Here is a 227799-nt window from a genome sequence, read left to right on the forward strand (position 1 = left end):
CTTCGAGGTGGAGATGCCCCGGCTGGAGGCCGCCGACCCGCGCGGCGCGGGCGACTCGATGACCGCCGGGGTGGCCGCGGTGATCGCCCGTGGCGGCGACATCCGCACCGCCATCCGCACCGGCGCCGCGGCCGGCGCGCTGAACGTGACCCGGCACGGACTGGGCACCGGACGGTTGGACTCGATCACGGGGCTGGTGGAGCGGGTCCGGTTGGTGCCGGCGGACAGCCGGCAACAGGAGCGGACCACCCCCGACGAGCTGGCCGACCGGGTGGTCGAGCGATGACGCTGCGGGTGCTCGTGACAAACGACGACGGGATCGCCGCGCCGGGCATCCAGGCGTTGGCCCTGGCCGCTGCCCAGCGGGGCCTGGACGTGGTGGTCGCGGCGCCGCTGGAGGAGGCCAGCGGCACCAGCGCCGCGATGAGCGCTGTGGAACGCGACGGGCGGGTGGTGGTGCACGACCATCCGCTGCCCGACCTGGCGGGCGTGCCGGCGTACGGGGTCGGCGGCTCGCCCGGCTTCATCACGCTCATCGCGCTGCACGGCGCGTTCGGCCCACCCCCGTCGGTGGTGTTGTCGGGCATCAACCGGGGCGCCAACGCCGGCCGTGCCGTTCTGCACTCCGGCACGGTGGGCGCTGCGTTCACCGCGGCCTCGAACGGGTGCCGGGCCATGGCGGTCTCGCTGGACGTGCTTTCCGCGGGCGAGGCGACAGCCACCAGCGGAGGGGCCGCGGTGGACGCCGCCGCCCGGGTACGCGACGCCGAACGGCACTGGGACACCGCGGCGCGGGTCGCCCTGGACCTGCTCCCCCGGCTGACCTCCGGGCCGCCGGAGAGCGTGCTCAACGTCAACGCCCCCGACCTGCCGCACGGGCGGCTGCGCGGTGTGCGTCGCGGCTCGTTGGCCAGCTTCGGCCAGGTGCAGATGACGGTGGCCGAGTCGGGGCACGGCTTCGTGCGTACCGCACTGGAGGAGCCCGGCCAGGCCGCGCAGCCCGGCACGGACGTGGCGTTGCTGGCCGCCGGGTACGCGTCGGTGACGGCCATCCGGGCGGTCACCGAGGTGACAGACGTGGACCTGGCCGGTCTGGACGAGCAGCCCTGACGGGTGGAAGCGGCTGCGCTCAGGCGCCGGGAAGCACCTCGGGCGTGGCGGCCCCGGCGAAGTAGGGCTCCGGTGCGCCGAAGAGACCGAGCAGACCGGTCACCCAGAGCTGACGGTGCACGAACCGGCTCGGTTCGGTAACGACCAGCTTGACACCGCTTACCTCTGCGGTCTGGAAGCCGGCGACCATGGCGCTGATGCCGACGGAGTCGATGAAGGTGACCAGCCTCATGTTCAACTCGATGCGGAGGGGGCGGCTCTTGGCCAGCACCTCCGCGATCGCTTCACGCACCTCGTACGCTGTGTCGACGTCGATCTCGCCCCGCGGGGCGATCTCCACGACTCCACCGGACAGGACCGACTTCACGATCGACAGGCTCACGCGAGCACCTCCACCCGCCCGTCCCCCGGGCGTCTCATCAGTACGCGGGCCGCGACCGAGAGTATTCCTCCGACGGCCTCGGTCGCCACCCCTCGGGATGAGCAATTCACGGATCCGGGCGCACAAAGTCGCCCATATCCCCACTTTTCGGCATCTGATCATTCAATACTTTTCGTCATCTGACCACTCCGGGATCGGTCGGAACCGACGCGTCGCCGGACCAGGGTAACGGGCGTGGCCCGACACGCCCGACAACCGGCGTGCCCCGGACATCGGCCCCGCACCGGGCCGGCGTGTCGGGCGACGGTCCCCCGACAGTGCCCGGTCGGAGCCGACTGGAAGGTTGCCGACGCCACCTAGCATCGACCCGGGACACCCACCGTGACGGAGAGGACCTTCGATGATCAAGCGACTGGCCGGGCTGGCCGGGGTAGGCGTGCTGCTCGCCCTCGTACTGGCCTGCGGTTTCGGCGGCGGGGACGACGATGACGACGACGATGACGACTTCGCCCGCGGTGTGGCAGTGGTGGCGGTGCGCTGAGGCAACCGCCGAGCCGCGTCCGAGGTGGGTTTGCGGCCGCTCGGCCCGGGGCACTGCGGAGTGAGCGAACCGTGCCGCGCTGGACAGACGCCGAAGTCCGAAGTGGCCGGCGGCTTCGGCACCCGAGGAGGTAACCACGATGTTCGGAACCAACCTGCTGGACCGGCGCAGCAAGCCGGAGCGGATCGCGGACCAGGCGTGGGAGCACCTGCTCTCCGCCGTCGGCTCCGCGGGAGACAGTGTCCGGGACACCGCGCGTTCGGCCCGTCGCAGCAGCGGCGATCTCGCCGAAGGGGCGGGTGACCTGGTGGGCTCCGCAGCGGAGGAGGCCCGGCGTCGGGCCTCGCGCGCCTTCGACGCGCTCGCCGGGCGTCAGCCGGCGCTGCCGTGGACGCTCCTGATCGGGGCCGCGCTGGTCGGCGCGGCGGTCGGCTGGGCCGTCGGCTCCGCTGCCCGCGCCGCCGGCAGCCGGGACGACCGCGCGGTCGACGATGTCGAGTTCGTCGACGTCGACCGCCCCAACTCCCCCGTCGGCCTGGACGACTAAGCATCCCGATACCCCGAGCGGGCCCCGCCGACCTTCTGGTCGACGGGGCCCGTTCGCATCACTCGGTGGGTGGCTGGCCGATCGGATCGGGGCCGGCCCGCCGGGGTGCCGGACCCCTCAGGCAGCCCCGGCGGACCGGTGTTCTCGGGTGGCCCGGACGACGCCGGGCCACCGGGTCAGCGACTCGTGCAGGTCACGGTGGCCGGCGGCGCGTTGCTGCCGGTCCAGGAGGCGAGGAAGCCGATAGTGGTGCTGGCGCCGGCGCCGAGCGCGCCGTTCCAGCCGCTGTCCACCACCGAGACGACCGCTCCGGTCTGGGTGTGGGTGCCGCCCCAGAGCTGACTGATCCGCTGGCCGTTGGGGAAGGTCCAGCCGAGCGTCCATCCGGCGATGGGCCGGGTGCCCGGGTTGCTGACCACCACCTCGGCCTGGAACCCGCCCGACCAGGAGCCGGTCACCCGGTAGGTCGCCGCGCACCCACCAGCCGGAGGCGGCGTGGTCGGAGGCGGTGTCGTCGGAGGCGGCGTGGTCGGGGGCGGTGTCGTCGGCGGGGGCGTGGTCGGGGGCGGTGTCGTCGGCGGGGGCGTGGTCGGAGGCGGTGTCGTCGGCGGGGGCGTGGTCGGCGGGGGCGTCGTCGGCGTGCCGCCGGTGCGGTCGGCGACCAGGATGCCGCGACCGTTGGTGCCGAGGTAGACACGTCCGTAGACACGCGGGTCGCCGGTCAACGCCTCGGTCGGGTTGCCGTACTGGTGGCGGTCGTCGTTGATGCGTACCCAGGTCGTTCCGCCGTCGTCGGAGCGGTGTACGCCGGGCTGGCCGTCCACCGTGCCGTAGAGGAAGACGGCGGGGTTGGTCCGGCCGGGCGCCGCCTTGCCGAAGCCGACGTTGCCGGAGGCGCTGACGCCGCCCAGCTTGGTGAAGCTGGCGCCGGAGTCGGTCGAGCGCCACAGCCCGCCCGGCCCGGCCAGCCACAGCTCACCCGACTTGCCGGGCAGCGCCTTGAAGCGGACGTCGGTGGTGGGCAGGCCGGTCGCCGCCGTGGCGGTGAAGGTCGCGCCGCCGTTGGTGCTCAGGTAGACCCGCCCGGCGCTGAAGCCGTAGAACCGGTTGGGGTCGACCCGGTCGGACTCGATGATCGCGTTGGCCGGGATGCCTGCGGACGGGGCCCACGAGTTGCCGAAGCCGACGGCGTAGACGACGCGCTGGCCGGCGTCGCCGGGCGACCAGACGAACCGGCTGCCGTCGGCCGCGGCGGCGACCGTGCCGCCGGTGTTGACCCCGGACGGCTCGGTGCCCTGGAACCAGGTCGCGCCGCCGTCGGTGGAGAAGGCGACGTGGCTGTCGTTGGGACGGTCGGCGTCGGTGAAGCTTCCGGCGCGCACCAGCACGGCCGGCTTGCTCTCGGCGTAGTCCAGGCTGGTGGTGCTCGTGAACACCGGCTGGGTGAAGAGCATCGACGGGATGGTGTCGAGGTCGGTGTGTCGGAACCCGCCGACGTCACCGAGCGCGCTGATCAGTGGCGCGCCGCTGGGCGGGCTGACCAGGTCGAGGACGGCGGTCTCCTCCAGACCGCGGACCATCGGTCGGAGGGTGAGCTGACCGCCGGTGTCCCACTTGGTGAGGTCGGTGGTGCCGTAGATGGTGGCGCCCGTGCCGTACATCATCCGGTTGGAGTCGTGCGGGTCGATCTCGACCGACTCGTTCATCCAGCCGAGCTTGGGCGTGGACTCCGGAGGCGCCGGGTTGGTCCCGAAGGTCAGCCACGGCACCGAGCTGATGTCCATGGTGTAGCGGCGGGACCGCTCGGGGTAGCTGGTGAAGTCCCAGATCCGGGTCCAGCTCGCCCCGCCGTCCGTGCTGCGGAAGAAGATCGCGTCCGGCCACCAGGAGACCTGGGTCGCCACCATCAGCGTGTTCGGGTGCTGCCGGTCGATGGTCAGGCCGCTGTAGCCGAAGTAGTCGTCGCCGCTCGTGGAGGGCACCGGGCTGATCCGCGTCCAGGCGCCTGTCGACCGGGTGAACTTCCAGACGTCGCCCTTGCCGCCGTCGTACGGGCCGCCGGTGTCGCTGGTGGCGATGTAGAGGTGACCGCCGACCGGGTCGACCACACCCTTGTGCGCCAGGTAGCCGGTGGGCTGCCCGGGGATGCGCGTCCAGGTGACACCGCCGTCGGTGCTGCGGTAGACCGGATTCTCCTTGTCCGCCACGCCCACGTAGATCGTCTGGGTGGTGGAGCCCGCAGTGCCGGTGCTCTTGTCGAAGCTGACCCAGGTGAGGCCCTGGTTCTGCCCGTTGTAGCCGTTGGGGTCGCTGGGGTCGGCCCGGTAGTTGCCGGCGTTGGGGAAGGCGGTGACGCGGGCCCAGGTCGCCCCGAAGTCGGTGCTGCGCCACAGCCCGTTGCCGCCCTCGGCGCCGTAGTAGACGATGTTGTTCCGGTTGGGGTCGACGGCCAGCCGCTCACCCATGCCCCGGCCCGGCATGTTGCCGCCGTTCTTGAACGGCAACTCGGTGGCCTGCCAGGTGGCGCCCTTGTCGGTCGAGCGCAGGATCGCGCCGTTGTTCGGGTCCCAACCGTTTGTGTACATGCCGACCGCCGCGTACACCCGGTTGGTCTGCACCGGGTCGGTGGCGATGCTGACCACGCCGTTGTAGCCCCAGCGGTCCGCGCCGACCCAGTCGAGCAGCGGCGTCCACGACTGGCTGGACTGCTCCCAGCGGTAGGCCCCGCCGATGTCCGTCCGGGCGTAGATCAGGTTCTTCTCGGTGGGGTTGAAGACGATGCCGGGCACGAAGCCGCCGCCGCCGACCGGGACGTTGCGCCAGGTGTACGCCTCGGCGGCGGCCGGGGCCGGCGCCGAGCCCTCGGCGGTGATGGGGACCGCCACGACGGCCGTGGCGACAGCCAACGCCGACACGAGTGCGCCGGCCAGTGATCTGGGCATCTGTGGTTCCTCTCCGGGGGTGGAGACCCGGGAGACGGGATCGACCACTGTGACGTCGCGGCCCGGGGGACGAGCACGCCGACGCGGTGACGGATCGACCGAACGTGGTGCGTCGTGGCCCGGGGGACGGACGACGACGCGAGGGAGGGATCGGAGCTTGCCCTGGCTCCAACCACCCGACGCGAGGCTCCCGCGATCGAGGAAGATACTCACCTTAACCGATTCGACGCCGCTATGGAAGCGCTCCCATCATCGACGGCGGTGCCCGGTCGGCGGGCGGCCCGGCAGGTCCGGCGGGTTCGTCGCCCCCATCGGGTGAGGTCCGCTCACCCCCGTGGCCGGCACGATCGGATCCCGGCGGGCCTGCCGGCCAGTGTCGTCATCCCGGTCCGCCAGCCAGTGCACGCAGCGGAGGGAGGGCCGATGGCCATCGCGACGATCACGCGTACCGACCAGGACATCCAGTCCGCCGTACTCGACGAGTTGACCTGGGAACCCCGGGTGCAGCCGCACGAGATCGGCGTGACCGTCGCCGAGGGCGTCGTCACGTTGACCGGGCGGGTGGACAGCTACGCGAAGAAGTGGGCCGGGGAACGGGCCACGCACCGGGTCGTCGGGGTCCGGGCGGTCGCCAACGACCTGACCGTGCAGTTGTCCGGCAGCGACGAGCGCGCCGACCCGGATCTGGCCGCCGCGGCCGGCCACGCCCTGGAGTGGGACGCGTTCGTGCCCATCGAGAAGCTCCAGGTCACCGTCTCGGCCGGCTGGGTGACGCTGCACGGCGAGGTCGAGTGGGAGTACCAGCGCCGAGCCGCCGAACGTGCGATCTGCCGGCTCACCGGCGTCCGTGGGGTCAGCAACGGCATCACCGTCCGGCCCAGCGCGTCGCCGGACAGCGCGGACCTGGCCGGCCGGATCGTGGACGCGCTGGCCCGGGCCGGCGCCACCGAGGCCGAGCGGATCACCGTCCGGGTGCACGGCGACACGGCCGTGCTCGCCGGACTGGTGCACTCCATGCCCGAACGCGCCGAGGTGGAGCAGGTGGCCTGGTCCGCGCCGGGCATCCGGGAGGTCCAGAACCACATCGCTGTCGCACCGGTCCTGCGCTGAGCCGACCACCACCGGGTCCACGCCGGCCGGCAGACGCCGGGCTCGGCGGCGTCAGCGCCACCAGCAGCGCGCAACCACCCGGGACGGGTGAGCCGGCCTCACCCGTCCCCGGGGCAGGCTTGGTGCATGAGTGATCCGAACGGGCTGATCCAACCCGGGCGCCCCGCGCCCGGCTTCACCCTGCCGAGCACTCCGGACGGGCGCCAGACCGGCCCCGAGCAGTTCCGGGGTCGCCCGGTCGTGCTCGCCTTCTACCCCGCCGACTGGAGCCCCGTCTGCGGTGACCAGATGTCGCTCTACCAGGCGGCGGGACCGGTGTTCGACCAGTACCAGGCGATGGTGCTCGGCATCTCGGTGGACAGCGTCTGGTCGCACCGGGCGTTCGCGGAGAGCCAGGGCATCACCTTTCCGCTGCTGTCCGACTTCGAGCCCAAGGGCGAGGTGGCCCGCCGGTACGGCGCGTACCTGCCGCAGGGCGAGGCCGCCCGCGCGCTCGTGGTGCTCGACCAGGCCGGGACGGTGGCGTGGAGCTACCTGTCGGCCCCCGACGTCAACCCGGGCGCGGACGGGATCTTCGACGCGCTCGACAACCTCGCCCGCGATCGGAAGGTGATGGCCGGATGACCACCCCACTGCAGGTCACCGCCCGGCTCCGGGAGCCGGTGACCGCCGACGACCACGTCCGCGGACCGTCAAACGCCCCGGTGACAATCATCGAGTACGGCGACTTCCAGTGCCGGTTCTGCGGCGCCGCGTACCCGAACCTGCACGAGTTGCTGCGCCAGCGCGCCGACACGGTACGGCTGGTCTACCGCTACTTCCCGATCGCCAACGTCCACCCGTACGCGGAGCGGGCCGCGGAGACGGCGGAGGCCGCTGGGGCGCGGGGCAAGTTCTGGGAGATGCACGACTGGCTGTACGAGCACCAGGACCAGCTGGACCCCGTGCACCTGTCGCTCGGCGTCGAGCAGCTCGGGCTGCCACCGGACGAGCTGAACGGCGAGGTGGAGCGCCGGGAGTTCGCCGACCGGGTTCGCCGGGACTTCGTGGGCGGGATCCGCAGCGGGGTCAACGGCACGCCGACGCTCTTCGTCAACGACGTCCGGCACGACGGCGGGTACGACCTGCCCGACCTGCTGGCCGCCGTGGACGCGGCGGCGAACGCCTGACCGTGACGGCCGGTCCGGGCGGCCACCCGGCCGCTCAGATCAGCCGCAGCTCGCGCGCCCGCCGGACCGCCTCGCGCCGGCGGGTCGCGCCGAGCTTGCGGTAGATGTTGCGCACGTGGGTCTTCACCGTGTTCACCGACAACGACAGCTCGGCGGCGATCTCCACGTTGGACAGGATGCTCTGCAGGTACCGCAGGATGGTCAGTTCCCGCTCGGTGAGCGGCTCGTCGAGCAGGCCGCCCGGCTCGACCGGCCGGGGCGCACTCTCCTCGACGCCTCGGACCAGGTCGCTGACCAGCGAGAAGTGCGCGGTGCCCGCGTCCAGGTGGGCAGCCAGAAGATCCCGCACCGACGGTTGCGCCCGGGTGAACGCCCGGCGGCAGCCCTGCGGACCGGCCAGGTCCAGCACCTGCTCCAGGACACGGCCGGCCCGGCGTTCGTCCCCGGCCGCCTCGGCGAGCACCGCCTCCAGCAGGCCGGCGTCCAGGCGTACCGCAAGGGGCCAGGCGGCGGCCGACGGCGGCTGCCAGTCCGGCAGCGCCCGCCCGGCGGCGGCCGGGTCGCCGGCCCGCAGCTCCACGCGGGCCAGGGCCACGTCGAGCGCCGGGGTGGGCGCGTCGCCTGTGACACCGGCCAGCAGGCCCCGGGCGCCGTCCAGGTCACCCCGCTCGGCGCGGGTCTCGACCTCGGCCGCCCGGAGCAGGCTGGACAGTTCGGCGGCGGCCGGCTCGTCGGGCAGGGCCTCCCGGGCGCGGGCGAGCAGCCGCTGGGCGGCCGCCAGGTCGCCGGCGTCCCGGTCCAGCCCCGCACGACACAGCGCGAAGACCGCGGCCGCCACCGGCTCTCCGCTCGGCCCCGCGCCGGCGGAGGAACCGGCCGCCGCGGGGGCGCCCGTTCCCATCGCGCCGGCCGGGCCGACCGCGCCGGTTGCCGGGGCGGCGAGCGCGAGGTTCGCGGCGGCCTCCTCGGGCTGGTCACGGTGCAGGGCCACCACCGCCAACGCCAGGTACGCGTAGCCGCAGTCGAGCCGGCAGGACCAGCCCCGACAGAGCGGCATGCCCAGCGCGTCGCGTGCCGCCACCTCGGCCGCGCGCAGGTCTCCCCGCACGGCGAGCAGGAGCGCGGAGCGGCTGGCGCCGACCAGCTCGGTGCGCGGCCGACCAGCCTCGCGTGCGGCCGCGCGGGCCCGGACGAACCGCGTGTCGGGCAGCGCGCCGGCGGACAGCTCGACGAGACCCAGCGCGGTGCCCGTGAAGGCCCGCAGGTCGGCGTCGTCGGCGTCGGACGGCCGCTCGCGCCCCCGGACCTCCTGGCCGTCCGGCCGGCCGGAGGCATGGCGCTCCGGCGCCCCGGCAGATGAGCCGGCGGCGCGGCGCGCCCCGACCGGTGAGCCGTCGGTAGGGCGCGTGCGCAGCAGCCGGGCGGCGGCGGCACGCGCCTGCGGCAGGTCACCGGCGAGCCGGGCCACTGTCAGCTCCAGCGCGGTGGCCAACCGCAGGAACCGGTCCCGCCGCGGCACGGGCAGCGCGTCGGCGTGGCCGGCGGCCGTGCGCAGGTGGCCGGCGGCGGCGGGAAGGTCACCGGCGTACGCGCGCTCGGCGGCACAGGCCAGGGCCACCTCCGGGTCGGCGTGCAGCACCTCCGGCGGCGGGGACGGCGGGGACGACGGCGGCGGCACGCCGGCCGGGTCGCTGTCGTAGCGGGTCAACTCCGGCCAGTGCGCGACGAACAGGTCGCCGGCCAGGTCCCACCGGCCGGCGGCGAGGGCGTGCCGCAGCCCGTCGACCGGGCGGCCGTCGCCGGCGTACCAGTCGGCCGCCCGCACGTGCAGCTCCCGCACCTCGTCGGCGGGCAGCCGGGCCAGCTCGGCGCGGAGCAGGTCGGCGAGCAGCGGGTCGCAGCGGTACCAGGGCGGGCGGGTGCCCTCCGGGTGCAGCAGGCCGCCGACCCCGGCCAGGTCGGCAAGCGCCTGCCCGGCGTCCGCGCGGCCGGTCAACGCCTCGGCCAGGTCGGCGCAGACGGTCTCGGCGAGGGCCGTACGGCGCAGCAGGTCCCGGTCGGCGGGGTCGATGGCGGCCAGCACCTCCTCGTGCAGGTAGCCGGCCATCTCCGGTTGGTCGCCGCCGAACTGCCCCACCCAGCGCTCGGGGTCGGGCTGCCCGCGCAACGCCAGCGCGGCGATCCGCAGCGGCGCCGGCCAGCCCCCCGTGCGCTCGCGCAGCCGGCGCACCGCCGCCGCCGGCAGTGGCGCGCCGTGGGCGGTCAGCAGGTCGGCGACCTCGTCGTCGGTGAACGCCAGCTCGTCCGGGCCGATCTCGGTGAGCTCGCCGGCCAGGCGCAGCCGGTGCAGGGCAAGCGGCAGCCCGGCCCGCGCCCCGACCACCAGGTGCAGCCGCTGCTCGGAGTGCCGCAGCAGGAACTCCAGCCCGGTCAGCGCCGCCGGGTCGGTGATCCGGTGCAGGTCGTCCAGGACCAGCAGCACGGGCTGCTCCGCGGCGGCGAGCCCGGCCGCCAACAGTTCCAGCTGGTCGGGGCGGGGCGGACCGGTGGGCAGCGGCGTCACCCGGTCGTCGTCGGCCGCCCCGGTCGCGGTGCGCAGCGCCGCCGCCAGGTACGCCCAGAGCCGGTCACCGTCGTCGCCGGCCTCCACCGACACCCAGGCCGGCGAGGACGCGGACCCGGGCTCGGTCAGCCGGACCCAGGAGGCGAGCAGGGTGGTCTTGCCCCAGCGACGGGCGCGGCGACGACTGTGACCGGCCCGGCGCGCCCTCGTCGAGGCGGCGCAGCAGGCGGGGCCTGGCCACCACCGGCTCGGGCGGCACGGTGGGGGTCAGCCGGGACGCCAGCAGCGGCCGCTGCTCCTCCCGGCGTTCCGGTGCCGTGCCGACCCGCGCATGATCCTGCTGTTCCGGCACCCGGCCCCACCCCCACCGACGCGTTCCACCCCCGGTCGGCGAGCGGTTACCCGGCGGGGACCTGTTCACCCCTTCCGGGCGAGCCCGCTTCACCCGGGGGCGACCGAGGATCGGGGGACGTGGACCGGGAGGACGGATGGGACCGATCAGGCGGTTGGCGCGGGCGCGATCCGCCCTCGGCGGCGGTGCGCGGGCCGGGGCGGCGCGGCTGGTGCGCGTACCCCGGCGCAGCGGCCGGCCCGGCGCGGACCGCGACCGGAGCGCGGCGGCCGGGTGGGAGGTCGTGACGGTGGACCGTCCTCCGGAGCAGGTCCTTCCCGACGGCCGGTGGCCCGAGCCGTTGGACCAGCTGGACGGCGTGGTCGAGGTGCGGGTGCGGCCGGCCCCGGGCGACCGGGGCACCGAGCTGGCGGCCCGCCCGCTGGACGGCGCCGCCGCGCCGGCCGGCCTGGCCGCGCATCTGGTCGGCGACGACCCGGGGCTGCTGGTCCGCCGGACGCTGCGCCAGGTCAAGCAGCGCGTGGAGGCCGGTGAGGTGCTGCGCGCGGACCGCTCGGCGCTGGACCGCCGGACGGCCCGCGGGTGAGGGCGCTGTGCTGGGTGGCCGCCGACGAACTGGCGGTACGCGAGGTGCCCGACCCGGAGCTGCGCAACGAGCGCGACGTCATCGTCCGCGTCCGCCGCAGCGCCACCAGCGGCGGCGACCTGCCGCTGCTGGCCGGTCGGGACCCGCTGCTGCGCGCCGGTGACGTGTTGGGGGCGGAGTTCCTGGGCGAGGTGGTCGAGGCCGGTCCGGCGGTCCGGCGACACCGGATCGGCGACCGGGTGGTGGTCGGCGCGAGTGTGGCGTGCGGCGGCTGCTGGTACTGCCGACGGGGACGGCACTCCTGCTGCGACAACGGCGCCCCCGACGTGGCGAGCGTCGATCCGGACCGCTGGCGTTCGGACGCCGGCTCGTTCGGTCGGCCCCGGGCGGCGGGTGGCTTCGCGGGCGGGCACGCCGAGTACGTGCGGGTGCCGTACGCCGACGTGGGCGCGTTCCGGGTGCCGGACGCGGTCGACGACGACCGGGCGCTGTTCGCCGCCGACGCGGCGCCGACCGGCTGGCTGGCGGCAGAGCTGGGCGAGGTGCGACCCGGCGACGTGGTGGCGGTCTGGGGCGCCGGGGCGGTGGGTCAGTTGACCGCTGGTGCCGCGACGCTGCGCGGCGCCGCCCGGGTGCTCGTCGTCGACAGGTACGCCGACCGGCTGCGGATGGCCGAGCGGCATGCCGGGGCGGAGCCGCTGGACTACCGCCGCACCGACGTCGCGGCGGAGCTGCGGGAGCGCAGCGGTGGACGCGGCCCGGACGTGTGCGTGGTCGCGGTGGGCGTACCGGCGACGCGGTCGGTGGCCGAGCGGCTGGCCGGCCGGGACGTCGACCGCCCGGACGCGGTGCGCGAGGCGGTGCACGCCTGCCGCAAGGACGGCGTGGTGGTGGTGGTCGGCGGGGCGGAAGGGAACGTGGACACGTTTCCGCTGGGTGCGGTGACCGACAAGCGGCTCGCGGTGCGGGGGTCGCGCCGGCCGGACCTGCGGGACGTGCCGATGCTGCTGCACCGGATGGCCCGCGACGAGCTCCGTACCGAGCACCTGGCCACCCACCGGCTCCCGCTGGAGGACGGCCCCCGCGGGTACGCGCTGTTCCGCGACCGCGCCGACGGCTGCGTCCGGGCCGTGTTCACGCCGTGACAGGAGTTCCCGATCGGCGCTGGGCGATGGCGGGTGGCAGACTCGGGGAATGGCTGGGGAGCGGACGTACGACGTGGTGCTGTTCGGGGCGACCGGCTTCACCGGCGGGCTGACGGCCGAATATTTGGCCCGGCACGCGCCGCCCGGGTTGCGGTGGGCGCTGGCCGGGCGCAACGCGGATCGCCTCGCCGCCGTGCGTGATCGGCTCGCCGCGATCGACCCCACGCTCACCGACCTGCCGCTGCTCACCGCCGACGTGACCGACGCCGGGTCGCTGCGCGCCGTGGCCCAGAGCGCCCGGGTGGTCGCCAGCACCGTCGGCCCGTACGTCCACCACGGGGAGCCCCTGGTCGCGGCCTGCGCCCGAGCCGGCACCGACTACCTGGACATCACCGGGGAGTCGGAGTTCGTCGACCTGATGTACGTCCGCCACCACGCCGAGGCGACCGCCACCGGCGCCCGGCTGGTGCACGCCTGCGGATTCGACTCGATCCCCCACGACCTGGGCGTCTGGTTCACGGTGAAGCAGCTGCCCGCCGACGTCCCGATCACCGTCGACGGCTACGTCCGCGCCGGTGGCCGGTTCTCCGCCGGGACGTACCATTCCGCGCTCACCGCGTTCGCCCGGACCGGGGAGGCCAGCCGGGCCGCCCGGGCCCGCCGGGCGGTCGAGCCGCGCCCCACCGACCGCCGGGTCCGGGCGGTGCCCGGCAAGCTGGCCCGCTCGACGGAGCTGGGCATCTGGACCGTGCCGCTGCCGACAATCGACCCGCAGGTGATCCGCCGATCGGCGGCGGCCCGCCCGGAGTACGGCCCGGACTTCCGCTACCGGCACTTCGCCGCCGTGAAGCGGCTGCCGACCGTGCTGGTCAGCGCGGTGGGGCTCGGCGCGCTCGTCGGCCTGGTGAAGGTGCCGCCCACCCGGCGGTGGCTGCTCGGGCGGCTCGCCTCCGGGCAGGGCCCGACCCCGCAGCAGCGGGCGTCGTCCTGGTTCCGGGTCCGGTTCGTCGGCGCCGGCGGCGGGCGGCGCGTGGTCACCGAGGTCGCGGGCGGCGACCCGGGCTACGACGAGACGGCGAAGATGCTCGCCGAGTCGGCGCTGTGCCTGGCGCTCGACGACCTGCCGCCGACCGCCGGCCAGCTCAGCCCGGTCGCCGCGATGGGTGACGCGCTGCTGGAGCGGCTGGTCCGGGCCGGGCTCACCTTCCGGGTGCTGAAGCAGGACGAGAGCGCCCCGACGCCGGACGCGACGACGCGGGACGCGGAGCCGGCGGCTTGACCCTCGACCAGGTCGAGGGGGCAGGATGCCCGACGTGGTGAGCGACCTGCACAGCATCGGCGAGTTGGCCCGGGCCAGCGGCCTGACCGTCAGCGCCCTGCGCTTCTACGACTCGGCGGGGGTGCTGGCGCCGGCCCTCGTCGACCCGGTGACCGGGTACCGCTGGTACACCGACGAGCAGATCGGCCCGGCCCGGCTGGTCGCGGGGCTGCGCCGGGTCGGCATGCCGGTGCCCGAGATCGCCGCCGCCGTCCGCGCCGAGCCGGCCGAGGTGCACCGCCTGCTCGACGCGCACCTGCGCCGGCTGGTCGACGGGCTGGCCGACGCCCGCCGCGAGATCGTCCGGCTCCGGGCCCTTGTCGACCCGGCGCCTCCGACGGTGACCACGCTGCACCTCTCCCCCGCCGAGCTGGCCGCCGCGCTCGACGCGGTGCGCTTCGCCGTCGGCGTCGACCCGGAGCTGCCGGCGCTGTCCGGGGTGCTCCTCGACGTCGAGCCGGACGGTGTCCGGCTGGTCGCCACCGACCGGCACCGGCTCGCGCTGGCCCGGGCCGGCGCGGCCGTCGACGGGCCGCCCGCGCGGGTGCTCGTGCCGGTGGACCTCGTCGACCGGCTGCGCCTGCTGCTCGACACCGCCGACGCCCGGCCGGTACGGCTCACCGTGGCCGGCGTCGACCTGGGGGCGGAGGTGGCCGGTCGGACGTTGACGGGCACCGCCCTGCCGTACGACTTCCCCGACTACCGTCGGCTGCTGCGCGAGGCGGTCGGCGAGCGTCCGGCCGCGCACCGCATCCCGGTGGACGTGGTGGCGCTGCGGGCGGCGCTGCGCGACCCGGCGGCCCCCACGCTGGCCCGCGAGTACGCCGGCACGCCGCTGGCGGTCTCCGTCCTCGGTCTCGACGACTCCGGGTCCTTGCGCCTGCTGCACCCCACCGAGCTGTCCACCGCCGACCCGGCCGCCGACCCGGCCGCCGAGCCGGGAGGCGGGCTGCGGTTCGGGGTGAACGGCGAGTACCTGCTCGACGCGCTGGACGCCGCCGGTGGCCCGCAACTGGTGCTGGAGGTGGACGGGCCCATCGCCCCGCTGGCCGTGCGCCGCCCGAACGACGAGGACACCTTCTCGGTGCTGATGCCGATCCGGCTGTAGAAACCGGTCGCGCTCCCCGTCCCGGGGTGGAAACGTGCGCGACGGTAACATCTGATGGTTCACCAGTGAACCCCGGACGGAGGCGTACGGAGCAGCATGCTCGACATGGAGTTGATCCGGAAGGATCGCGAGGCGGTGGCGACCGCGCTGGCGAAGCGTCTGGATCCCGCCGAGGTCGATCGGGCCCTGGACGAGATCCAGCGACTCGACCAGGAACGACGCGCCCTGATCACGGAGATCGACGCCGACCGGCAGCGCCGCAAGGCCGAGGCCCGCGCGTACGCGCAGGCCAAGCGCGCCGGCACCGAGCCGCAGGTCAGCGCCCCCGAGGCGGAGCGTAAGCAGCTCGCCGAGCTGGAGTCCCAGTTGGACGAGGTGCAGGCCCGGCTGCGCGACGCGATGAGCGAGCTGCCGAACCTGCCCAGCGACGACGTCCTGCCCGGCGGCAAGGAGGCCAACCGGGTCGTCAAGACCTTCGGCGAGCCGCCGGCGATCGAGAAGGTCCGCGACCACGTCGAGCTGTCCCGCGCGCTGGGTCTGGTCGACTACGAGCGGGGCGTCAAACTCGGCGGCTCCGGCTTCTGGATCTACACGGGCATCGGCGCGCGGCTGGAGTGGGCGCTGCTCAACTACTTCGTCGACCAGCACATCAAGGCCGGGTACGAGTTCCTGCTCCCGCCGCACCTGCTGCTCGACTCGGCCGGTTTCGCCGCCGGCCAGTTCCCCAAGTTCTACGACGACGTCTACCACCTGGACGCCGACTCCGCGCCGCGCGGGCAGTTCCTGCTGCCCACGTCGGAGACGGCGATCCTGGGCGCGTACCAGGACGAGATCCTGGAGACCACGAAGCTGCCGCTGAAGGCATTCGCGTACACGCCCTGCTATCGGCGGGAGTCGGCCGGGTCGCACTCGGACGAGCGCGGCACGGTGCGCGGGCACCAGTTCAACAAGGTGGAGATCTTCCAGTTCACCCTGCCCGAGCAGGCGGACGCGGCACTGGAGGAGATGCTCGCCCACGCCGAGAGCCTGGTCGAGGGGCTGGGCCTGCACTACCAGCGGACGCTGCTGTCGGCCGGTGACGCGAGCGCCTCGATGAAGAAGACCCTCGACATCGAGGTGTGGATGCCGAGCACCGGCAAGTACAAGGAGGTGTCGTCGGTCTCCTGGGCCGGCGACTACCAGGCCCGCCGGGCGGCCATCCGCTACCGCGAGCCGGGTGCCAAGCAGACCCGCTTCGTGCACACGCTCAACGGCTCGGCGCTGGCCACCAGCCGGCTCTTCCCGGCCATCCTGGAGCAGTACCAGCAGGCCGACGGCTCGGTCCTGATCCCGAAGGTCCTCCAGGACCGCCTGGGCACCGACCGTCTGACCCCCCGCTAGCCGGTCCGTTCGACGGGGGCCGGGTGCGCCCCGCGCCCCCGTCGACGCATCCAGGCGCCCAGTGCGGCGAGCAGGACGAGAGCGGCCAGGAGTGCTGCCGGGCCCAGGGTGTCGACGGTGTCGGCCAGGGTGTGCTGGACCTGTGCCGCCGCCCTGATCACCGGGTCGCGCAGGGCGTCGCGCCGGCCGGCGGCCAGCCGCAGCTCGTACCAGCCGTACCAGGCGACGTACCCGCCCGCGAGCAGCAGCACCAGGCCACTGAGCCGGGGCACCAACGCCCCGGCGACGCGCAGCCGGGCCACCAGCCCGTCGCGCAGCAGCGCCACGCCGAGCGCGGCGACCGCGACCACCAGACCCATTCCGAGGGCGTACGCGCCGAACAGGGCCAGTCCGCGGCCGGTCGAGCCGGCCTGGAGGCTTGTCACCACGATGGCGAGAAACGGTGCGATGGCGCAGCCGAGTGAGGCGAGCGCGTACGCCGCGCCGAACAGCGCCATCGACGGCCAGGACCTGGTCAGCCGGGGCGCGCGCGCCGACCAGCCGGGGGCGGGCAGCCGTCGTCCGGCGAGCAGCCAGCAGCCGGCCACCAGCAGCAGCAGTCCGAGCGCCACGGTCAGCCACGGCAGCCGGGGGCGCAGCCAGCCGGCCAGCGGCGCGAGCGCCAGGCCGAACGCGCCGAAGACCACCACGTACCCCAGGGTGAGCCCGGCCGCCGCGGTGAGCGCGCGGCCGACGGCGCCGCGGGCGTCCGACGCTCCGGCCACCAACAGCGAGAGGTACGCGGGCAGCAACGCGAAGCCGCACGGGTTGACCGCGCCGAGCATGCCGGCGGTCAGCGCGAGCAGCAGGGGGGCGGTCACGCCCCGGCCAGGGCGGCGACGCGGGCGCTGAGCGACTCACCGTCCAGGAAACCCTGGTGGACGATCTTGCCGTCCCGGTCGATGATGACGAAGATGCTCTGCTCGGTCACCGTGAAGCGCTTCCAGAGCGTGCCCTTGCGGTCGTCGATCTGCGGCATGTCGCCGAGGTCGAACTCGCTGACGAAGTTCTTCATGTCCCGCTGCTCGCCGAGCCCGGCGACGCCGACGATCGGCACGGTGTCCCGGTAGCGGGGCGCGATCTCGGCGACCGTCCACGCCTGGCTGGCGCAGGTGGCGCACCACGGCGCCCAGAACCAGAGCACCACCGGCCGGCCGGCCAGTCGCGTCGCGTCGAACGCGCTGCCGGTGAGAGTGGTCCCGGTGAAGCGCAGGGTGTCCGGGATCGGGGCCGGCGTGGCCGACGGCGAGCCGGTCGCGGAGGCCGCCGGGCCGCCGGGGAGCTGCCGGGCCGGCGCGGTCCCGGCGGCGGCGGCGTCGGGCGGCACCGTGCCGGTGCAGGACGCCGTGGCGAGCAGGGCGGCGACGAGCGCCCCCACGATGGCGGCACGGGGCGCGTACGCCGCCGTTGTCCGCCCGATCGGCTTGCGCATCCGCAGCTCCGTTCGACAGGTGTGGTGGTCGGTGCCTTTCCCTACTCGGCCTTGGCGAGGCGCAGGGCGAGTTCCGGGCAGACCTTGACGGCCTTCAGGGCGCCCTCGCGCAGCCAGGTCGGCACGGGCGTGGCCGGGAACGCCGGGTAGCCGTTGCCGTCGAGCCGGATGAAGTCCGGCACCACGTGCGCGCAGAGGCCGTGCCCGTCGCAGCGGGACCAGTCCAGGGTGAGCTTCTGCGGGTTGGGGTCGGGCGCGCCGGGCAGCCCCATGACGCCCTTGACCCGCCTGCCGCAGCCGTCGCCGGTGCTGTGCAGCCGCAGGTCGTCGGCGAAGACCTCGATCGCGGAGAGGGCGAACCGGGCGGTGCCGTCCGGGTGGCTGCACGCGCCCCGGCCCTTGACCTCGCCGGCGGCGGCCCGCACCACGTCGGCCGGTTGGCTGCCGGCCACGGCCAGGTCGACCGCGCGGGCCAGGTCCGGCAGGCCCATCTTGCACGGGCCGCACTGGCCGGCGGACTCCCCGGCCAGGTAGCGCACCACCTGGGCGGCCTCACCGAGCGGGCAGGTGTCGACGCCGATCGGGATGATGATGCCCGCGCCGAGGGTGCCGCCGACCGCGGCGAGACCCTTGCGGGAGACCTCGGCCTTCTCCGCCGCCTCCGGGGTGATCCACTTGCCGTGGTAGCCGCCCATCAGGATGCCCTGGACGTCCGGGACCTCGCACAGGTCGAGAACGTCGCGCAACGGCATGCCGGCCGTGCACTCCACCACCGCCGGCCGGCCCGCCGCGCCGGTCACGGTGAGCAGCACGGTGCCCGGCTCGTCGTCGGTGCCGAGCGCCGCGTACTCGTACGGGCCGAGCCGCGCGCCGACGGCGAGCTGGGCGTACGTCTCCGCGTTGGACAGCAGGGTCGGCAGGCCGCTGACGCCGGAGTCGCTGGAGCGCTTCTTGGTGCCCGGAGGGATGTGCGGCAGACCGTTGATGCCGTTGACAAGCGCCCCGCCCTCGCCGGAGATGAACCGGTGCGGCACGGTGACGATTGTGGTCGGCACCGGCATCCGGCGCTCCGCGAGGGCCTCCATCAGGGAGTCCCGTCCGACACCGTCGTCGGCCACGCCGATCACGATCTCCTCGGCGTCCAGCGCGTACGCGGTGAGCGCCGCGCCGTCGAGGATCAGGTGCGGGGCGCGGGTGAGCAGCACCTTGTCCTTCCAACTGGCCGGCTCGCCCTCGGAGGCGTTGACGACCACCACCGCGGCGAGGTCCTGCCGCTCGCAGGACTCCAGCACCGCGCGCAGCTTGCGGGCGAACGGGAAGCCCGCCCCGCCCTTGCCCTTGAGCTGCATGCCCTCGACGAGTCGGAGCAACTGCGCCGGCTCCATCGGGCCGATCGGCCCGTGCACCTCCTCGTGCGCGAGCAGGTCGAGCCGGCCGTACTCGGCGAAGCCGGCGGTGAGCCGGGGCTCGCCCACACAGGCGACAGGTGGTACGACGGTCCGCATCACTTCGCCTCACCCCGCAGCCCGGCCCAGTACGCCCCGTCCACGGCGTCCGCGCTGGCCTTGCGGCGCTTGGCGGACCGGCCCTCGCCGGCGGCCCGCCGGGCTCGCCGCGACGCCAGGTCGACGAGGGTCGGGGTGTCGTCGACGGGCGGCGGCACCTCCTCGGGGACGTACCGCGCCGGCGGGCGCCACGTAGTCCGGCTCCTCCGGCAGGTCGTCCTCGGGCACTGTGCCGGCCGCTGCCGCTGCGCGGCGCCGCCGAGATCGGACCGGCCGAGATGGGGCTCGCCGAGATCGGACCGGCCGAGATCGGCTCGGCGGAGACCGGGCCGGCGGAGATCGGCTCGGCGGCCTGCCAGCGGCGCGGGCTGTCCCACGGCTCCTCGGGCTCCTCGACGACCCGTCGGGGCGGCGCCGAGTACCGGGTGCCCTCGTCCTCGGAGCGGGACCGGCGGCTGCTCCGCTCGGCGGCCGGCTCCTCGGCGCGACGCCGCCGGGTCGGGGCGGTCTCCTCGTCCCGGTCGCGGGTGCGCGACGCGCGCCGCCGGGTCACCGGCTCCAGCTCCTCCTCGACGCTGCGCCGGGTGCCCGTCTCCTCCACGCTGCGCCGGCTCGACCGGCGGGTGGTGGTCTCCGCCTCGTCGCGCCGTCGTCGGCTGGGCCGGGCCGGCTCGGCGAGCGAGCCGGGCTCGGGCACCACCGGAACGGTGAACCGCTCGGGGTCGCGCCGTCGCGCGCCGGCCGGCGCCGTCCAGGTGGCGGTGGTGGCCTCCGCCCAGGCCGGGCGCTTGTCCTCGCTGGTGTCGCGGCGGCGGCTCAGGCCGGCCAGCAGCGACCGGCCGCGGCCCTCCTCGGTGGCCCGCCCGGCCAGCACCGCGTTGCGCACGGCGGCCTGGTGCTGCTCCCGACTGCGCCGGCCGATGGTGACCGAGAGCCGGACCAGCAGCGCCAGCACGACGAACAGGATGCAGGCCAGGTAGCTGAGCACCACCCAGGACTTCGCGGCCCGACCGGCGTTGAGGCCGTGCAGCACCGCGAACGGCCACGCGAGGTACGCGGTGGAGTGCAGTGACCGCCACAGCCACTTCGGTCCGACACCGGCGAAGCGGGCCCGGATGATGCCGGTCCAGATCACGCTGACCATGAGCAGGGCCGCCACCGTGCCGAGGCCGACGTAGAGCCCCCGGCCGCCGATGAACGGCACCAGCGAGTCGGTCACGGCCGCCCGACCGGTGGCGATCTTGGTGAGGACGTGGAAGAGCAACCCCGCCACGCCCAGGACGCCTGTGGCGCGGTGCGCCGACTGCATCAGCACCCGGTGGGAGATGCTCAGCACCAGACGGTCGGTGGCGAGCAGGCCCAGCATCACGGTGAGACTCAACGACACCAGGGCGATCACCCCGGCGAAGAACTCGGTGAAGAAGAAGCCGTACGCGTACGCCGTCTGGCCGGCGCCGGTCAGCATGATCGCCGCCCAGAGCGCGGCGAGGACGGACGCGATCAGCAACGTCGTCGCCGAGCGCGACCGGGTCCGCACCCCCCGACTGCTGGTGCTGGTCCGGACCTCGGTGGCCTTCTCGTTCTGCTTTGCCCGGGCCATCTGCTCCTCGATCGTCTCGCGGCGGCGTACCACCGGCCGACCCCTGCTCCCCCATCCAGTACGGACCGGCGGGGCGAGCGGATCACCCGGGGACGGAAATTTCTGGGCCGGATCGAACCGACCGGCGCCGGGGCGCGTGCAACGGCCACCGTGGACAGTGATCACCGTCCATGCATTGACAGTCGTTGCAACACGCTTGTAACCTTTCGGCAAATTTCAGCATGGGTTGCAAGATTCGAGCAGCCGATACGCTCCCCCGCCGCACCGCCACCCCCACCCCCACTCCCGTCAGGAGTCCCGATGCACCGACGTCGACGCGGCTCGGCGATCCTCGCCCTCGGCCTGGTCGCCAGCCTGCTCGTCCCCCTCACCGCGACGGCGCCCCCGGCCGCCGCCAGCCCGTCCGGCGCCAAGAAGGTCATCGTCCAGCTCTTCGAGTGGAACTGGCCCTCGGTGGCCAGCGAGTGCCAGAGCACGCTCGGCCCGAAGGGGTACGGCTACGTCCAGGTCTCGCCCCCGCAGGAGCACGTACGGGGCAACCAGTGGTGGCTGGCGTACCAGCCGGTCAGCTACCGGATCGAGTCCCGCAAGGGCACCCGGGCCCAGTTCCAGTCGATGGTGAACACCTGCCACGCCGCAGGCGTCAAGGTGCTCGTCGACGCCGTCATCAACCACATGTCCGGTCAGGACAACGGCGGCACCGGCTGGGCCGGCTCGTCGTACGCGCACTACGACTACCCGGGCATCTACCAGACCCAGGACTTCCACCACTGCGGGCGCAACGGCGGCGACGACATCGCCAACTACAACGACAGGTACGAGGTGCAGAACTGTGAACTGGTCAACCTGTCGGACCTGAGGACCGAGTCGGACTACGTCCGCACGAAGACCGCGTCGTACCTCAACGACCTGCTCTCCCTCGGCGTGGACGGCTTCCGGCTGGACGCCAGCAAGCACATGCCGGCCGCCGACATCGCCGCGATCCGGGGCAAGCTGTCCCGCTCGGCGTACCTCGTCCAGGAGGTCATCTACGGCGCCGGCGAGCCGGTCCAGCCGACCGAGTACACCGGCAACGGTGACGTGCACGAGTTCCGCTACGGCAAGGACCTGGCCCGGGTGTTCCGCTCGGAGAAGTTGGCGTACCTGCGCAACTTCGGCGAGGGCTGGGGTCACCTGCCCACCGGGTCGGCCGCGGTGTTCGTGGACAACCACGACACCCAGCGCGACAACAGCGGCGTGCTGACCTACCGCGACCGGGGCATCTACGCCCTGGCGAACGCCTTCATGCTGGCCTGGCCGTACGGCTCGCCGACGGTCATGTCCAGCTACACCTTCAGCGACCGCGACGCCGGCCCGCCCTCGGACGGCGCGAACAAGACGCTCAACACCACCTGCTACTCCGGCTGGGAGTGCGAGCACCGCTGGCCGGTGATCGCCAACATGGTCGGCTTCCGCAACGCCACCGAGGGCGCCGCCATGGCCAACTGGTACGACAACGGCAACAACCACGTCGCGTTCAGCCGCAGCGGCAAGGGCTTCGTCACGCTCAACGACGAGGACTCCGCAGTGAACGGTCGTTCGTACTACACCGGGCTGCCCGCCGGCCGGTACTGCGACGTCATCCACGGCACGTACGCGGGCGGCACGTGCAGCGGACCGGTGATCACCGTGGACGGTAACGGCTGGTTCGCCGCCAACGTGCCGGCTCACGACGCGGTGGCCATCCACGTCGGCGCGCGGGTCTGACCGACCCCGGGGCCTCCGTCCGGCGGGTATCGCCGAACCGGGGGCCCCGGACCGGCCACCGCCATAAAGTGGTTTGGTGCCGTTTGACCGAATGTCCCCGTACCGCCGCCGCGCCGGCTGGCTCGCGGCCGGCATCGCCGTACCCGTGCTGCTGATCGCCGCGCTGCTCGTCGGCCAGGCTCTCACCCCACGCTCGACGGCCCCCGACGACCGACGCGTGGTGGCAGCCGACCCGACGCCGAACAGCATCGAGCAGAGCCCGGAGGAGTCCGTCCCACCGGCCGCGCCCGCCCCGGCCGGGCTGCCGGTGCTCGACTACGACCCCGCTCCCAAGGGGTTCCCCGCCGACCCGAACACGATGGACATCGCACCGCTGACCGAGGGCGTGCACCCGACCCGGCGGATCGCCGCGTACGACGCGCCCGGCGGACGGCCGCTGGCCTTCCTCGAACCGACGCTCGCCGGTGTCGAGCTGACCGTGCCGATCGCGCAGCGGCGGGTCGGCTGGACGGCAGTCCTGCTGCCCTCGGCCAACAGGCGTCTCGCCTGGCTCGCGCCCGGCGGGTTCGACACCGTGGCGCTGCGCGACCAGATCGTGGTGGAGCGCAAGGTGCACCGACTCACCTGGTACCGGGCCGGCAAGGCGGTGCGCTCCTGGGAGACGAGCCTCGGCCAGTCCGGGCAGGAGACGCCGCTGGGACGGACCTTTGTGCTGGGCCGCACCCCACCACCCGAGGAGGTCTACGGCGGCGTGGACATCTACGCCCTCGGCGCGGTGCCCGACGACCCGGAGGCGGTGCCCACCGGGCTGCGCGGCGCGCACATCGGCCTGCACACCTGGTACAACGACGACGACCTGGGCGAGAACACCACGAACGGCTGCATCCGGGTCACCCGCAGCGGCCAGCGGGAACTGCTCGCCGAGGTCCGGCCCGGCAGCAGCCTGGTGGTGGTCGACAAGCTCCCCACCCCGCCGCCGACCGCCTGAGCGCCGCTCAGTCGCCGAGCAGCCAGCCGTTCTGCTCGGCGATGCGCACGGCCGCCGCCCGGTTGCGGGCGCCGGTCTTGCCGATCGCCGCCGAGAGGTGGTTACGCACCGTCCCCTCGGACAGGTGCAGCGCCTTCGCCAGCTCGGCGACCGCGCCGCCGGCCCGGGCCGCCCGCAACACCTCGGTCTCCCGCTCGGTCAGCGGGCTCGCCCCGGTGGCCAGGGTCTCCGCGGCCAGCGTCGGGTCGACCACCCGCAGGCCGGCGTGCACCCGGCGAACCGCGTCGGCGAGCTGCCGGGCCGGGGTGTCCTTGACCACGAAACCGTTCGCGCCGGCCTCCATGGCGCGGCGCAGGTAGCCGGGCCGACCGAAGGTGGTCACCACCAGCACCCGGCAGGCCGGCAGCGCGGCCCGCAGCGCGGCGGTGGCGGCGATCCCGTCCAGGCCGGGCATCTCCACGTCCAGCAGGGCCACGTCGGGCGCCGTGCGGCGGGCCTCGGCCACCACCTCGTCGCCGCGGCCGACCTCGGCCACCACGGTCAGGTCCGGCTCCAACGAGAGCAGCGCGGCGAGCGCGCCCCGCACCAGCGCCTGGTCGTCGGCGAGCAGGAGCCGGATCGGCGTATCCGCCGTGCTCACCGGGCCCCCACCGGGGCGTGCACCCGCAGCAGGAAACCGGTGCCGTCGTCCCGCCGTCGACCCACGGTCACCACGGCGTCCAGCCGGCGGGCCCGTTCCCGCAGACCGACCAGCCCGTACCCGGCGGCGTCGGCGTCCGGCGTGGACGGCCCCCGGCCGTCGTCGCTCACCTCGACCTCGTCCGGGCGCACCCGGATCGTGCAGCACCGCGCCCCGCTGTGCCGGACCACGTTCGTCACCCCTTCGCGTACCGTCCAGCCGAACAACCGGTCCCACTCCCTGGGCAGCTCCGGCACCTCGGCCGGCAGCTCCGCCGCGATGCCCGCCGCGGCGAGGGCGGACCGCGCGCCGGCCAGCTCCCCGGCGAGCGTGACCTCCCGGTACGCCCCGACGGTCTGCCGCACGTCGGCCAGCGCTGCCCGCGCCAACCTCTCCACCTCGGCGATCTCGGCGGCCGCCCGGACGGTGTCGACCTCGATCAGCCGCCCGGCCAGCTCGGCCTTGATCGCCACCACGGTCAGCGAGTGCCCGAGGATGTCGTGCAGGTCGCGGGCGGCGCGGGCCCGCTCCTCGGCGACCGCGAGCCGGCCGATCTCCTGCTGCGCGGCCCGGAGTTCGCTGTTGCGCTGGGCCAGCCGGGAGACACCGAACATGGCGAACGAGGCGAGCAGCACCGCGACGGTGACCGTGCTCTCCCCCGTCCAGGTCGGCACCAGCCAGGCGCCCACCAGGGGAATCAGTGCGCAGAGCGCCACGATGACAAGCGCCTGCGTCGCCGACAGCAGGAACACCGCGGACGCGGCCACGAACACCAGCGTGGCCGTCCAGTCCCCGGCGGTGCCCGGGATGCTGGCCAGGCCCACCGCCACCAACCCCAACAGCGCGATCCCGGCCCGTCGTGGAGGAATCGGTTGAAGGTGCTCACGCAGGTGGCGGGCCCACTGGAAGAGCAGCACGTAGCCCAGGCCGAAGACGAAGAGGGTGACCACTCCGACGATTCGCCGCCACGGCTGCGCCTGGTCCAGCGCGGTGGAGATCGGCACGTTGAGGAAGAACAGCCACACCGCGGCCAGCAGCCAACCGGTGAACCGCCATCGGCGGCTCACCGGTCGGGGTTGACCCGTCAGGGAGTCCATCGGCTTAACGCTAGCGGTCGCGGCGGTCAGACCCGAGCGGTGTCCCGGCGGAACAGCCGGGCCGCGCCGATGCCGAAGGCCAGGGTCCAGAAGACCATGTTGGCCACCCCGGCCATGCTGACGCCGTCGCCGGTCAGCGGGGCGCGGGCCAGCTCACCCATGCCGTACACCGGGGTGAACTTCGCGGCCTGCTGGAGCACGTGCGGCAGCACCTCGACAGGCACGAACAGCCCGCCGAACATGGCCAGCACCGCGAGGATCGGCCCGATGAACTGCATGACGTTCTCGGCCGGCACCAGGTAGCCGATGAACAGACCGAACGCGGCGAAGACCAGCGAGCCGAGCCACGCGGCGAGCCCGGACAGCAGCCAGACGTCCAGCGGGATACGAACGCCGGCCGCGGCGCCCACCACGAACTCGATGACGACCGCGAGCAGGCCGAGGGTCATCGCGGTGGCCACCTTCGTCGCCACGTACGCGGTCGGGCGCAGCGGGGTGAGCCGTAGCTGCCGGCTCCAACCCAACGCCCGCTCGGTGGCCACCGCGCCGCCCGCGCTCGTGGTCGCCACCATCGCCGCGTACACGGCGAGGCTGATCATGACGTACGCCGTCACGGGCCGGCCGTTGTCAAGCGTCTGCCCCCGCTGCGGCAGGCCGAAGATGAGGAAGAAGACCGCCGGCATGATCAGCGTGAAGGCGAGGGTGCGGCGGTTGCGCAGCACCCGGCGCAGCTCGATGCCGAGGACGGCCGGGGCGAAGCCACCCAGGGCGGGCAGCCGGCGGTCGGGCGGGGTGGGTCGGTCGGGTCGGTCGGTGCGGGTGGCGGCGGGGGTGGCCGGCAGGGTCGACATCTCAGGCTCCGATGCGCTCGGTGGTCAGGGCGAGGAAGGCGTCCTCGAGGTTGCGGGAGGTGATCTCCACGTCCCGGGCGGCGGTCCGGGTGAGCAGGTGGCGGGCGATCGCGTCCGAGTCGCCGGTACGCACCAGCACGCTGTCGCCGCGTACCTCCACGGCGTCCACGCCGGGCAGCGCGGCAAGCGCCGCCTGGTCCGCGCCGGGCAGGGTGGCCCGCACCGTACGTCCGGCGGCCAGGTTCTTGATCTCCGCGGTGGTGCCGTCGGCGACGATCCGTCCCTGCCGGACCAGCACGATCCGGTCGGCGTACGCGTCCGCCTCGTCCAGGTAGTGGGTGGCGAAGATGACAGTCCTGCCGTCGCGGGCGTCGCGGCGCAGTGCCTGCCAGAAGTCCCGGCGACCCTCGACGTCCATGCCCGTGGTCGGCTCGTCGAGCACCATCAGGTCCGGGTCCGGCAGCAGGGCCAGCGCGAAACGCAGCCGCTGCTGCTGGCCGCCGGAGCACCGCCCCACGATCCGGTCGGCGATGTCGGCGATGCCGGCGCGCTCCAGCACCTCGGCCGCCGGGCGGGTGTGCCGGTAGAAGTGGGCTGTCATCCGCACGGTCTCGCCCACGGTGAGGTCCTTGAGCAGCCCGCCGGTCTGGAGTACGGCGGCGATCCGACCCCGGGCGACCGCCTCGTCGGCGGTTCCGCCCAGGACGCGGACCGTGCCCGCGTCCGGGCGGGCCAGGCCGAGCAGCATGTCGATGGTGGTGGTCTTGCCCGCCCCGTTGGGGCCGAGGAACGCCACCACCTCGCCGGGCTGCACCACCAGGTTCAGCCCGTCGACCGCGGTGACCGTACCGAAGGTCTTGGTGAGGCCGTTCAGCTCGACGGCCGGATGCGTACTGGTCATGCCATAGATGCTCCGGCGTCGGGGACCGGTGCTCCCGGAGCGACCGTCACGTTCCGGCCGTGACATTTGTCAGGGGCCATGCGTCGGCGTCACGCCGGCGCCCGCGCCCTCCCGGCCGGGCCGCGACCGGAGGAATCCCGGGCGCGGCAGCGGGTAAGCGCGCGGCCGGACACCGCGACACCGGGAGGACGCGATGGGTGCCACGCCGCAGGGCCGGGTCGACACGGTCGTGCTGATCCACGGACTCTGGATGACCCCGCGCAGTTGGCAGGGGTGGATCGAGCGGTTCACCACGCGCGGCATGCACGTCATCGCCCCCGCCTGGCCCGGAATGGACCGGTCCGTGGAGCAGTTGCGCGACGATCCCACCCCGATCGCGCAGCAGAGCATGGCCACGATCGTGGCGCACTACGACCGGATCATCCGTGCGCTCCCCCGACCGCCGATCATCATGGGGCACTCGTTCGGGGGCCTGTTCGCGCAGGTCCTCGCCGACCGGGGCCTGGGCGCTGCGGCGGTCGGGGTGCATCCCGCGGCGGTGAAGGGGGTGCTCAAGGTGCCGTTGAGCCAGTTGCGCTCCGGCTTCCCCATCCTGCGCAGTCCCGCCAACCGGAGCAGGGCCGTCCCGTTCACCCCGGACGACTTCGCCTACGCCTTCGGCAACACGATGAGCCGCGCGGACTCCGACCGAGCCTGGCAGCGCTACGCCGTCCCCGGCGCCGGTCGGGTGTTCTTCGAGGGCGCGTTCGCCAACCTCGACCCGCGCTCACCCGCCCGCGTCGACGTCGGGCGCGACGACCGCGCGCCGCTGCTGTTGATGGCCGGCGGTGAGGACCACGTGGTGCCGGCGTCGGTGGTCCGGGCCAACGCGGGCCTCTACCAGAAGTCCCGGGCGCTCACCGCGTACGAGGAGTTCCCCGGCCGCTCGCACTTCACTGTCGGGCAGGACGGCTGGGAGCCGATCGCCGACTACGCGCTGGACTGGGCGCTGCGCGCCGCGGCCCTGCCCCGGGAGGCGACAATCGCCAGCGAGGCCCCCCGCCGCTGACCGGGCCGGGCAAGACCAGCGTGATCCACTCGTCTTCCATGAAGTCGGGGCATCCCTGACTCCAGGACACCCCGAGTTCGTGCAACCGGAGTTGATCATGCGGTGCTGATTCCTCGGCATGTGCGGGGCTGAGCGGGGTAACTCGGTGGGATGAGGGCCAGTTTCCGGCTTGGCCGGATCGCGGGTGTGCCGGTCGGCGTCAACTGGAGCGTTCTGGTCATCTTCGCGCTCATCGCGTGGGGCCTGGCCGCGAACCAGTTCCCCCGCTCGTACCCGGACCGCTCGCCGGTGGCGTACACCCTCGCCGGTCTGGCCGCGGCGGTGGTCTTCTTCGTCGGCCTGCTCGCCCACGAGGTGTCGCACGCCGTGGTGGCCCAGCGCAACGGGCTGACCGTCGACGGCATCACGCTCTGGCTGTTCGGCGGGGTGGCCGAGCTGCGGGGCGAGCCGCGCGACCCCGGCGCGGAGCTGCGGATCGCCGGCGTCGGTCCGCTGGTCAGCCTGCTGCTCGGGGCGTTCTTCGGCGCCATCGCGTTGGTGCTCGCGCTGGCCGGGCAGGGTGGGCTGCTCTTCGGCGCGATCGCGTGGCTGGCCGGCATCAACGTGCTGCTGGCGGTCTTCAATGTGCTGCCGGCCGCGCCGCTGGACGGTGGTCGGCTGCTGCGGGCCGCGGTGTGGAAGGCCACCGGCGACCGGACCCGGGCGTCGGTGGTCGCGGCGCGGGCCGGTTGGGTGCTCGGCGCGCTGCTCATCGGCCTCGGGCTGTGGCAGTTCCTGTCCGGGGTCGGCTTCGGCGGGCTCTGGCTGGCGCTGATCGGCTGGTTCCTGATCGGCGCCGCGGGGACGGAGGAGCGGCAGGCCCGCGCCGGAAGCGCGCTGCGCGGAATCCGGGTCGCCGACGTGATGACGCCGCAGCCGCAGACCGCCTCGGCGGACATGACCGTCGCCGACTTCGTCGACCACTACCTGTTCGCGTACCGGCACTCGGCACTGCCGCTGACCGAGGAGGGTCGGCCGACCGGCCTCGTCACCCTGGACCGGGTGCGGGGCGTACCGGCCGACCGACGGATGTCGACCACGCTGGCCGAGGTGGCCTGCCGGGCCGACCAGCTGGTCCTCGCGCAGCCGGGGGAACAGCTCAACGACCTGCTGCCCCGGCTCAGCGAGTGCGCCGACGGCCGGGCCCTGGTGGTGAGCGACGACGGTCGTCTCACCGGGATCGTCTGCCCCAGCGACATCAGCCGTGCCGTCCAACGCGGCAGCCTGCGCACCCCGAACCCATCCGGTTGATCATGAAGTTATTGCCCCGACACGCCGGGCAGGGTGGCAATAACTTCATGATCAACCGGGATGGAGGGGTCAGCGGGGGAAGTAGCGGTCCAGGAGGTCGGTGCGGAACGTGCCGGTCGGGTCCAGGCGGGTCAGCAGGGCGGCGAAGTCGGCGTGCCGGGGGTAACGGGCGGCCAGCTCGGTCGGGTCGGTGACGAAGACCTTGCCCCAGTGCGGGCGGGGCGCGAACGGCGCCAGGCGGTCCTCCACCTCGGCCAGCACCGGCAGCACGGCGTCGGCGTCGTCGACCCAGGTGAAGTGGACCACGAAGCTGTCCCGCCGGTGGTTGGGGCTGAGCCACAGCTCGTCGGCAGCCACCGTCCGCAGCTCGCACACCTGCAACACCGGGGCGATCAGGTGCGCCACCTCGGCCAGCGCGGCGAGTGCCTCGGCGGCCGCCGTACGCGGCAGGTGGTACTCGGACTGCAGCTCGTCACCGCTGCTCGGGGTGAAGCCGAGCTTGAAGTGCGGCAGCCGCTCGTGCCACGGGCCCGGCACGCCGAGCTGCGGGGTGCAGTTCTCCGCCGGCATGCCGAGCACCGGGTGTCGCGGCTGGTCGGCGGCCGTGGTGCCGAGCCAGTCCGCCTCGGGCGGTGGCTGGTCCGCGAGCTGTTTGCGCCACACCTCGCGAAGACGCGGCGTACGCCAGTCGGTGAACACGCTCACGCTGTACGCCGAGTCGAACGCCTCGTCCAGCGCCTCGACGGGCAGGTCGAGGCGCACGTACTGGCGCAGCTCGAACGCCGGCACCAGGTCCAGGGTGACCCGGGTGACCAGGCCGAGCGCCCCGAGCCCGACCACCAAGCCGGCGAACGTGTCGCCGTCGGTGTCGCGGTCCACGTGCGTCAGATCCCCGTCGGCGGTGACCAGCTCCAGGGCGGCGACCGAGGTGGCCAGGTTGCCGTGCGTGGGGCCGGAGCCGTGGGTGGCGGTGGCCACCGCGCCGGCGACCGAGATGTGCGGCAGCGAGGCGAGGTTGGCAAGCGCGTACCCCTGGCTGTGCAGGTGCCGGGCGACGTCGCCGTAGCGCAGCGCGCCGGCGACGGTGACCCGCCGGCGCTCGGCGTCGACCTCGATCGTCGGGGGCAGCCCGGCGAGCGTGACCAGGTCTCCGGTGGTGTCACCGAGGCGGTTGAAGGAGTGTCCGGTGCCCAGCGCGCGGATCCGGGAGCTGCCGGCGACCAGCCGGCGCACCGCGTCGACTGTGGTGGGGCGGTGGAACTCCCCCGCGGCGTAGCGCACGTTGCCGGCCCAGTTGCGGCGCGGCACGTCGGTGCTCGACGTCAGGTGCTGTCCCTGCGCGGTCATGGGGCGGTCTCCCGATCGGTGGACTGGTGGTCGGCCAACGCGGCGACGAGGGCGTCCAGAACCGCATCCGCCTGGTACGAGTTGTAGCCACGTTTGGCGATCGGCAGGCGGGCGGCCACGGCGCGTTCGATCTCGCCCCGGGCGGCCTGCCGGGTCGCCGCGTCGCCGGACATCAGGGCGTCCTGGCCGCGCCGGATCAACCGGTCGACCCGGTCCATCTGGTAGCCGCGCAGGCCCACCGAAAGGTCAGGGGCCGCGAAGGCGGCGCGGCGCAGCGCGAGCAGGTCCACGAAACGGTCCCCGGCGCAGCGGGTGAGCGCGGCGGCCACCTGTTCGGGCTGCTCCCGGACCTGGTCGAAGACGAGCAGCTCGATGGCCGGCCGGCCGTCGATCGGGTGGCGGGCGGTGACCGGCTCGAACGTCACGCCCGGGGCGGGCACCAGCAGCAGGCGCGGCGCTGTCGAGTAGCCGTCGCGGCGGGGCGGCTCGTCGAGGACCAGCGCGTCGACCTCGGCCCACGGGATCTCCCGGCGCAGGCCGGGCCGCCGGACGCTGAGCCCGTCCGGGGTGATCCCGAAGCGGAACGGCCGCAGCGCGCTGACCAGCACCAGCGCGCCGAGCGCGATCGCGCCCACGGCGATGATCATCCGTAGCGGGGCGCCGTCGCTGGGATAGACCAACAAGAGCACCCCACCGAGTACGCACACCAGGGCGAGCATCCGGGCTCCCCGGCTCCGGCGCAGCTCCACGCTCGGACCCCCGTTCATGACCGTGGCGTCGGTCCCAGCATCCTCCGACAGACCGGGCGCCACGGACACCGGTCGATCGGGCACGGTTGTTCTCGCCATCGTCGGGGAACCCTACGCCCATGAGCAGCTACCGTGATCCGGCCCCGCGGGGCGACGTCTTCCCGTCGGAGGAGGAGCTGGACCCGACCGGCAGCGCGGTCGAGCCGGCCAGCGCCCCGCCCGGCGTCCGGTTGCCGAGCCATCCGGCGCCCACGCCCGGCCCCCGTCCGACACCCGCGCCCGCGCCCGCCCCGACGCCCGTGCCGGCGCCCGGTCCGCCGCCGCGCGAACCCGCCGGCGGATCACACTCGATCGTGACGCGCCACCTGGACGGCTCGGTCGAGGTCGTCACCGACCTCGACGGCGACGGCCTCGCCGACGTCGTCCAGATCGACGTGGACGGCGACGGCGTACCGGACATCACCTATGTGGACAGCGACCGCGACGGCCGGCTGGACACCGTGTTGCGCGACCCCGGCCGCCACGCCCACCACCGCGCCTGACGCGCCGGCCGGGACCGGGCTCAGAGGTTGGCTATGACCTCGCTGGCCACCAGGTCGAGGTGGTCCAGGTCGGTCAGGTCCAGCACCTGGAGATAGATCCGCTGGCTGCCGATCTTCGCGTACCGGCCGATGGTCTCCAGGACCTCGTCGGGCGTGCCGGCGAGACCGTTGGCCCGCAGCTCGTCCGGCTCGCGGCCGATGGCGGCGGCCCGGCGGGCCACCTCGGCGTCGTCGCGCCCGCAACAGAGGACCAGGGCGTTGGACCAGACCAGGTCGCCCGGGTCCCGACCGATCTCGGCGCACGCCGCGCGGACCCGCTCGAACTGCGCCGCCGAGTCCGCCGCCGAGGCGAACGGCAGGTTGAACTCGTCGGCGTAGCGGGCGGCCAGCCGGGGCGTGCGCTTCGGACCCATCCCGCCGAGCAGGATCGGCGGGCGCGGCTGCTGCACCGGCTTGGGCAGCGCCGGGGAGTCGCTGACCGGGTAGTACCGGCCGGCGTGGTCGAACCGCTCCCCCGCCGGCGTGGACCACAGCCCGGTGATGACCGCGAGCTGCTCCTCCAACCGGTCGAACCGCTCGCCCAGGGCCGGGAACGGGATGCCGTACGCGGTGTGCTCGTCGGCGTACCAGCCGGTGCCGATGCCCAGCTCCACCCGGCCGCCGCTCATCTGGTCGACCTGCGCCACGGTGATCGCCAGCGGGCCGGGCAGCCGGAAGGTGGCGGCGGTCATCAGGGTGCCGAGCCGGATGCGGCTGGTGTCGCGGGCCAGGCCGGCGAGCGTGGTCCACGCGTCGGTGGGGCCGGGATCGCCGCTCCCCCCGCCCATCCTGAGGTAGTGGTCGGACCGGAAGAACGCGCCGAAGCCGGCGTCCTCGGCGCGGCGGGCCACCGCGAGCAACTGGTCGTAGCTGGCGCCCTGCTGGGGCTCGGTGAAGATCCGCAGTTCCATGGTCCGAGCATAGGTAGCCGCCCCGGGTGCCGCTCCGGGACCAGCCGTCCTCGTCGTATGCTTTGACAGACATATAACGGAGAAGGCATATTGGGTGGGTGTCCACCGACGCGTTCACCGTCCTCGCCGAGCCCACCCGACGCCGGATCCTCGATGCGCTCCGCGACGCCGACCGCAGTGTGGGCGAGTTGGTCGACGGGCTCGGCGTCAGTCAGCCGGCCGTCTCCAAACACCTGCGGGTGCTCCGCGAGGCCGGCTTCGTCTCCTGCCGGACCGCCGCCCGGCAGCGGATCTACCGCCTCGAGCCGGGCCCACTGCGCGCGGTGGACGGGTGGCTCGACCCGTACCGCCGGCTCTGGACCCGGCACCTGGACGCCCTGCAACGGCACCTCGACAGTCAGGAGCAGTAGATGGATCGCGAGAGCTTCCACCCGACCCCGGCCGCGAACGTGCGTGCCGAGCACACCGACGGCGGCGCGACACTGGTCTTCGTCCGCGACCTGCGGCACCCACCCGCCGCCGTCTGGGCGGCGCTTACCGACCCCGCGCAGCTCGCGCAGTGGGCGCCGTTCCTCGCCGACCGCGACCTCGGCAGCGCCGGGCCCGCCGTGCTGACCCTCGTCGACGGCGAGACCACCACTGAGCAACAGGCGACGGTACGACGGGCCGAGCCGCCCCACCTGCTCGAGTACACCTGGGGCGACGACCTGCTGCGCTGGGAGCTGACCCCACTGGACGCCGGCACCCGGCTCACCCTGCGGCACCACGTCGCCGACCCGACCCTGCTCCCGATGGTCGCCGCCGGCTGGCACCTCTGCCTCGACGTGGCCGACCGACTGCTCGACGGCGACCCGGTCGGCCCGATCCGGGGCGCCGAGGCCAAGGACTTCGGCTGGGCCGAACTGCGCGACACGTACGCCGAGCGGTTCGGCGAGGGCTGAGCGACCCCGCCGGCCTGCGCCGACGAGGGCCCGGGACCGATCAGACGTACGGCGGGACGGCGTACGCCGCTCGCAGTGCCGCCAGCCCGGTCGCCTTCGGGGTCAGGGTGCCCCAGCCCGAGTTGAAGTAGTTGGTCCGCGCGATCCACGGCGGGCCCTCGGCGTTGAGCTGGACGATGGCTGGCGGCACGGTCGCGATCCAGGCGGCCTGGTTGGGGATCTCGGCCACCCGTACCCCCCACTCGGCGATCAGCACCGGACGGGACAGGCCCACCGGGCCGAGGTCGGCCACCGCCCAGTCCTTCGTCCGGCGGAAACGGGCCAGCGCGGTGTGGCTGGCGTTGGTGGCGTAGGCGTTCCACTGCAGGAAGTCCAGCCGGGCCATCAGCTCCTCCGGGTGGATGCGCCGGAAGCAGTCCCGGTTGAAGCCGGCGATGCCCACCGAGAAGGTCGTCCCCCCGGGCAGTGTGCGCGCCTTGAACCAGGTGAGGATGTAGTTGACGGCCTGCACGGCGCGGGCATCGGACTGCGCCCAGGTGTACGGCACACCGGCCTCGGTGGTGCCGAACTCGTGGTCGGTGTCGAACTCCGAGGCGAGCTGGATGTTCACCCCGAAGCCGAGCGTGCGGTACTGGGACAGGGCACGCGCGAACAACCCGTCGCACTGGCCGCTGACGACCTGGCCGTACCCGTACGCCTTCGGCCAGGTCGTGCCGGGACGCTGCTGGATGGTCATCGACGGCGCCGGCACGGTGTAGGTGGTGCCGTCCACGGTGAAGGTCTGCGGCCCGTCCGGGGCGCCGTAGTGCTTCAGCTCCAGGACCATGTTCATCATCACCCCGGACTGGCCGAGGGTGATCAGCCAGGGCCGGTTGTAGCCGGGGAAGATGTACGCGTCGGCGAAGCTGCGGTACTGGGTCAGCGAGCGGAAGTTGCCGCCCGCCATGTCGGCGGTCGGGTCCGCGCCGCCGGACAGGTAGTAGCCGCCGAGCACCGGTTGCCGGCCGATCGTGTAGTCCGCGGTGGCGGTGGCGGTGTGGCCGCCGGCGTCCCGCACCGTAACGGTGACGCGGGCCATCACGCCACCGACCGGTACACGGCGACGGCGCCGTTGTCGGAGATCCGGGACCAGGCGCGCCCGGAGTCGTCGGTGACGGTCAGGGTGAGCGGGTCGATGACCACTGTGGTCTTGACCGGCGCGCTGCTGTTGCCCTTCGCGTCGGTGATCACGATGGTGACGGTCAGCGGTTGGGTGTCGGCATCGGAGTAGGTGACGGTCAGCAGCATCTGTTGTCCCGGTGTGAAGACCGATCCGTTCAGCGCTGCGGTCACGGTGGGAGTGGCCATGTCAGACCCTCTCTGATTGGTCGCCGGAGCGGGGCGCGGTGGAGCGACGCCGGGCCCGGCGATGGTGCACGGATGTGCAAGAGGAAGGCGGGACGACGGCGTGGCCCGAGGCGACGCCTTGGACGTCCCGATGGGCGGTGGCACTGCTGCGGGCGCCCGTAGCGGTGTCGGCGGCAGCCGTGGCCGGGCCGGAGACGTCGGCTGGCGGGCTACGCCGTGTCGGCCGCGTCGGCGGGGCCGGGCTGGGTGGTGGCCTCGTCGGTGCGGACGATGCTGTCCGCGCCGGGCCGTGGGATTCGGATGCGTGGCTCGCTATCTGTACCCTTCCCACCTGCCCTAACAGTGCTCTACCAGGGGCTTTGCCGTCTTGTCAGGTTGGCGACACTGCGCGCCGCCGCCCGGGGGCGGACCCGGCCGGTGACCTGCGCGACCGTCCGGCGGCGCGGCGCGTCGTACGGCGAAGCCGCTGACACATTCGTAAACTTGGACCGCAACTCGGCTGGATTGTGACGGTTTCCACTGTGGATACCATGCGGGCGTCTCCGTCAGGCGCGACCCGAAAAGGTGCCGAGTGCTCAGGACGGCGAGAAGAGTCAGCACGACGATGAGCATCTGGCGGCAGGGCCTGTGGCGGTATCGCCTGACCACCGCCGGCGTCGGCCTGGCGGCCCTGAGCGCGGCGACCGCGGCACAGAGCCCACCGCTGGCGCTCAGCGTCGCGGCGGCCACGGCAGGTGTCCTGGTCTCGACGCTGGAGATCCTCGCCAACCGTCGACGGACCCGACAGTTCCGCTTCCACCCCCGCGACGGCGACGACTACCGGGACGTCGCCGAGCAGGTCCCCGGCCCGAAGCGGGTCCTCACGAGCGCCCACAGCACCGGCGTCGTCCCCACCGCCGAGAGCGCCCGCCTGCGCGGCCAGCGGATCCGCTGCGTCGTGTCGCCGACGAGCTACGTCCTCGGACGGGACCTGCGGCGCTGGTCGTTCGACTTCCTGGCCCGGCACGCCCGCACGGCCGCCATGTACAACGGGGCGGCGCTGGGCCTCGCCGACGACCTGCCCACCGGCGCCGACGACCCGGTGGTCACGCTGCGGCCGGCGCAGTACTTCGACTTCTTCTGCAGCAACCTCCTCGCCCCCTACGACGTCTACGAGGCGGGCCGGGACACCCTCGCGATGCGCGGGCGGGACCTGCTCCTCGACCACCGCAACCGACTGCGGCGGTTCGCCGACAGCCGGCTGGCGAACGTCGTGGGGATCTCCACGGTCGCCTTCACCATCGACGGGCGGCTCCTGCTCGTCGCGCAGACCCGGGACAACGTGGGCAGCCCCGGGCTCATCGCCCCCTCCGGGTCCGGTTCGTTGGAGCCGCAGGACGCGTCGGCTACCGTCGCCGCGCCCAGCCTCCAGGAGGTCATCGTCGCCGGCGCGCTGCGGGAGCTGCGCGAAGAGTGCCACCTCGAACCACACGAGATCGCCGAGAGCGCGGTCCTCGGCTTCGGGCGCTGGATGAGCCGGGGTGGCATGCCCGAATTCTGCACTGTCACCCTGCTCAAGGTCACCGCAGAGCAGGTGCTGCGTCGAGCCGTCCGCTGGACCGAGCGACCGTACGTCGGTGAGGTGCTGGCCGTGCACGTCCCACCCACGAGCGAGTGGGACCCGGCCGCCCCGCTGGCGCTGTTGCCGGCCGAGAACCGGCACAGCGCCTCGTGGCCGCTGGCGTTCAGCCTGTCCTGCCTCACGGACTGCATGACCGACGAGACGTGGCCGCAGCGCGCGGCCCTGACGGCGGTCGTCGACAAGTGAGGGGCCACCCGGCGCGGGTGCCCGGCCCCGCCCACCGGTTGGGGGGATAGCCGATCGAAAGCCCGCCGACAGCGCGCTGTGCTGGACTACGGGCGTGCCGCGAGCCGACGACAGGTGCCTGCACGACCTGGTGACCGAGCAGGCAGCCCGGACGCCCGACGCGGTGGCCGTGCTGGCCGACGACGGGGTGCTCCGCTACGCCGAGCTGGTGGCCCGCGCCAACCGGCTGGCCCATCGCCTGCGGGCCCGTGGGGTCGATGTGGACACTCCCGTCGGGGTGGTCGCCGAGCGCGGCGTGGACCTGGTCGTGGCGCTGCTCGGAGTGCTGGTCGCCGGTGGCGCGTACGTGCCGCTCGACCCGGATCTGCCCGCCGAGCGGCTGAGCTACCAGCTCGACGACGCTGACCCGCCCGTGGTGCTGGCCCAGCGGCACCTGCTCGACCGGGTCCCGGGTGTGCCACCGGCACGGTGGTGTGTCGTCGACGACGAGTCGCCACAGCGGTGGCCCGCCACCCCACCACCGCCCCGGGCCAGCCCGGACAGCCTCGCCTACCTCATCTACACGTCCGGCTCCACCGGTCGGCCGAAGGGCGTGTGCGTGCCGCACCGGGGCATCGTCAACCGGATCCGCTGGATGCAGGACACCTACCGGCTGCGCGCCGACGACGTGGTGTTGCAGAAGACCCCGTACGGCTTCGACGTGTCGGTGTGGGAGTTCTTCTGGCCGCTGGCCGCCGGGGCCCGGCTGGTGCTCGCCCGTCCGGGCGGGCACCGCGACCCCGCCTACCTGGCGGCGACGATCGTCGAGCGGGCCGTGACCACGCTGCACTTCGTTCCGACGATGCTGGCGCAGTTTCTGGCCGACCCCGACCTGCCCGCCCTGCCGACGGTGCGCCGGGTGATCTGCAGCGGTGAGGTGCTGCCGGTCGCCCTGGCCCGGGAGGCGACCCGGCGGCTCCCCGGCGACCTGCACAACCTGTACGGCCCGACGGAGGCGTCGGTGGACGTCTCCGCCCACCGGGTCCGCCCACCGCTCGACGGGGCCAGCGTGCCGATCGGCGCCCCGATCGCCAACGTCAGCCTGCACGTGCTGGACGACGACCTGACCCCGACGCCCACCGGTGCCGTCGGCGAGCTGTACATCGGCGGGATCGGCCTGGCGCGCGGCTACCACCGCCGCCCGGCGTTGACGGCCGAGGCGTTCGTGCCCGATCCCGGCGGCTCCGGCCGGCTCTACCGCACCGGGGACCTGGCCCGCCGGCTGCCGAACGGGGAGTTCGACTTCGTGGGCCGCCGCGACGGGCAGGTGAAGATCCGCGGCAACCGCGTCGAGCTGGGCGAGATCGAGCAGACGCTGCTGGAGCACGAGGGGGTACGCGAGGCAGCGGTGAGCGTCCGGCGTCTCGCCTCCGGGCACCCGCAGTTGGTCGCGTACGTGACGCCGCCCGGTTCCCCGGTGGCCGAGCTGCGCGCCCGGTTGGCTCGTCGCCTGCCGGACTACATGGTGCCCGCGCTGTTCGTGCACCTGGACCACCTCCCGGTCACACCGAGCGGCAAGACCGACCGTGGGGCGTTGCCCGCGCCACCCGACGACGGACCGGCGCCTGTCGACCCGCCGGCCGACGGGGTGCCGGCCCGGCTCGCCGCGCTCTGGGCACAGGTGCTGGAGCGGGGGCGGGTGGGCCCCGACGACGACTTCTTCGCCCTCGGCGGCGACTCGGTGCTGGCCATGCGGGCGGTGGCGCTGGCCCGCCGGGCCGGGCTCGAGGTGACCACCCGACACCTGTTCGCGTACCCGACGGTGGCCGCGCTCGCGCCGCACGTGACGGTGGCCGGTCCGGCGGCGCTCGACCCGGCGCGGTGGGACGGCCCGCCGTTCGCGCTCTGCCCGGTCGCCCCGGCGCTGGTGGCGGCCCCGCCGGGCGGTCCGGCGCGGCTCGTCGACGCGTACCCGCTGACGCCCATGCAGGAGGGCATGCTGTTTCACACGCTGCTCTCGCCCGGCGAGGCGGACTATCTCCAGCAGCACGTCTACCGGCTGGCCCGGCCGGTGGACGTGGCCGCGCTGGCCGACGCGTGGCGGGAGGCGGTACGCCGGCACCCGGCGCTGCGCACGACCGTCCGGTGGGACGACGTCGCCGAGCCGGTGCAGCTCGTGCACGAGGGCCACCCGCCGGACGTGCGCCTGCTCGACGGGCCGGTCGACATGCACCGGCTGCTGGCCGACGAGCGCCACGCGGGGCTCGACCTGGCCGCCGCGCCGCCGGTACGACTCACTCTCATCCGGGCGGCGGACTCCGTCGACCTGGTGCTCACCTTCCACCACCTGCTGCTCGACGGGTGGAGCCTGGCCGTCCTGCTCGCCGAGGTGCTGGACGGGCGACGCGAGCCGGTGGCGCCGTTGCGGCGGCACCTGCGCTGGCTGGCCGCCGCCGAGCGGTCGACCGGCTACTGGAAACGGCTGCTCGCCGGCTTTCCGGAGCCCACCCCGCTGCCCCGTCCGCCGGTGCCCGCGCCGGACGACCCGGCCGCCTCGGACCCGCCGGTCGACGCCACGCCGCAGGTGGGGTTGCCGGGCACCCGTGTCGCACGGCTGACCCTCACCGGCCGGCTGCGGGCCGCGCTGGCCGCCCGCGCCGCGACCGCAGGCGTGACGCCGTACGCGGTGACGCTCGGCGCGTGGGCGCTGGTCCTGGCCGGCCACGCCGGCCGCGACGACGTGGTGGTCGGCGTGACGGTAGCCGGCCGGCCCGACGACCTGCCCGGCGCGGACGCCATCGTCGGCCTGCTGATCAACACGGTGCCGCTGCGGGTGCGGTTCGACCCCGACGCGACCTTCGCCGAGACGGTCCGGGCCGTACAGGCCCAGCAGGTCGCCACCCGGGAGTACGAGCACCAGTCGCTCACCGACATCACCCGCGCCGGCGAGGTGCCACCGGGGACACCGCTGTTCCACAGCATCGTGGTCTTCCAGAACCACCCGCCGCTGCCGGCGGCGCTGTCGCCCGTGGACGTGGTGGAGAGCACCGGTTACCCGCTCACCCTCGTCGTGGAGCCGGCCCCGGAACTGGTGCTGCGCCTGCTGATCGAGGGCGACGCGGTGAGCCCGGCGCAGGGCGGGCGGTTGCTGGCCGACCTGCGCCGCGTACTGGAGGTCGTGGCAGCCGACCCGGACGCGACGACCGGCCAGGTGTGGGCCGCGCTCAGCGACCGTTGAGCACCGCGTCGATCACCGTGAGCGCGCGGTCGACGTCCGCACCGGCCACTCCCGAGTGGGTGACCGCGCGGACCCGACCGTGCCCCAACTCGGCAAGCGCCACCCCGGCGGCGTGCGCCTCGGCGAGGAACCGCGCCCGGGTCAGCCGGTGCTCCGGCACCCGGAACATGACGATGTTCGTCTGCACGGACGCCGGATCGACCTCGATCCCGTCGATGGTGGCGAGCCCCTCGGCGAGCCGACGGGCGTTCGCGTGGTCCTCGGCGAGCCGGCCGTGCTCGCGGATGGCGATGATGCCTGCCGCCGCGATGATGCCGGCCTGGCGCATCCCGCCGCCGAGCATCTTGCGGACCCGACGCACCCGTTCGATGAGGTCGGCGTCGCCGACCACCACCGAGCCGATCGGCGCGCCGAGCCCCTTGGAGAGGCAGAACTGCACCGAGTCGGCGTGCCGGGCGATCTCGGCGACGTCGACGCCGGACCCGACCGCCGCGTTGAAGATCCGCGCGCCGTCGAGGTGCACCGGCACCCCGCGCTCGTCGGCGAACCGGCGGACCTCGGCCAGGTAGGCAAGCGGCAGGATCACCCCGCCGCAGCGGTTCTGCGTGTTCTCCAGGCAGATCAGCGCCGGCACGGCGAACTGCGGGTCGTCCGGGTCGTCGGGGAACCCGGCGGCCAGGTCGGTCAGCAGCAGCCGGCCGTCGGGCTGGTTCGGCACCGGCAGGTACGTCACCCCGCCGCAGACCGCCGCGCCGCCGGCCTCGTAGATGTAGATGTCGCTCTCCGCGCCCACCAGCATGGCCGCGCCGCGCGGCGCGTGCGCCATGATCGTCGCCAGGTTGGCCATGGTGCCGCTCGGGGTCAGGCAGGCGGCCTGCTTGCCCAACGTGGACGCGGCCAGCTCCTCCAGCTCGCGGACGGTCGGGTCCTCGGCGTACACGTCGTCGCCGAGCGGTGCTCGGACCATCGCGTCGCGCATCGCCGGGGTGGGCAGGGTAAAGGTGTCGCTGCGCAGCTCGATCACGGCACGTCCACCCGGACCGTGAGCCTGTCGGTGGCCTCGGCGAGGGCGGCGAGCACCTGCCCGGCGTCGTCTCCGACGGCGATGACGTGCCCCACCCGGTCGTACGCGTTCTCCGGCGGCCGCACCGACGACCCCGGGCGGGCGGTGACGGTAACCCGCAGCACCCCCGGGCAGCGGCCGGCCCGGTCCACCCCGTCCACGCCGGCCAGGGTGCCGGTGCGGTCGGCGGTCAGGAAGCGGATGCCCGCGTACCCCTTGCTGGTCGGGGTGAGGGTGACCGGCAGGCCGGTGGCCGCGCGCAGTTGCTGGTCGAGCAGTTCCACACCTGTCGCGACCCGGATCAGCTCGGGGATCATGCCGCCGGCCGGCCGCGGATTGATCTCGATCAGGGCGGGCCCGGCCGGGGTGAGCCGCACCTCGCTGTGGGTGGCGCCGACGCTCATGCCGACCGCGCCCAGTGCCCGGCGGACCAGGTCGACCACCTCCGTCGCGACCGCCGGGGGCAGCCCCGCCGGGAACACGTGCCGCCGCTCCACGAAGTGCGGCGGCGGATCGACCTGCTTGTCCGTGATGCCCAGGCAGTGCTGGGCGTCACCCGTGCCGAACAGCTCCACGCTCACCTCCGGCCCGTCCAGGTACTCCTCCACCAGCACCCGCCGGGCCGTGGGCAGACCACGCACGTTGTGGCGTACGGCGAGGACACGCTCGGCCTGGGCCAGCGCCTCGGCGGCCGTCGCACAGAGCCGGACGCCGTTGGACCCGGAGTCGTCGACCGGTTTCACCACGCACGGCAGGCCCACGTGGTCGACCGCCGCGGCGACCCGGCCGGCGAGCGTCCCGGCCGGACTCTCCTCGACGAGCACGTGTCGGGGTTGACGCACCCCGGCGGCGTCCAGCGCCGCCCGCAGCCGGCCCTTGTCCCGGCAGGCCAGCACCGCGTCGACGGGGTTGCCGGGCAGACCGAGCCAGCCGGCCAGCTCGGCCACCGCCGGAACGAAGAAGTCGCTGGTGCTTGTCACCCCGGCCAGCTCGTCCCGGCGGTAGCCGGCCTGTACGAACGCGCGCAGCGCGGGCACCGACCCGGTGTCGCAGACCGCCACCTCGGCGGCCGTGTCACCCAGTCCGACGTAGCGGGTCGGGTCGGCGGTCAGCAGCACCGGGTGAAAGCCCAGGTCGGCGGCGCGGCGCAGGGCGAGCATCCCGGTGCCTGTGGTGTTGGACTCGACGAAGAGCAGGCGCCTTCGACCGGCCGGCGGGGCGAGGGCCGCCCGCGACCACGAGGTGACGACGGTGTCCGGCTCGACCACTGCCGGCTCGGCGGCCAGCGGCAGCGCGGTCAGCCCGGTGGCCGCCCAGTAGTCGTCGTCGTAGACGGTGTCGGCGTACCTGTCGCCGCGATCGGGGAAGATGCCGACCACCCGGCTGCCGGGCGGCGTACGGCGGGCCACGTCGTGCAGCACCCGGTAGACCGAGCCGGACGTGTTGCCGGCGAAGATCTGCTGCTCGCGGGCCAACTCCCGGGTGGCCACGAACGCCTCGTGGTCGTTGAGCCAGTGCACCTCGTCCACCAGCCGGCGGTCCAGGTTCTTCGGCAGGAGGCTGTTGCCCAGGCCGCTCTGCAGACGCCCCGGCTGATCCGGTTGGCCGAACAGCATGCTGCCCACGCAGTCCACCCCGACCACGCGCAGGTCGGGCAGGCTGCGGCGCAGCGCCCGGGAGCTGCCGCAGAGCGACCCGCCGCTGCCCACCGAGCCGACAAGCACGTCGAACGGCCCGAGGTCGGCGAGCAGCTCGTCGGCCAGCCACCGGTACGCACCGGGATTGTCCGGATTGCTGTACTGCTGCGGCCAGAACGCCCCGGGCAGCCCGGCCAGCAGCTCCTCCAGCCGCTCGATGCGGGCGCTCTGCCAGCCGTGCGACGTCATCGCCGACACGACGTGCACCTCGCAGCCGAGCGCGCGCAGCTTCGCGAGGGTCACCCGGTCGATCCGGGGGTCGGTGACGATGTGCACCGGGTGCCCGAGCGACCGGCCGACCAGGGCCACGCCGAGGGCCATCGTGCCCGACGAACTCTCCACCACCGGGTCGCCGTCGGCGAGCACACCCAGTCGCCGGGCCTCCAGGATCATGGCGCGGGCGACCCGGTCCTTCATCCCGTACAGGTTCTGCGACTCGAGCTTCGCGTACACCTCGACGGCCGGCGCGGCGGGCATCCGCAGCCGGACCAGCGGGGTGTGGCCGATGGCGTCGCGGACCTGGTCGAAGCGCATCAGCCGCCCCCGGAGAGCTCGTCGGCGCCGAGCGACCGGTGCACGGTCACCTGGCCGGGCAGCGCGACGCAGGCGGCGCGCACATGGTCGATCTTCGCGGCGCGCTCCGGGTCGTCCTCGGCGAGCAGGACACCGAGGGCGGTGCCGCTGTGCGCGATGACCAGGCCGTAGCCGTCCACCTCGCGGCAGAGCCGGTGCAGCACGTCGAAGTGCCGGCGGGGGCGCAGCTTGCCGTTCAGCACGGCGCTGCGGGTGGTGACCCGGCCGACGGCGGGCAGGTCGCCGGCGCGGACGGCCGCGGTGAGAGCGGCGAGCAGCCGGGCGTACTCCTGCTTGTCGGCGTCGTCGAACGGCTTCGGGATGCGGTTGAAGCGGATCGTGTCCACCGCGCCGCCCTCGTCGTGGGCCACCACGGTGAGCGGGGGCAGGACGCCGATGCGTTCGCGCAGCCGCACCTCCCGGTGGTAGAAGGCGACGACCCCGTCGTACATGACGCCGTCGGAGGGCTCGATCTGGCGCAGCAGCGACTCGATGGTGCGTTCGCTCAGCGGCATGCCGAACGCATCCCCGACCGCCCGCGCGGTGGCCACCAGGTCCGCCGACGAGCTGGCGAAGCCCTTCCCCTCGGCCAGCTCGCCACCCAGCTCCAGCACGCCGCCGCCGGACAGGCCGAACAGCTCCATGATGGTGGCGGCCAGCCGGGCCGACTTCCGCTTGTGCTGCGGGAAGACGCGGATGTGGTCCAGCTCGTTCGTCGGCCAGAACGTGGCGGTGGCCCACTGCGCCATCGGGAACGTCACCAGGAAGTCCCGGTCGGTGTCGGGCAGGACGCCCTGCAACAGCTCCCCGAAGGTGCCGAACGCGGTGCCGACGCCGAGCCGGCCGGTGGCCGCCAGCAACGCGTCCCGGTCGGCGGTGCACGCCCCCTCCCCCATCGCGTCAGCCGATCCCGTGACCCGCGCCCGCCGGGACCAGCCCCAGCAGGCGATCGGTCTCCTCGACAGCGGCCCGGTCGGTCGCGGCCCGCCGCGCCCACTGTGCGCGCAGCTCGTCGTGGTCGAGCGCCTGCGTCGCCAGCAGGTCGGTCACCGCGGAGGGTCGGGTCGAGCCGGCGGTCCGCCGCGCCGCCAGCCCGGCGTGCACGTCGAACGCCTCACGCAGCAGCGTCGCCGGGTCGGCCAGCCGGTAGCCCTCCGCGGCGGTGGTGGCCGCCAGCAGCTCCGGGTCCGTGTCGCCTGGCGCCCGGCCGGTCGCCGCCGCGGCCACCACGTACCGGCCGGCGAGCACCTGGGCCCGCCGCCACGGCACGCCCTCGCGCAGGGTCAACAGGTTGGCGAGCGCGAACCCGCCCAGGAACTCCCGCTCGCAGGCGGCGAGCATCCTCTCGGTCCGGAAGCGCAGGTTGTCCACCACTGCGGTGAGCAGCCGCAGCAGCGAACGGGTGGCGTCGATCGCGGTGTACAGGTGGGCGCCGGCCTCCTTGGACACCTCGACGAGGTTGGCGTACGGGGTGTTGCGCTGGCCGAGCAGCGCGTCGGTGTGGAACGCGCCCAGGTGCGCCGAGCGGCCCCGGATCCGTTCCAGGATCGGGAAGTTCTTCTTCTGCGGCATCGCCGAGGAGATGCCGCTCAGCTCGTCGGGCAGATCCAGGAAACCCAGGTCGCTGCCGCCCCAGGCGATCAGGTCGGTGACGAACCGGCTGGTCTCCGCGCCGAACAGGGACAGCTCGGCGGTGACCTCCAGCACCCAGCGCCGGGACGCCACGGCGGTCAGCGCGTGCGACTGGGCCGCCCGGAAGCCGAGCAGTCGGGCCATCCGGTCCCGGTCCCACGGGAGGTCCTGACCGGCCATCGCGCCCGCGCCGAGCGGGCAGGCGTCGATCGCGTCGTACGTGCTCAGCAGCCGGCGCAGGGTGTGCAGCACGTGCCCGGAGAACGCGGCCAGGTGGAAGCCCGGCGTGATCACCTGGGCGGCCTGGAAGTGGGTGTAGCCGGGCATCGGGCTGGTGGTGTGCTCACCGGCCCGCCGGTGCAGGCTGGCCCACAACCCGAGCAGCGCCTGCGCCACGCCGACCACCTGCTGCCTGGCGAACAGCAGCTGGGCGGTGGCCTGGAGGTCGTTGCGGCTGCGGTCGACGTGCCACAGCGGCAGCGGCTCGGCCAGCGCCGCCTCGACGTGCCGCTCCAGGGCGAACGCGAGATCCGACAGGTTGGCCACCGGGTCGGCGCTGAGTGCGGCCGGGGCGGCGCTGTCCAGGCCGACCGCCACGGCGGCAGCCTGGTCGGCGGTGAGCAGCCCCATCCGCTGGTATTCCAGGGCCAGCACCTTCTCCACCGCCACGTACGACGCGAGCAGGTGCTCGACCTCGAAGCGGAACTGCGGCGCCAGCACCTCGTCGTGGAGGAGCCGGCCGGGTGGCTCGTCGATCCGCCCGGTCAGGCCGGACGGCGCGCTGCTGTTCACGATCGGCCTCCCCGTTGCGCCGGCGGCAGAAACATACCCAGGCCCGTAGCGACGTGACAACCCCTGTCGATATTCGCCGGCCGGGCGACATACCGCGGCGAAAGCGCATCGATAGCGGGCTCTGGCACCGTGGCTGCCGGCGAGGAGGTGCCGTGACGTCACTGGACGAGATGTTCGCGCGACAGGCCCACCGGACACCGTCGGCGCCGGCCGTGGTGGACGACGGCGGGACGCTCGACTACGCGACGCTGGACGCCCGCGTGGACGACCTGGCCGGCGCGCTGCGCGAGGCGGGCGTACGGGCCGACCAGCCCGTCGGGCTCGTCCTGGACCGGTCGGCGCACATGGTGGCCGCCGTGCTGGCGGTGCTGCGCGCCGGCGGGGCGTACGTGCCGATCGAGCCGGAGACGCCTGCCGCCCGGCGGGAGGCGATCCTCACCGACGCGGCCGCGACCGTCTGCGTGGTGGGGCCGTCCCTGGCCGGGGAGGTGCGCGCCGCCGGCCGGGTCGCCGTGCTCCCCGAGGCCACGCCCACCGGCGGTCCGCCGCCGGCGTCGACGCCGCCGCACCCGGACCAGCTCTGCGCGATCTACTACACCTCCGGCTCGACGGGCCGGCCCAAGGGCGTCGCCTGCACGCACGGCGGCTGGGCCAACCGGATGCGCTGGATGCAGGAGCGGCACCACCTCCAGCCCGGCGAGACAGTGCTGCAGAAGACCACGCTGACGTTCGACGACGCGGCTGTCGAGCTGCTGTGGCCGCTGCTGGTCGGCGGTCGGGTCGCCATGCTGGCCCCGGGGGCGCACCGCGACCCGCGCGCCATCATCGACGCGGCGATCGGGCACGAGGCCGTGCACCTGCAGTTCGTCCCGAGCGTGTTCGACCTGTTCCTGGAGACGCTCACCGACGCCGACGTGGCCGGCCTGACCCGCCTGCGCAGTGTGCTGTGCAGCGGCGAGGCGCTGCGCCCGGAGCTGGTCCGGCGGTTCTTCGCGCGGTTCCCCGACGGGGTCTCGCTCGACAACACCTGGGGCGCCACCGAGGTCTCGATCGACTCGACGTACCACATCTGCCGGCCCGCCGACGGCCTCGCCGACGGCGCGAGCGTGCCCATCGGTCAGCCGATGACCGGCAATCGGGTCACCGTGCGCGACGCCCGGCACCACCCGGTCCGCGGCGGCGACGTCGGCGAGCTGTGCATCGGCGGCGTCGGGCTGGCCCGCGGCTACCAGGGCGACCCGCGACGCACCGCGGTGGCGTTCGTGCCCGACCCGGACGGCTTCGGCGCCCGGATGTACCGCACCGGCGACCGCGGCGCGCAGCGTCCGGACGGGACGCTCGCCTTCGTCGACCGGGTCGACCACCAGGTCAAGATCCGCGGTGTACGGATCGAGCTGGGCGAGGTGGAGACCGCGCTGCGGGGCCACCCGCAGGTCGCCGACGCGGTGGTGCTCGCGCTCGGCACCGGAACGAAACACCTCGCCGCCTACCTGGTGCCCCGGCAGGCCGGCCGCTGCTCGGTCGACGACGTGCGCGCCCACCTGCGCACGGTGCTGACCAGCTACGCCGTGCCGACCCACCTGACCGTGCTGGACCGGCTGCCGCTGCACCCCAACGGCAAGGTCGACCGGGCCGCGCTGGCGGCCCTGCCGACGCCCGGCAGCGACGACGACGCGCTGTTGGCGCCCCGGACGGTCACCGAGGAGACCGTCGCGGAGATCTGGTGCGCGGTGCTCGGCGTCGACCGGGTCGGCGTCGACCAGGACTTCTTCGCCACCGGCGGGCACTCGCTGCTCGCCGTGCGCGTCCTCAGCCGGTTGCGGCAGGCGTTCGGCCTGGACATCCCGCTGCGGCTGATCTTCGACCACCCGACGATCGCGGCGTCCGCGGCGGAGCTGGAGCGGCTCGTGCTGGCGGACCTGGAGGGAGCAGCGCGGTGACGAACGAAACCGACGAGCTGTCGTACAGCGTCGTGGTCAACCACGAGGAGCAGTACTCGATCTGGCCGGCCGAGCGGCCGGTGCCGGCGGGCTGGCGGGCCGAGGGCACCACCGGCAGCCGCGAGGAGTGCCTCGACCACGTCGAGCGGGTCTGGGTGGACATGCGCCCGGCGAGCCTGCGCCGGCACCTGGACGGCGAGCCGGACGACGTGGCCTGACGTGTCGAGCACGGCGGACCTGCTGGCCCAACGGCTACGCGCGGCACGCGAGGCGAGCCGGGCCGCGCCGTCGCCGACCCTGCCCCGCTGCCCCGACGACGCGCTCGTCACCTCGCCGGCGCAGGAGTCGGTGTGGCTGGCCGACCGGTTCCTCGACGGGGCGCCCGACTACAACGTCGCCGAGGTGCTGCGGGTCCGTGGCCCCCTCGACGCCGCCGCGCTGCGGCTCGCGTTCGGCATCGTGCTGGAGCGCCACGAGGTGCTGCGCACCAGCTACCCCGAGGTGGAGGGTCTGCCTCGTCCGGTGCCGCGCGAGCTGGGCGCGATCCCGGTCGCCGTCGCCACCGTCGCGGACCCGTTGGCCCGCGCCCGGGAGCTGGTCCGGCAACCCTTCGACCTCGCCGCGGGGTTGCCGCTGCGCGCCGAGCTGCTGACCGCCGGCGACGCCGAGTGGTACGTGGTGCTTGTGGTCCACCACATCGCGGTGGACGGCTGGTCGATGGCGCTGCTCTGGGCCGAGCTGGCCGCGGCGTACCGGGCCCTGCTGGCGGGCACCGTGCCGGCCCTGCCGGAGCTGCCCGTGCGGTACGTGGACCACGCGTACCAGCAGCGCGAGCACCTGCGCGGCGAGCGGCTGACCCGGCAGCTCGACTACTGGCGGCAGCGGCTGGCCGGGTTGTCGCCGTTGGAGCTGCCAACCGACCATCCCCGCCCGCCGGTGTTCAGCGGCCGGGGCGACAGGTACGACTTCGCGGTGCCCGACGCGCTCGCCGACGGGGTGCGCGAGCTGGCCACCCGGCACGGGGTGACGCTGTTCCACGCGCTGCTGGCCGGGTTCACGGCCGTGCTGCACCGGTTCAGTGGCCGCACCGACGTCGCCGTCGGCACCCTCTTCGCCGACCGGCAGCACCCCGAGCTGGAGTCGGTCGTCGGGTTCTTCGGCACCACAGTGGTGATCCGGTCGCAGGTGCGCCCCCAGCGGCCGTTCGCGGCGCTGCTGAACGACGTACGCGACGCCGTCGTCGACGCACACGGACACCGCGACGTGCCGTTCGAACGACTCGTCGAGGAGCTGCGCCCGTCCCGGGACCTGTCCCGCAATCCGCTGTTCCAGGCCATGTTCACGGTGCAGGACGAGGAGAGCGCCCCGTTCGAGCTGCCCGGCTGCGTGGTCGAGCCGGTGCCGGTCGGCACCGGCACGGTGAAGTTCGACGTCGAGCTGGTGCTGACCCGCCGCGAGGGCCGGCTGAGCGGCTTCGTCGAGTACGCGAGCGATCTGTTCGAGGCGGCCACCGTGGCGCGTCTGGTCGACAGCTACCTGTGCCTGCTCGCCGACGCGGTGGCCCACCCCGGCAGCCCGGTCGCCGCGCTGGCGGTGCTGCCACCCGCCGAGCACGCCCGGATCACCGGGGAGTGGAACGACACCCGCGCCGCGTACCCGGACGACCGGCTGCTCGCCGACCTGATCGGTGACCGGGCCCGGTGCTTCCCGGCCGCGGTCGCCGTCCGCTCCGACGGTGCCGAGCTGACCTACGGTGAGCTGGAGCGACGCGCCAACCAACTGGCGCACCTGCTCGTCGACAACGGCGTCGGCCCCGACGTCACGGTGGGCGTCTGCCTGGACCGTACGCCGGAGCTGGTGGTCGCGCTGGTCGCCGTCCTCAAGGCCGGCGGCGCGTACGTGCCCGTCGACCCGGACCACCCCGCCGACCGGGTCCGGCACGTGCTCACCGACAGCGCGGCGCGGCTGCTGCTGACCACCTGCGCCGTGTGGGACCGGCTCGGTGCCCCGCCCGGCCCGCGACTGCTGCGCCTCGACCTGCTTGACGACCGGCTGGCCGGGCTGCCGGACACCCCGCCGACGACCGCCACCGGGCCGGACGACCTGGCCTACCTGATCTACACGTCGGGCTCCACCGGGCGGCCCAAGGGCGTGATGGTGCCGCACCGGGCGATCGTCAACCTCACGACGGCGTTCGTGCGGCTCTTCGAGGTCACCGACACCGACGTGGTGGCCGCCGTCGCCTCGCACGCCTTCGACCTGTCCCTGCCGGAGCTGCTCAGCCCGCTCACCGTCGGCGCGACGGTGCTGCTGGCGTCGCGCCGGACGGCCACCGACGGCGTGGCGCTCGGCGCGCTGCTGACCGGCGGCGGCGTCACCGTCATGCAGACCACGCCGACGATGTGGCGGATGCTCGTCGACGCCGGGTGGACCGGTGGCGAGCTGCGGGCCGGCGCGTCCGGCGAGACGGTGCCGAGCGCGCTGGCCGCCGCGCTGCTCGGCCGGGTGTCCCGGTTCTGGTGCCTGTACGGGCCGACCGAGACGACTGTCTGGTGCACGGCGTACGAGGTGCACGCGGTCCAACCGGACCGGCCGATGCCGATCGGCCGGCCGCTGCCCAACAACACGGTGTACGTGCTGGATCCGGCGCTGCGGCCGGTCCCGGTCGGGGTGCTCGGCGAGGTGTACGTCGGCGGGGTGGGGGTCGGTCGCGGGTACGCCGGGCAGCCCCGGCTGACCGCCGAGCGCTACCTGCCGGACCCGTTCGGCTCCGGCGGCCGGCTCTACCGCAGCGGCGACCTGGCCCGGCTGCGCCCGGACGGGACCATCGAGTTCGTCGGCCGGGCGGACACGCAGGTGAAGGTACGCGGCAACCGGATCGAACTGGGCGAGGTGGAGGCCGCTCTGGCCGCGCACCCGGCGGTGGCCGGCGCGGCGGTGACCACCTGGGGCGAGGACGCCGACCGGCAGCTCGTCGGGTACGTGGTGTGGCGCGACGCGCCCCTGGACGTGGCGACGCTGCGGGCGCACCTGCGCGGCACCCTGCCCGACGCGTTCGTGCCCGGCATCGTGGTCGAGCTACCGGAGCTGCCGCTCAGCCCGAACCGCAAGGTGGACCGGGCCGCGCTGCCCCCACCTGACGTAGGCCCGGCCGGGCCCGACCACGTCGCCCCACGGACCGACCTGGAACGCCTGGTGGTGGACACCTGGACGGCTGTCCTCTGTCGGGATCGGATCGGCGTGCGGGACGACTTCTTCCAGCTGGGCGGGCACTCGCTGGGCGCGTTGCAGGTGGCTGCCCGGCTGCGCGCGGCGACGGGGGTGGACGTGTCCCTGCGGACCCTGTTCACCCACCCCACGCCGGCCGAGCTGGCCGCCACGCTCGGCGCGGGTCCAGCCCACGCCGTCACGCTCACCCTCGGGCCGGCAGGGGCCGCCGACGACGCCCGGCCGGCAGGAGCCGCCGGCCACATCGACCCGTCCGCCGCCGACCGGCCGCCGCTGACCGCCCGGCCGGCCAAGGCCGTCGCTCCGCTGTCGTACGCGCAACGCCGGCTGTGGTTCCTCGACCGCCTCCACCCGGACGACGGCAGCTACCTGGTGCCCAGCGTGCTGCGCCTGCGCGGGCCGCTGTCGACGTCGGCGCTGACCGAGGCGCTGCGCACGGTACTGGCCCGGCACGACGCGCTCGGCGCTCGGTTCGTCGCCGACGGCGTCGCCGACCGGCAGATCCCCGGCCCGCCGTGCGAGGTGGTGCGCACCGACCTGCCCGACGCCGAGGACTCCACGGTGCTCCGGCTCGCCGCCACGGACGCGGCCCGACCGTTCGACCTGGCGAGCGGCCCCCAGGCCCGGGCCCGGGTCGTCCGGGTCGCCGACGACGACCACACGGTGGTGCTGGTGCTGCACCACGCGGCGGTGGATGGCTGGTCGCTGCGCGTGCTGTGGCGGGAGGTAGGCACGGCGTACGCGGCACTCGCCGCCGGCCGGACGCCGGACCTGCCGGCGCTGCCGCTGACGTACGCCGACTACGCCTACTGGCAGCAGCGGCGCGGCCCGGCGGCGTTCGCCGACCAGCTCGACCACTGGCGGGTCCGGCTCGCCGACCTGCCGCACTGCTCGCTGCCCACCGACCGACCCCGACCGGCGACCTGGTCGGGGCGGGGGGACCGGGTGGACTTCACGGTGCCCGCCCAGACCGCGCGGGCGGTGCGCGAGCTGGCCCGGCGCTCCGGCGCGACGACCTTCATGGCCCTGCTCGCCGCCTTCCAGGTGGTGCTCGCCCGCTTCACCGGCCAGGACGACGTCGTGGTGGGCACGCCGGTGGCCGGCCGGGACGACGCCGAACTGGAGCCGGTGGTCGGCTGTTTCGTCAACACCCTGGTGCTGCGCGGCGATGTCGGCGGCGACCCGAGCTTCGCCGGGCTGCTGGATCGGGTGCGGCGGGCCGCAGCCGTCGACTTCTCGCACCGGGACGTGCCGTTCGAGCGGCTGGTCGAGGAGCTGCGGGTCGCCCGGGACCCGTCGCGTAACCCGCTGTTCCAGGTGGGTTTCCGCCCGGAGGAGCGCGACGACGCGGCGCTGCGGCTGCCCGGCGTCGGCGTGGACGCGGTGGACCTCGGCCCGGGCGGGGCGAAGTACGACCTGAACGTGTCGGTGGTGGAGGTCCCGGACGGGCTGCGCGGCACCGTGGAATACGCCACCGACCTGTACGACGCGACGACGATCGAGGCGTTCGCCGCCGCGTACGTGCGGACGGTCCAGGCGGTGGTGGCCGCCCCGCAGCGGCGGCTGTCCGAGCTGGGCCCGACGGCAGCCGAGCGGCGGCTGCTTGCCGAGTGGGGCGGCGAAGTCGGGCCGGTGCCGGAGCAGCCGTCGCTGCCGGAGCTGGTGGCCCGGCAGGCGGCCCGCACACCCGACGCGGTCGCGGTGTGCCTCGCCACGCCCGGCGACGACCCACCGGCACGGGCGAGCGCCGGCGCGCGCGAGCCGACGACGGCCGCGTCGACCACGACCGAGCCGACCACCACCGAGCCGACCTTGACCGAGCCGACCACCACCGAGCCGACCACGACCGAGCCGACCACGACCGAGCTGACCTACGCCGAGCTGGACGGGCGGGCCAATCGGCTGGCCCGCTGGCTGCGTCGGCGCGGCGTCGGCCGGGACGTGGTGGTAGGCGTGGCGCTGCCCCGATCGACGGACCTCGTGGTGGCGCTGCTCGCGGTGCTGCGCTCGGGCGGGGCGTACGTCGCGATGGACCCCGCCGCGCCGCCCGGCCGGCTCACCCACCTCGTCGCGGACAGCGCGCCCCTGCTGGTCCTGACCTCCCGCGACGCGCTCGCCCGACGCGGGCCGGCCGCCGCCACCGAGGGCGTGCCGACGTACTGCCTTGAGGAGGAGTGGCCGGCCGTGCTGGCCGAGTCGGCCACCGACCCCGGGCACGTGCCGCACCCCGACGACCGGGCCGCGATCTACTACACCTCCGGGTCGACCGGAGCGCCGAAGGGCGTACCGACGCCGCACCGGGGCATCGCCAACTTCCTGGCGTACCTGAGCGGGCCGATCGGGTTGACCGACCGGGACGTGGTGCTGCAACTGGCGGCGATCTCCTTCGACGCGTCCATCCGGGACATCTTCGGCCCGCTGGTGGTCGGCGGACGGGTGGTGCTGCCGCCCGACGGTGCCACGCGCGACCCGTACGCCCTGCTCGCCGCCATCGAGCGGCACCGGGTGACGGCGTTGCTGACGCTGGTGCCCCCGATGCTGACCGCGCTGGCCACCGCCGCCGGCGCTCGACCGGGCGCCGCGGGCTCGGTGCGGCTCGGCCTGGTCAGCGGCGAGGCGCTGGGCGCGCAGCACGTCCGCGCCGCCCGGCAGCTCTCCCCCGACATCGCGCTCGTCAACCAGTACGGCCCGACCGAGGCCACGATGACCTCGACGTACCACGAGGTGGGTGACGAGGTCGGCGCGGTGCCGATCGGGCGGCCCATCCCGCACGTGCGCTGCCACGTCCTCGGCCCGCGCGGTGAGCTGCTGCCGCCGGGCGCCCTGGGCGAGCTGTATCTCGGTTCGCCGGGGTTGGCCCGGGGCTACCAGCGGGCGCCCGGGCTGACCGCGCAGCGGTTCGTGCCGGACCCGTTCGGGCCGCCCGGCGCCCGGCTGTTCCGCACCGGCGACCTGGTCCGGTGGCGCGCCGACGGGCGGCTGATCTTCCATGGCCGCCGGGACCAGCAGGTGAAGATCCGCGGTGTCCGGGTGGAGCTGGGCGAGGTGGAGGCCGCCCTGGCCGCCTGCCCGGGGGTTCGGGCCGCCGCGGCTGCCGTGCACGACGGCGAGCTGGCCGGCTACGTGGTCGTCGACGGTGCCGTCGACCTGGGCGGGTTGCGCGACCGGCTTGCCGACACGCTGCCCGAGCAGTCGGTGCCGGCGCGGCTCCAGACGCTTGACGCGCTGCCGCTGACCCCGCACGGCAAGCTGGACCGGGCCCGGCTGCCGGCCCCGTCCCCGACACCCCGCGTCGACGCGCTGCCCCCGCGCGACATCCTGGAGCTGACCCTGGTGCGGATCTGGGAACGGGTCCTCGGCCACGGCCCGATCGGCGTACGCGACGACTTCTTCGCCGTCGGCGGTCACTCACTGCGGGCGGTGGACCTCGTCGAGGCGATCCGCGGCGAACTGGACGTCGCCGTTCCGCTCAGCGTGGTCTTCACCCACCCCACAGTGGAACGGCTCGCCGCCGTGCTGGGCACCGCAGCGGCCGCCACCGACCGGTTGCTCGTCCCGCTCGCCGACGGGCCCACCGAGCGGCCGCCGCTGTTCCTGGTCCACCCGCAGGGCGGCGACGTGGCCTGCTACGCGCAGCTCGCCCGGGAGCTGGCCGGGGTCTGCGCCGTGCGGGGCATCGAGGCGGTGGGCTACAACACCGACGACCCGCCCCTGGCGGTCATCGAGGAGATGGCCCAGCGGTACGTCGACGAGATCCGCGCGGCGGCGCCGGGCGGGCCGTACCGGCTGGCCGGCTGGTCCTTCGGCGGCAACGTGGCCTTCGAGATGGCGGCCCGGTTGGAGGCGGCCGGCGAGCGTGTCGACTTCCTCGGCGTCCTGGACGCGCGCGCGTTCGGCCGGGAGGAGCTGGAGCCCTGGTTCACCGGGCGCAGCGAGCTGGAACGTTACGGGCTGATCGCCGAGCTTGCTCCGGCGCAGGTCGCCGAGTTGGCCGCCGCCGAGGAGCAGGAGGCGCTCGCCATCCTGCTGCGCGACGCGCAGCGGCGGGGCCGGGTGCCGCGCGGCGCGGACACGGCGACGCTGCGCCGGATGGTGGCGGTCTTCACCGCGAACGGCCGGGCCGCCGACCGGTACGCGCCCCGCGCGCCGATCCGCGCCCCGATCCACCTGTTCACGGCCACCGAACGGCATCCCACGCTCACCAACCCGCCGGTGAACCCGGCGAGCTGGCGGGCCCGCACCCGGGGCCCGGTGTACGTGGTGCCGGTGCCGGGCAACCACCACGACCTGGTGTACGCGCCACACGCGAGCGTGCTGGCGGCCCGGATCGCCGACGCGTTACGGGAGCGGGGTTGGACATCCGCCGACTAGGCGTCGTGGGTGGGGTGGGTCCGCTGGCCGTCGCCCACTTCTACCAGCGCCTCATCCAGCTCACCCCGGCCGTGGAGGACGACGAGCACCTGGAGGTGGTGCTCGTCGCCGAGCGGGTGCCCAGCCGGATCGCGTACCTGCGGGGGGTCGGGCCCAGTCCGGTGCCGGCGCTGCTACGGGCGGCCAAGCACCTGGAGGCCGCCGGGGTCGACGCGCTTGTCATCCCGTCGGCGACCACGCACGCCTTCCGCGACGACGTGGCCCGGGCGGTGGCCGTACCGGTGCTGGATCTGCTGGCCGAGGTGGGCGCGGTGCTGGCCGGGCGGGGCTTTCGCCGTCCGGTCTTCCTGGCCACCGCCCCGACCGCCCGCCTGCGGCTGTACGAGCCGCACCTGCAGGCCGGGACCCGCCCGCTGTACCCGAGCGCGCCGGCGCAGCGCCGGGTGGACGCGCTCATCGACGGGGTGAAACGGGGTGAGCCGGTCGAGGCGCTGCGCGCCGGCCTGACCGAGCTGATCGCGGCCGGCCCGTGGCCGATCGGGGCCGACTGCGTGGTGCTGGCGTGCACGGAGCTGCCGGTGATCGCCCCGCGCGGCGGCGCGGGGCCGCTGCCGCTTGTCGACGTGACCGAGGTGCTGGCCCACGCGGTGCTGGCCCGACGCCTGATGCCGGCGCGGCGCTGACCGGAGCGCCCGGATGGGTACCGCCGACCCCGGCCGCGTTCCGTCCGGCTAGCGTCCCAGCGGTCGACATCACCTCGGAAAGCAGCGTGCCGTGCGAAAGCTGACGTACTACATCGCCACAAGCGTGGACGGTTTCATCGCCGGGCCGGACGGCGAGTTCGACTTCTTCGCGTTCGAGGGGGATCTGGCGGCGGCCATCCTGGCCGAGTATCCGGAGACCCTGCCGACCCACGCGCGCGAGCCGCTGGGGATCGCCTCGGCGCCGAACACCACGTTCGACACGGTCCTGATGGGCCGCGCCACGTACGAACCGGCTCTGGCCCTCGGCGTCACCAGCCCGTACGCCCACCTGCGGCAGTACGTCTTCTCCCGGACGCTCGAACAGCGCGACCCGGCGGTCGAGATCGTGGCCGGCGATCCGGTGGAGTTCGTTCGGGACCTCAAGCGCCAGGCCGGGTCGGGCATCTGGCTCTGCGGCGGCGCGACGCTCGCCGGTCACCTGATCGGCGAGATCGACGAGTTGGTCGTCAAGCGCTACCCGGTCGTCCTCGGCACCGGCATTCCGCTGTTCCGGGCGCCGTTCGCCGTGACCGGATTCGCGCTGCGCGACACCCGGGCGTTCAGCACCGGCGCGACCATCTCCACCTATGCCAAGCACTGAAAGAGGATCCATGCTGTTCCGCGCCACCACCGACGCCGACCTCGACCGGGTCACCGGCTTTTCGGTCGACGACCCGGTCAGCACCATCGACGCCGAGCGCTACCTCGACGAACTGCGCCAGGGCATGTACCGGCCGGAGTGGACCTGGATCGCCGAGCACGACCAGCGGGTGGTGGGCCGCGCGCTGTGGTGGGGACAGGCGTCCAGCACGCATCCGGTCGCCCTCGACTGCCTGCACGTCGACGCGACGGTCGCCGACCGGGCGGATGTCGCGGCCGGCCTGCTCCGCGCGGGGCTGCGGGCGTTCACGCAGCAGGGTGCGCCGAAGCCTCCGCTGTACAACCTGACGCTGCCCAACGGCTGGCGCGACGACGAGGCGGTCGCGGCGGCGGTGGCGTGGCGGCGGGACGCGGCTCGGGCGGCCGGGCTGACCGACGAGGTGGAACGGTTGCGGCTGGAGTGGACGCCGGAGGTCGGCGTGCCCGCCGCGAGCAGCCGGCTCGTCTTCTCGGAGGGTTCCGACGAGGAGTTCCTCGACGTCTTCCGCCGGATCGCGGTGGGCAGCCTGGACCTGGAGACCCGCCGCAACCTGGCGATCAAGGGTCCGGAGGCGACCGCCCGTGAGGAGATGGACTTCTACCTGGACTGTCCCGGCGAGCGGTCGTGGTGGCGGCTGGCGCACACGACCGACGGGACGCTCGCCGGGCTGGCGATCCCCTCGGCGACGCCGTACAACCGCAACGTCGGTTACCTGGGGGTCGTGCCCGAGCTGCGGGGGCGTGGCCACATCCACGACGTGCTCGCCGAGATCACCCGGATACACGCCGAGCAGGGCGCCGAGCTGATCACGGCCACCACCGACACGACGAACGCGCCGATGGCCGCGGCGTTCGCGCGGGCGGGTTACCGGACCGCGCAGATCCGGCTGCTCTACTCGGCGCCAGTTTCCTGAGAAGGGCGTCGTCAGGCCGATTCGGCGTGGGTGGTCGGCTCGTCGCCGGCGAGCCGCTCCGCCGCGTAGAGCCGGATCAGGCCGGCCAACCGGTACCGGGTCGGATCGACGCCGACGTCGACGAGTTGCGCGTCGACAAGCTCCTCCAGGGCGTCCTCGACGATCTCGTCGCGGACGCCCGGTAGCCGGCCGGCGAGCGGGAGCGGCAGGTCCGCGGCCGGCAGCGCGCCCAACGACCGGAACAGCAGCCGCGCCGCCGGGGAGAGCGCCGCGTAGCTGGTGGCGAGCCGGGCCCGCACGTCGAGCCCGCCTAAGGTCAGCTCGTCGAGGCGACGGGCCTCGTCGCGCAGCCGGTCGGCGAGGTGCGCGACCGTCCAGTGTGGCCGCGCGGCGAGCCGGGCGGCCGCGATCCGCAGCGCCAGCGGGAGCCCGTCGCAGAGCCGGGCCAGCGCCGTCGCGCCGGCCGGGTCGGCGGCCAGCCGGGCCGGGCCCAGCGCGGTGGCGAGCAGCCGCACCGAGTCCGCGACGTCGAGCGGGTCGAGGTGCACCGCTCGGGCGCCGGTGAGGCCGGTGAGCCGCCGCCGGCTCGTGACGAGCACGCCCGCGCCCGTGGCCCCGGGCAGCAACGGCAGCACCTGCCGCTCGTGTGTCACGTCGTCGAGCACGACGAGCACACGCCGGCCGGCGATCCGGTCCCGGTACAGCTCGGCGCGCTCGTCGAGGCCGGCCGGGACCGCGTCGCCGGACAGGCCGAGCGCGCGCAGGAACCGCTCCAGGGCGGCCGCGGGCGCCACCGGCCGGCCGTCGGGGTCGAGGAGGTTCAGGTACAGCTGGCCGTCCGGGTACGCCGGCGCGAGCGCGTGCGCGGCACGGACCGCGAGTGTCGACTTGCCCACACCGACCGGGCCGGAGATCGCCACCAACGGCACCGCGGCGCCGTCGTTTCCGGCCAGCGCCTCCCGGAGCACGGCCAGCGGCCGATCCCGCCCGGAGAGCTCGGGCGGGTCGGCGGGGAGCAGCCGGGGCACCGGCGGCGACACCGGTGGGTCGTCGGACGACTCGTCGGCCCGCGCGTCGGTGAGGATGGCGCGCTCCAGGCGGCGCAGCTCGCCACCCGGCTCCAACCCCAGCTCGTCGAGGAAGAGCCGACGGGCCGACCGGTACGCGGCCAGCGCCTCGGCCGGCCGTCCCGCGCCGGAGAGGGCGCGCATGTGCTGCGCGTGCAGCCGTTCCCGCAGCGGATGGGTGGCGACCAGCTCGCGCAGCTCACCGACGACGTGCTGGTGCCGGCCACGGTGCAGCTCGACGTCGAGCCAGTCCTCGGTGACGGCGAGCCGGCGCTCGTCGAGGCGGGTCGCGGCGGCCCGCAGCGCGGGGCTCTCCACGCCGGCCAGGGCGGTCCCCCGCCACAGGGCGAGGGCGGCGCTCAGGGCCTCCGCCGCGTCGTCGAGCCGCGACTCGGCCAGCGCCTGCTGCCCGGCCAGCACCAGCCGGTCGAAGTAGTGCAGGTCCAGGTCGCCGTCGGCCACCTCGATCAGGTAGCCGGGTGGGCGGGTGACGATGCGGTCCGGCAGGCCGAGCCGGGTGAGCGTCTTGCGCAGCGCCGACACGCAGATCTGCACCTGACCGCGGGCGGTGGTCGGCGGGGCGTCGTCCCACAGGGCGTCGGCGAGCTGCGCGGTGGACACCACGCAGTTCGCGTCGAGCAGCAGGGTGCTGAGCACCACCCGCTGCCGTGCCGCGGTGACCGTCAGCGTGTGCCCGGCGCCGGAGATCTCGAGGGGCCCGAGGATCCGGAAGCGCACGGGTCAGCTCCGCGCCGACGCCGCGATCTCCAGGCGCTGGCGCAGCGGATGCCGCAGCGGCTTGCCGAGCGCGTTCTTGGGCAGGATCCGGACGAACTGGAGCCGGTCCGGCCAGAGCACCCGGGCCACGCCCTCGGCTTCCAGGTAGTCGTGCAGGCCCTGCAGGGTCGGGGTGTCGCCGCCGCCGGGGATCACCACGGCGCAGACCAGGTCCGCTCCGGGGACGGCCGGGTCCGGGTAGCCGACGAGGACGGCCTCCACCACGTGCGGATGCCGCTGCAACACCGCCTCGATGTCCAGCGTGGACACCCGCAGGCTGTTCGCCCGGGTGATCAGGTCGACCCGCCGGCCGGTGATCCGGATGCCTCCGCGCCCGTCGTCGCGGGCCAGGTCGCCGGTGTCGAACCAGCCGTCGTCGTCGAGCAGCGACTCGTACAGCTCGCGCTGGTTGAGGTAGCCCAGGCACTGGGAGGCCCCCCGGGCGTACAGGCGGCCCGCCTCCTCGCCGGGGTCGGTGTCGATCCGCACCTGCATCCACGCCACCGGCCGGCCGTCGCTGTGCGCCGCCCAGTCGTCCGGGTCGTCCAGCCGGGTGACGGTGACCGCCCCGTTCTCGGTCATCCCCCACAGCGCCCGCATCGGCACCCCGAACGCCTCCCGCACGTCGGCGATGAGCTGCGGCGCGATCGGCGCGGAGCCGGAGACGATCTGGCGCAGCGTCGGGGTCTGCACCGGTGCGCGACGCTGGGCGGCGAGCATCCCGATGACGAAGCCGGGCGCCGCGTACACGAACGTGCCGCCGTGCCGGGCGATCAGAGCCACCATCAGCGCCATGTCGTCGCCGGAGTCCATCACCACCGCCGTGCAGCCCAGGTGGACGGGGAGGTAGACGGCGTGCGTGACCCCGGCCATGTGGGTGAGCACGCTGGGCAGCAGGACCACCTCGTCCGGGGCGAGCCCGAGCGGCTCCGCCGACGCGCGGACGCACGCGTACATCGTGTTCTGGCTGTGCACGACGCCCTTCATCGGGCCGGTGGTGCCCGAGGTGTGCAGCACCAGGGCCGGCTCGTCGGGGCCGAGGGCGTCCGCTCCGTCGTCCGGGGAGCGCTGCTCCCACGGGGTGTCGACGAACACCTGCTGGAAGTCGACGGCGCCGACCCGGGCGGCGTCGCCGATCACCACCCGGTGCTCGAGCGTCGGCACGTCCAGGTCGGCGAGCCGGGTGGCGTAGTCGGTGCCGGCGAAGGTGTCCAGGGTGATGCAGACCTTCGCCCCGGTCGACTCCAGGACCTGACGCAGCTCCCGGGTGCTCAGCATCGGGAAGCCCGGCGAGCTGACCGCCCCGATCTGGTTGCAGGCCAGGTAGAGCGGCGTGAGCACCCACCGGTTCGGCAGGTAGATCATCACCACGTCACCGCGGCCGACGCCGAGCGACCGCAGCGCCCCAGCGAACCGGGCGACCATGGTGGCCAGCTCGGCGTACGTCAGCGTGCGCGCGTGTTCGCCGCCCTCGTACGTGATGATCGCCGGGTGGTCCGGGCGGTCGCGGGCCGCCGCGGCGAGGTCGTCGAGGAACGTCTCCGACCGCCACCAGCCCGCCGCGACGTACTCCTCGGCCTGTCGCTTGTCGACAGGTGCCAATGAATCCCACATGTTCGGTCGCCTCCCGGCCATGCCCCGTCACGTCCACATGAGATGTGTCTGCCGGGCAAGCTACCACCACCGACCGCCGCTGTCGCGTCCGCGAAAATCGCGGTTACGCACAGCAAACCCGCAGCTAGCCGCCCTCATCCAGTGACCTTGACAAATGATCAGACATGGACGACTCTCACCAGAGTCATAGATGCCTGTCGGGGTGCGCGGAAGCGTGGAGGTGTCATGCGGATCGGTGTGCTGGCATGGGATCACGGCGAGGAGGACGACGACTCGCCGGTCATCGCCGAGCTGGGCCGCGAGCGCGGTCACGACACCTCCCTGTTCACCGTCGAGGAGATCGACGTCGCGGCGGCCCCGGGCGGTGGCCCGGAGGTCATGTTCAACGGCGAGCTGGGGCGCTCCTTCGACGCCGTCATCTCCCGGGCGCAGCTGCACGGCGACTGGCGGGACCGGGTGGAGCGGCTGATGCTCGCCAGCAACATCCCCGGGGTGACGATGTTCGACCCGATCGAGGTGTGGCAGGCCGCCTACAGCAAGTTCCGGATGATGCAGGTGCTCGCCGACGCCGGCCTGCCCGTGCCACCCACCCGGGCCTGCCGGACGCCCGCCGACGTCGAGGCGGCCAGCCGGGAGTGGGGCACCGTCGTGGTGAAACCGTCGTACGGCCGCGCCGGCATCGACGTGGAGCGGATCACCAACGTCGGCGACGACCTGCCGCTGATCGAGAAGCTGCTGGCCCGCTACGGGGTCCTGGTGTGCCAGCCCTACTACCCCACCCAGTACGGCGAGTACCGGCTGACGGTGTCCGGCGACACGATGCCGATGAACATGGTGAAGTATCCGGCCGTCGGGCAGTGGAAGACCCGGACCCTGCTGGGGGCGAGCTTCGAGCGGGTGGACATCCCGCCGGAGCTGGCGGACATCTCGATCCGGGCCACCCGGGCCATGGGGATCACCCTGTCCGGGCTGGACATCCTGCCGACCGAGGACGGTTACGTGATCCTGGAGTGCAACGCGATCCCCGGCAACCTCAACATCCTCGGCAAGGAGTCCCAGCGGCTCGCCTTCGAGGCGATGTACGAGTGGGTGGAGGCCCGCACTCCCTGCTGACCCGGCGATCCGGTCCCCCTACCTGCCCCCGCTACGGACGGAGTGTCGATGCAGCATGCCCTGGCCGACTACGACCTGACCGAGCACGGCCCCGGTGAGCAGTTCGCCCGCGCGGTGCTCGCCTCCGACGGCGCCGACGTCGACGTGCCGATCGCGGCGTCGCTGCCCACCCTGTTTCCGCTGGCCAAGCACCGACCCCGCTACACGGTGCGGCACCTGCTCAAGAGCGCGACGGTGACCGAGGAGCCGGTCACCTACGTCAGCGAGGCGCCGACCCCGGGCACTCCGGAGATCGCCGGCACCAGTTACGAGGCCAGCCCCGAGGCGACCTTCGTGCCCCGGCTGGTGGAGACGAAGCTGACCGAGGTGACCGCCGGGGTGGCCGTCCCGCCGGACCTGTTGCGTGACCCGACGCTGCTGGCCGGGTTCGTGGACTACCGGGTGCTGGTGCGGCTGGGCACCATCGAGAACGAGGTGCTGCTGCACGGCAGCGCCGACTCGGTGATCCCCGGCCTGATCGGCCTGCCCGGCGCCCGAAGGCGGGCCGCGCCCGGCGAACTGACCGCCGAGGTGATCACCGCCGCCGGCGAGGTCGAGGAGATGGGCGGGTCGTGCGACGCGATAGTGGCCCACCCCAACCGCTACTGGGACCTGCTGGGCAGCGGGATGCTGGCCCGACTCGGCGAGGTCGGGATCCGGGTCAGCCGGACCAGGATGATCGCGCCGGACCAGGTGCTGCTTGGTGACTTCCGGGCGGCGGTCACGCTGTTGGAGTCCGGCACCTCGCAGTTGAGCCTGTGCCGGGGCGCGGGCCCGGACGGGTCCGACGTGATCACGGCGGGTCTGCGGCTGGGCCTGGCCGTGCACCTGCCGCAGCACTTCCTGCTGCTGGACCTGCGATGACGGCTGGGCCTGCGATGACGGCTGGACCTGCGATGACGCCGGCCCTGCGATGACGGTGGGCCTGCCATGAAGGTGGTCTACCTGACCGGCTGGAACCGCAGCGGCTCGACGGTGCTGGGCAACCTGCTCGGTGAGCTGCCCGGGGTGGTGCACGTCGGTGAGCTGTACTACCTGTGGCGCAACGGCGTCCTGGGCATCGGCACCAACACGTCCTGCGGCTGCGGCGAGACGCTCACCGAGTGTCAGTTGTGGAGTCGCGTCGTCGACCGGGTCGCCGGGTCGGATCCGGCGCTGGCGGCCCGCCGGATCGTGGCCGAGCAGCGGCGCCACGTACGGGTTCGGCACACCGGCGCGCGGCTGGCGGAGGTCGCGGGGCGTCGGCCACGGCCCGCCGGGGTGACCGAGGTGGCCCGCCGGATGATCGGGACGTACCGGGCGGTGGCCGAGGAGACCGGCGCCGAGGTGATCGTCGACGGCTCGAAGTACCCGGCCGAGGCCGCCGTGCTGCTCGGCGACGCCGGCCTGGACCTGCGGGTGCTGCACCTGGTCCGCGACCCGCGCGCGGTCGCCCACTCGTTCGCCCGCCCCAAGCAGTACCTGCCGCGGATGAGCGCCGCCCGCAGCACCGGGATGTGGACCGCGCTGAACGTGGCGTCGGACCGGATCGGGCGGGCCGCCCCGGAGCGCTACCTGCGGCTGCGCTACGAGGACTTCGCGTCCGCCCCGCGCGACGTGCTGGGCGGGGTCCTGCGCTGGGCCGACCTGCCCGGCGAGCCGCCCGTCGGGCCGGACGGGCGGGCCGTGCTGGGCGTCAACCACACGGTGACCGGCAACCCGGACCGACTACGGCGGGGGCCGACGACGATCCGGCCCGACCTGGCGTGGCGCGACGCGTTGCCGGCCCGCGCCGCGGTGGTCGCCACCACGCTCGCCGCCCCGGTGCTGCGCCGGTACGGCTACCCGTTACGACCCTGAGGGAGTGGTTGGGATGGATCTCGGCATCGCGGGACGGGTGGCGCTTGTCGCCGGCGCCAGCAGCGGCCTCGGCCGGGCCACGGCCCGGGCGCTCGCGGCGGAGGGCTGCGCCCTGTCGGTGGGGGCACGCAACCCGGAACGGCTCGCCGAGGCCGCCGACGAGCTGCGCGCCGCCGGCGCCCCGGACGTGCTGGCCCGACCGGTGGACATCACCGACGAGCAGGGGGTGGCCGGCTGGGTCGCCGACACCGTGGCGCATTTCGGCGCGCTGCACATCGTGGTCGCCAACGGCGGCGAGGTGCCCGGAGGCCCGGTCGACAGCTTCGGGCTGGACGCGTACCGGCAGGCGCTGGACGCCGCCTTCCTGCCGCACGTCGGCCTGACCCTGGCGGCCCTGCCGCACCTGCGCGCCGCCGGCTGGGGCCGGGTCCTCATCGTCGCCTCGGAGACGGTCCGCCAGCCGATCCCGGAGTACGGGCTCTCCGCCGCCGCCCGGCCGGGGCTGCTGGGCTTCACCCGCGCCCTGGTGCAGGCGCTCGGGCCGGGCGACATCACGGTGAACGTGCTGGCCCCCGGCTACCACGACACCGAGGGCGTACGCGCCGACTACGGCTCAGCGGCCGACGCCCGGCTCGCGGAGATCGGCGCGGGCATCCCGCTGGGTCGGGTGGGTCGGGCCGGGGACTTCGGCGCGGTGGCCGCCTTCCTGGCCAGCGAGGCCGCCTCGTTCATCACCGGCACCTGCCTGCTTGTCGACGGCGGACGGACCCGCGGCCTCGGCTGACCCGCCCGGGGCGTACGCGTCCATGGCGTGCAACGACCTGCCGCGCAGCGCCACGGCGACGAGCAGCAGGTACGCGCCACCGAAGGCGGCAAGCGTGGGGACGAGCCCGACGGCCCCGACGGACCAGCCGGCCAGCAGCACCGACAGCGGGGCGCCGCTGAGCGCGACGGCGCTGCCCAGCCCGAAGACCCGACCCCGGGCCTCCTCCGGCACGTGTTCGAGGGTGACTGTGGTGAGCAGCGGGTTGAGCGGGCCGGCGGCCAGGCCGAGCAGCAGGCAGATGCCGATCAGCACGGCCGGTGGCGGGGTGGCCGCGATGGACAGCCGCAGCGCGCCGATGACCACGAAGCAGCCCAGCATGGTGCGCCGCCGGCTGGCCAGCAGGCGGCGGCTGGCCGGGGCGTACAGGAAGGTGCCGAGCACGGCTCCGCAGCCGGACGCGGCGATCAACCAGCCCAGGTACCGCCCGTCGTGCAGCACGTCGTGCGTGTAGACCGGTAGCAGCACGGGGGTGAACGCCGCGTCCAGCAGGTTGGTGACGAAGACGAAGGCGGTCATCGCGGCGATCACCGGCATCCGTCGTACCAGCGTCGCGCCCTCGACCAGTTGCCGCGCGAAGCCGGCGCGGCCGGTCGTCGGCGCGGCGGCCAGGGCGGGCACCCCGACGGTGACAAGCAGCGCGGCGAGCAGCAGGCCGGCCGCGTCGACGTACAGGCCGACCGCCGCGCCGAGGGCGGCGACCAGCAGCGCGGCCAGGGGCGCGCCGACCACCAGGCCGAGCCGGGGCGCCGCCTGGTACCACGAGTTGGCGGTCTCCAGTCGTACGCCGGCCGCGGCGGCGACCGGTCGGATCAGGCTCACCCGGGCCGCGTTCGCCGGCGTGGCGACCAGGCTGCGGGCGAACAGCAGCGCCAGCAGGGCGGGCATCGGCAGCCCGACGGTGGCGTCCAGCACCGGGACCAGGCCGGTGAGCAGGCCGGCGAGCGCGTCGGAGAGCACGCTGACGCGGCGGCCACCGAGCCTGTCGATCCACACCCCGCCGACCGCGCCCGCGAAGATCAGCGGGAGGGTACCGGCGAAGCCGGCGAGGCCGGTGGCCGCCGCGCTGTCCGTGCGGGCCAGCACGTACAGCGGCACCGTGACCACGGTGATCGCGTTGCCGAAGGACGACAGGTAGTGCGCGCTCAGCAGCGCCACCAGGCTCCGGCGTTCCCCCGCGCCGCTCATCGCAGCGCCGCCACCGCCCGGTCCACCACCGCGGCGGCGGTCACCCCGGCCCGTTCCAGCAGGTACCGCTGGTCACCGGCGACGGCCACGAACCCGTCCGGCACCGCCACCCGCAGCACGCGCGTGGGCCGGCGTTCGGCGAGCGCCTCCGCGACGGCGGAGCCCAGCCCGCCGCTGGGCCAGTGCTCCTCGACGGTGACCACCACCGGGCGGCCGGTCGCCAGAACCGCCGCGTCGAGCGTCTCCACGTCGAGCGGGCGGACGGTGTGCACGTTGAGCACCGTGGCGCCGATCCCCCGCCGGGCCAGCTCGTCGGCGGCGCCCAGCGCGGCGAGCACCGGGTACGGCCCGCAGGCGGCCAGCACCACGTCACCGCCGGTACGCAGCGGCTGCACCCGGCCCAGCCGGACCGGCGGCGCGTCCGGAACGCCTGCGGTGGCGAGGGTGGCCGCCAGATCCGGCGTCGCGGCACGACCGAGCCGCAGGTAGACCGGCCCGGGCAGCTCCAGCGACTGCCGAAACAACCGGGCGCAGGCGTCGCCGTCGGCCGGCGCCACCACTGTCATGTTCGGCAGCGTACGCATGATCGCCAGGTCTTCGAGGGCGTGATGGGTCGGCCCGAGGTGGCCGGCGGCCAGCCCGCCGTGGGTGGCCACGATCCGCACCGGCAGGTCGTTGAAGGCGATGTCCACCTTCACCGCCTCCAGGGCACGGGTGCTGGCGAAGGTGGCCATGGTGTTGACCATCGGGATCCGCCCGCTGCGGGCCAGCCCGGCGGCGACACCCATCAGGTTCTGCTCGGCGATGCCGAGGTTGACGTAACGGTCGCCCGCCGACCCGAAGTCGACGCCGCTGAACAGCCCGGTGTCGCTGTCCAGGCAGACCAGTCGGTCGTCCGCGGCCATCAGCTCGACGAGCAGGTCCCGGTAGACGTCCCGCCCGGCACGCGGCCCACCCGCCGGGTTCGCCGCGCCCGCCGGGACCGCCGCGGCTGCCGGGCCCGCCGTGCTCACCGGATCCCCCGGCGTACGGCCCGCAGCGCCCGCCCGCGTTGGGTCTCGCCGAGCCGGGCGAAGTGGCTGCGCACCTGTCCCTCCACGTAGGGCAGTCCCCGGCCCTTGACGGTCCGGGCGATGACGGCCACCGGTCGGCCCGTGCCCGGCTCGGTCAACGCCGCACGCAGCGCGCCCCGGTCGTGCCCGTCCACCTCGCGGACCTCCCAGCCGAACGCCCGCCACCTGTCGGCAAGCGGTTCCAGCGTGATCACGTCCTCGGTGCCGTCGCCGAGTTGCAGGCCGTTGCGGTCGATCACCGCGGTCAGCCGGTCGAGCCCGAGGCTGCCGGCGGCCATCGCCGCCTCCCAGACCGAGCCCTCCTGCAACTCCCCGTCGCCGAGTACGACGACGCAGCGCCTGTCGCTGCCGTCGAGCCGGGCGGCGAGCGCGTGCCCGACGCCGAGCGCCAACCCGTGCCCGAGCGAGCCGGTGGGCATCTCCACGCCCGGCACCGCACGGTTCGGGTGGGCCAGGAACGGCCCGCCCGGCGCGGCGTACCCGTCGAGCCACTCCACCGGGAAGTAGCCCCGGGTGGCGAGCACCGCGTACAGGGCGATGGCCCCGTGGCCCTTGCTGAGCAGCAGCACGTCCCGGTCGGGGGCCTGCGGTCGGGTCGGGTCGACCCGCAACACCTCGTGGTACAGGGTCACCAGGATCTCCACGAGCGACATCGAGCCGCCCAGGTGTCCGCCGTCGGCGCTGGCGCACATCCCGACGATCAGCTCCCGCACGCGTACCGCGACCGCCGCCAGGTCGACGGCGGCCTCCGCGACCTCTGCGACCTCGGCCTCGACGGACGCCGGCCGGTCCCCCGACTCGGGCAGCGCGGCCCGGTCGGCCGGCTCGGGCAGCATGGCCCGGTCGGCCGGCTCGACCCGGTCGGCCGGCTCGGGCAGCTCGGGCAGCTCGGCCGGCTCGGCGACCGCGAGTGGTTCCCGGGGCGGCACGTCAGGTTCCGCTCGGGGCGAGGCGGAAGCCGTTGACCTGGGCGGCGGGCGGCGGTGGCGCGGCCGACCCGGGCGCGTCCAGCTCGCGCAGCGCGTGCCGCAGCACCGCGATCCCGCGCAGGTAGTCGGCAAGCACGATGTGCTCGTCGTCGGAGTGGTCCAGGCTGCTGTCCCCGGGGCCGTACGTGGCCATCGGCACGTCCCACTGCTCGGCGAGCACGTTCATGTCCGAGGTGCCGGTCTTCACCTTCAACGCGGGTCGGGCCCGCTGGGCGCGGATGCCCGCCGAGAGCGCCCGGACCACCGGGTTGCGGTGGTCGGCGCGGCAGGCGGCGACGCGGTTGACCACTGTCAGTTCCCCGTCGGGCGTACGCTGCGCCAGCTCGCGCAGCAGCCCGTCCACGTCGTACCCCGGTGGGGTGCGCACGCTCAGCTCGGCCTCCGCCTGCACCTGGTCGGCGCGCAGCGAGAGGAGGGTCGCGCCGGGCCGGTCGAAGGAGCCGTTGCCGCTGTCCGGCCCGAGCAGCTCCACAAGCGTCGTCCAGCAGCGCACCGCCAGCTCGGACGCCTTGGCCACCGGGTTGCTGGGGTGGGTGGCCGGCACCGACACCCGGTAGCGCAGGTCGAGTTTGCCCTTGTAGCCGAGCGTGATCGTCGACCAGCCGCTCGGTTCGCCCACCACCACCGCGTCCGGCCGGGGCAGCCGCCGTCGGATCTCCCGCGACCCGCGCGACGCGATCTCCTCCTCGACCGCGCCGACCACCACGATCCGCCCGCCGACGTCCGCCGACGCGGCGGCGCACACCATTGCCGCGAGCGGCCCCTTGGCGTCCACCGCGCCCCGACCGTAGAGCCGGCCGTCCTCGGCGCGGACCGCCGGACCGCCCGGCACCGTGTCCAGGTGGCCGATCAGCAGCACCACAGGCCCGTCGCCGCGGCCGATCTCGCCGACGACGTTGCCGACCGGATCGACGTACGCGTCGAAGCCCAACTGCCCCATCGCGTCCACGAGGGACCGGGCCAGCGCCGCCTCGTGGTACGACGGCGAGGGCGTCTCCACCATGCGGCGCAGCAACCCGGCCGCGAAGGTGTCCGTGACGGCGCCCGGCCGCACCCGCGGCGGATCGGGCTCGGTGGCGTCCTCAGGCATTCGGGCTCCTCGTGGTGATCTCGGTGGCGGCGCCGGCCAGCGCCGCCCGGACGGGGTCGCCGCGCCGGCCGTCCGCGACCAGCACCCGACCCACCCCGCCGAGCAGCGCCTCGCGGCCGGCGATCAGCTTCATCGCCATTCCGCCGCCCACGCCGGGTGGCACGCCTGTCGTCGGCACGGCGCAACGGGCCAGCACGGACCGTTCGTCGCCCGGGTCGGTGAGCACCCCGGGCGCCCCGGTGAGCAGGACCAGGGTGCCCGCGCCAAGCGCGGCGGCGAGTGCGGCGGCGGCACGGTCGGCGTCCACGTTCACCGGCCGGCCGTCCTCGCCCAGCGCCGGCGGCGACACCACCGGTACCGTGCCGGCCGTCAGCAGCACCCGGAGCAGGTCGGGGCGTACGCCGACCAGCCGGCCGCCGTGGTTGTCGCGCAGCACCATCCGCCGGCCGTCGACGACGGCCCGGTGCACGGGGGTACGCCGGGCGCGCAGCAGGCCGGCGTCGAGCCCGGTCAGTCCGACCGCGTCGACTCCGGCGCGGGCCAGCGCGGCGACCAGCCGGGGCTTGACCGCGCCGGCGAGGGCGAGCACGACGACCTCCAGGGTGGCCGGGTCGGTGTAGCGGGTGTCCACCCCGTCGTCGGTGACCATCCGCCGGTGCGGCACGCCCAGCCGGTCCCCGAGCGCGCCGATGTCGGCGGAACCGCCGTGCACCAGCACCACCCGCTGCCCGGCGCGGACCATGTCGGCGACGTCGGCGCAGACCGCCGCCGCGTCCACTCCGGCGGTGCCGCCGCACTTGACCACGGTCAGCTCGCCCGGCGGGGCCGACGGGGCGTTCACGCCGGGTGCAGGCCGGGGAACTCCAGCCCCAGCCGCTCGGGCCAGCCGAAGCGGACGTTGAGGCACTGCACCGCGTTGCCGGCGCCGCCCTTGACGAGGTTGTCCAGTGCCGCGACGAGTAGCGCCCAGCCGCCGTGCGGGTCGACGGCGAACCCGACGTCGCAGAAGTTGGAGCCGGCCAGGATCTTCGGCTCCGGCAGCCGGTACGTGCCGCGTCGCGCCGCGACCACCCGTACGAACGGCTCGTCGCGGTAGTAGCGGCGGTAGACGGCCCGGGTGGCGGCCTCGTCGACGCCGTCGGCAAGCGGCACCCGGCACAGCACCTGCACGCCCCGGACCGCCTCCACCCCGGTCGCGGTCATCCGCGCCGGTACGCCCACCGCCTGGGTGATCTCCGCCTGGTGCCGGTGGGCGGTCGGGGCGAAGACCCGCAGCGCGCCGCTGCGCTCGGCGTGCACGTTCGCCGCCGACGGGGCGCTGCCGGAGCCGCTGGAGCCGGTCCGTCCGTCGACTGTCACCTCCCCCGCGCCCAGCAGGCCCGCGTCGGCGAGCGGGTGCAGGGCGAGGATCGCGGCGGTGGCCATACAGCCGGGCACGCTGATCCGGTCGGCGTCGCGCAGACGCTTGCGGTGCAGCTCGGGCAGCCCGGTGACGAACTCGGCGAGCAGGTCGGGCGCGGCGTGCGGGCCGCCGTAGTACGCCGCGAAGACGGCCGGATCACGCAGCCGGAAGTCCGCCGACAGGTCGACCACCGTGTCGGCCAGGTCGAGCAGGCCGCGCATCGCGCCCATCGCCAGCCCGTGCTCGGTGGCCAGCAGCAGCACGTCGTGCCGGCCGAGGTCCTCCGGGGCGGTGAAGGTCAGCTCGGTGAGGCCGCGCAGGTTGGGGTGGGTGGTGCTGACCCGCCGGCCGGCGAGCCGGCGCGACGTGACAGTGGCCAGCTCCACTCTCGGGTGTCCGAGCAGCAGGCGGACCAGCTCGCCGCCGATGTAGCCGGCGCCGCCGACGACCGCCGCGCGGACCGGTCCGGCCCGGCCGGTCACGTCAGCCTCGTCAGGACGTGGTCGACGATCCGGCCGGCGACGTCGACGCTCCCGTCGTACGCCTGCTCGAAGCCGGCGAACTCCACCCCGGAGTTGACCTCCAGGACGTACAGCCGGCCGGTTTCGTCCTCCACCAGGTCGACGCCCGCGAGGTCCGCGCCGACCGCGGTGGCGGCCGTGGTGGCCAGCTCGATGATCCGGTCGGTGAGCGGGCACCGCTCGGTGCGGGCGCCCCGGGCCACGTTGGTACGCCAGTCCGCGCTGTACCGGTACACCGCGCCGAGCACCTCGCCGCCGACGACCACGACCCGGATGTCGCGGCCGGGTTTGCGGACGTACTCCTGCACGTACACGATGTGCGCCTGCGGGCCGGGCAGCGCGGCCACGTACTCCAGCACGGTGCGTGCCAGGTCCGGGTCCGGCACGGTCGTGACCAGCCGCCCCCACGACCCGACAAGCGGTTTGACGACGGCCGGGTAGCCGATCGCGGCCAGCGCGGACAGCGCGGCCTCCGGGGTGGCGGCCAGGGCGGTACGCGGGGTGGGCAGGCCGGCCGCGCGCAACGCGAGGGAGGTGTGCCACTTGTCGGCGCAGGTCTCGATGGCGGCGGCGGAGTTGACGCCGATCACGCCCAGTCGTTCCAGGGCGCGGGCGGCGTAGCCGGCGCGGATCTGGCCGATCTCCCGGTTGAGCACCAGCCGCCACTCGGGCGCGGCGCCGTCCAGCGGCCACCACGCGGTGCGGGTGTCGACGTGGGCCACCGCGACGTTGCGGCGTTCCAACGCCTCCAGGATCCGCTTGTCGTCGACCCGCAGCCGGGACGTGAGCACCGCCACCGAGGCCGGTTCACTCACCCCAGTCCTCTTCGACCTCGGGGGCCGGCGCGAGCGTCACCGGCTGCACCGTGACGACCTCCAGCTCTACCTGGCACTCGCCGCACTCGACCAGCTCGCTGAGCCGGGGTGGCTCGGCGAACGGCACGTCTGCGGCGCACTCGGGGCAGCGGGCGGTGGTCTGTTCCTGGACTGTCACGGGAGGGCTTCCGTTCCTTCGTGGGGGCCGGGGACCGCTCCGACCATAGGAATCCCACCCCGGGTCTCGCGTCCGCGCGCCGTCGACACCCGGTCAACGTCACGATGACCCGGGGCCGGCGGCGTGACACGGCTGTCGCAGCCGCGTTCGACCGAGTAACATCGCGATCATCGATGTGTTGAATTCACCGGCGGCAGTACGTAAGGCGGGGGAATGTCAATCCGGGTTCTTGTCTGCGACGAATTGCCAATTGTCCGAGATGGCCTCCGTACGCTGCTGGGCAGCGAGCCCGATGTCTCCGTGGTCGACACCTCGGACAGCGGCAACCACGCGATAATGCTGGCCCGCACGCACCGTGTCGACGTCATCGTCACCGGCCTGAAATTGCGCGGCATTTCCGCGGTCGACCTCATTCACAAAATCAACGCCGAAAATTTGACTCCTCGACCCCGTTTCGTGGTGTTCGCCACCGACGACAGCGACGACCTGGTCAGCAGCGTGTTCCAGGCGGGTGTCAACGGGATCCTGATGCCGGACGCCACCTGGGAGGAGGTCGCCGCCGCGGTGCGTGCCGCCGCCGCCGGCCAGACCACCCTGGCCCCCCGGATCGCCGACCGGCTGGTCGACTGGTTCCGGCGTCGACAGCCGTACCCGGAGGAGGTCTTCCAGCCGGCGGTGTCCACGTTGACCCCACGGGAACGACAGGTGCTGCTGCTGATGGCGGACGGAAAGTCCACCGAGGAGGTCGCCACCGAGTTGTCCATCGGCCTGACCACCGTGCGCACCCACGTCTACCGGCTGCGGTGCAAACTCAACGTCAAGGACCGGGCCCAGTTGGTGTCCTTCGCCTATCGCGCAGGCCTCATGCAGCCGGCCTGAGCCTCCCGGTCACGCCGCCGTGCCCCGTACGGCCCAGGCCCGCGCGGTGAGCCGGATCGAACCGTCCGGCTCGATCGGCAGCCGGGCGGCCAGCAGGTCCCGCAGCGCCGCCCGCTCCGGCTCCCCCAGCGAGGTGACGTACGACGGGGCCCTGCCCTGCCCGCCGAGGAACGGCCGCCAGTAGTCGGCGAAGTCGGCGAAGACAGTCGGCACGTCCACCGGCCGGACCGACACCTCCGCCAGGCCGGCGTCCACCCACAGCGCCCGCAGGGCGTCGGCCCCGCACACGCTGCCGCGGTTCGCCTCGTCCCGCGCCGCCGAGGCCGGGTCGAGCTGCGTGGCGGCGGCCCAGAAGTGCCGCATCATCGCCATGCCCTCCGCGTAGTCCCACACGTACGCGGCCACCACCCCCGCCGGCCGGACGACCCGGGCGAACTCGGCCACCGCCCGCTCCGGCTCGGGCACGAAGTTGAGCGTCAGCCCGCTGACCACCACGTCGACGGCCCGGTCGGGCACCGGCAGCGCGCGGGCGTCACCGACGTGGAAGCTCGCGCGGGCGTCCTCGACGCGGGCACGCGCCTGGGCGACGAAGCCCGCCGAGGGGTCGATGCCTGTCACCCGAGCGGGATCGGCCTCGACGAGGACCGTCGAGGTCAACGCGCCGGTGCCGCAGCCCACGTCCAGCCAGTGCCGCCCGGGTGGCACGGCGAGCCCGCGCACGAAGTCGGCCGCGACCAGGCGACTCCACCGACCCACGTACGCCTCGTACGCGTCACCGTCCGCCCACACCGGGTGCGCCATGCCGGCACCATACGACAGGCGGGACCGCCCCACGGCCAGACGCTCAGTCGAGATGGTCCCCGGGAACCGTCTGGAGCAGCCACGCCAGCGGCATCCGTGCGCATTCCTCGTACGACCCGTCACCACCCAGCCGGTGCAGGGTGACCGTCTGCGCGCCGTCGCGGTCCACCACCCAGTACTGCGGGATGCCCGCCGACGCGTACTCGCGGACCTTGGTGACCGAGTCCATCGCCTCCGAGCCGGGCGAGACGATCTCCACCACGAGCACGATCTCCGTCACCGCGGCCCAGACGCTGCGGCTCGGCGGCTTACGCCACACGCTGAGATCGGGAATCCGACCGCCGTCACCGTCCGGCCCGGGGATCCGCACACCGGCGACCTGGAGCACCTGCTCGGCGGGCCAACCAGCCATGATCAGCCAGGCGAAAAGCCGACTGGCGATCATGGCGTGTTCCGAATCGGGCGGCGGCATGACCGACAGGACCCCCTCGGGGCTGGTCTCGTAACGGTGGCCGTTCGGATCGGCGGCATTCATCGCCGCCACGTCGTCGAGCGTCACGACGGCGGGCATGTGCATGCCAACGGCCTCAGCGCTCATGCGCCTCATCCTAGGCGACAAGCGCTGTCAACTCCGGCAGGTCACCTCCTGACGCGTCGACCGCGACGCCCTCCCATTCCGGCCACGTGACCCACGCGCAGCGGGATTGGCACCGTTGCCCCGGGGCGGCACACTGCCTCTCGTGACGACACAGGCCCCGCCGGCGGAGAGGGTCCACGCCTGGCCTCGCGCTCTCGTGGTGGCCGCGCTCCTGGCCGCCACGTTCCTGGCCGGCTGGCAGTATCAGACCGGCGGCGACACCGTGGCCTTCCGGGTCGCCTGGATCCCGGTCGGGTTGACGGTCGTACCCCTGTTCTTTCGGCGAGCGCGGCAGTTCGCGTACGCCAGCCTGGTCGTTGGCCTGGTGGTGCTCGCCCTGGCCCTGCAGGGTGTGTTCACCTGGATCCTGCCCGGCGCGTTGATTCTGCTGGCCACGACGGCGGATCCGCGCCGGTCGGCCTGGCGCGCCCGACTGTCGGTGCTCGTCGGCACGGCGCTGGCAGTCGTGGCGGCCGTGGCGTCGGCCGGGGCGGTGCACCACTCACTGACGTCGCCACCGGTCGGGTTCGCCGTCCACACCGATGCCGCGTCGACACCCTCGGCGGTGGACCGCATCTCCAGCCGCGCCGACGCCGAGGTGGCCTCCCGCGTCTACAGCTTCCGCATCAACTACGCGGTCGACGGCGAAGGACCGACCGGCATCGTGGAGTTCACCCCCGGCCTCTCGGCGCAGGAGCAGGAGCGACTGCGCCGCGACCTGGCGGCGTTGCCCGGCGTGACGAGGGTCTGCACGTGGTACCGGGACAACCACCTGCGTTCCACCTGCTGACAACGGGCCAGCAGCGGCCCAGCGGCTACTGTCGAGCCATGCCGCTGCGTCCGGACGAGGTCGAGGTGTTCGAGCGCTCCCGGGCCCGCCTGGAGGCGATCGCCTACCGCCTGCTGGGCTCGGCCAGCGACGCCGAGGACGCGGTCCAGGACACGTTCCTGCGCTGGCAGGCCGCCGACCGGGAGCACGTCGAGACGCCCGAGGCGTGGCTGACCCGGGTGCTCACCAACCTGTGCCTCAACCAGCTCACCTCGGCGCGCGCCCGGCGCGAGACCTACGTGGGCACCTGGCTGCCCGAGCCGGTCCTCGCCGGGGACCGGATGCTCGGCCCGGTCGACTCGGTCGAGCAGCGCGAATCGGTCTCGATGGCGGTGCTCACCCTGATGGAGAGGCTGTCGCCGAACGAGCGCGCGGTGTACGTGCTGCGCGAGGCGTTCGGCTACGCGCACGGTGAGATCGCCGAGATCCTCGGTGTCACCGAGGCGAGCTGTCAGCAGCTCTACCGGCGCGCCAAGCAGCACGTCAGCGCCGACCGGGTCCGCGCCGCGGTCGACGGCGCCGCCGCGCGGAGGATCGTGGCGGAGTTCCTCACGGCCGCCAACAGCGGCGAGATCCAGCGGTTGGTGCGGTTGCTGACCGACGACGCGACGAGCGTCGGCGACGGCGGCGGCAAGATCCCGGCCCGGACCACACCGGTCTCCGGTGCGCTGGCGGTGGCGAAGTTCCTGCGTGGCCTGTTCCGGCCCAGCGACGTCAAGCGGAGCCTGGTGGGCGGCAGCCCCGCCCTGTACGCCGAGGTCGTCAACGGCGGCCCCGCCGTGGTGGTGGTCATGGACGGCCGGGTCGTCGGCGTCATGTCCCTGGAGGTGACACCCGAGGGCGTCGCGGCCATCCACACCCAGGTCAACCCGGACAAGCTCGAACGCGCCACGCGCCAGTGGCCCACCGCCGAGCATTCCGAACCGCTCCTGCACGTCTGGTGACCCAGGTCATAGCCGACTCCTGTCAGCAATCGCGTCGCTGTCCGGTTCAGGAGGTGACAACCACCGAGACAGGAGCGCCACCATGAAGCATCGCATCGTCGTCCTCGGGGCCGGCTACGCCGGAGCGATCGCCGCCGGACGTCTCGCCCGTCGACTGCACGCCGACGACGTCGACATCACAGTCGTCAACGCCGCCGCCGACTTCGTCGAGCGGGTCCGCATGCACCAGCTCGCCACCGGCCAGGACCTCACACGCCAGGAGCTGACCAAGGTGTACGCGGGCACCGGTGTGCGGGTCCGCCTCGCCCGGGTCACCGCCGTCGACGTCGAGCACCGGACCGTCGCGGTGACCGACGAGCGCGGCGCCGACGAGATCGCGTACGACACTCTCGTCTACGCCCTCGGCAGCGCCGCCGCCGACCACGGCGTGCCCGGTGTCGCCGAGCACGCGTACGACGTCTCCGGCCGGCCGTCGGCGCTGCGGTTGCGCGACCGCCTCGCCCACCTCGCAGCCGGCGGGACCGTGCTCGTCGTCGGCGGCGGTCTCACCGGTCTCGAAGCGGCCACCGAGATCGCCGAGGCCCGCCCCGACCTCGACGTCGCGATCGTCACCCGCGGCGGCCTCGGCGACTGGCTCAACGAGAAGGCGCGACAGCACCTGCGGGGTGTCGCGGACCGGCTCGGCATCACCGTCCACGAGCACACCGACATCGCCCGGGTGGAGGCGAACGGCGCGGTCACCGGCGACGGTCGGACCATCCCGGCCCAGGTGACAGTGTGGACGGCCGGCTTCGCCGTCCACCCCATCGCCGCCGCCACGACCCTGACGGTCGCGACCACCGGGCAGATCGTCGTCGACGACACGATGCGCTCCGTCTCGCACCCCGACGTGTACGCCGTCGGCGACGCCGGACTCGCCGCCGGGCCGGGCGGCAGGCCGCTGCGGATGTCCTGCGCCTCGGGAACCCCGATGGCCTGGCAGGCCGCCGACGCCATCGCCGCGCGCCTGACCGGTCGGACGAGGATCCCGAAGGCCCCGCTGCGCTACTTCAACCAGTGCATCAGCCTCGGCCGTCGCGACGGCATCATCCAGTACGTGACCGCCGACGACCGCGCCAAGCCGGCGCTGCTCACGGGGAGGATGGCGGCTCGCTACAAGGAGGTCGTCTGCAAGGGCGCGGCCTGGAGCGTCTCCCACCCGATCTTCTACCCGGTGCGCCGCCGCCGCGTCACCACGACGCGATCGAAGGCAGTCGCGTCGATCTCGTGACCGGTGAGTCTCAGGAGAACGTGCGTCGGGCCCACGTCCGGAAGTCGGTGAGGGACAGGCCGAGTGCCTGGGCGATTTCCGGACGGGCGGGGCTGCCGTTCTCGTTGATCCGCTCGACCGCGTTGACCATGGCGGGGAGCAGGCCGCGCTCGACCGCTTCCTGCGGGGTGAGCACGGGCGCGGTGATCGTCGCGCCGGTGACCTCGCTGAGGATCGCCGCGACCTCGGTCATGGTGAGCAGGTCGCCGGCGAGTTCGACGTCCAGGCCGTCGAACTTCTCCGGGTTCGTGAACGCGGTCGCCGCGGCTTCCCCGATGTCGTCGACGGCGATCCAGGGAAGCCGCGCGTCCGCGGCGAATCCGGTGATGATCGTGCCGCTCGACCAGTCGCCGAAGAGGTAGGACCAGCCGACGAGGTTCTCCATGAAGGTCGACGGCAGGAGCACGGTCCAGTGCGCGAAGCCGCCGGCACGCACCATCTCGTCGATGGCCGCCTTGCTCTCCCAGTAGTGCCGCTCCCAGCGCCCTTCGGCCCAGCCGGGCTGGCTGCGGTGGAAGTCGCCGGCACCGGAGACGCTGCTGTGCACGACGTGCGACACACCGGCTCGGCGCGCGGCCTCGACGACGTTGCGGCCGCGGGTCAGCTCGGCGTCGCCCTGCATGTTCGCCACGTCGGGGTACGGGATCGAGAAGACGCCGTCCATCCCCTCGGCCGCGGCGAGCAGCGACGCCTCATCGTCCAGGTCACCCCTGACCAGTTCGGCTCCCCGCTTCAGCAGGGCCTGGGCGTTGTCGGCGCCGGGGTCACGGACGAGGGCACGGACCGCGACGCCACGGTCGAGCAGCGCTCGGGCGGTGGCCCCGCCCTGCTTGCCGGTCGCGCCGATGACAAGAACAGCCATGATTGCCTCCCGGAGGAAGTGGGGCATCCCCCCACTTCTCGTCGGCTACGATATGGGGGACCACCCCACTTTGGCAACGGCGGGCCATGCGAGCAGACGCACAACGCAACTACGACCTCATCGTCAAGGCGGCCACCGAGGCGACCGCCCGCGACGGCGCGTACGCGTCGCTGGAGGAGATCGCCCGATCCGCCGGCGTGGGTTCGGCGACCCTGCACCGGCACTTCCCGTCCCGCTGGTCCCTGCTCCAGGCCGTCTTCCGGACCTGCGTCCACAACCTCGCCTGCCGCGCCGAGGACCTGCTGGCCGAGCCGGATGCTCTCGCCGCCCTCACCACCTGGCTGCGGGAGGTCACCGTGTACGCCACGACGACCCGCGGCCTGGCGGTGACACTGCTCAACGCGCCACCCGAGGAGAACGGGACCTGCGGCGCGACGCTCACCGCGGCGGGCGAGAAGCTGTTGCGTCGAGCCGCCGACCAGGGTTCCGTACGCGGGGACGTCGTCATGGCGGACCTGATGACCCTCGCCAACGCGATCTCCCTCGCCGCCCAGCCGGCAGACGCCGCGAAGGCGGAGCGAATCCTGACCCTCGCCCTGGCGGGAATCCAGCCACCCGGACGATGACCAACCTCCCGCCTCGCGCTCGGAAGCCGTACCAACGCCGGATCGGCACGAACTGAGCGTTACGCGGCCCGCAACGGGAGAGGTGGCCATTCAGCTACCAAGAGTTAGAGGTAGGGGCGTGCGCCATGGTTACCCGTCCACAAGTGACCGCTCGTGCGCACGGTGATCCATCGGTAACTTTGCGACGTGATCCCAGCGCAATCCCTTGATCAGTGATCTCTACCAAGATTACGCGCAGTGAGGCATCTACATTCGCTTGTCGCCACGGATAGTAATTGGCGGGACCGAGGCGACAAGGGAGAATGATGAACGAGACGTTGGTGGCACCGCTCTCCGGTTACGGAGCGTTGGCCCTGGCGCTGGCCGTCGCCGGTCCAGTGGCAGGGCTGGTACGGGCCTACCTCGCGTACCGAACACGACTGCACGAGGAACGCGAGGCGTCGAGACGTGCCGCCACCCGGATGGCCGGCCTGACCGACCTGGCCGAGGCCGGCCAACACGTCGTGCGGATCGTGGAACGTGATCGCGACGGGCAGCGCGAGGTGGACTTGGACGGCCACGGCCGGGTATGGGGCGTGAGCGACCGGGAGGCCGCGTGATCCGGGTGGAGGGCACCGCCGCTCGGATGCCGGGACCGGCTGACACCGAGGCTGCGGCCGCGTGCCGCAAGGCCGAGCACGACCGGGAGTTCGCTGCTTTCGTGGAGGACAGCTATCACACGGTCGAGCAGATCCTGCTGGCGCGATGCCGGGACCGCGAGGTTGTGCAGGACGCCCTCAACGACGCGTACCTGCACGGACGCGTCCAGTGGCCGAAGATCCGAAGCTACGCGAAGCCGGTCGGTTGGCTGATCATCACGGCCCGGAACAAGATCCGCAAGGAGCAGCAACGGCGTCAGCGCGAAGCGGCGGTAGCGCCGGAGGACCTCCCTCCGGCGCCAAACGGAGGCGTCGCCGACTCCTGGGAAGCAGAGGAGTTGCTGCGGAGCTGGCTGCACCAGCTACCGTCGCGACACGCCGAGGTGTTCGAGATGGAGCGCGCAGGCTTCACCAATCACGAGATCGCCCGCGTCCTCGGGTTGGCCGAGAGCAGCATCCGCTCGTACAAGCTGGCCGCGAAACGGCGGCTACGTGAGCTGGCCCAGGAAGCTGGTTACGACAGCCGCAGGCGCCCGGGAGGCAGCCGTGGATCTCGATGACATTCTGAAGCTCGCCGAGACGAGGCCGCCCAGCTCGCTGGAACTCGCCCGCGCGCGTCGCGTCGCACGGGCGGTCCAGAGCCAGTACGACCTCTCCATCGCCGAGGGGTACGACATCATCTCCGACACCGACGTCGTCGACCCGCTGACCACAGAGATCGACGAGGCGACCAGGATCGCGCGCTCCGCGCAGCTGGCGAAGCTCGGAACGATCACCTGGTCGTGTGGCACCGGTGACAGCGACGCGTTCGCGCGGCTCGTCTGGTCCGACGAGATGGCGATGATCTGGGGACATCCGCCGGGAACGCTGCGTCTCACTCCACGGATACTTGCCGACCTCGTGCACCCTGCGGACGTGGACTTTGTCCGCGACGTCGTCCGGAGGGCGTGGGAGCGGCGGAGCCCGGAAGAGGTCGCGTTCCGAGTGATACAGCCCGGAGGCAGTGTCCGTCACCTGCACTGCCACATCGAAATTCTCACCGCCGCCGGCAAACAGACGGGGATCATCGCCACCGCAGAGGACGCCACCGCATTCGAGCTGGCCCGGCAGGAACGCAGTCGACTGTCCACCCGGAGCCGGATGCTCTGTGCCGACCTGGCGGCGCTCGACACGGCGACCGGCCTGCCGACCCGCAGCTACCTCATCGACGAGATCGACAAGGCGCGCCGTACCAGCGGCGGAGCCCTTGTCGTCGTGGCGACCGAGCCCACCACCCGGTTGCCCGATGCGATCACCGACGAGAATCACGACCAGCTGACCGGAGAGGTGGCAGGGCTCCTGCGCACGATGGTTGGCGACGAGGTGGTCTGCGGGCTGGTCGGCCCCGGTCTGTGGGCCGTGCTCGTGGCACCGGAAGAGGAGGAGCACGCCTCTGATCCCGGAATCCTGGCTGCCAGGATCGTCGACACCTTCCGACGGCACCTGTTCAGCGTGCAGCATCGGACGGTGCGCCTGAACACGTCGGCGGGACTTGTTCATTTCGCCAGTGACGCCACTGCCACCGGGTTCGACCTGCTCATCGATGGCGAGCACGCCGCCCGCGACGCGCGACACAACGGCCTGCCGGTCTCGGTTCTCGACCAGCCTGTCACGGACGCGGATCGCGTGGACCGCTGCCGAGCCCGGGTACGACAGGCCGTGTCTGCCAACAGGTTCGCCCTCTACGCTCAGCCCATCGTCGACCTCGGCCTCAACGAGGTCACTCGTCACGAGATCCTGTTGCGGGTTCGCAGCGACGCCGGCGAGCCCATGGCGCCGTGGGCCTTCCTCGAGATGGCCGAGCGCGTCGGCGAGATCCTCACAGTGGACAAGTGGGTCATCGACCACGCCCTCGAACTGATCGGCCGCGGGGCGCAGACCTCCCACTATCAGGTCAACATCTCCGGCAAGTCTCTCGCCGACCCCGGACTGCTGACCTACGTCACCGAGGCGATCCGCCGTCACAAGGTCAACCCCGAGTGTCTGACCTTCGAAATCACCGAGACCACCCTCATCGAGAACCGGAACGGCGCCCTGGCCTTCGCCACCGGCATCAGGCAGATCGGCTGCCAACTCGCACTGGACGACTTCGGTACGGGATACGGCGCCCTCGTCCACCTGAAGATCCTGCCGGTCGACCTCGTCAAGATCGACGGTGTGTTCATCGTCAATCTCTGTCGGTCACCGGCGGACCAGGCCGTCGTGTCCACGTTGGTGAAGCTTTGTCACACCCTCGGCATCCGTGTTGCCGCCGAGTATGTCCAAGACGAGGAGACACTGACACTTCTGAAAAGCTGTGGTGTCGACTTCGCCCAGGGGTACCAGATCGGCAGGCCGGAACCGATAGCGGCGAACGCGAAGCGGCAGGTACGGACAATCGAACTCGAACTCCAACTCCCGCCCCAGCACACAGCCTTGGGCTGACCGACATCGCCTCCGACGGCCGGGCCGCGGCCGACGGGGCCCGGCTGACCACCCTCATCGGGCTCACGCACCGAGACCGACCCCGGTTCCCGGAATCCGTGGCATCACAGTCCGAGATCCACTCGGGTTCCCAGAATCCGCGGTGTCCCAGTCGCTCGGACACCGCGGATTCCTGAAGCGCGAGTCGATCATGAGCGCGGGGCGGGCGTGTGCGCCGGGCCGAGCCCGGGGCGATCACGGGGCGGGCAGGGTCAGTGGTCGGTGGTGCACAGCGCCGTTTCGACGCTCTCGTTCACGTGGGCGAGCATCTGCTCACCGGTCGGCAGGGCGGTCACCGCGACGACGGCGCTGCGGCCGTCCCTGGTGACGAGGTTGCGGGTCTCGAAGCCCTGGATGTCGCCGCCGTGGCCCCAGGCGTCGCCGCCGCAGGGCAGCGCGTGCCGGGCGATGCCCAGCCCGTACGCGTACTCGCCGGTCGGCTCGAAGCCGGGCGCGGGCACTGTCGTCATCATGGCCGCCTGCTGCGCGGGCTTGAGCAACTTGCCGCCGACGAGCGCCTCGAAGAAGGTCCGCAGCTCGTCCGGGGTCGAGACCAGTTGGCCGGCGGCCCAGCCCAGGGACGGGTCCATGTCGGTGACGTCCACCCACTCGGCGCCCGGGGCCACCGCGACGTAGCCGCGCGGGTGCGTGCCCCGCAGGCGCTGCTCGCCGACGCCCGGCCAGTACGTGTCGCGCAGACCGAGCGGCCGGATGATGCGGTTGGTGATCTCCTCCCCGATGGGTCGTTCGGTGACCTGCTCGACGATGAGCCCGGCGAGGACGTAGTTGGTGTTGCTGTACTCCCACTTCGCGCCGGGCGTGAAGTGCGGGGCGTTCGTGAGCGCAGCGTCGACCAGCCGGCGCGGCTGGTAGTACGAGTGACTCTTGTCGACCAGGTCCTGCGACTTGGTGAACAGCACGTCGTCGTAGTCGGGCAGGCCGCTCGTCTGCTGCAACAGCTGGCGTACGGTGATTCTGCGGCCGTCGTTGCCGTGACCTTGCACGACGCCGGGCAGGTAGTGCTCGACCGTGGCGTCCAGGCCGATGCGGCCCTCCCCCACCAACTGCAGGACGACCACTGCGGTGAAGATCTTGGTGTTGCTGCCGATGCGGACCTGGCCGTCGCGGGGAACCGGGCCGGCGGTGTAGTCGCGGACCCGACCGTCGGCCCCCCGGACGGAGGCGAGCACGCCGGGGAAGCCGTCCGCGCTGACCAGCCCGTCCAGGTGCCGCTGCACGGTGTCCCGTGGGCCGGCGGGCCGGCCGGTCTCGGCGGCGGCGAACGCCTGTGGGCCGGTCAGGACGGCGGCGGCGGCCAACGCCCCGGCGGCGACCCGCATGGTCCGACGGCGGCGGGTGGAGGGAGGCGTTTGCAGGGGCATGATGACTCCTCGGTAGCGGAACGCTTGACGCCATCAATGGTTCAAGAATTCCGATACCGGGACGATCCCCTCTGCTGCCCTCCTCGGGTACAGCCTGCGCTACCCCGCCCCAGTCATCGGGTCCGTGCGGAGGCTTCCAGCTCGCGACGGTTGAGGGCGGCCCGCAACAGCAGCCCCTCGGCGGCCAGGTTCTCCCGCCCGCCCTGCTCACGGTCGATCGCGCACACCACCGTTTCGAGCACCGCCCCGCCGGCCCGCAGGAGCCGGCACGACTCCAGCAGCGCCCCGCCGGTCGTGACCACGTCCTCGACCACCACGACGCGCCGCCCGTCCACCGGGCCGCCCTCCGCCGCCTTGCCGGTGCCGTACTCCTTGGCCTGCTTGCGAACGAAGACCGTCGGCAGCCCGGTCAGCTGCGACATGACTGTGGCGATCGGTATGCCGCCCATCTCCATGCCCGCCAGCACGTCGCACTCCGGCAGCAGGGCGACCATCGCCTGGGCCACGTCACGCAACAGATCGGGCTGCCCCTCGAACAGATACTTGTCGAAGTACTCGGGGCTCACCTGACCGGACCGCAGTCGGAACGACCCGGTCAGGTGGCAGGCTTCGTACACACGACGCGCGAGCGAGGACGGCACACCCCCAGCCTCGCATCCCGACCGACGCGATCCGTACCTGACCCCGTCGACGAGGAAGGGCGACTCGGGCCGGAATGAGCGTGACGCCCGCGCCAGGACGCGATCCGGCGCGGCTCGCCGACGTGTGACGATGCCGAAAACAGGGAGACCCGCTCCGCGTCGACCCGGTCGGTCGGCGCGGAGCGGGATCGTCGGCCCAGCGGCTAGAACCCGCCCCACTGATAGGACCTGCATCTCCAGGTCTTCCCGTTGTTGTAGGAGACGCAGAACACGACGACCTTCCCGAGGAAGGGAACCCCGAAGGTGACGATGTGGGTCCACTTCTTCACGTAGGGAACGCCCGACTTTTCGGCGATGTCGCTCAGTGCCCACCCGGGGTCGGGTCCCTCCACTGTCGCCACCCGGCGCAGCGAGTCGACCTCCTTGCCGTCGAGGAGCATCTCGATCTCCTCCGCCGTGGGGTCGGCGTCGCTTGTCAACGTCTCCACCGCGTACGGCCCTTCGGCGGCGATCCCGCCGTTGGCCTTCTCGAAGGCCGCCTTCATCCCGCCGAGCGTGGTGTCGCCGCCGAGGTCCAGGGTGAGAGTCTGGTCGCCGCGACGCGACAGGACGCATTCCCAGAAGGACTTGCCCGAGCCCATGCACATGGTCAGGCACCACTCCCGGCCTTCCGGCGTGGACGACGCGAAGAGCACTGAGGACGTCGCGGTCCCACTGTCACCCCTGCCGTCGTACACGCCGTCGGCGAGGTCGGCCATGGTCGTGTCGAGGATGTCCCGGCCGCCGGACATCGCGCCCAGGACCTTGACGCCGTCGACCTCTTTGCCGGCGACGAGCGCTTCGAGTTGGTCGCCGGTGAGGTTCCGCCCCCCGGTGTCGACGGCCAGCACCGTGTCCAGATCGCCAACGGGACGACCGGTCAGGTCCTCCAACTGTCGCAGCATGATCCCCGGAGCGCCCTGCTGGTCGGTGACGGTCGTGCGGGCCGTGTCGTCGGCGGCCTGCGAGGGCGCGTACGAGCCCGCCAGCGCGACGACGAGTGCCGCCGCGACGATGGTGACGCGCCTGGCGATGTCCCGCAGAGCTGCCGGGGTCGTACGGGTCACCAGCGACATGTGACCACCACCCCCAGGCCGTTGGGAGAGGGTCCCCAGCCGCAGTGCCTGTCGATCCACTCACCGATCTCGCCGATCGTGTCCGAGACCCACGAGAGCGCCGCCTTGATCGCGCCCCAGAAGCTGAAGTAGACGACAGTCGTCTCGGGTGTGCCGCCGGCCTCGTCGATGATGTCCTTCGCCGACAGGGCGGCATCCGGCTTGTCGAAGGTCTTCAGCACGCGTACGCCTGTGGTGTCCTTGCCGGCCAGCAGCGCCTCGACCTGCTCCGGGGTCCGCTCCTTGCCGTCGTCGACCGCCACGATCGCGCGGTCGACCAGCACGTCACCGCTGCCGGTGACGGCCTGGGCGATGGCGGCGATCTCGCCCATCGTGAGCTCGTTGCCGAGCGCGGGACCGGTGAACCGCCGGACCGAGACCGCGCCGGACGGGTCGATCCAGATCTCGTCGGCCACGATCCGGTCGTCCGCCCCGAACGGGTCCCAGGCGTACGTCCACTGCCCGGCGACGCAGCGGAACCGGCCGTGCTCCCGACCCTCGGGTTCGGTCTCGGTGCGGACGATCCCGCCGCGCTCGTCGACGTACTGCACCACACAGTCGGTGCCCCTGGTCGGCGGCTTGTCGGTCCGGGCCACGGCCGCGGAGGAGGTGGCGAGCACCAACCCGCCGACCACCCCCACCACCGCGAGATTGCGTGCCAAGCGACTCATCGAACACTCCGTCCCTAGCGGAAACTGGTGCCCGAAGAGTGCCGGCCCGCGCTGAAACGGCCCGGAAAGCGCACGGAAAGCGCGGAGCGTCAGGACAGCCGGGTGACGTCGAGCTGTTCGAGGTCGGCGCGGAGCGAGTCGGCGTCGGCGTCGCCGAGGTCGTCGAGGATGCTCAGGGCGCGGCGCCACGCGGCACGGGCGCCTCCCAGGTCGGCGAGCGCCCGGTGGCTGCCGCCCAGATTGACGTACGTGCTCGCCACCGCGTAGCGGTCGTGGACCTGCGCGAAGAGTTCGAGGGCGTGCTCGTAGCAGGTGATCGCCCGCAAATCGTCGCCGAGCTGGTGATGGGCGTGGCCGAGGCTGTCCCACGTGTCGGCCTGTCCCTGCACGTCGTCCACCTCCTGCAACATCCGCAGCGCCTCGCCGCACGCCGTGAGGGCACGGTGGTGGTTGCCGAGCAGCCCTTCCTGCCAACCGACCGCGTTGAGGGTGTACCCCTGCCCGGCCCGGTTCCCGGCCCGCCGGAACAGCGTCAGCGCCCGCCGGGAGTGGCCGAGCGCCTGGTGGTGCTGCCCCTGCCGCTCCGCGAGCTGACCGAGGTTGAGGCAGGTGTGCGCCCGCCCGGCGTCGTCGCCGACGTCGGTGAACAGGTCGAGCGCGCGCCGCAGGTGGTCGTCCGCCTCGTCGTAGCGCCGGAGCCGGGAGCAGGCGAGGCCGAGGCTGCGGTGGGCGTGGCCCTGCCCGGCCTGATCGCCGACGCGCGACGCGGCGGCGAGAGCGATCCGCTGCGTGCCGAGCCAGTCCTGCCAGTGCCCCTGCCGGTGCAGGAAGCCGGCCATGGCCCAGGCGAGCCGCCAGGCGTGTCCCTCGAACCCGGACCGTGCCGCGAGCGGCACGGCGGCGAGCAGAACGGGGATTTCGGCGGTGAACCACGCCGTGGCGGCCGACTTGTTCCTGGGGTTCTCCGGCGTCACGTCGGCCCGGGGCGACGGAAGGCTGATGTCGCTGAAGTGCGGGTGCAGTGCGAGGTCCGCGGCGTGCGCGGCGCGCAGGCAGTGGTCGAGAAACCGGTGTACGGCGTCCTGTCGGTCGGCCGGCGACTCCGCCTCGTCGGCGAGGCCGGCGGCGTACGCGCGCAGCAGGTCGTGGAACGCGTACCGCCCGTAGGTGTGCTCGGTGAGGAGGTTCGCCCGGGTCAGCTCGGTGAGCAGCGGGCCGATCGCCGCCGGGGTGACGCCGGCGAGGCTGGCCACGGCCGGCTCGGCGGCCTCCGGGCCGGGATGCAGGCTCAGCAGCCGGAACAGCCGGGCCGCGGGCGGGCTGAGCGTGCGGCACGACCAGGAGAACACCGCCCGGACGTCGGTGGCCTCGTCGCCTCCGCGGAAGGCGTTCAGGTCACCCAGCTCACCGGCGACCGCGGCCAATGAGAAGCGCCGGTTGGTGGCGGCTCGGGCGGCGACGATGGCAAGCGCGAGGGGCAGCCGCGCGCAGCGGTCGGCGATGTCGGCGGCGGCGGCGGGTTCGGCGGCGACCTGGTGCGCCCCGAGCCGGCGGACCAGCATGTCGCGGGCCTCGTCGGGGCTCAGCAGGTCGAGGATCACCGGTTGGGCGCTCTCGGTGACGACAAGCGGGGTGAGCGGGTCCCGGCTGGTGATGATCGCGAGGCAGTCGGGTGAGCCGGGCAGCAGCGGTCGGACCTGTTCGGCGTCGCGGGCGTTGTCCAACACCACAAGCAGACGCTTGCCGGCCACCGCCGTGCGGTACAGGCTGACCATCAGGTCCGGTTCGCTGGGCATCCGCGCCGCCGGAACGCCGAGCGCCTCCAGGAATCCGCGCAGCGCTCGCGCCGGTTCGGTGGGTGTGCCCGCCGGGTCGAAGCCGCGCAGGTTGACGTAGAGCTGGCCGTCGGCGAAGCGCCCGGCCGCGCGGTGCGCCCAGTGCACGGCGAGGGCGGTCTTGCCGACGCCCGCCGTGCCGGACACCACGACGGCGCCGCCCCGGTCGACGAGCGCGTCCAGGGCGGCGAGTTCCGCGTCGCGCCCGGTGAACGTCGGTACGGGAGGAGGCAACTGCGCGGCCACCGCCACCCGTGCCGTCGCGACCGGCGCGGGGGCGGCGATGGCGGTGTCCTGGCGCAGGATGGCGCGCTCCAGATCCCGCAGTCGCGGACTGGGGTCGATGCCGAGGTTGTCCCGCAGGGCGTCGCGTAACCGTCGGTACGTGGTGACCGCCTCGCCGTGTCGGCCGTCCCGGTACAGGGCGAGCATCAACTGCGCGTGCAGGTGCTCGTCGAAGGGATGCTGCCGGACGAGCCGTTCCAACCCGGGGACGAGCCGCGCGTGCTCGCCTACCGACAGGCGGGCCTCGGCGAGCGCCCGTTCGGCCTCCAACCGCAGGCGTGCCAGGTGCTCCGCCTGCTCCTCGAGCCAGGCCGACCCGGCCACGTCGGCAAGCGGCGGTCCGCGCCACAGTGCCACCGCCTCGGTCAGGTGGGTCACCTGCTCCGTCCGGTCCGTGGCGCGGCGGGCCAGTTCCAGGAGGTGCTCGGCGACCTGGACGTCAGTGGACTCCGGCCCGGTGTTGAGCAGGTAACCGGGCCGACGCGCCACGATCGATCCGGGCTCGCCGAGCACCCCACGCAGGTAGGAGACGTGGCGCTGGAGCGTGTTCTCCGCGGTGGCCGGCAGGCGGTCGCCCCAGACCACGTCGATGAGCCGGTCGACGCTCACGACCCGACCCACGTGCAGCGCCAACGTCGCCAGTACCGCCTTGCGGCGCAGCCCGTTCACCGCCTGCGGCCCGTCGGCGGCGACCACCTCGACCGGGCCGAGCAGCCGGACGCGTACGCCCGCGCCAGCCATCGACATCACCGAATCAGGCTAATTCCGCAGGCAGCGGGCTCGACCTGTTCGTCGCGCAATGGACACGACGCCGGTTCTGTCCGGTGTCGTCAGCCGGTGTACTTGCCGTTGCGGGTGTCCCCCTCCGCGCCGTCGTAGAGCACCTTGCGGTAGCGGTGCACCGAGCCCTTCTTGACCGCCTGCCAGTGGGCGTACGCCACCTCGTAGTCGTGGTGCTTGTGGTAGTTCCCGCCCGACTTGTAGTAGATCCGGTGTCGGGCGTACCCGCCGCAGTTGGCGAGGTAGCTGTAGGAGTACATCTTCATCCCACCGAAGTCCGACGAGTAGTACGTCTTCGTCGGGTGCCACACCGACGCCGGATTCGGATAGCCGGGCAGCTCGGCCCAGTTGTACGAGTTCCAGTACAGGTCCCAGCAGGTCATCACCGCGGTGGCGGACATCCCGCTCGACGTCGGCACGGTGAGGTTGTCGGCGACGACCAGGGACGCGACGATGGTCCGGTACGCCAGCTCCGGCGGAGTCGGCGTGCCCGCCGGCGGCTCCGACAGCAGCGCCCGCGGAACCGGCACGGACCGGGGCGTGAGCGTCAGGTACGCCGCCAACATGCTCTGCTTCTCGTCGTACGCCAGGGGCGCGTTGCGGCCCATCTCCCCGTCCTGGCGAAGACCCCAGTCGCCGGACTCCTCGTCGCGGGAGAACACCACCCGCACACCGTTCAGGTAGCCCAGCCGCGCCACCTCGACGTCGCGGTCCACGGGTTCGTCGTCGTACACCCCGGGGCTCGACTGACCGGCGGCGCTGGCCGGCGCGGCAGTCCACGCGGTCAGCGTCGGCAGGACGACCAGCACCGCGAGCAGCGCCCGTCCCGACAGCACTCTTGCCATCACCACTCCTCATCCGATCGATCACGAGACGCCGACCGGACGGTCCGCGCCTCTACGTGCCTTTCCGGGGACATCCTTCGAGGCGGGGTTCAGAGCGGCGTCAAGGTGGCGTCAAATACGCCGGGATTCGGTGTCGTAACGGCGACGTTCCCGTACGCGCAGCCGCCGGCACGCCACCAATTGAGGGATGGACCAGCTTCGACGTGTGGGCAGCCGATGAACGCGACGGCTGATCAGGGGGTGAGCCAGCGGTGCACCCTCGTGGTCGGCGCGGCGGGATACGGCAAGACCTCCGCCGTACGTGGCTGGCTGGGCGACCGCCCGGCGCGCTGGTGCGACGGCCCGGACGTGGCGGCGCTGGAGACGGCCGGTCCGGAGTGGCTGGCCGCCCTGGGCGCCCGATCCGCGCGGGACCTGCCCACCGATGAACCGGGCTGGCTCGTCCTCGACGACGTGCCGCGACTCTCCCGTCGTCGGCTGACGGCACTGCTGGACACCCTGCAACGGCTCCCCCCGCAGCTCAGGATCGTGCTGGTGACCCGCCACCCGCCCACGCTCTCGCGGCGGCAGGCGGGGCTGCTCGCCGAGCGCGGCCCGACGGATCTCCGGCTCTCGCCCGACGCGGTGGCGTCCGTCCTCGCCGCCGGCCACGGGCTGACCGACCCGACACTCGCGAGCCGGGTCCACACCGCCACCAGCGGCTGGCCGGCGCTGGTGACCCTGGCGGGGCGGACGGCCGCCGCCGACCGGGCCGACCCGACCGAGCCGGGCACACCACTGGAGTCCTACCTGGTGCGGGAGGTGTTCGCGGAGCTGCCGCCCGAGGCCCACCGGCTGCTGCGGGACGCGGCGCACCTCGACCCGCTCCACCCCGAGCTGTGCCGCCTCCTCGGGCACCGACACGGCGGCCACTGGCTGGACCACCTGGCCCGCGCCGGCATCCTCGTCGCCACCGCGGCGGGCGGGCACGCGTACCGGATGGTGCCGATCGTCGCCGACGTCGCCCGCCGCCGTCTCCCGTTGGTCCCGGCCGCGCAGCGACGCCTGCACGCGAGAGCGGCAGCGTGGTACGCCGAGCGCGGGCTCCTCGTCCCGGCCCTCGCGTCGTACGAGAAATCCGGTGTCGTCGCGGCGACGGCACGGATCCTCGCCGACCACGGCGCCCAACTGCTCGCCTCGGGCGACGCCGAGGCCGTCGTCGCGGCCTTCCAGTCCCTGCCCGAGCACGCCCGGACCGACGGCCCGCGGCTGCTCTACGGGGAGGCGCTACAGATGCGCGGCGACTTCGACGCGGCGCTCGCCGTGTACGCCGCCCTCGCCGATCGTCCGGAACCCCTCGGCGCCGGGCTCGCCTGGCGGTACGGCCTCGTGCACTACCTGCGCGGCGAGCCGCAGGCCGCCCTGGACGTCCTGGAGCGCGGCGGGCTCGACCCGCACCCGTCCACCGACAACGTCCGGCTGCTCGCCTGGACCGCCGCGGCCCAGTGGACGACCGGGGACGCGAACGCGTGCCGGCACAACGCCGAACGCGCCCTCGCGGCGGCGACGGCCGTCGGCGGCGACGCGGCGCTCGCCGCGGCGCACACCGCGCTCGCCCTGGACGCCAAGCTGCGCGGCGATCGACCGGCGGCCGACGAGCATCACGAGAAGGCGTTGCGGGCCGCCGAGGCGGCGCGGGACACCGTTCAGGTGGTCCGCATCCGCGCCAACCGCGCGTCCGCCCTGGTCGGCGAGGGCCGATATCCCGACGCCCTGGCCGAGGTGCGCCCCGCGGTGGAGCTGGCCGAGGCCAACGGGCACGCCGCGATGCTGGCGCTTGCGCTGTGCAACGAGGGCGCGGCGTACTTCCACCTCGGTCAGCTCGCCCAGGCGACCGCCTGTTACGAACGTGCCGTGCCGCTGCTGCAGCGCATGGGATCCCGCAAGGTGGCGTACCCGCTGGTGGGGATCGGCGATGTCCACGCCCTGCGGGGCCGGACCAACCTGGCCCGCGCGGCGTACGAGGAGGCGCTGCGCGCCAGCGAACCCGTGAACGACCACCAGATCCAGGTGCCGGCGCTCGCCGGACTGGCCCGCGTGCTCGCCGCCGAGGACGGCCCCGCGGCGTTCGCCCTGGCACAACGCGCGGTCGAGCGGGAACGCGGCCCGGACTCGGCGACCGCCCGGCTCGCGCTCGGCTGGGTGGCGCTGGAGACCGGCGACCACCGGCGGGCGGCCGAGGTGGCGCTGCTGGCGTCCACCGCCGCCCGGCTGCACCGTGACCGTGCGGCGCTGGCCGAGGCGTTGGAGCTTCGCGGTGCCGCCGCCGTCGACTCCGACGACACCCGGCACGCCTGGCGAGAGGCGGCGGCGACCCTGCGCGACATCCGGTCGGCAGTCGCCGCGGACCGACTCACGGTGCTGCTCAGCCTGCTGCCCGGGGCGGATCCTCAGGAGCGCGTCGACGCCCGGCTGGCCGCCGAGCGGCTGACCGCCGCCGGTGTGCCGCCGCCGACGCTGCACCGACAGGGCCCGCGCTGCGTCACCCAGGTCACCGTCCGCACCCTCGGCCGCTTCGAGGTGTTCGTGGACGGCTCACAGGTGCTGGCGGCGGCGTGGCAGTCACGCAAGGCACGGGACCTGCTCCGGATCCTCGCCGCCCGGCGTGGTCGCGCGGTCCCCCGCGAGCAGCTCGGCGAGATGCTCTGGCCCGCCCAGGACCCGGGCCGGGTCAGCCACCGGCTGTCCGTGGCCCTGTCCACCCTGCGCGGCGTCCTCGATCCGGACCGCCGTACGCCGACGGACCACTTCGTCATCGCCGCGCACCCGAGTCTCGCGCTCGACATCGGCCACGTCGAGCTGGACGTCGAGGAGTTCCTCGCCGAGTCGGCACACGGCCTCCGGCTGGCCGAGCACGGTGCGACCGGGGACGCGCGCGCCACGCTCCTGCTCGCCGAACAGCGCTACCGGGGCGACTTCCTGGAGGACGAGCCGTACGACGACTGGTCCCGACCGACCCGCGAGGAGGCACGACGGGTCTACCTGCGGGTGGTACGCACCCTCGCGTCGCTGGCGCTCGACGCCCACGAGATCGACGAGACCGTCCGGCACCTCGGACGCGCTCTGGAGCTGGAGCCGTACGACGAGGGCGTACACGGCGAGTTCGTCCGGACACTGGCGGCCGCGGGCCGGCACGGCGAGGCCGCGCAGGCGTACCGACGCTACGTGGAGGCGATGGCCGCCATCGGCGTACCGCCCCGGGCGCGGAGTGCGCTGAGCGATGCCGACCGTGTGTGACGTCGTTCGTCGTCAACCCTGCTCGCTCGGCGCCGACACGCCCGTCCCCCGCAGGGTGTCGTAGGGATGGCAGCCGTACGCCTCGCGATACGCCTGCGCGAACCGCCCGGGATGGGTCCAGCCCCAGCGGCGCGCCGTCTCCGCCACCGTCTGCCCCGGCTTGGCGTGTTGCAGGTCCCAGTGCGCCTGGCGTAATCGGACGGCACGCAGGAACGCCATCGGAGTCTGACCGTGGTGACGCTGGAACGCGGCCTGTAACGCGCGTTGGCTGACCTCGCAGGCTTCCGCTATCCGGCCGACTGTCAACGGTGCCGCGGCATGTGCCTCGATGTACTCGGCGGCCCGGCGCACGATCGCCCGGCCGACACCCGCCTGCCCGGGCAGGTAGTTGATGGTCATGGTGGTGTTCGGAAACACCGCGACGGCAGTGGTCGCCACCAGGTCCACCAGACCCGCCCGGGCCAGTGGACTGGCGACCACGGCGCTGACGGCGAGTTGCCGGCGGGCGAACGCCGTCACCGACTGCCAGAGCAGGGCCAGCGCCGGGGAGAGCGGCGCCATCGCGGTGAACTGGAAGTTCGCGGCGGGAAGGCCGGTTCGGATGGACGCGGCCGCCGCGATCCGTTGCATCGGCAGCCGGACGACAACGGATGCCAGGTCGTCGACGAGGTGGACCGCGTCCACCTCCGGATATCGACCTGTCGTCCCGGGGCCGAGGCGCAGCTCCTCGCCATCGGTGCGGACGGCGTACCGGCCGTGCGTCACGCTTATCGCGGCGAAATCGGGATAGGGCAACGATTCGGTGCGGTTGCGCATGGTGTATCGGGTCTCACCGATCTCCAGATCGTCGGCCCGCAGGGTGACGCGTCGGTAGCGGAACCGGGCGGGTGGGCCGGAGACCCGAGTCCGGTGTTCTCCGAACCTGAGTGCGATCACGTGGTGCGCGTGTTCTGGGTCGTCGGTCTCCACAATGTCTCGGGTAACAGGCTCCTGCCCGTCAGGGTTCCCCGTCCACGGCATGGGCAGTCACCTCCGTCGGGCCGTCAATCATCCGGCCCGATCTGATTGAACGTGTCACACGCTGGTTCGCAACGGCCTGTCGACGACTTCCGGGGCCACGCCGGTGGCAGCCACCCCCGGTGCGACACGCCGCGCCGGCGACCCGATCCGGTTCCCGTACGAGGCTGGCCGATTCGCGAATGACGGCTCGCGGAAAGGTTTTCTGCCAGGTAACAATCGAAGTCGTCCAGGTGCCTCCCCTGGCTGCACCGGGGCGGTCCACGGGGATGAGTGGGATGAGTGTGACGTTGTGGTTACGCATTTCGATCCCCGAAACTGTCGGGTTCACGACTTCTCAGCAGACACGGCGGGCTCCGTCCACCGCACCTAACCTCTGCCTGACCGAGCCACTCACCCTGGCTCGTCCCAGTCGGCCGGCCGATCGGGGTTACGCGACGATGCGACCCCGGTCGGCCGGTCTTGCGCCCGGCGGAACGACGGGCGCGAGCAACCCGTCGACCATGCTCGGGGAGGAACCCATGGGGCGCTTCGAGGCGGCGGTGGCCACGGTCACCGCCGGGACGCCGCAGGAACGGCCCACTGTGGAGGCGCCGAAGTGAACGCAGACACGTCGACCGTGTACCGGGTCCGAGACAACCGGGTCGCCTGGCGCGCGGCCGGCGACGAGACGGTGCTGCTCGACATCCGGCAGTCCGTCTACCTGGCACTTGACCGCTCGGCCGCGATGCTGTGGCCGCACCTGATGGCGGGCGCCACCGCGTCCGAACTGGCCGAGGTGCTGGCCGAGCAGGGGCCGGTCGAGCTGGAGCGGGCCGTCGCCGACGTGTACGCGTTCCTCGCCGAGCTGGAGGCCATCGATCTGATCGAACACCTGTGACGCGGTGCCGTGGGCGCACTGACTCCGCCGGCCTGATCAGCTCAGCCAGGTCGGCGGCGCCGGGTGCCGCAGGATCTCGGCCAAGCCGTGCCGGTGCGGGTCCGGGTCACCGTCGAGCCAGGCGTGGGCGTGGAAGCCGGCAGCCGGGACGCCGACCCCGATGACCACGGTCCGCGGCACCCCCTGCTCGGCGAACCAGCGCTGCCGCACCAGCGCGCTCTCCAGACAGTTGCCGCCGCTGCGGCGCAGCGCCCGCCGGACCAGCGTCTCGGTGCCGCCGGGCGGGGGCGCGGCGAGGCGCACCGCGCCCAGCCCGCCCCGGGCGAGTTGGCGACGCACTCGCCGACAGGCCAGCATCGTCCACGCCACCAGGGCCAGGCCACGCGGCCCGTGCGTACGGATCAGCCGGGCCATGGCGCCCAGACGGGCGGTCAGCATTCCGGCCGTCGTGCGGAGCGCGGATCCCGCGGCCCTCGGGGCGGCCAACGCCGACCCCGCCGGTGCGCGGAGACGGACGAGCGTGACATCCGACCTACCTTTCGGGCGCGGCGAGGCACGGTGGGCGGGGTGGCGGGCACGTGGTCGCGCCACAGGACCGGTGACCCGACATCCCGTCGAAGTGGACTTCCGCGCGTGGAAGCTCCGGTCTCTTCGAACTATCACGTGTGTCCCGCTCCGGGCCCATCCGCCGGTCCCGGGCGGCGCAAACTGGCCCGTCACGTGCGGCTTGTGGACAGAGCACGCCCATTTCCGTTGCGACCGTCTGTGGCCATGTCGGCGGGTGAGGCCACGTCGGCCGGGCCCCGCCTTCGTTGAGAACAGGGTGCTGCTCTCACGTCTCGTCCACTCGGCGCGTCGCACGTCGCCGAGCGGACGCGGCCGACGGCCGCCGCCCCCACGCGACGAGGGAGGAATGATGCATCGGAACACCGAGACAGCAAATTCAGCCACTCGGCACAGGTTCGCCACCCACGAGGTCGCGCAGGCGAACGACGTGATCAGCCAGCGATGCGCGGGGCTCGAGCTTCGGCCGCGACGCGTCGACGCGCCATTCCTGTACCGGGAAGAGTCGATCGACGTCGGCCAGATCCTGGCGAGCCGGGTGCAGTGCGGCATGGAGTTCGAGATGCATCTCGAGCCGCTTCGTGACCTGATGCTCGTCGCGATGGTGCGCGGGCGGGCGGAGGTACGGGATGGCCGCGAGGAGGCGCAGACAGGTCCCGGCGGAGTGGTCCTGCAGCGAACCGGCCGCCCGCTGTTCAACATGGGCCGGCATCTCGACCTCTACAGCATCAGTCTGGACCCGCACACGGTGACCGAGGCGGCCGTCGAGCGGACGGGCATCGCGCCGGCCGACTTCCGCTTCGAGGCGATGACGCCCGTGACGAGCGAGATGGGCCAGTTCTGGTACGACACCGCAACTCATCTCTATGGTCTCTTGAGCGGCCCGCCGGAGCCGCTACGAAGCCCACTGGTGATCCGTTCCGCCATCGACCTGGCCGCGTCGGCAGCGCTCGCCTGCTTCCCGAACTCCGCCATGACGATCTCCCACCGCCCCGACGCCAGTCCGTTGCCCGCCGGCCCGGTACGTCGCGCCATGTCGTTCATCGAGACACACGCCGGCGAAGCGATCACCACCACCCAGATCGCCGACGCCGCCCGCGTCACACCCCGCGCCCTCCAGGCGGCGTTCCGCCGCCACCTGGGCACCACGCCGAGGGCGTACCTCCGACGGACCCGGATCGACCGGGCCCACCAGGATCTCCTCGCCGCCGACCCCGCCCAGGGCGACACCATGGCCGCGACAGCCCACCGCTGGGGCTACCTGCACACGGACCGGTTCACGGCCGACTACCGGGCCGAGTACGGCCGATCCCCCAGCGACACCCTGCACTCCTGACCCGTACCTCCCCGGCCGCACGACCGCCCGGGGACCGGGTATGTCCGGTCCGCCGCGTACTTCCCGCGCTCCAGCCGGTACGGAGACGCGCCGTCATCCGCGACCGGCGGCCTCGCGGAGCAGCGCGTCCGTCTCCGGGTCGGGCATGAGCTCCCGCACCTCCTGGGCACAGCGGCAGGCGGCGGCGATCTTGGCAGCCCACACCTGCGCCTCCTCGCGGGTGGCCACGTCGACGACCGCGAACCCCCCGACGACCTCCCTGGTCTCCGGGTACGGGCCGTCGGTGGCCGTCCCGTTTGTGGCCACGATTGTCGCCCGCTGCCTCTCCAGTCCGGCGCCGAACACCCACACGCCGGCGTGCACGGCCTCCTCGGTCACCGCGTGCGCGGCCTTGCCCACGTCGGGCCAGTCCTCGGCGGGGATGTGGTCCATGGCGCCGTCGTCGAACGAGATCAGGTACCGCGGCATGCCCACACTCCTTCGTCCCGGCGGCCTCCACCGACCGCCTCCTGCCTGTACTACGAACGGCTCACCCCGGATTCGACGCTACGCCAGAGATTTCCCGCTCGGCACTGTCCTGGGTCCGGTCTACGGTGGCGGAGATCGACGTAGTAAAGAGGGGTCTGATGCCCAGCCCGCAGTTGATCGTGGTGGATGCCTGCACCCGCGATGGGCGAGGTGGCAGCCCCACCGCGGTCGTGCTCGACGATGCCACCCGCACCGACGACGAGCGGCGTGCTGTCGCCGCTACGGTCGGCACCTCCCACACCGCATTCGTCGACAGCAGCAGCGCGGTCCCGCCCCGCGTACGGTTCTTCACGGCCGAGGGCGAACTCCGCAACTGCGGTCACGGCACCATCGCCGCGCAGGCCGTCCTGCTGCACGGTGCCGGCGGCACCCAGCATCATGGCTACCAGCGCACTGGCAACCGAACCGTCGCCGTGACCGCCACCCGCCGGCGCGACGGCATCGAAGTCTGGTTCGAGCAGGGCGTCATCGCGCTGCGGGACCGCACCGAGCGGGCCAGCAGCGCCATCATCGCGGCCCTCGGTCTGACGCCGGGCGACGTCGCCACCGACGACCTGCGGGTCGCCTCACCCGGCACACCCCGGCTTCTCGTCCGTGTCCAGGATCGCCGGGCACTGTCGGCGATGCGGCCCGACTTCGTCCGGCTGGCGGCCGAGTGCCGCCGGCTCGGCTATCTCGGCTGCTTCGCCTACGCGCTCTCACCGTCCACGGGACCGGTCACCGCACGCATGTTCGCCCCCGCGATCGGTGTCGACGAGGACATCGTCAACGCCAACAGCGCCGGCTGTCTCGCCGCCCACCTCCTCGACACATCCCGCACCAGCCAGATCGAGGTGCACCAGGGCGACACGCTCGGCCGCCCGTCCTCCGTCTTCGCCACCGCGACACACACCCGAGACGGCATCGTGGCCAGGCTCGGCGGTCTGGTTCACCACCCGGAGGCCCCGCCAAGAGTCGTACGACGGAGGGTCTGATGTCCGCAATCGCGTCACTGACCGTGGTCCCCAGGGACAGCATCACCGAGCTGGCCCGCCTGGCCCGCACATCGCCCGCGTCGCTCCACTCGTACCTCACGGAACACGGGAGCAAGGCACGGCAGGAGTACGACTGGTCCGGGTACTGCCTGCTGTACGTCCTGACCTACCTGGAGGAACGCGACATCGACCTGCAACAGTCGGAGTTCGAGGCCGAGCCGGAGGCCATCAACAGCGCGTACGGCCTGACCGTGCTCATCACCGCGGCCCACAAGCGGTTCCTGGATCAGCTCGACCCCGCCGGGCACCGCAAGAAGGACCTGGCCGCCCACTTCGAGGAGATGGGGATGGACTTCGGGGAGAGCGGCACGGCCGGTCTGGACGGGCTGACACTGTTGCGCGACTGCATCTCCGACCTCCACGATGACCAGGTTCTGCTGCTGCACCTCGGCTGAGACCGACGGAACGCTCTGCCTGTCGACCTTCCGGGGACCAGATGCGGCCACACGACCACGTGACGGTCTGCGGCAGACTTGTCCCTGTGCCAACCCAGCCACTGGTTCGCAAGGTTCGCTTTGAGGTCCGTCCGTGGGGTCCCGGTCCCGACCCAGCACGCGAGTTGTTGCCGTACGTCGACAGGGTGAGCCTGGTGGACCTGGTCTCGGGCTTCGAACACGCCGCCGGCCACGATGTGCCCGGCGCCTACGCCGGGCTCATTCTCGATCATTTCAACGTCGGTGATCTGGCTGCCTATCTCACCGGACGGCCGGGCTCCGCCTACCGGTCCGGGAACGGCGTGATCGCACTTCTCGGCTGCGACTGCGGTGAGGTCGGCTGCTGGCCTCTGGAAGCCCAGGTGATCACCACAGAGAATTCGGTGATCTGGCGCGGCTTCTCCCAGATCTACCGCCCCCAACGCGACTACGGGGACTTCGGCCCATTCGTGTTCCATCGGAACCAGTACGAGGAGGCAGTCCGCGAGGCGGCTACCACCAGCGCTGCGCCCGCGAGAAGTGGAAACCTCGGCTGAGGCCGACTCGACCCGGCAGGGTGTCACCATCCCGGCTGGGTTCATGCCATCAGTCGAGGCAGCGGACATGAACGACGATGTGCTCGGGATGACCGCCCGTGTCGCGACGCAGGACCTCAAGCCCCACCCGGTGCCGGTCCGTTGAGACGGGATCGCCCTTCTCGCCGGCCAGGCAGCTTGGGTACGTACCGTCGTGGTGCAGTGTCCCGCCAACGTCCTGCCAGCCTTCAGCGATCACCGAATAGGTCGTGTCGCCATCGAGAGGGCGGCGAGCGGTCCCGTCCTCCTCGAACGCGATGGACCTGGTCTGCTCGTTCGACCAGGTGACCACCCCGACGCGCAGCTCCGGCCTGGCGCTGTGCGGATCGTCGGCAAGCTTGGCCGCCCCGAAGCCGCCCACCAGACCTACGGCGACAAGCGCCAGCGAAAAGGCAGTCGTAGCGAGGCGACGGTGTGGCACGTGAACGTCAGCCCGTCGTAGCACGTCAGCAAATACCACTGGCATGCCTGGAAGGTACGCGATCGACGCCCACCGGGATGGCCCAGCGGATCGGGGACCGATTCACACTCTGGCGAGAAAGGTCGCCTCGGTAATGTGAAGCTGTTGACGGGAGGCGGTTTTGCCGCGGATTGCCGGACTGGAGGTGCGGTCGGATGAGGTCGAGGCTACGCAAGCTGCACGTCGACGGTCGGACGTTCACCTGGAAGGCCGACATCCGCGACGCGTTCGAAGCTGATGGTCGTCATCGCTGCATTCGAGTCCGTGTCTGGGGAGCGGGAAAGAACGGCCGTGCCCTGCAGGCCGACCTGACTGAATGGCCCCACCCGCCGACGCCCTGGGACGAGAGGTACGCGTACCCGACGGCTGAGAACGTCCGTGAACTTGCCCGCTACGCCCTGAGCGTTGGTTGGACCCCCGAAGCAGTCGGCAGCACCTTTCGAATCACGTCCGGCGCGAAAGTCGCGCTGCCCGGGCTTGCCGTCACCGACCTTCTGTCGACTGCGGAGCGTCCTCACTAGCTCCGCCACGTGTCCTGAGGGTCGCTACAGACCGAGGAGGTGCCGTGCTGCGGGGAGACGACGGCGCGCTGCCGGGCAGTACCGCACAGGCACTCAAGATGGCAGGTGACCCTGCTGACCCCGTCCCCCAGCGAGTGTCTCCATTGGTGGCGACCAGGCCGGTCGGGCAGGCAGGTTCGCGCCCGAAGTAAGCAGCTCGGGGTACCGTCTGTGGTGGCGGCCCGCCGGTGTAGAGGCCGGCAGGGCCGCTGCCCAGTCCTCTACCTGGGAGCGGACATGACCGAACCAGCGACCTTCGGCACCCGCCTACGCGCCCACCGCGAACGAGCCGGAAAGACCCGCGCCGTCCTCGGTGGTCTGGTCGGCCGCAGCGCCGACTGGGTCGAGGCCCTGGAGTCCGGCCGGCTTCTCACCCCGCGGCTGCCGATGCTGCTGCGCCTGGCCGAGGTCCTCGACATCGCGGACCTGGCCGAGCTGACCGGCGACCAGTCGCTGCCGGTCGCGTCCGTGACCCGAGCCGGGCACCCGGCCGTCGACAGTGTCGCCGCCGCCATGCAGCGCACCACTGTCACCGCCGGCGAACCGACGCCCGTTGACGTCCTGCGCGGCCTGGTCGACCAGGCGTGGACGCTGTGGCACCGGTCCAGCACCGAACGGACCGCCGTCGCCGCGGTGTTGCCAGGGCTTCTCGACGACGCTCGCCGCTCGGCGAGACGACTCGACGGCATCGACCGGCGGGCCGCCCTGGCCGAGCTGGCGCGCGTCTACCACCTGGCGCAGCTGTACGTCGCTCACCAGCCGTACCCGGAGCTGGTGTGGCTGGCCGCCGACCGGGCCATGAGCGCCGCGCAGGACGCCGACGATCCGAACGCGATCGCCGCCGCAGCGTGGTACTACGCGCACGTCTACCGCTCTGCGAACCAGGTCGACGCGGCCGAGCTGGTGCTGGTCGACGCCGAGCAGCTCGTCGACCGGGAGGCGGGCGCCGAGCAGTACGCACGGTGGGCGCAGCTTCAACTGGGGCGCTCGCTCGGGCACGCGAAGGCCGGCAGGGACGGGCAGGCATGGCGGGCCTGGGACGCCGCCGACGCCGCAGCCGACCGCCTCGGTGCCGACTACGCCCACCCCTGGCTGATGTTCGGCCCCGCTGCCTGCGCGGCGTACGCGGTGACGCTGGAGACTGACCTGTGCCGCGCTGGGGAAGCCGTGCGGCGTGCCGACTCGACGAACTACACCGCGCTGCCGTCGCGTACCCGCCGTGCTGGTCACCTGATCGAGGCCGCCCGGGCGCACCTGCTGCGCCGTGAGGAAGTCGCGGCCGTGCACCTGCTCGGCCGGGCTCTGCGGGAGAGCGTCGACACGGTCCGGCACAACCCGTACTCCCGGACTGCTGCGTTGGAGCTGTCGTCGCGGCCGGGGACCGTAGGCGAGGACGCGCGGGACTTGGCACTCGCCATCGGCGTGGAGGGGTAACCGTGCCACGGGGACAGGCTGTCCCCGTCGCAGTCTGTGTGCGTACGTACCGTCCTGGTCACTGAGCCGGGCGCGGACCGACCGCAGCGCCGCCGCGAGCATCGCCGCGCCCCCGGACCGGGGAGGCGACATCGTGCACATCGTCCTCAGGAAGCTGCGCCGATGGCTGGACGGCGAGCCGGCCCCGCTGCCGCCCGTGCCTCCCGGCACGGGCCAGCGCATCCAGACTCGCGAGCAGGAAGCGGCCAAGGCGCGGATCCTCGCGCAGGCCCACCACCGCGCCGGCGGCCGCCACGACGTCGGGTCGGCCCGATGACCGCACGGATGTACCCGCCGGCCGGCGTCCGGGTGTCGGTGCGGCCCACCGAGTGGCAGCCCAGCCCCGGCATCGAGGGCCAGACGTACCACGACATCGTCATCGTGTCCGTCCACGACTCTTCGACCCGCGGTTCGCCTGGGTGTACGGGCACGGCCCGGACTGCTCGTGGGAGTCGTCGGACTGCACGGCCGCTTTCTGCTTCGAGGTACTGGTAAGCGTCGACATCCTGGCCGCCGCGGCGGCCAGGGACCGGCCGTGACCGCCCAGACGCTGACCGAGCTGGCCGTGAACGGCCGGGCGCTGGCCCTGCCGGCGGCGCGGTGGCGGCGAACCATGCGCGAGCACCAGGGCGTCGACGGCCGCTGCCCGGTCTGCCGCACCCGGGCGTGGTGCCGGGAGTGGGCGGACGCGTTCGGACAGCTCGTCGCACACGATCTGCTCCTGCCGAGAACAGGAGTGCGCGGCAACGACCTCGATGGTTGGATCGCTGAGATGCCCCGCCTGTATCCCGAGATCGAACCCTTCGCGCACGGCATGCTCGACGTCGGGGACGGCCACCTCGTCTACTGGGAGAGCTGCGGCAACCCACTCGGAAAACCAGCCCTGGTGTTGCACGGTGGCCCCGGCTCCGGCGCCGGGGCCTTCTGGCGGCGGTTCTTCGACCCGGCCGTCTATCGGGTGGTCCTGTTCGATCAGCGGGGGTGCGGACGCAGCACACCGGACGCGGGCGACGTGCGCACGGACCTGTCGACCAACACCATGCCGCATCTTCTGGCCGACATCGAGAAGCTGCGCACGCACCTGAGCATCGACCGGTGGTTACTGCTCGGCGGATCGTGGGGCAGCGCCCTCGGCCTCGGCTACGCCGAGCGGCACCCCGACCGGGTCACGGAGATCGTGCTGTTCAGCGTCGTCACCAGCACACCGGCGGAGCACAGGTGGATCACCCGCGACCTCGGACGGATCTTCCCCGAACAATGGGAGAGGTTCCGGGACGCGGTGCCGGCGGCCGAACGCGACGGCAATCTGCCCGCCGCCTACGCCCGGCTGCTGGCCGATCCTGACGAGGGCGTACGGGACCGGGCGGCGCGCAACTGGTGTGCCTGGGAGGACGCACTCGTCTCGAACCTGCCCGGCAGTCGACCTGACCCTCGATACGAGGACCGGGCGTTCCGGATGACCTTCGCGCGTCTCGTCACCCACTACTGGGCGCACGACGGTTGGTTCGCCGACGGCGAGTTGATGGCTGGTGCTCACCGGCTCGCCGGCATTCCCAGCGTTCTCGTACACGGCCGGCTCGACCTCGGGAGCCCGGTCGACATCCCCTGGCAGCTGTCCAAGGTGTGGCCCGAGGCACGGTTGGAGCTGATCGCCGAGGCTGGCCACGGCGCCGGGCGCGGCGTCGGCGACGCGGTCATCGACGCCTTGGACCGCTTCGCGGTCTCCTAGACGAGTAGCTCCTGACTCCGAGACGGGGCTGGGGTCGCGGCGAAGGGCGCTGGTCATCCGCTGTGGCTGTCCGCCGTGTCGATGTGCTGGTGAGCGATACACCTCAGAGGTATGAATATGACTCTGAGGTATACCGCTTACGAGCGCGTCCGCCCCCACGGAGGTGACCGACGGTCACCGCTTACCGCATCGGCCGGCTCACGCTCGTACCGGTGCAGCGCCGGACAGGATCGCGAAGCTCCGCGCCGGGACCGGGCTGATCAGGGAAAACTCGATCCACGAGCTGCGGGCAACCCATCGCCGTCGGGGCGGGCGGCCCCGTCAGGCAGATCGGCCGGAGCGGCAGTCATTTAGCCAGACAACAGCAACCCGTCCACCTGTCGTCGGACCAAGGCCATCGTCAATGACCCCGCGAGGAGGAACAGCACGCCGAGAAGAATCCAACCGGGCCAACCGTGTTCAAGCGCGGTCGCCGTCACGACCAGCGGCGCGAGCATCGAGCCCAGTGCCGCTCCGGTCTGGCTGACACCCTGGTACGCGCCGACGTTGGCCGGGTCGGCAAGCTCGAACGCGAGCGTCCAACTGCCTGCCTCGGACAGGATCTCGGCGAGGCTGTGCGCCACGGTCGCGAGCGTCAGCATCACCACGACGACAGTGATCGCGCCGTGGGCGGACAGGGCGTACAGGCCACAGGCCAGCGCGAGCAAGGTACCGGCCCCGGCGACCGCGCGGCCGGCCGAGCGGATGGTTCTCGCTCCGCGTGCCGCCCAGACCTGAAGCAGGGACACGATGACCGTGTTCAATGCCAGCAGCGCCGCGATGGTCGCCGGGGGTGCCTTCGTCGAGCCGGCGACCCAGAGTGGTACCCCCACCGTGAGCATGCCAACTTGCATGCTCATGACAGCGTAGAGGCCAGTGACGGCCAGATAGGTCCGGTCGCGCAGTGGTGATTGGCGTACGCCGGCCGCCCGAGACCCGTCGGTCGCGGTGAGCTCGGCGCCGCGGTCCATCCGGCGCAGCAAGAATGCGGAGACGAACAGCAGTGCTCCGGTGGCGAGCATCGCCAGCAGATATGCCAGTTTCGTGTCGAGCACGAGGGCGACGGCCGCCAGCGCGGTTCCCACGCCGATGAAGGCGTTGGTGACCACCCGCAGGCGGGCGCGCATCTCCACGCGGTCCGGACCGGTGAACGACTCGGCGATCATCGTCGTCAGGGCGGTGCGCTGCATGGCCTGTTGTCCGACGGCGGCACAGGCGACGACAACGAACGCGGCCGGGGTGTGGACCAGGAGGTAGGCCACCAGCGCCAGGCCCTGGCCGGCGGTCGTGGCGAGCAGCACCCGGCGCGCGCCGACGACACGGGCCAAGTAGCCCGCAGCCAACGCAGCGGCGACGGCGACCGCCCCGGCGATCGTCAACCCGAGCCCGACCGTGGTCGCGGCGAAGCCGGCGACGTGTGTGAAGAACAGCACGCTGACGCTGTAAAAGACGCCCTTGGAAAGCGAGCTGGTCATGGTGGCCCAGGTCAGCGCCCGGGCGACGGGATCGTCCGGACGCAGGTACCGCCGAACCCAGCCGGCCGCCGCTGACCGGTGGCGTTCTGTCACAAGATGCATGCCGTCAGTTGTCGCAGCGTACCGACCGACCACGCCAACGATGTAGCCTTCTGCTTCATGGTCCGGTACGAGCTGCTCGGCATGGATGTGGCCGATCTCCGGTTCGCGGTGTCCCCGCTCAACGAGGCGGTGCTGTCCCTGCGGGCTTGGCGCGATCCAGGACGATTTCCGCTTCAGTTGCGCTGGCTACACGTGCTCGAAGACGTGCGCGGCAGCCTCGACGAGGCCATGCTGCTCGCATTGACGGACGTCCGGCTGTGGACACCCGATTTTCTCAACCCGCGTCCGCACTCACCGCTGACCCGCTTCGACGACGAACTCGCGAAACTGGCCAGTACCGACCCGACGGTCATCGAACGAGACCTGCGAGCGGTGCACGGCGCGACGCCACTTCCCGAACCACTGCAGGGTTCCGCCGCAGAGGTGCTCAATCGGATCATCGATGCACTCGCCAGGTACTGGCGGTTCTGCTTCGAGCCGCACTGGCCACGGATGCGGGCGATCCTCGAAGGCGACGTCACGTTCCGAGGACGACAAATCGCCCAGCGGGGTCTCGCCACGATGCTCAGCGGATTGTCGGACACGGTGCGGCTCGTCGGAAACGTGGTAGAGGTACGGCTGCGTTCGAAGCTCGACTACGCGCGACCGGCCAATGGCGGGCTGACCCTGGTGCCGAGCCTGTGGACCACCAACGCCTCGACACCCATCTCGGCCGACGAGCCACCGATGATCCTCTATTCGGCGCTTGGCGCGGCGACCCTGTGGGAGCCGCAGGCCCTTCCCGCACCGGACGGTCTCGTGGGACTTCTGGGCACCACTCGGGCCGGTCTGCTCAGCCATCTCGACACGCCCGCCTCCTCCACCGAGTTGGCCGCCCGCCTCGGCGTCACCCCGACAGCGGTCAATCAGCACCTTCGAGCATTGCGCGCGGGCGGACTGCTGGTCGGCACCCGACACGGCCGATCGGTGCTCTATCGCCGCTCCGACCTCGGCGACATGTTGGTTGCCTCGGCCGCTCCGCATTCGTGAGGCGTAGACGCCCACGTTTCGCCGGTCACCGTCGATCAGCACGACCTCGGTCCGGACCCGGGCGACAGGAATGTTCAGCGCGGCGAGATCGGCCCGCTGCCACGGCACCGCCCGCACCGGCGGATGCGCCAGCCGCATCAGGTGCGTCACCGACCAGGCACAGAAGCCGCAGTCGCCGTCATACAGCAACGTCCGCACGGTCTCGTCGCGGCGGGCCTGCCGGGCGTCGGCCGGTTGGGCGGCCGGTGGAGGCGGTTGCGGTGCCGGCCGCGTGGACCAGGCCCGGAAAAGCCAACCAGAATGCATGGAGTCCCTCTCGCCGGACTATCGGAGGGCCCGGCCGTGAATGGCGCATCAGCAAGGCTCTGACGCCCGGATGAATAGCATCGATTCAACGCGCCGACGTCGATGCACAATATGAATTCGAAGTGTCGTGCGGCGGCGTGTCCTAAACCGGCCAGCGATGCATGGCGACACGCACATGCAGGTGACGAGATGTCTGCGTCGGCTTAATGGATGATCATGCGAGCCGCCGCCATGATCGCCTTGCTGGGCGTTGGGGTCGCTGATAGCCTGCGCTCCAGCATGATTGAGCCCGAACGGGGACGGGATGCCTGATATGTTCTCGCGAGATCCTGGCGATCCGCCGCAATTCGAGGCGGCGAATGTAAATGAAGTTGAGAGAGTGGCTGCGAAAGAATTACCACGGCGACTTCGTGGCGTGTTCTGCGGATGCCGCGAGGTGATGGTGATGGCGGCGAGCGCTTTGCTGCCAACTTTCGTGACCGCGATGGACGGGCCTGCGGCGCCGACCGGCCACCCCCCGGCCATGCGGCTGCTCACCGAGGCGCTGCCGGGACGGGCGGCACCTCAGCAGCCAGCATTCGCTGACCTGCAACTGCCGATCTCGCCCGAGAGCGCCATGCGCAGGGTGCAGTCGGTGCCGTTGTCTCTCTTCATCGCCGACCATCGGCTCGCCGTGGTCGCCGCCCCAGTGCCCGATCAGCCCGGACTGATGATCCGGGCGCCCGGTCACGTGTCGGCGATGGCCGACCTGTTCGAGTGGATCTGGCACCGGGTGCCGGAGCCGGTTGCCGACCTCGATGCGCTGGACCGACGGCGCACAGCCGTCCTGGCCGGCCTGGCCGAAGGGCTCACCGACGCGGCCGTCGCCAACCGGCTGCGACTGACCGAGCGCACTGTGCGCCGTGACGTCAGCGCACTGATGCACCGGGCCGGTGTGGCCAGCCGGTTTCAACTGGGTGCCCACGCCCAGTCGCTGGGCTGGCTCGGCGGTGCACCTCCCGGCGGGGGCTGACCGAGGTGGCGGCACCGGCTTCATGCCTCTGCCGGGGCGCCGTCGAGCAGTCCCCGCCATCGGCGCAGGATCTCGCCGCGAGAGACGCCGACAGCGATGGCCTCCGCGGCCAGTGTCGCGCACCGGCGGTCCCATTCGGCGAACCACTCGTCCGGCGGCCCGAGCGGATCCGGTCGCCGGACGAGGGCTCGGCCGCGTGGTGTCATCTCCACGATGCCTCGCACCCGCAGCAGCTCATATGCCTTGTGAACGGTGTGATAGTTGACCGAGAGGTCGCGGGCCAACTGGCGGGTGGACGGCAGTGGTGATCCGATCGGGAACTCGTCGGTGTTCACCGCGTGCATGACCTGTCGGTAGATCTGCAGGTAGATCGGTTCGCCGGCCGGTTCGACGGTCACGATCATCGCAGCCTCCTCATCTGTTCTATTCATCATAGAACAGCACCGGCCATCGGCCAAGCGGTCGGTGGCAGCGGCAGCCTGGAGGATGGCGTCCGCCACCACATCGCTCGATGGCTACCCGCTCGGCTCCGTCACCATTCTGGCCGCATCGATTGAAGTCACCTTTTGGCGGCGCGTGCGGACTGATTCCAGCAGTTTCACTGGCCAGGTTTCCCGCAGTTCCTGGCCTACCGGCGTCAGGTAGAGCAACAGTGCGGCGGCCATAGCGCAGAGAAAACTCACCAAACCCATGGCGGCGGCGATTCCCAGGTGGAGCCCGAGCCCGGCGACGAGCAGGATCCGGCGCGGCACTGGCCGCATGAAGAGGGCGCAGGCGAGAAGGAACTCGATCGTCATGGAGCCCCAGGTCAGTCCCATGACGCCGGCTGGGCTCGCGATCACCCGGTCGGTGAGCGGGCTCAACCAGCCGGCGGCACCGAACTGGGGGTTGCGCAGCCAGTACCACAGCGCTGTGCCGTCCGCCCATTCGGTGACGCCCAGTTTCGCGATCGCCGCGTGCAGGTAGATGACGAAGACCTGCACCATGATCAGCACACGGGCGACCCGTGCGACGAGCCAGGACCAGCCCGGAGTCGCATCGTCGGCCAGAACGGGGCCGCGCTGCCAGTGCCATCGCCGCCGGTCGGTCAGGGTGATCGGTAGGAGCAGCAGTGCGATGACCGTCGCGACCTGGTCGCCGCCGTCCTGGATCGTCACGCCGGCGGTGAAGCTCCACGCGACCCACCAGTGGAGCACGCCGGTGATCTGCGGGCGCCAACCGGCGATCACGACGCACAACACCACAGCGGAGATCAGCACGGCCAGCCAGCGATGCCCGTCCGGGACCACGCACCACAGACCCAGGCGGCCGGGGCCGCCGCAGACCGGCGGAACGGTTCCATCCGAGAGCGGAGAGAGCAGGACCTCGTACGGAGTGGAGAGCACGGTGAGCAGCGTCCCCGCGGCAAGGACGGCGCGGGCGAGCCCGACGGTCGTGGTCCACGGGCAGGCCCGTGCCCACTGGGCGGTTCGTTCGGCCGGTCCGTCGAAGGGGGTCAACACGCCACCTCCAGCCGCAGCACTGACGACGGCATGACCGTGCGTCCGGCGGATGCCCGCCATGCCCACGGCAGCGGCTCCTGCCGGACGAAGCCGACCGGCCCGCACAACGTGGGCCGGGCCGCCAGGTTGTGGACCCGGCCCAGCGGTCTCACGGCGGCGAGGCACTGCCCGGGTTGCTCGGAGCAGGGTGTCCAGTCGCCGGCCCGGACGCCACGCAGCAACAGCGCCATCTCGGTGCCCTGGGCGCGCCGGATCCGGTTGACGCCGAACCCGTCGGCCGGCACGGCCAGGTGGCCGGCACCGGCGTCGGTCCAGCCGCCTCCGCTGGCCGGGCGCATCGGGCTGAGCTGTGCACGACGCGGGCTGATGGTGAAGAAACCCCACCCCTGCGGGATGAACAGCCGTACCTTTTGCTGGTCCTGCTGGGGCGGGCTCAGGGGATTGGGTGGCAACGACATGTGCAGCACATACATAGCCGCACATGCCGCGACCGCGGCGATGAGGACGAGCCGCCGGACCACCGTCTGCGCCGGGTCCCGGATCGATCGGATCGGGGCTGTGCCCCGTTCTGGCGGCGCCGGGACCGGAGCGGGCCGCGCGGTGTCGACTGCCATTCCTTTGACCTTCCGTTCAGTGGCGTGCCGCCTCCGCGGTAGCGGAAACGGCACGCCGGAACAATCCCTGCGTCAGACGGTCGCCAGCTGCGTGGCGACCCGGTCCACGAACGTCTCGATCGACAGCCGCGCACCCGCGCCGGTGGCCTTGCCGCTGATGGCCTGCGGTGACAGGAACGCCGCGATGATCACGACGATCAGTGCCGCGATCTCGATGGCGAGGTCGACGGCGGCGTAGTTGACCTCGTAGTTGATGTTGATCTGGTAGTTGGCCGTGTAGGGATCGGCGGCCGTCGCGCTGTCGTCCAGCGCCTTGACGGTGCTGTCGAGCGTCTTGTTGACCACGCTCGACCCGTACCGCTTGTCCAGCACGCTGCGGTACAACACGCCCAGGTCACGCAGTGCCTGCTCGACCCGGACGCGGTCACCGCTTTGAATCCGGCCGGTGAAGCCGTCGGCCCATGCGCCGTCCTGGGTGACGGAGTCGTCGATCGCCTTTTCCAGTGACCGCTGGGCGTCATTCAGTTCGCCGCCGTTGTCGTGACCGGTCAGCCGCGCCGCCACGGCACCGTCCTGGAACATGATGCCGTTCACCAGTTGCACGGCGGTGAATTTCGGCGCGGGCTGCGTCTGGGCGTTGGCCCGGCCGGAGTTGGAGGTTACGGTGTAGACCATGATCGCCAGCGCCACCAGGACGCTGAGGCTGAGAAACCCGGCGCGGCGGCCGGGAAGAGCGAAGCTCATGCAGTCATCCCATTCGAAGTCGTGTGCCTTGGCACCGTCCGCGCGGAGTCGCGCGAATCATGAAGTGCCTGAATGAAATTGCGGACGCCGGCGGCGGCACGCGATTCGTACGACTCCAGTCCGGAAATGGAATCAAACGCGCTGCCGCAGTTGGACGCTACGCCGGTCATGGAAACGCAGTCCATAGGAAACCCTGGATGAGATGTGGCCGGATCAGGACGCCGCTCAGATCCGGGAGATCGAGCGCCGGCAGGTGCAAGCTCGCTCCAGATGTTCTATCCTGAGTAGAACAGCAATGCTCGACAGTGCAGCCGACCGCCGTGGAGGGCCGCCGTGATCACCGCCGCTGTGCTTCAACTGATCGTCTCGCTCGTGCTGATCGTCGTCGGGCTGGTCCTGCCGGCCTGGAGTCCCGTCGGCATGGCCTTCGGAGTCCGGCTGCCCGCGGAACGGGTGGCCGCGCCGATCGTTCAGGCCTGGCGCCGGACGTATCGGATCGGCGTGCTTGCGTTCGGATGCGTCGTCATGGTCGTGTCCGTCGTTGCGACAGTGGAGGGCCTTGCGACCCTTGCCGTGCTGGCCTCGGCGGCGCTGGCCATGTCCTACTTCCTGCTGTATTACCTGGCGCACCGGGCCGTACTGGCAGCCAGGCACCGGGAGGACTGGTATGCGGACGCACACCCATCCGTCACCGCCGACACCTCGCTGCGCACCGACCCGGAGCGCTACCCGTGGTCGTGGCTGCTGCCTTCGCTGCTCGTCATCGTGATTACCGCGGGCTACGGCGCCACGAGCTACCGTGATCTGCCCGAACGGCTCGTGCTCCACTACGATGCGAACGGCGAGGCCGACCGGTTCATCGACACAGCCGTGTGGTCCGCCTTCGCGCCGGTGCTCGCCCAGGTCTGCCTGACCGTGGTGATCGCGCTGCTCGCGGCACTGCCGCAACGCGCACCGGCCGCACTGGACCCGGCCGATCCGCAGCGGGCAGCTGCAGTGCAGCGGTCTTTCGGTGCCGCGCTTTCCCGGGCGCTGTTGTTCCTGACCGCCGCCGCCAACCTGGGCCTGTTCTTCATCGCCCAGCAGCTCTGGCGGCAGAACGGGACCGCCGATGTCGCCGCGGTCGTCGCGACACTCGCAACTACGGTGGGCGTGCTCGCCGTAGTTGGCACTGCGGCGTACGTCGGTGGCTCGGCGCGACGCGAGCCCCCGGCTGGGGGCGGCGACCCGACACGGATGCGAGATGACGAAGCCCACTGGCGGGGCGGCCTGCTGTACGTCAACCGGGAGGACCCCGCGCTGCTGGTGCCCAAGCGGTTCGGTGTCGGCTGGACGTTGAACTTCGGCCGGCCGGTGGCCTGGGTCGTGCTCGCCGTCATCGTCGCCATCCCCGTGCTGACCACGGTGCTGACAACACTCGGCTGACAAGCAGCCGAATGCGCCGGGCGGACCCGGCCGGGTGAAACGGCCTGTCCGACGCGCAGTGGGCGAAGCTGGAACCGCTGCTGCCGAAGGGAAAGAAGCCAGGCCGGCTGCCGAAGTGGAGTAGACGACAGCTCATCGACGGAATCCGGTGGCGGGTGCGGGTCGGGTCGCACTGGCGGGACGTGCCGGCGTGCTACGAGCCTTGGCAGACGGTCTATGGACTGTTCCGCCGCTGGCAGCGGGCCGGTGTTTGGCAGCAGATCGTCAGCGGGTTGCAGGCCCGCGCCGACGCGGTCGGGTTGATCACCTGGGACGTCAGCGTGGACTCCACGATTGCCCGGGGCATCAGCACGCCGCCGGCGCCCGCTGCGAGCCCGAGTTGCAGGTGGAGCCGCCGGGCGGGGTCGAGGAGGAGCCAGCCGATCATGCGCTGGTGCCCTCTCGCGGCGGGTTGACCACGAAGATCTACCTGGGGTGTGAGCAGGGTCAGAAGCCGTCGTCGCTGGTGCTGACCGCCGGGCAGCGCGGAGACAGCCCGCAGTTCACGGGTGGTGCTGGACGGGATTCGGGTGCCGCGGCTGGACGGTGGCGGCCGGCCCCGGACCCGTCCGGACCGGGTCCTGGCCGATAAGGCGACCGAGTGGGCGACGTTCGTCGACAGCATCCGGGCCGGTCAGGACTTCTGACCAGTGGAGGGGCCGATCGAAACCACGCCCGGTCGGCCCCTCCCGCAGGGCCCGTCGCGGTGCATGGGCTGCGCCTCTTGGAAGCCGAGCCAGCACGACTGCGGCGGCGACAAGATCCTCGCCGTGGGCTTGGGCTGGTGGTGCGACTGCGGCGAGCCCGAGTGCCGCGACCGGCAGCGCGGCATCTGGCCCACCACTCCGTCTCTGGTCGAGCGGTACCAGCGGCGAGGCAAGGGCCGCCCAAAGACGAAGTCCTGGGACTAGATCACCCCCGACCACCAGCACGGTGGCGGGGGCGTCGTGCGTCCGGGCTACTGCTCGGGTTCGCCGGCCTTGCTCATGACAGTGCTGCGCCTCAGCTGGTATGCGCCCCGGGTCGACAGCGGCTTGTACCGCCAGCCCTCACCCTCCGCGCCCCACTCCCGAGCGCGTTGCTCTTCGTCCTGCAGGGACCGCTGCACCTGACGCAGCATCCAGGTCACGCGGGGCTATGTGCACGTCGCGTCGGAGTTGGCGAAAAAGGCCACGACAAGATGGGGACGATCTTGCTTCGGAGGCCGAGTACACCCTTGACCATGGACCGATAGATACAGATCGACCCGGGCACCTGACCGTGAAGTCAGGCGCCCGGGTCGTTTTCGCTGGTGGGGCGGGCGGGACTCGAACCCGCGACCGAGGGATTATGAGTCCCCTGCTCTAACCGGCTGAGCTACCGCCCCGACACCGCGCGGATCTTATCCCGCTCGGTGGATCACGGGCCAGCACCGGCGTGGCCCCGCCTCATCACCGCCGCCGTCGCCACAGCAGCACGATGGGCAACGCGAGGATAACAGTGAGCAGCCAGCCCGCCACGACGACGCCCCAGAGCCATTCCTCGCCCGGCTCGGTGCCGGCGGCGACCATCACGTACGTCACCAGCAGGCTCACCGCGCCCGTCAACAGGACGGCCACGCCGCTGATCACGATCGCCGCGATCTCCCACCACGGGCGGTCGCCTGGCGTACGTGCCGGTTGGTCGGCGACGGACGGCTGCGGGATGGCGTCCGGTTTGCGGGCCGGCATGGCGATGTGCCGGTCGGCCGGCACCTGGGCGTCGATGACCGGCAGCGCCGCCGGGTGCAGGTTGAACATGGTCGGCTCGACGTGCAGGACGATGGCGTCGGAGCCGATCAGTTGCCGCGCGCCGTCGGGCCAGGCGAGCATCGCGGAGCAGTCGGCGTACCGGACGGTCAGCGGGCCGTCGCTGCCCAGGTAGGTCACCCCGTCCACGCCGATGCGGAGCGCTCCGGCGCCCTGCTTGGCCGCGTACGTGGTGCCCTCGACGGTGTCGCTGGAGTGGGTGGGTGCCGCGACGAAGCCGGCCCAGTCGGCGGTGAGCCCGCCCGGCACCATGAGCAGCGCGGACGACGTCACCTCGCCGGCCACCTCGTGCAGGTCGGCGAGGCTGACGGCCTTCAACTCGGCCCGGTGCTCGTCGATGCTGAGGTTCGGCTCGCCGGTCAACACGTTGAGGGCGTACCCGGGCAGTCGCGCGGCGTCGACCTCGGCGGTGCCGAGCACGTCCTCCCGCTTGGCGACTGTGGCGTCCAGGTCGGCCTGCTCGATCCGCCCGACCCGCAGCTTCGCCAGCACGTCGACGAAGCCGCCCAGCACCGCGTCCTGCTTCTCGGCAAGCGCGTCGGCGAGCGCCCGCAGTGTGGCGTACCCGTCGCCGCGCGGCTCGTAGCCCGTCGTGGTGGTGTAGGAGAGGCCCGACTCCTGGCGCAGTGACCGGTACAGCTCCCGCTCCAGCACGCCGGAGAAGACGGCCGCGGCGGCGCTGCGCCGCACCACCGAGTCGAGCACCACGGCGCGGGCGCCGCTGACGAAGTACGCCGGGGTCTGCGGCAGCGCCGACGAGACCGCCGGCACCGGCTGCCGGACCCCGCTGGGCAGCGGGAGGCGCAGCCCGGCGGGCACGCGGTCGCCGGCGATCCAGAGCACCGCGTTCTCGCGGGTGAACGAGCGGGCCGCCCACTCGCGCAGGTGGTCCGCGGTGAGCCCGCCCAGGCCCCACTCCGGGTAGCTGCTCAGCCCGAAGTCCCGCGCGCCGTGTCGCCACAGCGGGATGTCGTCGACGGCGGCGGCGCCCCGGCTGCTCCACTCGGTGCGCAGGATGTCCTTCTCGACGTCCAGCCGTTCCATCGGCAGGTCGGACAGGTGCCCGCAGACGGCGGTCAGGAACGCGGAGATGTCGGCCTCGGAGCCCTGGGTGTGGAACATGGTGAACGCCGGGGCGGTCACGCCGTTGACGTGGTAGTCGGCCAGGCCGAGCGGCGCGAGCGCGAGGTGCTCGATGAGGTGGGTGATGCCGGCGCGGCTGAGCGTCTCGTCGGCGGTGCCGACCCGGAAGGTCAGTCCGGCGCGCATCGGGCCGCCGGTGGGGGCGAGCAGCGTGGGCACCCCGTCCACGTCCAGGTGCTGGATCATGACTGGCCACCCTTCGCGTACGCCTTGGCGCGGTACTTCGTGAAGCCCTCGGCGCCGTCCACGTAGGCCCAGGGATATTCGGTGCCCAGGTTGCCGAGGGCGGCGAACTGGCTGGCGGCGGCGGGCCACTGCTCGGTGAGGCTGAACATCAGCGCGAACGTCGAGCGGACCCACACCCAGCCGGGCCCGTCGACCCAGTCGGGGTGCAGCACGGAACGCTGCGCGGCCCGCATGACCTCGTCCACGACGGGCGTGCCTCCCAGGTACGCCGCCCACTCCCGGTCGGTCTCGAAGTCCAGCCAGCGTTCCAGGTGCGCCTCGGCGACAAGCACGGCGTTGGGCGCCCCGGCGGGCGCGGCCTGCGCGCACTCGCGGGCGAACGCGAAGGCCCGGTCCCAGTCGCCGCTCCACTTCGGGCAGAGCTTCTGGAGCAGAGCCGCCTGTGCGGGCGCGTGGTGGGGGTGTTGGCGGGCGAGCCGGTCGTAGCGACGGCGGGCCTCGTTCTGGCCCAGTTGCAGCCCCCGGGCGAGGGTGATGCGTTGGGTCCAGGCGGCCGCGTCGTCGGGATACCGGGCGGTGACGTCGATGAGCACCCGCTCGGCGCGACGCAGGTGATCGTGGAACTGGTCGAACTGCGACCGGCTGACGTGTTGGGCCCGGTAGGAGCTGCGGATGCGCCAGCCGTCGCAGATCAGGTGGGTGCCGTGCAGGGTGCCCGCCAGCCTGTCGGTGGGGTCGTCGTCGTACACGCGATGCAGGAACGCCGCGGACGCCGCGTGGTCGCCGGCCTCCCGGACGAGCAGCGTGTGGAAGGCGGGGTCCCGGTCGGCGAACACGGCCCGGACGGCGGGCCAGTCGGCGGCGTCGAGCGCCTTGCGCAGGTCGTTGACCTCGGGGTACGCGGCAGCGGCATCGAAGGTGGGTGCCGGGAGGGGGGCGGGCATGGCGGCGATCATAGGTGATCAACTACGGCTGCGGGGGCCTCTCTTCGAGGCGGCGTCAGCCGGCGCGCAGCTCCTCCAGCACCGCCCCGGCGGCACGCCAGCCGCTGGCGAGAGCGCCCTGGATCGATGGACTGTCGCGGTGGTCGCCGGCCACGAACAGCCCCTCCCCCATCGAGACGGGCTTGCGCAGCCGTCCCTGCGGCGGCGGCGCGGCGGGCAGCGCTTCCGGGACGACCACTGTGGTGAGATGGGTCCAGTCGGCGGTGGATCGGCCGTACAGCCGGGTCAACTCGGCCCGGATGGTCGACTCGGGCGGGGCCTTCGGACCCACCACCGACGTGGCCACGAGGTGCCGTCCGGCGGGCGCGTACGTCGGGGCGGCGTTGCTGAGCACCACCGTGTTCGCCACGATCTCCCGCCGGTCGCCGTCGATGAGCAGGATCGGCTCGGCGAGCGGCGGCTCGGGCGCGCTGTGGTAGTAGGTCGTGTAGCTGTGCATGCGTACCGTCGCCAGGGCCGGCAGCAGCGCGGCCGCGGCGGGCGGGTCGACGGCGACCACGACGGCCCGGCAGCGGATGGCGCCGGCCTGCGTGCGGACCAGGCCGGGCGCGACCTGCGCGACAGGGGTGTCCAGGTCGAGCAGGTCGGCGGGCAGCGGGTCGGCGATGGCCCGGGGCAGCGCGGCCATGCCCTCGGCGGGCAGGCCGATCCGGCCGCGGGCGAACGAGCGCAGCACCACCGCGAGCACGTGGCTGGAGGTGGCCAGCTCCCGGTCGATCAACACGCCGGACAGGAACGGCCGCAGCAGCTCCTCGATGATCGCGTCGGAGAGACCGGCGCGACGCAACGCCGTCTCGGCGCTGGTCTCCGGCGCGGCGAGCAGCCGGGACACCGGCAGCGTGGCGCAGCCGGTGGCGAGGGCGGCGAAGCGCAGCCGGTCGAGCAGCGAGCCCACGCCGGCCAGCGCGGTGCCGGGGGCGCCGGTCGGCTCGCGCACGGGGTTGACCAGCCGCAGCAGGTCGTCGCCCCGGCGCACCAGCACCCCGGACGTGAAGTAGCCGAGGTCGAGCCGGTCGGTGTCGAGCAGCGTGCCGAGCCGCGGGTACGCCGTGTTGAGCACCTGGAAACCGCGGTCGATCAGGTAGCCGTCGATGACATCGGTGGCAACGCGACCGCCGAGCCGGCCGCCGGCCTCCAGCAGCCGCCAGGGCACCCCGGCGCGGTGCAGCCGGCGGGCGGCGGCGAGACCGGCCAGGCCGCCGCCGACGACGACCACGTCGGTCTCAGCCAGCATCGCGCGCCTCCCGCTCGCCGTTCGCCCGGGACAACCGGCCCGGCCACCAGATTTTCGGCCCGATGTCGTACGCGAGCGCGGGCACCAGCAGCGACCGGACGATGATCGTGTCGATCAGTACCCCGATCGCGACTGCGGTACCCAACTCGACGAGGATCACCAGCGGCAGGACGGCCAGGGCGGAGAACGTCGCGGCGAGCACGATGCCGGCGGAGGTGATCACCCCACCGGTGACGGCCAGGCCGGCGAGCACACCGGCGCGCGTGCCCCGCTTGACCGACTCCTCCCGGACCCGGCTCATCAGGAAGATGTTGTAGTCGATCCCGAGGGCGACAAGGAAGACGAACGCGAACAGCGGGAACGACGAGTCCACACCGGGAAAGTCGAAGACGTGGCGGAACAGCAGCGCGCAGAGACCGAGGGTGGCCGCGAAGCTGAGCAGCACCGTGCCGATGAGCAGAACCGGGGCGAGGAGGGCCCGCAGCAGCAGGGCCAGGATGACCGCGATGACCAGCAGCACCACCGGGATGATGACGTTCTGGTCGCGCTTCGCGGCGTCGGAGGTGTCCACGTTTATCGCCGTGAAGCCGCCGACCACGGCGTCCGCGCCGGGCACCCGGTGGACGGCCACCCGCAGGTCGCGGATGGTCCGCTCGGCGCCGTCGCTGTCGGGCGGGTCGGCGAGCGTCGCCTCCAACTGCACCCGCCCGTCGACGACCTTCGGTGGGGCGTTCGGATCGGGTGGGCCGGTCTGCGGGCCGGTGGAGAGCGGACGGACGTCGGCGACGCCGCGTACGCCCTGGGCCGCCTGCGCCACCTGCCGCGCGGTCTGCTCGGTGGTGAAGATGGTGGCCGGGCTGCCGGTGCCGGCCGGGTAGTGCCGGGCGATCACCTCCTGGCCGTCCACCGAGTCGGTGCGCTGGGTGAACAGGTCGGACTGCCCGAGGGTGGTGGCGCCGAGCTGCGTGAGGCCGATTGTGAGGAGAGCCAGGACGACTGCGGTGCTCAGCCAGATCGGTCGAGCGTGGCGGGCCACGAACCCGGCGACGCGGTTCCAGATGCCGTGCTCGACCCGCGGGTCCGCCTGGTCGAGCTTGGGCCGGCGGGGCCAGAACGCCCACCGGCCGCCGAGCACCAGCAGCGCGGGCAGGAAGGTGAGCATCACCAGAAGCGTGGCGGCGATGCCGATGGCGGCGACCGGGCCGAGCGCCCGGTTGGAGTTGAGGCTGGACAGCAGCAGGCAGAGCAGGCTGACGATGACGGTGCCGCCGGACGCGATGATGGCCGGCGCGGCGCCCCTCCACGCGGCGCGCATGGCGTCCCATGGGCGGTCGTGCCGGTGCAGCTCCTCCCGGTAGCGGGCGATCATCAGTAGCGCGTAGTCGGTGCCGGCGCCGAAGACCAGCACGGTGAGGATGCCCTGTGCCTGACCGTTGAGCTTGACGATGTCGGCGTCGGCGAGCAGGTAGACGAAGACCGAGGCCAGCGCGTACGACATTCCGGCGGCCAGCAGCGGGAAGATCCACAGGACCGGGCTGCGGTAGACGATCAGCAGGATGACAAGCACCACCACGAGCGTGACGAGCAGCAGTGGCCCGTCGATGGCGGAGAAGACCTTGATCAGGTCGGCGAGCAGGCCGGCCGGGCCGGCGACGTCCACGGTGAGGCCGTCCCGGTCGCCGCCGGCGAGGTCGCGCACCTGTTCGACGACCGCGCCGATCTCCTCGCCCTCGGCGTCGTCCACCGGCACGACGACCTGGAGTGCCTGACCGTCCTGGCTGGGGATCGGCGGGGGCAGCGGGGTGACCACGCCGGGGATCTGGGCGAACCGGGCGGCGTCGGCGGCCACCCGCTGCCGGTCGGCGTCGGTGATCCCGGTGGACCGCTCGTAGACGACCAGAGCCGGGACGGTCTGCCTGTCGACGAAGCCACCGGCGAGGTCCTGGGCACGGGTCGCCTCGGCGTCGGTGGGCAGGAAGGCGGCGTTGTCGTTGGTGGCGACCTCGCTGAGCCGCCCGGCGTACGGGCCGGCCACACCGCCGATCACCAGCCAGGCCAGCACGACCGCCACCGCGATCAGTGTGGCCCGGCCGAAGCCACCTCGTCCGGACATGGCGCTCACCCCAAGAATCGACGCATCAATCGACGCAGCGGGAGTCTAAGTCGACATCGACCATCCTGCCGGGCGAGCACGTCGAGAGAGGGCGAAACCGGGTGGCCGCAGACGAAAGCGCCCGTCGGCGTACTGCCGACGGGCGCTGAGTGGAGAAGCTCCCCCGATTGGACTCGAACCAATAACCTGCCGGTTAACAGCCGGCTGCTCTGCCAATTGAGCTACAGGGGATCGCGCACCGCCTGGAACCGGATCTCGCCGGTGCCCTGCGACGGGACAAGAGTACAGGACATCCCCCGGTGGTGGTCCAGTGGGTTCCACTCGCATCCGCCTTGATCCAGATTCGCAGTTCAGCGCGGTGTCCGGATCGCAATCGGGGCAAATCGCCATCCCGGCACAAGCAGGCTTGAGCGGGGAGCAGGATGGGTAGTTAGCTGCGGACAGAGGACGCAGGCGCGAATTGGTCGCGCCCGACGGGGCAACCCGCCGGCGCGACGGCGCGTCAGGTACGGAAGGAGCCGCCATGCGCGGAAAGATCATGTTTCTTGGCGGGCTGGCTGCGGGATTCGTCCTGGGCGCCCGTGCCGGCCGGGAGAAGTACGAAGAGCTCGTGGTTCGGGGCCGCAAGGTGCTCGACCACCCGACCGTCCAGGAGGCGGCCGGGGTCGCGCAGGCCCAGGCCAACAAGCTCTACAGCGAGGGCAAGGACAAGCTCGGCCAGACCAAGCTGGGCGAGAAGCTGGGCAACGGCAGCACCGGCAAGCAGGAGCTGACCGCCGCCGACGACGCGTTCGCCGGCACGCCCGCCACGGTGGGCGCCAAGGCGGGCTCCGGCTCGACGGGCAGCAGCACGGTCGGCACGACCTCCGGGTCGCCGTCGGCCACCACCCCCCGCACCAAGCCGTCCGGCTCGGGCACCAACGGCAGCACGCTCTGACCCATCGCACGTCCACGGGCCGGTCGCCGAGAGGCGACCGGCCCGTGGTTTGTCCGGGTGCGATCAGTCCTTGCTGCTGAACGCCGCGTCGAACGCCGCGGTCGGGGCGTCGAAGGCGAGCCGGCGGACGAACTGCAGCGCCTCCGGGGCGCCGACCAGGCGATCCATCCCGGCGTCCTCCCACTCGACGGAGATCGGGCCGGTGTAGCCGATCGCGTTCAACGCCCGGAAGCAGTCCTCCCAGGGGACGTCGCCGTGCCCGGTGGAGACGAAGTCCCAGCCGCGGCGCAGGTCGGCCCAGGGCAGGTGCGAGGCGAGCCGGCCGCGCCGGCCGTCGCCGGTACGCACCTTCGCGTCCTTGCAGTCCACGTGGTAGATCCGGTCGGCGAAGTCGAAGATGAAGTTCACCGGGTCCAGCTCCTGCCAGACGAAGTGCGACGGGTCCCAGTTCAGCCCGAACGCGGGCCGGTTGCCGATCGCCTCCAACGTCCGCTTCGTCGTCCAGTAGTCGTACGCGATCTCGCTGGGGTGCACCTCGTGCGCGAATCGCACCCCGACCTCGTCGAAGACGTCGAGGATCGGGTTCCACCGGTCGGCGAAGTCCTGGTAGCCGCGCTCGATCATCGACGGCGGCACCGGCGGGAACATCGCCAGGGTGTGCCAGATCGACGACCCGGTGAACCCGACGACGGTCTTCACGCCCAGCTTCGCCGCCGCCCGCGCGGTGTCCTTGATCTCCTCGGCGGCCCGCTGGCGGACCCCCTCGGGCTCCCCGTCGCCCCAGATCCGGGCGGGCAGGATGTCCTGGTGCCGCTCGTCGATCGGGTGGTCGCAGACCGCCTGACCGACGAGGTGGTTGGAGATCGTGAAGACCTCGAGGTTGTGCTTCGCGAGCGTCTCCCGCTTGCGGTCGACGTACGAGTCGTCGGCGAGCGCCTTGTCGACCTCGAAGTGGTCGCCCCAGCAGGCGATCTCCAGACCGTCGTAGCCCCACTCGGAGGCGAGCCGGCAGACCTCCTCGAACGGAAGGTCGGCCCACTGGCCGGTGAAGAGCGTGATGGGTCGCGCCATTGTCCTTCTCCCCTGATGTGATGGGGATTCCGTTGTGCGGACCGGGGCGAGGGTGACCGGTCAGACCGGTACGCGGCACCGAGACGGAACACCGGTGGGTGCCGAGCGCACCTGAGCCCGGCGGGTTGCGCCTCCCACCGGGTCACCGGCCACCGTCACGGTCGCCACCCCCACCCTATTTCCGTCAGGCCCTCTCGCGAAAGGCCCCGGGCCGATGCGAGCACCGGACCGGGGACATCTGCCCGCCCGGGTCAGGCGTCGCGGCGGCGCAGAGCGACAATCGCGGCGCCGACGAACACCACCAACCACCCCACGAACACCGCCAGCCCGGCACCCGGGGAGAGCTGGTCCGAGCTGGAGGTGATCGACATGACGGCCTCTCCCGCGTTGGACGGCAGGTACGGCGAGATGGCGTCCGACCAGCTGTCCGGCAGCAGGGACGTCACACCGGGCACCACCAGCAGCAGGGCCACGAGGCTCGTGATCGCACCCGCGGTGTTGCGCAGCAGCGCGCCCAGCGCCATTCCGAGCACTCCCACGCCGGCCAGGTAGACGGCGGCGCCGAGCACCGCCCGCAGCACACCCTCGCCGCCGAGCGAAATGCCGTCCTCGCCGAGGATGCGCTGGCCGCCGAGGAAGGTGAGCACCGCGACCGTCGCGAGCACCACGAGCGAGACGGTGGCGAGCACGGTCACCTTCGCGGCGAGCACCGGCCAGCGCTTCGGCACGGCGGCCAGCGAGGACCGGATCATGCCGGTGGAGTACTCGCCCGCGACCAGCAGCACGCCGAGCGTGCCGATCAGCAGTTGGGCGAGGTTCACCCCTCCGAGGCTGGCGCCCAGCGGGTCGAGCGAGGACGGGCCGCCGGGGGCGCTCGGGGTGCCCGGCTCGGGTGGGTTGGTGGCCAGCACTGTGGAGAAGGCCAGGCCCAGCCCGGCCAGGAGGACCACGGTGGCGGCCAGCATGATCAGAGATGAGCGCAGCGAGCGGAACTTGATCCACTCTGAGTGGACCACCCGCCACCAGGTGACCCGGGCGCCGGCCGGGATGGTGACGGTACGGGGAGCGAGCGTGCCGGCGGTCATCGAACGTTCCTTCCGGCCGGGACGTCCCCGGCGGTAGGCGCGGCGGTGTACTCCACCGCGTCGCGGGTGAGAGTCATGAACGCCTCCTCCAGGGAGGTCTGCTGCGCGGACAGCTCGTGCAGGGTCAGACCGGCGGCGGCGGCCCGGTCACCGATCTGTTGCAGGGTCAGGCCGCTCACCTCCAGCAGGCCCGGCTCGCCGCCCGACACCGTCACTTCCGGCCCGACCAGCAGGTCACGCAACTCTGCGGCCTGCGGCGAGCGGACCCGTACCGTGTCGTGCGCGGCCTGTGCGACGAAGGCGGCGACCGGCACGTCGGCGATCAGCCGACCCCGGCCGATCACGATCAAATGGTCGGCGGTCAGCGCCATCTCGCTCATCAGGTGCGAGGAGACGAAGACCGTCCGCCCCTCAGCGGCCAGAGCCTTGAGCAGGTGGCGAATCCAGAGGATGCCCTCCGGGTCGAGGCCGTTCACCGGCTCGTCGAGCATCACCACCTTCGGGTCGCCGAGCATCGCGGCCGCGATGCCGAGTCGCTGGCCCATGCCGAGCGAGAAGCCGCCCGCCCGCTTGCCGGCTACCTCGCGCAGCCCGACCAGGTCGATGACCTCGTCGACGCGGCGACGGGGAATCCCGCTGGTGGCTGCCATGGCGAGCAGGTGGTTGCGGGCGGAGCGGCCGGTGTGCACCGCCCGGGCCTCCAGGAGCGCGCCGATCTCGCGCAGCGGGGCGAGATGCTCGACGTACCGGCGGCCGTTGACGGTCACCGTGCCCGCGCTGGGCGCGTCCAGACCGAGAATCATCCGCATGGTGGTGGACTTGCCGGCGCCGTTGGGGCCGAGGAAGCCGGTCACGATGCCCGGTCGTACCTGGAACGTCAGCTCCTCGACGGCGACCTTGTCGCCGTAGCGCTTACTCAGGTTGGTCACGTCAATCATGGGCCCAACGATGGCCCGCGTGCCCCTGCCCTGGCGTCGGCCAGCGGCGGACACCTGGGCATACCGCAGCCGTGGTACGCCGACGGTCCGCCTACCGCGGCGGCTCCGCCACCCGGACCAGGCCGCTCTGGTACGCGATCACCACGAGTTGCGCCCGGTCCCGCGCGCCGAGCTTGGTCATCGAGCGGTTCACGTGCGTCTTCGCCGTCATCGGTGACACCACCAGCCGCTGCGCGATCTGCTCGTTGGAGAGCCCGGCAGCGACCAGGGCGAGCACCTCGCGCTCCCGGTCGGTGAGCGCCCCCACGCGCCGCGCGTCGGCCTGCGGATCGACGTCCGGCTGAGCCAGGAACCGGGCGATCAGCCCACGGGTGGCCCTCGGCGACAGCAGGGCGTCACCGGCGGCGACGGTACGGATGGCGTCCAGCAGCTCGCTCGGCTCGACCCCCTTGCCGAGGAAACCGCTGGCGCCGGCCCGCAGCGCCCGGAAGACGTGCTCGTCGACCTCGAAGGTGGTCAGGATCAGCACCCGTACAGCGGCCAGCTCCGGGTCGGCGGTGATCTCCTCGGTCGCGGCCAGGCCGTCCAGCTCCGGCATCCGGATGTCCATCAGCACCACGTCCGCCCGGCTACGGCGGACCAGGTCGACCGCCTCCCGGCCGGTGGCCGCCTCGCCCACCACGCTCAGGTCGGGCGCGGAGTCGACCAACGCGCGAAACCCGGCACGAATGAGCTTCTGGTCGTCGGCCAGCAGGACCCGGATCGTCACTCGGCAACCTCCTCGGGTGCGGGCAGCACCGCGCGGACGGCGAAACCCCCGTCGGGGCGTGGACCGGCGGTGAAGGTGCCGCCCACGGTCTCGGCGCGCTCCCGCATGCCGATCAGGCCCAGGCCGGAACCCGGTGTGGCCCCCGGGTCGGCAGAAGCGGGGTCGGTGCCGTCGTCGCGTACCTCGATGGTGACGCCCTCGGGGTCGTAGCGCAGCCGGACCGCGACCCGCGCCCCCGGGGCGTGCTTGTGCGCGTTGGTCAGCGACTCCTGGATGATCCGGTACGCGGCCACGTCCACGGCACTGGGCAGGGGGCGGGGCTGCCCGGCCAGCGTCCAGCGCACCGGCTGACCTGCGGCGAAGCCCTCGACCAGCGCGTCGAGGCGGTTCAGGCTGGGCACCGGCTCCGTCTCCCCGCCCGGCTCGTCGGTCTGGCGCAGCACACCGAGCAGGGTGGCCAACTCGTCGAGCACGGTACGGCTGGCCGCGCGGACGTGCCCCAGCGCCTCCTCGGCGGCGTCCGGCTGATCGCGCAGCAGGTGCCCGGCCACGCCGGCCTGCACGCTGATCAGCGCGATGTGATGGGCGACCACGTCATGCAGCTCCCGGGCGATGCGCAGCCGCTCCTCGGCGACCCGCCGCCGGGCCTCCTCCTCCCGGGTCTGTTCGGCCCGCCGGGCGCGCTCCTCCAGCACGGCGACGTACGCACGGCGGCTGCGTACCGCGTCGCCAGCCGCCACCGCGACACCGAACCAGAGCAGCAGCACCACCACCGCAGGGTCCAGCCAGGCAACGCCGAGTGTGGCGGTCGCCGCGAGACCGACCACCAGCGCGCTGACCCCGCCGGCGAGGGCAGCGGTCCGTCGGTCGGTCAGGGTGGCGACGGTGTACGCGGCGATGGCCACCGAGATCACGAAGGGCCCGCGGGCCTGGTCGGTGAGCAGGGCCGTCACCACCGCGGAGGTGACGACAGCCAGCACCGGTAGCGGACGGCGGCGGCGCAGCGTCAGTGCCGCGCAGCCGACCAGGGCGATCAGCACGGCGCCGCCGGTCAGCGGCGCTCGCGACGGACCACCGGGCGGGTCGACTGGCAGCAGGGAGAACACGAACAACGCGCCGGCGAGCAGCACGTCGGAGATCGTCGGATGCGCACGCGCCACCAGACGCCACCGCGCGAAACGCCCCATGACCGTCAAGGTACGGCAGCCGGCTGGGAGCCGTACCGACGGTGGCACGGGAGGGTCGCGCCGCATGACGGCTCGGCCGGCCCCGCCCCGGCCGTTGTGACCGCCCTGGCGAGCCGGCCGCCCCGGCCATGGATTGTCGAGGCCGGCCCATCTTCAGCGACGCCGACGCCAGCGGCTGTGCAGCGATGCGAACCCCCGCGGCGAAACCACCCCTCCACCCATGCCCGGCCCTGTTCCGTGGGTCAGCGGAGCGGGATCGCGTCGAGCAAGCCAGGGCGATTCGGGACGCGCCCGGTGAGGCGGAGCGCGTCCCGGTGAGGCTGCTGTTGACACCGGAAGCAGGTCGCCCCTCGAAACGGGTGGCGTCAGCAACGGGTGGCGTCGGAACGGGTGGCGTCAGCAACGGGTGGCTCGCAGGGGCCGTCGGCCGTGACCGGCGGCCCCTGCGCGCTCAGCAAGCCGGTGGGCTCAGTGAGCCCGGTGGGCTCGGTGCGTCCGACGGATCAGGGCAGTGTCCACTTCTGGTTGGCCGCGCCGTTGCAGGTCCAGAGGTGGACGATGGTGCTGTCCGCCGAGTTGTTGCCGGAGACGTCCAGGCACTTGCCCGAGGACGTGTTGCGCAGGCTGCCGTCGGACTGGGCCGCCCAGTTCTGCGCGCCGCTGCCGTTGCAGGTCCAGAGCTGGATCTTGGTGCCGTCGGCGGAAGCGCCACCGGAGACGTCCAGGCACTTGCCGAGCGCCTTGATGGTCGAGCCGGACACGGTCCAGGTCTGCGCCGTACTGCCGTTGCAGGTGTAGATCTGGATCTGGGTGCCGTCGGCCGTGGCGCCGCTGCGCACGTCCAGGCACTTGCCCGCGAGGCCCTTGACCGGGCCGACCCCGGTGCTGCCGCCGGTCCCCTTGACCAGGGTGAAGTCGTCCACGTCGAAGAGCCCCGTGCCGCTACCGCCGAAGGTGAGGTAGAGGTTCTGGGTGCCGGACGGGACGTTGGAGAGCGCCGTGGTGACGTTGGCGTACGTGGTCCAGCTGCCGGTGTTCGGCACCGTGACCGTGCCGAGCACCGGACCGGTGGCCGAGCCGGTGCGCACCTGGATGGTGCCGCCCGCGCCGCCGGAGACGACCCGGGTGGTGAACGAGGTGACGCCGGTCAGGTTGACGCCGTTGTACGCCGCCCAGTCGCCCGGCTCGATGTAGCCGAGGGTCTGCCCACCGTTGGCGCCGTCCTTGGTGAACGCGGAGACGCCGTTGGCCGAGCTGAACGCCTCGGCCTGGATCGTGCCGGTGGCCGGCGGCGTGGTGCCCAGCTCCTTGATCCGAATGTTGCGGAAGAAGGCGTCGTCACCGGTGCCGTGGTTCTGGATGCCGATGTGGCCGGCGAGCGAGCGGACCGGGTCGGTGTTGGTGAAGTCGTTGATCTTCACTCCGTTGAGGAAGACCTGTAGCCGCTCCCCCTCGACCAGCAGCTCGTAGGTGTTCCACTCCCCCGGCGCGTTGAGCGCCGCGTCGCGGGCGGCGATGTCGGCGGCCTTGTACGTGTAGACCGCGCCTGTGGTGCGGTCGACCGCGTCGGTGGCGTCGATCTGGACCTCGTAGCCGTTGTTGATCGCCGACTGCGGGTCACTCGACGGCGGGAAGCCGATGAAGATGCCGGAGTTGTCGTCCCCGGCCAGCTTCCAGTCCAGCTTCAGCGAGTAGTTGGTGAACTGCTTGGCGTTGTACCAGAACAACCCCATGCCGCCCACCGAGGTGAGGGTGGCGTCGGAGTTGGTGAAGTTGCCCGGCCCGGCCTGCGACCAGCCGGTCGTGGAGCCGTTGTAGAGCGGGGTGTAGCCGGTCTCGGGCCGGCAGTCGGCCTTGCTCCGACCGGCCGCGTACCGGATGCCGCCCAGCAGGTGGGTCCGGAAGGCCGGCTCCGCGTACGACGCCTGGGTGTGCCCGGCGCCGGTGTAGAAGGACCGGCCACCGCCGTAGCCCTTGCACCAGCTCAACGGGTGGTCGGCGCCCATGCCGCCACCGGAGTACGACGACTCGTCGAGCGTGGCCAGCACGTGGGCGGTCGACCGGGCGTTGGTGCGGTAGTTGTACCACTCGTCGGTGCGGGTCCAGGTCTGCGGCAGGTGGCCGGTCGCGGCGTTCCCCCGGTCCTCCACCTTCATGTTGGCCTGCTGGATGGCCGGGTGCGAGGCGAACCACGCGCCGACCAGGTTGCCGTAGAACGGCCAGTCGTACTCGGTGTCGGCGGCGGCGTGCACACCCACGTACCCGCGACCCGAGCCGATGTACGACTCGAAGGCGGTCTGCTGGGTGGCGTTGAGCACGTCGCCTGTGGTGTTGAGGAAGACGACAGCCTCGTACTGGGCGAGGTTGGAGGTGGTGAACGCGGCGGCGTCCTCGGTGGCGGTGACCGTGAAGTTGTTCGCCGCGCCCAGGTCACGGATGGTCTGGATGCCGACCGGGATCGCGTCGTGCCGGAAACCGGCGGTCTTGGAGAAGACCAGCACGTCGTACGGGGCGTCGGCGGCGCTGGCCGGGCTTGCCGGGGTGGTGCAGGCGATGACGGCGAGGGCGGCCAGGCCCGCACCGAGGACGGGTCGCAGGAGTCTGCGCATATCGCTCTCCTAACTGTGGTTAGGAAGGGCCCCCTGCCCAACCGTAGGCGGTGACAGGGGGCCCCACCACTCAGCTCAGGGCAGGATCCACTTTTGGTTGGCGGCGGCGGTGCAGGTCCACAGGTTGACCACCGTGCTGTCGGCGGAGCTGCTGCCGGAGACGTCCAGGCACTTGCTGGACCCGGCGTTGCGTAGCGTGCCGTCGGCCTGCGCGGCCCAGTTCTGCGCGGCGGTCCCGTTGCAGGTGTAGAGCTGGATCTTGGTGCCGTCGGCGGTGCCGGCACCGGAGACGTCCAGGCACTTGCCCAACGACTTGATCGTGGAGTTCGGGGTGACCGCCCAGGTCTGCGCCGCACTGCCGTTGCAGGTGTAGATCTGGATCTGCGTGCCGTCGGCGGTGGCGGCGTTGCGGACGTCCAGGCACTTGCCACCCAGACCCTTGATCGGGCCGGTCCCGCCGGTGGGGGCCGAGCCGGTGGTGAAGGTGAACGCGTCCAGGTCGTAGAGCGCGCCGGTGCCCGTACCCGCGAAGGTCAGGTAGAGCGTGGTGGTGCCGGTCGGCGGGTTGCTGATCGCACCGGTCACGGTGGTGAAGGTTTCCCAGCCGCCGGTGACCGGAACGGTCGCGGAGCCGAGCACCGTGCCGGTGGCCGAGCCGGCCCGCACCTGGAGGGTGCCACCGGCGCCCGCCGAGGAGACCCGGGCGGTGAACGAGGTGACGTTGCCCAGCCGGTACGGCTGGAACGCGATCCAGTCGCCGTTGTTGATGTCGCCGACGGTCTTGCCGCCCTCGGCCGGGGTCTTGCTGAACACGTTGATCCCGGACGAGCTGCCGAAGAACTCGGCCTGGCGGTGACGCGGCGGCAGCGTGTGCTGGGTGTGCGTGGTCAGCCCACCGGCGTCGGTGTACTCGGCGTCGAAGATGGCGAAGATGTTCGCCGCGTCGTCGTGCTCACCGTCGACCGGAATGGTGATCGAGCCCGAGCAGCCGGTCTTCGAGGTGATCTGGTGCCCGTGCTGGTCGTGCCCGAGCACGTAGGTCATCTTGACCTTCGTGCAGTCGATCGTGCCGTCCTCCGGGTCGGTCACCGTGATGCTGTAGGCAACGGTGTCACCGAAGCTGAACAACTGGCCGTTGCCGGGGTTGTTGATGGTCACCGTGGGCGCGGTGTTGCCGACGTTGACCTGCACGCTCGCGCTGCCGGTGGCGCCCTGCGGGTCCCGTACGGTAAGCGTCGCGGTGTAGGTGCCGTTCGTGCTGTACGTCTTCGTCGGGTTCGCCGTCGTGGAGGTGGTGCCGTCACCGAAGTTCCACGAGTAGGTGAGCGCCCCGCCCTCGGGGTCGGACGAGCCGGCCGAGGAGAACACCACTGTCAGCGGGGCCGCGCCGGAGGTCTTGTTGGCGCTCGCCGCGGCGCTGGGCGCCCGGTTGCCACCGGCGACGTAGTCGAAGCGGTACAGCGCCGAGTTGGCGTCACCGTTGAAGTAGCCGGTGCCGTAGTCGAGCACGTAGTACGAGCCGTCCGGGCCGAACGCCGAGTCCATCACCTGCTTGCCGACCCACGGGAAGGTGTCGATGGTGCCCCGGGAGCCGTCGGAGTTGACGTGGATGGGCTTGATCCAGCCCCGGCCGAACTCGGTGGCGAAGAACTGGCCGTCGAACGACTGCGGGAACTTCGTGGTGGACGTCGACGAGGCGTTGTAGCGGTAGACCGGGCCGCCCATCGGCGACTCGGAGCCGCCGCCGAACTCGGTCGGGGTGCCGGCGTCGCCCGCGTACCGGATCCAGGCCGGTTGGGCCGGCGGCAGGGTGGCCAGGCCGGTGTTGCGGAACGAGTTGTTCGTCGGCCCGCCGGCGCAGTTGTACTTCGCCCCGCCGGTGTTGGCGGCGAAGTCCCACTCGTTGTACGTCTCGGTGCTGGTGTTGGTGCCGGTGCAGTACGGCCAGCCGAAGTTGCCCGGCGCCGCGACCCGGTTGAACTCGACCTGGCCGGAGGGCCCACGGGTGGAGCTGGTGCTGCCGGCGTCCGGCCCGTAGTCACCGACGTAGACGACGCCGGTGGCCTTGTCCACGCTGATCCGGAACGGGTTGCGGAACCCCATCGCGTAGATCTCCGGCCGGGTCCTGGCCGTGCCGGGCGCGAACAGGTTGCCCGACGGGATGGAGTACGTGCCGTTGGCGTTCACCTTGATCCGCAGGATCTTGCCCCGCAGGTCGTTGGTGTTGCCGGCGCTGCGCTGCGCGTCGTACGCCGGGTTGCGGTTGGTCCGCTCGTCCAGCGGCGAGTAGCCGGCCGACTCGAAGGGGTTGGTGTCGTCGCCGGTGGACAGGTAGAGGTTGCCGGCGGCGTCGAAGTCGATGTCCCCGCCGACGTGGCAGCAGATGCCGCGGCTCGCCGGGACGTCGAGCACGTCGACCTTGCTCGACTGGTTGAGCGTGAAGTCGGAGTTCAGGCTGAACCGGGAGAGGCGGTTCACCCCGTCAAACGCCGAGAAGTCGGTGCCGGTGGCCGGCGCGTCGCCGCCGGGGGTGGAGAGCGGCGGCGCGTAGTAGAGGAAGATCTGCCGGTTGCTGGCGAAGTTCGGATCGACGCCGACGCCCTGCAGTCCTTCCTCGTCGTGGTTGTAGACCGACAGGGTGCCGATCACGGACGTGGTGCCGTTCGCGTCGGTGCGCCGCAGGGTGCCGTTGCGGGCGGTGTGCAGGACCGAGCGGTCCGGCAGCACGGCCAGCGACATCGGCTCACCCATGTCGGACACGCCCCGGGCGAGTTCGACCTGCTGGAAGTCGGTGGCGTTGATCGTGTGCGCCTGGGCCGGTGTCGAGCTGGCGGTGAGTGTGACAGTGCCGGCAGCGGCCACGAGGAGCAGGGCCGATCCGGCGGAGAGCCATCGTCGGGATCGACGAGGGGGTGCGTCCTTGTTGGACATCTGTGCTGTCCCTTCCTGACGAGTGAAGCCAGGCCGGGCGCGCGCCGTCGCGCCGGATGCCGTAGCGGTGGTGGGGTCGATGGGTTACCGCGCCGCCGGTTCACCTCGACGAAACAATGTCGTGTTGGCCCCGACACTAAGTCGCGCCTGTCGATGTGTCCATACCTTCCGGTGATCCAGCATCAACTTTCGTCGATTTGATCGAAAGTTGCCGGGTCAGGCGCGGCGATCGATGGCCTGTGCCGCCAACGCGACGAGCGCGGAGCGCGCCTCCTCGGCCACCACCGCGCTGCGCAAGGCGGTGAGCGCCGCCTCGGTGCGGACCCGGATCATCTGCTCGATCCGGTCCCGGGCGCCTGTCGCCTCGATGATCTCGCGCAGGTTCGCCGCGCCCTCGGCGTCAAGCGTGGGATTTCCGAACAGCTCCTTCAGCCGCGCGGTCTGCGACCGGTCGGCGGCGCTGCGGGCCAGCGCCATCATCACCGTCGGCTTGCCCTCGCGCAGGTCGTCCAGGACGGACTTGCCGGTGACCGCGGGATCGCCGAAGACGCCCAGGACGTCGTCACGGAGCTGGAACGCGTCGCCCAACGGGTCACCGAACTCGCCGAGAGCCGCGAGCAGCTCCGGCCCCGCCCCGGCCAGCGCCGCGCCGATCTGCAGCGGTCGGGTGACCGTGTACCGGGCGGCCTTCATCCTTATCACGGTGAGCGCGCTGGCCACCGAGCCGTCGCCCACCCCGGAGACCAGGTCGAGGTACTCCCCCGCGATCACCTCGGTACGCATCAGCGCGAACACCGCGTAGCCCCGGTGCACCTGCTCGGTCTCCAGCCCGCACTCGTGGAACATCTGATCCGACCAGGCCGCGCAGAGGTCCCCGCAGAGCAGGGCGGTGTTGCGCCCGTACGCCTCGGGGTCGCCGCGCCACGACGAGCGGGCGTGCAGGTCGGCGAAGAGGCGGTGCACCGACGGCTCGCCCCGCCGGCGGTCGCTGCCGTCCAGGATGTCGTCGTGGATCAGCGCGAACGCGTGGAACAGCTCCAGCGCGGCCGCGGCCACCACGATCGGGGTGCCGTCGGCCGCCCCGGCGCCGCGCCAGCCCCAGTAGCAGAACAGCGGGCGGAGCCGCTTCCCGCCGGCAAGCACGAACCGTTGCAGCGCGGTGAACACCCCACGCGGCGCGCCGTCGGGCCAGTCCGGGCCCTGCCGATCGAGGAACGCGGCCAGCTCCGCGTCGAAGCGCGCCCGCAGTCCACTCGTGTCGGTCGGGGTCACCGCTATCGTCACGACCCCTCCCCCGGCCGCTCCGCTGTCCCGTCACCGGCGCTCAGCCCGGCGAGTTCCAGCAGCAGCCCCTTGACCTCGGTGGCCGCGACCCTGTCCCGGGCGGCGGACGGGTCGGAGCAGAGCAGCACCGGGGCGTCCGCCGGGTCACTGGGCAGGCGTCCGTGTGAGCCGCGTACCGCCTGGGCGCCGGCGTCCAGGCCGACGGCGCTCATCAGGTACCGCATGCCAAGCTTCTTGCGGGCCAGCGCCACCCCGGCGCGGGCCTTCGCGGCGCCCGGGTTGGCCGGGTCGAAGAACAGCTCGGCGGGGTCGTACCCCGGCTTGCGGTGGATCTCGACAAGCCGGGCGAAGTCCGGCTTGCGGGCGTCGTCGAGCCAGTAGTAGTAGGTGAACCAGGAGTCCGGCTCGGCCACCAGCACCAGCTCGCCGGCGCGTGGGTGGTCCAGACCGTGCGCGGCCTTGCCGTCGGCGTCGAGCACCTCGGCCACCCCGGGCAGCCCGGCGCAGAGCTTCGCCACCGCCGGCACGTCGGCCGGATCCTTGACGTAGACGTGCGCGACCTGGTGGTCGGCGACCGCGAACGCCTTCGACGTCCACGGGTCGAGGTACTCCATGCCGGCCTGGGTGTGCACCCGCAGCAGCCCCTCGGCGCGCAGCAGCCGGTTGACGTCCACCGGCCGGGACACGTCGGTGATGCCGTACTCGGAGAGCACCACCACTGTTGCGTCGCGGGCCCGTGCGGCGTCCAGCAGCGGGCCGAGCACCGCGTCCAGCTCCGCCGCGGCGGCGGCGGCCTGGGCCGACGAGGGGCCGAAGCGTTGCAGGTCGTAGTCCAGGTGCGGGACGTAGACCAGGGTCAGGTCGGGTGACACGTCGGCCAGGATCTGCTCGGCCGCCTGGCAGATCCACCGCGACGACGGCAGCCCGGCGGTCGGCCCCCAGTAGGTGAACAGCGGGAACGTGCCCAGCCGGCCGGTGAGCGCGTCGTGCAGCTCCGGCGGGTCGGTGTAGCAGTCCGGCTCCTTGCGCCCGTCGGCGTAGTACACCGGTCGCGGCGTGACGGTCCAGTTGACGTCCGCGCCCATGGCGTACCACCAGCAGACGTTTGCCACGGTGTAGCCCGGCTCGGCCCGACGGGCGGCCTGCCAGAGCTTGTCCCCACCGACGAGCGCGTTGTGCTGCCGCCACAGCAACACCTCGCCCAGCTCCCGGAAGTACCACCCGTTGCCGACGATCCCGTGCCCGCTGGGCTGCTCGCCGGTGAGGAAGGTGGACTGCACCGAGCAGGTCACCGCGGGCAGCACGGTGCCCAGCTCGGCCCGGAAGCCGCCGTCGGCGACGCCGCGCAGCCGGGGCATGTGCGCCAGCAGGCGGGGCGTCAGCCCCACCACGTCGAGTACCACAAGTCGTCGGCTCATCGCGTCACTCCCGCGCTCACGGTGTTCTCCGGGGTCAGCCCGAGGGCGACCAGTTCGTCACGGGCGAAGGCCAGCTCGGCGGCGATGCCGGCGGCCAGCTCCGCGTCGGTGCCCGGCCGCCGCGCGGCCGGTAGAACCCCCCAGGTGTACGTCTCGACGTCGAGGTGGTCGCACCCGGCGGTCGGGCCGCTGTAGAGCGCTCTCAACGCGGCGCGCAGGACGGGCAGGGTCGAGCCGAGCGGTTCCTCCGGCGGGGCGTGCAGCGGCACGTGGTAGTGCACCCGCCACGGGCCGGGCAGCGCCCGGTCCAGCGCCTCGTCGAGGTCGTCGGCCGCGTACGCCGGATCGGCCGGATCGGCCAGACCGGCGCAGCCGACGCCCCGGGTCTGGTGCAGGAAGCGCGGCTCCACCCAGCGGCGCAACGCCTCGGCCCCGCCGGCCGGGTCGGCCGCCTCGACGGCGGCGGAGACCTGCACCTTCACCACGGGCAGCCCGGCCGCCCGCAGTCGTTCCAGCGCCTCGGCCGGATCCTCCCAGGCGCACGCCAGGTGGGCCAGGTCGACGCAGACGCCCAACCGGTCGGTGTCGATGCCGTCCAGCAGCGCGGCCGCCTGCGCGGTGCTCTCCACCACGCAGCCGGGCTCCGGCTCGAAGGCGACCCGCACCTCGCGGCCGGTGTCGCGCTGCACGGCGGCCAGGCCGGCGGCGAGCTGGTCCAGCCGGCGTCGGGCCGCGTCGGCCCGATCGGTGTCCCAGGGCTGCCGCCAGGCCAGCGGCAGGGTGGAGATCGAGCCCCGGGCCGCATCGTCGGGCAGCAGGTCGGCGAGCACCCGGGCCAGATTCAGCGTGTACGTCAGCCGCTGCTCGGTGGTCCAGTCCGGGTGGTACACGTCCTGCTTGACCACCGGCGCCTGGAAGGCCGCGTACGGGAAGCCGTTGAGGGTGACCACCTCCAGCCCGCGCGCGTCCAGCTCGGCGCGCAGCCGCAGACGCAGCGCGGGGTCGGCGGCAAGCTCGGCGGCGACCGGCGCGGCCAGCCACAGACCGAGGCCGAGCAGGTCGCTGCCGAGCGCCGCGCGGACCGGCACGGCGTAGGTGTCCAGTTGCCCGAGGATGCCGGCGAGGTCCTCGGCGGGGTGCACGTTTGTGCAGTAGCCGAGATGGACCGTGTCGCCGCCGGCATGTCGCAGCCGCATCAGCTGCCGCCGCGCAGGATCGAGTTGCCGGTCTGCGGGTCCACCTTCTCGGCGACGTCCAGGTCGCTCAGGTCGAGCCGACCGGACTGGCCGTAGAACTCCACCGGGTTGCGCCACAGCACCCGGTCGACGTCGTCGTCGCTGAACCCGGCCAGCAGCATCGCCTCCCCGGTGGCCCGGGTCAGCAGCGGGTCGGAGCGCCCCCAGTCGGCGGCCGAGTTGACGAGCATCCGTTCCGTGCCGTACTCGCGCAGCAGCTCGACCATCCGCTCCGGCGTCATCTTCGTGTCCGGGTAGATGGAGAAACCCAGCCAGCAGCCACTGTCCCGGACGAGTTTGACTGTCACCTCGTTGAGGTGGTCGACGACCACGCGGCCCGCGTCGATGCCGGACTCGGCGACCACGGCGAGGGTGCGCTCGCAGCCGCGCGCCTTGTCCCGGTGCGGGGTGTGCACGAGCGCCGGCAGGTCGTACGCCACGGCGAGGGCGAGCTGCGCGGCGAACGCCTCGTCCTCCTCCGGGGTCATCGAGTCGTACCCGATCTCGCCGACCGCCACGACCGCGTCCTTGTCCAGATAGCGGGGCAGCAGGTCGAGGACCGGGCGGCAGCGGGGGTCGTTGGCCTCCTTGGGGTTCAGCGCGATCGTCGCGAAGTGCCGCACCCCGAACTGCCCGGCCCGGAACGGCTCCCAGCCGATCAGCGAGTCGAAGTAGTCGACGAACGAGGCGGCGCTGGTGCGTGGCTGGCCCAGCCAGAACGCCGGCTCCACGAGCGCGCGGACCCCGGCGGCGGCCATCCGTTCGTAGTCGTCGGTGGTGCGTGAGGTCATGTGGATGTGGGGGTCGAAGATGCGCATTCACGCCTCCCGGGGCAGTGCGGCGGTGAGCCGGTCGAGCAGGTCGGTGGCGTCGGCGGGCAGCTCCCGGCCGGCGGCGTGCCGCTCGGCGGCCAGTGCCGCAAGCATCGCGGCGAGCTCCCCGTCGGCGCGGGTCTCCAGGTCGGCGACGACTGCCAACGGCACGCCGCTGAACACGCACTTGAGCACCGCCTGCCGCCAGGCGGCCGGGTCGAGGTGCCGGGCGTACGGGCCGAGGGCGGCACCGACCAGCCGGGTGTCGTTGGTCCGGATCGCGTCCTGCAGCAGCGGCACCCCGGCGGCGCCGATCGGCAGCAGCGGCAGGGCCCGCAGCACAGCTCGCCGCTCGGCGGCGTCACCGTGCCGGTAGAGGCTCTCGGCGTAGGTGGCGTGCTCGCCGGGCAGGCTGGTGAGCAGCAGCACCCGGGCCGCGTCGTCGGCGGTCCAGCCGGGGGCATCGGGCAACGCGGCCCGACCGCAACGCCTGCCGACTGCGGGAAAGAGCCGGGTGATCGCGGTGGGCTCGGCCACGACCTGGCGCAGCGCCGCGTCCAGCCAATCGGGATCGGGTACGCCCCGCAGCGCGGCCCGTAGTGAATCCGGTGTCATCCCGTCTCCTCCCCTGGTGCTGCTGTGCTGCTGTCCCGCCGTGCTGCTGTGCTGCTGCTGTGCTGCTCCGCGGGTGCCCAGCGCGTCCTTTGCTCTGCTTCACTCCACGCGACGGTTGCTGTCCGGATCTGTTGCGTCCGTTGAAGCAGAGCAAAGGGCGTCGACGGGTACCTGTTGTCGCCGGCGGTCACCGACTGTCGAGGTGGCCGCCGCGGCGCGCAGGAAATCAATTGACCGGGCTGCCACGTCCGGTGCGGCGTGCGAGTCGCGGGGCAACTCGACGGCGACCAGCCCGCGGTAGCCGGCCTCGGCCAGGGCCGCCAGCACCGGCGGGAAGTCGATCTCACCGGTGCCGAACTCCAGGTGCTCGTGCACGCCCCGGCGCATGTCGTCGATCTGCACGTTGACCAGGTGGTCGGCCACCTCGGCGACGCACTGCGGCACCGGCCACGGCTCCAGACACCGGCAGTGGCCGATGTCGAGGGTGATGCCGAAGCGGACCGGAGCGCCGAGCGCCGCGTGCAGTCGACGCCAGTCGGTGATGCTCTCGACAAGCATGCCCGGCTCCGGCTCGAAGCCGAGGGTGACGCCCGCGCTGTCGGCGGCGTCGAGCACGCTGGCGCAGCCGGCGACCAGCCGGTCCCAGGCGCACTGCGGTGACACCGTCCCGGGCCGCACACCCGCCCAGAACGAGACCGCCTCCGCGCCCAGGTCAGCGCCGATCCGCACCGCCCGGCGCAGGAACTCGATCCGCCGGGTGGGGTCGTCGTGCAGAAGCGTCGGCGCGTGCTTGTGCCACGGGTCGAGCAGGTAGCGGGCCCCGGTCTCGATCACCACCCCCAGACCCAGCGCGTCCAGCCGCCGACCTACCGCGGCGATCCGCCGGGTGAGCCCGGGCGCGAACGGGTCCAGGTGGTCGTGGTCCAGGGTGAGCGCCACGCCGTCGTAGCCGAGGTCCGCGATGACGGCGAGCGCGTCGTCGAGCCGGTGGTTGGCGAAGCCGTTCGTGCCGTACCCGAGGCGCAGCGTCGTCACGTCGCCGCTCGGCGGCCCAGCCTGCCCGTTGTCAGACTGCCCAGCTCCGGGCTGCCCAGCTCCGGACTGCGCGGGTCGGGGCCGGGGCACGGTCATGTCGGGGAGACCTTCCGGGCCAGCCGGCGACCCAGCGGCGCCGCCGCCGCGACGGCCAGCCCGAGCAGGCCGGCCCCGCCGCGTGCGGTGAGCGCTCCCTGCAGGGCGGGCAGGCCGGTGATCCCCGCGCCGACCGCCGCGCGGACCTTCCCGGCCGAGGGATCCCGGACGACCTGGGCCTGGGCCGCGCCGTAGCGGGCGGCGTACCACCCGGCCAGCAGCGCGGGCAGCGCGGCGGCGACCGCGGCCGATCGGGACCGGCCCGCGCCCACGACCCGCTCGTCGGCCCCGCCGGCTTCGGTGACGGAAACCTCATCACCGCGAGCGCCGGGGACGTCAGCACGATGGGCGCCGGGGACGGCAGAACGATGGGCGCCGGGGACGGCAGCGCGACGGGCGCCGGGGACGGCGACGGCGGCGCTGGCGGCTACCAGGGCGGTACCTACCAGTGTGCGCATCGGCAGGGCCGCGTCCGCCCCGGTGACCTCGCGACGGGACAGTGTGGTGACCGTCCAGGTGTGTGCCGCGACGGTCGCCGCCGAGGGGAGCGCCCGCGCCAGGTTGCCGCCGGATGCGCCCAGCAGCACGTCCAGCCCTCGGCAGGCGGCCATCACGGCGGGGCCGGCGGCGGTGTTCTTGGCCAGCAGGTCGTACCCCCAGATGCTGGCGGCCAGCGGCACCGCGAGCGCGGCTGCGCGGCGACCGCCCACGGCGGCGGCCAGGCCCACGCCTGCGGCGGTGAGGCCGGCCGCCAGGCCCAGCGCGGCGGCCGGGGTCACCCGGCCGCTGGGGATCGGCCGCTCCGGCCGTTCCACGGCGTCCAGCTCCCGGTCGGCCCAGTCGTTGGCGGCCATGCCGGCCCAGTAGAGCAGCACCGACGCGCCGGCGAGGGCGGGGGTACGCGGGCTCAACGCGCCGGCCGCCGCCGCCCCGGCGACCACGTCACCGGGGACGGAGAGCGCGGCCGGCGCGCGGACCAGCTCGGCCACGTCAGCCAACGTGGTCATGGCCACCGTCCAGGCCGGCGTGCAACCGCTGGGTGAAGTCGGTCAGCCGAGCCCACTGCTCGGCCAGCGAGTGGGTCGGCGTGCCGAGCGGGTCCTTGAAGAAGAAGCCCAGGTCGGCAAGCGGCCCCACGTGCCCGGCGGCGTGCGCGGCGGCGGTGAGCCGGGCCAGGTCGAGCACCAGCGGCGCGGCAAGCGCGGAGTCGCAGCCGTGCCAGGTGAACTCCATCCGCATCCCGGTGCCGAGGAAGCCGGCGAAGGTGATCAGATCCCAGGCGGTCTTGAAGTCGCCCAGCTCCTCGACGTACTCGATGCGGGTGTTGCCCTGCGGGACGTAGCCGAGCGTCTCGCCGAGCACGCGCTGCTTGCTCTGCACCTTGGCGGCGTTGGCGGCCGGGTCGGCGAGGGTGGCGCCGTCGCCACCGCCGAGCAGGTTCATCCCGGACCAGGAGCGCACGGCGAGGTTGCGCATCGCGAACATCGGCGCGAGCACCGACTTGACCAGGGTCTCGCCGGTCTTGCCGTCGTGCCCGGCGTACGGCAGGCGCAGCTCCTCGGCAAGCGCGGCCAGCGCCGGCAACCGCAGCCCCGTCGACGGGGTGAAGTCGACGTACGGGCAGTCGGCAAGCAGCGCCGCGTACGCGTAGAGGGAGCTGGGCGGCAGCACCTCGTCCGGGCCGGCGAGAGCGGCACGCAGCGCGGCCGGGTCGGCGTGCCCGGGGTGCGGTCGAGGTGCGGGTTCGGTGGCGGAGACGTTGACCACGACCAGGCGGTCCAGCCGGTGGCGCGTACGGAACGAGGTGAGGTCGTCCACGACTGTCGCCACCCGGTCGGCCTGGGTGCCACCGTGCGGAGCCGGCCGCAGCTCCTGCTCGACGGCGGCCAGCTCGTCGGGGAGCGCGGCGACCAGCCGACCGGGTATCACACCGGTGTCGGCGAGCGCCTCCGCGCGCTTGCTCAGCGGGGTGGTGGCCACGTCGTGGCCACCGAAGACCAGGTCCGCGAAGGACGGGAGGGCGGGGCCGCGCAGATCCGGCAGCTCGGTGACGCAGCCGGTCGGCCCGGCCAGACCGGCCCGCAGCGCGAGCCCTCCGACGATGCTGGTGGTCGCGACCGAACCGCGTGCTCCTACCAGCCAGACACCCGTTCGCATGGTGCTCCTTCCCGTCCAGGAGGAACCGTCGGAGTAGTTGAAAAGTCGGCCTAGTTAAATATAGGAATATCAGAATATTTCTCGAAAAGCTACGGCCTTGCGGGATGGTGCCCCGCCCGCCCGACCCGTACCGGAACGACGCCGGATCCGGCGTCGGCGTCGGCGGCGACGACGACGGACCGGCTCCCGGTACGGGTGCGGGCAGACGGGGCTGGCAGGCAGGGTCGGTCGGCGTCTCGACCCTGCCTCCCCCGCATCCGCCGGTCGGGGCGTTGGCATGCCCCGACCGGACGTCTCAGGTGGTGGCGGTCCTCCGGTGCGGCCGGGGAATCCCGGTCCGGTCGCACCGGACGACCGTCCTGCTCGTGCGCCACCGGGCCACGCGGCCCGGCTGCACACTCTCCGGAACCGACCTCGTCCCGACCGCGGGGCGCAAACCGCGGTCGGTCCCTCGCCGGTCGGCTCCGGAAAGCCGGTCGGGCGACTGCGGCGCGAGCACCGCCGTCGCGGATGGTCAGGGGGTCAGACGGCCACCGCGGTCAGCGCCGGCTCCACGTCGGTCCAGGAGGATCCGGCGTCCGCCGAACGTGTCACCGCGTCCAGCACGAGCTGGACCTGCAACGCGTCGGCGAAGGAGGGCGCCGGGTCGGTGCCGGTGGCGATCGCCTCGATGAGATCGCGCATCTGGTGGGTGAAGGAGTGCTCGTAGCCGATGATGTGGCCGGGCGGCCACCACGCCGACATGTACGGGTGGTCGCCCTCGGTCACCAGGATCCGGTTGAAGCCCTGTTCCAGGGTGGGCCGGGTGGCGTCGTAGAACTCCAGCTCGTTGAGGCGCTCCAGGTCGAAGACCACGCTGCCCAGCGAGCCGTTGATCTCGACTCGCAGGGCGTTCTTGCGGCCCGTGGCGAAACGGCTCGCCTCGTACGTCGCCAGGGCGCCGCCGTCGAGCCGGGCCACGAAGACCGCGGCGTCGTCGACGGTGACCGGCCCGGTGGGCGCCGAGCCGCCATCCACGGTTGCCGCCAGTCCGCTCGACTCGGCCGGCAGCGGCCGCTCCTTCACGAACGTCTCGGTGATCGCGCTGACGCCGGTGATCTGCTGGCCGACGACGAACTGCGTCAGGTCGATGATGTGCGCACCGATGTCACCGAGCGCGCCGGAGCCCGCCCTGTCCTTCTGCAACCGCCAGACCAGCGGGAACTGCGGATCCACGATCCAGTCCTGCAGGTAGACCGCCCGTACGTGCCGGATCACTCCGAGCCGTCCGTCGGCGACCATCTGGCGCATCATCGTGACCGCGGGGACCCGGCGGTAGTTGAACCCGCACATCGACCGCACCCCGGCGGCGCGGGCGGTGTCCGCCGCGGCGGTCATCGCCCGTGCCTCCGCCACCGTGTTGGCAAGCGGCTTCTCGCACAGGACGTGCTTGCCGGCGGCCAGTGCGGCGAGGGCGATCTCGGCGTGACTGTCGCCGGGTGTGCAGACGTCGACCACGTCGATGTCGTCCCGGTTGATCAGGTCACGCCAGTCCGTCGTGTACGCGTCCCAGCCGAGCCGGTCGGCGGCCTCGGCCACCTTCGGTGTGTCGCGGCCGCAGATCAGCGCCATCCTGGCTCGTGCCGGCAGGTCGTAGACGCGGTTCACGGTGCGCCACGCCTGTGAGTGCGCGGCGCCCATGAACGCGTAACCGACCATGCCGATCCGCAGTTCGTTGTCTGTCGTGGACAAGGTGGGTCTCCCCCCGTGTGTCAGAACCCGAGCTTGAGGTAGTTGCTCGCGTTCTCCTTCGTGATCGTCTCCGAGGCGAGCACGATCTCCTTGGGCACCTGGAGTTCCACCAGGTCGGACATGCCCTTGCCCTGGCCGATGAGGCGGGCGAGCGAGATGGCCGAGGAGGCCATCGACGGGCTGTAGGTGACGGTGGCCTTCAGCACGGTGTTGTCCGCCTGGATGTCCTCCATCGCCTTCTTCGAGCCGGCGCCGCCGACCATGAAGAACTCCTTGCGGCCGGACTGGTTGATCGCGGCCATCACGCCGACGCCCTGGTCGTCGTCGTGGTTCCAGATCGCGTCGATCTTCGGCAGCGCCTGGAACAGGCCGGTCGCGGCCTGCTGGCCCGAGTCGACGGTGAACTCCGCCGGCCGCCGGTTGGCGACCTTGAAGCCGCTCGCGGCGAGCGTGTCGTTGAAGCCCTTCGTCCGCTCCTGGGTCAGCTCCAGCGCGTCGATGCCCGGGATCTCACCGATTACCGGGTTGCTGACGCCCTTGGCCTTGAGCTGGGCGATGATGTACGTCGCCGCGGCGACGCCCATGCCGTAGTTGTCGCCCTTGATCTGCAGGCGGTACGCCCGGGCGTCCGGGAAGGCCCGGTCCAGGTTGATCACCGGGATGCCGGCGGTCATGGCCTCCAGGCCGAACGCGTTGAGCTCCTTGCCGTCGTGCGGCAGCACCACGATGACGTCGGGCTTCTGCGACACCAGGGTGGACAGTGCTGCCCGCTGGGCCGCCGGGTCCGCGCCCGCCGCGACGGGCTTGAGCTCCACGTCGGAGAACGCGCTGGCCTGGGCCTTGGCGTTGTTGGTGATGGCGGCGATCCAGCCGTGGTCGTCGGCGGGGGCGGAGAAGCCGATGACCACCTTCTTGCCGGGCTCGTTGTTGACGCCCGTCGCCGCGGCCTTGGTCTGTGCGGTGGTGGGCGACGACTCGTTGCTCGTGCAACCGGCCAGCAGTACGCCGGCGCCGACCGCGACCCCGCCGAAGAGCATTCGGCGGCGCGACAGGTCGGGACTGTGCTGGGTCATGACGACCTCCTGTGTTCGCAGGTGGTGGGATGAGTGAAGGGTGCGTGGTATCCGGTCACCGTCGATGCTCGGGTGACCCTGTGCTGGTACGGCAAGGTGGTGCGGTTGCGGTAGTGGATCAGCTGTTGGTGAGCCGGTTACGGCCCAGGAACTGGGTGATGCTGCGGAACTGCACCTGCTGGACCAGGACGGCCGCCACGATGATGCCGCCCTTGACCATGTTCTGCGCCTCGCTGGAGAGACCGTTGATGGCGAAGAGATTGGTGATCGTCGAGAAGATGATCACGCCGAGCAGGGAACCGATGATCGTGCCCCGCCCGCCGCTGAGCAGCGTGCCACCGATGATCGCGGCGGCGATCGCGTCCAGCTCGTAGAGGTTTGCCGTCGCCGCCTGGGCCGAGTTGGCCTGGGCGGTGAGCATGATGGCGGCGATGCCGCAGCAGAGGCCGGACAGCGCGTACAGCAGCAGGGTGTGCCGCCGGACGTTGATGCCGGCCAGCCGGGCCGCCTCCGGGTTGCCTCCGACGGCGACCGTGCGCCGGCCGAAGGTGGTGCGGTTGAGCAGCACCCAACCGGCCGCGACCACGGCGGCGAGGATGTAGACCAGCAGCGGGATGCCGAGCAGCTTCTCGCTGGCGATGTTGTTGATGAAGGTGTTGTTGGAGAGCTGGGTCTGCTTGTTGGAGATCTCCGCCGCCAGACCGCGGGCGGCCACGAGCATCGCCAGGGTGGCGATGAAGGGCACCAGCCGGCCGTACGAGATGAGGATTCCGTTGACCACGCCTACCGACAGCCCGACGACCAGAGCCGTGAAGATCATGCCGCCGGCGCCGTAGCTCTGCGTGGCGACAGTGGTGGCCCAGACCGCGGAGAGCGCGAGGATCGCGCCCACCGAGAGGTCGATGCCGCCGCCGATGATGACGAAGGTCATCCCGACGGTGACCACGCCGACCACCGAGGCCAGCTTGAGGATGGTGAGGGTGTTGCCCCACACCCAGTCCGGGTTGGAGTAGAGGTCCCACCGGGTCATCGCGCCGATGATGACCAGGACCACAAGCACCCCGATGAGGCCGAGGTTACGGCGGGCGCCTTCGCCGCTGTCACCCCGCCACCACGAGAGCCGGTTGCTTGTCGTCGCCGCCTCGCTGGCCGCCGCCGTCTCGGCGGGATCCACCGGCGGCGACTGCGCCGGCAGCTGCGGGCGCTCCGGGGTCGCCGTGGGGGTGGGAGTCGCGTCGCTCATGCCGGTGCGCCTTCCATCAGGGACCCCGCCATCACGAGGTCGAGCACAGTGTTCTCGTCGAGTTCGCCGGCCGGGGCCTCGCGGACCACCCGGCCCTCCCGCATCACCAGCACCCGGTCGGCCAGTCCGAGCACCTCGGGCACCTCGCTGGAGACCAGCAGGACCCCGACGCCCTGGACGGCCAGGTTCCGGATCACCTGGTACAGCTCGGCGCGGGCACCGATGTCCACGCCCCGGGTCGGCTCGTCCAGGATCAGCAGTTTGGTGTCACCGAGGAGCCACCGCCCCACGACCACCTTCTGCTGGTTGCCGCCGGAGAGGGTGCGCACCGGGCGGCGGACGTCGCGCGGGCGCAGTTCGAGATCGGCGGCGATCCGGTTCGCCTCGGCCTGCTCGGCCGCCACGTTCGTGAAGCCGAACCGGGCGTACCTGCTGAAGGTGGAGAGGGTGACGTTGCGGTAGATCGGCTCACCGAGCAGCAGCGCCTGACTCTTGCGCTCCTCCGGCGCCATGCCCATGCCCGCCCGGACCGCCGCGCCGACACCCGCGCGCAACGCCCGGCCGGCCATCCGGATGGTGCCCGAGTCGGCTCGGCGGGCGCCGTAGATGGTCTCCAGCAGCTCGGAGCGGCCGGAACCGACCAGCCCGGCGATGCCGACGATCTCACCGGCCCGGACATCGAGCGACACGTCGGCGAACTCGCCCGCCCGGGTCAACCCCTCGACCTGGAGCAGCTCCGCGCCGGCCGGACCGGCCGCCGGGCGCTCCGGGAAGACGTACTCGATGCTGCGGCCGGTCATCCGGCTGACCAGGTCGCGGGTCGGGGTGTCGCGCGCCGGCAGGTTCGCCGCCGTGGTCCGGCCGTCCTTGAGTACGGTGACCCGGTCGCCGATCTCGCGGATCTCCTCCAGACGGTGGGAGATGTAGATGACGGCGATGCCCTGGGCGGTCAACTCCCGGATGATCCGGAACAGGTTGCCCACCTCGTCGTGCGCCAGCACCGCGCTCGGCTCGTCCATGATGATCAGTCGCGCCTCGTGCGACAGCGCCCGGGCCATGCTCACGATCTGCTTGCCGGCCGCCGGCAGCGCGCGGACCATCCGCTTGGGGTGGATCTCGCCGTGGCCGAGCCGACCGAGGATCTGCCGGGTTCGTCGGACCATTTGCCCGCGGCGGACGAAGCCCAGCCGGCGCGGCTCGTGGCCCAGGAACGCGTTCTCGCCCACCGACAGGTCCTCGACGAGGTCCAGCTCCTGGTAGATGGTGGCGATGCCGGCGCGCATGGCAGCCTGCGGGTTGGCGAAGGTGGTCGGCTCGCCCCGCCACTCGACCTGACCGGAATCCGGCTGGTGCACCCCCGCCAGCACCTTGATCAGGGTGGACTTGCCGGCACCGTTCTGCCCGAGCAGGCAGTGCACCTCGCCGGCACGCACCTCCAGCTGCACCCCGTCCAGGGCGCGTACGCCGGGGAAGGTCTTGACCACGTCGGTGAGGCGCAGGACCACCTCGCCGGCGACGGTGTCCGCGGGGGCCTCGACCAGCGACGCCCCGGCGACGGCGGCGTTCTCCTCGGGCTGGGCCACGGTCTCCTCCTCGCTCACGTTGGGTTTGGCGCCTGACGACCGCAGGTTCATGAGGCCTCGCCGAAGGCGACGTCGCTGGCGAGCACGGCCGCGCCGGCGACGCCGGCCCGACCACCCAGCTCGGACAGCACGACGGGCAGGTTGCCGGTGGCCAGTGGCAGCGACCGGCGGTAGACCACGCTGCGGATCTCGGCGAGCAGGATGTGCCCGAGCTGGGCCAGCCCGCCGCCGATCACGATCATCGACGGATTGGTGAAGCTCACCAGACCGGCGAGGACTCCGCCGACCCGCCGCCCGCCGTCACGGATCAACTGGATACAGGTCACGTCGCCCTCGACGGCGCCCTCGGCGACGTCCAGAGCGGTCACCACGCCGCGCAGGCTCATCCGCTCGGCAAGTGCCGGCGACGAGCCGCTGCGAGCGGCGGCCGTGGCGTCCTTGGCCAGCGCCGCGCCACTGAACAACGCCTCCAGACATCCGACGTTCCCGCAGGAGCACATCGGCCCGTGCGCGTCGACCTGGATGTGGCCGATGTCCCCGGCGCAGCCGTCGGTGCCGCGGTAGACGTCACCGGTGAGATAGATGCCGCAGCCGATGCCGGTGCCGATCTTCACGAAGAGGAAGTCGTCCACCGAGTGGGCGACCCCGCCGTGACGCTCACCGATAGCCATGATGTTGACGTCGTTGTCGACCACCGCCGGGCAGCCGTGCTCCCGGCTGAGCAGCTCACGCACCGGAAAGCGGTCCCACCCCGGCATGATCGGGGGCGAGACCGGGACGCCGTCGCGGAAGCTGACCGGGCCGGGTACGCCGATGCCCACCGCGTCCAACCGCTCGTACGCGCCGTCGACCCGGGCCTTGTGCAGCAGCTCGTTGACCCGTTGCAGGGTCACCTTCGGTCCATTGCGGATGTCGGCCGGCTCGGCGTAGTGGGCCACCGGCTCGAGGCGACCGTTCACCACCTCGACGTCCATCGAGCTGGCGCCCAGGTCGACCGCCGCGAAGCGCAGCTTCGGGTTCAGCTCGACCAGGGTGGAGCGACGCCCACCCCGGGAGGCGGCGAGCCCGGCCTCGGCGACGTAACCCAGCGCGACCAGGCGATCCAGCTCGGACAGCAGGCGCGGGCGGGGCATCTGGAGGCGGTCGCCCAGCTCGGCCCGGGACACGGCCCCCTCGTCGCGGAGCAACCGCAACAATCGGACGTGCAGGGGCTCGACCGTCCGCACCGGGAATTCACCTCTTCATCGAACTCGTTCACATCGACGCAACGCCGAGGTGTTGTGTCCGACACAGTAGGAGCGTTCCGCACCGCGTGTCCAGAGCTTCAACCGTTCCGGTGGCAACTTTTGTCCGTAAGAGCAAAAGCTAATAGTGGATCAAGAAAAGGGCCTGCGGAAACGAACCGGGGGCGGGAGCGCCTTCGCGCTCCCGCCCCCGGCGGTGATGACGATCGGTCCTACATCCGGCGCAGGTCGGCCGTCGCGTCCAGGGCACGGATCTGTACGGCGTTGCCGCTTTCGTACACCTCCACCGGCTCGGTGGTGAACTGACCGTGCTCCCCGGCGCTCAACCGCACCCGGGGATCCACCACGATCTGCTTCGGTGCGACGTGCATGGCGTACACGCCGTCGATCTGGCCGTCGGCGATGCTGGTGCCGACCATGACGGCCGTACGACCGCGGGCGTCCTTGGTGATCGCCACCAGGCCGCGGTCCGTGGGAATGGTCATGACTACCTCCTTCTGGCTTCTGTTCGTGATCAGTCGTCCTGCACGCAGGCGTGCAGGGGTGAGTGCGCGGCGACCGGCGAACCGAACATGATCTGCCGCCAGTCGCCGGTGAAGGTGAAGAAGCCGGCCGTGGTCCGTGCGCCGAGGCGGTGCGGGATGCGCGACCCGGAGATGTGCTCCGGCACCGACCCCATCCCGTAGACGCTCTCCAACGTCGGCCACACGGAGATGCTCAACAGCGTCCGGGCGCCCCAGTCGACGAGCAACCGGCTGCCGATCAGCTCGGGCAACCGTCGCCGGACCGCCCGCTTGATCCGCAGGTGCAGCACCACCAACCGCAGCAGGACGAGCCGCGACGGGCACTCGAACCGGGTGATCACCACCTGCCCACCGGCCGGATCCGGCCGGAAGACCGGGGTCACCCCCAGTTCAGCAGCGATGCCTGAGCCACTGCCGCGACCAGCAGCGTCGCGCCGGACCACCGCCGGATGATCCTCTGCCAGTCCTGCCATCTCCGTCCCTTCTCCTCGTCGATCGGCGTCGTCGTCGGCTTACGGATGCTCAGCGCCACCATCGACAGCACCGCCAGGACGGCCACCACGACCAGCGTCGTCGGCAACGCCGCCGGACTCAGCAGCACCAGCGCCGCCAGCGCCACCCACAGGAACGAGGTGGTCTTCTGGGTGGTGAACAGCAGGGCCAAATCGAAGCCCCACACCACTCCCAGCGAACCGGGTGGCAGCGTCCGGACCAGCGACTGCGGCACCTGCCGCCACACGTGCGGAGTCCGTTGCCGCAGATCCGCCACGCCGAAGCCGAGCGCCACCACGATCACCAGTCCGACCCGTACCGCCTCCGGCAGCACCGCGGTGACCCCGGTGGCGAGCAGGTAGAACGGGACCGCGAGGACCGCCGCGCCCAGGATCCCGCCGACCAGCAGGCCGAGCAGGAACCGGGTCCCGCCCCATCGGTCGTCCCGCAACATCGGGCCGGCGACCCCGGCCATGGAGACGCCTCAAGGGCTGTAGCCCTGCAGGATCGCCCCCAGCAGGGCGACGCCGATCCAGACCTCCACCGGTCAGGCCGTCAGCAGTTCGAGGTGCAGGTGCACTTGCCGGCGGAGGCGTTGTACGAGCCGTCGGCACGCTTCCGCTCGCAGCACTGGCAGCGGTAGATCGGCCCCACCGTGCCGAACGTGCAGGTCCACACGTAGTGGCTGGCGTTCAGGCAGGTCGTCATGCTGATGTTCGGTGGCACGTAGTCGAGGGTGCAGCAGTTCCAGTTGGCAGCCTGGGCCGGCGACCCCTTGGCGAAGACCGCGACGGCGGCGGCCAGCCCGCCGGCGCCGATACCGCGCAGTACGCCCCGTCGTTTGACCGAGGACTTGGGGACGGCAGTGGTCATGACACCTCCTGTGTGAGATGGGCTGTCGGGTGCCGTGCCCGTCGCACGTCACCCGGGATCCTGGTGCGCTCACGCCTCCTGGGCGGAGTGGGCGGAGTGCAGGTGGCCGGTCGCGGCGAGGGCGCTGTCGAGCGTCCAGAAGAGCAGCGCGGTGTCCAGGCGACCGTTGCGGAACAGCAGGGCCGCCGGGCTGGAGTCGACGTTGAACTCCCCGGTGCTCCACGCGCCGCCGTGGTCCAGGTACGGCTTGGCCCGCTCCAGCTCGTGCCGGCGGATGAAGTCCTCGCCGCGCTCGCGGACACCGCAGGAGACCACCACGCCGAAGTCGATCCCACGGTCCAGGGCGTCCGGCACCTGGGCGGCGATCTGCTCGCAGCTCGCGCACGAGGAGCTGAGCACCAGCACCAGGGCGCGCTCGCGGTCGCGCAGGTGCGCCAACTCCGCCGGCCAGTTCAGCGACTCGGCGCCCAACCGGGCGTTCTCCAGGGGTTCGACCTGGGCCGTCGGCTCGTTGCTCTGCTCCGGCAATCGCGCCGCCAACTGGCCGAGCATCGCGAAAAACAGCACCATCGTTCCGGCGAGAACCAGCAGGACGAAAGCAAGGAACATGGTCATGGCGTTCATTACCCTTCGTGGTGGAGAAGCGCCCGTCACACCCGGTCGGATTGCGGGAAGAGCGGTCGTACGATCGGGAGAATCCAGCGACGGTTGGCGTAGAGCGACAGCAGCAGCGCGGCAAGCGCGGCACCGATCACCGGCCCCGCCGGCTCGTTGGCGGCGACGTCGGCGACGGCGAGGTTGCCGACCGCGACGGCCAGCAGACCGACGCCGAGGGCAATGTTGACCGGCCCGAACGGAGCACCCTCGGTGCGGCCGAAACACCCGCACGGCTCCTCGCTGCCCCGCACCGCGCCGACCAGACCGACCACCGCGAACGACAGCCCCAGCGCCGCCACCAGCAGCGCACCCGCTCGCCGAGTGGGCTCCACGACCACGGCCACCGCGGCGCACAGTTCGAGCAGGGCCACCAGCCGGACGAGGCCGGACCCGGACGCCCAGGGCAGCCCGATCTCCCGGAGAGCGCGCCCCAACTGCGCGCCGTCCACGGTCTTCGCGGCGGCAGCCTGCATCAGCAGCGCCGCCGCCACACAGTTGACGAATAGGATGCCGACAATGGATATTGAAGCCACAACGGGCTCCTTCCCCGCTATTAGCGGAAGCGCGTCGTTACTGGCACTCTGACCCATCGACTCATTCGTACGGCACATCCCCGGCACCGCGACCGCACGGATCCGTCATCGTCATGTCATCGGCGAGCATGACTCGGCTGGCGCCCGTGCTGGTGAGCCTTGGCACGGCTCTGCGGGCCAACCGGCCCATCGAACGGAGAAACGTGGAATTCGCCATTCTCGGCCCGCTGGAGGTTCGCTCCTCAGGCACGCCGGTGGATCTGCCCGCACCCCGCCAACGACGGATCCTGGCCGCGCTCCTGGTCGCCAGCGAGGGCTGGCTGTCGGTCAACCGCCTGATCGAGGCGTGCTGGGACGACGCGGGGCCGTGGACCGCCCGCAAGCAGGTGCAGAACCAGGTCGGGGCGCTGCGGCGGCACCTCGTCCGACACGGCGGTGACGCGAACATCGTGGTCACCCGCCCCGACGGCTACCAACTGGACGTCTCGGACGCGTACGTGGACGCGCGGGAGTTCGCCGAGACCGTCCGACGGGCCCGGCAGGCCACCGAGATCGACACGACTCGCGCCGCCACCCTCTACCAGGACGCGTTGACCCTGTGGCGCGGCCCCGCGCTGGACGGGCTGAACAGCCCTTCACTGGAACCCGCAGCCGCGCGACTGGCCGAACTGCGGCTGCTCGCCGCCGAGGAGCGCTACGACCTGGAGCTGCGGCTCGGCCGGCATCGCCAGGTGCTGGCCGACCTCATCGAGCTGGCCGCCGAACACCCATCCCGGGAACGCCTACAGGCCCTGCTCATGCTGGCGCTGCACCGGGAGGGCCGACAGGTGGAGGCGCACGGCGTCTACCGGCGCCTGCACGACCACCTCGCGGAGGAACTCGGGACCGGGCCGGGTGGCGAACTGCGGGAGCTGCGGGAGCGGCTGCTCTGCGACCGGGTCACCGCTTGGCAGCCGAATTCCGCTTCTTCCTGAGCTTGCGGTCGTCGCGCAGCTCCACGTACGGCTCTTCGTCGACGGAGTGGCCGGCCGAGATGGCCCGGCCGCGCTCCAACTCGGCATCGAACTCGGCCCCCAACAGGATCGCGATGTTGCTGAGCCACAGCCAGACCAAGAAGATGATCACACCGGCCAGCGCACCGTACGTCTTGTTGTACGAGCCGAAGTTGCTCACGTAGAGGGCGAACAGACCGGAGATCACCAGCCAGATCACCACGGCGAGCACCCCACCCGGGCTGACCCAGCGGAACCCGCCGTGCCGGGCGTTCGGCGAGGCCCAGTAGAGGATGGCGAACATCAGGCTGACCAGGAGCAGCAGCACCGGCCACTTGGCGACGTCCCAGACCGTGACGGCCGTCGAGCCGAGGCCGACCACGTCCCCGACCGTCTCGGCGAGGCGGCCGGTGAAGACCACGATCACCGCACTGGCCAGCAGCAGCACCCCGACCACCGCGGTCACGCCGAGCCGGATCGGCAGCGTCTTCCAGATCGGCCGGCCCTCGGGCACGTCGTAGATGCTGTTCGAGGCGCGCATGAACGCGCCGATGTAGCCCGACGCGGACCAGAACGCGGCCAGCAGACCGATGATCGCCGCGACGCTGGCCAGGCCTCCGCTGCCCTGCGCCTGGGTGATCGCACCCTCGATGATCTGCTGGATGCTGTCGTTGGGCACCGCCTGGTTGACCGTGTCCCGGACGCCGTTTGTGGCGCTCGTGCCGAGCAGGCCGAGGATGGAGATCAGCACCAGCAGGCCCGGGAAGATGGACAGCACCCCGTAGTAGGTGAGCGCCGCCGCCCAGTCGGTCAGGCTGTCGTCCTGGAACTCGGTGACCGTGCGGCGTAGCGCCGCCTTCCAGCCGCTGCCGGGCAGATCGGTGGGGCTGGCCGGCCCGGCGTCGGGCCCGACCGGCTCGCTGCGCTCACGCTGCCGGTGGGCGGAAGACTCGTCGGAGGCCATCGCCCCTCCTCTTCGTCGGCGGTGTCGGCTCGTCGGCGCTGTCGCCGTCGTCGGCGGTGTTGCCGTCGTCGGCGGTGTTGCCGTCGTCGGCGGTGTCGCCGTCGTCGGCACTGGTGCCGTCGTCGGCACTGGTGCCTTCGTCGGCGGTGTCGCCTGGAGGACATGCCCCGCGAAGGGCGGCGGATAACCCCTACGGGTAGAGCAACCTGCCCATCCGCCGCGACGCCACCAGCAGGCCGGCCGCCAGCATCGCCAGCAGGTAGAGCACGTCGAGCAGCCAGAGCCAACCCCCGGTGCCCAGCGCGATGCCACGGACCAGGTGCACCGCCCGGTACAGCGGGGTGACCTCGACCAGCCAGTGCAGCAGGGTCGGGTACGCCTGCGCCGGCACGAAGGTGCCGGAGAAGAGGAACAGCGTGAACTGCGCGGAGGCCACCAGGTCGAAATCCTGCCAACTGCGCATGAAGGTGGAGATCGCCATGCCGAGCGCCCCGAACGCGAACCCGACAAGCACCGCGGCCGGCAGGGTGGTCAGCGCGTGGACGACGCTCGTCAGATCCAAGGCGATCATCACGCCGAGGAACGCGGCCGAGTAGGCGCTGCCCCGCAGCATCGCCCAGCCCAGCTCACCGACGGCGATCTCGAACGGCCGTACCGGGGTGGCGATCATCCCGTCGTACAGCTTCATGTACTTCATCTTGCCGAAGAAGTTGAATGTGGTCTCCGAGAGCGCCCCGGTCATCGCGGACGAGGCCAGCATCGCCGGCGCCACGAACTCGGCGTACGACACCAGCCGCCCACCGGGCAGTGGCAGGTCGCCGACGAGCGTCCCGACGCCCACGCCGATGGAGAGCAGGTAGAGCAGCGGCTCCACGAAGCCGGAGAGCAGCAGCAGCCAGTAGACCGACTTCAGCGCGGCGACGTTGCGCTCGACCACCGACGCCGACCGCCGGGACGCGGCGGAGACGTCGACGAGCCGGGGCAGGACCAGCGTGACCACGGGATCTCCCTAGACGATGAGCTTGCGGCGGAAGGTGCGCAGCGCCAGCAGCGAACCGACAGCCGCCCAGGCAGCCAGGTAGAGCAGGTGCCCGGCGACCGACCACTGTGGGGCGACACCGAGGGTCGCCGCACGGCACAGGTCGACGGCGTGCCACAGCGGCGTCACGTACGCCAGCCAGCGCAGCGCCTCGGGCAGCGACTCGACCGGGAAGAACACGCCTGCGAACAGCGTCATCGGGATGACCGCGAACCGGAACAGCATCGCCAGCCAACTGTCGCTGGACACCACCGCCGCGTACGCGAAGGTCGGCGCGGCCACGGCCAGCCCGAGCAGCGCCACCACCGGCAGGGTGGCCACCGCCCACGGCGACCGCAACGCCCCGAACAGGCCGGTGACCAGCAGGAAAGCCGCGATCGTCGTGAGCACCCGGAACAGCACGAAGGCCAGTTGCCCGGCCAGGATGTCACCGACCCGCAGCGGCGACGCCGTCTGCGAGAAGTAGGTCTTGATCCAATGGAACTTGCTGAACACCGGCCACGTCGAGTCGCCCACCGTTACCTGGAGCGCCGTCGAGGCGATCAGCCCGGGGACCAGCCAGTCGAGATAGCGCACCCCGTCGACGCCCTGGTCGATGTACGCACCGACGCCCAGCCCGAAGCCGAGCACGGTCAGCACCGGCAGCAGGAACGACGAGAACACCCCGGCCCGCCAGGTGCGACGAAGCCCGACCAGGTTGTGCTCGAACACCGCGTACGCCGGCACCCACGGCACCCGCGTCCGCTGCGCCACACTCACCACGACCACCCCCGTCCCCGACCTTTCTACCCCCGGGGTACGACAGGCCGCCGGTCACCCTACGACGCCCCCGTCGACGTGTCGCCCGGGTTTCGACGCACCCGCGCCGGCGACCAACCCAGGTCCCCCGAAACCGCGGTGTCCCGGCGCGCTCGCGTCCGGTGATCGACTCGGGTTCACCGAAACCGTGGGGTCCGAGCCCGCTCGCGCCCACGATCGACTCGGGTTCACCGAAACCGCGGGGTCCGAGCCCGCTCGCGCCCACGATCGGCTCGGGTTCACCGAAACCGCGGGGTCCGAGCCCGCTCGCGCCCACGATCGACTCGGGTTCACCGAAACCGGGGTGTCCACAGCGCTGCGACGCCACGGTTTGCAGGAAATCGAGTCGATCTAGGCGGCTGGGGCGGTCCGAAGCACCGGGCGACCGGCGACCGGCGGCAGCGCGCCGTGCTCACGGCAGATTGACGCCACGATCCACCTGGCGAGTCCCGGGGCGCCGGCCTCGACACCCCCCACATCGGCGATGTGGCGGCATCCCACCGCACGGACACACCCGTATCGCCGACCTGGCGCGCGTTCGTCGTGCTCGGCGCAGTCGCCGAGTTGATCAACCCGCGCGAAGGGCGCCGTGCCCGACGAACGCGCGCCACGCGTCCGGTGCGAAGACCAGCACCGGGCCGGTCGGGTCCTTCGAGTCACGAACGGCCACCAACCCGGACAGGTTGTCGGCCACCTCCACGCAGGCGCCACCGCTGCCGTTGCTGCGGGTGCTCTTGCGCCAGCGGGCGCCGGTCAGCTCCATGTCTCCGCCACTTCCGCGATCAGGTCGAGGGACTGCTGCTGCGATAGTGCCTCACCCCGGATCGACTCCCACACCTCGACCATCTGCCGTACGTACTCGGCGCGGTCGATCACCTGTCCGTGGCGCTGTCCGTCCAGGAAGACGACATCCTCGCCGGAGGACGCGGTGGCGATCACGAAGGGACCATCGAGCCCAGCGTACGCACCGGCACTGAGCGGCACGACCTGGATTCGGACCCGGGGCAGGGCCGAGCCGAGCTTCACCAGGTGTCGCAACTGCTCGCGCATCACTTCCGGGCCGCCGACGCACCGGCGCAGCGCGTACTCGTCGACGACCACGCTGAGCAGCGGCGGCCGGTCCCGGGTGAGCACGCCCTGCCGGTCGAGTCGGGCGGTCACCTGCTGCTCGACCTCGTCGGCAGCGAAAAGCCCGGCACCGGCCAGGATGGCGCGGGCGTACCCCTCGGTCTGCACCAGGCCCGGCACGTAGACCGGCTCGTACCACCGCAGGGCGGTGGTCTCCTGCTCGATGCCGGCCCAGTCACGGAACCACGGCACCACCGCCTCCCGGCTGATCCGACGCTGGATGCGTTCGAAGCGCCCGTCGGCCGCGAACACGGCGTCACACCGTCGCGCGAAGTCCAGGCTCGGCCGCCGCTCGGACGTTTCCACCTTGGCGACCAGCGCCCCCGAGTAGCTCAGGGCCTCGGCCAGCGTCGCCTGGGACATGCCACCGGCGGCCCGGGCCAGCCGCAGCTCCTCCGCGAAGTGCTCCAGCATGGACGAACTCTCCACGGACAGCCTCCGTACATCCTCGGACCGTGCCGGGCCGATCACCGCACGCGCCGGTCGTCGGCGCGCGCAACGTCCCACGGTAGTCGGATCCTCAGCAGACTGTCACGCAGCGGAACCGCTCACGGGTGCAGGACGGCGGGCGGAACCAGGCCGGGAGCGTCCCGGGACCACGGTCCGGGGCGCTCCCCTCCCACTCGACGGAGGTTCCCGTGCGACTCACGTGCCGGCGACGCGCCCGCCCGAACGGCGGCCACTTGTTGGCTCGGGATCGGGTCAGCCGCTGATGCCCCGGTACCGCCCGCACGTGGCGGCGCGCCCCTCCTGGCGCTGCCGGGTCTGCGGCGCCGCGTGGCCGTGCTCGCCCGCGCGGCTGGCGTTGCTCGGGGAGTACCGCGAGAACCGGACCGGCCTGCTCATCTACCTCGCCACGCTGCTCCAGGAGGCGGACGGGGACCTCGCGAACCAGCTCGGACACGACCGCCTGCGCGACCGCTTCCTCACCTGGGCCAGGCCCCGATGACCGGAGAGCGGCCGGAAAGCAGCGGCGGCGGCCCGTCAGTCGATCAGGGTGCGGCCGGTCAGGTGCAGGAACACGTCCTCCAGGCCGCTGCGCCGCACCAGCACGTTGGCCGGGTTGAGCCCCAACGCGGTGACCTCGGCGACCGCCGCGTCACCGTCGGGGACGTAGAGCAGGACCCGGTCGGGCAGCACCTCGACCCGCTCCCCCAGACCGTCGAGCTTGCCGGCGAAGGGCTCCTGCGACTCGGCCGCGAAACGCAGCTCGACCACCTCGCGGGTGGAGTGCTCCTCGATCAGCGCGCGGGGTGAACCCTCGGCGACGATCCGCCCGCCGTCCATGACCACCAGCCGGTCGCAGAGCTGCTCGGCCTCGTCCATGTAGTGCGTGGTGAGCACCAGCGTCACGCCCTGCTGCTTGAGCCGGAACAGCCGCTCCCACACCAGGTGCCGGGCCTGCGGGTCGAGCCCGGTGGTCGGCTCGTCGAGCAGCACGATCTCCGGGTCGTTGACGAGCGCGCGGGCGATGGTCAGCCGACGCTTCATCCCGCCGGAGAGCGGCTCGACCTTGCTGTCGGCCCGCTCGGTGAGCTGAACGAAGTCGAGCAGCTCGGCGGCCCGCTCCCGGGCCACCCGACGCGGGATGCCGAAGTAGCGGGCGTACACCGTGAGGTTTTCCCGGACGGTCAGCTCCGGATCGAGATTGTCCATCTGCGGGCACACGCCGAGGCGGGCCCGGATCGCCGGCCCGTCGCGGACCGGATCCAGGTCGAGGATGCGCAGCTCACCGCCGCTCGGTGGGGAGATGCAGCCGACCATCCGCATGGTGGAGGACTTGCCGGCGCCGTTGGGCCCGAGGAAACCGAACGCCTCTCCCGAGCGCACCTCGACGTCGATGCCGTCGACGGCGGTGAAGTCACCGAACCGCTTCACCAGCCCACGAGCCTGAATCAGTGGTCGCCCCGAAATCACCGCCCGACCCTAACCGCCAGGTCCGACAAACCTCCATGCAAATACCCGCCCGCCAGCCGGTCACCCCGTGTCCGAGCCAACGGCGGCGAAACGCCGATTGATGCCCCACCCGTCGGTCAATCGACGTGTATCGTCCCTTTGTGTCGCCCATCAGCTCGCCCGATGGTTCGTCGTCACCTCCCCGACCAGCCAACTCTCCCGCCGACGGGCCCGCAACGAACCCCGCCGACGGGCCCGCAACGCACCCCGCCGGTGAGCCCGCAACGCACCCCGCCGGTGAGCCCGCAACCAGCCCCGGCGGCGGGCCACCCCGGCCACGACCGGGAGCCGAGCCGGCCGAGCCCGCCGAACCCGACGGCGCCCACTCGCCCAGTCCCACCACCCTCGCTACCAAGCCCCACCAGACCGGGCGCGACCCGGACAAGCCCGACCCGAGTGGGCCGGACCCGAGCGGGCTCGGCGTCGCCGAGCGGGCGTCTCGGGATCTGGCCGCCCAGTTCGAGGACGAGAAGCCGGGTCGGGTGCTCTCCGGGCCGGCGGGTCTGCTCCTCACCACGGCGGCGCTGGCGGTCGGCGCTCTCGCCCTCTGGCAGGTGTTCCGCCCCCTGTCGCAGGGCAGCAAGTATTACCTGATCATCTTCCTGGCCGGCGTGCTACCGCTGGTCTTCCTCGCCTACCCGGCCGACCTGCGGTTGCCGGGCCGTCTCCGCATCTGGCGAGGAAGGGCCTCGACGGGTCCGACCGTGAGCGACTGGGTTCTGGTCGCCCTGGCGGTCGCGGCCTGTCTCTACCCCGTCCTGCCGATCCGGATCGGCAGCGGTGGCGGCGGTTACAACGCCTTCCTCGACCGGCAGGGCCTGCTGACGCCGACGGATCTGGTGCTGGGCACGATCCTGCTGCTCCTGCTGCTCGAAGCGTGTCGACGTACCACCGGTTGGATCCTGCCCGCGGTCTGCCTGCTCTTCCTCGGCTACGGCTACTACGGCGGGTTTCTTCCGCAGTCCTGGCCGGTCGCGCACGCCGGGCTCGACTTCAGTCAACTGGTGGACGCGTTCTACAACTCCGACAGCGGCTTCTACGGCACGCCGCTCGACGTGGCCGCCTCGTACATCGTGCTGTTCACCATCTACGGCGCGGCGCTGGAGTTCTCCGGGGCCGGCCGGTTCTTCGTCGAGCTGTCGGCCGCGGCGTTCCGCCGCTCGCGTACCGCCGCCGGCCGGACGGCGGTGGCCTCCGGCTTCCTGCTCGGCACCGTCTCCGGCTCCGGCGCGGCGACGACGGTCAGCATCGGCGCGGTGACCTGGCCGCTGCTGCGCCGCGCCGGCTACCCGCCGGAGCGGGCCGGCGGCATGCTGGCCGCGGCCGGGGTGGGCGCCATCCTCTCCCCGCCCACGCTGGGCGCTGCGGCGTTCATCATCGCCGAGTACCTGGGCGTCTCGTACCTCCAGGTGCTGGGCTGGGCAACGGTGCCCACGGTGCTCTACTACCTCGGCATCCTGTTCGCCGTGGAGATCGATGCCCGCCGTTCCGGCGTACGTCCCGCGGTGATCGACGTCGGCTCGCCCTGGCGTCTGCTGGCCCGGTTCGGCTACCACTTCGCCTCGCTGATCGCCATCATCGTGTTCCTCGCGGTCGATGTCTCCGCGACGAGAGCTGTCGTCTTCGCCATCCTGCTCACCGTCGCGTTGTCGTTCCTGGACCGTGCGCACCGACTCACTCCGGGCCGGCTGGTGACCGCGCTGGTCACCGGCGTACGCGGCGTCCTTGCCGTCACCGCGGTGTGCGCCGCCGCCGGCATCATCACGGCGACCACCACGAAGACCGGCCTCGGGCCGCAGGCGGCGGCGCTGCTGATCGGCGGGGCCCAGGCCGTCACGTCGGACCCGACATTCGTGCTGGTGCTGACCGCGTTGCTCGCCGCCGTCGCGCTCACCCTGCTGGGCCTGGCCGTGCCGGTCACCGCGTCGTTCGTGATCGGCTGGGTGATCGTCGGTCCGGCCCTGCTCGATCTGGGCGTCACCGCGCCGGCGGCGGCGATGTTCGTCTTCTACTTCGCGGTGCTGTCCGAGGTGTCCCCACCGACCGCGCTCGCCGCGGTGGCCGCGGCGGCGGTCACCGGAGGCCGGCTGGTGCCGACCATGTGGCAGACCCTGCGGTACGCGCTGCCGGCGTACCTGATCCCGATCGCGTTCGTCATCACGCCGGCGGGTCTCGGTCTGCTCGGTATCGGTGGCGTCCAACGGATCGCCTTCGCCGCCGTGGTCACCGCGCTGAGCGTGGCGGTGCTCGCCGTTGCCGCCGGTGGTTGGTTGCCCGGCGTGGGCCGGGCCGGCGCCCCGGAACGTGTGCTGGGCGCCCTCGCCGGTGTCACCCTGCTCTGGCTCGAACCCGTGCCGGTCACGGTCGGCGCGGCGCTGGCCGCCGTCGCGGCGGCGGGTGTGTTCCTGCGACGCCGATCCGCCGGCCGACCCTCGACCAATCCTCTGAAGGAGAGACTGTGACACGAATCGACGTACGGCTCGCCGCGGGCCTGAGCGTGCTCGCCCTCGTCACGACGGGCGCCGCGGGTTGCGGAGGTCGGCAGGACGGCGCGGCCACCGACGATGCGGCAAGCGAGGTCACCTGCGAGGTGACCCAGGAGACCCGCGTCGGCATCGCCACCGGCAACGCGACAGGCGTCTACTACGCGGTCGGCAACGCCCTGGCCGGGCAGTTGTCCGGGGCGACCGGCGGCAAGCTCACCGGCACCGCCGCCGAGACCGGGGCGTCGGTGCAGAACGTCGAGCAACTGGTCGGTGGCCAGTACGACGTGGCGTTCTCGCTGTTCGACACGGCTGTCAACGCGGTCGAGGGCAAGGGCAGCTTCAGCGGGCCGCAGCCGGTGCAGGCGCTGGCCCGGATCTACGACAACTACACGCAGGTGGTGGTCCGCAACGACTCCGGGATCACCTCGGTGGCCGACATGCGGGGCAAGCGGATCTCCACCGGCTCGCCGAAGTCCGGCACGGAGGTGATCGCCAACCGGCTGTTGGAGGCCGCCGGCCTCGACCCGGCCAAGGACATCCGGGCGCAGCGACTGGACCTCACCAAGACGGTGGAGGGGGTCAAGGACGGCAGCGTCGACGGCTTCTTCTGGTCCGGTGGTCTGCCCACCGGGGGCCTGACCGACCTGTTCACCACGGCCGGCGACTCGGTGAGGTTCGTCGACATCTCGCCGTTGCTGCCGAAGATCACCACCTTGAGCCCCGGCTACCAGGCCGGGACGATCGGTCGGGACGCGTACCGGACGACCACCGACACTCCGACAATCGTCGTACCCAACGTGTTGCTGGTCCGCAAGGACCTGGACGCCAACGTCGCCTGCGCGATCACCCGGACGGTCTTCGACAAGCGCGACACGCTGGCCCAGGCCAACCCGGCGGCCAAGGGGATCTCGCTGGAGAACGCCCGCAGGACTCTGCCGGTGCCGCTGCACCGCGGCGCCGAGAAGGCGCTGAACGACCTCGGTGCGAACTGACCCGACCGGTCAGCCGTCCACCGGAGCGGTGGCGGCCCGTGCGGCGGCGACCAGCCGGTCGGTCTCGTCGAGCACTGCCGCGTCGTCCGCCGGGGTGCCGGGATCGAGGCGGACCGTCCAGGTCAGACCGTCCACGCCGGCCACCCGCCGGGCCGCGACCCGGGCGGCGCCGCCGGGCACCGGGTGGTGTTCGGTGTACGCGACGGAGCGCGTCACCCGGGCCCGCACCTGGTGGGGCAGCTCACCCGGGTCGAGCAGCAGGTACGTCTCGGCCGGCCCGTCGGCGACCACCGTGTGGCCGTCGCGCTCGGCGACGGTCTCGGCGGGCGTGACGGTCAGTTCCCGGCCGGACCAGACGGCCTTGAGGACGTCGTGCCAGCCGATGCGGTGTCCCCGACCGGGCAGCCACAGCCCGAGGTTGCTGGCCACGACGACCCCGTCGCCCTCGCCGTTGCCCGCCGCCGACCAGGCGAGCACCCGTTCGTCGGCGGCAAGCGGCGGCCGGTCGGCCGGCGGCAGCTTCGGCTTGCGGCTGAACAGTCCCATCTAGAGCCCTCCCGCGGCCTGCTCGCGCAACGCCCGGGCATGCTGCTCCAGCGAGAGCAGTTCGCCGAAGGCGGCGAAGTACTCGTCCTTGTTGTTGACCGGGTTGATCCGCTGGATGCGCGACTTGAGGTCGCGGATCCGGGCCGTCACCGACCCGAACTGCACCCGGGCCATGGTGATCGACACGTAGCGTGGGTCCGGTTCGCCGTCGATCCGCAGCGGCTCCACGGCCAGTTCGCCGACCAGCGCCGCCGCGGCCAGGTCGTCGCAGGCGTCGCGGACCTTCTCGATCCACACGGCGCCGCCGGTCGCCGACACGGCCCCACCGGCCGCCGCGACTGCCGTCCGCACGGCGACGTGCACCGGGTGGCGGTATTCGGTGGCCTCGACCGCGTCGAACATCGGCCCGGCCAGCACCGGCTGTTGCAGGGCGAGCTTCAACGCCTCGCGCTCGACCATCGACTGCGGGCTGTCCAGGGCCGGCTCGGGGCGGGCCGGGGCGGATCGCGGGGCGGGCGCGGCGTCCCGTGCGCCGGGGGGCGGGGTGTTGGCGGCGGCGAGCACCGCCCGCTGCACCGGCTCGATCTCCATCCCGAGGTCCATGGCGAGCTTGCGGACGTACTCCGGGCGTTTTTCCCGGTCCTTCAGTTGCGCGACAAGCGGCGCGGCCCGGCGCATCGCCTCGACCCGGCCGTCGACGGTGTCCAGGTCGAAGCGGCTGATCTCGTGGCGCAGCGCGAAGTCGACGAGCGGCTCGCGCCGGGCGACCAGGTCGCGGACCGCCAGGTCTCCCTTGGCCAACCGCAGGTCGCACGGGTCCATGTTGTCGGGGCTGACCGCGATGAAGGTGCGGCCCACGAAGCGCTGGTCGTCGGAGAAGGCGCGCAGCGCCGCCTTCTGCCCGGCGGCGTCCCCGTCGAAGGTGAAGATGATCTCGCCGGCCACCGAGTCGGTGTCCAGCAGGAGCCGGCGCAGCACCCCGATGTGGTCCGCGCCGAACGCGGTGCCGCAGGTCGCCACCGCCGTCGTCACCCCGGCCAGGTGGCAGGCCATCACGTCGGTGTAACCCTCGACGATCACCGCTCGGCCCTGCTTGGCGATCTCCCGTTTGGCCTGGTCGATGCCGTAGAGCACGTGCGACTTCTTGTAGATCGGCGTCTCGGGGGTGTTCAGGTACTTCGGGCCGTCGTCGTCGTCGAAGAGCTTGCGCGCCCCGAAGCCGATCACGTCGCCGGCCAGGTCCCGGATCGGCCAGAGCAGCCGGCGCCGGAACCGGTCGATGAGCGTGCCCGAACGGGACTCCCGGGACAGCCCGGCGGTGACCAGCTCCTGGTGGGTGAAGCCCTGCTGGCGCAGGTGCTTGGTGAGCAGGTCCCAGCCCTCCGGCGCGAACCCGCACCCGTAGCGCTCGGCGGCGGCCCGGTCGAAGCCCCTCCGGGCCAGGAACTCCCGGGCGGGCCGAGCGCCGGCGGTGCTGAGCTGCGCCCGGTAGAACTCCACAGCGGCGGCGTGCGCGGCGACCAGGCGCTGCCGTTGGCCCTGCTGGGGGCGGGGACGCGGGGTGCTCCGGTCGTCCTCGACGTAGCGCAGTTGGATGCCGGCACGCCCGGCCAGCCGCTCGACCGACTCGACGAAGCTGAGGTGCTCCGCGTCCATCAGGAACTTGATCGCGTCGCCGCCCTCGCCGCAGCCGAAGCAGTACCAGACGTTGCGGGCCGGCGAGACGTTGAACGACGGGCTCTTCTCGTCGTGGAACGGGCACAGGCCCTTGAGGTTGCCGCCGCCGGCGGACTTCAGGGTGACCGTCTCGGAGATCACATCCCCGATCGAGGTGCGTTCCCGGACCAGTGCGATGTCCTCGTCCCGGATCCGCCCAGCCATGCGCCACCCCCTCGGCCTACATCCTGCCCTGCCGGACCGGGGACACGCCGGCCGGGGGACGCCGGTGTGGCGACCGCCGCTGCCGGCTCGCCGGTTCCGGCCCGGCCGCCGGGCCCGCGCGGGGACCATGACCAGATGCGCAGGGTACGGACCGGACCTCCCCACCTGCCGAGTTGGTTGGCCACTCGGATGGGTCTACGCGGACTGACCCCGCGCGCCGACGAGGCCGGTCACCGGCACGCCACCTGGTTGGAGCTGTTCCTCGACATCATCTTCGTGTACGCGCTGGCGGCGGTGGTGGCCCGGCTGGGCAACGAGCCGAGCCCGTCGCCGACGGCCGTGCTTGCGGTGATCGGGCTCTTCGTGGTGATCCAGTGGGCCTGGCTGGGGCAGGTCTACTACGACACCCGGTTCGACCCGGACGACGCGCTGCACCGACTGCTGGTGCTCGTCGCGTTGATCGGCGCGGGGGCGATGACGCTCGGGGTGGACGAGGTGCCGGAGAGCGTGCTCCTGCCGGTCGGGTACCTGATCGTGCGGGGCGTGCTGCTCCTGCTGTACCTGCGGGCCCGCCCCACCAGCCCGATGGCCCGCATGGTGACCACGATCTACCTGATCGGCTTCGGGTCGGGCTGGCTGATCTGGCTGGTGTCGCTGCCCGCGCCCACCGAGCTGCGCCCGGCGCTGTGGATCGTCGCGATGGTCATCGAACTGTCCACGCCCTGGGTCGGCGCGCGCTGGCTCAACCGCTGGCCGGTGGACAACCGACATCTGCCGGAACGGATCGGACAGTTCACCATCATCGTGCTGGGTAGCGCGCTGGCCAGCCTGCTCTTCGCCGTGCCGGACCATCCCGGCCCCCACATGATCCTCACCGCCGGACTGGCCTTCGTGATACCGGCGGCCGTCTGGTGGGTCTACACCACCTTCGTCACCACCCGCCTGCTCCAGAGTCGGCTGCGCGGCGGGCAGGCGTACAGCTTCCTGCACATCCCGCTCGGCGGCGCGCTGCTGCTGCTCGGCTGGGCGCTCGGGCAGGTGGTCCGGCTGGTCGACGACAACGCCGCCCGGCTGCCGCTGGAGCTGCGGCTGCTGCTGGGCGCGTCCATGGTGGTCTGGACGTTGTGTGGCCTGGCCCTGTACTGGTTGTGGACCCGACCCAGCCGCGCCCGGTTGGCGATCTCCGCCTACGGGGTGCTCTCGGTCTCCCTGATCACCGCGACGGTGCACCGACCGAGGGTGATGCTGTCGCTGCTCGCCCTGGCGGTCGTCGGGTACGCCGTGCTGCTCAGCCGGCGGCTCACCCAGGCCGGAGCGGCGAACCGCACGCCCGAGGAGTGAGCCGCCCCTCAGGCGGCGGTGGCCTCCTCGGCTGCCACCTGGTTGTTCCAGTCGGCCTTGGTGGAGCGCCAGCCCTCGTCGTCCATGCCCCGCCGCCAGTAGCCGGAGATGGAGAGCTGGTCGAGGGGTACGCCCCGCTCGCCGCGCAGCAGCCGGCGCAGGTCCCGAACGAAGGCGGCCTCGCCGTGCACGAACGCGTGCACCCGACCGGCCGGGAACTCCAACGCCCGTACCGCCGCGACAAGCGCCTCGCCCACCGGGCGGTCGCCCCGGTGCAGCCAGGTCAGCTCGACCGCCCCGGGGCTGAGCAGCTTCTGCTCGTCCACCGGGTCGGCGATCTCCACGAAGACCCGGGCCGGGGCGCCCAACGGCAACCGTTCCAGGGCCGCGGCGATCGCCGGCAGGGCGCTCTCGTCACCGACCAGGAGGTGCCAGTCCGCGTCCGGGTCGGGCGCGTACGCCCCGCCGGGGCCGACGAAGTGCACCGGGTCACCCGGGCGCAGCGCGGCGGCCCACGGGCCGGCCAGCCCCTCGTCGCCGTGGTGCACCACGTCCACCGTCAGCTCCCCGGCCAGCGGGTCCCACCGCCGCACGGTGTACGCGCGCAGCCGGGGCCACTGCTCCCGGGGCAGGTCCCGGCGGATCGCGGCGAGGTCCAGCGGCTGCGGGTACGCGACACCGGGGTGCGGAAAGACCAGCTTGATGTAGTGGTCGGTGAACTCGCCCACCGGCAGGCCGGTCAGCTCATCCCCACCGAGGACGAGCCGGATCAGGTGCGGGGTGGGTCGCTCGGTGCGCAGCACCTGGACCGCTGTGACGTTCCTTGGGCGTTCCGACATGCACTTAGGTTAGCCTAAGTTGTCGCGGAGGCCTCCGCCGGTGCGCCGCCGACGAGACGGGCGTGCCAACTTGTCGCGGCCGGGTCGGTGAGCGAGGCGATCTGGTCGATCACCACGCGCAGTCGGGCGGCGTCGTCCGGGGCGGCCCGCCACAGCGGGGCGAACACCGGGTCGAGCCCGTCCGGCGCCCGTCGGACCAGCGCCGCCGCCAGCTCGGCGAGCATCGTCCGCTGCCGCTCGTAGCGACCCCGGAAGCCGGAGCGCCGCATCACGTAGCGCAGGGCGATGCCCTTGAGCAGCGCGCACTGTGCCCGGACCTGTCGCGGCACCACCAGGTCGGCGGCGTAGCGGCGGTGCGGCCCGGGGCCGTACCGTTCCTCGGTGGCCGCCACCGCCGCCGACACGAACCGCCCGGTCAGGCCGCTGGTGGTGGCCTTCAACGCGACCAGGGCGCGGTGGCTGCCGTCGTAGGAGGCGAGCGGGGCGAGCAGCGGGTCGGCCAGCAGCTCGATCAGCACCTCGGCCAGGTCGCCCGGAGACTCCCCGGAGTAGGTGGCGGCCACGTCGGCGCAGAGCGCCGCCCGCTCGTCGGCGTCCGCGAGCAGCGGGCGCAGCACCACGTACCCGCCGTGGATGCCGTCCTCCACGTCGTGCACCGAGTACGCGACGTCGTCGGCCCAGTCCATCACCTGCGCCTCCAGGCAGCGCCGGTCGCCGGGCGCACCGGCCCGGATCCAGCCGAACACCGCCGCGTCGTCGGCGTACACCCCGAACTTGCGCTGCCCGTCCCGACGCGGCCAGGGGTACTTGCCGATCGCGTCGAGCGAGGCCCGGGTCAGGTTCAGCCCGGCCGACGAACCGTCCGGGGCGAGCACCTTCGCCTCCAGCCGGGTCAGCACCCGCAGCGTCTGCGCGTTGCCCTCGAAGCCACCGCAGGGCGCGGCGAGCAGGTCCAGCGCCGCCTCGCCGTTGTGCCCGAACGGCGGGTGCCCGAGGTCGTGGGCGAGCCCGGCGACGTCCACCACGTCCGGGTCGCAGCCCAGCCGGGCGCCCATCTCCCGGGCGATCTGGGCCACCTCAAGCGAGTGCGTCAGCCGGGTCCGCAGGAAGTCGTCGGTGCCGGCGGTGTGCACCTGGGTCTTGGTCGCCAACCGGCGAAACGCCGCGGAGTGCAGCACCCGGGCACGGTCACGCTCGTACGGCGACCGGCGGTGGCCGGTGTCCTTGGGCGGCTCCTCGACCAACCGGTCGTCCGCGCGGTTCACCGCTCACGATTCACTGTTGTTCGCGACTGCGAGGCTCGCAAACCCGGCTCACTCCTCGCGCTCACGGAGAACGCAGAACTCGTTGCCCTCCGGGTCGGACAGGACCGTCCACTCGACGTCACCCTGGCCGACGTCGACGTGCCGGGCACCCATGTCGACCAGGCGCTCGACCTCGGCCTCCTGGTCGGCCGGGCGCAGGTCGAGATGCAGGCGGTTCTTGCGCTCCTTGCCGTCGGGCACCGGCACGAAGATCAGACCGGGAAGGCGGTCGGCGGACTTGCGGATCTCCACCTCGTCCGGCCTCTCGGCGACGACCTGGTAGCCGAGCGCCTCGGCCCACCAGCGGGCCAGTCGGGCCGGATCGCGGGCGTCGATGGTCAGGTTCTCCCAGACGCTTGTCATACAACCACCTCTCCCGTCGACGGCGGACACCGCCGGCCGTGTGTGAGCGAGCCAAGGTTACGCCCGCCGATGCCGCTCGGCCCGCCCGCGACGCAGCACCGGCGGGCGCGCAACCGCCGATCGGCCCCCAGTTGCCGACCGATCGCCCTGGGTTACGGGCTCGCGGGCGGGAGTGGCCGCCGGTAGCGTTCCCAGCGCGGAAAGTGACCAACCGACCGAGACGCGCAGCCGACCACTAGGGAGACGCTCGTGGATGCAGACACGGTGGTGGGAACGGAACTGCTCGGGCTGCGCCGACGCCGACCCGAGGTCGCCGGCGCCGTGCTGGCCGGCACCGACGGGCTGCTCATCTCCAGCGACCTGCCGAGCACCGACGCCACCCACCTCGCCGCGCTCGCCGCGGCCAGCTACGGGCTCGGTCACCGGGTCGCCGACACGGTCCGGCGGGGAGAGTTCCGCGAGTCGGTCGTACGCACCACCGACGGGTGCGTGGTCACCTACCCGGCCGGGCGCAGCGCCCTGCTGACCCTGGTCACCGCGTCGGCGGCGGAGGATCTGGAAGGGCTGCACGAGGAGGCTCGCGCGGTGGCGCGCCGGGCCGGCCGCGTGCTGGACACCCGTGGCGGCGGGATCGGGGCCACGGCGGTGCCCGACGCGCACGCGCCGCTGGCCGTGCGTACCCCGATGGCGACCCTGCCGACGCAGTTGCGCCGCTCGGCCCGACCCACCTGGCGTCGCCCGCCGATCTGAGCGCAAACGCCAAACCTCCTCGACGGCACAGCTCGGGCCTGCTGCACAAGAACTAGCCGGCGGCCGTGTGGGTGGTCGGACGCCTGGTGTCGACGTTGCCGGTCATGGCGTTGAGGATGGCGGGTAGTTCGGCCACGGTCTGGGCGGGCAAGCCGGTCACGGTCTCCTCCGCCAGGCCATGCCACAACTCCTTGACCTGGTCGGCAAGCGCCTTGCCACTGTCGGTGAGTTCGACGATGCTGGCGCGCTTGTCGGAGGGAGCGGGCCTGCGGCGGATGTGGCCGGAGGCTTCGAGCTTGCGGGTCATGAGCGTGACGCTTGGCGGCTCACAGCCGAGCGCCTCACTGAGCTGGGCTTGAATCCTCGGGCCGGTCCGGTCGAGTTCGAGCAGGAGTGCCTCTTGGCCGGGGTGCAGGCCGAGCGGGGCCAGCAACGCGGCGGCCCTGGCCCGGTGGCGCAGGCTCAGCAGGCGGATGGCCTGGTTGAGGGCGTCGGCGTACTCGAAGTCCACGAACTCTCCTTGACAGATTAGTTATGCGCATAACATTATGCGGATAACTAATTCTAGCAACACCGAGGAGCCGGGCATGACCGTGAAGGTCGCTGTCATCTACTACAGCGCGACAGGCAGTGTGCACACACTCGCAGAGGCCGTCGCCGAGGGGGCCGGCTCGGCCGGGGCCGTCGTGCGGCTGCGGCGGGTCGCCGAGCTGGCACCCGACAAGGCGATCGACCAGAACCCGCAGTGGCGGCGGCACGCCGACGCGACCGCGTCGATTGCCCAGGCATCCCTCGAGGACCTGGCATGGGCCGACGCGTACGCGTTCGGGACGCCGAGTCGATTCGGCGCGCCGGCCGCGCAGCTCAAGCAGTTCATCGACCAGGCCGGCGGACTGTGGCGGGAGGGGAAGCTGGCCAACAAGCCGGTGACCGCCTTCACCTCGGCGTTCAACCGGCACGGTGGCAGCGAGGCAACAATCTTGTCGCTGAGCAACGTCTTCTACCACTGGGGGTCGCTGATCGTGCCGCCCGGATTCACCGATCCGGTCGTTTCCGCGGCAGGCGGCAACCCCTACGGCACGTCGCATGTGGCCAGCCCGAACGGAGACGGCCCCGATGCCGCGGCGCTGGACGCGGCCAGGTACCAGGGACTTCGGCTAGCCACGATCACACGTCAGCTGCTGGGCGACCACGTCGTCGCCGATGCCGTCGTGGGTGACGGAGACAGCCACAGAGCTCTCGCCGAAGCAGCCTCCCGGACCGTGTGAGCGGTGGGTAAGCAGGGAGAAAAGTCATGACAAGCACCAGCACCGCAACTCAGCGGGCCACGCTGCGGGCCGGATCCTCCTGGATGGTCCTGGCGCTGGCATCCGCCTGCCAGTTCATGGTGATCCTGGACGTTTCCATCGTCAACGTCGCGCTGCCGTCGGTCCAGCGGGATCTCGGCTTTACCGCCACCGGCCTGGCCTGGGTGGTGAATGGGTACGTGCTTACTTTCGCCGGCTTCATGCTGCTGGGTGGCCGGACCGTCGACCTGTTCGGCCTGCGCCGGATGCTGGTCGCCGGGCTGTTCCTGTTCTCCGCCGCAAGTGTGGTCGGTGGCCTCGCGCCCGCTCCGGAGGTCCTGGTGGGAGCCCGCGTCGCGCAGGGCGTGGGCGCCGCGATGCTGGCCCCGGCCACGTTGGCCGTGATCAACACCTACTTCACCGAGCCGCAGGCGCGGGCCCGGGCGTTCGGCGCGTGGTCCGCCTCGGGTGGTGTGGGCGGGATGGCCGGCGCGCTCGCCGGCGGTGTCATCACCACGGGCCTGTCGTGGCGGTGGGTCTTCCTCATCAACGTACCGGTCGGCGCCATGCTGATCGTGCAGGCCATGATGTCGCTGGTCGGCAGGCGAGCCAGCCGGCGAGAATCGCTCGACCTCGGTGGCGCGGTCACGGGCACGGCGGGGCTGGCAGCGTTGATCTACGGGATCATGCAGAGCGCCGTCCACGGCTGGATGTCCGTGCGGTTTCTCGGGCCAGCCGTGGCGGGCCTGCTCCTGCTCGTCGTCTTCGCCGTGGTGGAGGCGCGTGTCGCCACCCAGCCGATGGTGCCCCTGCGGCTGTTCACGATCCGGGCCGTGGCCGCCAGCAACGTCATGTTGCTGCTGTTCGGCGGGATTGCCATCGCAATGTGGTATTTCACGTCGCTGTTCATGCAGAACGCCCTCGGCTACAGCGCACTTGAAGCCGGGCTCGGGCAGACACCCGCGGCGGTGACGTTCGTGGCGATCGCGCGTCTGTCCGCCAACCTGCTGCCCCGAACCGGTGCACGCCCTCTGGTACTGGCCGGCAGTGTCTGCTTCGTGGCCGGCTTCGGCTGGCTCGGCCAGGCCCATACGGACAGCGATTACGTCACAAGCGTGCTCGGACCCACGCTGCTCATCGCCGTCGGTATCGGCCTGACCTTCCCCACCCTGATGGCTGCGGCCACCGCCGACGCACCCGAAGGCGACGCGGGCATCATCGGCGGCCTGGCCAACACCGCCAGCCAGGTAGGTGGCTCGGTAGCCCTGGCCGTACTCGCCACAGCCGCCAGCGCCAAGGTCGGAACGGACGCCGCCGACGCGGGCACTCCTGCCGCCCTCGCCGCCGGCTACGACCTGGTCTTCCTCATGGCAGCCGGGATCGGCCTGGCTATCGCGATAGTCAGCCTGCTGCTACCACGGCATCGCCCCGGCTGACCACGGCGGCGCGGCGGAGCACCGAGTAGAGGCATCTGGGACACGACCACCTCCGTCCTCGGTGCTGCGCCGCATGACCCGCCGCCACTGCTCAGCGGCTGTCCGACCCGTCCGTCTCCACGACGGCCCGGCCGGCCTCCAGGCGCGCCACCGGCACCCGGAACGGCGAGCAGGAGACGTAGTCCAGGCCGACCTCGTGGAAGAAGTGCACCGAGTCCGGGTCGCCGCCGTGCTCACCGCAGACACCGAGTTTCAGCCCGGGCCGGGCGGCCCGACCCTCCTCGGCGGCGATCCGCACCAGTCGGCCGACGCCGTCGCGGTCGATCGACTCGAACGGCGAGATGCCGAAGATGCCCAGCTCCAGGTAGCGCCAGAAGAACGCGCCCTCGACGTCGTCGCGGGAGAAACCCCAGCCCATCTGGGTCAGGTCGTTGGTGCCGAAGGAGAAGAACTGCGCCGCCTCGGCGATCTGGCCGGCGGTCAACGCCGCCCGGGGCACCTCGATCATCGTGCCGATCAGCACCTCGACCGCCTTCTCCCGGGTCACCTCCTCGATGATCTTCTCGGCCTCGGCGCGTACCGTCTCCAGCTCCTGCACCGCGCCGACAAGCGGGACCATGATCTCCGGCTTGGGGTCGCCGCCGGACTGGGCGCACTCCACCGCGGCCTCGACGATGGCCCGGACCTGCATCGCGAACAGGCCGGGGATGACCAGGCCGAGGCGGACGCCGCGCAGCCCGAGCATCGGGTTCTCCTCGTGCATGCGCCGGACGGCGGCGAGCAGCGCCTCCTCCTTCGCCACGTCCTCGCCGCGTTCCTGGGCGACCGCGACGTTGACGGCGAGCTGCTCCAACGGCGGCAGGAACTCGTGCAGCGGCGGGTCGATCAGCCGGACCGTGACCGGCAGCCCGTCCATCTCCCGGAAGATCTCCACGAAGTCGGCCCGCTGCAACGGCAGCAGCGCCTCCAGCGCCGCCTCCCGCTCGTCCGCGGCGCGCGCCAGGATCAGCCGCTCGACCAGCTCCCGCCGGTCGCCGAGGAACATGTGCTCGGTGCGGCACAGCCCGATGCCCTCGGCGCCGAAGCGCCGGGCACGGGCCGCGTCCGCGCCGGTGTCGGCGTTCGTGCGGACCGCCAGCCGCCGCTTTCCGTCGGCGTGCGTCATGATCCGGTGTACGGCACGGACGAGCGCGTTGTCGATGTGCTCGGGGTCGAGGCTGCCCTCGAAGTACTGCACGACCTCCGAGGGCATGACCGGCACCTCACCGAGGTACACCTTGCCGGTGGTGCCGTCGATCGAGACGACGTCGCCCTCGTTGACGGTCTGCCCCGCCACGGTGAACCGCTTCGCCGGCACGTTCACGTCGATCGCGTCCGCGCCGGAGACGCAGGTCTTGCCCATGCCCCGGGCCACCACGGCGGCGTGGCTGGTCTTGCCGCCGCGCGAGGTGAGAATGCCCTGGGCGGCGATCATGCCGTTCAGGTCGTCCGGATTGGTCTCCCGGCGGACCAGGATCACCGACTTCCCCTCGGCGGCCAGCTCGACGGCCCGGGCGGAGGTGAAGACCACAGTGCCGGATGCCGCGCCCGGTGACGCGCCGATGCCCGTGGCGACCGCCTCGAACTCGTGGTCGAGCTGGAAGCGGGGGAACATGAGCTGGGCGAGCTGCGCCCCGTTGACCCGGTGCAGCGCCTCGTCCAGGTCGATCAGACCCTCGTCGACGAGCTGCCCGGCGATGACGAACGCGGCGGCGGCCGTCCGCTTGCCGACCCGGGTCTGCAACATCCACAGCTTGCCGCGCTCGATGGTGAACTCGATGTCGCACAGATCCCGGTAGTGCTCCTCCAGCCGGGCCATGATGCCGAGCAGCTCGTCGTAGGAGGACTTGTCGAGCTGCTCCAACTCCTGCAAGCCGACCGTGTTGCGGATGCCGGCGACGACGTCCTCGCCCTGCGCGTTGGCCAGGTAGTCGCCGTAGATGCCCTGCGCGCCGCTGCCCGGGTCGCGGGTGAAGGCGACGCCGGTGCCCGAGTCGGGGCCCAGGTTGCCGAAGACCATCGTCACCACGTTGACCGCGGTGCCGAGGTCGGCCGGGATGCGCTCCTGGCGGCGGTAGAGCACCGCGCGCTCGGCGTTCCACGACTCGAAGACCGCCCGGATGGCCAGGTCGAGCTGCTCACGCGGCTGCTGCGGGAACTCCCGACCGGTGTGCTTGGCGAAGATCTTCTTGTACGCGTCGACAAGCCCCCGCAGGTCGTCGGCGTCCAGGTCCAGGTCGTCGTGGGTGCCCTTGGCGCTCTTGGCCTCGTCGAGGGCGTGCTCGAACTCCTCGCCCGGCACCTCGCAGACGGTCTTGCCGAACATCTGGATCAGCCGCCGGTAGGAGTCCCAGGCGAACCTGTCGTTCTGACCTGCCTGCGCGGAGAGCCCGACCACGCTCTCGTCGTTGAGGCCGACGTTGAGGACGGTCTCCATCATGCCGGGCATGGAGAACTTGGCACCGGAGCGGACGGACACCAGCAGCGGGTCCTGCGGGTCGCCGAGGCGCTTGCCCATCGCCCGTTCCAGCGCCTCCAGGTGCGCCTCGATCTGACCGGCGAGGCCGTCCGGCTCCCGCCCGGTCGTGAGGTACGCCTGGCAGGCCTCGGTGGTGATGGTGAAGCCGGGCGGGACGGGCAGGCCGAGGTTTGTCATCTCGGCGAGGTTGGCCCCCTTGCCGCCGAGCAGGTCCTTGAGATCCTTGTTGCCCTCGGAGAAGTCGTAGACGTACTTGTGTTCGTCGGTCTCTTGCGCTGCCACCAGGAGCCTCCCACGCGCGCCGGATTGACACTTAACGAAGGTTCAGGGCGAAGGTTAAGCGAAGATCGGGCGGCCTGGGACCGTTCGGTGACAATAGGCACAGCCATCACGACTATCCGCGTTCGTACCGGTTTTTGGGAACGCTTCCACGCGCACGATCACGCAATATCCCCGGTCCTCGTATTGTTGACGCCACTGGTTCCACCGAAGCTCACTTTTGCCATATCCGACGCGAATAACCCCCTCCGGAGCCGTCGTCGTGTCATCCCTTCCGCTCTCCTCTCCCGCCCCCGAGCCGAGTGCCGAGCCGACCGCCGCCGAGTCGACCCCGACGGCCACCCCCGCCGACGCGGCCGCGCTGCCCGCGCACCGGCCGGAGGCCGGCGACCTGGCCGTGCTCGCCGCGCGGGCGGCCGGCGACGACCTGCTCGCCCCTCCGGTACGCCTCGACACCGTCGTACCGGCACCGGAACGGGTCGAAGCGGACCCCGGCGCCACCTTCGTGCTCACCGGGGACACGGCCATCCGGGTCAGCGCCCACCCGGGCGCCCGCGAGGTGGCCGACCACCTCGCCGCGTTGCTCCGACCGGCAACCGGGTTCCCCCTGCCGGTCGCCGACACCCTCGAGGCCGGGCCGACCGGCACGCTGACGCTCACCCTGGCCGCCACGCCCGCCGGCCCGGTCCCCGCACCCCCCGCCGACCTCGGCGCGGAGGGCTACCGGCTCGACGTGACCGCCACCGAGGTACGCGTCGTCGCCGACACCGCGACCGGCCTCTTCTACGGCGTGCAGACGCTCCGGCAGCTCCTCCCCGCCGCCGTGGAGAGCCCGACCCCGGTGACCACCCGCTGGGCGCTGCCCGGTGGCACGATCCTCGACCGCCCCCGCTTCCCCTACCGGGGCGCGATGCTCGACGTGGCGCGGCACTTCTTCGCCGTCGAGGACGTCCTGCGGGTGATCGACCACCTCGCCCGCTACAAGCTCAACCACCTGCACCTGCACCTCACCGACGACCAGGGGTGGCGCATCGCCGTCGACTCCTGGCCGAAGCTGGCAGACGTCGGCGGGGCGAGCGAGGTCGGCGGCGGCCCCGGCGGCCACTACACCAAGGCCGACTACCGGCGGATCGTCTCCCACGCCGCCGCCCGACACGTCACGCTGGTCCCGGAGATCGACCTGCCCGGCCACACCAACGCGGCGCTCGTCGCGTACCCCCAGCTCGCACCGGACAAGCTCGCGCCACCGCCGTACACCGGCACCGAGGTCGGCTTCAGCTACGTCGACCCGGCCGACGAGCAGACGTACGATTTCATCGCCGACGTGCTCGGCGAGGTGGCCGCCCTCACCCCAGGGCCGTGGCTGCACATCGGCGGCGACGAGGCGTTCAAGGTCAAGGGCGCGGTCTACACCGACTTCGTGGAGCGGGCGCAGCGGATCGTCGCCGACACCGGCAAGGCCGTGGTGGGCTGGCACCAGCTCGCCCCGGCCGCGCACCTCGACGGGCGGGTCCTGCAGTGGTGGGGCACCGACGCCGACGATCCCACCACGGCCGACGCGGTCCGCCGGGGCGCCCGACTGATCCTCTCCCCCGGCAACCACGCCTACCTGGACATGAAGTACGCCGAGGACACCCCGATCGGGCACGACTGGGCCGGCCTGATCGACGTACGTCGGGCGTACGACTGGGATCCGGGCACGCACGTCGCCGGCGTGCCCACCACTGCCGTTCTCGGCGTGGAGGCCCCGCTCTGGACCGAATCGGTCACCTCGCTCACCGACATCGAGTTCATGCTGTTCCCCAGGCTGCCCGCCATCGCCGAACTCGGCTGGTCGCCCCGGGCCGCACACGACTGGGCCGGGTTCCGCGAGCGCCTGGCCGGGCACGGCCCGCGCTGGTCCACCGCCGGGATCACCTTCCACCGGGCCCCCGAGATCCCCTGGCCGGCGACGCCCACGATCCCCCGGCAGGACCGCGCACCCCAGAACGGCCCGACAACCCCGTAGGTCTCCGCTGGCAGGTGATCGGCTCGGGTTCCATGAGGTCGCGGTGTCCGACCCGCCCGGACACCCCGATTTCACCGAACCCGAGTCGATCATTCCGGTCGGAGGTGGATGCCCGTTTCCGGCTGGGCGGTTTGGGTGGTTTCGGGTGTCGCCGTCCCGTGGCCACCGGCACTCGGGGGGCGGAATCGTGGGTCCGGCGGGGTCGTTATACCTGACATGCCGCCGCGACCCCCGGGCCGCGGCGCACGGCAGCCGCCGGGAACACCCGACCGGCCGCCACGGTTACATCCCCCGCACGACCGGGCACCACGAGCGGCCCGCCTGCGCGGCGGTCGCCGGGAACACCCGACCGGCCGCCACGGTTACATCCCCCGCACGACCGGGCACCACGAGCGGCCCGCCTGCGCGGCGGTCGCCGGGAACACCCGACCGGCCGCCACGGTTACATCCCCCGCACGGCCCAGCATCACCGGCCGGGCATCGTCCGGAAGCCCTCGGCGGAATGACTCGCCACCCGGACCGGTTACACCCCCGGACACCCGAGCAGGCCCCCCGAGCCGCCGGGCAGATCCCCCGAAGACTTCCCGCCCGGCACACACCCCCCGTTTCGTGTGCCGACGCGTATCCCCCGATGCAGAGGAGCACGCCATCATGCGTACCGATCTGATCCGTAAGACCGCTCTGACCGCTGCGGGCCTGGCCTTCACCGGCGGCGCCATCGCCGGCCCCGTCACCGCCGCCTACGCGGCCTCGGACGCCAAGCCTGTGTCGCAGACCCAGACCGACCGCAAGAACCACGGCGAGCGGGAACTGGGCGTGCGCTACGAAGCCCAACCCAACTTCTACTACTGCGGCCCCGCCGCCACCCGCAACGCCCTCAGCGTCCAGGGCAAGAACATCAACGTCGACGACATGGCCAAGGAAATGGGCACCACCGAGGCCGGCACCAACAGCATCAACGACATCACCCCGGTGCTGAACAAGGAGACCGGCAAGGCCGACGCCTACCACTCCGTCGAGATCAGCAAGCCCGACGCCGACGCCAAGCAGACCGACCAACTGCGCGCCGACATCGTCAAGACCGTCGACAACGGCCGCGCCGTCGTCGCCAACATCGCCGGCACCAGCACCGACACCGACGGCAACACCCACTCCTACGAGGGCGGGCACTACATCAGCGTCGTCGGCTACCACGACAACGGCAACACCGTCACCATCGCCGACTCCGCCGACCCCAACACCGCCGCCTACCAGATCACCGTCGAACACCTCGCCGACTGGATCGCCACCCGCGGCTACGCCACCAGCTGACCCGCGCCAGCACACCACCGAAAGGGCCGGACCCCACCAGGGGCCCGGCCCTTTCGGCATGACCGGGTCACTGTCCAGAGCACGGCAGGCCACCCCGCCGACCTCGGCACGGGTCCTTTGGAGCTGATGTCGTAAACGAATCGGGGGGGAGTGGCCGACGGAGCCGAGAACGAATCCGGGGGGTGGCCGACCGAGCCGAGAACGAATCGAGGGGCGACCGACCGAGCCGAGAACGAATCGAGGGGCGACCGACCGAGCCGAGAACGAATCGAGGGGCGACCGACCGAGCCGAGAGCGAATCAGGGGATGGCCGACCGAGCCGAGCGGGTGATTCGTTCACGACATCAGCTCGATAGGACGTCGAACTCATCTGCTCAGCCCCTGCGCGCCGAGGCCGCGTTCGGAAAGGACGTTCGCGGGGCGTCTCTGCTCAGCCGACCAAGGGCTCAGCCGACCGAGGGCTCAGCCGACCGAGGGCTCAGCCGCCGGAGTCGTCCATTTCGGCGCCCTCGGGAACGGTGTCGTCGTCCCGGCTGGCCAGCCAGCCGTCCGGGAGGAAGACCTTGCCCGGCGAGTTGGTACGCCCGCGTGGCTGACCCAGGGCGGCCACCGGGAACGGCTCCGCCGGGTCGAGCTTGCCGAGCAGGTCGTCGAGCTGGGCCAGGCTCTCGATCATCGCCAGCGAGCGACGCAGTTCGCCGCCGACCGGGAAGCCCTTCAGGTACCAGGCGACGTGCTTGCGGAAGTCGGTGCAGCCGTCCCGCTCACCCCGGGCGGGGTTGCGGGCGCCGGCCACGAACTGGTCGACGAGCAGCTCGGCGTGCCGGCGCATGGTCACCGCGACCTCGCCGAGGGTGGGGAGACGCCGTTCGGGACGCCCGTTGAAGGCGGCCTCCAGGTCGGCGAAGAGCCACGGCCGACCGAGGCAGCCACGGCCGATCACCACGCCGTCGACGCCGGTGTGGGCGACCATCCGCAGCGCGTCGTCGGCTTCCCAGATGTCGCCGTTGCCGAGCACCGGCACGTCGAGGGCCTGCTTCAGCGTGGCGATCGCGTCCCAGTCGGCGGTGCCCGAGTAGCGCTGCGAAGCCGTCCGCCCGTGCAGGGCCACCGCGGCCACGCCGGCGTCCTGGGCGGCGAGCCCCGCTTCGACGTACGTCAGGTGGTCGTCGTCGATGCCCTTGCGCATCTTCACCGTGACCGGCACCCCGGAGGGCGCGGCGGCGTCCACCGCGGCCCGGACCAGGCGGGCGAAGAGCCGGCGTCGCCACGGGAGCGCCGCGCCGCCGCCCCGGCGGGTGACCTTGGGGACTGGGCAGCCGAAGTTGAGGTCGATGTGGTCGGCCAGGTCGCGCTCGACGACGATGCGCACGGCGGCGGCGGTGACCTCCGGGTCGGTGCCGTAGAGCTGGAGGCTGCGCGGCTGCTCGTCGTCACCGAACGCGATCATGCGCAGCGTCTTCGGGTTGCGCTCGACAAGCGCACGAGTCGTGATCATCTCGCAGACGTAGATGCCGCCGCCCTGCTCGCGGCAGAGCCGGCGGAACCCGACGTTGGTGATCCCGGCCATCGGCGCGAGCACCACAGGCGGCGACACCTGGTACGGCCCGAGGGCCAGCGGGCGCAGCGCGGGAACGGTCGAGGCGGTCACCGCACAAGTGTACGGGGCCCCGACCGGCGCTTTCCGCGTCGGCCGGGGCCCCGTGCCCACCGTCTCAGCAGCCGGGGAGGCGCTCGATCAGGTAACGCTCGACCTGGTCCAGGGAGACCCGCTCCTGACCCATGGTGTCGCGGTTCCGCACCGTCACGGCGTTGTCGTCAAGGGTGTCGAAGTCGACGGTGACGCAGAACGGGGTGCCGATCTCGTCCTGCCGGCGGTAACGGCGGCCGATCGCCTGCGAGTCGTCGAACTCCACCACCCAGCGCTTGCGCAGCAGCGTCGCGAGGTCCTTCGCCTTGGGCGAGAGCGCCTCGTTGCGCGACAGCGGCAGCACCGCCACCTTCACCGGGGCCAGCCGCGGGTCGAACCGCATCACGGTGCGCTTGTCCACGCCGCCCTTGGTGTTGGGCGCCTCGTCCTCGTCGTACGCCTCCAACAGGAAGGCGAGCACCGCGCGGGTCAGACCGGCGGCCGGCTCGATGACGTACGGCATCCAGCGCTCACTCTTGGTCTGGTCGAAGTACGACAGGTCGACGCCGGAGTGCTTGCTGTGCGTGGAGAGGTCGAAGTCGGTGCGGTTGGCGACACCCTCCAGCTCGGCGAACTCGGTGCCGCCGAACTGGAAGCGGTACTCGATGTCGACGGTGCGCTTCGAGTAGTGCGAGAGCTTCTCGGCGGGGTGCTCGTAGAGGCGCAGATTGTCCGCCGACAGGCCGAGGTCGAGATACCAGTTCCAGCGCTCCTGGAGCCAGTACTCGTGCCACTCTTCGTCGGTGCCCGGCTCGACGAAGAACTCCATCTCCATCTGCTCGAACTCGCGGGTCCGGAAGATGAAGTTGCCCGGGGTGATCTCGTTGCGGAACGACTTACCGGTCTGCGCGATGCCGAACGGCGGCTTCTTGCGGGCGACCGTCTCGACGTTCTTGTAGTTGACGAAGATGCCCTGCGCGGTCTCCGGGCGCAGGTAGTGCAGGCCCTCGTCGCTCTCCACCGGGCCGAGGTAGGTCTTCATCAGGCCGTTGAACATCTTCGGCTCGGTGAAGGTGCCCTTGTTGCCGCAGTTGGGGCAGTTCAGCTCGGCGAGCGAGGTCGGCGGCTGGCCGTGCTTGGCCTCGTACGCCTCCTCCAGGTGGTCGGCCCGGAACCGCTTGTGGCAGAACTGGCACTCGGTGAGCGGGTCGACGAACTCGGCGATGTGGCCGGACGCCTCCCACACCTTGCGGGCCAGGATCACCGCGGAGTCGAGGCCGACGACGTCGTCGCGCTGCTGGACCATCGTCTTCCACCACTGCCGGCGGACGTTCTCCTTGAGCTCCACGCCGAGCGGACCGTAGTCCCACGCCGATCGGGTGCCTCCGTAGATCTCGCTGGAGGGGAAGACGAAGCCTCGGCGCTTGGCGAGGCTGACGACGGCGTCGATACGGTCGGCTGGCATGTTTCCTCCTACGCCGGCTGGCGGTCGGCGGGGGCGAGATGTGGATGGATCGGTCGGTTCGGGACAACGGTACGACCAGAGTCGTCCCGAGCCCAGCAGAATACCGGGGGCGGGTCAGCTCACCCCGCAGACCTCCATGCCGCCGGTCTGACCGTCCTGGCCCAGGCTGACCTGCTGCCGCTCCCGGTCGCCGCCGTCGAGGGTCACGTCGACCGGGACGGTCAGGTTGGTGGTGTCCACGTCACCCACCCGGAACGCGGTGACCTGCGGCTCGGCGGCGGCCCGCCGCTCGAACTCGGGGCGCGACTCGCGCCGCTGCGCGTCGTCGCAGAGCTGGTCGTACGCCCGGCCGTAGTTGTGCTCGACGAGCGCCTGGTAGTAGTCGCCGGTGACCGTGCGGCCCTGCTCGCGGATCGCCTGCACGCCGCTCACGGCGAGGCCGACGACTGCCGTGCCTCCCCCGCCGCAGCAGATCACCACGGCGAGGGCGCCGACGCCGAGGCCGATCCAGAGCCGGGTCCGGCGGCCCTCGGTGGGCGGCGCGGCGAACGGCGGAGCCACACCGGGACCGGGCGGCGGGGCGGGTGCGGTCATAGGAGCAGCGTAGTGTCCTGCCGCTCAGCGGTAAGGACCCGCAGCCCGATCACTCTCGGCGACCACCACGGCTCCCCCGGGCGCGGCGCTGGCCAGCGCCTCGTACGCGGACGGTTCGTCGACCGACTCGGCGAGCAACGGCACCGCGCTCACCTTGACCTCGAACGCGCCCAACGCCCGCCGGTAGGTGCCGACCGACTCCCACTCGGTGACGAGTGACCAGTACCGGGGGTCGTCCAGGGCTCGGACCAGTTGGCCGCGCAGGTAGCCGGGGCAGGCGGCCAGCGCGGTGAGGGCGGCGTGCGCCCGTTCGGTGAAGCCGTCGGCGACATCGACGTCGACCACGAACCGGTTGGTCACCAGCACCTGGGGTTCCTCCTCGTAGAGTCTGTGGGATGCAGCGTACGCAGCGCCCTCTGCTGGCCCGGTTGGCCGGGGCGAACCCGACGTCGGTGTTCCTGCTCACCCTGGTGGTGGTGCTGGTGGCGTTCTTCACGCCGGGGGTGGTCGGCGGTCTGCTGACGTTGGCCCTCGCCGCCGTCCTGATCGCCCTGTTGGTGACCACCTGGCCGGTTCAGGCGCCGCAGACCCGGCTGATCCGGCTGCTGATGCTGACCCTGCTGGTCACGGTGGGTCTGGCGAAGCTGCTCTGACATGCAAGCATGCGTTTTTGACAATCATTGTCGTTACCACGGACAGTTGGGGACATGACCAACCGCACCACGTCCCGCGTCCTGGCCGCCGCGACCGCCCTGCTCGCCCTGGGCGCCGGCGCCGGCTGCTCCACCGGCGGCGCGGCCGGCGCCGATCCCCAACGGGTCGACGTGGTTGCCGCGTTCTACCCACTCCAGTTCCTCGCCGAGCGCATCGGCGGTGACGCGGTCCACGTGACCAACCTGGCCAAGCCCGGCGCGGAGCCACACGACCTGGAGCTGAGCCCCCGCCAGGTCGGCCAGGTCACCGAGGCCGAACTGATCGTCTACCTGAAGGGCTTCCAGCCGGCGGTGGACGAGACTGTCGCGCAGGACGACGACGCCCAGGTGTTCGACGTGGCCGGCGTGCAGCCGCTGTTGGACGCGAGCGCCGGTGGCCACAACCACGAGGGCGAGGAGGAACAGGGCGAGGAGCAGCACGGGCACGCCAAGGACCCGCACGTCTGGCTCGACCCGACCCGTCTCGCCGGCATCGGCGACCAGCTCGCCAAGCGTCTCGGCAAGATCGACCCGGACCACGCCGCCGACTACACCGCCCGGGCCACGGCACTGCGCGCCGACCTCACGGCCCTCGACGGCGAGTTCACCCAGGGCCTGGCGACCTGCCAGCGGCGGGAGATCGTGACCAGCCACGCCGCGTTCGGCTACCTGGCCGACCGCTACCGGCTCGACCAGGTCGGCATCACCGGGCTGACCCCCGACGTCGAGCCCTCGCCGCAGCGGCTCGCACAGGTCATCGAGGAGGCCAGGGAGCACCGGGCCAGCACGATCTTCTTCGAGTCGCTGGTCAGCCCGAAGGTCGCCGAGACCATCGCCGGTCAGGTCGGCGCGAAGACCGCGGTGCTCGACCCGATCGAAGGGCTCGCCGCCGGCAGCGGCTCGGACTACCTTTCGGTGATGCGTACCAACCTGCAGACCCTGCGGACGGCGTTGAGCTGCTCGTGAGCACCCCCGTCATCATCGTCGAGCACGGCGCGGTCGGCTACGACGGCCGCCCGGTGCTCCGGGACGTCTCGCTCACCGTGACCGCCGGGGAGGTGGTCGCGGTGCTCGGGGCCAACGGCTCCGGCAAGTCCACGCTGATCCGCGCGATCCTCGGCCTCGTGCCGCTGGGCGCCGGCTCGATCACCCTCTTCGACCGGCCGTTGCGCCAGTTCCGGCAATGGCAGCGCATCGGGTACGTGCCGCAGCGCCTCGGCGCCGGCGGAGGCGTGCCCGCCACGGTCCGCGAGGTGGTGGCCTCCGGCCGGTTGGCCCGCCGGGGCGTACTCCGTCCACCCGGCGCCGCCGACCGGGCCGCCGTCGACGCGGCCCTGCGCGCGGTCGGGCTCGCCGACCGGGCCAGCGACCCGGTGGCCACCCTCTCCGGCGGTCAGCAGCAGCGCACCCTGATCGCCCGCGCGCTGGCCGGCCAGCCGGAGCTGCTGATCCTCGACGAGCCCACCGCCGGTGTGGACGCGGCCAGCCAGGAGGCGTTCGCGGGCGCGCTGCGCGACTTCGTCGCCGACGGCGGGACGGTGCTGCTGGTGGCGCACGAGTTGGGCCCGCTGCGACCGGTGATCAGCCGGGCGGTCGTCGTCCACCAGGGCGGCATCTGTCACGACGGCGCGGTTCCGGACCCGGCCGGCCACCACGCGGAGCCCGACCACGACCACGTGCACCCGCACGGTCCCGACGAGCCCGCCGGGCTGTGGAGCAACTGAGAAATGGAACTCTTCCAGTACCCCTACATGCAGCGCGCCCTCATCGGCGCGTTGGTGATCGGCCTGGCCGCGCCGGCGCTCGGCATCTACCTGGTGCAGCGCCGACTGACGCTGATCGGCGACGGCATCGGGCACGTGGCGTTGACGGGCGTCGGCGCCGGCCTGCTCCTCAACCGCTCGCCGGTGCTGGTGGCGGTCATCGTCGCCACGGTCGGCGCGATCGCCATCGAGGTCGTCCGCGCTCGCGGGCGGACCTCCGGCGACCTGGCCCTGGCGCTGCTCTTCTACGGCGGCATCGCCGGCGGCGTACTGCTGGTCGGCCTGTCGGACGCGACGAGCGCCAACCTCAACGCCTACCTGTTCGGGTCGCTGCTCTCCACCTCGACCAGCGACCTGATCACCGTCGGAGTGCTCGGCGCGGCGATCCTGATCACCATGATCGTGCTGCGGCCGGCGCTCTTCGCGATCAGCCACGACGAGGAGTACGCCCGCGTCTCCGGCCTGCCGGTGCGCACCCTCAACCTGCTGATCGCGGTCACCACCGCGGTCACGGTGACCATCGCGATGCGGGCCGTCGGGGTGTTGCTGATCAGTGCGCTGATGGTGGTTCCGGTGGCCACCGCCCAGCAGATCACCCGGGGCTTCCGCAGCACGATGACCGCCGCGATGGCGCTCGGGTTCTTCGCCGCCGGCTCCGGTGTCTGGGTGGCGGCCACCGCCGACACCCCGCCCGGCGCCTCGGTGGTGCTGCTGGCGATCGCCTCCTTCCTGGTGGTGGCCGTGGCCGGCGCGCTCTGGCGGGCCGTGCGCCGCCGCACCGCGCCGGCCCACGTGCCGGTGCCGGAACCGCACGAGGTCGTGCTCGACCGAGGCTGATCGGCGGATGTCGGTGGTATTGGTTACCGTTGCAAGATGACCAGCGCAACAGGCTACGAGGGTTTCGACGGAGCCAGCGAGCTGCTCCGGGCCCTGTCGGCGCCCATCCGGCTGGCCATCGTCAGCGAGCTCGCCGGCGGCGAGCGATGCGTGCACGAGCTGGTGGAGAAGCTGGGCGCCGCACAACCGCTGGTGTCCCAGCACCTGCGGGTGCTGCGCGGGGCGGGCGTGGTGCGCGGTTCCCGCCGAGGCCGGGAGATCGCCTACAGCCTCGTCGACGAGCACGTCGCGCACATCGTGGCGGACGCGGTCAGCCACGCCGGGGAGGGATCATGAGCGAGAGCGGCGCCGCGGTGCGCAACACCCGGCAGCGCTCGGCGGTGAGCGCGCTGCTGGGCGAGATGGAGGGCTTCCACAGCGCCCAGGACCTGCACGCGATGCTCCGGCAGCGCGGTGAGCGGGTCGGCCTGACGACTGTCTACCGCACCCTCCAAGGGCTCGCCGACGCGGGCGAGATCGACGTGATGCGTCCACCGGGCGGCGAGCACCTCTACCGCCGGTGCAGCGAGGGGCACCACCACCACCTGGTCTGCCGGGCCTGCGGGCGCACCGTCGAGGTCGCCGGCCCCGCGGTGGAGAGCTGGGCCGACCGGGTCGCCGCCCAGCACGGGTACGCCGACGTCAGCCACACCCTGGAGATCTTCGGCACCTGCCCGGCCTGCGTCCACTGACGCCGTGACCGACCTTCAGTTCACGCCGGTGCGGCCGACGGCCGGCGACCCGGCCCTGCTCGACTGGCAACACATCCACAATTCGATCATCCCCACGGCTCCGCTGTCGGCCGACGAGATCGTCGCTCGCGCCCAGCGCAACATCCTGGAGGTCGCGTACGCCGACGGGGTGCCGGTGGGCTGCTCGACCGTACGACCCCCGACCTCCGACGCCGCGACCGTGATCGCGCGAGTCGTGCCCGGCAGTCGCCGACGCGGCTACGGGGAGCAGATCTACCAGCGCGGGCTGGCACGGGCCCGAAAGCTCGGCGCGGAGGTCATCGAGACCGTCGTCCTGGCGTCCAACGACGAGGGCCTGCGGTTCGCCAGCCGGCACGGCTTCGTCGAGATCGAGCGGTACGTCCTGCCGGGTGACACCGTCGCATTCGTGGACCTGCGACTCGCCTGACTGTGACCGCCGCTGTTGTCGGCCGGATCGCCCCGGCCACCGATCGACGGGTGCCCCGGCGGAGCGGTTCGTGGCACGCTGTCCGGCGTGAAGATCTACGCCGATCGGTTTCCGACCGCCGTCCGCCAGTTGCTCACCGACCTGCTCGTCGTCGCCTGGGTGTACGTCGCGATCCGCGCCGCGCTCTGGCTGCACGATCTGGTGCAGAAGCTCGCCGTACCCGGGCAGAAGCTGGAGGGCGCCGGCAGTGGCCTCGCCGACAACCTCGCCGACGCCGGCGGCAAGGTCCGGCGGGTGCCGCTTGTCGGTGACGAGCTGACCGCGCCCTTCCAGCGGGCCGCCGACGCCGCCCGAGGGCTCGCCGACGCCGGCCGCGACCAGCAGCACCTGGTCGACCAGCTCGCCCTCGCCCTCACCGTCGCGGTGCTGATCTTCCCGCTCGGCCTGGTGCTGTTCGGTTGGCTGCCGCTGCGGCTGCGCTGGATGCGCCGGGCCGGATCGGCCGCGAAGCTGGCCGCCGGGCCGGCCGGGCGGGACCTGCTCGCCCTGCGCGCGCTTGCCACCCAGCCGCTGGGCCGGCTGACCCGCATCGCGCCGGACGTCGCCGAGGCGTGGCGACGAGGCGACGACGCCACCGTCGACGCCCTGGCCGCGTTGGAGCTGCGCCAACTCGGCCTGCGCAGCCGGGGCCGTTGAGGTGAGCGCGTCCCGTCCGGGCGCCGCTGGTCACCCGCCCTCTCATGATCAAGTGATGAGGAGTAGGTCTGAGAGCCGCTCCTGACCTACTTTCCATCACCTGATCAACGAACACCGCCGCGCCGCCCCGCGCGAACATTCCCGGCGGCCACGCCCACTGCGCCAACTCGGCCTGCGCAGCCGGGGCCGTTAAGGTCTTCGGGTGTTCTACTTCCTGATCGTCATCGCCGTGCTGCTGCTCGGCTACGCCGCCGTCCTGGTCTCCTTCGTACGCCGGGGCAAGAAGATCCCGCCCGCGGCGTACCTGGCCCTCGCCGGGCTCAACGGCCTGATCCTGGCGGGCGTGCTGGCCTGGGCGGTCTCCCGCTAACCGTGCCTCGGTCAGCAGACGACGCCCCGGCCGCGCCTCAGGACAGCCGCCCGACACGGCGGACGGGCGGCCCGGATCACGGCTTCGGCGGGATGCGGCGGCGGACGTCCTCGGCGGTGGACGGGCCGGGCGACCAGCGGGCCACCCAGGGCAACTCGTCGGACGGGGTGACGACGCCCTCCTCCAGGCCCGCGTAGCGGCCGGCGAGGATCCGCTTGGCGGCGGCGGTGTCGACGGAGTCGGTGTTGTCCCAGAGTGCGGCGAACAGCGCGTCCACCCGGACCCGGGCCTGCCGGCAGAACAGGTCGGCCAGCTCGACGTTCTCCGGCCGCGTGTCGCGCTCGGCGGACGCCCGGACGCAGACGGCGGACATCGCGAACAGCTCCGCGCCGATGTCCACCACACGCCCCAGGAACGCCTGCTTGCGCTCCATCTTTCCCTGCCAGCGGGACATCGCGTAGAACGTCGACCGGGCCAGCTTGCGCGACGACCGTTCCACCTGCCGCAGGTGCGCCGCCAGGGGGCCGAACTTGGCGTACGCCGACGGGCTCTGGCCCCTGCCGACCGCGAGGGTGGGCAGCCACCTCGCGTAGAACGCGCCCGCGCGGGCGCCGGCGCGCGCCTTGCGGCCGAGCCCGGCGTCCGGGTCGATGATGTCGCCGGCCACCGACAGGTGGGCGTCGACCGCCTCCCGGGCGATCAACAGGTGCATGATCTCGGTCGAGCCCTCGAAGATCCGGTTGATCCGCAGGTCGCGGAGCACCTGCTCGACGTTGGCCGGGCGTTCCCCGCGGGCGGCCAGCGAGTCGGCCGTCTCGTAGCCGCGCCCGCCCCGGATCTGGATCAGCTCGTCGGCGATCTTCCAGGCCATCTCGCTGGCGTACAGCTTGACCAGCGCCGCCTCGATCCGGATGTCGTTGCGGTCGTCGTCGGCGAGCAGGCAGCACAGGTCGAGCATGGTCTCCATGCCGTACGTGGTGGCGGCGATGAAGGAGAGCTTCTGGGCGACCGCCTCGTGCTCACCCACCGGCCGGCCCCACTGGACGCGGTCGGCGGCCCACCCCCGCGCCACGTTCAACGACCACTTGCCGGCGCCCACGCACATGGCCGGCAGCGAGAGCCGGCCGGTGTTCAGCGTGGTCAGGGCGATCTTGAGCCCCCTGCCCTCGCCGCCGATGACGTTCTCCGCCGGCACGAACACGTCGTGGAACCGGGTCAGGCTGTTCTCCAGACCGCGGAGGCCGACGAACTCGTTGCGCCGTTCCACGGTGATGCCCGCGCTGTCGCCGTCCACCACGAACGCGGTGATCCCGCCGCGCCGACCCTCGGCGGCCGGCACCCGGGCCATCACCACCAGCAGGGTGGCGACGATGCCGTTGGTGGCCCAGAGCTTCACCCCGTTGAGCCGGTAGCCGGTGCCGTCCTCGGTCGGCTCCGCGGTGGTGGCGAGCCGGGCCGGGTCGGAGCCGACGTCCGGCTCGGTGAGCAGGAACGCGGAGACCTCGCCCGCGGCGAGCCGGGGCAGGAAGCGCTGCTTCTGCTCGGCGGTGCCGAACATCTTCAGCGGCTGCGGCACCCCGATCGACTGGTGGGCCGAGAGCAACGCGCCGATCGCCGGGCTGACCGAGCCGGCCAGCATCAGAGCCCGGCAGTAGTGCAGGTTGCTCAGCCCGAGGCCGCCGTACTTCCGGTCGATCTTCATGCCGAACGCGCCGAGGTCGGCCAGGCCGTGGAACACGGAGTCCGGAATGGAGGCGTCCCGCTCGATGGCGGCGCCGTCCACCTCGGAGGTGAGGAACTCGCGGAACCGGCCGAGGAACTCCTCGCCCCGCGCCACGTCGTCCGGGTCGGAGCGCGGCCACGGGTCGATGAGGTCGAGCCGGAACCGCCCGAGGAACAGCTCCTTGCCGAAGCTGGGCCGGTCCCAGGTGGACTCACGGGCGGCCTCGGCGACCCGCCGGGCCTCCTTCTCGGAGACCTGCCCGGCCTCGCTGGGCAACGGGGCCGCCGCGCCTGCGGTGTCGGCCGCGGATTCGGAGTCGGGACCGTCCGGTGCCGGTCGGCCGTTCTGCGTCGTGGTCACGGCTGCCCCCTCGAAGCTCGCTGCGGCTGCGGCTGTCGCGCGTCCCCCGGCGGCCGGCCGGTGCGGCGCGGACCGCGTCGACGTGCGTGACTACCGTCACGCTACCCCCGGTTGTTACCCAGGGGTAGCGCTGCGTGCGGATCGACGTGCTCAGCGACCGCCGGCCGCATCCGGGTCGTCGTCCTCGTCGTCGATGTCGTCGTCGCCCCAGTTACGCCTCGCGAACGGCAGGATCACCCAGAACATGAGGAACCAGAGCCCGGCCAGCACACTGAGCACGAACGCGATCGGCCGGTCCAGCACGAAATCGGTGATCAGCAGCACCGCGCTGACCATCGCGATCAGCATGAAGGCGAGGCCGCCGGTGGCCATCCGGTGCGCGAACCGCACCAGCTCCGGCTTGCGCCCCTGGCGGAACAGCGCCCGGTGGAACGCCACCGGCGAGATGATCAGCGCGGTGGCGGCGGCCGCGGCGAGCAGCGCGACGATGTAGACGTCCCGCTGGAACTCGGTGGTCCGGGTGAACCCGTTGCTGAACGGCAGGGTGAGCAGGAAGGCGAAGAGGATCTGCACGCCGGTCTGCGCGACCCGCAGCTCCTGCAACAGGTCGGCGAAGTTGCGCTGCCAGCGCTGCTTCTCGGTCTCCTTGGACACGCGCTACCTCCGGTCGAACGCTACTGCCGGCGGTCCCGGCCGCCGGCAGCAACGCCAATGCCCCACCCGGCCGAGCGCGAAACAGGTTCAGGACACGTCCCGGCCATCTCCCGGTCGCCCGCCGGTCACCGCCCGTTCGCCGGCATCGAGGGGCCGCCCGCGCCCCGCCGCCGCCCCGCCGCCGCCCCGCCGCCCGCCATCGGCGCCGCCATCCAGGCCGCCCGCGCCGCCCGTCGTCCACGCCGCCAGTCGTCCATGCCGCCAGTCGTGACTGCCGCCCGCCATCCGCGGCACCGCTACCCGCGCCGCCCGCGCCGCTACCCGCGCCGCCCGCGCCGCTAAGCGCTCCGCCCGCGCCGCTACCCGCGCCGCTACCCGCGCCGCCCGCGCGCCGCCGGGTGTCAGGAGCCGCGGCGGATCCGGCCGGCGTACCGGGCCTCCAGGGCCGTGTTGTGCGCGTCGCCGTCCGGGATGTTCGCCGAGAGGTAGACCGGAGGCCGCTCCCCCGCCGCCAGCAACCGGGCGACCACCTCGACGGTGATCTGCTGCGCCAGCAGCGCCGCCGTGATCGACGAGACCGCACCGACCGCACCACCACCGGGCAGCGGCAGCGTCGCGTCCCCGTACGGCGCGCCGTTGTCGAGCACCACGTCGGCGAGGTCGGCCAGCTTGCGCCCGGACGGGTGGCGGGACGTCATCCGTCCGGAGTGCTGCGCCGAGGTGATCGCCACCAGCGGGTGGCCATGCTCCTTGACCAGCGTGGCGAACTCGACCATCGCGCCGTTGACCCCCGAGTTCGAGGCGAGCACGAAGACGTCGGCGGGCCGTACCGGGGCCAGCTCCCAGAGCCGGTGCGCGACCGCCGGATCCCGCTCGAGCAGCGGCCCGAGACGCTCGGCCGGTTCGCCGCCGAGCAGCACCAGGTCACGCAGCGCGATCCGGTTGGTGGGCACGAGGCCACCCGCCCGACCGGCGATCTCCATGGCGAGGGCCTCCGAGTGCCCGGTGCCGAAGGCGTGCACCACCCCGTCGGCGCGTACCGCTTCGGCGATCAGATCGGCCGCCCGCCCCACCGCCTCCCGTTGGCTGGCGGACACCCGTCCGATCGTCTCGGTCACCACTGCCAGGTAGTCCTCGGCACTCACGCTCATGCGTCCTCCGTCGTCCGGTTGCGGGCCATCCACTGCACCGCGAAGTCGACAGCCGCCCGCTGGCGTACCAACCTCCCCGTCCCGGCGCCCACCGGGCCGGAGCGCACCGCCCCGGTGGCCTCCAGGTCCCCGCCCAACGCGCCGAAGTCGCTCGCGTCGATCCGGACGTCCTGCCACCACACCCACTCGCGGCCCCCGTCGGCAGTGCGCACCGCCGCGCCCAACCGCTCGCGGGCCGGCGCGGGGCGGCGGTACTCGGCCAGGTGCAGCGAGGTGTTGACGGCGTGGTCCACCCCGAGCAGCAGCACGTCGGCGTCCAGGTCGTAGAGCCGGGCCAGCGGAGAGCCCTCGCCGAGCATGTCGGCCAGGGCGTGCCCGGTGACCACCTGCTCCGCCGTCGGCCCGAGCGCGGCGAACGACACGTGGGGATGCGGGCTGCGCAGCGCGGCGGGCCAGCAGCGGACCGTCTCGGCGAACACGCCCATGTGCCGGCTCGGCGTGACCGCCGGATCGAAGCCCGGCATCTCGGCGCGGATCAGCGGCCACCAGTCCACCGGCACCGGCGGGTTGCGCCACTGCGCCGGGTCACTGTTGTCGGGAGTGTGGGTGGGCACCACGATCGTGCCGTCCGGGCCGAGCGCGTCGCGCAGGGCGAGCACCAGCGCCTGCGGCCCACCGCAGACGAAACCCAGCGGGCGCATCCCGGCGTGCACCAGCACCGTCGAGCCGGGGCGTACACCCAGCAGGCGCAGCTGCGCGGCGATCGAGCGACGGGTGCCCGGCCCGCCGACGAGCGTCGTCACGACGCTCGTCCGGCCGGCGCTCGTCCGCCCGGCACGGTTCGGCTCGGCGCTCGTCCGCCCGGCACGGCTCAGGCCGTCCCGGCGACCCGGGCCAGGACCGCCTCGGCCAGCGCGGCGGGCGCGGCGTCCGGGATCCAGTGGCTCACCCCGGGCAGCGGTACGAAGCGGTAGTCACCAGTGACATTGGCGGCGCACGCCTCGGCGGCGGTCCGCCCGATGGCGATGTCCCGGTCGCTCCAGACGTAGGTGGTGGGCACGGCGACCGGACCGACGGCGGCCAGGTCGGCGCGGGACATGGCCCGGTACCAGTTCAGGGCGGCGGTGAGCGCGCCCGGTTCCCGCATCGGGTCGGCGTAGCGGTCCACCCGGGGCCTGTCGCCCACCCCGCCGAGCATCCTGCGCAGCGCCGTCGCGTGCCACGCCAGCAGCACCTTCTCGGCCTTGCCCGGCTTGCGGAACAGCGCGATGTACGACGAGCGGGCCTTCTGCTCGGTGTCGGTGCCGAGGGCGTGCGCCATGGCCGCCGGGTGCGGCACGGACACCGCGGTCAACGTACGGACCCGCTCGGGGTGCGCGGCGGCCACCGCCCAGGCCACGATCGCGCCCCAGTCGTGGCCGACCAGGTGGACGGCGTCCACACCGAGCGCGTCGAGCACCGCCACCACGTCGGCGACAAGTTCGGGAATCCGGTACGCGGCCACCGCCTCCGGCCGGGCACCCGGCGAGTAGCCCCGCTGGTCCAGCGCGTACGTGCGCAGCCCGGCGGCGTGCAGTGCCGGCACGACCTCGTCCCACTCGCCGCTGTGCTGCGGGAAGCCGTGCAGAAGGAGGACGGGGACGCCGTCGGAGGGGCCGCCGGTGCGTACCTCGAACGTGAGACCTCGCGCGTCGACCTGCATGATCGTCAGCCTACCCAGCCGGGGCCGTGCCGGTCCGGATGCGCGGGCGGCCCGGATGCCCTGCTGGGCCGTTACCCCTGGTCGGTGCTAGCGTCAGCGAGACAACTTCACATCCGACAGGGGAGCGCACAGCGCTGAGAGTGCGGGCACGCCCGCAGACCCTCGAACCTGATCTGGGTAATGCCAGCGCAGGGAGTTCGGTCGACCTCCAGCCGCGCCGTGAGTCCGGTGCCACCGGACGCGCGGCGTGCGTCTTCTCCTGGTTCGTTCCACTGAACTGGGAGCACAGCATGGACAACACCTCAAGCCGTTGGCGCACCATCGACATCGTGGTCGCCTCGGTGATCGCGGTCGCCTTCGGCGTCATCTTCTGGGCCTGGGGCCTGGTCTGGAGCGCCACCGAGGGCGCGTTCGCCTTCTTCCCGCCCGCGCAGACGCTGATCTACGGCGTCTGGCTGCTGCCGGCCGTGGTCGGCGGCCTGGTCATCCGCAAGCCCGGCGCCGCCCTCTACTGCGAGACGGTGGCCGCTGTCGTCTCCGCGCTGCTGGGCAGCCAGTGGGCCGGCACGGTGATCCCCCAGGGCATCGTGCAGGGCCTCGGGGCCGAGCTGGCGTTCGCCGCCTTCCGGTACCGGTCGTTCCGGCTGCCGACCGCCGTGCTCGCCGGAGCGTTGACCGGTCTCAGTGCGGCGCTGTTCGACTTCTTCGTCTGGAACGTCGACTACGCGCTGGGCGACTACCGCATCCCGTACGCCCTGCTCACCATCGTCAGCTCCACGATCATCGCCGGCGTGGGCGGCTGGCTGCTCACCCGCGCCCTGGCCAACACCGGCGCCCTGGACCGCTTCCCCGCAGGCCGAAACCGAGCCCTGATCTAACCCCCCCCACCCCCCGACCCCCCGACCCCTCCGCGTCGATCATGAGGTTGACGGGCGGATGGATCTCCACAACCACCGTCAACCTCATGATCAACCGTGCAGGGTGGAGCTGAGGCCCGGGAGGGGGTGGGTGTGGTGGGAGGCGGGGTCTTGTTGCGGGGGTTCGGGTGGCGGCATGCCGGGCGGCGGGCCTGGGCTCTGCGCGGGGTGGATCTGCGGGTCGAGGCCGGGGAGCGGGTCTTGCTGCTCGGGCCCTCGGGGGCCGGCAAGAGCACGCTGCTCAGCGCGCTGGCCGGCCTGCTGCCCGACGACTCCGGCGAGCAGGAGGGCACCGTCGAGATCGACGGGCTCGACCCCCGCAAGGCGCGGGAACGGGTCGGCATCGTCTTCCAGGACCCACAGAGCCAACTGGTGATGGCGCGCAGCGGCGACGACGTCGCGTTCGGGTTGGAGAACCGGGGCGTGCCGACGGAGGAGATCTGGCCCCGGGTCGACGAGGCGCTGCGGCGGGTCGGTTTCCCGTACCCCCGCGACCGCAGCACGGCCGCGCTCTCCGGCGGCGAGCAGCAACGCCTCGCCCTGGCCGGCGCGCTGGCCCTGCGGCCCGGTCTGCTGCTGCTCGACGAGCCGACCGCCAACCTCGACCCGGACGGGGCCGCCCTGGTCCGGGGCGCGGTGGCCGGCGCGCTGGACGCCGACACCACGCTGATCCTCGTCGAACACCGGGTCGCCGAGGCACTGCCACTTGTCGACCGGGTGGTCGTCCTGGAACCCGGCGGCGGGGTCCGCGCGGACGGGACGCCCGACGCGGTCTTCGCCGCGCACGGCGCCGCCCTCGCCGCCGAGGGCGTCTGGGTGCCCGGTCACCCCATCGCGCCCCGCAGGGCCACGGCCACCCCCGGCGACGTGCTGCTCACCGCCGACCGGCTCGGCCTGCCGTCCCGGCTGGGCCCCACCGACCTGGCGGTACGCGCCGGAGAGGCCCTCGCCGTACGCGGACCCAACGGCGCCGGCAAGTCCACCCTGGCGCTGCTGCTCGGCGGCCTGCTCAAACCGGGCACCGGCCGCGTCACCGCCTCGGTCGAGTTGGCCGGAGCGGATCACCGCACTCCCCCGCACCGCTGGCGAGCGCCCGCGCTGGCCCGGCGGATCGGGTCGGTCTTCCAGGATCCGGAGCACCAGTTCGTCACCGGCACCGTCTTCGACGAGCTGGCGCTCGGGCCACGCCGGACGGGTCAACCCGAGGCCACCGTCCGGGAGACCACCACGGAGCTGCTGGACCGTCTGCGGCTGACCCGGCTCGCGGCGGCCAACCCGTACACCCTCTCCGGCGGGGAGGCGCGGCGGCTGAGCGTGGCGACGGCCCTGGCCACGGCGCCCCGCCTGCTGATCTGCGACGAACCGACCTTCGGGCAGGACCGGCGCACGTGGCGGGAGCTGGTCGACCTCTTCGCCGACCTGCGCGACGCCGGGCACGGCGTGGTCACTGTGACCCACGACCTGGACTTCGTCGCCGCGGTCGCCGACCGGACCGTGACCCTGGAGCGCGGATGATCAGCATCGAGCCGGTGGCCGTGCCCGGCGCCCCGCTGGCCCGTCGCAACCCGGTGGCGAAGGTGGCCGCCGCGCTTGTCTTCTCGTTCACCCTGCTGGCGACGCTCGACCCGGTGGCGCCGGCGATCGCCATCGCTGTCGAACTCGCCGTCCTGCCGCTGTTCGGCGTCCGCTACCGGGTGCTGGCCCGGCGGGCCCTGCCCCTGCTGCTCAGCGCCACCGGCATTCTGGTCACCCTGGTGCTGTTCGCCGCCGACCAGTCCGGCCGGGTCCTGCTGGACGTCGGACCGGTGCTGGTGAGCACCGGCGTGCTGCGCACCGCTCTCGGCCTGGTGCTGCGGATCTTCGCGGTGGCCCTGCCCGGCGTGATCGTCTTCGCCACCACCGACCCGACCGACCTGGCGGACGCGCTGATCCAGAACGCGAAGGCGCCGGCGCGGTTCGCCATCGGCGCGCTGGCCGCGTTCCGCCTGGTGCCACTGCTCGGCCAGGAATGGCAGATGATCAGCATGGCCCGGCGGGCCCGCGGCGTCGACGCCGGACGCAACCCGGTGGCGAAGCTGCGGCTGTTCACGTCCACGGCGTTCGCGCTGCTGGTCGGGGCGATCCGCCGAGGAACCCGGCTGGCCGTCGCGATGGACGCGCGCGGGTTCGACGGCGACACACCCCGTACCGTCGCCCGACGCCAGCGCTTCGGCCTCGCCGACGCGCTGCTGATCGCCGGGTCGGCCGCGCTGGCCGGTGCAGCCCTGACGACAAGCGTGCTCCTCGGCACCTTCCGCCCCCTGATCGGCTGATCCTCTCCACACCTCCGCGACACACGCGCGATGATCCACTCCATATCGCCGACGTGGGGGCATCCAGATGCCCGGATACCCCCAACGTCGCCGACCTTGAGTGGATCAACCGCCCGGCCGCCCCGGTGCGGGGCTGGTCAGCTGCGTCGGAAGGCGTAGCGGCGCGGTTGACCGGCCCGCTGGCTCTTGCCGCCCATCGATCGGGCTCCACCGGCCTGCGGTGGTCCGGCCTTCGGCGCCGGAGGCCGCCCCGCCGCCGAGGGGTCGACCACCGGGGGCAAGGCTGGCGCCGCCGGCACGTCCACCACCGCAGGCACGTCGACCACCACCGGTACGTCGACGGCCGCTCGCACCTCCGCGGCGGCCGGCGCGTCGACCGCCGCCGGCACGTCCACAGCCAGCGCCGGCTCGACAAGTGCGATCGGTTCGGTCAGCGCCACCGGCAGCGCCGGCTCGACCAGTGCGACCGGTTCGACCGGGGGGTCCGGGCGGGTGGGTGCGAGCGGGCCGCGGTCGGCCGCGGGGTCGATGCCCAGCGGGCTCGACGCGGGGGTACGGGTCTTCTTCGGATTGCGCCTGGCAGGCATCCGGGCCTCCTTCGGTGCCGACCGTCCCGGCGGTCCCGCGCTCCGGCGGTCGGTCGAATCGGCTGGTGACAGTCGCAGCGCGACTGTCGAATGGGGAAGGGACTGCTCGTCGGGGGTCGGGCCGGGTCGACACCGCCGAACGGTGGACGGAGACGCGCGACGCCCGGGAGCGCACGGACCGCGATCGCGGGGCGGCGGGCCGGCTCGGGAAGAGGGGCGTCAGTTACGCATGCCCGAACCCTAACCACCGCCGGACCGGACACGCACCCGATTTTCCTGGCACGATCGGCGCATGCTGATCGCGTTCTCGATCACCCCGCTCGGTGGGGGCGACTCCGTGGGTGACCTGGTTGCCGAGGCGGTACGGGTGGTCCGCGAGTCCGGGTTGCCCAACCGGACCGATGCCATGTTCACCACCGTCGAGGGCGAGTGGGACGAGGTGATGGCGGTGGTGAAGCGGGCGGTCGACGTGGTGGCCGCGCAGGCGCCCCGGGTGAGCGTCGTCCTGAAGGCGGACGTCCGGCCCGGTGTCACCGACGCGCTCACCGCGAAGGTGGCGCGTGTGGAGGATCGACTGGCCGGTCGGGACGGGGACGCGCCGGGCGGACGGGCCGCGACCAGGCAGTGACCCGCCGTGGGACGACGTGCCCACGATGCCGCGCGCCGCGATACGGTCGCAGCAGGAAGTTCGACGGCGAGAGGTGGCGGCACGAATGGCTGAGCAGGCGACGGCGCAGATCGGCGTGACCGGGCTGGCGGTGATGGGCCGGAACGTGGCCCGCAACCTGGCCCGCAACGGCTTCACCGTGGCGGTGCACAACCGGTCTCCGGAGCGCACCCGAAGCCTCGTCGCCGAGCACGGTGACGAGGGCACCTTCGTGCCGGGTGAGTCGATGGCCGACTTCGTGGCGTCGCTGGAGCGGCCGCGCGCGGTGATCGTGATGGTCAAGGCCGGTGCGCCCACCGACGCCGTGATCGACGAGTTGGTGCCGCTGCTGGACGAGGGCGACATCATCGTCGACTGCGGCAACGCCCACTTCGCCGACACCCGCCGTCGGGAGGAGGCGCTGCGCGCGCAGGGGCTGCACTTCAGCGGCACCGGCGTCTCCGGTGGCGAGGAGGGCGCGCTGCTCGGGCCGAGCATCATGCCGGGCGGTTCCGCCGAGTCGTACGCGAAGCTCGGGCCGATGTTCGAGAAGATCGCGGCCCAGGTGGACGGCGTGCCGTGCTGCACGCACGTCGGGCCGGACGGCGCCGGGCACTTCGTCAAGATGGTGCACAACGGCATCGAGTACGCCGACATGCAGCTCATCGCCGAGGCGTACGACCTGCTCCGGGCCGGCCTGGGCGCGAAGCCGGCGGAGATCGCGGAGATCTTCCGCGACTGGAACGGCGGCGAGCTGGAGTCGTTCCTCATCGAGATCACCGCCGACGTGCTCGCGCACACCGACGCGGCGACCGGCCGGGCGTTCGTCGACGTCGTGCAGGACCGGGCCGAGCAGAAGGGCACCGGTCGGTGGACGGTGCAGAGCGCCCTCGACCTCGGCATTCCGATCACCGGGATCGCCGAGGCGACGTTCGCCCGCTCGCTGTCCGGGCACGTCGACCAGCGCGAGGCCGCCCGCCGGGCCTTCCCGGACGCGGGTGAGCAGTGGCAGGTCGCCGACCGGGACGCGTTCGTGGAGGACGTCCGCCGGGCGCTGCTCGCTTCCAAGATCGTCGCGTACGCGCAGGGCTTCGACCACATCCGGGCCGGCAGCCAGGAGTTCAACTGGGACATCGACCTCGGTGGCACGGCGACCATCTGGCGGGGCGGCTGCATCATCCGCGCCCGCTTCCTGGACCGCATCCGCGAGGCGTACGACGAGCAGCCCGACCTGCCGACGCTGCTGGTGGCGCCGTACTTCGCCGAGGCGGTCGCGGCCGGCGTGCCGAGCTGGCGACGGGTCGTGGCCGACGCGGCCCGGGCGGGTGTGCCGACGCCGGCGTTCTCGTCGTCGCTCGCGTACTTCGACGCGCTGCGCGCCGAGCGGCTGCCCGCCGCGCTGATCCAGGGCCTGCGGGACAACTTCGGCGCGCACACCTACCAGCGCGTCGACCGCGAGGGCTCGTTCCACACCACCTGGGCCGGCGACAAGACCGAGTCCCCGGCGTAACGCGCCACGCCGCACAACGCGCGCCGCACGGCGCGCTTCATGATCGTGCTGGATGCGGGATGTGGTGGCCTCACCGTTCGGCTAGGCCACCACATCCTTGTTCGTGTGGGGTCACCGAGGGCGGGACGGCGTCAGGCGACTGTCGCGTGCATCTCCCAGACGAGGATCTCGGCCGGCTCGTCGGCTGTCACCCGCCGGCCGCCGGTCATGGTGAGCCGGGCGGCGTCGCCGGTGCCGAGCGGGCCGCTGTCCTCCAGGGTCACCGTGCCGTTCGGCACGTACAGGTGCACGAAGGGCGCGTCCGGGAGGGTGATCTCGTCGCCGGGGCCGAGTCGGGCGGCGTGCAGCGTCGCGTACCGGTTGCGGATCCGGATCGCGGACGCGCCGTCGTAGCGGTCCATCCCGGAGGCGATCGGCACCAGGCCGCCGCGCAGCAACTCGTCCTCGATCTCCAACTGCTCGTAGCCGGGGTCGACGCCCTGCTCGTCGGGGAGCACCCACATCTGCACGAAGTGCACGGGGTCGCTGTGCGGCTCCTGGTTGTCGAGCCGCCAGGCGTCGTTCTTCTCCGAGTGCAGGATGCCCGTGCCAGCGCTCATCCGCTGCGCCAGGCCCGGGTAGATCACTCCCGAGTGGCCTGTGGAGTCCTGGTGCACGAGCGAGCCGCGCAGCACCCAGGTGACGATCTCCATGTCCTCGTGCGGATGGGTCTCGAAGCCGGCGCCCGGCCGGACCACGTCGTCGTTGTTGACAAGCAGCAGCCCGTGGTGGGTGTTGGCCGGGTCGTAGTGCCGGGAGAACGAGAAGGAGTGCTTGGAGTCCAACCAGGAGATGCGGGTGGCGAACCGGTCGTCGGCGCGACGCAGGTCGACCGACGGCGCGGGTGCGGTCACCAGGCACGCTGCCCGGTGTCGGCCGTCGACGGCGCCCAGGTCAGGGCCGGCTCGCCGGTGGCCAGCTCGGCGATCTCACCGGTACGCAGCTGCGGCGTGTGACCGAACTCGGCGCAGTGCTGCTCGGCGATCTCGGCGCAGATCTCGGCGACCTGTTCGCAGATCGGGTCACCCAGATCGGCCGCGTTCAACGCCATGATCATCTTGTATCGGAGATCCCGCACATCCACCCCCAGCCGCCGAGTCCCGCCACCTCCGGACCCTACCTGCCCCCACCTCCCGGAACCCCGGAACAACCAACCCGGAGGCCCTCAACTCCGGCCTCGTCGATCGTGGAGGTGTGCAGGTGAACGACCGGGTGAGACGCCGGCGCCGCCCCGCATGTCGTGTGCGGGGCGGCGTCGGGGTGGTCTCTCGTGTTACCAGAACCGGCGACTGTCACCAGAACCGGCGACGCTTGGCCTTCTGCGGGCGGATCAGATCCGCGCCCCTGGTCAGCAACCGGGTCGCCCCGGAGGGACCACGCCGGGCCTCCAGGGTGTGGCTGAGCCGGCGGGCGCCGGCCGCGGCCAACGGCACCGCGACGGCCATCACCGCCCACTGGGCAATGCGCTTCTGGATCATGTGGGTTCACCTCCGTCAGTGACTGTCTGACGTTCCTGATACCCAGCGTGACGTGTCGGTAAGCCTCACTCAGACCGTCGGGGCCACCGGGTTGGGCAACGCGCCGCCGAAACGCCGGTCCCGCTGGGCGTACAGCTCACACGCGTACCACAGGTGGCGGCGGTCGAAGTCCGGCCAGAGCGTGTCCAGAAAGACCAACTCGGCGTACGCGGTCTGCCAGAGCAGGAAGTTGGAGATCCGCTCCTCGCCCGAGGGCCGCAGGAACAGGTCCACCTCCGGGATCTCCGGATGGTAGAGGTACTTCGCGACGGTCTTCTCAGTCACCTTCGACGGGTCCAGTCGACCGGCCGCCACGTCCCGGGCGATCGCGGCGGCGGCGTCGCCGATCTCGGCCTGCCCGCCGTAGTTCACGCAGAACTGCAGGGTCAGCGTGGAGTTGCCCCGGGACATCTCCTCGGCGGTCTGCAACTCGGAGATGACGCTCTTCCACAACCGCCCCGGACGCCCCGACCAGACCACCCGGACGCCGAGGTCGACCAACTGGTCGCGGCGTCGACGGATCACGTCCCGGTTGAACCCCATCAGGAACCGGACCTCGTCCGGCGAGCGCCGCCAGTTCTCGGTGGAGAACGCGTACGCCGACAGGTAGGGGATGCCCATCTCGATGGCGCCCTCGATGGTGTCGAAGAGGCTGTGCTCCCCCGCCTCGTGGCCCTTGGTGCGGGGCAACCCGCGGTCCTTCGCCCACCGACCGTTGCCGTCCATCACGACTGCCACGTGCTTCGGCACCGCCTCGCTCGGCAGCGCCGGCGGCCGGGCACCGGACGGGTGCGGCGTCGGTGGCGTCGGCTCGCGCCGGCCGGGCCTCATCGATCGGATCACTCGGCTCTCTCCCTGCTCGTGCCGTCCGCACCGGCCTCGGCGTCACCGCGCGGCCGGAGCATCGCAGCCCCACCGCCGCCCGGCGGCGGGACCGTGCCGGCGACCGAGGGCCCCCGGTCGACCAGCGGCAGCGAGCGTAGCGCGCGTTCCAGATGCCACTGGAGGTGCGCCGCGACCAGGCCACTGCACTCCCGGCGTACACCGGTCTCGGTGGCGTCGGCGACCACCCAGTCGCCGGTGGTCAACGCGGACATCAGGTCGATGGTCGCCGGCGCGGGGTGGGCCGCGCCGGGCGGCCGACAGTCCGGGCAGACCACGCCGCCGGCCGGCACGGAGAACGCGCGGTGCCGCCCGGGGGTGCCGCAGACCGCGCACGCGATAAGCGCCGGCGCCCAACCCGCGAGAGCCATACCGCGCAGCAGGTACGCGTCGAGCACCAGCGTGGTCGCGTGCTCGCCCCGGGACAGCGCCTTCAACGCCCCCACGGTGAGCTGGAACAGCCGCAGCGACGGCTCCCGCTCGACAGGCGTCAGCCGCTCGGCGGTCTCGGCGATCGCGCTGGCCGCCGTGTAGCGGGGATAGTCCCCGAGGAACCGCTTGCCGTACAGCTCGATGCCCTCGACCTGGCTGACGGTGTGCAGTGAGCTGCCGAGGTTGCCCTTGGGGTCACCGGCGAGCTGGAGGTCGACGTGACCGAACGGCTCCAGCCGGGCGCCGAACTTGCTCATGGTGCGCCGGACCCCCCGGGCGACCGCCCGCAGCCGACCGTGCCGGCGGGTGAGCAGCGTGATGATCCGGTCGGACTCGCCGAGCTTCTGCACGCGCAGCACCACCGCGTCGTCGCGGTAGAGCTGTCGGCGATACCCGGCCATCGGACCATTCTCCCTCGGGGTGTGAAATCAGGGTCGGTTCGGGGTGGACGCACGGACGAACCCCGATGCGCCCGGCTCGTCACCGGCCGTAGCGTGCTCGCCATGGCACTGCACCAGACCACCGCCGCCCGTCGTCGCCGCGCCGCCGCGCCCGTCGCGTTGGGGCTGGCCACCGGCCTCATCCTGCTCGCCGGGTGCGACAACCTGTCCTTCCGCCGGCTCGACTACGACAACACCGAGGCGGTGAAGATCACCACCATCCGGGTGGAGGGGGGCTCCGGAGACGTGATCGTCCGGGGCACCGGCACCGCGGGCGAGGCACGGATCAAGCGGGTCGTGCGCTACCAGGGCGGCGAACCCAAGGCACGGTACGAGATCAAGGACAGCGAACTGGTGCTGGACACCGACTGCGGCGACAGGTGCAGCGTCTCGTACGAGGTGACAGTTGGCGAGGGCGTGGCCGTGCAGGGCGAGAGCGGCTCGGGTGACGTCGAGCTGACCAAGATCGGCGCGGTGAAGCTGATGCTGGGCTCGGGCGACGTGCGGATCAGCGACGTCGCCGGTGCGGTCGACGTGGAGACCGGCTCCGGCAACATCGAGCTGAGCGAGGCCCGTTCGACCGTACGACTGCGCGCCGGCTCCGGCGACATTATTGCTCGCCGCGTGGGCGGCACGACGGACGCCGAGGCCGGCTCCGGCAACGTCACAGTCGAACTGGAGACCGCCGCCTCGGCGCGTCTGCACGCCTCCAGCGGGGACGTCTCGCTTGTGGTGCCGGCCGGCAGCTACCGGGTCCGCTCCAGCACCGGCTCCGGCGACGCCCGGATCACCGTCGCCGACGACCCGGCCGCGTCCCTGGTGCTCGACGGCTCGGCCGGCAGCGGCGACGTGTCGATCAGCCAGCGTTGATCTCGACGGTCGCCGCCGCGCCGGACACCCGCTGCGCCGGTACGGCCGCCCGTCCCACGGTGCCGCCGACGCCGGGCCGTCCCGCCGGGCTCCGCTCGGTACGGCTCGGCGGGCCGGGCCATCTCGCCGGGCTCCGGCCGGGGCCCAGCGGCGGACCGGACCATCCCGCTGCGCTCCGGTCGGGGCGGAGTGGTCGGCTGGTCGGGGACGCCGAGCCGGCGGGGATCAGCTCCGGGCGGCGACGGGCGGCGACGTCCTCGACCCAGCCGACGACCAGGGTGACCAGACCGACGAGCGCGAAGACCAGGAGCACCCGGACGGCCAGGCCCACCGGGTCCTGGTGCGACCAGCCGACCACGTCGACGAGCGGAGTGAGCGCCACCACGAACGGCATGTGCCAGAGATAGATGGTGAGCGCCCGCCGGTTGACCACTGTCACCACCCGGTCGACCAGCCGGCTGCGCTCCAGCCAGGCCACCGCGGCCGGCGCCCGACCCAGCACGACCAGGATGAACGCGGCCGACCACAGCGCGTTGCCGAGGTGGTTGTCGTTGAGGTCGTACCCGCGCGGGCCGGGATGGGTGACGATCCACGCCCCGCCGACGACCGCGAGGGCCAGCGACAGCGGGTACAGCATCCGGCCGGTGAGTCGGCGCAGCATCCCGGCGTGGTGGGCGAAACCGAGCAGCCACGCGCCGAAGTACAGCCCGAACTCGCGCACCACCGGCGGGGCCGGGTAGATCCCCACCTCGATCATCACCAGCACCACGTACGGGGCGAGCAGGGTGGGCATCGGCGCCCGCCGGAACAGCCAGAGCGCGACCGGCGAGGCGAGCACGAACCACAGATAGTCGCGCAGGTACCAGATGGTGTTCAGTCCCACCGCACCCCAGTTGTTCGCCGGCGGATCGGTGATCGGGAACAGCCACAGCAGCACCCGGGGTGACAGCGACAGCCCGGTGAGCAGCATGGCCGGCACGAAGACGGCCGCCAGCACCCACAGCGACGGCAGCAGGCGGCGCAACCGGCGGCCGACCGCCACCGGGCCGGAGCGGGTCAACGACGCGGCCATCAGCGAGCCGGCCAGCGCGAACATCACCGACATGGCCGGGAAGACGAGCGTGAGGGTCGCCCAGCCGGTGACGTGGTAGACGACCACTCGGACGATGGCCAGGAAACGGAGCAGATCGAGGTATCTGTTGCGCATCAGCCTGCATCTGGATCGGGGACGCGGTGGTGCTCTTTCCCCTACCCCCCGCGGCCCGCGCCGCAAACGACGGTCAGAAGCCCAGCTTGCGCAACTGCCTCGGGTCGCGCTGCCAGTCCTTCGCGACCCGCACGTGCAGGTCGAGATAGACCCGGCTGCCCAGCAGCTCCTCGATCTGCCGGCGGGCGTTCGTGCCGACCTCCTTGAGCCGGCTCGCCTTGTGACCGAGAACGATTGCCTTCTGACTGGGCCGCTCCACGTACAGGTCGGCGTAGATCTTCATGACCTGACCCTCGGGGATCATCTCCTCGACCACCACGGCGATGGAGTGCGGCAGCTCGTCGCGGACGCCCTCCAGGGCCGCCTCCCGGATCAGCTCCGCGACCATCACCTGCTCCGGGTCGTCGGTGAGCATGTCGTCCGGGTAGAGCTGGGGCGACGCCGGCAGGTACTTGGTCATCACGTCGACGAGCGTGTCCACCTGGTGCCCGGAGACCGCGCTCACCGGCACGATCTCGGCGAACTCCCCCATCTGGCTCACCGCGAGCAACTGCTCGGCCAGCCGGCGCTTGTCCACCAGGTCGGTCTTGGTGACCACCGCCAGCACCGTCGCCTTCAGCTCGGCCAGCTCGCCGGTGATGAACCGGTCCCCGCGCCCCACCGGCTCGTCCGCCGGGATGCACAGGCCGATCACGTCGACCTCGGTCCAGGTGGAGCGGACCAGGTCGTTGAGGCGCTCACCGAGCAGCGTACGGGGGCGGTGCAGACCCGGCGTGTCCACCAGGACCAGCTGCGACTCCGGACGGTGCAGCACCGCCCGGATGACGTGCCGCGTGGTCTGCGGCTTGTTCGAGGTGATCGCGATCTTCGTGCCGACGATGGCGTTGGTAAGCGTGGACTTGCCGGCGTTGGGCCGGCCCACGAAGCAGCCGAACCCGGCCCGGTACGGGCGCGGCTCCGGATCCCGGACGGCGCTCACTCGGTCACCGTGCCGAGCACGGTGCCGTCCGGCGCGGCCACGTGGATCGGCGCGTCCACGGCGAGGTCGCGTACCGCCGCGTGGCCGGCGCCGTCAAGCGTCGACGCCTCGGTCACCACCGCCGCCGCCTCCAGCCGACCCGCCCCGGCGGCAACGGCCGAGGCCACCGCCAACTGCAGGGCCGTGAGGGTCAGCGAGGGCAACGCCACGCTGGCCGCCGCGTACGTCCGGCCGTCGGAGTCCCGGACCGCGGCGCCCTCCACGGCACCGACCCGCCCACGGGCGCCCCGGGCCAGGACGACGAGCTTGCCGTCCTCGGCGCTCAGCGGCGCCGGCGCGGTGGGGGTGGGCCGGGCGGCGGGCGCGGCGGGTGTCTCAGGCATCGGCGGCTTGCCTCTCCTCGTCTCGATAATGATCCGGGTCGTCCCCGGGGCCGGCATGGTCGCCGCGCCCGGTGCTGTCCTGCTCGTCGCCCGACTCCACCCTGCTGACCAGGACGGTGTCGATCCGGTTGCGCCGCCCCGTGGTGCCCTCGGCGACCAGCCGGAGGCCGGCCACCTCGGCCTGCGCTCCGGGGATCGGCACCCGCCCCAGCGACTGGGCGAGCAGGCCACCGACCGTCTCCACCTCGTCGGTGGGCAGGTCGGCGCCGAACATCTCGCCCAGGTTCTCCACCGGCAGGCGGGCGGTCACCCGCACCGAGGAGTCCGCGAGGCGTTCGACAGGCGGGCGTTCGACATCGTACTCGTCGGTGATCTCACCGACGATCTCCTCCAGGATGTCCTCGATGGTGACCAGACCACCGGTGCCGCCGTACTCGTCGACCACGATGACCAGGTGGTTGCGGGCCGCCTGCATCTCCGACAGAAGGTCGTCGACCGGCTTGGACTCCGGCACGAAGGTGGCCGGGCGCATCAGCTCGGCCACCGGCAACTGCTCGGCGTCCGGGTCACCGCCCCGCGACCGGCGGATCAGGTCCTTCAGGTAGAGCACCCCGAGCACGTCGTCGACGCTCTCGCCGATCACCGGGATGCGGGAGAAACCCGACCGCAGGAAGAGCACCAACGCCTGGGCGAGGGTCTTGCCCTCCTCGATCCACACCATCTCGGTACGCGGCACCATCACCTCGCGGGCGATCGTGTCGCCGAGCGCGAAGACCGAGTGGATCATCTGACGTTCGCCGTGCTCCACGACGCCGCGCTGCTCGGCCAGGTCCACCAGCTCGCGCAGCTCCACCTGGCTGGCGAACGGCCCCTCCCGGAAGCCGCGCCCCGGGGTGACCGCGTTGCCGATCAGGATGAGCAGTGACGCGAGGGGGTTGAGCGCGCGGCCCAGCCAGCGGACCAGCGGCGCGACCGTCCGGCCCACCGCGTACGCGTGCTGCCGGCCGATGGTGCGCGGCGCGACACCGACCACCACGAAGCTGACCACTGTCATCGCGCCGGCGGTGACGAGCGCGGCACGCCAGCCGGCGCCGAAGCTGTCCACCGCGACCAACGCCACGAGCGTGGTGGCGGTCAGCTCGGCGAGCAGCCGCAGCAACAGCAGCAGATTGAGGTGCCGGACGACGTCCGAGGCCACGACCTGGAGGGTCCGGGCGCCGCGTACACCGTCGCGGGCCAGCTCGGCGGCCCGGGCCGGCGAGACCGCGGCGAGCGCCGCCTCGGTCATGGCGATCACACCGGCCAGCACCACCAGGCCCGCCGCGAAGACGATCAGTTGCAGGTCGGGAAGGCCGGCCGTGGGGCCGACCGCGAGTAACGGAGGAGTGGACATCACTGGGTGCGGGTCGACCGCCAGCTCGCCAGCAGTCGAGCCTGCAGAGCGAACATCTCGCGCTCCTCCTCCGGCTCGGCGTGGTCGTAGCCGAGCAGGTGCAGCACCCCGTGCACGGTGAGCAGGTGCAGCTCGTCGGCCGAGGCGTGCCCGGCGGTCGCCGCCTGCTTGGCCGCGACCTCGGGGCACAGCACGATGTCACCGAGCAGGGCGGGCTCGCCGCCGGCGGGGGCACTCTCGCCCGGGCCGTGGTCGACGCTTCCCTCGTCCATCGGGAAGGCGAGCACGTCGGTCGGGCCGTCCCCGCCCATCCAGCGGTGGTTCAGCTCGGTCATGTAGTCGATGTCGACAAGCAGCACGGACAGCTCGGCGAGGGGGTTGACCCCCATCTCGTCGAGTGCGTGCCGGGCGACGGCGAGCACGGCGTCGGTGTCGACCTCGACACCGGACTCGTTGGCGATCTCGATGGACAACTGCTTTCCTCTGCTTTAGCGGCGGCGGCCGGCCCGGCCGCCCTGGGCGGGTCGCCCGGGCACGGCATGGACGCCCTGCGCCTGCTGGTTCTCCCGCTCGGCGTCCCAGCGGGCGTACGCGTCGACGATCTCCCCGACCAGCCGGTGGCGAACCACGTCGGAGCTGGACAACTGGGAGAAGTGCACGTCGTCGACGTTCTCCAGGATCTCCCGGACCACCCGCAGGCCGCTGCTCGTCCCGCCGGGAAGGTCCACCTGGGTGATGTCACCCGTCACGACGATCTTGGAGTTGAAGCCGAGCCGGGTGAGGAACATCTTCATCTGCTCGGGCGTCGTGTTCTGCGCCTCGTCCAGGATGATGAACGCGTCGTTGAGGGTCCGGCCCCGCATGTACGCCAGCGGCGCGACCTCGATCGTCCCGGCGGCCATCAGCTTCGGGATGGACTCCGGGTCGAGCATGTCGTGCAGCGCGTCGTAGAGCGGGCGCAGGTACGGGTCGATCTTCTCGTTGAGCGTGCCGGGCAGGAAGCCCAGCCGCTCCCCCGCCTCGACCGCCGGTCGGGTCAGGATGATGCGGTTGACCTGCTTGGCCTGCAACGCCTGGACGGCCTTCGCCATCGCCAGGTAGGTCTTGCCGGTGCCGGCCGGGCCGATGCCGAAGACGATGGTGTGCGAGTCGATCGCGTCGACGTACCGCTTCTGCCCCAGTGTCTTGGGGCGGATGGTGCGCCCGCGGCGGGAGAGGATGTCGAGGGTCAGGACCTCGGCGGGCCGCTCGGCGCTGCCCTGCTCGAGCATGCCGACGGTACGCCGGACGGCGTCACTGGTCAGGGTCTCGCCTTTCTCGATGAGTTCGAGCAGCTCACTGAAGACCCGCTCGGCGAGGGCGTTGTCCGCGGGGGCGCCGGTGATCGTGATCTCGTTGCCCCGGACGTGCACGTCACTGGCGACCGAGCGTTCGACGAGTCGAAGGATCTCGTCGCCCGCGCCGAGCAGATTGACCATGATCTTGGAGTCGGGCACGGTGATCCTGGTCTGCACCCGGGGCGGGCCGGGAGGTGGGGTGCCGGTCATAGGTCGGGCCGAAGGGCCCTGCGCACCTGCTCTCGATCTCGGCGCCGGCCCTGCTGGCACGGCGTGGACGTTACACCCATCGTATCGGGTCAACGCGGGCCGCATCGCGCCCATTTCCGCTGGCCGCGATCAACTCCCGGCCCGGAAGTCGTACCTGTCGAAGGTCTCCTGGTGGCGGGTGAACCGGTAGGTCGCCCAGTGCATCCGGACCACCGCCCCGGACTCGTCCCGGGTGAGCCGCAGCAGCTCGCCGACCTCCCGGCCGGAGACCGTCCGGAACACGTCCGGCCGGTCCGGCAGCGGCGCGAAGACCGCGGGCGGGCGATCCGCCGGGTCCCGGACCCCGCGCGCCTGAAGGGCGCCGTCGTGCCAGGAGAAGACATATTCGGAACCCTCGCCCCACCAGCGGCCGAGCATCCCCCGCAGGGCCGCCGGAGCGGGTGCGCCGGGCGCCCACGGCTCGATGTCGGCGGGGTCGTGCTCGACCGCCTCGGTGAGCAGTTGGTGCGGCAGTTCGAAAAGCTCGGCCGCCGTACCGGACGAGCCGAGCACGGCGGCGCCCATCGCGCCGGCCGTACCGTCGCCGCCCCGGCGGCCGTACACGCCGGCCAGGAAGCCCGGCATCGCGCCGTCGTGCCCCACGTGCACCACCCGTTCGCCCTGCGGGACGAGGATCAGGCCGAGCCCGAAGCCGGCCCCCCAGAGCGTCTCGTCGGTGGTGGTCAGCGGCCAGCGCATCTCGTCCAGGGTGCCCGGGGCGAGCACCGCGCCGGCCGGGTCGAGCGCCGCCGGGTCGGCGAGGAACGCCGCCCAGCGGGCCATGTCGGTAGCGGTGCTCCAGAGCTGGGCGGCCGGGCCGACCGCGCCGAAGTCGGTGGGCGGCTCCGGGTGCGCCTCGTCGGAGTACGCGTCGATCAGGTATCCGGTGGCCGCCGAGGGCCGGGGCGTCACGGTGGTGTCGGTCAGCCCCAGCGGCGTCAGCACCCGCTCGGCGAGCACCTCCGCCCAACTCCCGCCACGCAGCCGGCCGACCAGCAGGCCGAGCACGGCCAGGCCCAGGTTTGAGTAGTGGAAACGCCGCCCGGTGGGCAACACCCGCTCGGCGCGGTCCAGTCCGGCCACCAACTGCTCGACGTCCGGCGCGTCCAGGGTGTCCCAGACGTCACCGAACGGCTCGCGTTGCAGGCCGCCGGTGTGCGACAACAGCCGGCGTACGGTCAGCTCGCCGTGCGCGGGAAGGTCCAGGTGCCGGCCCACCGGGTCGTCCAGGTCCAGCAGCCCGTCGTCGCGGCACTGCAGGGTGAGCACCGCCGTGAAGGTCTTGGTGACCGAGCCGATCCGGAACTGGGTGCCCGGCCCCAACGGGCTGTCGGTCCCGGTGCCCCCGACGGTGCAGGTCCACAGCGGCCGGTCGGCGCGGTGCAGCGCCGCCGACACCGCGGGCACCCGCGCGTCGGCCTGCACCCGCCGGACCAGCCGACCCAACCGGTCGTACGCGTCCGGTCCGGCCGTCACGCCAGGTCCCGGGCGAGCATCGGGCCGAGCGGAGCGCCACCGAGCAGGTGCGCGTGGGCGTGGAACACCTCCTGCCCGCCGTACGCCCCGGTGTTGAACATCAACCGGAACCCGTCGCCGAGCAGCCCCTCGTCCTCGGCCACCGCGGCGGCCGTGGCGAGCACCGCACCGGCCAGCGCCGGGTCGCCCTCGGCGAGCGTGGCGACGTCGGCGTAGTGCTCCTTCGGAATGACCAGGACGTGCACCGGGGCCTTCGGGTCGATGTCGCGGAAGGCGAGCGTGGTGGCGGTCTCCCGGACCACGGTGGCCGGGATCTCCCCGGCGACGATGCGGCAGAACAGGCAGTCGGATCCCATCGGGGCAGTGTAAGTAGGGAAGGTGCGGCTGAGGCAGGATGGCCGGCATGACGGATCGGGCGGTACTGGTGACCGGTTCCTCGCGCGGCATCGGCCGCGCCGTGGTGGAGGCGTTCGCCGCAGGCGGCGACCGGGTGGCCATCCACCACCGCGACTCCGCCGACGCGGCCGAGGAGCTGCGCGCGCGGCTGCCCGGCTCGGGGCACGTGGTGGTCCGCGCCGACCTCACCGACCCGGACGCGGTCCGGGCCATGGTCGACCGGGCCGCCGAACTGCTCGGCGGGCTCGACGTGCTTGTCAACAACGCCGGGGTGTACGGCGACCGGGACGCCCCGCACCCGGTCTTCGGCACCTCATACGAGCAGTGGCAGCAGCGCTGGCGTCAGGCGGTGGAGACCAACCTGACCGGGGCCGGAAACGTCATCTGGTGCGCCGCCCAGCACCTGCGCGAGCGCGGCGGCCGGATCGTCAACGTGTCGTCCCGGGGCGCGTTCCGGGGTGAGCCGGACCAGCCGGCGTACGGCGCCAGCAAGGCGGGACTGAACGCGTTGGGGCAGTCCCTCGCCGTGGCGCTCGCGCCGTACGGCATCACGGTGACCACCGTCGCGCCGGGCTTCGTGGCGACCGACATGACGACCGAGCACCTGCGCGGCGAGCAGGGCGCGGCGATCCGGGCGCAGAGCCCGTTCGACCGGGTGGCCCGGCCGGAGGAGATCGCCGCGGCGGTGCACTGGCTGGCGTCGCCGCAGGCCGAGTGGGCCTCCGGCACCATCGTCGACCTCAACGGCGCCTCCTACCTGCGCAGCTGACCAGCGGGGTGGCCGACCACGGCGGCCACCGCCCGGCCCTGCCGCCCCGCCCTGCCGCCCCGCCCTGCCGCCCTGCCGCCCTGCCGCCCCGCCTTGCCGCCCTGCCGCCCGGCCCTGCCGCCCGCACCCCGGGCAGCCTCCCGTGCGTTCCCCTGAGCCGGCCCGAGCACCCTGCACACGTCCTTTGCTCTGCTTCAACGGACGCAACAGTGGACGGCAGAAAGTGTTGCGCCGGTTGAAGCAGAGCAAAGGGCCCGGCATGACACCGAGCCCCTCGGCGACCGGCGACGTCGGGCTGACCGCGGAGCCGGGCTGACAGCGACGTCGGGCAGACAGCAGCGGGCGGCGGCTACCAGCGGCGTGGAGCCGACAGCGACGCGCGGCGACCACCAGCGGCGTCGGACCGACAGCGGCGCGTCGGGCTGACAGCGGCGCGTCGGGCTGACAGCGGCGCGTCGGGCTGACAGCGGCGCGTCGGGCTGGCAGCGGCTACCAGCGGCCGAGGCGGGTGGCGAGCACGGCGAGCGCGGCCACTCCGGCGGTGGAGGTGCGCAGCACCGCCGGGCCGAGCCGCACCGGCCGGCCGCCGGCCTCCCTGAACGCGCTCAGCTCGGCCGGGGCGATGCCGCCCTCCGGGCCGACGACCAGGACGATCTCACCGGCGGACGGCAGCTCGGCGGTGGTCAGCCGCTCCTCGGCCTCCTCGTGCAGGACGAAAGCCGTGGCGGCACCGGCGATGCGGCGGACGACAGTCGCGGTGGACTCGTCCGGCGCACCGGCCACCACCGGCAGCCAGGGCCGGCGGGCCTGCTTCGCCGCCTCGCGGGCGGTGGCGACCCACTTCTCCCGGGCCCGTACGCCCCGCTCGCCGCGCCACTGGGCCACCGAGCGTGACGCCGCCCAGGGCACGATCTCGTCCACCCCGACCTCGGTCATCGCCTGCACGGCCAGCTCGCCCCGATCACCCTTGGCGATGCCCTGCACGGTGACGATCCGGGGTACGGGCGCGTCCGCGTACCCCCGGGAGGTGACGGTGGCCTCCAGGCTGCCCTTGCCGACGGCGGTGACCACGGCGGCGGCCGTGCCGCCCCGGCCGTCGGCGAGCAGCAGCTCCTCGCCGACGCGCAGTCGCTGGACGGTGGCGGCGTGGTGCCCCTCGGGGCCGTCCAGGGTCAGCGCGTCGCCGGTGGGCAGCGCCTCGACCAGGAAGAGCGGCGCGGACACGTCAGGCGTGGCCGTTGAACGCGTCGCGCATCCGGGAGAAGAAGCCGCCCTGCTTGGTCAGCTCGGCGACCTCCTCACCACGGGTCTTGGCGAAGTCGCGCAGCATCTTCTCCTGGTCGGGGTCGAGCTTGGTGGGCGTCCGGACGTCGAGGTGCACGTAGAGGTCGCCCCGGCCGGTGCCGCGCAGGTGCGGCACGCCCCGGGCGCGCAGCCGCAGCGTGCTGGCCGGCTGGGTGCCGGCCTTGACGTCGACGGTCTCCTCGCTGTCCAGCGTCTTGATGGTGAGTCGGGTGCCCAGCGCGGCGGCCGTCATCGGCACGGTGACGCGGCAGTGCAGGTCGTCGCCCTTGCGGGAGTAGACGTCGTGCGGCCGCTCGTGGATCTCCACGTAGAGGTCGCCGGCGGTGCCGCCGCCCGGGCCGACCTCGCCCTGCTGGGCCAACCGGATCCGCATGCCGTCCTCGACACCGGCCGGGATCTTGACGGTGAGGGAACGGCGGGTGCGCACCCGACCGTCGCCGGCGCAGGTGGGGCAGGGGTGCGGGATGGTGGTGCCGTAGCCCTGGCAGACGGTGCACGGCCGGGCGGAGACCACCTGGCCGAGGAAGGTGCGCTGCACCGACTGCACCTCACCCCGACCACCACACGCCTCGCAGGTGGCCAGGTGGGTGCCGGCGGCCGTGCCGGCGCCCGAGCAGGTGGTGCAGAGCACGGCGGTGTCGACGGTGATCGGGGCCTCGACGCCGAACGCCGTCTCGTGCAGGTCGAGTTCGAGTCGCAGGATCGCGTCGGCGCCCGGGCGGGTACGCGGACGTGGGCCACGGGCGCCACCTCCCGCGCCGCCGAAGAACGCGTCCATGATGTCCTGGAAACCGACGAACGGGCCGGCTCCGCCGGGGCCCCCCGGGCCGCCGGCGCCGCCGCCTCCCGGGGCGAGCGGGTCGCCACCCAGGTCGACGATCTGCCGCTTCCGGTCGTCCGAGAGGACCTCGTACGCGGCGTTGATGTCCTTGAACTTCTCCTGAGCCTCCGGGTCCGGATTGACGTCCGGGTGGAACTGGCGCGCCAGCTTGCGGTAGGCGCGCTTGATCTCGTCATCGGAGGCTTCCCGGCTGACACCGAGGATGCCGTAGTAGTCCCTGGCCACTGCGTTCCGTGTCCTCATGTTCGTCTCGCGTTACGCCGACCGGCGGCCGCAGCCGGCCGTCGGCCCTGACTGGTCAGTTCTGGGCCAGCAGCTCGCCCACGTAGCGTGCCACGGCGCGCACCGTGGCGATATTGCCGGGGTAGTCCATGCGGGTGGGCCCCAACACGCCGAGGCCACCCACGATGGTGGCCCCCGGGCCGTACCCGGTGCTGACCACCGAGGCGGCGCGCAGGTTGTCGAACTCGTTCTCGTCGCCGATCAGCACCCGGGTCGTGCTCGGCTCGGTCTCGCCGATGAGCTTGAGGAGCACGACCTCCTCCTCCAGCGCCTCCAGGATCGGCCGCAGCGAGCCCTGGAAGTCGAGCAGGCCGCCACGGGTGAGGTTGGCGGTGCCGGCGAGGGCGATGCGTTCCTCGTGCCGTTCGACGAGCGTCTCGAGAAGGACCGTGGCGAGGGTGGTCATCGTCGGACGCAGCTTGGGCAGCGCCTCCTCGACCAGCGCCTGCACCAGCGGCGGAGTGTCGGACAGCCGGGCACCGGCGAGCTTCTCGTTGACGAGCCGGCGCAGGTCGGTGACGTCGTCGGCGGGGACCGGCCCGGGCAGCTCCACCAGCCGCTGCTCGACCCGCCCGGTGTCGGCGATCATGACGAGCATCAGCCGGGTGGTGGAGATCGGCACCAGCTCCAGGTGCCGCACCGAGGAGCGGGCCAGCGACGGGTACTGCACGACGGCCACCTGCCGGGTGAGCTGGGCGAGCAGGCGTACGGTGCGGTGCACCACGTCGTCGAGGTCGACCGCGCCGACGAGGAAGCGCTCGATGGCCCGGCGCTCGGCCGGACTGAGCGGCTTGACCCGGGACAGCCGGTCGACGAAGAGCCGGTAGCCGCGGTCGGTGGGCACCCGGCCGGCACTGGTGTGCGGCTGCCGGATGTAGCCCTCCTCCTCCAGCACGGCCATGTCGTTGCGGACCGTTGCCGGGGAGACCCCGAGCTGGTGCCGCTCGACAAGCGCCTTGCTGCCGACCGGCTCCTGGGTGGAGACGTAGTCCTCGACGATGGCGCGGAGCACGGCGAGCTTGCGGTCGTCCAGACCCATCCTCCGCACCTCCTGTCGCACGTCGGCCGTGGGCCCGCGCGGGGCCGACGGCCGTCCTGGCACTCGACTGTAACGAGTGCCAGTCTACGTCGGCGCCCCCGCCGACGCGATGATCAACGACAGGTCGTCGGTGCGGCCCGCGCCACCCCACCCGAGCCGATCGGCCCGCGGGGCCGGGCGGTGTCGCTCTGGTGCGACGTTGCCGCCGACACCTACCGTGACAGTCATGACTGAACCACCTCGCCCTCCCGGCGCGGGAGACCCCGGCACTTACCCGCCGGAGCCGACTCCCCCGGGCTCGTCCTCCGCGGCCGAGCCGCCCACCGCACCACTGTCCGGGGCACCCGGCCCGGGCGGCTATCCCCCGGCCGGTGGCTATCCGCCGCCCACCGGTGACCAACCGCCGTCGGGCGGCTACCCACCGCCAGGTGGCTACCCTCCGCCGGGCGGTTACCCGCCGGGCGGCCCGACTGGCGGCTATCCGACCGGCGGCGCGTTCGGCGGCCCGGGCGGCGGCTACGCCAACAACGAGGACAAGACCTGGGCGCTTGTCGCACACTTCGGTGGCGCGGCCGGGATGATCATCAGTGGCGGCGTGCTCGGCTGGATCGCTCCGCTGGTGGCGCTGCTGGTCCGGGGCAACCAGTCCCCGACGGTCCGGGCACACGCCGTCGCCGCGCTGAACTTCCAGCTCATCTGGTCGATCGTCGGCCTGGTCGGCTGGGTGCTCGCGTGCATCCTGATCGGCTTCATCGGCGTCGGGGCGGCCATCATCCTCGGTGCCGTGTTCGGCATCATCGCCGGCATCAAGGCCAACGAGGGCAGCCTCTACCGCTACCCGCTCTCGGCCAACCTCATCAAGTGATCCGGGCCGGCCGCTCCCCCGGCCGGTCCGGCGCACCGCCACCCCCGCCCGGGGGCGGCGCGGGGTCGGGGCGGCCGGGCGGCGCGAGGGGTCAGGGCAGCAGGTCGCGGACGACCGCGTCGGCGAGCAGCCGGCCGCGCAGGGTGAGCACCGCCCGGCCGGCGGCGTAGTCCCCGGCGGCCAGCAGGCCGTCGGCGAGTGCCCGCTCGGCGCCGGCCTGGCCGGCCGCGTCGAGCACCGCCAGCGGCAGCCCGCTGGCGAGCCGCAGCCGCAGCATCACGTCCTCCATGTGCGCCTCGTCGACGGTCAGGACCTCGCGGGCCAGGCCGGGTGACGCGCCGGCGGCCAACCGTTGGGCGTACGTCGTGGGGTGCTTCACGTTCCACCAGCGCACCCCGCCGACGTGGCTGTGCGCCCCCGGGCCGAGCCCCCACCAGTCCGCGCCGGTCCAGTAGAGCAGGTTGTGCCGGCACCGGGCCGCGTCGGTGCGCGCCCAGTTGGACACCTCGTACCAGGACAGGCCGGCCGCGTCGAGGGCGGCCTCCGCGGCCAGGTAGCGGTCCGCGGCGACGTCGTCGCTGGGGTACGCCAGCTCGCCGCGCCGCATCCGGGCGGCGAGCCGGGTGCCGTCCTCGACGATCAGGGCGTACGCGCTGACGTGGTCCACCCCGGCGGCGACGACCTGCTCCAGCGTGGCGGCGAAGTCCTCGGCCCGCTCCCCCGGCGTGCCGTAGATCAGGTCCAGGTTGACGTGCTCGAACCCGGCGTCGCGTGCCTCCAGGGCGGCGTCGGTGGCCCGACCGGCGCTGTGTTTGCGGTCCAGGATCGCCAGCACCCCCGGGGAGGCGGACTGCATGCCCAGCGAGATCCGGGTGTAGCCGGCCGCCCGCAGCCGCCGCAACGACTCCGGGGTGACCGACTCCGGGTTGGCCTCGGTGGTCACCTCCACGTCGGCGGCGAGCCCCCAGGTGCGGTCGATGCCGTCGAGGATGCGGGCCAGGTCGTCGGCGGGGAGCAGGGTGGGGGTGCCGCCGCCGACGAAGACCGTGTCGACCCGGGGCGGCGGGTTGTCGCCGAGCACGCGGGCGGCGAGCGCCAGCTCGGCCAGCACGGTGTCGGCGTACGCCTCGCGGCTGGCGCCCCCGCCCAGCTCGGCGGCCGTGTAGGTGTTGAAGTCGCAGTAGCCGCAGCGGCTGGCGCAGAACGGCACGTGGACGTACACGCCGAAGCCGCGCGCGCCGACCGCCGAGGTGGCGGTGGCGGGCAGCGATCCGTCGACGGGGACGGTCTCACCATCTGGAAGGACGCCGGGCATGGCCACTAGTGTGCCCGGCATGACCTCTCCCGACGTCCTCGTGCGGGTCGCCACGGCCCGTGGGGTGACCACCCTCACCCTGGACAGCCCACACAACCGCAATGCGCTCTCCACCGCCCTGATGACCCAGTTGCTGGCCGGGCTGGCCGACGCGGTGGCCGACGACGCGGTCCGGGTGATCGTGCTGGACCACACGGGCCCGGTCTTCTGCGCGGGCGCGGACCTGAAGGAGACCGCTGCGGCGTACGCCGGCGGAACGGTGCCGGCCGGGATGCTGGGCGACGTCCTCGCGGCCCTCTGGGAATGCCCGAAGCCGGTGCTCGCGCGGGTCGCCGGGCCGGCGCGGGCCGGCGGGCTGGGCCTGATCGCGGCCGCCGACCTGGCGGTCTGCGCCGAGGAGGCGACGTTCGCGTTCACCGAGGTGCGGATCGGGGTGATCCCGGCGGTGATCTCGGCGACCGTGCTGCCCCGCCTGCACCCGCGCGCCGCCGCCGAGCTGTACCTGACCGGCGACACCTTCGACGGCCGACGGGCGGCCGAGATCGGCCTGGTCACCGCCAGCGTGCCGGCGGACGGGCTGGACGACGCGGTACGGCGCTACTGCGACTCGCTGGTGCGCGGCGCACCCGGCGCGCTGGCCGGCGCGAAGGAGCTGCTGCGCCGACCGGGCACCGCCGAGCTGCGGGGTGACCTGGCGCGGCTGTCCGTCCTCTCGACCGGCTACTTCCTGTCCGACGAGGGGCGCGAGGGGGTCACCGCGTTCCGGGAGAAGCGATTGACTCGATGGGTGGCCGCTCTGGACGCCGATCACGGTGATCACGCGGGGTAGGACCGTCGTTCGCCGGTCCTACCCCGGTGTCCGGTCGGGTCACCAGGCGGTCGCGCCGCCGTCGACGGGGTAGTTCGCCCCGGTGATGTACGACGCCCGGTCGGACGCGAGGAAGACCACCAGCTCGGCGACCTCCTCCGGACGGGCGAAGCGCTTGAGGAGCGTCTTCGCCGTGATGGCGTCCCGGGCCGCCTGGTTGTCGCCGAGGTCCCGCTCGCTGGCCGGGGTGAGGATCGGGCCGGGGCTGACGGCCACCGCACGGATGCCGTGGGGTGCCCCTTCGAGCGCGAGCTGCCGCGTCAGACCGATGACGCCGGCGTTCGCCGCGGTGTGGCCCACCATCGGGGGGACCTGGCCCGCGATCATGCCGGCCATCGAGGCGGCGTTGATGATGACGCCGCCACCGCGCCGCACCAGGTGCGGCCAGGCGAACTTCGACACGAAGTAGGGAATGTCGAGTTCCCCGGTGATGGTGTAGCGCCAGTCCTCCACCGAGAAGTCCGGCATCGGGCCGAAGCGCAGCGCGGCCGCGTTGTTGTAGACCACGTCGAGCCCCCCGTAGACGGTCGCGGCGTCCTCGACGAGCTTCCGGGCCTGTTCCGGGTCGGTCAGGTCGACCGGCGCGATGCTCGTCATCTCCCCGCCGGCCGCCCGGACGAGGTCGACCGTCTCGTTGTTGCCGTCGATCTGAATGTCGGCTCCGACGACCTTCGCGCCCTCGCGGGCGAAGGTGAGCGCCGCGACGCGGCCCAGACCGCCGCCGGTGCCGGTGATGAGTACGACCTTGCCGTCCAGCGTTCCCATCGAACTCCTCCTTGCCTGGTCGGGACCCGTTTCCGGTCCCGTAATTGACGTGTCAATCGCTCAAGCCCCCGACCGGCCCATCGCTTCCCCACAGCAGGGCTCGGGTGACCTGGGAGACAGGCCGGAGTCCGGCCTGCCGGGCAGGTGAGTTCGGCGCCGGAGCGGGAACGTCCCGATCGGTACGCGTCGGCACCGCGGACCCCGAACCGCTCGGACGACCCGGACGACGCCACCGGGGACGTACGCTTGTCGAACTGTCGTTCAGGGGGTGTGGGTGCGAACTCGGGCAGCCGTGGCGGGTGGAGTGGTGCTCATCCTCGTCGCCGTGATCGCGATCTGGCTCGTCCTCCGGCAGGTCGGGAACGAACTGCGCCTGCCGCTGGCCGGACGGACCTGCACGGTCCAGGCCGACGGCCAGGTCGCGCTGGACGTCGAGCAGATGGCCAACGCGGCGACAATCGCGGCGATCGGCGCCCAGCGCGGGATGCCGGAGCGGGCCGTGGTGATCGCGCTGGCCACCGCGTACCAGGAGTCGGGGCTGCGCAACCTCGCCGACGGCGACCGGGACTCGGTCGGCCTGTTCCAGCAGCGCCCGAGTCAGGGCTGGGGCACTGCGACGCAGATCCGCGACCCCCGTTACGCGGCGAACCGGTTCTACAAGGCGCTCAAGAAGGTACGCGGCTGGGAGAAGATGCGGGTCACCGACGCCGCCCAGCGGGTGCAGCGCTCGGCGTTCCCCGAGGCGTACCAGAAGTGGGCCGACGACTCCGAGGTGCTCACCAAGGCCCTGCTCGGCGACGTCACCGGCGCGGTGGCGTGCACGGTGGGGCGTACGCCGATGATGCACGGCGCGGCCGCGGCCGCCGAGCTGACCCGCAACCTGGTGCTGGACTGGGGTGTGTCGAGCGCCGACCCGGCCAGCCAGACCGGGCTGGCGGTGACGGCGGACGACAAGCGCGACGGCTGGCGGTACGCGCACTGGCTGGTCTCGCACGCCCAGGACCACGGGGTGAAGCGGGTCCGCTTCGGCGACCTGGAGTGGACCGCCCGCAACGGCACCTGGGGCCGGGTCACCGGCGAGCAGGGGCCAGCGGGCCAGGTGGTGGCCGAGGTCTTCGCCGAGGGCTGAGCGACCCGGATCTCTTAACCGGCAGTCACCGCACAATCGGGCAGTGCACCACATAACACCCAATTGACCCCAGAGATGTCACTGTGCGCAGCAGTACCGCTGCACAAGGTCTGGCCCGGGCCCGCCCGCGTCGCACGCCCTCCCCGATGCCTGGACAGTCGCGTTACGATCGGCGGCCTGTGCCAGAAATGGTTTCACCTCATGGGGAGGGGTACGACGCGGTGTTCGATTACGGCGACCGGACCGGCTACGAACCGATCAGCGACACTGACCGCAAGGAGTTCCACGAGCAGGGTTTCCTCCTGCTGCGCAACGTCCTGACGGAGGACCACCGGGCGGCGCTGGAGGCGGCAGTCGACCGCGTCTACGCGGAGGAGCAGGCCAAGGGCAACACCAAGAAGGACGGCACGCTGCACCTGCTGGGCTTCCTGGAGCGCGACGAGCTCTTCGGCGAGCTGCTCACCCACCCGATCGCCTTCCCGTACATGTGGGGGCTGGCCGGCTGGAACATCTACACCCACCACAACCACCTGGACGTCACCCCGCCGGCCGCCGAGCCGGAGAAGCCGTACTGGGGCTGGCACCAGGACGGGTACCGCCAGAACTCCGACCCGGAGACGATGGACCCGAACCTGCCCCGGCCGATGTTCTCGCTGAAGGTCGCGTACGTGCTCTCCGACCTGTCGGAGACTGGCCGTGGCGCCACCAAGGTCATCCCGGGCAGCCACCTGAAGAACTCGCTGCCCCGGCCGGCGGACCTCACCGTGCAGAACCCCGACCCGGAGGGCACGGTGGAGATCACCGCGAACCCGGGCGACGCGTTCATCTTCGACCGTCGGCAGTGGCACTCCCGCTCGACGAACCTGTCGACGATCACCCGCAAGATGCTCTTCGTCGGCTACACCTACCGGTGGATCCGCCCGCTCGACGAGCTGCACCCGGACCTGGACGGCGAGTGGTACCGCAACCGCACGCCCGTGCAGCGCCAACTGATCGGTGAGGGCACCCACACCGCCAACTACTGGGGCATCAACTGGGACGGGTACGTCGACGACGAGATCCCGCTGCGCAAGGAGCTCAAGGAGCGCGGTCTGCTGGACCGCAACATCCCCTGGCTGCGCTGATCACCCGCGACTGAGAACTGCCCCCTGCCAACGGCGGCAGGGGGCCGTTCTCGTATCCGCTTCCGGGCCACCCGGTGCCGCACTGTCGGTAGCGTGACGGGTAGGCAGAGCCGGGGCGCAGCGCCTGCCCGGGGCGCGGGGGTGGCACAGGAGGCAGACGCGATGACGTCCGCTCCGCTCCCCCGGATCCTCCGCCGTCGCGGCGAGCCGGAATATCCGACCTTCCTGGAACTCTTCTTCGACCTCGTCTACATCTTCCTGCTCTCCCGGCTCGCCACCAGCCTGGGCGAGAACCTCACCGTGCGGGGCGCGGCGCAGACCGCCGTCCTGCTGCTGGCCGCCTGGTGGGTCTGGGTGCTCACGGCGTGGCTCACCGACCTGTTCGACCCCCGGCTGCCGATCATCCAGGCGACAGTCCTGCTGGTCATGCTCGGCACCCTGCTGATGGCGATCGCGACACCGTACGCCTTCGGCAGGTACGGGTGGCTCTTCGTGGCCGCGTACTTCGGCATCCACCTGGTCCGCGATGCCGTCCTGATCCCCGGCACCCGGGTGAACCGTCCGATCCAGGCCCGCAGCGTCCGGGTCTTCTTCTGGTTCGGCATCACCGTGGCGCCCTGGGTGGCCGGGGTGTTCGTGGACGAGACGGCCCGACTGGTGCTGTGGTCACTCGCGGTGGCGGTCGACCTCGGCTCGGCACGGATCGGCTGGCCGACGCCGGGGCTGGGGCGAACCGAGCTCGCCAGCCAGATCTTCACCGGGTTGCACCTCTCCGAGCGGCACCGGGCGATCTTCATCGTCGCGCTCGGGGAGTTGATCCTGAGCACCGGCACAGGGCTCGCCCGCAGCGGGTTCACCGCCGGTCAGGTGACCGCCGGCGCGGTCGCCTTCGTCAGCGCGGTCCTGCTGTTCCAGCTCTACTTCCAGCGCGTGAACCGGATCCTGGCCCCACCGAGCGTCACGACTGTGGAGCGGGTCCGCCCCGGCACCTCCACCTCGTACACCCATCTGGTGATGGTGGCCGGGGTGGTGCTGGTCTCGACCGGCACGTCGATGGTCATCGCTCGGCCGTCCGGTGGCACGCCGGTGGACGTGATGGCCGCCATCCTCGGCGGGCCGGCGCTGTTCCTGCTCGGCAGCGTGCTGTTCGATGCCGTGGTGACGGCCCGGATCCTCTGGTCCCGGGTGCTGGCGGTCGTGGTGCTGGCGGTCGTGCTGCTGTGCTCCCTGGTGGCGCCCGCGGTGTTCCGGCTGCCGCCGCTTACCGTCCTGGTGGTGGCGAACCTGGTCCTGCTGCTCACCCTGGTCGGGGAAGGGCTGGCCGCACGTCGCGGACGGATCGAGGCCGCCGCGCCGGCACACTGAGCGGTCGGCGCGCCGGCACCCTGCGGCGTCGCCCCGGAGCCTCACCCGAGCATCGGCGGTGCCGGCGTACGGGCGTGTCGTCGGGTGCTGATCAGGTTCGCGGCGGCGATCAGGGCCAGCACGATCATGGCGAGCAGCGCGACCAGGACCGGCGGAAGCAGGGGCGTGGCCGGCGCCAGGCACGCCAGCAGCACCACGCCGGCCAGCCGGGACCGCGAGATCCGTCCGAACACGGTGAAGTCGAGGACGCCCCGACCGAGCAGGTACAACGCGGGGCCGCCGAGGATGACCGCGGCCCACGACGGCGGGGTCTCGCCCAGCGGGCGACCCACCACGAGGTGGCTGGTGACCGCCGCGCCGGCGATGCCGGCCACCATGATCAGGTGGGTGGCCGCGGCGGACTGGGTGAGCAGCGCCGGGTCGGTCGACCGGGCGATGGCGTCGGTCAGCAGCTCACCGGCGCGGTAGATGTAGATCCGCCACATCAGGACCACCGTGCTGAACACCACGAGCAGGGCCCAGGCTCTCGCCAGCGTGTACTCGCTTGCGCTGAAGGTCGTCCCGGTCACGAAGATCGACACCCCGAGCGCGATGATGACGAACTGCCGGTAGCGCTCGGCCACCCGCGCGTCGACCAGCCGCCAGTCCCGCGGTCGTGAGCGGCCGATCCGGGGCAGCGGCCAGCCGCACACCGCCCCGACGTACTCGACGACGACAGCGAGCGCCCAGATCGGCAGCTGGCCCGAGCCGCCGACGAGCGCTCCGGCGATCCAAGCGACGCCGGTGACGGACTTCCACGCCTGGATCCGGATGGTCGACCGCGGCAGGGCCCGACCCTTCGAGACGACAACGGCGTAGTAGGCGGTGGTGCTCAGCGGGATGACCACGAAGGTGATCGCGAAGAGCAGCGCGCGTTCGCCGTACGCGTCGGCAGCGACCGCCGCCAACAGCAGGCTGGCTGCCGCCACCGTGATGAGATGCCCCTGCCCGGACGGACTGGTCAGGTTGATGGTGTCCGCCGTCCACGCGACCAGCGCCCAGATCATCGTGAACGCGAGCAGCAGCACCAGCACCTCGGCGAAGCCGGTCCAGCTCAGGTCGTCGGCCAGCATGGTTGCCAGGGTGACCAGAGCGAAGACGTAGACGAGGTCGAAGAAGAGTTCCAGGAACGCCGGACGCTCCAGGCCCGAATCGGGGGGCGTCGCTGCCGTGGCGCCGCCGTCCGTTGCCATCGACATCGCGCTCCACCCGGCCTCCACCGCAAGCCCTCAGTGGGACAATACGGGCAGCGGCTCGCCCGCGGCCCCGTCATCCGGTTCTTACCGGCCGCCGGCTGCACACCGTCGCGTCAGGCGTGCCGTCGGCGCGGCGCGGCGGTCAGCCGTGCCGTCGTCCCGCCGCTGCGGTCAGCCGCGCCGTCGGCGCTGCGTAGCGGTCAGCCTCGGGAGGTGAGGCGGCGGCGGACCTTCTCGCGGATCGGCTCGGGCAGGTCGTCCGCGTCCAGCAGGCGGGGCAGCAGCTCCGGCTCCAGGCTCGTCGCCCGGAACACCTCGCCGATGGTCACGCCGTGCGCGGGCCGGTCCACCACCTCGACCGGGTCACCGGCACCCACCTCGCCCTCGCTCAGCACCCGCAGGTACGCCCCCGGGCTGGCCCGCACCGTGAAGCGCCGGATCAGGTCGGGCACGCCCCAGAAACCCGCGAACGTCGTGCAGGGGGTACGGGGCATGGTCACCTGGAGCACCGCCGTGCCCACCGCCCACTGCTCGCCGATGACCGCGCCTGTCACGTCGATGGCGTAGGTGGTCAGGTTCTCCCCGAAGCCGCCCGAGCGGATGGACCGGCCGATCTCGGCCGACCACCACGCGGCGTCCTCCTCGGCGTACGCGTAGACGGCCTTGTCCGGCCCGCCGTGCACGGCCCGCTCGCCGATGAAGTCACCGGCCAGGCCATCGGTGAGCACCGCCACCGGCCCGTCGACCGCACGCTTGTCGATGCCGCTGCGACCGCTCGCGTCGCCCGCCCACGCCGCCTCGGTCACGACGCCGATGTTCACCGCTGCCACCCTGCCCGTCATGCCGGACAGCCTAGTTGCGGGGCGGCATCCCGCCCGTCCGCAACCTCCGGCTTGGCTCGACCCCTCGAGCCGCGGGCCCGTCCCTCGGCCGACCTGTCAGCCCTTGACGGCGCCGGCCACCAGGCCGGAGACCATCCGCCGCTGCACCAGCAGGAAGAAGATGATGACCGGCAGGGTGAACAGGGTGGAGGCGGCCATGACCGGCCCCCAGTTGGTGTCGTCGCGGCCGAAGAAGAACGTCATCGCCACCGGCAGCGTGTAGCGACTCTGGTCGTTGATGAACGTCAACGCGAAGATCAGCTCGTTCCACGCGGTGATGAAGGAGAAGATGCTGGTGGCGACCAGGCCGGGCGCGACGAGCGGGAACAGCACCCGACGGAACGTCTGGGCCCGGCTCGCGCCGTCGATTGCCGCCGCCTCCTCCAGCTCCTTGGGCACGGCGGCGACGAAGCCGCGCAGCATCCAGACCGCGAACGGCAGCGAGAAGCCGAGGTACGTGAGGATCAGGCTGGGCAGGGTGTTGTAGAGCCCGAGCCGCTGGATCATCAGGAACAGCGGGATGACCAACGCCTCCAGCGGGATCATCTGCACCACGAGCAGCATGATCAGGAAGCTGGTCCGCAGCTTGAAGCGGAACCGGGCCACCGCCGTCGCGGCGAGCAGGGCGACCAGGCCGCTGAGCACCACCGTCGCGACGGCGACGATCGCGCTGTTGACGAAGAAGTCCAGGAAGCTGACGCCGGGGATCAGGTTGCCGGTCAGGATCTCCCGGTAGTGCGCCAGCGTCGGGTGGGCCGGCACCGGCTGCGGGGTGGACGAGAAGATCTCGCTGCTCGGCTTCAACGAGGTCGAGATCATCCAGTAGACCGGGAACGCCGCGAAGAGCGCGACCAGCAGCCCGGCGGCGTTGAGTGCCACCTTCTTCACGACTCGTCCTCCTGCTTGAGCACCATCCGTACGTAGAAGCCGGTCACCACGAGCAGGATCAGCGTGAGGATCACCGCGATGGCGGCGCCGAGGCCGTACTTCGGCGGCGGGGAGAAGGCTTCGGCGTACGAGTAGATGGAGAGCATGAACGTCGGCCGGTCCTGGGTGCCGCCGGCCAGGACGAACTGCTGGGTGAAGACCTTGAAGTCCCAGATGGTGGAGAGCACGATCAGGATCCCGAAGACCGGGCGCAGCAGCGGGAACGTGATCTTCCAGAAGACCCGCCACGGGCTGGCGCCGTCCACCCGGGCCGCCTCGTGCAACTCGCTCGGCACGCTCTTCAGGCCGGCGAGCACGCTCACCGCGATGAACGGGAACGAGTGCCACACGACCACCAGGGTCAGGATGGCGAAGAAGAGCAGCGGCGAGTTGAACCAGCCGTAGCCGGTCCAGTCGCTGCGGCCGAACAGACCGTTGGACAGGCCGTCGGGCAGCGCGTTGAACAGCCAGGTGACCAGCCCGCTCGTGTCGTCGAAAATCCACTTCCAGACGATCGTGCCGGTCAGCGCCGGGGTGGCCCAGGCGAGCATCACGCAACTGGCGACGAAGGTGGCCATCTTGCGGCCGAGCCGGTTGAGCAGCAGCCCGACCAGGGTGCCGAGCACCATCGTGAGCAGCACGTTCGCCGCGGCGAACAGCACCGTGTTGCGCAGCACCGTCAGGAAGAACGGGTCGGAGAGGATGTCGGTGTAGTTGCCGAGCCCCACCCACGGCCACTCCCGGTCGCCGCGCAACTGCCGGACGCTGTTCAGCCGGTAGAAGGACATCGCCACCACCTGGCCGAGCGGCCAGAGCAGCAGCACCCCGATGATCACCAGGGCCGGCAGGAGCAGCAGGTAGGGCAGGCGGTCCACCCGGCGACGCCGCCGCGCGGGGTTCTCCCGCGCGGCGGCCGTCTCCGGCACCTCGGTCAGCGTGGTCACTTGGAGTTGAGGATGCTTTCCATCTCACCGGCCGCGTCGGCGGTAGCCTTCTCGACCGTCTTCTGACCCTTCATGACCGAGCTGTTCATCGCCTGGGTCACCGTCTTCGTGCGGCTGACCTCCACCCACTTCGGGGTGAGCGGCGTGAGCTTGGTGTTCTGCAGGGTGGTGGCGAACGCCGCCATCACCTTGTCGTTGGCGTACGTGTCACCGGCGACCAGATCCTTGTAGACCGGGAAGAAGCCGAGGCTGCTCGCGAAGCTCTGCGCGTTCTTCTTGTTCAGCAGCACGGTCAGGTAGTCCCAGGCCAGGTCCTGACGCTCGCTGTCCTTCCAGATCGCCACGTCCGAACCACCGGCGAAACCGGGCGCGGCCTTGCCGTCCGGGCCGGGGATCGGGAACGTACCCCAGACCTTCTCGATCTCGGGGTTGTCCTTCTTGATTGCGGCCTGCTGCCAGCTACCGGCGAACGCCATGGCGGCCTTGCCGGTGGCGAACTGGGTGCGCGCGTCGATCTCGTTCCAGCCGGCGGCGGCCGGCGGGGCCACCTTGTGGACGGTCACGAGGTCGGTCCAGTACTTGACGGCCCGCTGCGCCTCCGGCGTCGTGTAGCCGGACTTCCAGGCGCCGCCCTGGTTGGTCGCGATCTCCGCGCCAGCGCCCCAGAGGAAGGAGTAGAAGGGCAGCTCGGAGTTGCCCGGCAGCGCGATGCCGTAGGTGCCCGGCTTCTTCGCCTGCACGGCCTTGGCCACGGTGACCAGATCGTCCCAGGTCTTCGGCGGCTGCACGCCCGCCTCGGCGAACCAGTCGGTGCGGTAGTAGATCGCCCGCACACCCGCGTACCAGGGGACGCCGTACTGCTTGCCGTCGAGCTGCGCGTTGCGCACGAGGTCGGGCAGCAGGTCCTTGCCGTCCGCCCAGCCGCCCATCCGACCGCTGACGTCGGCGAGCGCCTCCTGCGCGGCCCAGCCCTGCGTCTCGGTGTTGCCCAGCTCGGTGATGTCCGGTCCCTCACCACCGGCGAGCGCGGCCTGGAACTTCTTGGGCGCCTCAAGCCAGGGGATGTACTGCACGACCACGTCGGTGTCGGGGTGCTTCTGGCGGAACTCCGCCTCGACGCCGTCGAGGAACTTGTTCTGCGCGTCGCCGCCCTCGCCCATCATCCAGACCGTGAGCTTGCTGTCGTCGCCCGCCTTCTCGTCGGACCCTCCGCAGCCGGTCAGCACCATCGCGGCCGAGGCCACCAAGGCGGTGACCGGGGCCAGCCGCTTCCACCTGTTCACGCCACTTCTCCCCTCACGCCGCCTGGAACTTACCTTCTCCGCCGCACCTTAGTACGAAGAAATCCTTTACGACAGTGGCGGACAGGCCGAAGCGTGGCGACCGTACCGCAGGGAACCGACCGGAACGGCCGTGGTACCGGGCCGAATCCGGGCACTCCACCACGAAAGAGCGCCCGACCGGTGGTCGGGCGCCCTTTTCCGTGGTGCGGTGATGCCAGGTTGTTACCGGGTGACGCTGCGGCGGCGACCCACGCCGGCCACCAGCGCGACCGCGATCGCGGCCACCACGACCTGCACCAGCAGCTCCGTCCAGTCGATACCGGCGGTCTCGGTCGCGATACCCATCGCCCGCGCCAGCACCGTCCCCAGCAGAGCCGCGCCGATACCAATCAGCAGGTGCAGCCACATCGGCATGTTCTGCCGACCCGGAACGACCAGGCGGCCGAGCGCCCCGACGATGAGACCAACAACGATGGCAGTGATGATGCCCCACACGGTGAGCTCCACGGTCGCCCTCCTTCTAAGAATGTCTGACACACAATGTGTGCTTCCTGTCGTGACGACTAAGTTCCCGACCCACCAAAAATCCAAACCGACTTCGCGGCCCAGACGATCACGACTTGGCCAACAACAGCACGTTCCACCGGCCGCCCCCGGGCCCGCCTCAACCGCCGTCCGGCGGCCGCGCTCCGGCACCGCGATCGGGCACCGCGATCGACTCGGCTTCGTGATCGACTCGACTTCGCTGAAAGCGGGGTGTCCGAGCGCCGGGGACACCGCGTTTTCAGTGAAACCGAGTCGATCACGAGCGTCGCCGGCCGACGCCGGGCCGAACGGCGAACGCCGAGGGGCGCCCGGCCTGTCGGCCGGGCGCCCCTCGGAAGTGGTTCGGTGTTACGGGTGTGCTGGTGTCATCGGGTGACGCGGCGGCGGCCACCCACGCCGGCCACCAGCGCGACCGCGATCGCGGCCACCACGACCTGCACCAGCAGCTCCGTCCAGTCGATACCGGCGGTCTCGGTCGCGATACCCATCGCCCGCGCCAGCACCGTCCCCAGCAGAGCCGCGCCGACACCGATCAGCAGGTGCAGCCACATCGGCATGTTCTGCCGACCCGGAACGACCAGGCGGCCGAGCGCCCCGACGATGAGACCAACAACGATGGCAGTGATGATGCCCCACACGGTGAGCTCCACGGTCGCCCTCCTTCTAAGAATGTCTGACACACAATGTGTGCTTCCTGTCGTGACGACTAAGTTCCCGACCCACCAAAAATCCAAACCGACTCAACCGCGAAGAAGTTGCCGCGGTCGATGCCGAACGGCTGCGTCGATTGGAGGGGGGAACGCGTCCACACAGGTCAGGCATCATGTTGCCCAGGGCGACGACCTCGCGCGGCGCCCCAAAAATTTCTCACCCCAACCCGGCCCCGGGCTCGCGTCCGGCCCCGGTGATCAAGAGGTTGGCGTCAGGATCCAGGTCCCGGCCGACCCAAACCTCTTGATCACCGCGGCAGGAGGGCGAGCCCAGGCGGGGTGGGGTTACTTCTTCGGGGCCTTGCTGTCGCCGGAGTCGGAGGACAGGGCGGCGATGAAGGCCTCCTGCGGCACCTCGACGCGGCCGACCATCTTCATCCGCTTCTTGCCTTCCTTCTGCTTCTCCAGCAGCTTGCGCTTACGGCTGATGTCACCGCCGTAGCACTTGGCGAGAACGTCCTTGCGGATCGCGCGGATGGTCTCCCGGGCGATGACCCGACTGCCGATGGCCGCCTGGATGGGCACCTCGAACTGCTGGCGCGGGATGAGGGTACGCAGCTTGGCGGCGATCGTGACACCGTAGTTGTACGCCTTGTCCTTGTGCACGATGGCGCTGAACGCGTCCACCGGCTCGCCGTGCAGCAGGATGTCCACCTTCACCAGGTCGGACGCCTGCTCGCCGGAGGGCTCGTAGTCGAGCGAGGCGTAGCCCTTGGTGCGGCTCTTCAACTGGTCGAAGAAGTCGTAGATGATCTCGGCGAGCGGCAGCGTGTAGCGCAGCTCCACCCGGTCGGCGGAGAGGTAGTCCATGCCGAGCAGGCTGCCGCGCCGGCCCTGGCAGAGCTCCATCACCGCGCCCACGTAGTCGTTCGGCGTCAGGACCGTGGCGCGCACCACCGGCTCGTACACCTCGGCGATCTTGCCGTTGGGGTACTCGCTGGGGTTGGTGACGACGATCTCGGCGCCGTCGTCGGTGATCGCCCGGTACACCACGTTGGGCGCGGTGGAGATCAGGTCGAGGTTGTACTCGCGCTCCAGCCGCTCCCGGATGATCTCCAGGTGGAGCAGGCCGAGGAAGCCGCAGCGGAAGCCGAACCCGAGCGCGCCGGAGGTCTCCGGCTCGTAGTCCAGGGCGGCGTCGTTGAGCTTGAGCTTGTCCAGGGCCTCACGCAGGTTCGGG

Annotated in this window: 212 protein-coding genes, 2 tRNA genes, 3 pseudogenes and 1 riboswitch (2 of these 218 only partly in view); of the genes and pseudogenes, 86 read left to right on the top strand and 131 right to left on the bottom strand. The window is 72.4% G+C overall.

The genetic code is table 11. The annotated features are described in order from the left end of the window. A protein-coding gene (locus tag MILUP08_RS26575) for a PfkB family carbohydrate kinase (RefSeq protein WP_007463543.1) crosses the window boundary here: on the top strand, positions 1 to 286 show its 3' end. 692 nt of this gene lie to the left of the window's left edge; 286 of the gene's 978 nt are visible here — the last part of the coding sequence; the start codon falls outside the window, past its left edge; it ends in the stop codon at positions 284 to 286. Beyond that, positions 283 to 1110, top strand: a complete 828-nt coding sequence (gene surE / locus MILUP08_RS26580; RefSeq protein WP_007463545.1) for a 5'/3'-nucleotidase SurE — start codon at positions 283 to 285, stop codon at positions 1108 to 1110. Before MILUP08_RS26575 ends, surE begins: the two co-directional genes overlap by 4 nt. A 19-nt stretch (positions 1111 to 1129) precedes the next feature. Here the strand turns inward: surE and MILUP08_RS26585 are convergent, their stop codons facing one another. Next, positions 1130 to 1492 (bottom strand): STAS domain-containing protein, encoded by a 363-nt coding sequence (locus MILUP08_RS26585; protein WP_007463546.1) that lies wholly within the window; start codon positions 1490 to 1492, stop codon positions 1130 to 1132. A 400-nt stretch (positions 1493 to 1892) separates the two neighbouring features. Between MILUP08_RS26585 and MILUP08_RS36125 the strand changes: the two genes are divergently transcribed. Both MILUP08_RS36125 and MILUP08_RS26590 read left to right on the top strand, forming a co-directional pair. Further along, positions 1893 to 2033 carry a hypothetical protein gene (locus tag MILUP08_RS36125; RefSeq protein ID WP_167626067.1) on the top strand — a complete coding sequence of 47 codons (141 nt, stop codon included), beginning with the start codon at positions 1893 to 1895 and terminating at the stop codon, positions 2031 to 2033. 139 nt (positions 2034 to 2172) lie between these two features. Beyond that, the gene (locus MILUP08_RS26590) at positions 2173 to 2580 is read left to right on the top strand and encodes a hypothetical protein (RefSeq protein ID WP_007463548.1); all 408 of its coding nucleotides are present in this window, start codon (positions 2173 to 2175) and stop codon (positions 2578 to 2580) included. A gap of 176 nt (positions 2581 to 2756) precedes the next feature. Here MILUP08_RS26590 and MILUP08_RS26595 read toward each other — a convergent pair whose 3' ends face one another. Next, positions 2757 to 5522, bottom strand: coding sequence for a cellulose binding domain-containing protein (locus MILUP08_RS26595; RefSeq protein WP_007463553.1), 2766 nt, complete (start codon positions 5520 to 5522; stop codon positions 2757 to 2759). A 423-nt stretch (positions 5523 to 5945) separates the two neighbouring features. Here MILUP08_RS26595 and MILUP08_RS26600 point away from each other — a divergent pair, with 423 nt between their 5' ends. From MILUP08_RS26600 to MILUP08_RS26610, 3 genes are all read left to right on the top strand, one after another. Next, positions 5946 to 6632: a BON domain-containing protein gene (locus MILUP08_RS26600; RefSeq protein WP_007463554.1), complete on the top strand. Its 687-nt coding sequence runs from the start codon at positions 5946 to 5948 to the stop codon at positions 6630 to 6632. A 126-nt stretch (positions 6633 to 6758) separates the two neighbouring features. Then, a complete protein-coding gene (locus MILUP08_RS26605) occupies positions 6759 to 7256 on the top strand; it encodes a redoxin domain-containing protein (RefSeq protein WP_007463556.1) in 498 nt (165 codons plus the stop codon). Continuing rightward, positions 7253 to 7801 carry a DsbA family protein gene (locus MILUP08_RS26610; RefSeq protein ID WP_007463558.1) on the top strand — a complete coding sequence of 183 codons (549 nt, stop codon included), beginning with the start codon at positions 7253 to 7255 and terminating at the stop codon, positions 7799 to 7801. Before MILUP08_RS26605 ends, MILUP08_RS26610 begins: the two co-directional genes overlap by 4 nt. 34 nt (positions 7802 to 7835) lie before the next feature. On the opposite strand, the pseudogene MILUP08_RS26615 reads toward MILUP08_RS26610, so the two are convergent. After that, positions 7836 to 10785, bottom strand: a pseudogene (locus tag MILUP08_RS26615) (winged helix-turn-helix domain-containing protein). Between the two features lie 67 nt (positions 10786 to 10852). Here MILUP08_RS26615 and MILUP08_RS26620 point away from each other — a divergent pair. The 5 genes from MILUP08_RS26620 (at position 10853) to serS (ending at position 16253) form a co-directional block, all read left to right on the top strand. Then, the gene (locus MILUP08_RS26620; RefSeq protein WP_007463564.1) at positions 10853 to 11302 is read left to right on the top strand and encodes a hypothetical protein; all 450 of its coding nucleotides are present in this window, start codon (positions 10853 to 10855) and stop codon (positions 11300 to 11302) included. Next, positions 11299 to 12447 carry an alcohol dehydrogenase catalytic domain-containing protein gene (locus MILUP08_RS26625; protein WP_007463566.1) on the top strand — a complete coding sequence of 383 codons (1149 nt, stop codon included), beginning with the start codon at positions 11299 to 11301 and terminating at the stop codon, positions 12445 to 12447. Before MILUP08_RS26620 ends, MILUP08_RS26625 begins: the two co-directional genes overlap by 4 nt. 49 nt (positions 12448 to 12496) lie before the next feature. Further along, positions 12497 to 13726: a saccharopine dehydrogenase family protein gene (locus MILUP08_RS26630; RefSeq protein WP_007463568.1), complete on the top strand. Its 1230-nt coding sequence runs from the start codon at positions 12497 to 12499 to the stop codon at positions 13724 to 13726. 25 nt (positions 13727 to 13751) lie between these two features. After that, the gene (locus MILUP08_RS26635) at positions 13752 to 14873 is read left to right on the top strand and encodes a DNA polymerase III subunit beta family protein (RefSeq protein ID WP_007463570.1); all 1122 of its coding nucleotides are present in this window, start codon (positions 13752 to 13754) and stop codon (positions 14871 to 14873) included. 96 nt (positions 14874 to 14969) lie between these two features. After that, positions 14970 to 16253: a serine--tRNA ligase gene (serS, locus tag MILUP08_RS26640; RefSeq protein WP_007463572.1), complete on the top strand. Its 1284-nt coding sequence runs from the start codon at positions 14970 to 14972 to the stop codon at positions 16251 to 16253. Here serS and MILUP08_RS26645 read toward each other — a convergent pair. The 4 genes from MILUP08_RS26645 to MILUP08_RS36965 are packed head-to-tail and all read right to left on the bottom strand — an operon-like array spanning position 16250 to position 19387. Further along, positions 16250 to 17113: a cytochrome c biogenesis CcdA family protein gene (locus MILUP08_RS26645; protein WP_007463573.1), complete on the bottom strand. Its 864-nt coding sequence runs from the start codon at positions 17111 to 17113 to the stop codon at positions 16250 to 16252. The two genes, serS and MILUP08_RS26645, sit on opposite strands and share 4 nt — an antisense overlap. Then, positions 17110 to 17724, bottom strand: coding sequence for a TlpA family protein disulfide reductase (locus MILUP08_RS26650; protein WP_007463575.1), 615 nt, complete (start codon positions 17722 to 17724; stop codon positions 17110 to 17112). Before MILUP08_RS26650 ends, MILUP08_RS26645 begins: the two co-directional genes overlap by 4 nt. 41 nt (positions 17725 to 17765) lie before the next feature. Beyond that, positions 17766 to 19229 (bottom strand): NADH-quinone oxidoreductase subunit NuoF family protein, encoded by a 1464-nt coding sequence (locus MILUP08_RS26655; RefSeq protein ID WP_007463577.1) that lies wholly within the window; start codon positions 19227 to 19229, stop codon positions 17766 to 17768. Further along, on the bottom strand, positions 19229 to 19387 hold the full coding sequence (locus MILUP08_RS36965; protein WP_237747195.1) for a hypothetical protein: 159 nt from the start codon (positions 19385 to 19387) through the stop codon (positions 19229 to 19231). The genes MILUP08_RS26655 and MILUP08_RS36965 overlap by 1 nt, the downstream gene beginning before the upstream one ends. A gap of 120 nt (positions 19388 to 19507) precedes the next feature. On the opposite strand from MILUP08_RS36965, the gene MILUP08_RS36970 reads away from it, so the two are divergent. From MILUP08_RS36970 to MILUP08_RS26670, 4 genes are all read left to right on the top strand, one after another. Next, positions 19508 to 20209, top strand: coding sequence for a hypothetical protein (locus tag MILUP08_RS36970; protein WP_237747196.1), 702 nt, complete (start codon positions 19508 to 19510; stop codon positions 20207 to 20209). A gap of 390 nt (positions 20210 to 20599) precedes the next feature. Then, positions 20600 to 21031 carry a hypothetical protein gene (locus MILUP08_RS36975; protein ID WP_237747197.1) on the top strand — a complete coding sequence of 144 codons (432 nt, stop codon included), beginning with the start codon at positions 20600 to 20602 and terminating at the stop codon, positions 21029 to 21031. Positions 21032 to 21129: 98 nt separating this feature from the next. Then, positions 21130 to 22575 (top strand): alpha-amylase, encoded by a 1446-nt coding sequence (locus MILUP08_RS26665; protein WP_007463582.1) that lies wholly within the window; start codon positions 21130 to 21132, stop codon positions 22573 to 22575. A gap of 76 nt (positions 22576 to 22651) precedes the next feature. Then, on the top strand, positions 22652 to 23563 hold the full coding sequence (locus MILUP08_RS26670) for a L,D-transpeptidase (protein WP_007463585.1): 912 nt from the start codon (positions 22652 to 22654) through the stop codon (positions 23561 to 23563). A 7-nt stretch (positions 23564 to 23570) separates the two neighbouring features. Here the strand turns inward: MILUP08_RS26670 and MILUP08_RS26675 are convergent, their stop codons facing one another. The 4 genes from MILUP08_RS26675 to MILUP08_RS26690 are packed head-to-tail and all read right to left on the bottom strand — an operon-like array spanning position 23571 to position 27091. Beyond that, on the bottom strand, positions 23571 to 24203 hold the full coding sequence (locus tag MILUP08_RS26675; protein WP_007463587.1) for a response regulator transcription factor: 633 nt from the start codon (positions 24201 to 24203) through the stop codon (positions 23571 to 23573). Next, positions 24200 to 25339, bottom strand: coding sequence for a sensor histidine kinase (locus tag MILUP08_RS26680; RefSeq protein ID WP_007463589.1), 1140 nt, complete (start codon positions 25337 to 25339; stop codon positions 24200 to 24202). Before MILUP08_RS26680 ends, MILUP08_RS26675 begins: the two co-directional genes overlap by 4 nt. Before the next feature lie 26 nt (positions 25340 to 25365). Further along, positions 25366 to 26190: an ABC transporter permease gene (locus tag MILUP08_RS26685; protein WP_007463592.1), complete on the bottom strand. Its 825-nt coding sequence runs from the start codon at positions 26188 to 26190 to the stop codon at positions 25366 to 25368. A gap of 1 nt (position 26191) precedes the next feature. Further along, positions 26192 to 27091 carry an ABC transporter ATP-binding protein gene (locus MILUP08_RS26690; RefSeq protein WP_007463594.1) on the bottom strand — a complete coding sequence of 300 codons (900 nt, stop codon included), beginning with the start codon at positions 27089 to 27091 and terminating at the stop codon, positions 26192 to 26194. A gap of 193 nt (positions 27092 to 27284) precedes the next feature. Between MILUP08_RS26690 and MILUP08_RS26695 the strand changes: the two genes are divergently transcribed. Both MILUP08_RS26695 and MILUP08_RS26700 read left to right on the top strand, forming a co-directional pair. Then, the gene (locus MILUP08_RS26695; protein WP_007463596.1) at positions 27285 to 28139 is read left to right on the top strand and encodes an alpha/beta hydrolase; all 855 of its coding nucleotides are present in this window, start codon (positions 27285 to 27287) and stop codon (positions 28137 to 28139) included. 150 nt (positions 28140 to 28289) lie between these two features. Further along, complete coding sequence (locus MILUP08_RS26700; RefSeq protein ID WP_007463598.1) at positions 28290 to 29429, top strand: site-2 protease family protein; 1140 nt, start codon at positions 28290 to 28292, stop codon at positions 29427 to 29429. Between the two features lie 69 nt (positions 29430 to 29498). On the opposite strand, the gene MILUP08_RS26705 is transcribed toward MILUP08_RS26700, so the two are convergent. Both MILUP08_RS26705 and MILUP08_RS26710 read right to left on the bottom strand, forming a co-directional pair. Further along, on the bottom strand, positions 29499 to 30776 hold the full coding sequence (locus MILUP08_RS26705; protein ID WP_007463599.1) for an FAD-binding protein: 1278 nt from the start codon (positions 30774 to 30776) through the stop codon (positions 29499 to 29501). Beyond that, positions 30773 to 31495 (bottom strand): hypothetical protein, encoded by a 723-nt coding sequence (locus tag MILUP08_RS26710; protein ID WP_007463602.1) that lies wholly within the window; start codon positions 31493 to 31495, stop codon positions 30773 to 30775. The genes MILUP08_RS26705 and MILUP08_RS26710 overlap by 4 nt, the downstream gene beginning before the upstream one ends. A gap of 149 nt (positions 31496 to 31644) precedes the next feature. Between MILUP08_RS26710 and MILUP08_RS26715 the strand changes: the two genes are divergently transcribed. Beyond that, on the top strand, positions 31645 to 32067 hold the full coding sequence (locus MILUP08_RS26715; protein WP_007463605.1) for a hypothetical protein: 423 nt from the start codon (positions 31645 to 31647) through the stop codon (positions 32065 to 32067). 20 nt (positions 32068 to 32087) lie between these two features. On the opposite strand, the gene MILUP08_RS26720 is transcribed toward MILUP08_RS26715, so the two are convergent. Beyond that, positions 32088 to 33017, bottom strand: a complete 930-nt coding sequence (locus MILUP08_RS26720) for an LLM class F420-dependent oxidoreductase (RefSeq protein WP_007463607.1) — start codon at positions 33015 to 33017, stop codon at positions 32088 to 32090. Between the two features lie 98 nt (positions 33018 to 33115). On the opposite strand from MILUP08_RS26720, the gene MILUP08_RS26725 reads away from it, so the two are divergent. Together MILUP08_RS26725 and MILUP08_RS26730 are read left to right on the top strand one after the other, a co-directional pair. Next, positions 33116 to 33427 (top strand): ArsR/SmtB family transcription factor, encoded by a 312-nt coding sequence (locus MILUP08_RS26725; RefSeq protein WP_007463609.1) that lies wholly within the window; start codon positions 33116 to 33118, stop codon positions 33425 to 33427. Beyond that, positions 33428 to 33958 (top strand): SRPBCC family protein, encoded by a 531-nt coding sequence (locus tag MILUP08_RS26730; protein ID WP_007463611.1) that lies wholly within the window; start codon positions 33428 to 33430, stop codon positions 33956 to 33958. A 40-nt stretch (positions 33959 to 33998) separates the two neighbouring features. Here MILUP08_RS26730 and MILUP08_RS26735 read toward each other — a convergent pair whose 3' ends face one another. Together MILUP08_RS26735 and MILUP08_RS26740 are read right to left on the bottom strand one after the other, a co-directional pair. After that, positions 33999 to 35036, bottom strand: coding sequence for a hypothetical protein (locus MILUP08_RS26735; protein ID WP_007463613.1), 1038 nt, complete (start codon positions 35034 to 35036; stop codon positions 33999 to 34001). Further along, positions 35036 to 35305, bottom strand: a complete 270-nt coding sequence (locus tag MILUP08_RS26740) for a hypothetical protein (RefSeq protein ID WP_007463615.1) — start codon at positions 35303 to 35305, stop codon at positions 35036 to 35038. Before MILUP08_RS26740 ends, MILUP08_RS26735 begins: the two co-directional genes overlap by 1 nt. 604 nt (positions 35306 to 35909) lie before the next feature. Here MILUP08_RS26740 and MILUP08_RS34035 point away from each other — a divergent pair. Both MILUP08_RS34035 and MILUP08_RS26750 read left to right on the top strand, forming a co-directional pair. Further along, the gene (locus tag MILUP08_RS34035; RefSeq protein ID WP_007463618.1) at positions 35910 to 37112 is read left to right on the top strand and encodes a hypothetical protein; all 1203 of its coding nucleotides are present in this window, start codon (positions 35910 to 35912) and stop codon (positions 37110 to 37112) included. Between the two features lie 94 nt (positions 37113 to 37206). Beyond that, positions 37207 to 40329 carry a non-ribosomal peptide synthetase gene (locus MILUP08_RS26750; RefSeq protein WP_007463620.1) on the top strand — a complete coding sequence of 1041 codons (3123 nt, stop codon included), beginning with the start codon at positions 37207 to 37209 and terminating at the stop codon, positions 40327 to 40329. On the opposite strand, the gene MILUP08_RS26755 is transcribed toward MILUP08_RS26750, so the two are convergent. Genes MILUP08_RS26755 through MILUP08_RS26770 form a run of 4 tightly spaced genes read right to left on the bottom strand, consistent with a single transcriptional unit; the run spans position 40316 to position 46086 of the window. Continuing rightward, complete coding sequence (locus tag MILUP08_RS26755; protein ID WP_007463622.1) at positions 40316 to 41353, bottom strand: GntG family PLP-dependent aldolase; 1038 nt, start codon at positions 41351 to 41353, stop codon at positions 40316 to 40318. The genes MILUP08_RS26750 and MILUP08_RS26755 overlap by 14 nt on opposite strands. Then, on the bottom strand, positions 41350 to 43623 hold the full coding sequence (locus tag MILUP08_RS26760) for a pyridoxal-phosphate dependent enzyme (RefSeq protein ID WP_007463624.1): 2274 nt from the start codon (positions 43621 to 43623) through the stop codon (positions 41350 to 41352). Before MILUP08_RS26760 ends, MILUP08_RS26755 begins: the two co-directional genes overlap by 4 nt. Further along, a complete protein-coding gene (locus MILUP08_RS26765) occupies positions 43623 to 44558 on the bottom strand; it encodes a GHMP family kinase ATP-binding protein (RefSeq protein ID WP_007463626.1) in 936 nt (311 codons plus the stop codon). The genes MILUP08_RS26760 and MILUP08_RS26765 overlap by 1 nt, the downstream gene beginning before the upstream one ends. 4 nt (positions 44559 to 44562) lie before the next feature. Then, positions 44563 to 46086, bottom strand: coding sequence for an argininosuccinate lyase (locus MILUP08_RS26770; RefSeq protein WP_007463629.1), 1524 nt, complete (start codon positions 46084 to 46086; stop codon positions 44563 to 44565). 152 nt (positions 46087 to 46238) lie between these two features. On the opposite strand from MILUP08_RS26770, the gene MILUP08_RS26775 reads away from it, so the two are divergent. The 6 genes from MILUP08_RS26775 to MILUP08_RS26800 all read left to right on the top strand — a co-directional run bounded on the left by MILUP08_RS26775 (position 46239) and on the right by MILUP08_RS26800 (position 57921). Next, complete coding sequence (locus MILUP08_RS26775) at positions 46239 to 48026, top strand: non-ribosomal peptide synthetase (protein ID WP_007463631.1); 1788 nt, start codon at positions 46239 to 46241, stop codon at positions 48024 to 48026. After that, a complete protein-coding gene (locus MILUP08_RS26780; RefSeq protein WP_007463633.1) occupies positions 48023 to 48244 on the top strand; it encodes an MbtH family protein in 222 nt (73 codons plus the stop codon). The genes MILUP08_RS26775 and MILUP08_RS26780 overlap by 4 nt, the downstream gene beginning before the upstream one ends. A gap of 1 nt (position 48245) precedes the next feature. Then, a complete protein-coding gene (locus tag MILUP08_RS26785) occupies positions 48246 to 55625 on the top strand; it encodes an amino acid adenylation domain-containing protein (protein WP_007463635.1) in 7380 nt (2459 codons plus the stop codon). A gap of 5 nt (positions 55626 to 55630) precedes the next feature. Further along, positions 55631 to 56308, top strand: coding sequence for an aspartate/glutamate racemase family protein (locus MILUP08_RS26790; RefSeq protein WP_202805238.1), 678 nt, complete (start codon positions 55631 to 55633; stop codon positions 56306 to 56308). 91 nt (positions 56309 to 56399) lie between these two features. Next, on the top strand, positions 56400 to 56969 hold the full coding sequence (locus MILUP08_RS26795) for a dihydrofolate reductase family protein (protein WP_007463639.1): 570 nt from the start codon (positions 56400 to 56402) through the stop codon (positions 56967 to 56969). A 10-nt stretch (positions 56970 to 56979) separates the two neighbouring features. After that, entirely contained in the window at positions 56980 to 57921 is a 942-nt protein-coding gene (locus MILUP08_RS26800; protein WP_007463641.1) for a GNAT family N-acetyltransferase, read from the top strand. A gap of 11 nt (positions 57922 to 57932) precedes the next feature. Here the strand turns inward: MILUP08_RS26800 and MILUP08_RS26805 are convergent, their stop codons facing one another. After that, positions 57933 to 59726, bottom strand: coding sequence for an AfsR/SARP family transcriptional regulator (locus tag MILUP08_RS26805; RefSeq protein ID WP_007463643.1), 1794 nt, complete (start codon positions 59724 to 59726; stop codon positions 57933 to 57935). 3 nt (positions 59727 to 59729) lie between these two features. Further along, positions 59730 to 61379: an AMP-binding protein gene (locus tag MILUP08_RS26810; RefSeq protein WP_007463645.1), complete on the bottom strand. Its 1650-nt coding sequence runs from the start codon at positions 61377 to 61379 to the stop codon at positions 59730 to 59732. Positions 61380 to 61604: 225 nt separating this feature from the next. Between MILUP08_RS26810 and MILUP08_RS26815 the strand changes: the two genes are divergently transcribed. The 4 genes from MILUP08_RS26815 (at position 61605) to MILUP08_RS36980 (ending at position 65154) form a co-directional block, all read left to right on the top strand. Next, a complete protein-coding gene (locus MILUP08_RS26815; RefSeq protein ID WP_007463647.1) occupies positions 61605 to 62492 on the top strand; it encodes an ATP-grasp domain-containing protein in 888 nt (295 codons plus the stop codon). A gap of 48 nt (positions 62493 to 62540) precedes the next feature. Further along, the gene (locus MILUP08_RS26820) at positions 62541 to 63395 is read left to right on the top strand and encodes a family 3 encapsulin nanocompartment shell protein (RefSeq protein WP_007463649.1); all 855 of its coding nucleotides are present in this window, start codon (positions 62541 to 62543) and stop codon (positions 63393 to 63395) included. Positions 63396 to 63461: 66 nt separating this feature from the next. Continuing rightward, positions 63462 to 64370 (top strand): sulfotransferase, encoded by a 909-nt coding sequence (locus tag MILUP08_RS26825; protein ID WP_007463651.1) that lies wholly within the window; start codon positions 63462 to 63464, stop codon positions 64368 to 64370. 13 nt (positions 64371 to 64383) lie between these two features. Next, positions 64384 to 65154 (top strand): SDR family NAD(P)-dependent oxidoreductase, encoded by a 771-nt coding sequence (locus MILUP08_RS36980; RefSeq protein ID WP_007463653.1) that lies wholly within the window; start codon positions 64384 to 64386, stop codon positions 65152 to 65154. A 48-nt stretch (positions 65155 to 65202) separates the two neighbouring features. Here the strand turns inward: MILUP08_RS36980 and MILUP08_RS34940 are convergent. The 8 genes and pseudogenes from MILUP08_RS34940 to lysW all read right to left on the bottom strand — a co-directional run. Beyond that, a pseudogene (locus MILUP08_RS34940) lies at positions 65203 to 66381 on the bottom strand (MFS transporter); the annotation flags it as partial. Further along, positions 66378 to 67394, bottom strand: coding sequence for a transketolase family protein (locus MILUP08_RS26840; protein WP_007463658.1), 1017 nt, complete (start codon positions 67392 to 67394; stop codon positions 66378 to 66380). The gene MILUP08_RS26840 and the pseudogene MILUP08_RS34940, both read right to left, overlap by 4 nt. Then, positions 67391 to 68383, bottom strand: coding sequence for a transketolase (locus tag MILUP08_RS26845; RefSeq protein ID WP_007463660.1), 993 nt, complete (start codon positions 68381 to 68383; stop codon positions 67391 to 67393). The genes MILUP08_RS26840 and MILUP08_RS26845 overlap by 4 nt, the downstream gene beginning before the upstream one ends. A 1-nt stretch (position 68384) precedes the next feature. Continuing rightward, positions 68385 to 69533 (bottom strand): [LysW]-lysine hydrolase, encoded by a 1149-nt coding sequence (locus MILUP08_RS26850; protein WP_007463662.1) that lies wholly within the window; start codon positions 69531 to 69533, stop codon positions 68385 to 68387. Further along, positions 69526 to 70374, bottom strand: a complete 849-nt coding sequence (locus tag MILUP08_RS26855) for a [LysW]-aminoadipate kinase (RefSeq protein WP_007463664.1) — start codon at positions 70372 to 70374, stop codon at positions 69526 to 69528. Before MILUP08_RS26855 ends, MILUP08_RS26850 begins: the two co-directional genes overlap by 8 nt. Next, on the bottom strand, positions 70371 to 71417 hold the full coding sequence (argC, locus tag MILUP08_RS26860; RefSeq protein ID WP_007463666.1) for an N-acetyl-gamma-glutamyl-phosphate reductase: 1047 nt from the start codon (positions 71415 to 71417) through the stop codon (positions 70371 to 70373). The genes MILUP08_RS26855 and argC overlap by 4 nt, the downstream gene beginning before the upstream one ends. Further along, entirely contained in the window at positions 71414 to 72271 is an 858-nt protein-coding gene (locus tag MILUP08_RS26865) for a RimK family alpha-L-glutamate ligase (protein ID WP_007463668.1), read from the bottom strand. The genes argC and MILUP08_RS26865 overlap by 4 nt, the downstream gene beginning before the upstream one ends. Further along, positions 72264 to 72449 carry a lysine biosynthesis protein LysW gene (gene lysW / locus MILUP08_RS26870; RefSeq protein WP_007463670.1) on the bottom strand — a complete coding sequence of 62 codons (186 nt, stop codon included), beginning with the start codon at positions 72447 to 72449 and terminating at the stop codon, positions 72264 to 72266. The genes MILUP08_RS26865 and lysW overlap by 8 nt, the downstream gene beginning before the upstream one ends. Positions 72450 to 72662: 213 nt before the next feature. On the opposite strand from lysW, the gene MILUP08_RS26875 reads away from it, so the two are divergent. Then, positions 72663 to 73328 (top strand): response regulator transcription factor, encoded by a 666-nt coding sequence (locus MILUP08_RS26875; protein ID WP_007463672.1) that lies wholly within the window; start codon positions 72663 to 72665, stop codon positions 73326 to 73328. Between the two features lie 9 nt (positions 73329 to 73337). On the opposite strand, the gene MILUP08_RS26880 is transcribed toward MILUP08_RS26875, so the two are convergent. Beyond that, positions 73338 to 74129 (bottom strand): class I SAM-dependent methyltransferase, encoded by a 792-nt coding sequence (locus MILUP08_RS26880; protein ID WP_144057019.1) that lies wholly within the window; start codon positions 74127 to 74129, stop codon positions 73338 to 73340. A gap of 43 nt (positions 74130 to 74172) precedes the next feature. Continuing rightward, complete coding sequence (locus MILUP08_RS26885; RefSeq protein ID WP_007463676.1) at positions 74173 to 74727, bottom strand: Uma2 family endonuclease; 555 nt, start codon at positions 74725 to 74727, stop codon at positions 74173 to 74175. Positions 74728 to 74869: 142 nt separating this feature from the next. On the opposite strand from MILUP08_RS26885, the gene MILUP08_RS26890 reads away from it, so the two are divergent. The 3 genes from MILUP08_RS26890 to MILUP08_RS26900 all read left to right on the top strand — a co-directional run bounded on the left by MILUP08_RS26890 (position 74870) and on the right by MILUP08_RS26900 (position 77809). After that, entirely contained in the window at positions 74870 to 75556 is a 687-nt protein-coding gene (locus MILUP08_RS26890) for a hypothetical protein (protein ID WP_144057020.1), read from the top strand. Between the two features lie 38 nt (positions 75557 to 75594). After that, entirely contained in the window at positions 75595 to 76539 is a 945-nt protein-coding gene (locus MILUP08_RS26895; protein ID WP_007463680.1) for an RNA polymerase sigma-70 factor, read from the top strand. A gap of 82 nt (positions 76540 to 76621) precedes the next feature. After that, the gene (locus tag MILUP08_RS26900; RefSeq protein WP_007463682.1) at positions 76622 to 77809 is read left to right on the top strand and encodes an NAD(P)/FAD-dependent oxidoreductase; all 1188 of its coding nucleotides are present in this window, start codon (positions 76622 to 76624) and stop codon (positions 77807 to 77809) included. A gap of 10 nt (positions 77810 to 77819) precedes the next feature. On the opposite strand, the gene MILUP08_RS26905 is transcribed toward MILUP08_RS26900, so the two are convergent. Beyond that, the gene (locus MILUP08_RS26905; RefSeq protein ID WP_039908862.1) at positions 77820 to 78710 is read right to left on the bottom strand and encodes an NmrA/HSCARG family protein; all 891 of its coding nucleotides are present in this window, start codon (positions 78708 to 78710) and stop codon (positions 77820 to 77822) included. 86 nt (positions 78711 to 78796) lie between these two features. Here MILUP08_RS26905 and MILUP08_RS26910 point away from each other — a divergent pair, with 86 nt between their 5' ends. From MILUP08_RS26910 to MILUP08_RS26925, 4 genes are all read left to right on the top strand, one after another. Then, positions 78797 to 79336 carry a TetR/AcrR family transcriptional regulator gene (locus MILUP08_RS26910; protein ID WP_007463686.1) on the top strand — a complete coding sequence of 180 codons (540 nt, stop codon included), beginning with the start codon at positions 78797 to 78799 and terminating at the stop codon, positions 79334 to 79336. Positions 79337 to 79641: 305 nt separating this feature from the next. Beyond that, on the top strand, positions 79642 to 79935 hold the full coding sequence (locus MILUP08_RS26915; RefSeq protein WP_144057021.1) for a hypothetical protein: 294 nt from the start codon (positions 79642 to 79644) through the stop codon (positions 79933 to 79935). Then, entirely contained in the window at positions 79932 to 80534 is a 603-nt protein-coding gene (locus tag MILUP08_RS26920; protein WP_007463690.1) for an RNA polymerase sigma factor, read from the top strand. Before MILUP08_RS26915 ends, MILUP08_RS26920 begins: the two co-directional genes overlap by 4 nt. Next, positions 80521 to 82437, top strand: coding sequence for an EAL domain-containing protein (locus MILUP08_RS26925; protein WP_007463693.1), 1917 nt, complete (start codon positions 80521 to 80523; stop codon positions 82435 to 82437). Before MILUP08_RS26920 ends, MILUP08_RS26925 begins: the two co-directional genes overlap by 14 nt. A gap of 251 nt (positions 82438 to 82688) precedes the next feature. On the opposite strand, the gene MILUP08_RS26930 is transcribed toward MILUP08_RS26925, so the two are convergent. The 6 genes from MILUP08_RS26930 to MILUP08_RS26955 form a co-directional block, all read right to left on the bottom strand. Then, a complete protein-coding gene (locus MILUP08_RS26930; protein ID WP_007463699.1) occupies positions 82689 to 83858 on the bottom strand; it encodes a serine hydrolase domain-containing protein in 1170 nt (389 codons plus the stop codon). Positions 83859 to 83971: 113 nt separating this feature from the next. Next, positions 83972 to 84499, bottom strand: coding sequence for an orotate phosphoribosyltransferase (pyrE, locus tag MILUP08_RS26935; protein ID WP_007463701.1), 528 nt, complete (start codon positions 84497 to 84499; stop codon positions 83972 to 83974). 203 nt (positions 84500 to 84702) lie between these two features. Continuing rightward, positions 84703 to 85614, bottom strand: a complete 912-nt coding sequence (locus tag MILUP08_RS26940; RefSeq protein WP_007463703.1) for a hypothetical protein — start codon at positions 85612 to 85614, stop codon at positions 84703 to 84705. Beyond that, entirely contained in the window at positions 85602 to 86324 is a 723-nt protein-coding gene (locus MILUP08_RS26945; protein WP_007463704.1) for a hypothetical protein, read from the bottom strand. Before MILUP08_RS26945 ends, MILUP08_RS26940 begins: the two co-directional genes overlap by 13 nt. 89 nt (positions 86325 to 86413) lie before the next feature. Then, complete coding sequence (locus tag MILUP08_RS35570; protein WP_007463707.1) at positions 86414 to 89191, bottom strand: AfsR/SARP family transcriptional regulator; 2778 nt, start codon at positions 89189 to 89191, stop codon at positions 86414 to 86416. Between the two features lie 83 nt (positions 89192 to 89274). Continuing rightward, positions 89275 to 90069, bottom strand: coding sequence for a hypothetical protein (locus MILUP08_RS26955; protein ID WP_007463709.1), 795 nt, complete (start codon positions 90067 to 90069; stop codon positions 89275 to 89277). Between the two features lie 216 nt (positions 90070 to 90285). Between MILUP08_RS26955 and MILUP08_RS26960 the strand changes: the two genes are divergently transcribed. Continuing rightward, complete coding sequence (locus tag MILUP08_RS26960) at positions 90286 to 93345, top strand: AfsR/SARP family transcriptional regulator (RefSeq protein WP_007463711.1); 3060 nt, start codon at positions 90286 to 90288, stop codon at positions 93343 to 93345. A 12-nt stretch (positions 93346 to 93357) separates the two neighbouring features. On the opposite strand, the gene MILUP08_RS34040 is transcribed toward MILUP08_RS26960, so the two are convergent. Next, positions 93358 to 94281 (bottom strand): AraC family transcriptional regulator, encoded by a 924-nt coding sequence (locus MILUP08_RS34040; protein ID WP_167626068.1) that lies wholly within the window; start codon positions 94279 to 94281, stop codon positions 93358 to 93360. A 679-nt stretch (positions 94282 to 94960) separates the two neighbouring features. On the opposite strand from MILUP08_RS34040, the gene MILUP08_RS36130 reads away from it, so the two are divergent. Continuing rightward, a complete protein-coding gene (locus MILUP08_RS36130) occupies positions 94961 to 95242 on the top strand; it encodes a PqqD family protein (protein ID WP_007463719.1) in 282 nt (93 codons plus the stop codon). Positions 95243 to 95278: 36 nt separating this feature from the next. Here MILUP08_RS36130 and MILUP08_RS36135 read toward each other — a convergent pair whose 3' ends face one another. Next, on the bottom strand, positions 95279 to 95680 hold the full coding sequence (locus MILUP08_RS36135; protein ID WP_007463721.1) for a lasso peptide biosynthesis protein: 402 nt from the start codon (positions 95678 to 95680) through the stop codon (positions 95279 to 95281). A 478-nt stretch (positions 95681 to 96158) separates the two neighbouring features. Between MILUP08_RS36135 and MILUP08_RS34045 the strand changes: the two genes are divergently transcribed. Continuing rightward, positions 96159 to 97142, top strand: coding sequence for an AraC family transcriptional regulator (locus tag MILUP08_RS34045; RefSeq protein WP_007463723.1), 984 nt, complete (start codon positions 96159 to 96161; stop codon positions 97140 to 97142). A 93-nt stretch (positions 97143 to 97235) separates the two neighbouring features. On the opposite strand, the gene MILUP08_RS26985 is transcribed toward MILUP08_RS34045, so the two are convergent. Then, entirely contained in the window at positions 97236 to 97610 is a 375-nt protein-coding gene (locus MILUP08_RS26985) for a YciI family protein (protein WP_007463725.1), read from the bottom strand. Between the two features lie 125 nt (positions 97611 to 97735). On the opposite strand from MILUP08_RS26985, the gene MILUP08_RS26990 reads away from it, so the two are divergent. The 3 genes from MILUP08_RS26990 (at position 97736) to MILUP08_RS34050 (ending at position 99674) form a co-directional block, all read left to right on the top strand. Then, entirely contained in the window at positions 97736 to 98644 is a 909-nt protein-coding gene (locus MILUP08_RS26990; RefSeq protein ID WP_202805239.1) for a PhzF family phenazine biosynthesis protein, read from the top strand. After that, complete coding sequence (locus MILUP08_RS26995) at positions 98644 to 99099, top strand: hypothetical protein (protein ID WP_007463729.1); 456 nt, start codon at positions 98644 to 98646, stop codon at positions 99097 to 99099. Before MILUP08_RS26990 ends, MILUP08_RS26995 begins: the two co-directional genes overlap by 1 nt. 194 nt (positions 99100 to 99293) lie before the next feature. Further along, complete coding sequence (locus MILUP08_RS34050; protein ID WP_237747198.1) at positions 99294 to 99674, top strand: hypothetical protein; 381 nt, start codon at positions 99294 to 99296, stop codon at positions 99672 to 99674. A gap of 49 nt (positions 99675 to 99723) precedes the next feature. Here MILUP08_RS34050 and MILUP08_RS27005 read toward each other — a convergent pair whose 3' ends face one another. Then, the gene (locus tag MILUP08_RS27005; protein ID WP_144057024.1) at positions 99724 to 100179 is read right to left on the bottom strand and encodes a hypothetical protein; all 456 of its coding nucleotides are present in this window, start codon (positions 100177 to 100179) and stop codon (positions 99724 to 99726) included. A gap of 791 nt (positions 100180 to 100970) precedes the next feature. Here MILUP08_RS27005 and MILUP08_RS27010 point away from each other — a divergent pair. From MILUP08_RS27010 to pip, 3 genes are all read left to right on the top strand, one after another. Beyond that, the gene (locus MILUP08_RS27010) at positions 100971 to 102167 is read left to right on the top strand and encodes a helix-turn-helix domain-containing protein (protein ID WP_007463737.1); all 1197 of its coding nucleotides are present in this window, start codon (positions 100971 to 100973) and stop codon (positions 102165 to 102167) included. 133 nt (positions 102168 to 102300) lie between these two features. Further along, positions 102301 to 102483 carry a hypothetical protein gene (locus MILUP08_RS27015; RefSeq protein WP_007463739.1) on the top strand — a complete coding sequence of 61 codons (183 nt, stop codon included), beginning with the start codon at positions 102301 to 102303 and terminating at the stop codon, positions 102481 to 102483. Between the two features lie 495 nt (positions 102484 to 102978). Next, entirely contained in the window at positions 102979 to 103935 is a 957-nt protein-coding gene (pip, locus tag MILUP08_RS27020; protein WP_039908871.1) for a prolyl aminopeptidase, read from the top strand. A 350-nt stretch (positions 103936 to 104285) separates the two neighbouring features. Here pip and MILUP08_RS27025 read toward each other — a convergent pair whose 3' ends face one another. Further along, the gene (locus tag MILUP08_RS27025; RefSeq protein ID WP_039908872.1) at positions 104286 to 105449 is read right to left on the bottom strand and encodes an MFS transporter; all 1164 of its coding nucleotides are present in this window, start codon (positions 105447 to 105449) and stop codon (positions 104286 to 104288) included. Between the two features lie 159 nt (positions 105450 to 105608). On the opposite strand from MILUP08_RS27025, the gene MILUP08_RS27030 reads away from it, so the two are divergent. Both MILUP08_RS27030 and MILUP08_RS27035 read left to right on the top strand, forming a co-directional pair. After that, on the top strand, positions 105609 to 106580 hold the full coding sequence (locus MILUP08_RS27030) for an ArsR/SmtB family transcription factor (protein WP_007463746.1): 972 nt from the start codon (positions 105609 to 105611) through the stop codon (positions 106578 to 106580). 610 nt (positions 106581 to 107190) lie between these two features. Beyond that, complete coding sequence (locus MILUP08_RS27035) at positions 107191 to 107898, top strand: helix-turn-helix transcriptional regulator (protein WP_083915924.1); 708 nt, start codon at positions 107191 to 107193, stop codon at positions 107896 to 107898. Positions 107899 to 107918: 20 nt separating this feature from the next. On the opposite strand, the gene MILUP08_RS27040 is transcribed toward MILUP08_RS27035, so the two are convergent. From MILUP08_RS27040 to MILUP08_RS27055, 4 genes are all read right to left on the bottom strand, one after another. Then, positions 107919 to 108302 (bottom strand): GntR family transcriptional regulator, encoded by a 384-nt coding sequence (locus MILUP08_RS27040; protein ID WP_007463753.1) that lies wholly within the window; start codon positions 108300 to 108302, stop codon positions 107919 to 107921. A 111-nt stretch (positions 108303 to 108413) separates the two neighbouring features. Next, positions 108414 to 109397: a sporulation-delaying protein SdpB family protein gene (locus MILUP08_RS27045; protein WP_167626069.1), complete on the bottom strand. Its 984-nt coding sequence runs from the start codon at positions 109395 to 109397 to the stop codon at positions 108414 to 108416. Next, positions 109394 to 109858, bottom strand: coding sequence for an SdpA family antimicrobial peptide system protein (locus MILUP08_RS27050; RefSeq protein ID WP_167626070.1), 465 nt, complete (start codon positions 109856 to 109858; stop codon positions 109394 to 109396). Before MILUP08_RS27050 ends, MILUP08_RS27045 begins: the two co-directional genes overlap by 4 nt. 228 nt (positions 109859 to 110086) lie before the next feature. Then, positions 110087 to 110758, bottom strand: a complete 672-nt coding sequence (locus MILUP08_RS27055; RefSeq protein WP_007463759.1) for a sporulation delaying protein family toxin — start codon at positions 110756 to 110758, stop codon at positions 110087 to 110089. Positions 110759 to 111091: 333 nt separating this feature from the next. Between MILUP08_RS27055 and MILUP08_RS27060 the strand changes: the two genes are divergently transcribed. Both MILUP08_RS27060 and MILUP08_RS34965 read left to right on the top strand, forming a co-directional pair. Further along, a complete protein-coding gene (locus MILUP08_RS27060; RefSeq protein WP_007463763.1) occupies positions 111092 to 112183 on the top strand; it encodes a DUF1648 domain-containing protein in 1092 nt (363 codons plus the stop codon). 44 nt (positions 112184 to 112227) lie between these two features. Then, a pseudogene (locus MILUP08_RS34965) lies at positions 112228 to 112818 on the top strand (IS5 family transposase); the annotation flags it as partial. Positions 112819 to 113180: 362 nt separating this feature from the next. On the opposite strand, the gene MILUP08_RS36140 reads toward MILUP08_RS34965, so the two are convergent. The 7 genes from MILUP08_RS36140 to MILUP08_RS27105 all read right to left on the bottom strand — a co-directional run bounded on the left by MILUP08_RS36140 (position 113181) and on the right by MILUP08_RS27105 (position 119920). Then, a complete protein-coding gene (locus MILUP08_RS36140; RefSeq protein WP_167626071.1) occupies positions 113181 to 113330 on the bottom strand; it encodes a hypothetical protein in 150 nt (49 codons plus the stop codon). Between the two features lie 181 nt (positions 113331 to 113511). Beyond that, a tRNA-Ile gene (locus MILUP08_RS27080) sits at positions 113512 to 113588 on the bottom strand. Positions 113589 to 113652: 64 nt separating this feature from the next. Beyond that, entirely contained in the window at positions 113653 to 115338 is a 1686-nt protein-coding gene (locus MILUP08_RS27085) for a peptidase M16 family protein (protein WP_007463773.1), read from the bottom strand. Then, on the bottom strand, positions 115335 to 116282 hold the full coding sequence (locus MILUP08_RS27090) for a tetratricopeptide repeat protein (protein ID WP_039908879.1): 948 nt from the start codon (positions 116280 to 116282) through the stop codon (positions 115335 to 115337). The genes MILUP08_RS27085 and MILUP08_RS27090 overlap by 4 nt, the downstream gene beginning before the upstream one ends. Positions 116283 to 116337: 55 nt before the next feature. After that, complete coding sequence (locus tag MILUP08_RS27095; RefSeq protein ID WP_007463777.1) at positions 116338 to 117576, bottom strand: FAD-dependent oxidoreductase; 1239 nt, start codon at positions 117574 to 117576, stop codon at positions 116338 to 116340. Beyond that, positions 117566 to 119689 (bottom strand): MMPL family transporter, encoded by a 2124-nt coding sequence (locus MILUP08_RS27100; RefSeq protein ID WP_007463779.1) that lies wholly within the window; start codon positions 119687 to 119689, stop codon positions 117566 to 117568. The genes MILUP08_RS27095 and MILUP08_RS27100 overlap by 11 nt, the downstream gene beginning before the upstream one ends. Before the next feature lie 158 nt (positions 119690 to 119847). Further along, a tRNA-Asn gene (locus MILUP08_RS27105) sits at positions 119848 to 119920 on the bottom strand. A gap of 292 nt (positions 119921 to 120212) precedes the next feature. Here MILUP08_RS27105 and MILUP08_RS27110 point away from each other — a divergent pair. Beyond that, complete coding sequence (locus MILUP08_RS27110) at positions 120213 to 120626, top strand: hypothetical protein (protein ID WP_007463781.1); 414 nt, start codon at positions 120213 to 120215, stop codon at positions 120624 to 120626. 63 nt (positions 120627 to 120689) lie between these two features. On the opposite strand, the gene MILUP08_RS27115 is transcribed toward MILUP08_RS27110, so the two are convergent. The 26 genes from MILUP08_RS27115 to MILUP08_RS27240 form a co-directional block, all read right to left on the bottom strand. Beyond that, positions 120690 to 121697: a sugar phosphate isomerase/epimerase family protein gene (locus MILUP08_RS27115; protein ID WP_007463784.1), complete on the bottom strand. Its 1008-nt coding sequence runs from the start codon at positions 121695 to 121697 to the stop codon at positions 120690 to 120692. Positions 121698 to 121948: 251 nt separating this feature from the next. Continuing rightward, entirely contained in the window at positions 121949 to 122782 is an 834-nt protein-coding gene (locus tag MILUP08_RS27120) for an ABC transporter permease (RefSeq protein ID WP_007463786.1), read from the bottom strand. Next, complete coding sequence (locus MILUP08_RS27125) at positions 122779 to 123720, bottom strand: ABC transporter ATP-binding protein (RefSeq protein WP_007463788.1); 942 nt, start codon at positions 123718 to 123720, stop codon at positions 122779 to 122781. The genes MILUP08_RS27120 and MILUP08_RS27125 overlap by 4 nt, the downstream gene beginning before the upstream one ends. A 91-nt stretch (positions 123721 to 123811) precedes the next feature. Continuing rightward, positions 123812 to 124489 (bottom strand): response regulator, encoded by a 678-nt coding sequence (locus MILUP08_RS27130; RefSeq protein WP_007463790.1) that lies wholly within the window; start codon positions 124487 to 124489, stop codon positions 123812 to 123814. Beyond that, the gene (locus MILUP08_RS27135) at positions 124486 to 125676 is read right to left on the bottom strand and encodes a sensor histidine kinase (RefSeq protein ID WP_039906696.1); all 1191 of its coding nucleotides are present in this window, start codon (positions 125674 to 125676) and stop codon (positions 124486 to 124488) included. The genes MILUP08_RS27130 and MILUP08_RS27135 overlap by 4 nt, the downstream gene beginning before the upstream one ends. 503 nt (positions 125677 to 126179) lie before the next feature. Then, positions 126180 to 128285, bottom strand: a complete 2106-nt coding sequence (locus MILUP08_RS27140; RefSeq protein WP_007463794.1) for a ThuA domain-containing protein — start codon at positions 128283 to 128285, stop codon at positions 126180 to 126182. 75 nt (positions 128286 to 128360) lie between these two features. Continuing rightward, positions 128361 to 131216, bottom strand: a complete 2856-nt coding sequence (locus MILUP08_RS27145) for a PQQ-dependent sugar dehydrogenase (RefSeq protein WP_007463796.1) — start codon at positions 131214 to 131216, stop codon at positions 128361 to 128363. 216 nt (positions 131217 to 131432) lie between these two features. Then, on the bottom strand, positions 131433 to 132500 hold the full coding sequence (locus MILUP08_RS27150; protein WP_007463797.1) for a polyprenyl synthetase family protein: 1068 nt from the start codon (positions 132498 to 132500) through the stop codon (positions 131433 to 131435). Beyond that, positions 132497 to 133918 carry an alkaline phosphatase family protein gene (locus tag MILUP08_RS27155; RefSeq protein WP_007463799.1) on the bottom strand — a complete coding sequence of 474 codons (1422 nt, stop codon included), beginning with the start codon at positions 133916 to 133918 and terminating at the stop codon, positions 132497 to 132499. The genes MILUP08_RS27150 and MILUP08_RS27155 overlap by 4 nt, the downstream gene beginning before the upstream one ends. After that, the gene (eboE, locus tag MILUP08_RS27160; RefSeq protein ID WP_007463801.1) at positions 133915 to 135114 is read right to left on the bottom strand and encodes a metabolite traffic protein EboE; all 1200 of its coding nucleotides are present in this window, start codon (positions 135112 to 135114) and stop codon (positions 133915 to 133917) included. Before eboE ends, MILUP08_RS27155 begins: the two co-directional genes overlap by 4 nt. Continuing rightward, the gene (locus MILUP08_RS27165) at positions 135114 to 135971 is read right to left on the bottom strand and encodes a TatD family hydrolase (RefSeq protein WP_007463803.1); all 858 of its coding nucleotides are present in this window, start codon (positions 135969 to 135971) and stop codon (positions 135114 to 135116) included. The genes eboE and MILUP08_RS27165 overlap by 1 nt, the downstream gene beginning before the upstream one ends. Beyond that, positions 135972 to 136580: an EboA domain-containing protein gene (locus MILUP08_RS27170; RefSeq protein ID WP_007463805.1), complete on the bottom strand. Its 609-nt coding sequence runs from the start codon at positions 136578 to 136580 to the stop codon at positions 135972 to 135974. 99 nt (positions 136581 to 136679) lie between these two features. Then, positions 136680 to 137615, bottom strand: coding sequence for a sugar phosphate isomerase/epimerase family protein (locus MILUP08_RS27175; protein WP_007463808.1), 936 nt, complete (start codon positions 137613 to 137615; stop codon positions 136680 to 136682). Between the two features lie 92 nt (positions 137616 to 137707). Continuing rightward, on the bottom strand, positions 137708 to 138718 hold the full coding sequence (locus MILUP08_RS27180) for an SCO3242 family prenyltransferase (RefSeq protein WP_007463810.1): 1011 nt from the start codon (positions 138716 to 138718) through the stop codon (positions 137708 to 137710). Then, entirely contained in the window at positions 138702 to 139868 is a 1167-nt protein-coding gene (locus tag MILUP08_RS27185; RefSeq protein ID WP_007463812.1) for an inositol-3-phosphate synthase, read from the bottom strand. Before MILUP08_RS27185 ends, MILUP08_RS27180 begins: the two co-directional genes overlap by 17 nt. 522 nt (positions 139869 to 140390) lie before the next feature. After that, on the bottom strand, positions 140391 to 141566 hold the full coding sequence (locus MILUP08_RS27190) for a Gfo/Idh/MocA family protein (RefSeq protein WP_193376643.1): 1176 nt from the start codon (positions 141564 to 141566) through the stop codon (positions 140391 to 140393). Positions 141567 to 141619: 53 nt separating this feature from the next. Further along, positions 141620 to 142672, bottom strand: coding sequence for a substrate-binding domain-containing protein (locus MILUP08_RS27195; protein ID WP_007463815.1), 1053 nt, complete (start codon positions 142670 to 142672; stop codon positions 141620 to 141622). 118 nt (positions 142673 to 142790) lie between these two features. Continuing rightward, positions 142791 to 143915, bottom strand: a complete 1125-nt coding sequence (locus tag MILUP08_RS27200; RefSeq protein ID WP_007463818.1) for an ABC transporter permease — start codon at positions 143913 to 143915, stop codon at positions 142791 to 142793. Further along, positions 143912 to 145549 (bottom strand): sugar ABC transporter ATP-binding protein, encoded by a 1638-nt coding sequence (locus tag MILUP08_RS27205; protein WP_007463820.1) that lies wholly within the window; start codon positions 145547 to 145549, stop codon positions 143912 to 143914. The genes MILUP08_RS27200 and MILUP08_RS27205 overlap by 4 nt, the downstream gene beginning before the upstream one ends. After that, positions 145546 to 146724, bottom strand: coding sequence for an ROK family protein (locus tag MILUP08_RS27210; RefSeq protein WP_007463822.1), 1179 nt, complete (start codon positions 146722 to 146724; stop codon positions 145546 to 145548). The genes MILUP08_RS27205 and MILUP08_RS27210 overlap by 4 nt, the downstream gene beginning before the upstream one ends. A 230-nt stretch (positions 146725 to 146954) precedes the next feature. Further along, positions 146955 to 147227, bottom strand: coding sequence for a hypothetical protein (locus MILUP08_RS27215; RefSeq protein WP_007463824.1), 273 nt, complete (start codon positions 147225 to 147227; stop codon positions 146955 to 146957). 29 nt (positions 147228 to 147256) lie between these two features. After that, a complete protein-coding gene (locus MILUP08_RS27220; protein ID WP_007463826.1) occupies positions 147257 to 147649 on the bottom strand; it encodes a hypothetical protein in 393 nt (130 codons plus the stop codon). Continuing rightward, positions 147646 to 148233, bottom strand: coding sequence for a hypothetical protein (locus MILUP08_RS27225; protein ID WP_007463829.1), 588 nt, complete (start codon positions 148231 to 148233; stop codon positions 147646 to 147648). Before MILUP08_RS27225 ends, MILUP08_RS27220 begins: the two co-directional genes overlap by 4 nt. Positions 148234 to 148313: 80 nt before the next feature. Further along, entirely contained in the window at positions 148314 to 148631 is a 318-nt protein-coding gene (locus tag MILUP08_RS27230) for a hypothetical protein (protein WP_007463831.1), read from the bottom strand. 69 nt (positions 148632 to 148700) lie between these two features. Further along, entirely contained in the window at positions 148701 to 149246 is a 546-nt protein-coding gene (locus MILUP08_RS27235; RefSeq protein ID WP_007463833.1) for a hypothetical protein, read from the bottom strand. A gap of 35 nt (positions 149247 to 149281) precedes the next feature. Continuing rightward, the gene (locus tag MILUP08_RS27240; RefSeq protein ID WP_007463835.1) at positions 149282 to 149821 is read right to left on the bottom strand and encodes a MauE/DoxX family redox-associated membrane protein; all 540 of its coding nucleotides are present in this window, start codon (positions 149819 to 149821) and stop codon (positions 149282 to 149284) included. Between the two features lie 203 nt (positions 149822 to 150024). Here MILUP08_RS27240 and MILUP08_RS27245 point away from each other — a divergent pair, with 203 nt between their 5' ends. Continuing rightward, entirely contained in the window at positions 150025 to 150795 is a 771-nt protein-coding gene (locus tag MILUP08_RS27245) for an AfsR/SARP family transcriptional regulator (RefSeq protein ID WP_039908883.1), read from the top strand. Here MILUP08_RS27245 and MILUP08_RS27250 read toward each other — a convergent pair. The 5 genes from MILUP08_RS27250 to MILUP08_RS27275 all read right to left on the bottom strand — a co-directional run bounded on the left by MILUP08_RS27250 (position 150761) and on the right by MILUP08_RS27275 (position 155171). Then, a complete protein-coding gene (locus MILUP08_RS27250) occupies positions 150761 to 151777 on the bottom strand; it encodes a YihY/virulence factor BrkB family protein (protein ID WP_007463840.1) in 1017 nt (338 codons plus the stop codon). The genes MILUP08_RS27245 and MILUP08_RS27250 overlap by 35 nt on opposite strands. 190 nt (positions 151778 to 151967) lie before the next feature. Then, positions 151968 to 152777, bottom strand: coding sequence for an ABC transporter permease (locus MILUP08_RS27255; RefSeq protein WP_007463842.1), 810 nt, complete (start codon positions 152775 to 152777; stop codon positions 151968 to 151970). 9 nt (positions 152778 to 152786) lie between these two features. Continuing rightward, complete coding sequence (locus MILUP08_RS27260) at positions 152787 to 153584, bottom strand: ABC transporter permease (protein WP_007463844.1); 798 nt, start codon at positions 153582 to 153584, stop codon at positions 152787 to 152789. A gap of 598 nt (positions 153585 to 154182) precedes the next feature. Further along, a complete protein-coding gene (locus MILUP08_RS27270) occupies positions 154183 to 154377 on the bottom strand; it encodes a DUF397 domain-containing protein (RefSeq protein WP_007463846.1) in 195 nt (64 codons plus the stop codon). After that, positions 154368 to 155171: a helix-turn-helix domain-containing protein gene (locus MILUP08_RS27275; RefSeq protein ID WP_193376584.1), complete on the bottom strand. Its 804-nt coding sequence runs from the start codon at positions 155169 to 155171 to the stop codon at positions 154368 to 154370. Before MILUP08_RS27275 ends, MILUP08_RS27270 begins: the two co-directional genes overlap by 10 nt. Before the next feature lie 283 nt (positions 155172 to 155454). Here MILUP08_RS27275 and MILUP08_RS27280 point away from each other — a divergent pair, with 283 nt between their 5' ends. Next, positions 155455 to 155691 carry a hypothetical protein gene (locus MILUP08_RS27280; protein WP_007463852.1) on the top strand — a complete coding sequence of 79 codons (237 nt, stop codon included), beginning with the start codon at positions 155455 to 155457 and terminating at the stop codon, positions 155689 to 155691. 35 nt (positions 155692 to 155726) lie between these two features. Here the strand turns inward: MILUP08_RS27280 and MILUP08_RS27285 are convergent, their stop codons facing one another. After that, a complete protein-coding gene (locus MILUP08_RS27285) occupies positions 155727 to 156659 on the bottom strand; it encodes an ABC transporter ATP-binding protein (protein WP_007463854.1) in 933 nt (310 codons plus the stop codon). Between the two features lie 140 nt (positions 156660 to 156799). Between MILUP08_RS27285 and MILUP08_RS27290 the strand changes: the two genes are divergently transcribed. Both MILUP08_RS27290 and MILUP08_RS27295 read left to right on the top strand, forming a co-directional pair. Then, positions 156800 to 159160 carry a TRAP transporter permease gene (locus tag MILUP08_RS27290; RefSeq protein WP_007463856.1) on the top strand — a complete coding sequence of 787 codons (2361 nt, stop codon included), beginning with the start codon at positions 156800 to 156802 and terminating at the stop codon, positions 159158 to 159160. Next, positions 159157 to 160176, top strand: a complete 1020-nt coding sequence (locus MILUP08_RS27295; protein ID WP_007463858.1) for a TAXI family TRAP transporter solute-binding subunit — start codon at positions 159157 to 159159, stop codon at positions 160174 to 160176. The genes MILUP08_RS27290 and MILUP08_RS27295 overlap by 4 nt, the downstream gene beginning before the upstream one ends. Before the next feature lie 9 nt (positions 160177 to 160185). On the opposite strand, the gene MILUP08_RS27300 is transcribed toward MILUP08_RS27295, so the two are convergent. Together MILUP08_RS27300 and dnaG are read right to left on the bottom strand one after the other, a co-directional pair. After that, entirely contained in the window at positions 160186 to 160722 is a 537-nt protein-coding gene (locus tag MILUP08_RS27300; protein ID WP_007463860.1) for a hypothetical protein, read from the bottom strand. Further along, the gene (gene dnaG / locus MILUP08_RS27305) at positions 160723 to 162603 is read right to left on the bottom strand and encodes a DNA primase (protein ID WP_007463862.1); all 1881 of its coding nucleotides are present in this window, start codon (positions 162601 to 162603) and stop codon (positions 160723 to 160725) included. Positions 162604 to 162738: 135 nt separating this feature from the next. Between dnaG and MILUP08_RS27310 the strand changes: the two genes are divergently transcribed. Continuing rightward, positions 162739 to 163944 carry a low temperature requirement protein A gene (locus tag MILUP08_RS27310; protein WP_007463864.1) on the top strand — a complete coding sequence of 402 codons (1206 nt, stop codon included), beginning with the start codon at positions 162739 to 162741 and terminating at the stop codon, positions 163942 to 163944. A gap of 8 nt (positions 163945 to 163952) precedes the next feature. Here MILUP08_RS27310 and MILUP08_RS27315 read toward each other — a convergent pair whose 3' ends face one another. Genes MILUP08_RS27315 through MILUP08_RS27325 form a run of 3 tightly spaced genes read right to left on the bottom strand, consistent with a single transcriptional unit; the run spans position 163953 to position 166450 of the window. Further along, positions 163953 to 164783, bottom strand: coding sequence for a siderophore-interacting protein (locus MILUP08_RS27315; RefSeq protein ID WP_007463866.1), 831 nt, complete (start codon positions 164781 to 164783; stop codon positions 163953 to 163955). 14 nt (positions 164784 to 164797) lie between these two features. Beyond that, positions 164798 to 166048: a deoxyguanosinetriphosphate triphosphohydrolase gene (locus MILUP08_RS27320; protein ID WP_007463868.1), complete on the bottom strand. Its 1251-nt coding sequence runs from the start codon at positions 166046 to 166048 to the stop codon at positions 164798 to 164800. 48 nt (positions 166049 to 166096) lie between these two features. Continuing rightward, positions 166097 to 166450: a VOC family protein gene (locus tag MILUP08_RS27325; protein WP_007463870.1), complete on the bottom strand. Its 354-nt coding sequence runs from the start codon at positions 166448 to 166450 to the stop codon at positions 166097 to 166099. 249 nt (positions 166451 to 166699) lie between these two features. Here MILUP08_RS27325 and MILUP08_RS27330 point away from each other — a divergent pair, with 249 nt between their 5' ends. Further along, entirely contained in the window at positions 166700 to 167200 is a 501-nt protein-coding gene (locus tag MILUP08_RS27330; RefSeq protein WP_007463874.1) for a roadblock/LC7 domain-containing protein, read from the top strand. A gap of 52 nt (positions 167201 to 167252) precedes the next feature. Here the strand turns inward: MILUP08_RS27330 and MILUP08_RS27335 are convergent, their stop codons facing one another. Next, positions 167253 to 167711, bottom strand: coding sequence for a MarR family winged helix-turn-helix transcriptional regulator (locus tag MILUP08_RS27335; protein WP_007463875.1), 459 nt, complete (start codon positions 167709 to 167711; stop codon positions 167253 to 167255). Positions 167712 to 167787: 76 nt separating this feature from the next. Between MILUP08_RS27335 and wrbA the strand changes: the two genes are divergently transcribed. Together wrbA and MILUP08_RS27345 are read left to right on the top strand one after the other, a co-directional pair. Next, positions 167788 to 168468 carry an NAD(P)H:quinone oxidoreductase gene (gene wrbA / locus MILUP08_RS27340; protein WP_007463877.1) on the top strand — a complete coding sequence of 227 codons (681 nt, stop codon included), beginning with the start codon at positions 167788 to 167790 and terminating at the stop codon, positions 168466 to 168468. A gap of 83 nt (positions 168469 to 168551) precedes the next feature. Next, positions 168552 to 169922 (top strand): MFS transporter, encoded by a 1371-nt coding sequence (locus MILUP08_RS27345; RefSeq protein WP_202805241.1) that lies wholly within the window; start codon positions 168552 to 168554, stop codon positions 169920 to 169922. A 91-nt stretch (positions 169923 to 170013) separates the two neighbouring features. On the opposite strand, the gene ppdK is transcribed toward MILUP08_RS27345, so the two are convergent. Further along, positions 170014 to 172722 carry a pyruvate, phosphate dikinase gene (ppdK, locus tag MILUP08_RS27350; RefSeq protein WP_007463881.1) on the bottom strand — a complete coding sequence of 903 codons (2709 nt, stop codon included), beginning with the start codon at positions 172720 to 172722 and terminating at the stop codon, positions 170014 to 170016. A gap of 259 nt (positions 172723 to 172981) precedes the next feature. Here ppdK and MILUP08_RS27355 point away from each other — a divergent pair, with 259 nt between their 5' ends. Together MILUP08_RS27355 and MILUP08_RS27360 are read left to right on the top strand one after the other, a co-directional pair. Further along, positions 172982 to 174727: a beta-N-acetylhexosaminidase gene (locus MILUP08_RS27355; protein WP_007463884.1), complete on the top strand. Its 1746-nt coding sequence runs from the start codon at positions 172982 to 172984 to the stop codon at positions 174725 to 174727. Between the two features lie 651 nt (positions 174728 to 175378). After that, positions 175379 to 176038: a C39 family peptidase gene (locus MILUP08_RS27360; RefSeq protein ID WP_007462754.1), complete on the top strand. Its 660-nt coding sequence runs from the start codon at positions 175379 to 175381 to the stop codon at positions 176036 to 176038. Positions 176039 to 176516: 478 nt separating this feature from the next. Here MILUP08_RS27360 and dusB read toward each other — a convergent pair whose 3' ends face one another. The 4 genes from dusB to MILUP08_RS27380 form a co-directional block, all read right to left on the bottom strand. Further along, positions 176517 to 177689, bottom strand: a complete 1173-nt coding sequence (dusB, locus tag MILUP08_RS27365; RefSeq protein WP_051065832.1) for a tRNA dihydrouridine synthase DusB — start codon at positions 177687 to 177689, stop codon at positions 176517 to 176519. A gap of 64 nt (positions 177690 to 177753) precedes the next feature. Beyond that, positions 177754 to 179133, bottom strand: coding sequence for a glycine--tRNA ligase (locus MILUP08_RS27370; protein ID WP_007463889.1), 1380 nt, complete (start codon positions 179131 to 179133; stop codon positions 177754 to 177756). 114 nt (positions 179134 to 179247) lie between these two features. Then, on the bottom strand, positions 179248 to 179727 hold the full coding sequence (locus tag MILUP08_RS27375; RefSeq protein ID WP_007463891.1) for a hypothetical protein: 480 nt from the start codon (positions 179725 to 179727) through the stop codon (positions 179248 to 179250). Between the two features lie 24 nt (positions 179728 to 179751). Continuing rightward, positions 179752 to 180093: an antibiotic biosynthesis monooxygenase family protein gene (locus MILUP08_RS27380; protein WP_007463893.1), complete on the bottom strand. Its 342-nt coding sequence runs from the start codon at positions 180091 to 180093 to the stop codon at positions 179752 to 179754. A gap of 29 nt (positions 180094 to 180122) precedes the next feature. Here MILUP08_RS27380 and MILUP08_RS27385 point away from each other — a divergent pair, with 29 nt between their 5' ends. The 9 genes from MILUP08_RS27385 to MILUP08_RS36145 all read left to right on the top strand — a co-directional run bounded on the left by MILUP08_RS27385 (position 180123) and on the right by MILUP08_RS36145 (position 185264). Beyond that, on the top strand, positions 180123 to 180380 hold the full coding sequence (locus MILUP08_RS27385) for a hypothetical protein (protein WP_007463895.1): 258 nt from the start codon (positions 180123 to 180125) through the stop codon (positions 180378 to 180380). A gap of 54 nt (positions 180381 to 180434) precedes the next feature. Then, positions 180435 to 181385, top strand: a complete 951-nt coding sequence (locus MILUP08_RS27390; RefSeq protein ID WP_007463897.1) for a metal ABC transporter substrate-binding protein — start codon at positions 180435 to 180437, stop codon at positions 181383 to 181385. Continuing rightward, positions 181382 to 182143: a metal ABC transporter ATP-binding protein gene (locus tag MILUP08_RS27395; protein WP_007463899.1), complete on the top strand. Its 762-nt coding sequence runs from the start codon at positions 181382 to 181384 to the stop codon at positions 182141 to 182143. The genes MILUP08_RS27390 and MILUP08_RS27395 overlap by 4 nt, the downstream gene beginning before the upstream one ends. 3 nt (positions 182144 to 182146) lie before the next feature. Continuing rightward, on the top strand, positions 182147 to 183019 hold the full coding sequence (locus MILUP08_RS27400; RefSeq protein ID WP_007463901.1) for a metal ABC transporter permease: 873 nt from the start codon (positions 182147 to 182149) through the stop codon (positions 183017 to 183019). Positions 183020 to 183055: 36 nt separating this feature from the next. Beyond that, positions 183056 to 183355 (top strand): ArsR/SmtB family transcription factor, encoded by a 300-nt coding sequence (locus MILUP08_RS27405; protein ID WP_007463903.1) that lies wholly within the window; start codon positions 183056 to 183058, stop codon positions 183353 to 183355. After that, positions 183352 to 183750, top strand: a complete 399-nt coding sequence (locus MILUP08_RS27410) for a Fur family transcriptional regulator (RefSeq protein WP_007463905.1) — start codon at positions 183352 to 183354, stop codon at positions 183748 to 183750. The genes MILUP08_RS27405 and MILUP08_RS27410 overlap by 4 nt, the downstream gene beginning before the upstream one ends. Positions 183751 to 183754: 4 nt before the next feature. After that, on the top strand, positions 183755 to 184198 hold the full coding sequence (locus MILUP08_RS27415) for a GNAT family N-acetyltransferase (RefSeq protein WP_007463906.1): 444 nt from the start codon (positions 183755 to 183757) through the stop codon (positions 184196 to 184198). An 87-nt stretch (positions 184199 to 184285) separates the two neighbouring features. Beyond that, positions 184286 to 184894, top strand: coding sequence for a hypothetical protein (locus tag MILUP08_RS27420; protein ID WP_007463908.1), 609 nt, complete (start codon positions 184286 to 184288; stop codon positions 184892 to 184894). A gap of 202 nt (positions 184895 to 185096) precedes the next feature. After that, positions 185097 to 185264, top strand: coding sequence for a hypothetical protein (locus MILUP08_RS36145; RefSeq protein ID WP_007463909.1), 168 nt, complete (start codon positions 185097 to 185099; stop codon positions 185262 to 185264). A 76-nt stretch (positions 185265 to 185340) separates the two neighbouring features. Here MILUP08_RS36145 and MILUP08_RS27425 read toward each other — a convergent pair whose 3' ends face one another. From MILUP08_RS27425 to MILUP08_RS27445, 5 genes are all read right to left on the bottom strand, one after another. Continuing rightward, positions 185341 to 187347, bottom strand: coding sequence for an acyl-CoA dehydrogenase family protein (locus MILUP08_RS27425; protein ID WP_007463911.1), 2007 nt, complete (start codon positions 187345 to 187347; stop codon positions 185341 to 185343). A 150-nt stretch (positions 187348 to 187497) separates the two neighbouring features. Next, positions 187498 to 188001 carry a DUF6328 family protein gene (locus MILUP08_RS27430; protein WP_007463913.1) on the bottom strand — a complete coding sequence of 168 codons (504 nt, stop codon included), beginning with the start codon at positions 187999 to 188001 and terminating at the stop codon, positions 187498 to 187500. Positions 188002 to 188402: 401 nt separating this feature from the next. After that, positions 188403 to 189152, bottom strand: coding sequence for a sugar isomerase domain-containing protein (locus tag MILUP08_RS27435; RefSeq protein WP_007463916.1), 750 nt, complete (start codon positions 189150 to 189152; stop codon positions 188403 to 188405). Continuing rightward, a complete protein-coding gene (locus MILUP08_RS27440; protein ID WP_007463918.1) occupies positions 189149 to 189955 on the bottom strand; it encodes an AAC(3) family N-acetyltransferase in 807 nt (268 codons plus the stop codon). Before MILUP08_RS27440 ends, MILUP08_RS27435 begins: the two co-directional genes overlap by 4 nt. Positions 189956 to 190023: 68 nt before the next feature. After that, positions 190024 to 190854: an alpha/beta fold hydrolase gene (locus MILUP08_RS27445; RefSeq protein WP_007463919.1), complete on the bottom strand. Its 831-nt coding sequence runs from the start codon at positions 190852 to 190854 to the stop codon at positions 190024 to 190026. A 108-nt stretch (positions 190855 to 190962) separates the two neighbouring features. Continuing rightward, positions 190963 to 191067, top strand: a riboswitch (TPP riboswitch). A gap of 77 nt (positions 191068 to 191144) precedes the next feature. On the opposite strand from MILUP08_RS27445, the gene MILUP08_RS27450 reads away from it, so the two are divergent. The 3 genes from MILUP08_RS27450 (at position 191145) to MILUP08_RS27460 (ending at position 194083) form a co-directional block, all read left to right on the top strand. Further along, positions 191145 to 191732 (top strand): ECF transporter S component, encoded by a 588-nt coding sequence (locus tag MILUP08_RS27450; protein ID WP_039906707.1) that lies wholly within the window; start codon positions 191145 to 191147, stop codon positions 191730 to 191732. A gap of 132 nt (positions 191733 to 191864) precedes the next feature. Then, the gene (locus tag MILUP08_RS27455) at positions 191865 to 193286 is read left to right on the top strand and encodes an ABC transporter ATP-binding protein (protein WP_007463921.1); all 1422 of its coding nucleotides are present in this window, start codon (positions 191865 to 191867) and stop codon (positions 193284 to 193286) included. Then, positions 193283 to 194083 (top strand): energy-coupling factor transporter transmembrane component T family protein, encoded by an 801-nt coding sequence (locus MILUP08_RS27460; protein WP_007463922.1) that lies wholly within the window; start codon positions 193283 to 193285, stop codon positions 194081 to 194083. Before MILUP08_RS27455 ends, MILUP08_RS27460 begins: the two co-directional genes overlap by 4 nt. 137 nt (positions 194084 to 194220) lie before the next feature. Here the strand turns inward: MILUP08_RS27460 and MILUP08_RS35585 are convergent, their stop codons facing one another. Continuing rightward, a complete protein-coding gene (locus MILUP08_RS35585; protein WP_007463924.1) occupies positions 194221 to 194670 on the bottom strand; it encodes a hypothetical protein in 450 nt (149 codons plus the stop codon). Positions 194671 to 194962: 292 nt separating this feature from the next. Here MILUP08_RS35585 and MILUP08_RS27470 point away from each other — a divergent pair, with 292 nt between their 5' ends. Together MILUP08_RS27470 and gndA are read left to right on the top strand one after the other, a co-directional pair. Continuing rightward, the gene (locus tag MILUP08_RS27470) at positions 194963 to 195298 is read left to right on the top strand and encodes an MTH1187 family thiamine-binding protein (RefSeq protein ID WP_007463926.1); all 336 of its coding nucleotides are present in this window, start codon (positions 194963 to 194965) and stop codon (positions 195296 to 195298) included. 85 nt (positions 195299 to 195383) lie between these two features. After that, positions 195384 to 196826 carry an NADP-dependent phosphogluconate dehydrogenase gene (gndA, locus tag MILUP08_RS27475; RefSeq protein WP_007463928.1) on the top strand — a complete coding sequence of 481 codons (1443 nt, stop codon included), beginning with the start codon at positions 195384 to 195386 and terminating at the stop codon, positions 196824 to 196826. A 131-nt stretch (positions 196827 to 196957) separates the two neighbouring features. On the opposite strand, the gene MILUP08_RS27480 is transcribed toward gndA, so the two are convergent. From MILUP08_RS27480 to recO, 5 genes are all read right to left on the bottom strand, one after another. Then, positions 196958 to 197719 (bottom strand): pirin family protein, encoded by a 762-nt coding sequence (locus tag MILUP08_RS27480; RefSeq protein WP_007463930.1) that lies wholly within the window; start codon positions 197717 to 197719, stop codon positions 196958 to 196960. Then, positions 197716 to 197916: a thioredoxin reductase gene (locus MILUP08_RS27485; protein WP_237747199.1), complete on the bottom strand. Its 201-nt coding sequence runs from the start codon at positions 197914 to 197916 to the stop codon at positions 197716 to 197718. Before MILUP08_RS27485 ends, MILUP08_RS27480 begins: the two co-directional genes overlap by 4 nt. Positions 197917 to 198157: 241 nt before the next feature. Continuing rightward, entirely contained in the window at positions 198158 to 198343 is a 186-nt protein-coding gene (locus MILUP08_RS27490; RefSeq protein WP_007463934.1) for a hypothetical protein, read from the bottom strand. Between the two features lie 69 nt (positions 198344 to 198412). Continuing rightward, positions 198413 to 199213: an isoprenyl transferase gene (locus tag MILUP08_RS27495; protein ID WP_144057220.1), complete on the bottom strand. Its 801-nt coding sequence runs from the start codon at positions 199211 to 199213 to the stop codon at positions 198413 to 198415. An 8-nt stretch (positions 199214 to 199221) separates the two neighbouring features. Then, positions 199222 to 200097 carry a DNA repair protein RecO gene (gene recO, locus MILUP08_RS27500; protein ID WP_007463937.1) on the bottom strand — a complete coding sequence of 292 codons (876 nt, stop codon included), beginning with the start codon at positions 200095 to 200097 and terminating at the stop codon, positions 199222 to 199224. Between the two features lie 102 nt (positions 200098 to 200199). Here recO and MILUP08_RS27505 point away from each other — a divergent pair, with 102 nt between their 5' ends. Further along, positions 200200 to 201006: a DUF4097 family beta strand repeat-containing protein gene (locus MILUP08_RS27505; RefSeq protein ID WP_007463939.1), complete on the top strand. Its 807-nt coding sequence runs from the start codon at positions 200200 to 200202 to the stop codon at positions 201004 to 201006. Here MILUP08_RS27505 and MILUP08_RS27510 read toward each other — a convergent pair. The 8 genes from MILUP08_RS27510 to MILUP08_RS27545 all read right to left on the bottom strand — a co-directional run bounded on the left by MILUP08_RS27510 (position 200993) and on the right by MILUP08_RS27545 (position 208386). After that, positions 200993 to 202213 (bottom strand): acyltransferase family protein, encoded by a 1221-nt coding sequence (locus tag MILUP08_RS27510; RefSeq protein ID WP_007463946.1) that lies wholly within the window; start codon positions 202211 to 202213, stop codon positions 200993 to 200995. The two genes, MILUP08_RS27505 and MILUP08_RS27510, sit on opposite strands and share 14 nt — an antisense overlap. 73 nt (positions 202214 to 202286) lie before the next feature. Then, positions 202287 to 203192: a GTPase Era gene (gene era / locus MILUP08_RS27515; RefSeq protein ID WP_007463947.1), complete on the bottom strand. Its 906-nt coding sequence runs from the start codon at positions 203190 to 203192 to the stop codon at positions 202287 to 202289. Next, positions 203189 to 203575 carry a hypothetical protein gene (locus tag MILUP08_RS27520; protein WP_007463949.1) on the bottom strand — a complete coding sequence of 129 codons (387 nt, stop codon included), beginning with the start codon at positions 203573 to 203575 and terminating at the stop codon, positions 203189 to 203191. Before MILUP08_RS27520 ends, era begins: the two co-directional genes overlap by 4 nt. After that, a complete protein-coding gene (locus MILUP08_RS27525) occupies positions 203568 to 204992 on the bottom strand; it encodes a hemolysin family protein (protein WP_144057221.1) in 1425 nt (474 codons plus the stop codon). The genes MILUP08_RS27520 and MILUP08_RS27525 overlap by 8 nt, the downstream gene beginning before the upstream one ends. Then, entirely contained in the window at positions 204968 to 205441 is a 474-nt protein-coding gene (ybeY, locus tag MILUP08_RS27530) for an rRNA maturation RNase YbeY (RefSeq protein WP_007463954.1), read from the bottom strand. The genes MILUP08_RS27525 and ybeY overlap by 25 nt, the downstream gene beginning before the upstream one ends. A 15-nt stretch (positions 205442 to 205456) precedes the next feature. Further along, the gene (locus MILUP08_RS27535; RefSeq protein WP_039906711.1) at positions 205457 to 206515 is read right to left on the bottom strand and encodes a PhoH family protein; all 1059 of its coding nucleotides are present in this window, start codon (positions 206513 to 206515) and stop codon (positions 205457 to 205459) included. Between the two features lie 129 nt (positions 206516 to 206644). Next, positions 206645 to 208030, bottom strand: a complete 1386-nt coding sequence (locus tag MILUP08_RS27540; RefSeq protein WP_007463958.1) for a serine hydrolase domain-containing protein — start codon at positions 208028 to 208030, stop codon at positions 206645 to 206647. Beyond that, positions 208027 to 208386, bottom strand: coding sequence for a histidine triad nucleotide-binding protein (locus MILUP08_RS27545; RefSeq protein WP_007463963.1), 360 nt, complete (start codon positions 208384 to 208386; stop codon positions 208027 to 208029). The genes MILUP08_RS27540 and MILUP08_RS27545 overlap by 4 nt, the downstream gene beginning before the upstream one ends. Positions 208387 to 208433: 47 nt before the next feature. On the opposite strand from MILUP08_RS27545, the gene MILUP08_RS27550 reads away from it, so the two are divergent. Continuing rightward, entirely contained in the window at positions 208434 to 209195 is a 762-nt protein-coding gene (locus tag MILUP08_RS27550) for an SDR family NAD(P)-dependent oxidoreductase (RefSeq protein WP_007463965.1), read from the top strand. Between the two features lie 489 nt (positions 209196 to 209684). Here MILUP08_RS27550 and MILUP08_RS27555 read toward each other — a convergent pair whose 3' ends face one another. The 4 genes from MILUP08_RS27555 to MILUP08_RS36285 all read right to left on the bottom strand — a co-directional run bounded on the left by MILUP08_RS27555 (position 209685) and on the right by MILUP08_RS36285 (position 212890). Then, positions 209685 to 210419, bottom strand: a complete 735-nt coding sequence (locus tag MILUP08_RS27555) for a 16S rRNA (uracil(1498)-N(3))-methyltransferase (protein ID WP_007463966.1) — start codon at positions 210417 to 210419, stop codon at positions 209685 to 209687. 1 nt (position 210420) lies between these two features. Beyond that, entirely contained in the window at positions 210421 to 211566 is a 1146-nt protein-coding gene (gene dnaJ / locus MILUP08_RS27560) for a molecular chaperone DnaJ (protein WP_193376646.1), read from the bottom strand. A 73-nt stretch (positions 211567 to 211639) separates the two neighbouring features. Further along, positions 211640 to 212662, bottom strand: a complete 1023-nt coding sequence (gene hrcA, locus MILUP08_RS27565) for a heat-inducible transcriptional repressor HrcA (RefSeq protein WP_007463970.1) — start codon at positions 212660 to 212662, stop codon at positions 211640 to 211642. Positions 212663 to 212746: 84 nt separating this feature from the next. Then, positions 212747 to 212890, bottom strand: a complete 144-nt coding sequence (locus tag MILUP08_RS36285; protein WP_193376585.1) for a hypothetical protein — start codon at positions 212888 to 212890, stop codon at positions 212747 to 212749. On the opposite strand from MILUP08_RS36285, the gene MILUP08_RS27570 reads away from it, so the two are divergent. Continuing rightward, positions 212889 to 213527, top strand: coding sequence for a DUF4870 domain-containing protein (locus tag MILUP08_RS27570; RefSeq protein ID WP_007463972.1), 639 nt, complete (start codon positions 212889 to 212891; stop codon positions 213525 to 213527). The genes MILUP08_RS36285 and MILUP08_RS27570 overlap by 2 nt on opposite strands. 91 nt (positions 213528 to 213618) lie before the next feature. Here the strand turns inward: MILUP08_RS27570 and hemW are convergent, their stop codons facing one another. Beyond that, positions 213619 to 214842 (bottom strand): radical SAM family heme chaperone HemW, encoded by a 1224-nt coding sequence (hemW, locus tag MILUP08_RS27575; protein ID WP_193376586.1) that lies wholly within the window; start codon positions 214840 to 214842, stop codon positions 213619 to 213621. A 19-nt stretch (positions 214843 to 214861) separates the two neighbouring features. Here hemW and MILUP08_RS27580 point away from each other — a divergent pair, with 19 nt between their 5' ends. Beyond that, on the top strand, positions 214862 to 215671 hold the full coding sequence (locus MILUP08_RS27580; protein ID WP_007463975.1) for an enoyl-CoA hydratase-related protein: 810 nt from the start codon (positions 214862 to 214864) through the stop codon (positions 215669 to 215671). 39 nt (positions 215672 to 215710) lie between these two features. On the opposite strand, the gene MILUP08_RS27585 is transcribed toward MILUP08_RS27580, so the two are convergent. Further along, the gene (locus tag MILUP08_RS27585; RefSeq protein WP_007463977.1) at positions 215711 to 216475 is read right to left on the bottom strand and encodes an SDR family NAD(P)-dependent oxidoreductase; all 765 of its coding nucleotides are present in this window, start codon (positions 216473 to 216475) and stop codon (positions 215711 to 215713) included. Positions 216476 to 216749: 274 nt separating this feature from the next. Here MILUP08_RS27585 and MILUP08_RS27590 point away from each other — a divergent pair, with 274 nt between their 5' ends. The 3 genes from MILUP08_RS27590 (at position 216750) to MILUP08_RS27600 (ending at position 220093) form a co-directional block, all read left to right on the top strand. After that, positions 216750 to 217604, top strand: coding sequence for a hypothetical protein (locus tag MILUP08_RS27590; RefSeq protein ID WP_420329264.1), 855 nt, complete (start codon positions 216750 to 216752; stop codon positions 217602 to 217604). A gap of 221 nt (positions 217605 to 217825) precedes the next feature. Then, positions 217826 to 218728, top strand: coding sequence for a phytanoyl-CoA dioxygenase family protein (locus tag MILUP08_RS27595; protein WP_007463980.1), 903 nt, complete (start codon positions 217826 to 217828; stop codon positions 218726 to 218728). A gap of 162 nt (positions 218729 to 218890) precedes the next feature. Continuing rightward, positions 218891 to 220093 carry a low temperature requirement protein A gene (locus MILUP08_RS27600; RefSeq protein WP_007463982.1) on the top strand — a complete coding sequence of 401 codons (1203 nt, stop codon included), beginning with the start codon at positions 218891 to 218893 and terminating at the stop codon, positions 220091 to 220093. A gap of 41 nt (positions 220094 to 220134) precedes the next feature. On the opposite strand, the gene MILUP08_RS27605 is transcribed toward MILUP08_RS27600, so the two are convergent. The 8 genes from MILUP08_RS27605 to lepA all read right to left on the bottom strand — a co-directional run. Further along, the gene (locus tag MILUP08_RS27605; RefSeq protein WP_007463984.1) at positions 220135 to 221331 is read right to left on the bottom strand and encodes a low temperature requirement protein A; all 1197 of its coding nucleotides are present in this window, start codon (positions 221329 to 221331) and stop codon (positions 220135 to 220137) included. Positions 221332 to 221528: 197 nt separating this feature from the next. Continuing rightward, positions 221529 to 222170, bottom strand: coding sequence for an MOSC domain-containing protein (locus tag MILUP08_RS27610; RefSeq protein WP_007463986.1), 642 nt, complete (start codon positions 222168 to 222170; stop codon positions 221529 to 221531). Between the two features lie 96 nt (positions 222171 to 222266). After that, the gene (locus MILUP08_RS27615) at positions 222267 to 223097 is read right to left on the bottom strand and encodes a carbohydrate ABC transporter permease (RefSeq protein ID WP_007463988.1); all 831 of its coding nucleotides are present in this window, start codon (positions 223095 to 223097) and stop codon (positions 222267 to 222269) included. Further along, complete coding sequence (locus MILUP08_RS27620; RefSeq protein WP_007463990.1) at positions 223094 to 224080, bottom strand: carbohydrate ABC transporter permease; 987 nt, start codon at positions 224078 to 224080, stop codon at positions 223094 to 223096. The genes MILUP08_RS27615 and MILUP08_RS27620 overlap by 4 nt, the downstream gene beginning before the upstream one ends. After that, positions 224077 to 225363 (bottom strand): sugar ABC transporter substrate-binding protein, encoded by a 1287-nt coding sequence (locus MILUP08_RS27625; protein ID WP_007463992.1) that lies wholly within the window; start codon positions 225361 to 225363, stop codon positions 224077 to 224079. Before MILUP08_RS27625 ends, MILUP08_RS27620 begins: the two co-directional genes overlap by 4 nt. 222 nt (positions 225364 to 225585) lie before the next feature. Beyond that, positions 225586 to 225870, bottom strand: coding sequence for a GlsB/YeaQ/YmgE family stress response membrane protein (locus tag MILUP08_RS27630; RefSeq protein ID WP_007463995.1), 285 nt, complete (start codon positions 225868 to 225870; stop codon positions 225586 to 225588). Positions 225871 to 226274: 404 nt separating this feature from the next. Next, a complete protein-coding gene (locus MILUP08_RS27635) occupies positions 226275 to 226559 on the bottom strand; it encodes a GlsB/YeaQ/YmgE family stress response membrane protein (RefSeq protein ID WP_007463997.1) in 285 nt (94 codons plus the stop codon). A gap of 345 nt (positions 226560 to 226904) precedes the next feature. Beyond that, positions 226905 to 227799, bottom strand: the end of a protein-coding gene (gene lepA, locus MILUP08_RS27640) for a translation elongation factor 4 (protein WP_007464000.1). 980 nt of this gene lie beyond the right edge of the window; the window shows 895 of its 1875 coding nt (coding positions 981-1875); the start codon falls outside the window, past its right edge; it ends in the stop codon at positions 226905 to 226907.

Source organism: Micromonospora lupini str. Lupac 08, assembly GCF_000297395.2.
Taxonomy (GTDB): Bacteria; Actinomycetota; Actinomycetes; order Mycobacteriales; family Micromonosporaceae; genus Micromonospora; species Micromonospora lupini.

Excerpts from the sequence above, each read along its gene's own strand:
- surE (WP_007463545.1), top strand. The coding sequence starts at position 283 with ATGACGCTGCGGGTGCTCGTGACAAACGACGACGGGATCGCCGCGCCG.
- MILUP08_RS36125 (WP_167626067.1), top strand. The coding sequence starts at position 1,893 with ATGATCAAGCGACTGGCCGGGCTGGCCGGGGTAGGCGTGCTGCTCGCC.
- MILUP08_RS26590 (WP_007463548.1), top strand. The coding sequence starts at position 2,173 with ATGTTCGGAACCAACCTGCTGGACCGGCGCAGCAAGCCGGAGCGGATC.
- MILUP08_RS26595 (WP_007463553.1), bottom strand. The coding sequence starts at position 5,522 with ATGCCCAGATCACTGGCCGGCGCACTCGTGTCGGCGTTGGCTGTCGCC.
- MILUP08_RS26600 (WP_007463554.1), top strand. The coding sequence starts at position 5,946 with ATGGCCATCGCGACGATCACGCGTACCGACCAGGACATCCAGTCCGCC.
- MILUP08_RS26605 (WP_007463556.1), top strand. The coding sequence starts at position 6,759 with ATGAGTGATCCGAACGGGCTGATCCAACCCGGGCGCCCCGCGCCCGGC.
- MILUP08_RS26610 (WP_007463558.1), top strand. The coding sequence starts at position 7,253 with ATGACCACCCCACTGCAGGTCACCGCCCGGCTCCGGGAGCCGGTGACC.
- MILUP08_RS26620 (WP_007463564.1), top strand. The coding sequence starts at position 10,853 with ATGGGACCGATCAGGCGGTTGGCGCGGGCGCGATCCGCCCTCGGCGGC.
- MILUP08_RS26630 (WP_007463568.1), top strand. The coding sequence starts at position 12,497 with ATGGCTGGGGAGCGGACGTACGACGTGGTGCTGTTCGGGGCGACCGGC.
- MILUP08_RS26635 (WP_007463570.1), top strand. The coding sequence starts at position 13,752 with ATGCCCGACGTGGTGAGCGACCTGCACAGCATCGGCGAGTTGGCCCGG.
- serS (WP_007463572.1), top strand. The coding sequence starts at position 14,970 with ATGCTCGACATGGAGTTGATCCGGAAGGATCGCGAGGCGGTGGCGACC.
- MILUP08_RS26650 (WP_007463575.1), bottom strand. The coding sequence starts at position 17,724 with ATGCGCAAGCCGATCGGGCGGACAACGGCGGCGTACGCGCCCCGTGCC.
- MILUP08_RS26655 (WP_007463577.1), bottom strand. The coding sequence starts at position 19,229 with ATGCGGACCGTCGTACCACCTGTCGCCTGTGTGGGCGAGCCCCGGCTC.
- MILUP08_RS36970 (WP_237747196.1), top strand. The coding sequence starts at position 19,508 with ATGGGGCTCGCCGAGATCGGACCGGCCGAGATCGGCTCGGCGGAGACC.
- MILUP08_RS26665 (WP_007463582.1), top strand. The coding sequence starts at position 21,130 with ATGCACCGACGTCGACGCGGCTCGGCGATCCTCGCCCTCGGCCTGGTC.
- MILUP08_RS26680 (WP_007463589.1), bottom strand. The coding sequence starts at position 25,339 with ATGGACTCCCTGACGGGTCAACCCCGACCGGTGAGCCGCCGATGGCGG.
- MILUP08_RS26685 (WP_007463592.1), bottom strand. The coding sequence starts at position 26,190 with ATGTCGACCCTGCCGGCCACCCCCGCCGCCACCCGCACCGACCGACCC.
- MILUP08_RS26690 (WP_007463594.1), bottom strand. The coding sequence starts at position 27,091 with ATGACCAGTACGCATCCGGCCGTCGAGCTGAACGGCCTCACCAAGACC.
- MILUP08_RS26695 (WP_007463596.1), top strand. The coding sequence starts at position 27,285 with ATGGGTGCCACGCCGCAGGGCCGGGTCGACACGGTCGTGCTGATCCAC.
- MILUP08_RS26700 (WP_007463598.1), top strand. The coding sequence starts at position 28,290 with ATGAGGGCCAGTTTCCGGCTTGGCCGGATCGCGGGTGTGCCGGTCGGC.
- MILUP08_RS26705 (WP_007463599.1), bottom strand. The coding sequence starts at position 30,776 with ATGACCGCGCAGGGACAGCACCTGACGTCGAGCACCGACGTGCCGCGC.
- MILUP08_RS26710 (WP_007463602.1), bottom strand. The coding sequence starts at position 31,495 with ATGCTCGCCCTGGTGTGCGTACTCGGTGGGGTGCTCTTGTTGGTCTAT.
- MILUP08_RS26715 (WP_007463605.1), top strand. The coding sequence starts at position 31,645 with ATGAGCAGCTACCGTGATCCGGCCCCGCGGGGCGACGTCTTCCCGTCG.
- MILUP08_RS26720 (WP_007463607.1), bottom strand. The coding sequence starts at position 33,017 with ATGGAACTGCGGATCTTCACCGAGCCCCAGCAGGGCGCCAGCTACGAC.
- MILUP08_RS26730 (WP_007463611.1), top strand. The coding sequence starts at position 33,428 with ATGGATCGCGAGAGCTTCCACCCGACCCCGGCCGCGAACGTGCGTGCC.
- MILUP08_RS26735 (WP_007463613.1), bottom strand. The coding sequence starts at position 35,036 with ATGGCCCGCGTCACCGTTACGGTGCGGGACGCCGGCGGCCACACCGCC.
- MILUP08_RS26740 (WP_007463615.1), bottom strand. The coding sequence starts at position 35,305 with ATGGCCACTCCCACCGTGACCGCAGCGCTGAACGGATCGGTCTTCACA.
- MILUP08_RS34035 (WP_007463618.1), top strand. The coding sequence starts at position 35,910 with ATGAGCATCTGGCGGCAGGGCCTGTGGCGGTATCGCCTGACCACCGCC.
- MILUP08_RS26760 (WP_007463624.1), bottom strand. The coding sequence starts at position 43,623 with ATGCGCTTCGACCAGGTCCGCGACGCCATCGGCCACACCCCGCTGGTC.
- MILUP08_RS26765 (WP_007463626.1), bottom strand. The coding sequence starts at position 44,558 with ATGGGGGAGGGGGCGTGCACCGCCGACCGGGACGCGTTGCTGGCGGCC.
- MILUP08_RS26800 (WP_007463641.1), top strand. The coding sequence starts at position 56,980 with ATGCTGTTCCGCGCCACCACCGACGCCGACCTCGACCGGGTCACCGGC.
- MILUP08_RS26810 (WP_007463645.1), bottom strand. The coding sequence starts at position 61,379 with ATGTGGGATTCATTGGCACCTGTCGACAAGCGACAGGCCGAGGAGTAC.
- MILUP08_RS26815 (WP_007463647.1), top strand. The coding sequence starts at position 61,605 with ATGCGGATCGGTGTGCTGGCATGGGATCACGGCGAGGAGGACGACGAC.
- MILUP08_RS26820 (WP_007463649.1), top strand. The coding sequence starts at position 62,541 with ATGCAGCATGCCCTGGCCGACTACGACCTGACCGAGCACGGCCCCGGT.
- MILUP08_RS26825 (WP_007463651.1), top strand. The coding sequence starts at position 63,462 with ATGAAGGTGGTCTACCTGACCGGCTGGAACCGCAGCGGCTCGACGGTG.
- MILUP08_RS36980 (WP_007463653.1), top strand. The coding sequence starts at position 64,384 with ATGGATCTCGGCATCGCGGGACGGGTGGCGCTTGTCGCCGGCGCCAGC.
- MILUP08_RS26850 (WP_007463662.1), bottom strand. The coding sequence starts at position 69,533 with ATGCCTGAGGACGCCACCGAGCCCGATCCGCCGCGGGTGCGGCCGGGC.
- MILUP08_RS26875 (WP_007463672.1), top strand. The coding sequence starts at position 72,663 with ATGTCAATCCGGGTTCTTGTCTGCGACGAATTGCCAATTGTCCGAGAT.
- MILUP08_RS26880 (WP_144057019.1), bottom strand. The coding sequence starts at position 74,129 with ATGGCGCACCCGGTGTGGGCGGACGGTGACGCGTACGAGGCGTACGTG.
- MILUP08_RS26885 (WP_007463676.1), bottom strand. The coding sequence starts at position 74,727 with ATGAGCGCTGAGGCCGTTGGCATGCACATGCCCGCCGTCGTGACGCTC.
- MILUP08_RS26895 (WP_007463680.1), top strand. The coding sequence starts at position 75,595 with ATGCCGCTGCGTCCGGACGAGGTCGAGGTGTTCGAGCGCTCCCGGGCC.
- MILUP08_RS26900 (WP_007463682.1), top strand. The coding sequence starts at position 76,622 with ATGAAGCATCGCATCGTCGTCCTCGGGGCCGGCTACGCCGGAGCGATC.
- MILUP08_RS26905 (WP_039908862.1), bottom strand. The coding sequence starts at position 78,710 with ATGGCTGTTCTTGTCATCGGCGCGACCGGCAAGCAGGGCGGGGCCACC.
- MILUP08_RS26910 (WP_007463686.1), top strand. The coding sequence starts at position 78,797 with ATGCGAGCAGACGCACAACGCAACTACGACCTCATCGTCAAGGCGGCC.
- MILUP08_RS26915 (WP_144057021.1), top strand. The coding sequence starts at position 79,642 with ATGAACGAGACGTTGGTGGCACCGCTCTCCGGTTACGGAGCGTTGGCC.
- MILUP08_RS26930 (WP_007463699.1), bottom strand. The coding sequence starts at position 83,858 with ATGCCCCTGCAAACGCCTCCCTCCACCCGCCGCCGTCGGACCATGCGG.
- MILUP08_RS26940 (WP_007463703.1), bottom strand. The coding sequence starts at position 85,614 with ATGTCGCTGGTGACCCGTACGACCCCGGCAGCTCTGCGGGACATCGCC.
- MILUP08_RS26945 (WP_007463704.1), bottom strand. The coding sequence starts at position 86,324 with ATGAGTCGCTTGGCACGCAATCTCGCGGTGGTGGGGGTGGTCGGCGGG.
- MILUP08_RS35570 (WP_007463707.1), bottom strand. The coding sequence starts at position 89,191 with ATGTCGATGGCTGGCGCGGGCGTACGCGTCCGGCTGCTCGGCCCGGTC.
- MILUP08_RS26955 (WP_007463709.1), bottom strand. The coding sequence starts at position 90,069 with ATGGCAAGAGTGCTGTCGGGACGGGCGCTGCTCGCGGTGCTGGTCGTC.
- MILUP08_RS26960 (WP_007463711.1), top strand. The coding sequence starts at position 90,286 with ATGAACGCGACGGCTGATCAGGGGGTGAGCCAGCGGTGCACCCTCGTG.
- MILUP08_RS36135 (WP_007463721.1), bottom strand. The coding sequence starts at position 95,680 with ATGCTGACCGCCCGTCTGGGCGCCATGGCCCGGCTGATCCGTACGCAC.
- MILUP08_RS34045 (WP_007463723.1), top strand. The coding sequence starts at position 96,159 with ATGCATCGGAACACCGAGACAGCAAATTCAGCCACTCGGCACAGGTTC.
- MILUP08_RS26985 (WP_007463725.1), bottom strand. The coding sequence starts at position 97,610 with ATGCCGCGGTACCTGATCTCGTTCGACGACGGCGCCATGGACCACATC.
- MILUP08_RS26995 (WP_007463729.1), top strand. The coding sequence starts at position 98,644 with ATGTCCGCAATCGCGTCACTGACCGTGGTCCCCAGGGACAGCATCACC.
- MILUP08_RS27005 (WP_144057024.1), bottom strand. The coding sequence starts at position 100,179 with ATGCCAGTGGTATTTGCTGACGTGCTACGACGGGCTGACGTTCACGTG.
- MILUP08_RS27010 (WP_007463737.1), top strand. The coding sequence starts at position 100,971 with ATGACCGAACCAGCGACCTTCGGCACCCGCCTACGCGCCCACCGCGAA.
- pip (WP_039908871.1), top strand. The coding sequence starts at position 102,979 with ATGCCCCGCCTGTATCCCGAGATCGAACCCTTCGCGCACGGCATGCTC.
- MILUP08_RS27025 (WP_039908872.1), bottom strand. The coding sequence starts at position 105,449 with ATGACCAGCTCGCTTTCCAAGGGCGTCTTTTACAGCGTCAGCGTGCTG.
- MILUP08_RS27030 (WP_007463746.1), top strand. The coding sequence starts at position 105,609 with ATGGTCCGGTACGAGCTGCTCGGCATGGATGTGGCCGATCTCCGGTTC.
- MILUP08_RS27035 (WP_083915924.1), top strand. The coding sequence starts at position 107,191 with ATGCCTGATATGTTCTCGCGAGATCCTGGCGATCCGCCGCAATTCGAG.
- MILUP08_RS27040 (WP_007463753.1), bottom strand. The coding sequence starts at position 108,302 with ATGATCGTGACCGTCGAACCGGCCGGCGAACCGATCTACCTGCAGATC.
- MILUP08_RS27050 (WP_167626070.1), bottom strand. The coding sequence starts at position 109,858 with ATGTCGTTGCCACCCAATCCCCTGAGCCCGCCCCAGCAGGACCAGCAA.
- MILUP08_RS27055 (WP_007463759.1), bottom strand. The coding sequence starts at position 110,758 with ATGAGCTTCGCTCTTCCCGGCCGCCGCGCCGGGTTTCTCAGCCTCAGC.
- MILUP08_RS27085 (WP_007463773.1), bottom strand. The coding sequence starts at position 115,338 with ATGATCCAGCACCTGGACGTGGACGGGGTGCCCACGCTGCTCGCCCCC.
- MILUP08_RS27090 (WP_039908879.1), bottom strand. The coding sequence starts at position 116,282 with ATGCCCGCCCCCCTCCCGGCACCCACCTTCGATGCCGCTGCCGCGTAC.
- MILUP08_RS27095 (WP_007463777.1), bottom strand. The coding sequence starts at position 117,576 with ATGCTGGCTGAGACCGACGTGGTCGTCGTCGGCGGCGGCCTGGCCGGT.
- MILUP08_RS27100 (WP_007463779.1), bottom strand. The coding sequence starts at position 119,689 with ATGTCCGGACGAGGTGGCTTCGGCCGGGCCACACTGATCGCGGTGGCG.
- MILUP08_RS27110 (WP_007463781.1), top strand. The coding sequence starts at position 120,213 with ATGCGCGGAAAGATCATGTTTCTTGGCGGGCTGGCTGCGGGATTCGTC.
- MILUP08_RS27115 (WP_007463784.1), bottom strand. The coding sequence starts at position 121,697 with ATGGCGCGACCCATCACGCTCTTCACCGGCCAGTGGGCCGACCTTCCG.
- MILUP08_RS27120 (WP_007463786.1), bottom strand. The coding sequence starts at position 122,782 with ATGACCGCCGGCACGCTCGCTCCCCGTACCGTCACCATCCCGGCCGGC.
- MILUP08_RS27125 (WP_007463788.1), bottom strand. The coding sequence starts at position 123,720 with ATGATTGACGTGACCAACCTGAGTAAGCGCTACGGCGACAAGGTCGCC.
- MILUP08_RS27135 (WP_039906696.1), bottom strand. The coding sequence starts at position 125,676 with ATGGGGCGTTTCGCGCGGTGGCGTCTGGTGGCGCGTGCGCATCCGACG.
- MILUP08_RS27140 (WP_007463794.1), bottom strand. The coding sequence starts at position 128,285 with ATGCGCAGACTCCTGCGACCCGTCCTCGGTGCGGGCCTGGCCGCCCTC.
- MILUP08_RS27145 (WP_007463796.1), bottom strand. The coding sequence starts at position 131,216 with ATGTCCAACAAGGACGCACCCCCTCGTCGATCCCGACGATGGCTCTCC.
- MILUP08_RS27155 (WP_007463799.1), bottom strand. The coding sequence starts at position 133,918 with ATGAGCCGACGACTTGTGGTACTCGACGTGGTGGGGCTGACGCCCCGC.
- eboE (WP_007463801.1), bottom strand. The coding sequence starts at position 135,114 with ATGCGGCTGCGACATGCCGGCGGCGACACGGTCCATCTCGGCTACTGC.
- MILUP08_RS27165 (WP_007463803.1), bottom strand. The coding sequence starts at position 135,971 with ATGCGCATCTTCGACCCCCACATCCACATGACCTCACGCACCACCGAC.
- MILUP08_RS27170 (WP_007463805.1), bottom strand. The coding sequence starts at position 136,580 with ATGACACCGGATTCACTACGGGCCGCGCTGCGGGGCGTACCCGATCCC.
- MILUP08_RS27180 (WP_007463810.1), bottom strand. The coding sequence starts at position 138,718 with ATGACCACGTTGGCTGACGTGGCCGAGCTGGTCCGCGCGCCGGCCGCG.
- MILUP08_RS27185 (WP_007463812.1), bottom strand. The coding sequence starts at position 139,868 with ATGCGAACGGGTGTCTGGCTGGTAGGAGCACGCGGTTCGGTCGCGACC.
- MILUP08_RS27190 (WP_193376643.1), bottom strand. The coding sequence starts at position 141,566 with ATGGTCGGTTACGCGTTCATGGGCGCCGCGCACTCACAGGCGTGGCGC.
- MILUP08_RS27195 (WP_007463815.1), bottom strand. The coding sequence starts at position 142,672 with ATGACCCAGCACAGTCCCGACCTGTCGCGCCGCCGAATGCTCTTCGGC.
- MILUP08_RS27200 (WP_007463818.1), bottom strand. The coding sequence starts at position 143,915 with ATGAGCGACGCGACTCCCACCCCCACGGCGACCCCGGAGCGCCCGCAG.
- MILUP08_RS27205 (WP_007463820.1), bottom strand. The coding sequence starts at position 145,549 with ATGAACCTGCGGTCGTCAGGCGCCAAACCCAACGTGAGCGAGGAGGAG.
- MILUP08_RS27215 (WP_007463824.1), bottom strand. The coding sequence starts at position 147,227 with ATGACCATTCCCACGGACCGCGGCCTGGTGGCGATCACCAAGGACGCC.
- MILUP08_RS27225 (WP_007463829.1), bottom strand. The coding sequence starts at position 148,233 with ATGGCCGGGGTCGCCGGCCCGATGTTGCGGGACGACCGATGGGGCGGG.
- MILUP08_RS27230 (WP_007463831.1), bottom strand. The coding sequence starts at position 148,631 with ATGACCACTGCCGTCCCCAAGTCCTCGGTCAAACGACGGGGCGTACTG.
- MILUP08_RS27235 (WP_007463833.1), bottom strand. The coding sequence starts at position 149,246 with ATGACCATGTTCCTTGCTTTCGTCCTGCTGGTTCTCGCCGGAACGATG.
- MILUP08_RS27250 (WP_007463840.1), bottom strand. The coding sequence starts at position 151,777 with ATGGCCTCCGACGAGTCTTCCGCCCACCGGCAGCGTGAGCGCAGCGAG.
- MILUP08_RS27270 (WP_007463846.1), bottom strand. The coding sequence starts at position 154,377 with ATGGAGCTGACCGGCGCCCGCTGGCGCAAGAGCACCCGCAGCAACGGC.
- MILUP08_RS27280 (WP_007463852.1), top strand. The coding sequence starts at position 155,455 with ATGCCCCGGTACCGCCCGCACGTGGCGGCGCGCCCCTCCTGGCGCTGC.
- MILUP08_RS27300 (WP_007463860.1), bottom strand. The coding sequence starts at position 160,722 with ATGGGACTGTTCAGCCGCAAGCCGAAGCTGCCGCCGGCCGACCGGCCG.
- dnaG (WP_007463862.1), bottom strand. The coding sequence starts at position 162,603 with ATGGCTGGGCGGATCCGGGACGAGGACATCGCACTGGTCCGGGAACGC.
- MILUP08_RS27310 (WP_007463864.1), top strand. The coding sequence starts at position 162,739 with ATGCGCAGGGTACGGACCGGACCTCCCCACCTGCCGAGTTGGTTGGCC.
- MILUP08_RS27315 (WP_007463866.1), bottom strand. The coding sequence starts at position 164,783 with ATGTCGGAACGCCCAAGGAACGTCACAGCGGTCCAGGTGCTGCGCACC.
- MILUP08_RS27325 (WP_007463870.1), bottom strand. The coding sequence starts at position 166,450 with ATGACAAGCGTCTGGGAGAACCTGACCATCGACGCCCGCGATCCGGCC.
- wrbA (WP_007463877.1), top strand. The coding sequence starts at position 167,788 with ATGACCGTGAAGGTCGCTGTCATCTACTACAGCGCGACAGGCAGTGTG.
- MILUP08_RS27345 (WP_202805241.1), top strand. The coding sequence starts at position 168,552 with ATGGTCCTGGCGCTGGCATCCGCCTGCCAGTTCATGGTGATCCTGGAC.
- MILUP08_RS27360 (WP_007462754.1), top strand. The coding sequence starts at position 175,379 with ATGCGTACCGATCTGATCCGTAAGACCGCTCTGACCGCTGCGGGCCTG.
- MILUP08_RS27370 (WP_007463889.1), bottom strand. The coding sequence starts at position 179,133 with ATGCCAGCCGACCGTATCGACGCCGTCGTCAGCCTCGCCAAGCGCCGA.
- MILUP08_RS27375 (WP_007463891.1), bottom strand. The coding sequence starts at position 179,727 with ATGACCGCACCCGCCCCGCCGCCCGGTCCCGGTGTGGCTCCGCCGTTC.
- MILUP08_RS27385 (WP_007463895.1), top strand. The coding sequence starts at position 180,123 with ATGCAGCGTACGCAGCGCCCTCTGCTGGCCCGGTTGGCCGGGGCGAAC.
- MILUP08_RS27390 (WP_007463897.1), top strand. The coding sequence starts at position 180,435 with ATGACCAACCGCACCACGTCCCGCGTCCTGGCCGCCGCGACCGCCCTG.
- MILUP08_RS27400 (WP_007463901.1), top strand. The coding sequence starts at position 182,147 with ATGGAACTCTTCCAGTACCCCTACATGCAGCGCGCCCTCATCGGCGCG.
- MILUP08_RS27405 (WP_007463903.1), top strand. The coding sequence starts at position 183,056 with ATGACCAGCGCAACAGGCTACGAGGGTTTCGACGGAGCCAGCGAGCTG.
- MILUP08_RS27410 (WP_007463905.1), top strand. The coding sequence starts at position 183,352 with ATGAGCGAGAGCGGCGCCGCGGTGCGCAACACCCGGCAGCGCTCGGCG.
- MILUP08_RS27435 (WP_007463916.1), bottom strand. The coding sequence starts at position 189,152 with ATGAGCGTGAGTGCCGAGGACTACCTGGCAGTGGTGACCGAGACGATC.
- MILUP08_RS27445 (WP_007463919.1), bottom strand. The coding sequence starts at position 190,854 with ATGCAGGTCGACGCGCGAGGTCTCACGTTCGAGGTACGCACCGGCGGC.
- MILUP08_RS27450 (WP_039906707.1), top strand. The coding sequence starts at position 191,145 with ATGGACAACACCTCAAGCCGTTGGCGCACCATCGACATCGTGGTCGCC.
- MILUP08_RS27460 (WP_007463922.1), top strand. The coding sequence starts at position 193,283 with ATGATCAGCATCGAGCCGGTGGCCGTGCCCGGCGCCCCGCTGGCCCGT.
- MILUP08_RS35585 (WP_007463924.1), bottom strand. The coding sequence starts at position 194,670 with ATGCCTGCCAGGCGCAATCCGAAGAAGACCCGTACCCCCGCGTCGAGC.
- MILUP08_RS27470 (WP_007463926.1), top strand. The coding sequence starts at position 194,963 with ATGCTGATCGCGTTCTCGATCACCCCGCTCGGTGGGGGCGACTCCGTG.
- gndA (WP_007463928.1), top strand. The coding sequence starts at position 195,384 with ATGGCTGAGCAGGCGACGGCGCAGATCGGCGTGACCGGGCTGGCGGTG.
- MILUP08_RS27485 (WP_237747199.1), bottom strand. The coding sequence starts at position 197,916 with ATGGCGTTGAACGCGGCCGATCTGGGTGACCCGATCTGCGAACAGGTC.
- MILUP08_RS27490 (WP_007463934.1), bottom strand. The coding sequence starts at position 198,343 with ATGATCCAGAAGCGCATTGCCCAGTGGGCGGTGATGGCCGTCGCGGTG.
- MILUP08_RS27495 (WP_144057220.1), bottom strand. The coding sequence starts at position 199,213 with ATGAGGCCCGGCCGGCGCGAGCCGACGCCACCGACGCCGCACCCGTCC.
- recO (WP_007463937.1), bottom strand. The coding sequence starts at position 200,097 with ATGGCCGGGTATCGCCGACAGCTCTACCGCGACGACGCGGTGGTGCTG.
- MILUP08_RS27505 (WP_007463939.1), top strand. The coding sequence starts at position 200,200 with ATGGCACTGCACCAGACCACCGCCGCCCGTCGTCGCCGCGCCGCCGCG.
- MILUP08_RS27510 (WP_007463946.1), bottom strand. The coding sequence starts at position 202,213 with ATGCGCAACAGATACCTCGATCTGCTCCGTTTCCTGGCCATCGTCCGA.
- MILUP08_RS27520 (WP_007463949.1), bottom strand. The coding sequence starts at position 203,575 with ATGCCTGAGACACCCGCCGCGCCCGCCGCCCGGCCCACCCCCACCGCG.
- MILUP08_RS27535 (WP_039906711.1), bottom strand. The coding sequence starts at position 206,515 with ATGACCGGCACCCCACCTCCCGGCCCGCCCCGGGTGCAGACCAGGATC.
- MILUP08_RS27545 (WP_007463963.1), bottom strand. The coding sequence starts at position 208,386 with ATGGGATCCGACTGCCTGTTCTGCCGCATCGTCGCCGGGGAGATCCCG.
- MILUP08_RS27550 (WP_007463965.1), top strand. The coding sequence starts at position 208,434 with ATGACGGATCGGGCGGTACTGGTGACCGGTTCCTCGCGCGGCATCGGC.
- hrcA (WP_007463970.1), bottom strand. The coding sequence starts at position 212,662 with ATGGGTCTGGACGACCGCAAGCTCGCCGTGCTCCGCGCCATCGTCGAG.
- MILUP08_RS27570 (WP_007463972.1), top strand. The coding sequence starts at position 212,889 with ATGACTGAACCACCTCGCCCTCCCGGCGCGGGAGACCCCGGCACTTAC.
- MILUP08_RS36285 (WP_193376585.1), bottom strand. The coding sequence starts at position 212,890 with ATGACTGTCACGGTAGGTGTCGGCGGCAACGTCGCACCAGAGCGACAC.
- hemW (WP_193376586.1), bottom strand. The coding sequence starts at position 214,842 with ATGCCCGGCGTCCTTCCAGATGGTGAGACCGTCCCCGTCGACGGATCG.
- MILUP08_RS27580 (WP_007463975.1), top strand. The coding sequence starts at position 214,862 with ATGACCTCTCCCGACGTCCTCGTGCGGGTCGCCACGGCCCGTGGGGTG.
- MILUP08_RS27585 (WP_007463977.1), bottom strand. The coding sequence starts at position 216,475 with ATGGGAACGCTGGACGGCAAGGTCGTACTCATCACCGGCACCGGCGGC.
- MILUP08_RS27600 (WP_007463982.1), top strand. The coding sequence starts at position 218,891 with ATGACGTCCGCTCCGCTCCCCCGGATCCTCCGCCGTCGCGGCGAGCCG.
- MILUP08_RS27605 (WP_007463984.1), bottom strand. The coding sequence starts at position 221,331 with ATGTCGATGGCAACGGACGGCGGCGCCACGGCAGCGACGCCCCCCGAT.
- MILUP08_RS27610 (WP_007463986.1), bottom strand. The coding sequence starts at position 222,170 with ATGACGGGCAGGGTGGCAGCGGTGAACATCGGCGTCGTGACCGAGGCG.